Here is a 230,686-nt window from a genome sequence, read left to right as displayed (position 1 = left end):
GTGTGGCGAAATGGATAACCATGTTTGGCTCCCCCTATTTTGAAGGGGTAGATGCCAACGATAAGCAGCTAATGCTAAAAGAAATTACAGAGATACTCAGGCCGACCTTTTACCAGGACAGGCAATGGTATGCTGATTACAAACGATTAAGGTTTATAGCGGTAAAAGAGATTTGAGATGATAGATATGAGATTTGAGACATACCCAATGATGGTATAATGATGAATCTCATACTTATCCTATAAACAACATGAAATAATAAAACGAGCTAAGGAGATCGGGCATCTGATCATATCCAAAGCTTTCCCGAATAACAACACAACGACAAAATAACAAAATGAGCAACAAATGTGGGATAGTTAGGTAAAGGCGAACGCCCCAAATCTGATATGTCACATCTAAAATTTAAAAAAAATGTTACACGATCCGAACCATGTCTATATTTTCGACACTACGCTGCGTGATGGCGAGCAAGTGCCCGGTTGCCAGTTGACAACCCCTGAAAAAGTTGAGATTGCTAAGGAACTGGAATCTCTCGGCGTTGACATTATTGAAGCAGGTTTCCCGGTATCAAGCCCTGGTGATTTTTTAAGCGTGGTTGAAATTTCAAAGGCGGTTAAATATCCAACCATCTGTGCCCTCACACGCGCCAACAAAGGCGATATCGATGTAGCTGTCGAGGCTTTAAAATACGCTAAAACGCCGCGTATCCATACGGGTATCGGCTCCTCGGACATGCATATCAAATACAAATTTAACAGCACCCGCGAAGAGATTTTAGAGCGTGCGGTTGAAGCTGTGAAATACGCCAAAAAATCCGTCGAAGACATCGAATTTTATGCCGAAGATGCAGGCCGGGCCGATGTGGAGTATTTGGCTTTAATGGTCGAGTCGGTCATCGCGGCAGGTGCAACCGTAGTAAACATCCCGGATACTAACGGTTATTGCCTGCCCGACCAGTACGGTTCAAAAATAAAGTACCTCAAAGAAAACGTTAAAAATATCGACAAAGCCATCATCTCCGTGCATTGTCATAACGATCTGGGTTTGGCTACAGCCAACTCCATAGCCGGTTTACAAAACGGCGCCCGCCAGGTAGAATGTACCATTAACGGCATTGGCGAACGAGCCGGCAATACCTCCATGGAAGAAGTAGTGATGATATTAAAAACACACTACGGCATGGGCTTAAACAGCACCATTAACACCAAACATTTTTACGAATTAAGCAACATGGTAAGCACCATGATGCGCATGCCTGTGCAGCCCAACAAAGCTATTGTAGGTGCAAACGCATTTGCCCATAGCTCGGGCATACACCAGGACGGCTTTTTGAAACACCGCGAAAACTACGAGATCATCTCGCCCGACGATGTAGGCTTTCCTAACGCCAGCATCGTATTAACAGCGCGCAGCGGCAGGCATGCCTTAAAATTCCACCTGGCCCGCTTAGGCCATCACCTGGATAAAGGCGAACTCGACCTTACCTACAAAACTTTTTTAACCCTTGCCGATAGCAAGCTTAATATTACCGACGAAGACCTGCTAATGTTGGTAGGTGCCGGAAAATTAGTATAACCAGTTATTTCAGATAACTTTAATTCATAGTAATAGAAACAAAAAATGAGCAAGACATTATTTGATAAGGTGTGGGACACTCACGTAGTACGTAAAATTGAGGGTGGCCCTGATGTGCTTTTTATTGATCGCCATCTTATTCACGAAGTTACAAGCCCTGTAGCCTTTTTAGGCTTAAAAAGCAGGGGTATCAAAGTTTTATACCCGGAGCGTACTTTTGCTACCGCAGATCATAACACGCCAACTATTAACCAGCACCTGCCTGTTGCCGATCCGCTTTCGGCAAACCAGCTTAAGGCGCTCGAGTCAAACTCAAACGAATACGGCATCAGCCACTGGGGCCTGGGCCACCAAAAAAACGGCATCGTTCACGTTGTGGGCCCTGAGTATGGTATTACCCAGCCAGGTGCAACCATTGTTTGCGGCGATTCGCATACCTCAACACACGGTGCTTTTGGTGCTATCGCTTTTGGTATCGGCACATCCGAGGTTGAAATGGTATTATCAACCCAGTGCATTATGCAGCCTAAGCCTAAAAAAATGCGCATTAACGTGAACGGCAAATTAGGCGTAGGCGTTACACCTAAGGATGTGGCCCTGTTTATCATTTCGCAGTTAACTACATCAGGCGCAACAGGTTATTTTGTTGAGTACGCTGGCGATGTTTTTGAAAACATGAGCATGGAAGGCCGCATGACGGTTTGTAACCTGAGTATCGAGATGGGTGCCCGCGGTGGCATGATAGCGCCGGACGAAACCACCATCAATTATGTAAAAGGCCGCGAGTTTAGCCCTAAAGGCGAAGCCTGGGACAGGGCATTAGCTTATTACAAAACTCTAAAAACTGATGCCGACGCTGTTTTTGATAAAGAACTGACTTTTGATGGTTCGGCCATTGAACCGATGATCACCTACGGTACTAACCCGGGTATGGGTATGGGTATCTCGCACGAGATCCCTGATGCTGCTCATGCAGAGGGCGGCGCTGCAACCTACGAAAAATCATTAGGCTATATGGGTTTCCACGAAGGTGAATCGATGATAGGCAAAAAAGTTGATTTTGTTTTTGTGGGCAGCTGTACCAACGGCCGTATTGAAGATTTCAGGGCATTTACCTCGCTGATAAAAGGTAAACACAAGGCCGATGATGTTACCGTTTGGTTAGTACCTGGCTCGCACATTGTTGAAGCCCAAATTAAAGAAGAAGGATTACTCGATATTTTAACCGAAGCCGGCTTTACTTTACGCCAACCCGGTTGCTCTGCTTGTTTAGCCATGAACGACGATAAAATTCCGGCTGGCAAATATTCGGTGAGCACCTCCAACCGTAACTTTGAGGGAAGGCAAGGCCCTGGCTCACGCACCATGCTGGCAAGCCCTTTAGTTGCCGCCGCTGCCGCCGTTACTGGCGTAGTTACCGACCCGAGAACTTTAATTGAAGAATTGGTTTAACAGTCCATGGACCATAGTCCATAGAACGCATTTCATCTTACTATGGACTATGGACCATTAACTATCGACTAACTTAAAAAAAAATAAAATGGCTTACGATAAATTTAATATATTAACCAGCACAGCGGTACCATTGCCCATCGAGAACGTGGATACGGATCAGTTGATACCTGCCCGCTTTTTAAAAGCAACAGAACGTGTTGGTTTTGGTGATAACCTTTTCCGCGATTGGAGATATAATGCGGACAATACCCCTAAAGCAGATTTTGTACTGAACAACCCGCTTTATGGCGGTAAAATATTGGTTGGTGGTAAAAACTTTGGCTCCGGCTCATCGCGCGAGCACGCTGCCTGGGCAGTTTATGATTACGGTTTCCGTTGCGTAGTATCCAGCTTTTTTGCCGATATTTTCAGAAACAACTGCTTAAACGTTGGTGTATTGCCGGTACAGGTAAGCACGGAATTTGCCGACAAGATATTTGCTGCTATCCACGCCAACCCCAAAACCGAATTGGAAGTAAACCTTCCGGAACAAACCATTACCCTTTTAGCCACCGGCGAAAAAGAAACCTTTGATATTAGCCCTTATAAAAAAGATAACATGATTAACGGTTTTGACGATATTGATTATCTGCAAAGCATCAAAGCCGAAATTCAGGAGTTTGCCGCTCACCTTCCTCTCTAACAAAAAAAGGATTTACCATAAGGTGAAAATATTTGCAACATCAGCAAATTGCTTTCGCCTTATGGTTTGCCATTTTAAACCTAAAACCAAGTAAATCCGGCACATGAAAAGAAGGAAAATTGAGATCATGGATACTACGCTGCGCGATGGTGAACAAACATCGGGCGTATCTTTTTCCGTCTCAGAGAAATTAACCATCACCCAGCTCCTGCTGGAAGAACTCCATGCCGATAGGATCGAAATCGCTTCGGCAAGGGTATCAGAAGGCGAGTTTAAGGCAGTAAAAACTATTTTAGCCTGGGCCGAAGCCAATGGCCATGCCGACCGTATCGAGGTGTTATCGTTTGTAGATAATGGCGTATCCATCAACTGGATGGTTGAATCGGGCGTAAGGGTACAAAACCTGCTTACCAAAGGCTCGTTAAATCACTTAACACACCAGCTAAAAAAAACACCCGAACAGCATTTTGCCGAAATAAAACACGTAATTGACCTGGCTGCCAGCAACAACATTGTAACCAATGTTTACCTGGAGGACTGGAGCAACGGCATGCGCAATTCGCCCGGATATGTATTTCAGTTATTGGATTTCCTGACGGGACAAGCCATTAAACGAATTTTACTGCCGGATACGCTGGGCATCCTTACTCCTGCCGAAACCTTTAAGTTTATAACCGAAATTAAAACCAAATATCCGGATACTCATTTTGATTTCCACGCTCATAATGATTACGACCTGGGTACAGCCAACGTTTTAGAAGCCGTAAAGGCCGGCATTGATGGCCTGCACTTAACCGTAAATGGCATGGGTGAGCGGGCCGGGAACGCAGCAATGGCAAGTGTTGTCGCCGTAATTAACGATTTTGCACCTGAGGTAGAAGTACAGATTGCTGAATCGTCTATTTATACGGTAAGCAAATTGGTGGAGACCTTTTCGGGCATCCGCATCCCATCAAACAAACCCATTGTAGGCGATAATGTATTTACCCAAACTGCGGGCATCCATGCCGATGGGGATAATAAAAACAACCTGTATTTTAACGATCTGCTTCCCGAGCGTTTCGGCAGAAAAAGGCAATATGCCCTCGGCAAAACATCGGGCAAAGCCAATATCGAAAAGAATCTTCAGGAACTCGGCTTAAAGCTGAATGATGCCGATCTGAAAAAAGTTACCCAACGCGTTATCGAGTTAGGCGACAAAAAAGAAACGGTAACCAAAGAAGATCTACCCTATATCATTTCGGATGTGCTGGACAGCAGCTTATACGAAGAAAAGGTTGTGGTAGAATCGTACGTGCTGATGAACGCGATGGGTTTACGCCCCTCGGCTACCATTTCGGTAAAGATAGACGGCGAAAAATTTGAGGAGAATGCGCAGGGCGATGGTCAGTTCGACGCTTTTATGAACGCCTTAACTAAGGTGTACAACAAGAAGGGAAGATGCCTGCCTAAACTGATAGACTATGCAGTACGGATAGCGCCCGGTAGTAACTCGGACGCTTTGTGCGAAACCATCATTACATGGGAAACCGACAGGAAGAAATTTACCACACGGGGGCTTGATTCCGACCAAACGGTTTGTGCTATCAAAGCCACCCAAAAAATGCTGAACATTATCTGACAGAACAAACAATACTCAATTATCTTCCGTTGCCTTTTTTGAAGGCTATGGGTTGAGAACAAACATCAAAACATAATTATAACATGAAATTAAATATCGCCCTTTTAGCAGGAGACGGAATTGGGCCTGAAGTAATCGATCAGGCGGTTAAGGTATCAGATGCTGTAGCCAAAAAGTTCAACCACGAAATTGTATGGACATCGGCCTTAACCGGCGCCGCAGCAATTGATGCCGTTGGTGAGCCTTACCCTGACTCCACCCACGAGGTTTGTATGAAAGCCGACGCGGTTTTATTTGGAGCTATCGGTCACCCCCGCTTTGATAACGATCCTAAAGCTACCGTTCGCCCGGAGCAGGGCCTTTTAAAAATGCGTAAAAAGCTGGGCCTGTTTGCCAACGTGCGCCCAACGTTTACTTTCCCTTCGCTGATTGATAACTCGCCTTTAAAACGCGAGCGCATCGAAGGTACCGACCTGATTATTCTGCGGGAGTTAACAGGTGGTATTTATTTTGGCGAAAGAGGCCGCAAAGACAACGGTGACACCGCTTTTGATACTTGTACCTACACCAGGGCCGAAATACAACGCTTAGCAAAGCTGGGCTTTGAAATGGCCATGACGCGGAGCAAAAAACTTTGCTGTGTAGATAAGGCCAACGTGCTTGAAACATCACGCCTGTGGCGCGAAACCGTTCAGGATATGGAGAAGGATTTCCCTGAGGTTACCGTGAGTTATGAATTTGTTGATGCCGTTGCCATGCGCCTGGTGCAGTGGCCAAACAGCTACGATGTATTAATTACCGAAAACCTTTTTGGCGATATCCTTACTGATGAGGCCTCTGTAATTTCGGGTTCAATGGGCCTGATGCCGTCGGCTTCTATCGGTATCCATACTTCATTATTCGAGCCTATCCATGGTTCGTACCCGCAAGCTGCCGGTAAAGATATTGCTAACCCTTTAGCAACGGTATTATCTGCCGCTATGATGTTCGAAGATGCTTTTGGTTTGAAAGAGGAAGCAGAGCTGATCCGTTCCGTTGTGAATAAATCATTGGCAGAAGGCATCGTAACCGAAGACCTTTCCGGAAAAAACAAAGCTTATAAAACAAGCGAAGTTGGCGATTGGCTGGCTAAAAACATATAACTATATTTGCGGTCTGTATAACAGATCAACGTTTTTGTAAGGGTTGCCTGTTAATTGCAGGCAACCCTTATTGGTTTAATACCCCCGAACACAGCTCATGACAGATGCCCAGTTGAACTTTAAAGCCGCATCACAGCGGTTAGCACACGTTGTAAAACATACCCCGCTAACCCGGAATAACAAATTATCTGAAAAATACCAGTGCGATGTATATTTAAAGCGCGAGGACCTGCAAATTGTACGCTCGTATAAACTGCGCGGCGCTTACAACATGATATGCCAGTTAACACAGGAGCAGCTCGATCGCGGTGTGGTTTGCGCCAGTGCGGGTAACCATGCTCAGGGTGTTGCCTTTTCGTGCAGTAACCTGGGTACGCTTGGTGTTATTTTTATGCCCGAAATTACGCCTAACCAAAAGGTTACGCAAACCGAAATGTTTGGTGCCGGCAAAGTGAAGATTATTTTGGTTGGCGATACTTTTGACGATTGCCTTGCCGAAGCCTTAGCCTATACACAAGCCAATAACATGACCTTCATCCCCCCCTTTGACGATTATGCCATTATAGAGGGCCAGGGCACCGTTGGTGTTGAGATATTACAGGATCTGCCGGATACCGACGTTATTATTATGCCGGTAGGTGGTGGCGGCTTATCCGCGGGCGTAGGTAGCTATTTTAAGGCCGAGAAGCCAGATACCCTACTGATAGGTGCCGAACCCGAAGGAGCCCCATCCATGTTAAACGCATTACAGGCCAAAGAACCCATTACCCTTGCCGATATTGACCGCTTTGTTGATGGTGCCGCCGTGAAACGCGTAGGGGCCTTAAACTACCAAATTTGCAGCATGGTTCTGGACGATATGCTGCTGGTACCCGAAGGCAAGGTATGTACTACCATACTGAAACTTTATAACGAGGACGCTATAGTAGCCGAACCTGCGGGGGCGTTATCGGTAGCAGCCCTTGACCTGGTTAAGGATAAAATAAAAGGCAAAAAGGTAGTATGTGTCATCAGTGGTGGCAATAACGATATTGAGCGCATGCAGGAGATCAAAGAGCGCTCACTATTATATGAAGGATTAAAACATTACTTCATCGTCCGCTTTCCGCAACGGCCGGGCGCTTTAAAGTTATTTGTGAACAACGTTTTGGGCCCGCACGATGATATTACCCGCTTTGAGTTTATTAAGAAAACCAACCGCGAAAACGGCCCTGCTTTGGTAGGCATCGAATTAAAATCGGCGGATGATTACCCAGCTTTACTGGCCAGGATGGAAGAGTTCCGTTTTGATGTTAAAGAACTTAACCGCGATCAAACCTTGTTTGAGTATTTGGTGTAATTTAATCACCATAACACTGTCCTCTTGATACTTCATCAGGCTCAGTAGTCGAAGGATGTGCGGCATGGCCCTGTACGATGTGTGTTCGATGAGATAAGACACCTGAGCTCAAGTTAAACTCATATTTAGGGTCTGCTGAAAAACTCGTAGATGCACCCCTAAAATGATTTCGTCATGAAAAAGTTGATTTTTCGACGTTTTTTGTTAAAAATGGCGATGAAATACCCGGTATTTTTGAATTTCCGAACAGCAAATAAATTTAACTAAAATTGAAGTGCACGGGTTTTGAGGGAAAATCGCATAAACCCTTGCACTTCATTCGTCAAATCTTGACACAACTACCTGTATTTCATAATAATTTGAGTTTTTCAGCAGACCCTATTTAACCGGTAGCCTCTGGAAAGTAAAAGAGGATGTGTGCGAGTCACTGTGGTACTTTGCAGGTAAACGCATACAAAGTTACCGGTTGGCGCGCCTACAACATCAATCCGCATCTACATCAATTCCTATTTGTTTAAGCAACAGCGAGGCGTTGAAGGTTTTACACTCGCCATGCTTAATTTTGTAATCAAACAGCATTTCGCCATCCTTCACCTGGATATCAAAATAAAAGTTACGTACATAATCAGGATATTTTTCTTCAAGCAGCGCTATCTGTAAATCATGAGTGGCCACAAGGCCCACTCCCCGCTTGCGTATCAGTTGTTCTATAACCGCTTTTGATCCCTTGTACTTATCAACAGAGTTGGTACCGCGCAGCATCTCGTCAATCAAAAAGTAAACCTTCTCATCACCACCTACGGCACCCAGCAACATTTGCAAGCGGTCCAGCTCGGCCTTAAAGGTAGAGGTGCTCTCGTTCAGCGAATCCTTGATCCGCATATAGCTGATGATGGTCATTACCGAAACCCGCATACTTTTAGCGCATACCGGAGCGCCACACAGCGCCAATATGGTGTTAATGCCCAACGTACGTAAAAAGGTACTTTTGCCGGCCATGTTTGATCCGGTTATAATATCTATTTTGAGCGTGTCGTTCAGCTCATAATCGTTTTCAACCCGCGTCAGGCTATTAATCAGGGGGTGGGCAATACCTGCCGCCGTTAAAGTGTAGCCATCGCCATCCGCAATCTCGGGAAAACACCAGTCAGGATAATTAATGTACAATCCTGCAATACTTAGCAGAGCCTCAAATTCGGCTACTGCTTCAAAAGCATCTTCCAGGCTCTGCTGGTTGTTGCGCTTCCATATTTCAATGGCAATTACCTGCTTAACGCTCCAAAGTAAAAACATGTTGAACAAAGCGCCCAATACCATATTTAAACGGATGTTAAGCTTATTGATGAGTTTAGAAAGCGTTTTGATGTTTGCCGATACAGAGCCGTTCTGTTTACTCTTCAACCGTTCTGCAATAGCATTGCAATGTTCGGATTCAAAATTCTCGTTCTCAATCATGCTGAAAATCAACGCGTAGTTGCCCAGCACCTTCCCCATTTTACCAGCCACCAAATCTGCCTTTTCAATATATTCACCCTTTGATGAAGTGATCCGGTTGTTAATTAAGGCTATCAGCACGATTAAAAAGCCCGTGTTGTGATAAAAAACCGTGGCCACAATGCTTGCTAACAGTAACCAGGGGGCAATTTTTGCGTAGCTAATCAACCACTTCTCGCCAGGGATAGCAGTTGCAATACGCAGATAGGCAAAAAGTTGTTTTAACTGGTTCTTTTCCTGCTTAACAGCAAATAAAATAGAAGCCTGGAAATCCATTTTCCAATCCAGTTTACTACCCAGTTCTTGAACGGATTGCTGCCTTTTTAAAATAAGCTCCTTAACAGACGGAACATTTAACCAGGTGGCAAGTTTTTCATTCCCTAAGGGAGTAGCAGCCCGGTTAACTAACTGAAACAAGGATGACTGCCCAAAAATGTCCAGATCTGAAGTATAATAATGCTTTTCGTTATAGTACTCCTGCCCGTTATCATATATATTAGAACGGGTAAGCATGTTGGCAATTTCGTTTTCGTTAACAGTTTGAAGATTTTGGAAAAATGTTTTCTCAACCTCGTACTTACTTTGCTTTGATACCAGCCAACCAAATAAAACGATAAATAAAAAGGTTGATACCTCCAGCAAAATATATTGATTATCAATGGCGCACAATACTACCACCAGCACAAAAAGCAAAAAAGCGCCAAGCCTTGACAGCGAGTAGGTATTAACCAACTTTTTGTAATAATTAACTTTTTGCTGCGCGGCAATTATTCGTTTCTCGTAATCCTTAATGATATTTGGGTTCATACTGATATTCTCCATCACAAATTAAAGTGAAATTGAGCGCTTATCCTCAAATATTCGTTCTTTTGTTTTAATGAAGATCACTTTGCTCAGCGTTGGTAAAACTGAAGACGCCTACCTGAAAGACGGAATAGATAAATATTTAAAACGCCTTAAACATTACATTAAGTTTGAAACAATAGAGCTGCCCGAACTTAAAAATACCAAGGCGCTAAGCCAGGAACAGCAAAAGGCTAAAGAAGCCGAAATGCTATTGAAGAATATCAACACAACCGACTATGTGATACTACTGGACGAGGGCGGCGCACAGCTCACATCGGTACAATTTGCCGATCTGCTGAATAAAAAAATGATCTCATCGGTAAATAACCTGGTATTTATCATCGGTGGCCCTTACGGTTTCGACGAGAGCGTTTACAAGCGCGCCAACGATAAGCTTTCCCTTTCGCGCATGACATTTTCGCATCAAATGGTGCGGCTGTTTTTTGTTGAACAGGTTTACCGCGCCTATACAATTTTAAAGGGCGAACCCTACCATCATCAGTAAACCAAGTTTGGGCGATAATCCGGCTTACTTTCTACTTACGTAGTCTAACAAATTAGCAGATACAACACCGTAGTCACCAATCCCATCGCCAACTTTTAATACCAGTTTAATACAGAAACCACTATCTTTGAGGTATGTCAGGTCACGATCATCATCACAGCCACGCCGGTCATCATCACCAGGATCATGCACCTAAAATAGATCATATCAATACCGCCTTTGTTTTAGGGATCATCCTTAATTCAGCTTTCGTTTTGATCGAAATTATTACCGGTTTAATCAGCGGATCGTTATCGTTATTAACCGATGCGGGGCACAACCTGAGCGACGTGGCAAGCCTGGCCTTAGCTTTACTGGCATTTAAGCTAACCAAAGCGGGATCAAACAAAAAATATACTTACGGCTATAAACGTTCAACCATCATTGTATCGCTATTAAATGCTTTCATCCTGATAGCCGGTATAGCTGTAATTGTTTATGAGGCTATTCTCCGGTTTATCCACCCGGTTACCGACATACCTGGAGCTACCATAGCCTGGGTAGCCTTTGTAGGCATAGGTGTTAACGCCTTTACTGCCTGGCTATTTACCCGTGATAAAGGGAAAGATAAGGATTTGAACGTGAAAGGCGCTTATCTGCACATGGCCATTGATGCCATTGTATCGTTAGGGGTAGTGATATCTGGCGTGGTAATGTATTTTACGCACCTTTACTGGATAGATAGCGTGGTGAGTATAATTATAGCCGTTGTAATATTGGGCGGCACCTGGAACTTGCTTAAAGACAGCCTGAGGTTAGCCTTAGATGGTGTACCTAAAGATCTGAGCCTCGAAAAAGTAAAAACCGAATTGCTTAAAGTAAAAGGCGTAGTAGATATACACCACATGCACGTTTGGGCCCTGAGCACAACCGAAAATGCCCTAACCGCCCACCTGGTAGTAAAAGAAGCCGACATGCCCTTGTTTGACGATATTAAACACGAGTTAAGGCATAAACTTGAGCACCTGGAAATAAGCCACAGTACTTTTGAGCCGGAGTTTAGCGACCAGAAATGCGAGCAGGTTAACTGCGGGTGATATTTTTAAGCGCAAAACCAACAATTTGAGCCCTACATAGTTGTATTTAAAACCACCAACTATGAAATCCCTGGAAGAATGTATAGAGGCTTGCCTCGCTTGTTTAAAAGCTTGTGAAATATGCGCTACTAAATGCATTGAGATGGGCGACAATGATCTGGCAGATTGCATTAAGAATTGCCGTGATTGTGCTGATATTTGTAACCTCTGCCTTAAATGGCTTAGCCGCCAATCGGCTTTTTCGGAAGATTTATGTGCCCTTTGTGCCCGGATATGTGAAGCCTGCGCCCAGGAATGTGATAAACACGCAGATATGCACGAGCATTGCCGCCGTTGCGCCGAAGCTTGCAGGCGCTGTGTAAAAACCTGTCAGAAATAAAAGAAGAAGGCTGAATTATTCAGCTTTCTTCTTTTTAGGCGCTTTAGCTTTGGGTTTTTCCTCAGTAACCGCAGCTACAGGTTCTGCTTCCTTCACCTCGGTTGCAACCGGCGCAGCTGGTTCTTCAGCCTTCACTTCGGTTACTTCCTCTGCCAATGGTGCGGCCTGAGCAGGTTCTTCGTTAAACAAAGGCATATCCTTTAAAATATGGAACCAGCCTACAATCTTTTTCATGTCCGATGCGTAAACCTTCTCCTCATCGTGATCTGGCGCAACTTCCCTAAAAAACTGGCGAAGTTTATTACCGTCGGTTTTGGTATCAGGCACGTTCGAGGCAGCTTTCATTCTTTTAAAAACATCCTTCAGCAGGATATCCTCGTCAACACTAAAAATAGTGATCTCATCCAGGGCAGCCAGCTTGGCGGTAGATAAGTTGGCAATCAATTTTATTTTCTGCGCATCGAGGCTCTCTAAAATAAAACCGGTTTTATTTTGAGTCAGGGCCTTCCATAATCCAGGCTTGCCTGATACTGCTACAATTCCGTGTAAATTCATGTGTTTTTGTTGGGCGTAGAGCAAAATTAAGGCGCAAAACAGCATATCGTCCTGCGCCTTAAAATGCTTATTTAATCTTCAATAATCTCTATGGTGGTAATTTTATCTCCCTGGCGGATGTCGTCAACAACGTCAACATTTTCAACAACCTTACCAAAGCAGGTATGGTTTCTGTCTAAATGCGCAGTGTTAGCACGGCTATGGCAGATAAAAAATTGCGAACCGCCTGTATTACGACCAGCATGAGCCATTGATAACACACCACGGTCGTGGTATTGGTTTTCGCCAGTTAATTCGCAATCGATAGTATAACCGGGGCCACCGCTACCTGCACGGTAAGCAGTTTCTGGTGATTTGGAGAAAGGGCATCCGCCTTGCACCATAAAATTAGGGATCACACGGTGAAATGCAATACCATCATAAAAGCCTTCTTTAGCTAATTTTTTAAAATTGGCAACAGCTTTAGGAGCATCATTCTCGTAGAATTCTACGGTCATGTTGCCCTTTTCAGTTTTAATTATCGCTTTACTCATTTGTTCTAAAATTCTGAGGTGCAAAGTTAGTAAAAGAAAGCGGAAAGCAGAAGGCCGGGCAAATGGCTGTGAACATAGGCTCGGATTAAAATCCCACTCTTGATAGACGGGGTGGAGAATGCGTTTGTAAGGACGTGTTTTTAGCGCACTAAATACGTTTTCAAAGCCCTTTAATGTTGCTAATGGGCACAATTTAGTTGTGTAGAATACTCCTCGCATAGAACACACCCCTCCGCCCCTCTCAAGAGGGGAATCGCACTGGCTGCCGCTTGTTTTTTTTTGTATACAATTGATAATGAGTACATTTTCTTAACTCCCCTCTCGAGAGCAGGGCTGTTGCATTCTAAGTGAGTAATTGTTTCAATCTGCCGATGTCATTGCAAACGAGTCTTTGTGCTTGTGCTATATTTTGAAAGCCATGAGCTCTGAAAACGTTAATAGCGATGTTTCTAAACACCGATATATTTTCTGGTGCATGAGAAGTTCTAATGCGGGAGGCATCCTCTTTAAACGTGACATCCTTTACCCAATGTAGCTTATTCTCTATCCCCCAATGACTTCTGATTCCATAGCATAACAATTGTGCATTTTCCCTCACACTGCTGATATAGAATGCGCAATCCTCACTGATCTTATTTTTGTCTTTTACCCAACGCTCTACCTTGATTACCTGACTGGCGCCTATCCAGGCTTTACTGATTTCTTCTGGCGCCGGGCATATACATACCGATCTGCGCTCTGTACGTCCTTTATTTTTCTCCAATTCAACGAACTTGCTGCAAACCTTTGCTGTATCCGATGTCAGCGCCGCTATTTTTTCATAAAGGCCCTTTTGATTCTTTTTTACGCCTATCATATAATCATTATTCGTACCTATTATCAGCTCAACTGTTTTTTTTGGCAATGTAAGGCGTCAAGCGTAAACGTTACCCCTTCCAATCCCAGTTCAGCAATAAGCTTGCGTACCACCGGAATTTCACTTTCCTTTGAATTGTCTACAAGACCCTGGGCTAATACTTGACCACGGCTCCCATTATAGATACTCACCAAATTTACAAATCGCTGTTTTTCAAGCGCATAATCACTCATTGTCCCTTTGATCGCTTTGCCATCTATATTCATCCATTCATTTTTATTGATTTCTGTATACTGACTGGCCCATTGATAAAAAACTTCGCTTAAACTTTCAAAATCTAAATTCTGCAGTACACGCCTCACGGTATAAAACGTAGGCAAACGGGATTTTTTCGGAGTGAAATAAGTCAAAAGATCTTTTTGATTACGCTTTATAAAATCACCCAGAGCACGATAGCCGTAATAACCACTCATCGTCCCCATCACAAATAATAACAAAATAAACGTTTGGTCATGCCGCTGACCAGCCTTTCTACGCACGTCTGGCAACTTCTGCAAATAGGTTATGATGCCCTTGTCCATACTCTTTTTTCTGCAAATTTAAATCCTTCTTCTTTTAAATGCAACAGCCCTGCTCTCGAGAGGGGGCGGGTTTGGAAGTGCGGCTGCAGGGGGTGTGTCTCACCGCGCGACGAATTACGCCCCCTATGTTAACTGTTTAAACCCTTCATCCCCTGAGAGAGGAATGGCCTTTCCCCAGCCTAAACGTTTGATAACACCATGCACTAAAATAAAAACTATCACATTTAATTGTTATTCAATTACAAACGAGCTTTCTCTTTCTCCATCCCTCAAATAAATCATCAATTAATCGCTATTTTTGAAAATGATCGTCTTTCAAAAACATCTTTTAGCTTCCTGCTTCTGCCTTTTTGCTTTGAGCTTTTTGCCTTTGTTCACGCGGGCATCATCCCTCCTGCTGCCGATGGACGAGTCACAAAAGGATCACCTGAAATCGTACGGAATAGCATTCTGGACCCTAAAAAACGGCGAAGAGGTTGATTGGCTGCTCAATTACCGTGGCGGCAGTTTCATGATGAAGTACGACCAAAAAATTGAGAACGAATGCAAGATTCGTGGCGTAAGTTACGAGGTGGTGCCCGATGCCAGGGTAGCCGCCATTATTACCGAGGTTACGGACCCTTCGGTTAATATGGACGTAGTTAGGTTGTTAAAGGCTCCTAAAATGGCCGTTTACTCGCCTAAAAGTAAATTACCCTGGGATGATGCCGTAACACTGGTTTTAAAATATGCCGAGATACCTTATGATGTGATTTATGATGAGGAAGTAATTAATGGCGTACTACCTAAATACGATTGGCTGCACCTGCACCACGAGGATTTTACGGGCCAGTACAGCAAATTTTACCAAACCTACCGGCTGTACCCATGGTACACCGAGGATGTGAATGCCCAGGAAGCGATGGCGCATAAACTGGGATTTAAAAAGGTATCGAAAATGAAACTGGCTGTAGCCCAAAAGATCCGTGATTTTTGCGCCGGGGGCGGATTTTTATTTGCCATGTGCAGCGGTACTGATACCTTTGACATAGCCCTGGCGGCGGCCAATACCGATATTTGTGAGAGTATGTTTGATGGCGACGGCGTAGAGCCCGGCGCGCAATCCAAGCTGGACTTCAGCCAAACCTTCGCCTTTCAGAAATTCACTTTGGATATGAACCCGATGTCGCACTCGTTCAGCAATATCGATGTAACCTTGAGCAGGCAGGTTGAACAAACGCGCGACTTTTTTACGCTGTTTGATTTTTCGGCCAAGTGGGATGTGGTACCCAGCATGCTCACCCAGGACCACGATAAGGTAATTAAAGGCTTTATGGGCTTAACCACAGCCTTCCGCGAGAGCCTGATCAAACCGGGGGTTACCATTATGGGCGAAGCCAAAACTTTGAACGAGGCCCGCTACATCCATGGCGAATACGGCAAAGGCCAATGGACATTTTATGGCGGCCACGACCCCGAAGATTACCAGCACAAGGTTGGCGACCCGCCTACCGACCTGAGCCTGCACCCCAACTCGCCTGGATACCGGCTGATATTGAATAACGTATTATTCCCGGCTGCCAAAAAGAAGAAACAGAAAACGTAGGCCCCCCAGCCCCCTGAAGGCATAGCCGTCAATTTAAGTAGCTGTACTCATATATTGTTGATTTTCAGTTATTTAATTTTTAGGCGCGGTTTGCCCGCATGGGCAAACCTATGTATTTTTACTCTCATATTTTTCGTTTTTTAAGGCGGGGAGGTTTAGATGACCCCGCCTTTCTTATTTTTGTTTAACTATCTAAATATAGTATTTAAATATCTAATAATCAAATACTTATTACAATTTCTTCTATTTTTAACCTATGTTTTCTGTGCTCTTTTGAAAGGTGCTTTAAGTTTAATTTCTCCAACAGAGCTAACCACTTTGAGCATATCCCTAAAAGCTGCGCTCGCAATTCTTCTTTCGTAGAAGCGATTAGTCGATGCACCTTTAAAACACTAATTTGACCTATCTTACCGATAGCCATGCATATTTTCCAACTCAAAACTGCCCAGATCAACTTACTGTATAATATACTGGTTATACGATCCGAACTTCCTTTGGGGAACGTGTGTATCTTTAAAAACGACTTCCATGCTTTAAAAACCAATTCTATCTGCCATCGCAGGTGATATAACTTTTGGATCAATTCAGCGCTATATTTTTCGCTCACCAGGTTGGTAACAATAAAGTTAAACCCTGCCCGCTCTTTGAATCCCTTACTGGTGGTACTGCCTTTCTTTTTATTGTACTTTTCAGTATTGGCTATCCGCCTTGCCTTGAGCTCTTCACTTACCGGTTCTATTATTATCCTTACCGGCATCTTATCAGCTCCGATATATACCTGTTGATCAAATACGCCGGTTATGCCTTGTAGTTTCGACAACTCTAACTTTTGGTATTGGTCGTCCTTTAATAGATAAATCGTTGTTTTCGGACATAATTTATTAATAAAGAAAGCTTTGACTTTGTTAATATTGTTCATATAACTCAAGTGAGTGTAACCCAGATCTCTCATATATAATACCCCCGGCTGAATTGATGCCTTGTCCAGATGACTCTCACCCTGGTCATTTGCGTTGGCCGGAGTTACTTTGATATCGCTTTTACCACTTTTGATTTCAAATTCAAATTGTACAGATGCTCCCGCTTTCATCCCACTTCCTTTTGTTCCGGGGAATGTCTCTGCAATAACTTCCGGCAACGCGAAACGGGTAGAATCTTTGATACGGATCTCCAAGCCCTGTGTTTGCTCTTGCGGTAACTCAACTGCTATTAATTGCTCAAAAACGGCTTGTACAAACTTTGTCATATTGCTGTGATGTCTTTGATGCAATGCCTGCTTCGAAATATCAAGCCCATCCCTCCGCATTAACTGCATACTCATGCCGTTAAACGATTGATCTCCATCAAATAACGCCATATCCAATAGTTCCTTGCCTCCCACTTTTCGTTTGCGTTGTATAGCCTCTGTTTTACGGGCCAGGCCATCTAACACCGTTGGTTCAAATAGTTCCGAACTCATTCGCTCGAATAATGACTGCAATTTTGCAGTTCCGATTCTTGCTCTAAAAAAATTTTATCCCTTTTTTTTCTAAAGTTGACGGCTATGCCCCTGAAGGGGGAGTTTTAATTTGCAAATTCAAGGGCAAAATCCACCGCTATCCGAAGTCTACCGCTATTCCGAAGTCCCACCGCTATTCGAAGTCTCTGACTTCGAATGCCTATGCTTGTAGTCTCTGACTACAGGCTAATTGTCAATAACTACAACCATAAACAATCCACATCAATAATCGATTCCTTTTCCTCATAATTAGAGGCACTTGAATACACATAGTCGGCAGCATCATAAACATAACCTGCCCTTACCGGATTATCATGAATATAATCTATCTTCTGTTGTGTAAAATCAGCGCTGAATAATTCAACAAAATGATTGTCTTGTACCCAAATCTGGTAATTTTCATTACGGGTATGCCTGGACGCATAATACTGAAACTGATGTAACATCCATTCCTTCCGGCTTTCGGTTTCGTTTTCAATATAATCAAGAATGGACCGGGCGGTAAACTTTTTAAAATCGCGTACAAAAACACTCAGGCTATGCCCCTCTTTAACAGATGCAATTAAATGAACATGATTAGACATATATAATATACGCATGTAAATTTAATCCCTTTTTCTCCTGGCAAAACTTTAAAGATGTGATCAGCATATCTTTATAAACCCGTCGACTAAAAATATCTATCCAACCGACTACGGTAAAAGTCATATAGTAAATAGCTTGCTGATCTCTTATTAAATAGCCGGGTTTAAAAATATTATCCATTCTTAATAATTTGATTGGCAATTTACGGAACTTTACTGTAGGTGGTGACTACATACATAGTAGTTCGAGTTGGAGAGGCTATTACTTAAATTGTTCGGTCATTCGGTTTAACATGCGAGTATTTTAGCCGGTAGTCAGAGACTACAGGCATAGTGATTCGAAGTCAGAGACTTCGAATAGCGAGTTTGCAAATTCAAGGGCAAAATGCCCTTTGAATGTTTTAAATTTAGGGAACAAATTATAACAAATGAGATTATTTAGCCTGCTCGCAATAACCCTGACCGGCCAAATTGCCTTTGCTCAATTAAAAATGAGCAAAATACCCGTGGCTGCAATACCACTACCTATTCATTATAATGCAAAAATTAAAGATGCCTTTAAATATACCGATGCTGAGGGAGAGCATATAGCGTTCATAACCGAAACCGGTGTGGTACAGTTAAAAGCAGCCACCGATGAAGATGAATTTAAAGGTGGTGATTTATATGCTTATAGCTATAAAATGAATAACGGTCAACCGGTATTATCGTGGCAGGTACATGATTTTGTTAAAGATTGCCAGTTTGATGTGGTAGCAAATTACTTGCCTGATACCTTTACTGTTACCGATTTAAACAACGACGGCAAAGCCGAAGTATGGTTGATGTATCGTACTACCTGCCGAAGCGATGTAAGTCCGGCCAGCATGAAAATCATCATGTATCAAAGTGGCAAAAAATATGCAATGCGTGGTACCGTCAAAACCTTGGTTAGCACTAAGCCTCTACATTATGATGGTGGTAAATATACGTTTGATGAGTCGTTTAAAACAAGCGATGCGGTATTTCGGAAATATGCCGAAGACCTCTGGAAAAAGAATTTGCTGGAAAAATGGAACTGATGAGTAGTGCATTATACGGCAAGTTTACATCTGTTTTGATCAGTTGGTTAAGCTGGGACAAAGATTTAGAACAGCGGCAGTTCAATATGCAAAAAGCATTTTAGCCGGTAGTCTGAGACTACCCGCATAGTGGTTCGAAGTCAGAGACTTCGAACAGCGACACTACATCGAACAGCGAGAACGCATTTCAAAAGTTCCCCTTCAGGGGGTTAGGGGGCCTTAATCGTAAAAATGCCACAGCACGCCAAACTTCAAAATAGCATCGGGCATAGGGTAGCGGTTCACGGTATAATAACCATTGGTAAATAAACCCTGGTTGGCATAATCATACTGTAAAAATAAATTGGTGCGCTTTAAAGTAGCCTTAATAAATACGGTGGAAACTGGATATGATGAATACTTAACTGCCGAGCCATTATAAAACTGACCTAACCCCACCGCGTAGGATGGTACTTCGTATGGCGTATTATAACGCACATTGATCCCGATATTGGTATTCAGCACATTAAAAAACAACTTGCCATAGTACAGGCTGGTATAGGTATAAAGCTCGGGGGTACGCAAGGTAGCCGGGTTATCCGTTTTTTGGTAAACGGCAAAGTTATCAAAATGCCACCTGCCCAGCGTAATATTTTTACCTACGCTTATCTTAATTAAATTGATGGAGGCAGCTGCCTGTACAGGGTGTGCATCAATGCCATTGGGCTGAGCCTCAAAGTACAAATAGTTATCAATTAAAAAGTACTCCGCCTTTACGTTAAACTGCAATTTGTTATTAATGTAGTTGAAGGATAGTCCCGTAGTTTTTACATTTTTAAAACTATTGGTCCACCGGAAGTGGTTACTATCCCAATTGGTATAAACGAGTGGGGGCGAACTGTTTTGGGTATAGGCACCTAATATCACCTTCCCTATTTTATCACCTGCGGATAAATTCAACTTGGCGTCGTACAGGTAATCCCCGAAATCGCGCCCCTGAACTATTTGTTGAAAATCGGCATCAAGGCCCATCTTGTCGCTAAAGCGGTAGCCAACCTTGGCTTTTAACGTAATATCCTGAAAAGACTTAGCCTGCTTCTTATCAATCTGCGGCAGGCCGTTCTGCGCCGAAGTTATTGAATTTAAAGTATCCCGTACATATTGCGAATAGCTGTAGTAGTCGTGCTTGATACCCAAATCGAGCTTGGCTTCGTTTTTAACAAAACTAACCGACTTACCGCGCAAATAAAAGCTGTACGAAAATTCGTTTTGCAAATGCAACACCGCTAACGAATCGCGAGATACACTTTTGTCATAGTAATAATCAGGGAAAACCTTATAGGTATCTACATCATCCTGAAAGAACTTATACTTTTGTACGTTATAAAAAAAGGTATAAGCAATCCGTTGGGTAGGTAATATTTTCGATGTTTCTGTGGCGTTACTCAGCGTATCAACACGGCCCAGGTAATAAAACTGTTTGAGGTAAAAGCCATTATCGCGAATGTTATCGCGGCTATTGTTCAGCCTCACGGGTATGCCGGTTTTAGATAAGGTTGCCGTACCGGTAAACACGGTATCGCTGGTTATGGCCCCATTCTCGGGTGCCTTTAAATTATTAAAAAACAAGTTTCCCAAAACGTTATAGCGCTTATTGGGCGATTCGTACCAACTAAAAAAAGCCGCGTTCAAGTGGTCTGGCTTTTGCCGGGCATATAACCCGTCAGATCCTATTTTATTATAGTTTAAACCCACATTCCAGTTGGGTTTAATATTTTGGGTGTGTACCAGTTTAAACAATTGCTCAACCTGCCCGCCGCTTACCAAATACAAACTGGTAAAGGGGGTACGCGCGCGGTAGTATTGAATATCTTCGGGGTGGAGCAGGTAGGCATCCAGGTAGTGCAAACCCACATCAAAACCAATAGTTCGGCTGGGCTCAAAAAGCAAATTGCGCTCGGCAAGCCCCAGGTTACCCAAACCAATTTTAGGGCTGTGCGGCTGGTAAAGCGGACTATAATTCTCAAAGTTAGCCAAACCGGTATCTAACGGAAAAACCTGTGTGCTATCGTTTAACAAACGCTCGTTGGTAACTTTTATAAATTTGGAGTTAAAAATAACCGTGTCCCTCTTTTTCTCCTCCCGCTTGCGCAGGGTATCCAGCAATTCGTCGTCGGTTAACTTTTTGGTTGTGGGCACCGTATCGCGCATGTGGTTAACCGACTGGCCTGTTGTGGTAGAATTACCGGACTGGTTAATTTGCCCAAAAGCCATCCGTGCCGATGAACAGATCAACAGCAGCAATACATATTTAAGCTTTTTCGTTATCAAAGTGTAGCAATCAATTCTTTCAGTATCAGGGTAAGCTTAGGCTCGGCTTCGGTTGCCACAGCCAGTATTTCTTCAACCGATACCGGTTTTAATGTTTCAGGAAAACCCTCGTCAGTTAATACAGAAATAGCAAATACGGGCAGGCCCATGTGGTTGGCCACAATAACCTCGGGCACGGTACTCATGCCTACCGCGTCGCCGCCTATAATACGCAGAAAACGGTATTCGGCTCTTGTTTCCAGGTTAGGGCCGCTAACTGATACATAAACACCTTTATGGCAGGCAATATTGTTATCGGCAGCAATTTTTAATCCCTTTTCAATCAGGTCCTTTTTGTACGGCTCGCTCATATCCGGGAAACGCGGGCCCAGGTCGCTGTCGTTATTGCCAATTAAAGGGTTATCCAGCTGCAAATTGATATGATCTTCAATCACCATCAGTTCGCCCTTTTTAAAATCGGGGTTGAGCGAGCCGCTGGCATTTGATACAAACAGCGTTTGGATGCCCAGCATTTTCATTACCCTTACCGGGAAGGTGATCTGCTGCATGCTATATCCTTCATAATAGTGCAGCCGGCCTTGCATGGCTACTACATTTTTACCGGCTAAACGGCCAAAGATGAGCTTACCCGAGTGGAACTCCAATGTTGAGATAGGAAAATCAGGAATGTTGGAGTACATCATCTGTTTCTCTATTTCAATTTCCTTAACCAGCCCGCCGAGGCCGGTGCCTAATATAATGCCTATTTCGGGCACAAAATCGCCTATCCGGTTTTTAATATAGGCAGCTGTTTTCTGTATGTTATCTAACATAGTTTTTTATAATTTCATTAAATAGGGTTTGCCCTTCTGCCAAAAAATGCACCTGTATGGGCATCACCCAAATGGGCAACTGTTTAACTATTGGCAGCAAGTCGTGTTCCCGTAAACGCTGTATATCTTTTTCTGTTGTAACAATTAGTTTTTTTACTGCAACGCAGGCCTTAAACTCATCGGCAAGTTTAGCAATATTTTTTAAGGTATATTGATGATGGTCGGGATAATTGTGATGAATTACCTGCCGGGATTGCTTTTTAACATGATTTAACAGCGGCGCAGCATTGGCGATACCTGTAAGTAAAAAAACCGCCGTATCCTGATCAATCACCACACCGGTTTTCAGGCCGTCCATATCCTGCAATCCGCCATAGCTGATGCTGGTGAAAAACAACTCCTGATGGGCTAAGGGCCGTATCCGGGCTTTAATTTTTTCGCGGTGCTGTTTATCTAAATCATCGGGGCATTTGGTTACGATAATGGTATCTGCACGCCTGCGGCCACTGAAGGGTTCGCGCAGGTTACCCACGGGCAACATCAGGTGAGGCTCAAATACACGGCTATAATCGAAAAGTAATATACTGTAACCGGGGGTAACCGCCCGGTGCTGGTAGGCATCATCTAAAATGATCAGGTTATGGCTGGCCCGGAGCTGCTCAATGCCCACCACCCTCTTCTCGCACACGGCCACGGTAACCTCCGGAAATTTTTGCTTAAACTGCGCAGGCTCATCACCCACTTCGGTAGCTGTAGCAGAGGATTTGGCAATTAAAAAGCCAAGGGTTTTACGACCATAGCCACGGCTTAAGGTAGCCAGCGCATATTTATTTTTTAACAAACGCACCAGGTACTCCGTCATGGGGCTTTTGCCCGCGCCGCCAATATCCAGGTTGCCGACAGAGATAACAGGGATATTAAAACGATGGCTTTTAAACACCCCGGCATCATAGCACCAATTACGGATGATGATGATCAATCCGTACAGCCATGAAAAAGGAAGCAAGAGCCAACGCGGGTATCTGGACATAGTATGGCGCAAAGATACAAAAACGGGGTTGACTGGTTAGGACAATATTTAGAGGTATATAGGCGAAGAATGCCGCCCGGCGCAGGCTACCCGGTTTGTGGTAATGAAAAAGATGATGCGATTGCAGGGGGATGTTGGTTAGTCGCGCGCAGAAATACACCCCTTGCAGCCGCACCACCTAACCCCGCTCTTCCCAAAGAGGAAATTTGATAAAATACACTCATTATCAATCATATATAAAAAAAACAAGCGGCAGCCCGTGCGATTCCCCTCTTGAGAGCATAGCCGTCAATTTAAGTAGCTGTACTCATATATTGTTGATTTTCAGTTATTTAATTTTTAGGCGCGGTTTGCCCGCATGGGCAAACCTATGTATTTTTACTCTCATATTTTTCGTTTTTTAAGGCGGGGAGGTTTAGATGACCCCGCCTTTCTTATTTTTGTTTAACTATCTAAATATAGTATTTAAATATCTAATAATCAAATACTTATTACAATTTCTTCTATTTTTAACCTATGTTTTCTGTGCTCTTTTGAAAGGTGCTTTAAGTTTAATTTCTCCAACAGAGCTAACCACTTTGAGCATATCCCTAAAAGCTGCGCTCGCAATTCTTCTTTCGTAGAAGCGATTAGTCGATGCACCTTTAAAACACTAATTTGACCTATCTTACCGATAGCCATGCATATTTTCCAACTCAAAACTGCCCAGATCAACTTACTGTATAATATACTGGTTATACGATCCGAACTTCCTTTGGGGAACGTGTGTATCTTTAAAAACGACTTCCATGCTTTAAAAACCAATTCTATCTGCCATCGCAGGTGATATAACTTTTGGATCAATTCAGCGCTATATTTTTCGCTCACCAGGTTGGTAACAATAAAGTTAAACCCTGCCCGCTCTTTGAATCCCTTACTGGTGGTACTGCCTTTCTTTTTATTGTACTTTTCAGTATTGGCTATCCGCCTTGCCTTGAGCTCTTCACTTACCGGTTCTATTATTATCCTTACCGGCATCTTATCAGCTCCGATATATACCTGTTGATCAAATACGCCGGTTATGCCTTGTAGTTTCGACAACTCTAACTTTTGGTATTGGTCGTCCTTTAATAGATAAATCGTTGTTTTCGGACATAATTTATTAATAAAGAAAGCTTTGACTTTGTTAATATTGTTCATATAACTCAAGTGAGTGTAACCCAGATCTCTCATATATAATACCCCCGGCTGAATTGATGCCTTGTCCAGATGACTCTCACCCTGGTCATTTGCGTTGGCCGGAGTTACTTTGATATCGCTTTTACCACTTTTGATTTCAAATTCAAATTGTACAGATGCTCCCGCTTTCATCCCACTTCCTTTTGTTCCGGGGAATGTCTCTGCAATAACTTCCGGCAACGCGAAACGGGTAGAATCTTTGATACGGATCTCCAAGCCCTGTGTTTGCTCTTGCGGTAACTCAACTGCTATTAATTGCTCAAAAACGGCTTGTACAAACTTTGTCATATTGCTGTGATGTCTTTGATGCAATGCCTGCTTCGAAATATCAAGCCCATCCCTCCGCATTAACTGCATACTCATGCCGTTAAACGATTGATCTCCATCAAATAACGCCATATCCGATAGTTCCTTGCCTCCCACTTTTCGTTTGCGTTGTATAGCCTCTGTTTTACGGGCCAGGCCATCTAACACCGTTGGTTCAAATAGTTCCGAACTCATTCGCTCGAATAATGACTGCAATTTTGCAGTTCCGATTCTTGCTCTAAAAAAATTTTATCCCTTTTTTTTCTAAAGTTGACGGCTATGCTCTTGAGAGGGCCGGAGGGGTGTGTTTCTGTGCGCGTGATTTTACAAAGCGCACAGAGGCGAAAGTTTCAATCGCGCCCCAACCCTATGGCAACGCCATTAAGTAATGCTGCCCATGCAGTGTTACAGAGTTAGTCGCGCGCAGAAACACACCCCTTGCAGCCGCACCACCTAACCCGCCCCCTCTCGAGAGGGGAGTTAAAAAACGCTCATTATCAGCAAAATAACCAACAAAAGCTACGTAACGAACCACAAACTCCACTTTATTTTTTGCCGAGCCTTAATGCCGAAAAATAGGTAATGGAAAGCGTGTGATTATTTTCAACTACCTGGCGCATATCGGGCAGCAGGTTGCGTTGTTGTACGTACTGGTAAAGGTAGCCTATCTCAATTTTGCCGAATTTGCCTTCGTTTAAACCTAAACCGATACCAAAGCGATTTTGATCAAAGGTATTGTACTTTACATTTTTGCCGAAAGCAATAAATGCTTCATCGTAAACGGGTACGTAAAGCTTGGTTACTTTATTGGCATCCCGGGTTAAAGGGATTACAGCACGCAACATGTAACGGAAACGATTTTCAAAGCGGGTATTGGTAAAGGTACCTGCATTCACATCTCCAAAAAACCGCTGTTCGAGCCTCAGTCGGCTTATCACATCAACACTCCCGGTACGCTGCGTTAATTGTAATTGCTGCCAGATGCGATGCTCCGGGAAAGCCACCTTGGCAATAGGAATTTCCCCGTAAGGGTAAGTTTCTACATAAGCGTACCCGGCTGTTGCCATTAAGTTGGGGTTGATATTGTAAAAAATACCAGGCCTTAACAACAATTGCTGCCATCGGCTGAAGCCTTCATTACGCCGTATCTGTACTTCGGCATGTAATCCCCATTTATCCGTAATTAAAAACTGCCCGTTAAGCGCTACCCAGGCATTAAAGTTTGATGTGTTGTAGCGGGTGTTTTGTGCCGAAAGCTGATGTTGTGATGCTATTGATAATATGAAGGTGAATACAAAGATGGACTTTTTTATTTTTTTATTGAACATAACAAGTTTATAAAGCCGGATGCTGAAGCATCCGGCTGGTAACTGATAAAAATAGATGTGGAGACCGGCTAAAAAGTTTTTTAAGCCAGTACTGGTTTTACGATGTTATTTAATTCGATATCCTGAACCTGCAAATCGTGCAGCATACCATCGGCAAGATCATAAACCCAACCGTAAATGTTTAACACCTGGCCGTTTTGCAGGGCCTTCTGTACGATGGAGGTTGATCTTAGCTGGTAAATTTGCTCTTTAACATTGAGCTCAACCAGGCGGCGGTGCTGCATCTCCGGATCCTGGATCAATTCCAACTCATCCTTGTGGGTACGGTACACATCGCGCACATGGCTCAACCATTGGTCAAGGTTGCCGCTGGTACCGCCAGCCAGCGCGGCACGCACGCCGCCGCAACCATAGTGGCCGCAAATAATAATGTGTTTAACCTTTAACGCCTCAACTGCGTATTGTAAAACCGACATCAGGTTAGGATCGCTCGGAATAACCTGGTTGGCAATGTTACGCTGACTGAAAATTTCGCCAGGTTGCGCACCGGTAATCAATTCGAGCGGGGCACGGCTATCAGAGCAACCCACAATTAAATATTGGGGCGACTGGCCTGCATTCAACTTGGTAAAATAATTAATATCCAGGTGCAGCTTCTCGGCAATCCATTTACGGTTGTTTGCAAAAAGGGCCTGGTAAGGCTGTTGTTTACTATGGTCATGATCGTGAGCTATCAATTCGCCCTTAGCCTCTAAAAACGAGTAGTGATCTTTTAAACCGGTAATGGTGCAGGCAATATGCTCACCGGCGGCTCTCGCTTTAAAATCCTGTAAAATTTCAAGGCAATCCTGCTCAATATATTTAGTTTGCGTGGCATCAATCCAAACGCTGGTATGGGGCTTAATTTTACTAAAAAACTCGTTTAAGTGTGCCTTATTTAAAAAGGTAACCTGCTCTGATAATACCAGGCGCTGTACCTTGCCATTCTCGCTGGTGCTCTCGGTTGAGTAGATCAAATCCTTAGTGGCATTAACCAAAATAAAGATGATGCTTACAGCCATGCCCACCAATACACCTTTCAACAAATCGGTTAAAATAATAGCCACCACAGTAACTATAAACGGGGTAAACTGATTCCATCCAGATTTATACATCTCGGTAAACAGTTTCACTTTGGCCAGCTTATAACCTACCATAATCAGGATGGCGGCCAAACAAGCCAGCGGAATCATGTTCAAGATTCCGGGGATCAACAGAACGGTAACCAATAGCAGCACACCATGAAATATGGCTGATACTTTGGTTTTAGCACCAGCGTTTACGTTGGTTGCCCCACGCACAATTACTGCTGTAAGGGGGATACCGCCTAATAAGCCGGAAACCGTATTACCGATGCCCTGTGCCAGCAATTCGCGGTTTAAGGGGGTTGATCTTTTTTGAGGGTCAAGTTTATCAACTGCTTCAATGCTGAGCAAGGTTTCTAAACTGGCCACAAAAGCGATGGTAAGGGCGATGGTCCAAACAGCAGGATTGCTTACCTGGCTAAAATCAGGAAACTTCAGTATGGTAGCAAAATCGCCAACGCTTGATAATACGGGGATCTTGACAAAGCTATTGGTACGTAAATGTAAAGATTCCGGTAACGAGTTCAGGCCGATAGACGCCAGAACGCCCAGGATAACCACGACCAAACCCGCCGGGAAACTTTTCACTTTTTTAAACATCCGGGTATCCCACAACATCAATACCGTCATCGATATGGCAAATATCAGGATGGCACCAAAATTAAGCTTGGAAAGCAGGTTATTAATTTCGCTGAAGGTATTGTTGTTATCAGCCTGCAAAAAAGCCATATCCCCTTCGGCATCGGCATCATAGCCAAAAGCATGAGGGATTTGTTTTAATATCAGGATGATCCCGATAGCTGCAAGCATCCCTTTAATTACGTTGGATGGAAAGTACAAGCCAATTTTACCTGCTTTAACCAAACCCAAAACAATTTGGATACCACCAGCCAGTATCACACTCAGCAAAAAGGCTTCGTACGAGTGCAAGGTTATAATAGCGGCGGCAACAATAGTGGTAAGGCCCGCTGCCGGACCGCTTACTGCCAGTTGAGAGCCGCTGAGGCAACCAACAACAATACCGCCAACAACACCGGTAATAATGCCCGACAAAAGGGGGGCGCCGCTGGCCAAAGCCACACCAAGGCAAAGCGGCAATGCTACCAGGAAGACCACCAGACCAGATGACAGGTCGGATTTTAATGTATTTTTTAATGATGAAACGTTCATTTTAAATTAAATCAGGAAACAAGTTTTGAACTGAGCTTTTACTATGGTTTTAAGGCCATTATAAAAGCTATGATTAAAGTTGATTAGCCGGAAAGGCCACAGAAAAAATCTCCAGGCCGAAAAATAACCTGCTTTAAAGCATTAAGAAGATTTTACAGATTTAATTAAACGAGTGGTGGTCTGAACACTTCATTTACATGGGTTCTCTCTTTTCCTGAAAGATATAGATGAAACAGTGTGCGGTTGGAGCTTTGGTTAAAAATTAACAAAGCGGTATAATCATGCAAAAGCATTTTGCATTCTTCTTTGATTGATTTGGTAACTTCTTTTTCGGTTTCCTTCTCATCATCTTTAGTATCTGTATTGTCCTGATCTTCGATATCAATATTGGCCAGAATATTGACTTCTGTTGAGCCGGTGTATAAGGCCGATAAATGAGAAATAATGTTATGCGTTAGCTGAGGCAACGTTTTCAGGTAAGGAAATACAGGCTCCACCCGTGCCATCAAAAAGACGCTCAGGAGAAAGAAAACCGTATATTTTTTATAACCCATTGATGCGAATGTAGCTAATAAAAGTTGAATTTGAAAGCGCAAATGGTGCTTCTGTGTTTTTTGACATAAGATGTACCATCAAAGCGCTTGTTGATTATTGCATCGTAAACGGCAAATTAACTAAAACATTGCAGAATAGAATATTGAATTGGAGGGAAAATCTCGCTGGTTCGAAGTCTCTGTCTTCGAACCAGCCTAAAATGAAAAATTTATATCCATTATGGAATTCGCACATCTTCCTGCATCTATACTTTAAATAAACTACAGATACCAATGGAACCATTTCAAAAAATCCAATTATCCTTTAAATGTCCAAAATCTATTAACGAGCTGCAGCCCTGTAGTGCCGGTTGGCATTGCGACAGTTGCCAGAAGATGGTTTATGATTTTAGAGGAATGACCGAGACCGAAATACTGGAAGCGTTTAGAAAAAGCGGAGCCCCCCTATGTGGCTTATATGATGCCGTCCGGTTCAAAACAATACCCAAAAAGCCACAATGGTACAAATGGGCCTCGGCGGCAATGATAGTGTTCGGCTTAACATCATGCCAGAACGAGGTGATGGGTAAGGCATTAAAACTTCCACCCGAAAAGGCAGCAAAGGTTGATACCATTCAAAATGAAGCATTTTTTGGGATGGTGGCTGAAATTGCCCCATCCTTTCCGGGAGGCCAGGAAGCTTTAAAAAAGTATCTGCGCCAGCACATCAAAAACACAAGCGATTTTCAAGGGCGGGCTTTCGTGCAATTTATCGTTGAAAAGAACGGATCGCTAACCAACATTCAAATCATAAGAAGCGCGGGGAAGCATCTGGACGAACAAATAATCAGGGCAATTAAAAACATGCCCAAATGGAACCCAGGGCTAAATAACGGTAAGCCCTCCCGGATGCAATATTCTATTCCTGTTAATTTGAGCTTATAAGAATATTGATATTTTTAAGTGCCCGCTGTTCGAGGTAGCACGCTGTTCGAAGTCTCAGACTACCGGCTAAATGCCTGCCGCACGTTGAACCGAATGCCATACAATTTAAGTGAGTTTCTAAAATATCATATCGGACAATTAGCCTGTAGTCGGAGACTACAAGTATAGGCATTCGAAGTCAGAGACTTCGAATAGCATTTTTTTTTGATATTTTCTATTTTGATATTTTCTATTTGAAACCCCACCGCTGTTCGAAGTCTTTGACTTCGAACCAATATGCCAGTAGTCTCTGACTACCGGCTAAAATACTTTTCGCATGTTGAGCCGAATTGACCAAACACTTAAAAGTGAATCTCTCTGTAGTCTCTCCAACTCCCGAACTACTATATACGTAGTCACCAGCTACAGTAAAGTTCCGTAAATTGCCAATCAAATTATAAAGGATGGATAATATTTTTAAACCCGGCTATTTAATAAGAGATCAGCAAGCTATTTACTATATGACTTTTACCATAGTAGGTTGGATAGATATTTTTAGTCGACGGGTTTATAAAGACATGCTGATCGCATCTTTAAAGTTTTGCCAGGAGAAAAAGGGATTAAATTTACATGCTTATGTTATGATGTCTAATCATGTTCATTTAATTGCGTCTGTTAAACCCGGGCACAGCCTGAGTGTTTTTGTACGCGATTTTAAAAAGTTTACAGCGCGGTCCATCCTGGATTATATTGAAAACGAAACCGAAAGCCGGAAAGAATGGATGTTGCATCAGTTTAAGTATTATGCATCCAGGCATACCCGTAATGAAGATTACCAGATTTGGGTACAAGACAATCATTTTGTTGAATTATTCGGCCCTGATTTCACACAACAGAAGATAGATTATATTCATGATAATCCAGTAAGGGCAGGGTATGTTTATGATGCTGCCGACTATGTCTATTCAAGCGCATCTAATTATGAGGAAAAGGAATCGATTATCGATGTGGATTGTTTATGGTTTTAGTCATGGTTATTGACAATTAGCCTGTAGTCGGAGACTACAAGCATAGGCATTCGAAGTCAGAGACTTCGAATAGCACTTTTTTTGATATTTTCTATTTGAAACGTCGGCTACTGCTGTTAGACTCCGTCTACGAACGCCGCTATTCGAAGTCTCTGACTTCGAATAAATATGTCGGTAGTCTCAGACTACCGGCTAAACACATTCTTAAACTGAGCATTACAGCTACCCTGCCGCTAACTTTACCAAAAGCTAACCTAACTCTCACATTTAAATAAGCGACTTACCCAGCATTTACAAATTCCTTATCTTTGCATCCACATTTATAACTGACATGCTTAAAGGATTTTTTAACATACCCAAACCGGTAAACGAACCGGTTTTAAATTACGGACCGCGCAGTGTGGAACGCGCCGCGCTTAAGGCTGCCCTACAAGAGGGCCGTGCCCAGCAAATTGATATACCCATGTATATTGGCGGGCAGGAAGTACGTACCGGCAAAACCGGCACTGTGCGCCCACCACATGATCATCAGCATGTGCTGGCAACCTATCATATAGGCGACGAAAGCCATGTACACGCCGCCATTAACGCAGCACTGGCCGCTAAAGCCAACTGGGAAGCCTTAGCCTGGGAAGAACGCGCTGCCATATTTTTAAAAGCTGCCGATTTATTATCCGGCCCTTACCGCGCTAAAATTAATGCGGCTACCATGCTTGGCCAATCTAAAAACGCTTACCAGGCCGAGATTGACGCCGCTTGTGAGATGGTGGATTTTTTAAGGTTCAATGTATCGTACATGGCCGAAATTTATGCCCAACAGCCCCCTGTATCCCCTAAAGGAATCTGGAACCGTGTGGAACAGCGCCCGCTGGAAGGTTTTGTTTTCGCTATTACGCCTTTCAATTTTACAGCTATTGCCGGCAACCTGCCTGCTTCGGCAGCCATGATGGGCAACGTGGTGGTATGGAAACCTAATGATACCCAGGTTTACGCTGCCAACGTTTTGATGCAGGTTTTTATTGAAGCTGGGGTACCGGCTGGGGTAATCAACCTGATTTATGTTGATGGCCCTATGGCTGGCGATATCATTTTCAGCCATCCTGATTTTGCAGGGGTACATTTCACCGGATCAACCCCAGTGTTCCAAAACATCTGGAAAACTATTGGTACCAACATCCATAAATACAAAACCTACCCACGCATTGTAGGCGAAACCGGTGGTAAAGATTTTGTGCTGGCACACCCGAGCGCCAATGTTGAAGTAGCTACAACTGCTTTGGTACGCGGCGCTTTTGAGTACCAGGGACAAAAATGCTCGGCAGCGTCGAGGGCGTATTTGCCTAAATCGTTATGGCCTGCCATCAAAACCGGCTTGCTTAACGATCTGGGCGAATTAAAAATGGGACCTGTTGAAGATTTTGAAAATTTTGTTAACGCAGTGATCGACGAAAAATCGTTCGATAAGTTAGCCAGATATATTGATCAGGCTCACCAGAATAGTGCTGTTGAGGTTATTGCCGGTGGCAAATACGATAAAAGCAAAGGCTGGTTTATTGAGCCTACCGTGCTTGTAACCACCGACCCGCAATATGTTACCATGCGCGAGGAGCTGTTTGGCCCGGTGCTCACTATTTATGTGTATGAGGATGCCGATTTTGACAAGGTATTAAACCTGATTGATCAAACCTCAATCTACGCCCTCACGGGGTGTATCATAGCGCAAGACCGTTACGCCATAGCCCAGGCATCGCATGCTTTACGCAACGCCGCCGGAAACTTTTATGTAAACGATAAACCTACCGGAGCGGTTGTTGGCCAACAACCGTTTGGCGGCGCCAGGGGATCGGGAACTAATGATAAGGCTGGCTCTATGATCAACCTGTTGCGATGGGTATCGCCAAGAACCATTAAGGAAACTTTTGATTCGCCTAAGAATTACAGGTATCCGTTTCTCGATAAAGAGCTATAACTAAAGCAAGAGCGATGAGGTTAACTCATCGCTCTTTTTTGTTGACAGTGTTTGCCTTTATTTAAATTTAAACACCTCTTTTATATGATCATTACTTTTAACGCTTACTTTCAGGTCGTTAATAAAACCTGTAGTTAGGGTATAAACCCATCCGTGTACACTCAGGTCTTTTCCGTTTTTCCAGGCGTTCTGTACTATTGATGTGGCAGTAAGGTTATTTACATTTTCCATTACATTGAGTTCAACCAGCCGGTCGGTCTTTGTTTTCTGGTCGGTAATGACATCCAGTTCTGCTTCATGCAGGCGGTAAACATCCTTAATGTGTCTTAACCAGTTATCAACCAAACCATTTTCATCATTCCCGAGGGCGGCAATAACTCCACCGCAACCATAATGACCGCAAACTATCACATGTTGCACTTCCAGAATATTGACGGCGTAATCCAATACCGAAAGCATGTTCATATCGGAGTGAACCACCACGTTGGCTATATTACGATGCACAAACACTTCGCCCGGAGCGGTATTGGTAATCTGGTTAGCCGGAACACGGCTATCGGCGCAGCCAATCCAAAGCACCGGCGGCTTTTGGCCATTAGCCAGTTTCTCAAAATATTGCGGATCATTTTGAAGAGTTTCGGCTACAAATTTTCTATTTCCTTCCAATAAACTTTCGTAAATGATCTGGCTTGAATTGTTGTCTGTTTTAGCGCACATAGAATTAGCTGGTTAACTGATTATTTAGTTGGCAAACCTGGACTAAGCTTACGCCCCAGTTTGTGGAATATAACGTCCCAAATATCGTAGAGTAGTATACTGATAAGAATAAACGGAATAAAATAAAACACCCGGAAGTTGTACAATTCAAAAAAGTACCCACCTGCCAAAGCGCCCAAAAAGTAAAAAGCAAGCACGGTAAGCCTAATGTACAGCCTGTTTTTCACAACGGATGTTTTGGCTGTACGCGGATGGATCCACTCGGCTACATCAGCCCCCACATCGGTAAACAAACCTGTTAAATGCGATGATTTGATTAAGCCGCCGGATATAGTGGATACCAAACTATTTTGCAAACCCATCGAAAACAGGATGGCCCCTATAATTACTTCACGCTCGGCATCGCTCCCGCTAAAAAAATGATTACCATAAATAGCAACCAAAAATAACACAATGGTTTCTACCAGTATGGGGAAGGCATGCGCCTTATACCTGCTGATATGCTCATAGGTTCGCACCAAAAAATGCGACACAAATGCGCCCATAAAAAACATAAACAACCAGACAAATACGGTTATAGTTTCCTCAACGTCTTGTGCATTAACCTTGCGAGCCAACAAAGCCACGTGCCCGGTAATGTTGGTGGTAAAAGCTAAAAACGCAATTACTCCAGCAACATTGGTAACACCCGCCACAAACGCGGTTGAGGATGCCAGCATCAGGTTAGCTCTTAGCGTACGTTTATCCTTGTTTTGCCTCAGCATCCCTGTATGTTTTAGCTGGTTTAACTGGTAACCAGTAGTCAAAAATAATGGATTAAATTACATTTTAAAGTTTTTCTCCATTAATATAAAGTCCACATACAAAAAAGAATGCCACCAACAAGTGGTTAGCCGGACTGTAAAGGCCAATTTATCCTGATATACAACGCACAATAAATCTTCAGAAATATTTTCATCGGCATAGCATGTCTGCGTCCAGCTACCAACAGATCATCTGCATCAGCAAACAAAACTTCGAAATAACAGCCCCTCTTAAAGTACTCAAAGATAATTCCTATTTTTAACCACTAACAATTAATAAAACCGGAGAAGTGGATAAAAAACTGGAGACGCTAAAACTAAAAAAAGACCAGGCGCTGTTAGGCGGCGGCCAGGCCCGTATTGATAGTCAGCATAAAAAAGGGAAGCTAACCGCCCGCGAGCGTTTGCATTTTTTATTGGACGAAGGATCATTTGAAGAGATCGGTATGCTGGTATCACACCGGTCGACCGACTTCGGTATGGAAAAAGAGAACTATCCGGGCGATGGTGTAGTTACTGGCTATGGGTTTATCAATGGCCGTTTAGTTTACGTATTCTCACAGGATTTTACCGTTTTTGGCGGTTCGCTGTCAGAAACCCATGCCGAAAAGATCTGCAAAATTATGGATCTGGCCATGAAGAACGGTGCGCCGGTAATTGGGCTGAACGACTCCGGTGGGGCACGCATCCAGGAAGGCGTAGTTTCGCTCGGCGGTTATGCCGATATATTTTACCGTAATACCATGGCATCGGGCGTGGTGCCGCAAATATCGGCCATTATGGGCCCATGTGCGGGCGGCGCCGTATATTCTCCTGCCATTACCGATTTTATTTTGATGGTTGAGCATACCTCTTACATGTTTGTTACCGGGCCCAACGTGGTTAAAACAGTAACACACGAGGTGGTTACCTCCGAGGAATTAGGAGGTGCTAATACCCATGCCACCAAATCGGGCGTTACACATTTTGCCTGCACTAACGAGATTGAGGCCATACAGCATGTAAAAAAGCTATTGAGTTACATGCCCCAAAATTGCGAGGAAACCGCCCCTGCTTTACCTTACGATGCAAGTGACGAACAAAGGCCCGCGCTAAATACCATCCTGCCTCAAAACATATCGCAACCTTATGATATGCGCGATATATTGCAAGAGGTAATTGACGAAGGTACATTCCTGGAGGTACACCGGGATTTTGCAGAAAACATTGTAGTCGGTTTTGCGCGTTTGGCTGGCCGGAGCATAGGGATAGTAGCCAATCAGCCGGCTTTTTTAGCCGGTGTGCTGGATATCAATTCGTCAACCAAAGGCGCACGTTTCATCCGCTTTTGCGATAGCTTTAATATCCCATTACTGGTATTTGAAGATGTTCCCGGATTTTTGCCCGGAACCGACCAGGAGTGGAAAGGCATTATCACCAACGGTGCCAAGTTGCTATACGCCTTTTGCGAAGCTACGGTACCACGCATTACCGTAATTACCCGCAAAGCCTACGGCGGCGCTTACGATGTAATGAACTCCAAACATATTGGAGCTGACATGAACTATGCCTGGCCCAGCGCCGAAATTGCGGTAATGGGAGCCAAAGGTGCCGCCGAAATTATATTTAAACGCGAAATAATTACCGCGCCCGACCCAGAAGCCAAATGGAAAGAGATGGAACAATTGTACTCGGATACCTTTGCCAACCCCTACCGCGCTGCCGAACGGGGTTTTATTGATGAGGTAATTGAGCCTGCCGAAACCCGTAAAAAATTAATTAAAGCTTTTAAAATGCTCGAAAACAAAGTAGTTAACCTACCCAGAAAAAAACATGGGAACATGCCCTTGTAACTTTTGAGCGGGAAGGGAGAAGTAAGAGGCAAGAGGTAAGAGGTAAGGTGGAAATTGTTAGATCTTATAAAAGTGGTTGTACATACGGTTTCCGTTTGTTAACGACGGCAAAACGCCAGCTAAGCAAAAACATGGGCCCGCGCCATGCCGAGGCGTTACAACCATCTTGAGGAAAAGCACTGCAACCCTACTTACCTTCTGATGGGTTAATACTAAATTTACCGTCAACGATATGATCCACATTGAACAAATAACACCCCGATTAACCTGGCGGCTCAGGCATGAGGTTTTATATCCCGATGAACCTATTCATCAAATGCAGATGGATGAGGATGAGGATGGCCACCATTTCGGCGCTTTTGCAGATAACCAACTGGTGAGCGTGGTATCATTATTCTCTAAAGGGTCCGATTTTCAGTTCCGCAAATTTGCCGTTCAGCCAGCCTTTCAAGGTAAAGGCGTTGGTACAAGCCTACTGGCTTATGTTATAGATTTTGCAAAGGCCGAGGGTGCACAACGCGTCTGGTGCAATGCACGCGCACAGGCTATCGGCTTTTACCTCAAATCAGGCTTCAGGCAAACTGGAGAAAATTTCACTAAAAACAATTTGGATTACGAGATAATGGAAAGGTTACTTTAGGTTGAAAACAAAACAAGCCGGCAACCCAAAATGCCGACTTGTTCCCCAACTAAACTAAATGTATGAATTTAAAATCACTCATTACAAAGATGTGTGTTGCAAATAAAGCCAGTGTTAACTCAGAAATAAATTGCTGTATAATTAACCTACTTTATGAGCACCCGAAAGTACAGAAACTTATGGCTTTGCAAGTTGGTTTACTATATTTGCTTCCGCGCGGCAGCGCCATTTTATAATTTCATTGATCATGGCTAAAAAAAAATCTGAAGAAAAAACACACATACCTGTTGTTACTCCTGCATCACTCTCCTTTTTAGAAAAATATATCAACAACCCCTCTCCTACCGGCTTTGAAGCCGAAGGGCAAAAGCTCTGGCTCGAGTACATTAAACCTTATATTGATGAAACTTATGTTGATAACTACGGTACCGCTGTAGGCATCATCAATCCAAAAGCTTCCTATAAAGTTGTTATCGAGGCTCACGCCGATGAGATATCCTGGTTTGTAAATTACATTACCAGCGATGGTTTAATCTACGTGATCCGTAACGGAGGTTCCGACCACCAGATAGCGCCCTCAAAGCGGGTTAATATCCATACCGATAAAGGCATTGTTAAAGCCATATTTGGCTGGCCTGCCATCCATACCCGCAGCGGCGAAAAGGAAGAAGCGCCAACCTTAAAAAATATTTTTTTGGATTGCGGCTGCACTACCAAAGATGAGGTTGAAGCTTTAGGTATCCATGTAGGCTGCGTAATTACCTACGAGGATGAGTTTATGGTTTTAAATAACCGCTATTATGTTGGCCGCGCCTTAGATAACCGCGTAGGCGGTTTTATGATAGCCGAAGTAGCCCGTTTGTTAAAGGAGAACGGCAAAAAGCTGGACTTTGGTTTGTATATTGTAAACGCCGTTCAGGAAGAAATTGGCTTGCGCGGAGCAGAAATGATAGCCGATTATATTAACCCAGATGTAGCCATCATTACCGACGTAACGCATGATACGCAAACGCCGATGATCAACAAGATAACCCAGGGCGATCTGGCTTGCGGCAAAGGGCCCGTAATATCTTACGCACCGGCCATACAAAATAACCTGAACAAACTATTGATTGAAACAGCCCAGAAGGCTTCGATACCGTTCCAGCGGCAGGCTTCTTCCCGCTCAACCGGTACCGATACTGATGCTTTTGCTTACTCAAACGGTGGCGTGCCTTCGGTATTGATCTCGCTTCCTCTCCGGTATATGCACACCACTGTTGAGATGATCCACCAGGAAGATGTGGATAATGTAATCAGCCTGATCTACGAAACTTTGTTAAACATTCAGGCCGGCCAGGATTTCAGGTATATTAAAAATTAAACAATTTATCTACTGGTCAATTGTCCATCATATTATTAATTTATTAAATTATACATCCGTTTAACAAGCAATCCAAAATATAATTACTTTAGCATTTATGAAACCTACACTATTAATATTGGCCGCAGGGATGGCCAGTCGCTATGGAAGCATGAAACAAGTTGACGGCTTTGGCCCCAACGGGGAAACCATTATTGATTATTCTATATATGATGCCATTAAGGCCGGTTTTGGTAAGGTTACGTTCATCATCCGTGAAGAGTTTTTGGATAATTTTAAAGGGATATTTGAACCCAAACTAAGCGGAAAAATTGAAACAGATTACGTGTTTCAAAACTTCGACCTGCAACAGTACGGTATTGATAAAACCGTTGAGCGCGCTAAACCATGGGGAACTGCCCACGCCGTTTTAGCTGCCCGCCATGCCATTAAAGAACCCTTTTGCGTTATTAACGCCGATGATTTTTATGGTTATGATTCATTTGAAAAAATGGCCAAATTTTTAACTACTGAAGTGGCCGACGATAAATACTCCTTAATTGGTTACCAAGTTGACAGAACCTTATCCGACTACGGTTCAGTATCGCGCGGTGTTTGTAAGGTTAATGATGAAGGCAACATGGTTGAAATTAACGAGCGTACCGAGGTTTACTTTACCGAAGGTGGCAAAGTTGCTTACAAAGACGCCGAAGGCGAACATGCACTGCCGAACGATACACGCGTATCCATGAACTTTTGGGGCTTTACCCCGGCTGTTTTTGATCAAAGCCTGGATATGTTTAAACGCTTTGTTGACGCTAACGAAACCAACCCTAAAGCTGAATTTTTTATCCCCTTGGTTGCTGACGAACTGATAAAAACCGGCGTAGCATCATTTAAAGTTGTTCCAACAGCTTCTAAATGGTTCGGTGTAACTTATAAAGAAGATAAGCCTATCGTGCAGGAAAGCATTTCTGCTTTAGTTGAAAACGGAACCTATCCTGCCAATTTGTGGGCATAAGGTTTTAGATATGATACTGATTGATAAATCCCGCCTTGAGCGGGATTTGTTGTTTAATTATCAGGTTATATTCTCCCTGGATTTTTGCTTGTGTGAAAAACCGCGTTCACGTAAACTATTTTGTTTATCTCATCCACATGATAAACCAGAAAATCAGGAAAGATCTGAAGGGTGGCGAATCTGAATTTTTAGCTGTGTAACGAATAGTGTGGGTAAAGTAGTTTTAGTTTGTCCGCTGGAATTCCAAGTCGTAATTTATAATAGCATAAAAACATGCTGCCTTTTTGATGAAAAACAAACAGTAAATTACAGTTATAACGATGCCTTAGTAAATTGGTGATTATCAATTCGTCTATTTTTGCGCTAATAATCAGTATTTTTAATTTACTACATCGGCACGCTCAATCGCCGCGTGAAGGGCTTTGTTCTTTTTGTCTTGATACAAAAAGAACCAAAAAAATCAAGACTGCCCGATCCTTCCACCCACAGGCCAACTCCCGGCCCGGCGTGCAGTCGGGGCCTTTGCGCACTTTGCCTTTGTACCAAAGAAGATCACGAAGGTTCAAAACGCCATCTTTTTTTTTGGGGGGCCTGATCTGCTACTCATGAAGACATAAAATATTGATAATCGAGAGCTACGTTAAAAATACAATCTTAAAACAGTAATAGAATTTCACCAAAAGATCATTAGTAAAATCTTGGCTTAGCCTATCACTTACAAATCGAATTTTTAGTACCCATACAAAACGTTATAGAGCCACTTCTTTTAAGGAACGCGATGCCAATCTTTTTTTGCTGTTTCTCATACCAAACACATGCGTCAGTTATGTCGAGTTCTGCCTGTTTAAGTAGTTTAACGGTATACACGCTCCAAATCCTTTTTTTACTTCATCCCATGAACGCTCTTCTGTTTTACCTTGCATAAATCACGATCTCTACGCAATACTTCTTGCTGCTGGGAGCTCGTCAAACTCATATCATCAATATTAGCCTGATAATAATACTGAAGGCTATTTAAAAAAGCCAGTAATACTTTTTCTTCTTGTTCGCTATGTGGATTCACAACTATCGTCATACTCAAATCCGCAAATTTGAGCCCTCATTTCAAATCGTTAACATGTATTATTTTAGCCTAACCCATAGGTACAAATAATTTCTTTATTGTACTTTTATATTGTTCTTAATCGTACCTAAGAAAATAACACGTCTACTTTCAGTTCATGAAAAAATACCTATACATCCTCCTTTTACTATTAGGCTGCTTATCTTATAAACCAGCATTTACGCAAGTTAAACTTGAAGGCGATATGGAACATATCGATCCGGCACGCCATTTGCCTATTGGCTGGACGATATATCCCCAAAATACGGCTTCGGCTTATGATTTTAAGTTGGATAGCACGGTAAAACAGCAGGGTAAGTATTCGGTATCCATCAACAGCAAAACTACTGGTGGCGGTTTTGGCAGCATGGCATTTGGCATTCCGCAAACTTTTAAGGGAAAAGAGATTGAATTGCGCGGCTACCTCAAAATGGAAAATGTAAGCGGCTGGGCCGGATTTTGGTTAAAGATAGAGGGCACTCAGGCTTTTAACAACATGCAAACGCAAAATTTGCACGGCACCGCCGACTGGACCGAGTATAGCATTAAATTACCTTATAACGATGAAGAAGCAACTAACATTGCTGGCGGCGCGGTGCTTTCGGGCCAGGGGAAGATTTGGTTTGATAACGTGCGTCTTTATATCAACGGTAAACCTATCGATCAGGCTCAGACAAAAAAACTGATCCTAAAGAAAGCCGATCAGGATACCGCCTTCAGCAATGGCTCCGGCATCGCCAGCGCTAAACTCAGTACACAACAAATACTAAACTTAACCCTATTGGGCCAGGTTTGGGGCTTTGTAAAGTACCACCATTACGCGGTTGCCAGGGGTGATATCAATATGGATGCCGAATTATTCAGGGTGATGCCTGCCGTGCTTAATGCCGATAATAATATTGCCCTTAGCAAAGCTATTGAGCAATGGATAGACGGGATCGGCGTGCCTAAGCACTGCAATACATGCGAACCTTATAAGGGCAAAAATGTAAAACTACAACGTGAATATGGACTTATTTTTGACCATACCCTATTAAGCAATTCTCTCATTGCCAAGCTAACAGATATTTTAAATAACCGTAGTGATCAAAAATTTTACATCAGGTTTACACCAATAGGCAACCCTATCTTTGACCATGAAAAAGGCTATAAAGCTATGGCGTTTCCGGATGCCGGTTACCGGCTGCTATGCTTGTTCCGTTACTGGAACATGATCCAATATTTTTATCCCGATCGACATTTAACCGGCGACTGGAACAAAGTGCTGCCCCTGTTTATACCTCAGTTTGTTAATGATAGCAACGCACAGCAATATACCTTAACTACTCTGAAATTAATTTGTGGCATCCATGACACCCATGCCAATATCTGGAGTTATAATAAAGAACTCGAAGCCTACCGCGGCCAATACATAGCACCGTTCCAGGCCAAGTTTATCGAGGGCAAACTGGTGGTAACCGGCTATTACCGGGATACCCTTGCTGCAAAGCAAACATTTAAAATAGGTGACGTAATTACAGCTATAAATGGCACAACAGTTAGTACGCTGATTGAAAATTATCTGCCCTTAACCGCGGCTTCAAATTACGAAACCCAGTTAAGGGATATGCCGCGCAATTATTTATTGCGCAGCAATAACCAGCACTTTGAGTTCGGCATAGCCGAAGGTAATCATGAAAAACTCGCTGATATAAACGGACTACCCTACGGTAATGTTGATTTTGGAGCTATTGCCGATCCTGACCGTGGTAAACCCGCTTATCGGCTAATTAACAACCAAATAGGCTACCTATACCCTGGGCGATATCACAATACAGACCTTCCGGCTATCAAAAAACTTTTTGAGGACACCAAAGGTATTATTATAGATATGCGCTGTTACCCATCGGAATTTATGCCCTTTACTTTTGTGCCCTATATTAAAAGCGGCTCGGCACCGTTTGTAAAATTTACAGCAGCTAATCTGCTTGCGCCGGGTTTGATCGAAACCAGTGATGAACAGCCTGTTCCCACGTTAAACGAGTACAAAGGTAAAGTAATTGTTATAGTTAATGCGATAACACAGAGCCAGGCCGAATATACCACCATGGCTTTCCAAAGTTCGCCCAATGTAAAAGTTATTGGCAGTATTACCGCTGGCGCGGATGGCAATGTATCTGATATTGTTTTACCGGGAGGTATTTCCACCATGATCTCAGGCTTAGGTGTGCTTTATCCGGACGGTACAGAAACACAACGCATAGGTGTTAAAATAGATGAACAAGTGGAGCCTACTATCGCTGGGGTTAAGGCGGGCCGTGATGAGTTACTGGAAAGAGCCCAGGCGATTATTTTAATAGATGATGTAAAACAACCATAATTATTGTTGCGTATTGAGCCCGCAGTTACAGAATACATTAACCGACAAACTAACAATGATGTTCAAAAAAGCGGCAATTGCTTTAAGTTTGTTATTGTTAACCGGGCTAACGGGCTATTACTTTATGCCCGAACCTAAATTACCTGCTCACATCACTATCGATAAAATGATAGCGATTAAATCGCGCAGGCAGTTATTGGTTTACGCACAGGGCAAACTGATTAAAACTTATGCCATATCATTAGGTAGCTGCCCGGCAGGCAAAAAACAGTTTGAGCACGACGGTAAAACTCCCGACGGCGTCTATTTTATCAACGCCAAAAACCCTAACAGCGTTTGCCATAAAAACTTAGGTATTTCTTATCCTAACCAAGCCGACGTGCAACAAGCCAAAAAGTTTAAACTGCCAACCGGCGGAGATATTAAAATACATGGGCTTACCAACGGCCTGGGTTTTATTGGTAAATTTCACCGCTGGTACAACTGGACAGCCGGATGCATCGCCCTAACCAATGCTGAAATTGACGATCTGTACAGCCATACTCCTATCGGCACACCTATTGAAATAAGGCTATAGCAGCCTCCATTTTGCTATCTCACCTTATTCCAAACCATTAAAACGTTTTAGGTGTTGGATATAAGCAGTAGCGCTATTGCACATACCTACAGTACAAACATGCAGACAGAACTTTTAGGTGACATACAACGGATAGAAGTAAGCGGCGATAAGCTGGTTATCAAAACAGCCATGGCAGAGGCGCATATTTATATTTACAGCCCTACAATTATCCGGGTTAATATGACTAAATCGCCTTCCGCGCCAGATCAGTCGTTCGCCGTTATTCAACAACCATCTGCGGAAATCAGCTACAAGGATATGCCCGACTCGATCGAGGTCAGAACGTCAACCCTGAAACTCCGCATTAATAAATCGCCTTTGAGGTTTAGTTTTTATACTGCGGATGATCAACTTTTAAGCGCCGATGATGAACGCTTTGGCACCAACTGGCAGGGTGAGCAGGTAATTACGTATCGCAAATTATTCCCCGACGAAAAATTTATTGGCCTGGGCGAGAAAACCGGCAACCTGGACCGCCGGGGAACCTCTTATGTCAACTGGAACACGGATGCTTCAGAGCACGGCATTAAAACCGATCCCTTATATAAAACCTTTCCTTTTTTTATCGGCCTGCATAGCAGTTTGATGTATGGCTTGTTTATGGATAACACACATAAAAGTTATTTTGACTTTGGCGCCACTACCGACGAGCAGATGAGTTGGTTCGGTGCTGACGGTGGCGACATGAACTATTACTTTTTTGGGGCCCAAAGCGTAACCAAAATTCTGGAAGACTACACCTGGTTAACCGGGCGAATGGAAATGCCACCTCTATGGAGCCTGGGCTATCAGCAATGCCGGTGGAGCTACATGTCGGCCAAGGAGGTATTAAAGGTAGCGCAGACATTCCGCAAAAAGAAGATACCGGCCGATGTGGTGTATTGCGACATCGACTACATGGATAACTACAAGATATTTACCTGGCACCCCGAAAACTTTGCCGAGCCGAAAGCCATGATGGATGAACTAAAAGCGATGGGTTTCCATTTGGTAACCATTGTTGACCCGGGCATTAAAGTAGAAAAAGGCTACAAACAATATGACGAGGGCATCAAAAAAAACTATTTTGCCACCTACCCCAACGGCGAAAAATACATTGCCAATGTTTGGCCGGGCCGGTGCCATTTTCCGGATTTTTTCAGGGGCGATGTGAGGGACTGGTGGGGCAAATCGTTTACGGCATTAACCGATGCCGGCGTAGATGGCTTTTGGAATGATATGAACGAGCCTGCCGCCTGGGGGCAAAACATACCCTCGCTGATGCAATTTGGAAAGCGCCCAATGCCCGAGTTACGCAATGCCTACGGGATGGAAATGGCAAGAGCTACTTATGATGGCACCAAAAAAATATTAAAAAACAGACGCCCTTTTGTACTCACCAGGGCGGCGTACGCGGGTACACAACGTTACTCTGCCGTGTGGACGGGTGATAACTCCGCCTACGACGCGCACATGCTACTGGGGCAAAGGCTGGTTAACAGCTTGGGGCTTACCGGCATGGCATTGATAGGTGTTGATATTGGCGGCTTTACCGGCAACCCTACCCCTGAACTAATGGTGCGCTGGAACTCGCTAGGAGTTTATACGCCGATGTTTCGTAACCACGCCTGTATCGGCACTGTTTACAGGGAACCATGGCAGTGGGGCACTAAAAACGAAGCCATTATTAAAAAAGACATCCAGCAACGCTACCGCTTGTTGCCCTACATCTATTCATCGTTTTACCAGGCCCATCAAACTGGCTTGCCTGTGAGCCGCACATTAGCCATCGACTATACCCACGACGAGAATATCTATCATCCTAAATATCAAAACCAATTTCTGTTTGGCGATGCTATCCTGATTTGCCCGACTGTTAGCACCGATGATACCGCCGATGTGTATCTGCCTAAAGGAAACTGGTACCGTTTAAGTACGGAAGAAAAGTTTATTGGCCTGCAGGTGATTACCGCTGAAGCACCGTTAACAGATCTCCCTGTATTTATTAAGGCCTCGGCAATTATCCCCATGCAATCGGTTATACAAAACACAGCCGAAAAGGGCGATGGTATTTTGGAACTAAACATCTGGAATGGCGATGAACCCAACCAGTTTGTTTATTACGAGGACGACGGCTTATCCTACAATTACGAAAAAGGCGAATTTTATAAACGCGTTATCCGGTTTGATCCTGGAAATAAATTAATTGTATTGGATACAACGGAAGGAAATCATCCGTCCAAATTCACTCATATTAATTTGATTTTGCATGGTTTTGGGAAAGTAAAAACAATAAGCGTGAACAATAGCGCTGTTAAAGCAACGAAAGCCGGTAAGGGCCTGTCATTTAAATTTGAGAATCAGGATGGTGAAGTAAGGATTCAGTTTTAAGTGAGAACGCCGACAGAGTGACAAAAATAGAGATAACGTTTGAAATTTGGTGAACTATTAGGTATAGGTACGCAAGGGTCCTACGGCCCCCGTACATAGGGCACCTTGTGAGGGGCAGGATCGGGATCGGACAGCCTAAGATTTCAAATTCCGCTAAGCAGGTTGCATACATTGTCGGTGAGGACACCGAAACAGGATAAAGAGGACACCCGACACAGGGTAAAAAGTATGCAAAAAGCCCTACTGTACGCCAGGCCAGGAGTTGGTCCTGTGGGCGGAAGGATCGGGAGTCTTGACTCGAATACACGTCACTATAAGTAATGGATCCGACCAACCCGAAAAAAATAGAGGTGACGTTTGAAACTTCGGTAATTATTGGAGCAAAAACAAAAGTGCGCAAAAGCCTGACTGCACGCCGGGCCGGGTTTGGCCTTGCGGGCGGAAGGATCGGGCAGTCTTGACTTTTTTGGTTCTTTTTGTGTCAAGACAAAAAGAACAAAGCCCTTCCCGCGGCGATTGAGCGGGCCGATGCTCTAAATTAAGAATACTGTTTATCGAATCACACACTGATAATCAAAACATTATATCAAAACCATCATTACAAAATGGCAAATCGCGTTAAGCATCGTTACATAATACATTGTCGGTGGGGACACCGACTACGGGTGAAGAGGATACCAACAAAGGCGAAGAATAATGATGTACTCTATTTATACCTGATTTTATAAACCAAAATAATACAAGCAAATACCAATGTAATGGCGTTGGCAGTGGCTACAGGTACATCACGACTCATTATGCCATAAACAAGCCAAAGCAAGGTTCCGAAGGTAAAAAAGCTATACATCAGTAGGGATATCCCCGAGGTATCTTTAGTTTGGATAGTTTTAACCGCTTGTGGCAAAAATGATATGGTGGTACAAAAAGCGGCTCCTAAGCCGACGGCGGTAATATAGTAGCTCATGATGATGCTGATTGTTGTGCGGCTTTTTCTTCTTTCCCCAGTACACTATTTTTATGCCCGTAACTAAAATAAATAACCAAACCGATAACCAGCCATATTAAAAAACGAAGCCAGTTGGTATAGCCTAATTCCGTCATCAGGTATAGGCAGCTTAGCAGGCCCAGTACCGGTATTAAGGATAAGTTTTTAACAAAAGCCAGTACCGTTAATGCCGCGGCCAGAATAACAAATACAAAATAGGGTAATTTTTCCCTGTAAACCTCCCAGCCGCCAGTATAATCAAACAGGCCTAAAAACTGATGATAAAAAAGTATGCAGCCTATCACAAATATCACCGGCGCAATAAATTTGGAGTTAACGTAGGGCAAATGGAACCGGCCCTTTTGCGCTTCTTCTCGCGGCAGCAACAATACGCCGCCACAAACCAATACAAAAGCAAACAAGGTGCCTATGCTTGTTAAGTCGGTAACCTCGGTCAGGTTCATAAACAGAGCGGGTATAGCCACCACGAAACCGGTAACAATGGTAGCGAAAGATGGGGTATGGTATTTGGGATGAATGCGCGAAAATGCCTTGGGTAACAAACCATCACGGCTCATGCTCATCCATATCCGCGGCTGCCCTAATTGAAAAATAAGCAGCACGCTGGCTGTGGCTATCACTGCGCTGATAGATATCACATAACTGATATTTTTGAGCCCCAGCCTTTGGAAAACAAAGGCCAACGGATCACCAACCTGCAGCTCCTTATAACTCACCATACCGGTTAATACCAGGGCAATCAGGATATACAACACCGTGCAGATAATGAGGGAGTAGATCATCCCGCGCGGTAAGTCGCGCTGCGGATTCTCACACTCTTCGGCAGTGGTTGATATCGCATCAAAACCGATGTAGGCAAAGAAAACGCCTGAAACGCCTTTCATCACGCCACCGAAACCATTAGGTAAAAAGGGGTGCCAGTTGGCAGGAGTGATGTAAAAAAAACCTAATACGATAACAAATATTACCACGGCAATTTTTAAAATCACCATGGCATTGGTAGCCTTTTTGGTTTCGCGTATACCGATGTACACCAGGTAAGTAATTACAAATACAATAGCTAAGGCTGGTATGTTGGCAATGAGCTTAAAATTACCAATGCCGGGAGCGGTAGCCCAGGCTACCGCTTCTGATTTTAGCCTATCGGTAACATCTGCTACATGGCCGCTCGCGGTTAATTCGGCTATAGTAGCCTTAGCGCGGTAGGCCGACAGGTAATCCATAGTGAGGTATGAGGGGATGTGAATATGGAAACCCTCCAGCAAATTGATAAAATACTCGCTCCATGAAATAGCTACCGCAATATTGCCAATAGCATATTCCATTAACAGGTCCCAGCCTATTATCCAGGCAATCAGTTCGCCAAAAGAAGCGTAAGCATAAGTATAAGCACTGCCCGATACAGGTATGCGAGAGGCAAATTCGGCATAGCATAGCGCCGAAAAGCCACAGGTGATGGCTGTAAGTACAAATAAAATAGATACCCCCGGCCCACCGTTAAACGCTGCCGTACCAATGGTTGAGAATATACCGGCGCCAACAACGGCGGCAATGCCCATCAGGGTTAAATCTTTAACGTTTAATTCTTTTTTAAGGTGGGATGCCGATCCGGGATGCTCAGCGTCACTAAAACCAGTGGCTACATCAGATAAAATTCGTTCGAGAGACTTTTTACGAAATATATTTTTCGACATTATGTAAATTAGCTAACACCAAACATAACGATTTTTTTGCATTGAATAAATAAGCTTATCTAATTAACTTGCGCCCATGAAAACCAGTATCATCAGCGTTTTAAAACAGGTGCGTTTTTTATTTATTCCTTACCTCGTCATCCTGTCGGTTTGCCTGGTTATCGCGTTGATATACAGCAAATCTCAGATCTATTTCACCGTAAATGGATGGCATTTCACTGCGGGCGATACCTTCTTCGCGCTGTGGACTAATATGGGCGATGGTATTGTATCCATCATCCTTACATTAATTTTGTTGTTTTTCAGCTACCGTAAAAGCTTTTTGATGGGTACCAGTTATGTTATTACCTCGCTGATAGCACAGCTTTTAAAACGTATGGTGGCCACGCCGCGCCCGGTTATTTTTTTTAAGGCGCAGGCCAGTAAAATGTACCTGGTTAAGGGGGTTGAAATGTTGGAAACGCTGAGTTTCCCATCAGGGCATAGTGTTTCGGCGTTTTCTACCGCCGTGGTATTAACTTATATAACCCCCAGAAAAAGCTGGGGGTTATTGTTTTTGGTATTGGCTATTTTAGTAGGCTACTCCCGCATGTACCTCAGCGAACATTTTTTTGAGGATGTAGTGGGAGGATCGGCATTGGGCGTTTTGATCACTGTTTTATGGATCAGCTGGATTGACAACAAACCCTTTATCCACTCTGAAAAATGGAACCGGGGATTGATCAAAAAGCATCCTAAATTTTAAGTCAGCGAAGTATTTCTGCGCCTAAAGAATACGACTATGGCTATAATTGCGGTTAAAGGCAGTAACCCGAACAACAAAATATTCACAATCACCGGGCGCTCTCCCTGGCTGGTAGTTACATACTGGTCGTTCCGGTCCAAATCCGGAGTGGTTTTGATAGATTGAAAAAAGGCGTTCATCTCCCCTACGGCGGCATCTTTTCTAAAATCGTCGTACAGGTATTCAAAAGTATAGGTATTGTTTTTGGTATACAGCAATCTAAAGTGCCTTACCTGTAAGCCGCTGCCGGTATCAACCTGCAAGGCAAAATCGCGCATCTCCAATTTACCTACCGTTACATCATGGTCGTTTACAACAGTGGCATTTGTTAAAGATGACTGCACTTTTTTGATGTACTCCTGGAATACATTATTCAGTCCCTTTTCATTCTTAACAATTTGAGCATTGGCCGGATTTGCTGATTTAATTACCACCATGGTTCCGTATTCGCCATTGGCGGCGTAAGTCAGTTGGTTATTGGCATTGGTTTTATTAAACTGTCTTGGCAAAGAAACCGATACGGAACTATCCATCGATACCGGACTTAAATAATAGTTTTTTTGCGCCTGCGTTTGTTCGGCGAATAAAAATATGCTCAGAATTACAAATAACTTTTTCATAATTATAAAAAATTAATGATGATGAAGCTGTAAGGTTTAGGTTACATGGTTTTCAGCAGCATTATCAATTTATACTATTTTAACAACGGCAGAAAGTTGCTTAAAGTTTTAAGGCGGCGGTATTATTGCGGGATATGTAAATGAACTATATCTATATTATGAAATATCTAATTCAGGCCACATATAATTCAGGTTATTTAAAAATATTGAATCGTGAAGTTGTTAGAAACTAATGTCATTAGAAGTAATGAACACGGCCAGCCGAAAAAAAACAGAGATGACGTTTGAACCTCGCAGACCGTTAGGTGCAGAAAGAAAGTGCGCAAAAGCCTGACTGCACGCCGGGCCGGGAGTTGGCCTGCGGGTGGAAGGATCGGGCAGTCTTGACGTTATTCACCTGTTGCTTGTTTTTTTAAAGGTGTTCATGAGCTCCCCTACGGTCGGTTTTGGTTCTTTTTGTGTCAAGACAGAACTGCGTAGCATTCATTCACACCAAAAACAAACAATAGTGAATAACGTAACAAGCTCTTCCGCGGCGATTGAGCGGGCCGATGTTGTAAATTAAGAATACTGATTATCGGAGAAAACCGCTTTTAGGAGATCCCTCCTCGCTTCGGGATGACATGATGAAAAAAATTTAACATTCACAGTCAATAACTTAACATGACATTATTATAAGTAACAGCTTCGGCAAAAACGATACCCGGTTTAGCTCATCCACCAAAGCCCCCCAGCATACTTACAGTAATAATAGCCAAAACAAACGCGGCTATACCAACATACAGGTAATCCTTTTCGGCGGCGAAACCTATTGCCGAAAGCAGCACACGGCAAATGGGGGTTGCAATAAGCAGGATAATGCCGAACTGAATAATTGCCCTTCCTCGTAAATGTATGGCACCTGCTATAATGGGTTGAACCTGACGGGTAAAATCGGGCTGGGATTTAAAAATCGAATAGTCAATCACCTCATGCCCATGCCTGTACAAATAAATGGCACCGCCTATTAATACAACAGCCATGGAAAGCAGTACGCCCCAGCGTAACAAGGAGCCGATGAGTTGCTCTATATCCTTATCGTTGGTACTGGCAGTCTTTTTCATACAGTTCCGGTTAAGCCTTTATAAATCATCTGCACGGCTAAAAACGTAACGATAACGGCAAAAAAGTACCTCAGCTTTTGCGATTGCGAGTGTACCAGTATTTTTGATCCGGTAAAAGCCCCCAATAAAACGCCTACTACTACCGGCATGGCCAATCCGGGTTCAATGTAACCTCGTTGCAGGTATACTACGGCACTCGCGGCAGCTGTAACGCCAATCATAAAATTACTGGTGGTGGTTGATACCTTAAACGGAATGCCCATGATGCCATCCATGGCTACTACTTTTAGCGCCCCCGAGCCAATACCCAATAAGCCCGACATCATGCCGGCAAAAATCATCATAAAAAATCCTCCGCCCACATTGCGCACGCCGTAGGCCACAACTTCTGTACCGGAGGGATAGGTGCTATTGAGCTTTAGTTTTTTGGCAAGCGGACTTTTATACTCATCAACATGTTCAACCTTTTTACGTAACGACATCAATGCCGAAAAGATAAGAACCAGACCAAACAGTATCGCTATGTATTGTACAGGTAAATACTTAGCTACAATGGCTCCGGCAATGGCTCCACTGGTGGTGGCTATTTCTAAAAACATACCCAGCCGCATATTCGTAATCCCCTCTTTAACATAAGCAGAGGCAGAGCCAGATGAGGTAGCTATAACCGATACCAGCGAGGCACCGATGGCGTAATGAATGTCGACGTGAAGCAGCACCGTTAATAGGGGAATGATCACCACGCCTCCACCCAATCCCGTTAACGACCCAACCAGGCCGGCAGCGTAAGCGCCAATTAAAATGATAGTAGTTAATAGCAGAACAGACATATTTAACGGTATGCTTTGGCCAGCTAAAATAACAATTGTTTTTAAGCATCCCGGTTTAAAGTTTTTAAAGCGAAGGTAAAATAGGCAGCCACAAAATAATGAAACATCTATTATTTATACACATAATTGATATATTTAGGGCGACCTAATATTATTACAATATGACGAAAAAGATTTACTTCTTATTGTGCCTTTGCTTTGGATATAGCGTATTGCACGCCCAAAACAAGCTTCCCGAAAATATTTTTTTAAAGACATTACCAAATGGTTTGGATGTGTTGGTTGTTGAAGATAACAGTGTACCGCTGGCTACCATTGTGATTACCTGCCGGAACGGTGCTTACACCGAATCGCCTGAATTTAATGGCCTGAGCCACCTTTACGAACACATGTTTTTTAAGGCGAACAAAGACTATAGCAGTCAGCAGGAATTTATGAGCCGGGTAAGCGAGCTTGGTATGGATTTTAACGGCACTACCACGGTTGAAAACGTGCGATACTATTTCACCTTGCCTAAAAAGAACTTAAAAGAAGGATTGAAATTTATGAACTCGGCCATTCGCTACCCGAGTTTTAATGCCGAAGAAATGGCCCGCGAGAATATCGTAGTTGACGGCGAGTTTCAGCGGAAGGAATCGAGCCCTTATTATGCGTTGAATGATGTGATGGAGCACCATTTATGGGGCGACCTCTATAGCCGCAAAAACACCATTGGCAACCACACTGTGATCCGCACGGCCACGCCTGCCATGATGGATTCCATCAAGAATAAATACTACTACCCGAATAACTCGCTGTTAACTATCGCTGGTGACGTATCGCACGAAGATGTTTTTAAGCAGGTTGAAAATATCTATGCCAATTGGCGGCCTTCGGCCTTTGATCCGTTTAAAAAATGGCCGGTTCCTGAATTTAAGCCGCTGCAAAAAACAGATTACTTTGTAGTGGAATCAAATATAGCGCGGGTGCCGATGATTGAGATTAACTGGCAGGGCCCGGATACACGTACCGACATCCCAGCAACATATGCGGCTGATGTTTTTTCTTATATCATCGATCAAAATTCGTCACAACTCAGTAAGGCCCTTTTACAGTCCGGGCTGGCGCTTGAAGTAAATATTGGTTACTTAACCTTAAAACATGTAGGCCCTATTACTTTGATAGTAATACCTAACCCCGATAAAGTTAAGGAGTGCATGGCCGAAGTGAAGAAACAGATAGCCCTTTTTGACCATGACGACTATGTAACCGATGAACAGGTTGAAACTGCCAAAAGGAAATTAGAAATTAAACAACAACAGGAACAGGAAGTAGCTTCGAATTTTGTGCAAACCTTGTCCTTTTGGTGGGCATCGGCATCTATCGATTATTTTACCACTTATAACGATAACCTGAAGAAGGTTACCAAAAGCGATTTGAAAGCTTATGTGGATAAGTATATTAAAAACAAACCTTATTGCGCCGGATTGCTATTAAGCCCCGCCATGAAGGCGAGCATTAAACCTGAAGATTTTTTTACCGCCGAATAATAATACAATATGAAAGCTACACTTTTTACCCTGATATTAATCACCGCCTGTTTTACATCCTCTTTCGCCCAGTACGAAACTTCCGCATTTAATGTAAACGGCATTAAAGTAATATTTAAACCTACCGTAAAAAACATGGTTAGCGTGCGGGTGTATTTTAGGGGCGGAGTAAGTAATTACAACGCGCAGCAGGCCGGCATAGAAAAACTTACTTTAGAGGCTGTTACCAAATGTGGTACCACCAAGCACACGGCAGACCAGTTTAAAGACATAGCCGATTATTACGACATCGATCTTTCGAGCACCGCTGAATATGACTATGGAGCCATTGGAATGAGTTGTATCTCGAAATATTTCGATAAGGGATGGGATTTGCTTGCTGACGCAGTAAACAACCCTGTTTTTAACGAGCGCGAATTGAAGTTAGTGAAAAACAAAATGATTGCCGACATCAAGCAAACCGAATCGAGCCCGGATAAACACATTGAACAACTCACTCTAAAAAATGCTTTTGAGGGTACAGCGTATGCCACCGACCCTGACGGAACAGAAGAAACGATACCCGCCTTAAACGCAGAGGACTTGAAGAAATACTATACCACGTTACTGAACAAGAACAAAATGTTTATCGTTATAGCGGGCAAAATTACCAAAGACGAGATTATTGCAAAAGTGAGCGCTGCTTTTGGCAATATACCGGCTTTGCCATACGAGGAAGCCGTATTGAAAGAACCCTTATGGAAGGATAATAAACTGGTATCTGAACAACGCAACTTATCAACTAACTACATTAATGGCGTGCTGAATGCACCGGTGATGACCAGCCCCGATTTTATTCCCTTTCGTTTAGGCACCTCGGTACTCGGCGGTGTATTATTTTCCGAGATCCGCACCAAACGCAATTTATCTTACGCACCGGGAGCTTACTCTACCAACTTACGGATGCCATACGCTGTGATGTATGTAAGCACCACTAACCCTGCTGAAGCTGTGAGTATCATGACCAACCAGTTAAACCGGGTAAAAAAACTCATTGTAAGCAACCGCGCTTTAAACGAGATGAAGAGCAGCTATATCACCAACAACTATAAAAAGCTCCAAAGCTCGTCTGCCATTACATCCAACCTTGGCCTTGCCGAAATAATGGGCGGATGGAATTTCTTTGAGATTGCGCCTAACATGCTTGAACAAGTTACCGCCGAGCAGATTGCGCAAGTAATGCAAAAGTATATTGTAGGTGTGCGTTGGAGTTACCTGGGCGATGAAAACCAAGCTAAAGCTGCTACCGAGGCTTTTAATATGGCGGTTAAGTAAATTTAAATATCAGCAAGCTTAAAAGTATCCTTTAGCCTGATGCCCTTTTCAGTTTGTTGCAATGTGCAGCACTCATTTACCGGATCGTGCTCTAAAAACAGGATAAACTCTTTTTCAACAGCTTCTGCAAAAAAAGCCTTTCGTTCGGTAATGGTTTTCAGCGGAAACATGTCATAGGCCATTACATACGGTAGAGGGATATGGCCGGTAGAGGGTAAAAGATCGGCCATATACAGGATGGTTTTATCCTTGTAATAGATCTGCGGCAACATCATAGAATCGGTATGCCCGTAAGCAAACCTCACAACGATGTTTTTCCTAAACTGAACTCCGTCAACAGACTCAATAAATTTTAATTTGCCGCTCTCCTGGATAGGAAGGATGTTTTCTTTTAGAAAAGAAGCCTTTTCGCGCTCGTTAGGATAAACCGCCCAGTTCCAATGTTCCTGGTTGCTCCAGTAAGTGGCATTTTTAAAAGCTGGCACCAGTTGATCGCCTTCGCGGATGATGGAGCCGCCGCAATGATCAAAATGGAGATGAGTTAAAAAAACATCGGTAATATCATCACGGTGAAACCCATGTTTGGCTAACGACCCATCTAAGGTAGCATCGCCATGCAAATAATAGTGGCTTAAAAATTTGGCGTCCTGCTTATTACCTATACCATTGTCAACCAAAATCAGTCGGCCCTCGTCCTCAATCAACAGGCAACGCATGGCCCAGGTGCATAAATTATTAGCATCTGCTGGATTAGTACGTTGCCAGATGGATTTAGGCACTACGCCAAACATAGCGCCGCCATCTAACTTAAAAAAACCGGTATCTATAGTGTAGAGTTTCATTAAGAAGGAGTTTTAGTCCATGGACCATAGTCGATAGTCCATAGTATTGGGATTATCAACTATGGACTATGAACCATCGACTATGGACATTCTTAAAGGTGTATCACCTCATCATAAGCCGCTGCCGCTGCTTCCATCACAGCCTCGCTCATGGTTGGGTGAGGGTGTACCGATTTGATGATCTCGTGGCCGGTTGCTTCCAACTTGCGGGCGGTTACTACCTCGGCAATCATTTCGGTTACGTTCATGCCAATCATGTGCGCACCTAAAAATTCGCCGTATTTGGCATCAAATATCAGTTTAACAAAACCATCCTTTGCGCCGGCGGCACTTGCTTTGCCCGATGCCGAGAACGGAAATTTACCTACCTTGATTTCGTAACCTGCTTCTTTAGCGGCCTTCTCGGTATAACCTACCGAAGCAACTTCTGGTGAGCAGTAAGTACAACCCGGTATATTGTTGTAATTTAAGGGTTCAGGATTCAGTCCGGCAATTTTTTCAACGCAGATGATGCCTTCGGCAGACGCTACGTGAGCCAGTGCTTGTCCTTTTACAATATCGCCAATGGCGTATACACCTTCAATATTGGTTTTGTAATAGTCGTCCACCAAAACTTTTCCTTTATCGGTAGCAACGCCGACTTCCTCCAGGCCAAGACCTTCTAAGTTGGTTGAAATACCTACTGCAGATAATACAATATCGCACTCCAATATCAGCATATCGCCGTTAGGAGATTTTACATTTACCTTGCAACCTTCACCAGATGTATCAACCGACTCAACAACGGAACTGGTCATGATATTGATGCCTTGCTTTTTAAGCGTACGGGCCAGTTGTTTAGAAACTTCCTCGTCTTCAAGCGGAACAATATTATCTAAAAACTCTACCACGGTAACTTTGCTCCCCATGGCATTATAAAAATAGGCAAACTCAATACCTATAGCACCCGAACCTACCACTATAATAGAAGCTGGTACAGAAGGTAACACCATAGCCTGGCGGTAACCTATCACCTTTTTACCATCCTGTTTAAGGTTAGGTAGTTCGCGGGAGCGGCCACCAGTTGCCAATATAATGTGTTTGGCGGTTAACTCTTTTGATGTGCCATCGTTTAACTGTACATCAACAACGCCGGGCGCCTTTAATTTACCGGTACCCATTAACACATCTATCTTATTTTTTTTCATCAGGAACTGAACGCCTTTGCTCATGCCATCGGCCACGCCCCTGCTTCTTCTTACAACCGATTCAAAATCAACCTCACCCTTCGGAACTCTGATACCATAGTCGGCCGCGTGATTGATGTATTCAAACACCTGGGCGCTTTTTAATAACGCCTTTGTTGGTATACAACCCCAGTTTAAGCAAATGCCACCCAACGACTCTTTTTCGATGATAGCAGTTTTTAAACCCAGTTGGGACGCCCTTATTGCGGCAACGTAACCACCGGGGCCACTGCCGATAACAATCAGATCATAATTCATATTATTTATATCATTTTGCGATTCGATGCCAAATCTAAATAAAAACACGGATATGAAGAATACAGGTGGGTTTACTTATTGTAATTTAATAATCTGGGGCGGATTAGCTTGGAGTTATCCTTTGTATAGTTTAATTGTTTTCTGAGGTACCTTGAAACAGGAAAATGTAAATTTTGCATCTTATTGCTTTTTTTTTAGTTATATCGTAGTTTGAGATAGTATTTATTGAAAATAGTGTGGAGAAATACCAGTCATTGTTAACATTAAGTTAACAATGGCAATGTTTTAAGTGGGTATATTTGCTGCGATTAGTGATTTTATTTTTTAACTAAAAAAAAACAAACATGAGGAAGATTTTACTCATTTTATTAATGTCGGTGCTTACCAATTGCATTGCTTTTGCACAGGTAACCACCAGTAGTATAACTGGTGCCGTTAAAGATGCCAAAGGTGTAACGTTACCGGGCGCTACAATCGTCGCTACCCACGTTCCTTCAGGATCGGTCTATTCAGGTGCTACCAGGTCTAATGGTCAATACACCATACCGAACATGCGTGTTGGCGGACCTTACACTATCAAGGTGTCTTTTATTGGCTTTAATCCAAAAACAATCGAAAACGTATTTTTGGTCTTAGGCGAACCTTCGAAAATCAATATCGTTTTAACCGACGAATCCCGTTCTTTAGCGGAAGTATCGGTTAAAGGTACTAAAGCAAGCGTGATTAGTTCTGAGAGAAATGGTACATCTACCAGCATTTCTCAGCAACAGCTACAATCTTTACCAACTATATCCAGAAGTTTCCAGGATTTTGCAAGATTGACACCACAAGCTATTGCTAATAAAAACGGTAGTGATGGTAGCCCCCTGGGTATAACATTCGCAGGTCAAAACAATCGTTACAACAGACTTACAATCGATGGTGCTGCTGCTAATGATGCTTTTGGTTTAGCTTCATCAGGTACTAATGGCGGCCAGGCGGGTATCAACCCTATTCCTTTTGAGTCTATACAACAAGTGCAGATTTTGTTGGCACCTTATGATGTAACTCAAGGTAGCTTTACCGGCGGTGGTATTAACGCGGTAACCAAAAGCGGTACTAATGAAATACACGGTTCTGCTTATACCCTTCTGCAAAATCAGAATTTCATAGGTAAAAATGTTCTAACAGATATTAAATATCCCACATTTAAAAACACAACCTTTGGTTTGAGTTTAGGTGGCCCTATAATTAAAAACAAACTGTTTTATTACGTTAATGCAGAACGTTTTGATAACAAAACACCGGTAGCATTTGACCCATCGCAGTCAGGCTCTGGATCAAACTTTGATGTGGCTACATTGCAGGCATTACGTAACTTTGTTATAAACAAGTACAGTTACGACCCAGGTAGTTTCACAGACATTAACAAGAAACAATATTCAACGTCTGTATTCGCGCGTATTGACTGGAACCTTGACAACAAAAACAAATTAACGTTCCGTCATAGCTATGTTGATGGCAGTAATTATATCATCAGTCGCAGCCCTACATCAATTACCTTTGCCGATGCAGGATATTATATGAATAATACTACTAACTCTTCAGTAATTGAGTTAAACAGTACTATTTCATCAAATTCATCAAACGTATTACGTCTTACCTATAATAATATACGTGATAGCCGGGCAACCTCACCTTTTCCAAACATTCAAATCGTTCAAAATGGTTTAACTTACAATTTGGGTGCTGACTTTTCTTCAGCAGCAAATTCATTGGGACAAGACAATTACTCGCTGACGGATAACTATACCATTTATAAAAATAATCATACCATTACAATTGGTACTGCTAACGATTTTTACAACACCAAAAACGTTTTTTTACAGGCTTACAACGGTGCATATACTTATAACAACACTGCAACCGGTTTTGATAACATAGCTGCGTTTGAAAACAATACTACCGCTCCAACTAACTACACTTTAAACTATTCTCCAACAAACCCTGGAGATAAATTTGCAGCTGTTATACACACTGCAAACCTTAGCTTATATGGTCAGGATGTGTGGAGTGTAAATGATAAATTAAAACTGACTTACGGCCTGAGAGTTGATTTGCCAGTGTACTTTAATAAACCAACAGAAAACGTTGCGTTTAATAACGACCCGGCCTCTATGGGTTTTAAAAACAACGTTGTTCCAAAATCTACCCCTTTATTTTCACCAAGGATCGGATTTAACCTGGACGTAAATGGCGATGGCGAAACACAAGTTAGAGGTGGGGCTGGTATATTTACAGGTGCCTCTCCGTTAGTTTGGATCTCTAACCAGTATGGAACCAATGGTGTATCAACAATTAAATATACCACCGTTCCTTCAACCCTACGTTTTAACTACAATCCAAATGCCCCATTAAGCGGCGCTTACATTCCTTCAACAACTACAGTTCCAGCTACTGAAGTTGATGTTACAGATCCAAATTTCAAAGTTCCGCAAATTTTCCGCGCTAATGTTGCCGTGGATCATAAATTAGGTTTCTGGGGATTAATCGGAACATTTGAAGCCTTGGTAACTAAAAACATCAATGCCATTAACTATAAAAATTTAAGTATAGGTAATCAAACCGATGTAGTAACTATTGGCAACAGCACCCGTCCGTGGTATAATTTCACCAGGGCTTATCCTTCATCTAACTTTACCGATGTTATCGAGCTTACCAATACCAACCAAGGTTATGCTTATAACTTGACCGCGCAAATTCAAAAACCATTCTCTAACGGATGGGCCGGATCAATTGCTTATACATTTGGTGAGTCTTATTCTCTTAACGACGGTACAAGTTCTGTTGCGTATTCTAACTGGCGCTTTGCATACAATACTAACGGTTTAAATAACCTGTCAGAAGCTCGCTCAAATTACGATCCGGGATCTCGCATCGTGGCCTACGTATCTAAAACCTTTAAATACGCAAACAATAAATTAGCTACTACCATTGGTTTAGTTTATACAGGCCAATCAGGTCAGCCGATCTCTTATACCTATTCTAAAAATGTTAATGGCGATGATATCACCAGCAAAACAGGTAGTGCGGATTTACTGTATGTGCCTTCGGATGATGAGTTAAATGATCCTAATGGTTATAAAAAATACACTTTAGTTGATTTAACTCAAACCGTTAATAAGGTAACTACTGTTGTTAAAACGGCAGCTCAAGAGTGGGTTGACTTTAAAAACTTCATCAACTCTCAACAAGCGTTAAGATTAAATAAAGGAAAAGTTATTGATCGTAACGATGACAGAACTCCTTGGGAAAATCACTTCGACTTAAAAGTGACTCAGGATTTTTATGTATACAAACAACACAAACTGCAAATTTCGGCAGATATATTTAACGTAGGTAATTTATTGAACAAGGATTGGGGATGGAGCTATGGCGCCAGCAACCAAGATATCCAGTTACTTACTGTTGTTGGTCAAACCAAAAACCCAACGTTTACTTTTGACCAAAGCAAGTTAAATTTAATCCGTGGTGTTTATAGGCCATATTTCGTAAATGATTACACTTCACGCTGGAGTGGTCAGCTAAGTTTGAAATATAGCTTCTAAATCATAACATTTTCACTCAAAAAGACCTGGTTAGTTAACCGGGTCTTTTTGTAAATAAAGAATTGCTATTGCAAGTAAAAATCTATTAAGGTGATTCAGCTTTTATAGGCGGCCGATTAAAGATTAAAGAAACAAATTTGACTTTCTAATTTCCCATACGTTAAAGCCATTAAATATCTGGCTTTCTGCCAACCTGTCACCACCTTACACCCTAATCTGACTGGATTTAATTATTCTGGTTATTATATAGCTGCCAAAGCTATATTGGCACAAGCCTTGTTAATATGGCTTTAGTAAAACAATTATTCAATATAGTAAAATCAATCATATGTCTAAAATCATTGGAATCGACTTAGGAACAACAAACTCCTGTGTAGCTGTAATGGAAGGTAACGAGCCTGTAGTTATTGCTAACAGTGAGGGGAAACGTACAACGCCATCAGTTGTTGCATTTGTTGACAACGGCGAACGTAAAGTTGGTGACCCTGCTAAACGTCAGGCCATCACTAACCCAACAAAAACGATCTCTTCGATCAAACGTTTTATGGGTAACCAGTTTAACGAGGTTACAAAAGAAGCTGAACGCGTACCTTATAAAGTAGTTAAAGGCGACAACAACACTCCACGTGTTGAAATTGACGACCGTAAATATACTCCTCAGGAAATTTCAGCTATGATCCTTCAGAAAATGAAGAAAACTGCTGAGGATTTCTTAGGACACGAAGTAACTGAAGCGGTTATTACCGTTCCGGCTTATTTTAACGATGCTCAACGCCAGGCCACTAAAGAAGCCGGTGAAATCGCTGGTTTAAAAGTACGCCGTATTATTAACGAGCCTACTGCCGCCGCCCTTGCTTACGGCCTGGACAAAGCGCACAAGGACATGAAAATTGTTGTGTTTGACTGCGGTGGTGGTACTCATGACGTATCTGTACTTGAATTAGGTGATGGCGTGTTCGAAGTAAAATCAACCGACGGTGATACTCACTTAGGTGGTGACGATTTTGACCAGGTTATTATTGACTGGATGGCAGACGAGTTTAAAAATGACGAAGGTTTTGACCTGCGTCGTGACCCGATGTCGTTACAACGTTTAAAAGAATCAGCTGAAAAAGCTAAGGTTGAACTTTCAAGCTCAACTACTACCGAAATTAACCTGCCATACATTACAGCGGTTGACGGTATGCCTAAGCACTTGGTTAAAACTTTAACCCGCGCTAAATTTGAGCAATTAGCTGATAGCTTAATTAAACGTACTATTGAGCCTTGTAAAACAGCTTTGAAAAATGCTGGTTTAAGCGTATCGGATATCGACGAGATTATCCTGGTAGGTGGTTCAACCCGTATCCCTGCTATACAAGATGCAGTACAAAAATTCTTTGGCAAGGCTCCTTCAAAAGGTGTTAACCCTGACGAAGTAGTAGCTATTGGTGCTGCCATTCAAGGTGGTGTATTATCAGGTGATGTTAAGGATGTGTTGTTGTTAGATGTTACCCCGCTTTCATTAGGTATTGAAACTATGGGTGGCGTGATGACTAAACTGATCGAATCAAACACAACTATTCCATCTAAAAAGTCGGAAACTTTTTCAACCGCATCTGATAGCCAGCCTTCGGTTGAGATTCACATTTTACAAGGCGAACGCCCAATGGCAGCTCAAAACCGCACCATAGGCCGTTTCCACTTAGATGGTATACCACCAGCACCTCGCGGTGTGCCTCAAATTGAAGTAACTTTCGATATTGATGCTAACGGTATATTACACGTATCTGCAAAGGATAAAGCTACCGGTAAAGAGCAAAAGATCCGTATCGAAGCTTCTTCGGGCTTAACTGATGCCGAGATCAAAAAGATGAAGGACGAAGCAGAAGCTAACGCTGATGCTGACAAAAAGGCAAAAGAAGAAGTTGAAAAACTGAACGCTGCCGATGCCCTGATCTTCTCGACAGAAAAACAACTGAAAGAGTACGGTGATAAAATCCCTGCTGATAAAAAAGCGCCTATCGAAAGCGGCTTAGAAAAATTGAAAGCAGCTTACTCTGCTAAAAACATAGCCGACATTGACGCTGTACAAGCTGAATTGCAAAATGCATGGAACGCTGCATCAGAAGATATGTACAAAGCTTCAGCTGATGGCGGACAAGCTCAACCAGGTGCAGAACAAGCTGCAGGCAACCCACAAGGTGCCGCAGGTGATGCTGTTACTGATGTTGATTTTGAAGAGGTGAAATAATTCCTCCCGAACTTAATAAATTGAAAGCCGCTCCGGGTACCCGGAGCGGCTTTTTTTGTACTTATACTAAAAAACTATAGGTCAATGTATAAATAGCATTATAAAATAGATCCTGCCGAAAAAGATATAGAATAATGCTTTGAAAAGCATAAAAAACTATGTCATTACGATTTTTTTTACTGGTGGGCCCTTAAGCGCTAAATGAAAGCGGAATGCCGCTTGCAGAGGCCACCACAACGTGCTTCGACAGGCTCAGCATGACACCCTTTTTTTATGTGCAAAACCTTTTATCCGAGTAAGTCACTGGCCAACCGGAAAAAAGCAGAGATGCCGTTTGAACCTTGCAGCCTGTTAGGTGTAGAAAGAAAGTGCGCAATGGCCAGACTGCACGCCGGGCCGGGAGTTGGCCTGTGGGCAGAAGGATCGGGCAGTCTTGACTTTTTTGGTTCTTTTTGTGTCAAGACAAAAAGAACAAAGCCCTTCCCGCGGCGTTTGAGCGGGCCGATGTTCTAAATTAAAGAATACTGATTATACGCGCAAAATATACGCATTGATAATCAAGGATTTAAGACATCATTATAAGGAGGCACGACGAAGCAATCTCTAAACTATACAGGGCGAACTTAGATGGCCGCTCTGCCTTAGTAGAGATTGCTTCGTTCCTCGCAATGACGATTTTATGCTGATTGTCAACAATTTAAAAACAACAATCTCCAATCATCGTACAACAAAAGCCTCAGCTCCTGCTTCAATTAAAACCGGCTTATCAAATACATTAACACTAAGCGCGCTACCGGATAGGTTGGTGATACGTACGCCATCAGCAACAATTTTCACATTTAACGTATTTTTCCTGAAGCCTACGTTAAACGAAAACGATTTCCACTTAGCCGGTAAAAAAGGCTCAAATTTTAGCGTATCATCCTGAACGTGCATACCGGCAAAACCCTCTACCACGCTCATCCATGTACCCGCCATTGAGGTGATATGCAGGCCATCCTCGGTATCGTTATTATAATCGTCCAGGTCGAGCCTTGATGTGCGGAGGTAAAAGTTATAGGCATCATCAGCTAAGTCCAACCTGGAGGCTAAAATAGCATGTATACAAGGCGAAAGCGAACTCTCGTGAACTGTTAAGGGTTCATAAAAATTATAATTGCGCCTGAGCGTATCTATATCGTATTGATCCCTGAAAAAATAAAACCCCTGCAGTACGTCCGCCTGTTTAATAAAGCACGATCTCAGTATCCTGTCCCAGCTCCATTTCTGATTGAGCGGCCGCTGCGATGGGTCCAGATCTTTAACATGGATAATTTCCTTATCTAAAAAACCATCCTGCTGCAAGTAAATGCCATGCTCCTTATCTTCGGCATAGTACATGTTATCAATAATGTGCTGCCAGGCGCCGGTTTCATCAGCTTCGTTAAAGTTTAAACGGCCTAAAAGTGCCTGGCATTTATCCGCAGCCTGGGCCTTTACGTAGTTAAGCGCCTCTATGGCGTAGCCCATGCACCAGGTAGCCAGCGTACTGGTGTACCAGTTGTTGTTAATGTTATTCTCGTATTCGTTGGGGCCAGTTACTCCCAGCATGACATACTGTTTTTTGGCATTGCTCCAGTTAACACGCTGTTTCCAGAAACGGGCAATACCGATTAAAACTTCCAAACCGTAATCTACCAGATAGTCCTGATCGCCGGTATAACGGATATAGTTAAATATAGCGTAGGCTATGGCGCCATTGCGGTGGATCTCCTCAAAAGTAATCTCCCATTCGTTATGGCATTCCTCCCCGTTCATGGTAACCATAGGGTATAAAGCCGCTCCCTTGTTAAAACCGAGCTTGGTGGCATTCTCTATGGCCTTACCCAACTGATTGTACCGGTAAACCAGCAGGTTTTTAGTTACCTGTTGCGGCGCCGTAGCCAGGTAAAAGGGCACGCAATAAGCTTCGGTATCCCAATAGGTTGAGCCTCCGTACTTTTCGCCCGTAAAACCCTTAGGCCCTATGTTTAAGCGGGCATCTTTGCCGGTATAGGTTTGGCTCAATTGAAAAATATTGAAACGGATGCCCTGCTGTGCCGAAACATCCCCCTCAATTACAATATCACTTTCATCCCATTTTTTTTGCCAGGCATCAGCCTGTTCTTGCAGCATGGTTTCAAAACCTTTGGCAGCTACACGATCTATGACAGCTTTACAAGCGCCTGGCAAATCTTCCGGAGCATAGTTTTGTGATGATACATTAGCAGCGTATTTATAAATCACGGTCTCCTGCCCCTGTACCAGGTTCAACGTAAATACCGATGCCACATATTTATCCTTTAAAATGGGTTGAGCCTCTACAGCTACGAGTTGGCCGTTTTGATGAACTGCAAAGCGGCTGCCTGTGCAAACTACAAAATTGGTTTTCCGGGTTTCCAGCATCAGGTAAGTATCCAGCCCGGCAGCTTGCTGGTCAACATGATCCCAAAACTTCTCATCATAATTGGCATCGTAGTTGGACACATCCCCATCTATAAAAGGCATTATTTTAACCTCACCGCTAAAATTAAGCGGGGTTATACTATAGCGGATAGCCCCAGCTTCTTCATCAACTATACTGCAAAAACGTTTGGCAGCCACACTAACCTGGTTCCCATTGCTCAATTCGGCAACAAAAAAACGCTCCAGATAACCTTGCTGCATATTGAGCACACGTTTAAAAGAAATCACTTTACATTGGCTCAGATCCAGCTGTATGCCATCAATAACAATGTCGATCCCTATCCAGTTAGCGGCGTTTAACACTTTGGCAAAATATTCGGGATAGCCGTTCTTCCACCAGCCCACACGGGTTTTATCAGGATAATATACCCCGGCAACATAATTACCTTGTAAGGTTTCGCCCGAATAAGCTTCTTCAAAATTGGCGCGCTGCCCCATGTGCCCGTTACCCAGGCTAAAAATACTTTCGGATATTTTATTTAAATGAGGATCAAAACCTTCTTCTATAATATTCCACTCGTCGGCCTGAATGTAGTTCTTCATAATTAATGCTTAAACTATAGGCACAAAGCTTAAACTTTAAATTGAAGAATACAATATAAATGTGCGGATTTGGAAATGTGTGGATGAATGTGCAAATGACAAATGTGAAAATGTGCAGATGCCTAAGATGCGGATGATGAATGAGCGAACGTGCAGATGATAGGAATAAACGGGATGGGTAGAGGCTGTCTCAAAATACTGAGATGGCCTTTTTTATGTTTTTTTGGATTTTATATTATCCTTTGACTGTACCGTCTTAATTTGCTGTTCTAAACCGATTATTTTCAAAAGAGGCACAAAAACAGCTTTTTTAAGCTGCTTTTTTCCTGATGTTTTGTGCAATTGCCAATAACCCCCATTCGATTGCCACTTTTTCCTTGCCGCGGAGCATAAAGCGGCGGAACCCGTGGTTCTGTTTGATATTTCCGAAAACTGGTTCAACATCATAACATCGCTGCTTTCGTTTTTCGATGCCCTTTTCACTATTGAGCAGTCCGTACGCTATTGCTTTATGTCGCTTTAGATTTTCGTTAACCTCTATAATTCTATTCCCCTGAGATTTATGGCAGGCCCCATTTAATGGACAGCCAGAACAATTCTTTGCCTGATACCTTTTGCTGGTCTGCTCAAAGCCGGTACTTGTTTTTCGCTTTCCATCACCGATATAGTGCATTCTTTGTCCCATCGGGCAGATGTAGCAATCCTGGGCCGGATCATAGAACAGTTTGTCGGCACTAAATGGCTGCTTGGTATTGTAATGTTCGCTCTGCTGTTTATCGAACATCCCATATTTAACATAGGCTTCAATATTCCGGGCTTCTAACAGGTCATAATTTTCTTCACTTCCGTAACCGGCATCTGCAGTAATAGTTTCCAGGGTTTTACCATAACTGGCCTTGTGTTGCTCTAAATGCGCTTGTAATGTCGTGGTGTCGGTGGGGTTCGGGTGGATGGTGTAATTGACGATGAACTGGTTGGATGTGGAGATCTGAACGTTGTAGCCTGCTTTAAGCTGTCCGTTCTGCATGTGGTCTTCCTTCATCCGCATGAAGGTTGCATCGGTATCGGTCTTGCTGAAGCTGTTTCGATTGCCCAGAATGGCCTCTTTGCGTTCATATTCGGCTATTTTCTTGGGGTATTCCCTGCTTACATATTTCAGCTTTGCCTTCATCTCTTTACTGGTATGGGGCTTCTCGGCCAGTACCGCGTTGAGCGTATCCACCGTATCCTGTACCCTTTTTGGGCTGATATCCGTAAAATCCGGTGGTTCAGGGAGGTTATCTTCGGCTTTGGCTATACTTTGAGCATATTCCCAGATTTCACCCAGCGCTTTTTTCATCTTTTCCTTATTGGTCTGGATCGCCTTTTTCCATACAAAAGTGTATCTGTTGGCATTGGCCTCTATCTTGGTGCCATCGGTATAGACTTCTTCAATGCTTAACAGGCCTTCTTCGGCTAACAGTTTTACTACTTCCTCGAAAACGCTGCGCAGGGCGTCCTTAAGGCGAACACCACGAAAACGGTTAATGGTATTGTGGTCTGGATAGCTCATTCCGCTCAGCCACATCAAGTTGATGTTCTCTTTACAGGCCGTTTCCAGCTTTCTGCTGCTGTAAACGTTGCTGACATAGCCATAAACCAAAACTTTTAGCAACATCTGTGGGTGGTAGCTTGAGGTGCCCTTAATATGATAAGCGTCCAAAAGACCCTGTATATTGATCCTGTTAACAATATCATTTACAATACGAACAGGATGACCTTTTGCTACAAGTTCATCTAAGGTAGGCGGAATGGCCATGACCTGGGATTGGTAGTAGGGCTTGAAAGTTGGTTTTCCGGATGCCATAAATCATAACTATTTATACTTAAATATCTGAAATTCAAATGAATATACAAAATTTTTAATTGAAAACATCCGTTTTTTTTTAACAAGAGGCTGCCTTTTTGAAGTGAACCCCAAAAGTTAGACAAAAACTTTTGGGGTTTATTATTTATGTCAAAGCACACATTTGAAGAGAAACTTGATGTAGTTTCTCAAGTAAGAAAGGGAAAGCCGATTCTACGGATATCCCGCGAACGCCATATCCGTGAAGGCATGATATTGGAATGGGTTCGGAAATATGATCTTTATGGCGAAAGTGGGCTGCTCAAACAACCTAACGTCAAGCCCACGCCTGATTTCAAAGAAGAAGTTGTAAGGCTTGTCATAGAAAAAAAAGTACCTTTAAATCAGGTTGTTCTGGAATATAGATTAAGCAAGACTGCTTTAGAGCGCTGGGTAAGATCAGTACGGGTTGAGGGATATGCAGTACTATACCAGCAAAAGAATCCTGGACGACCACCTAAATGCATGGGAAGATCAAAGAAGCTTGAACCTGAAACAGAAGTAGAGAAGCTCCAGGCGGAAAATAGCCGTTTGCGGGCGGAGAACGCACTATTAAAAAAAGTCACGGCCTTAGTCAAGGAAAAGAAGCCCGCGAACGCATGAGTGGGCAAAAGCCATCGAAGAACTAAGGCCCGAACATGATGTTTCAATTCTATTGGATTGCAAACAGATGGCTCGTTCTGTATTTTATTATCATCGCAAGCGCCTAAATGATGATAAATACAAGCATGAAAAAGAAGAGATCGCAAGTATATACCACTTGCATAAAGGCAGATATGGTTATCGGCGGGTCACCGCCGAAATGAAGAACCGGGGTTATAGCATAAATCACAAGACTGTCCAAAAATTGATGGGAACATTAGGCCTAAAATGCAATATCAGGAAAGTAAGTTATCGCTCATACAAAGGTGAGGTTGGTAAAATTGCCCCTAATGTACTTGAAAGGGATTTTGAGGCAAATCTGCCTAATCAGAAATGGGCTACGGATGTCACTCAGATGAACATTAAAGGGGAGAAGATCTATTTATCTCCTATAATTGACATGTTCAACGGGGAAGTCATTTCTTATAGTATTTCAAAATCTCCAAATATGCAGATGATAGATGAAATGTTATATGAGGCTTTTGATAAAGTGAAAGATATAAGGGGACTTATTTTTCACTCTGACCAAGGGTGGCAATATCAACATTATGGATATAGAAAGGCTTTGGAAAAACATGGAATTATTCAAAGCATGTCCAGAAAGGGAAACTGCTTGGATAATGCCTTGGCCGAAAGCTTCTTTGGGATCTTAAAGACAGAATTACTGTACAAACAGAGCTTTGAAACTGCGGAAGAATTTATAACTTCGTTAAAAGAATACATTCATTACTATAACAATGAAAGAATAAAAAACAGGTTAAATGGAAAGAGCCCGGTGGAATACCGAGCTCTCGTACAAAAAACTTAATTTTGTAAACTGTCCAACTTTTTGGGGTCACACCATTTTGAGACAGCCTCTTGTTGTGCAATATGCTTAATACCAGGTTAGCTCGCCACGCAGATCCTGCTCCAATAGCCTGGTTACCTTAACAGGATCAGTTTCCTGGCCCAACAGGTACATAGTTTTGGTAATGGCCGATTCGTAGGTCATGTCAAACCCATTGGCTACGCCCATATCTTTGAGTTGTTTGCTGGTTTCATAACGGCCTAACTCAACCGTACCAACTTTACATTGCGAAATATCAAGGATAACCTTGCCGCTGTCAATCGCTTTCTTCAACATATCGATAAACCAGGTATCGGTAGTAGTATTGCCCGCTCCAAAGGCTTCCATTACAATGGCCCTCACATCCGAGTTTACAATAGTATCAACCACTTTAGGACTAATACCGGGATATAATTTCAATACCGCTATATCGTTCACCAGGTTTTTATGTACTTTAAACGGAGCGTCTACAGGCTTGCGGATGTAATTTTCGCTAAAGCGGAGGTGGACGCCCGATTCAACCAGCACCGGGTAATTGGGAGAGCGGAATGCCTCGAACTTGGACGAATTATATTTAAAGGCGCGGTTACCGCGGAATAATTTATAATCGAAATAAATACCAACTTCCGGAACAAGGGCACGGCCTTCCTTCATAGACGACGTGATCTCGATGGCCGTCATCAGGTTTTCCTTAGCATCCGTCCTGATAGCGCTTATGGGTAATTGCGAGCCTGTAAATATTACCGGCTTAGCCAGGTTTTCCAGCATAAAGCTCATAGCTGATGCTGTAAAAGCCATGGTATCCGAGCCGTGAAGCACTACAAAGCCATCTACGTTATCGTAATATTTTTCAATAATGGCCGCCAGTTCGCCCCAAATTTCCGGATTCATGTTAGATGAATCGATGATATGATCGAAAGAGCGTACCTCTATCTGGCAGTTTAGGCGTTCAAGTTCAGGCACGTTATCCATGATCTGCTCAAAATTGATGGGCTTGAGCGCTTTCGTCTTGGGATCAGTCATCATACCTATCGTCCCGCCGGTATAGATGATCAATATCTTAGTCATGGATTATTATGTTTCTTTTTAAAATTAAATAAAATCATCATTTAAACACCGAAAATACGGATGGAATTTTTTGTGGTTATTGACGCTACCGTGTCCATATCTACCTGATGTAAATCTGCAATTTTTTGAGCGACGTATATCAGGAATGATGACTCATTAGGTTTACCCCGATACGGAACGGGTGTAAGATAAGGAGAATCTGTTTCTAAAACCAGATGTTCCATATCAATTTGTTGTACAATTTTATCAAGTCCGGCGTTTTTATAAGTAATAACACCCCCTATTCCCAAAAAAAATCCCAGTTCGATAATTTTTTCAGCTTGTTCAAGGGTTCCGCTAAAACAATGGAAGATGCCGCGAAGCTTATCGTCCTTTTGTTCCTCCAAAATAGCATAAACCTCATCAAATGCATCCCGGCAATGGATTACAATAGGTAAATCCTGGCTTTTGGCCCAGTTTATTTGCTTCCTGAAAGCCTTTTGCTGTTCCGATAAAAAGGTTTTATCCCAATAAAGATCGATACCTATTTCTCCCACGGCGTATATGCGCTTGCCCTGCTGCGCATTCATGATCAAATCGAGTTGCTGCTCCCAATCGGCCTTAACTTCGCAGGGATGTAAACCCAGCATGGCAAAACAATGGGCAGGAAAGGCATCGGTCAGTTCAAACACCTTGGATACGGATGCAGCATCCACATTAGGCAGAAACAACCTGCTAACGTTGTTATCCAGGCAACGATGGATCAATTGTGCACGTTTGTTATGGTCTGGCTCGTAATATAGGTGGGTATGTGTATCTGTTAACACCATTGTAGGCGCAAAATTAACAAAAAATGCCTTCTGTTGTTACAGAAGGCACCTTTTATTGTCACTTTTTAACCGCGCTTTTCTTTTTCACGTATTTTTTGGTGGTAGTTTTCTTTTTAACTGCAGGCTTAGCCGGTGCATGATGGCCAGGTTTTACTTTAACCAGCTCCAGGTCAAACACCAGGGTGCTGTAAGGTTTGATATCGTTCCCCGCTCCCCGCTCGCCGTAAGCCAGCGCAGATGGAATAATGAATGTAGCCTTTGAGCCTTCGTTCAGCAACAGCAAACCTTCTTCCCATCCCTTAATCACACTGCCTGTACCCAATACCAAATTTAATGGCTCATACACGCGGCCCTGTTGTTGCAGACCGGCGGCTTGAGCTACACTTGCAATACTCGAGTCAAAAACGTTACCATCCAAGGTATGGCCAACGTAATTTACATATACAGTATCGCCGTTAAGTGGCTTACGCTTGAGCGATGGTTGGCTTACATAATATTTTAATCCCGATAAGGTAGTTTTTACTACCAGTTTTTTATCGGCAATATATTTTTGCATGGCCGGCACTTCGGCGGCTTTCATCAGGTCGGCTGCGGCTTTCATCTTGTCCATAGCGGCTTTACGCTCTGCCATGGCCTCATCTAATGATTGTATACGTTCAATTTTCAACACAAAAACAATACTGCTGCCTTTGGATAAAAATGGCGGCCGCTGCTCCTCATGGCCCTTAAAAATGGAATCGGCAGGCACTTTAACCAAAGCACTATCTTTATCGGCCAGCAAAGGGAACACGTCCATCAAATCGCCGATATTTTGCGAAGGCTGCACCTGTAATTTAACCGGGTTACCGGTTTTGTAAGTGCTAAACAATACAGAATCTTTACTGGTTTTTTGCACCACGTTGAAAGTGATAACATCATTTAGCTTGATTTTGGTACCTGTATTAGGGGTATAAATGTGGTACAATAAACCTTTGCTGGTTTGTTGGAAGGTTAGGTCTTGTGCTTTTGCCGTATCAAATAGCGCAATGGCCATTAGCACGAGCAAAAAAAATCTGTTTTTCATAACGGTATTAAATAAAAAACCTCCCCCAGGTATGGGGGAGGCATAATTTTATATTTTAATTACTTTTTTGCTTGTGGCTGTTGTGCCGTTGGCATTTGCATTTGCGGCATAACCGGTTTAGGCGCGTTTGGATTAGGGTGAACAATATCAATCACCTCAATATCAAATACAAGCGGGGTAAATGGAGCTATAGGGCCGCCACCTTGCTCGCCATAAGCCAAAGCAGAAGGGATAACCAGCGTTGCTTTAGCGCCTTTATTCAACATTAATAAACCTTCATCCCAACCTGGTATTACTTGTTTAACGCCAACAGCAAAACGTGCTGGTTTGTAAGGATTCATCGGGTTGTAAGTAGCCTTGTTTTTCATGGCTTCTTCTTTAATGTTGGTTTCAAATACTTTACCATTGGTAAATTTACCAATGTAAGATATTACTGCCGTATCGCCGGCAGCTAAGTTTGCACCACTACCCGGTTTAGTAATTACGTAGTTAAGGCCTGATGCTGTTTTAGTTACGGTAAGCTTGTTATCGTCGATATATTTCTTGATTTTTCCAGGCTCTTCGGCTTTAGTTTTGTCGCTAATTCCTTTAAAGTAGGCTTTTATCTTATCCTGGAAGGCAGCTTCGGTGCTTGTTCCCTTAGGGATAACTTTTTCAATCTTAACATAGTAAACTATGTATTTGCCTTTAAACGGCGGCTTTTGCTGACCAGGTGTTTTTTTCAGCATCGTATCGATATTGGTTTTAACGATGGCGCTGTCGCCTTCGCCCAACATTTGCAAAGCACTTGGTAAATCGCCTTTGTATTGTGGCTTAGGCATCATCAGTGCAGATGGGCGGCCCATCTCGTAAGTGCTTGACAAAAGGGAATCACCTTCTGTTTTGATAACACCTTGCAGGCTTACAAAATCGCCTTCTTTAATTGTAGTGCTCGATTTATGGTCAACTATATTGTATAGCATACCACCATCGCCCTGCTTAAATCCACCTTTGCAGCTTGCGAAACCAATTGCAATTACTGCCAAAAACTTCCAGTTTTTCTTCATTTTTCTTTTTATTGTATTAATAGCTTTTTATATTCTGGTAAAATTGATTTGAATTGTTTGACTACGTTTTCAAGAGAATCTGTAGAGCTTCCTCCAGCGGCGTTACGATGTCCGCCCCCGCTAAAAAAGCGCTTACAAATTTCGTTCGCAGGGAAATCGCCTCTCGACCTGAGTGACAGCTTGACCTTATCCGTACGTTCAACTATAAACGCAGCTAATTTAATGCCTGTGATTGACAATGCAAAATTAACAACGCCCTCGGTATCGCCCGTAATGATTTGAAAACGTTCAAGTTCGGCATGGGTAACGCTAATCAGCGCGGTATGATATTCGGTTAATACCTCTAATTTTTCGCTCAGGCAAAACCCGAGAAAACGCAGTCGCGATTCGGATGAATTATCATATACCAATTGGTGGATACGAGAATTATCAGCTCCGGCATCTATCAAATGCGCTACTATCCGGTGCACACCCGATGTGGTTAAAGGGAATCTGAACGAGCCTGAATCAGTCATGATACCGGTATACAAACAGGCCGCAACATCCTTATTGATCAGGTGGGGCTCGTCCATTACGTTAACTATAAACTCGTAAACCAACTGGGCAGATGCGCAGGCATTAATATTCCATAACCTCCAGTCATCAAAATCCTCTGGCTCCAGGTGATGATCAATCATGATCTTAAAGCCCGGCGCCTGCCTGATCACCTCTCCCATTTCGTTAATGCGTACCAGGTTATTAAAATCAAGGCAACATATAATTTCGGCGTTATTGATCAGCTGGTTGGCGGCTTCAACATGTTCAGTATAAATGGTAACTTCTTCGTTACCAGGCATCCAATCAAAAAATTGAGGATAATCGGTAGGGGTGATTACCTTTACGTGATGCCCCTTTTGGATTAAATAATTATACAAACCTAATGACGACCCCATGGCATCACCATCGGGTTTATGATGAGTTGTAATTACTATTTGTTTAGGCTTGGCTAATAAATCCTTCAGCGCGGCTGTTTCTAACATTAATTCTTTAAAAAGAGTTGCAAAGCTAAATAAATTAATGAAATACAAAACCATGTATTTATTGTATTGTATTAACTTTATTTTACAGCATTAAAAACATACTTTTGCGGCAATTATATATAAAAAGATGAAAACCAACAGAACTTTCACCATGATTAAACCCGATGCCGTAGCAGCGGGCCATATCGGAGCTATTTTAGATAAGATTACTAAAAGCGGATTTAAAATTATCGCCTTAAAATATACTGCCCTGAGTACAGAAAAAGCCGGTCAGTTTTACGAAGTACACAGCGAACGTCCTTTTTATAACGATCTGGTTAGCTTTATGTCATCGGGCCCTATTGTTGCAGCCATTTTAGAAAAAGATAATGCTGTTGCCGATTTCAGAACATTAATTGGTGCTACGGATCCTTCTAAAGCGGAAGCAGGTACTATCAGACAGCTTTTTGCACAATCAATCCAGGCCAATGCAGTACATGGTTCGGATTCTGACGAGAACGCCGAAATAGAAGGAAGCTTCTTTTTCTCGGCATTTGAAAAATTTTAAAACTATTTTGTTAATGGGTTGATTTTTAACCAAAGTATGTCTATTTTTGACGATATACTGGGTTGAAAATCAACCTTATTGATTAAACAATTATTGGGGCTTGATATTCCTGTTATGAAAAAGCAACAAAAATTTATTTTTTACGCTATATCCATCGTTCTTGTGATGGTGTTTTCCTTATATGGGTTTCACTATCATCCCGAGGTACAATTGGTATTTTTAATTCCGGGAATATTTTTAATCATCTATTCGGCCATTTTAAATGACTTTCCATCCAGGGCGCGATCTTTCCACCGCGGAAGATAGCGAATCTTTATAAAAAGATAATATTCTCAACAATTACACTTCCCGCTTTTTCGTTAATCTTCTCGATGATTTGAGAGTGCATAATTAAAATTTCATTTTTTATGACAGACGACTCAATGCGCAGAAAAAGTTTTTTATCATAGATATAAATCTCTTTGGTGCGGTTAGCTACGGGTTTACCCATTAACTCCGGCCATGACGCTATGATGGAAGTTTCTTCAAACTTGCGTTTAATCTTATAAACATTAAGCATTTGCTCAATAGCTTCTTTCATCGATTTATCGTTCGCTTTACGCATAAACTATCCCCTTATCAACCTTAAATATACGGATCTGAACATCCAGATCATTAAATATCCTGCTTACCCGCTCGCCGCTGGTATCGGTAATAAAAACCTGCCCGAAATCGTTATTTGATACCATCTGCATCAGTTTCCGGGTGCGGTTCTCATCCAGCTTATCAAAAATATCATCAAGCAGTAACAAAGGTTTATAACCTTTTTGCTCGTTTAAAAAAGTGTACTGCGCCAATTTAAGTGCAATTAAAAAGGATTTTTGCTGCCCCTGCGATCCGAATTTTTTCATGGCCATACCATGGATGGTGAAATGCAGATCATCCTTATGCACACCATTGGTGGTGCGCTCCAATGCCCTATCGCGCTCGGTTGATTTTTTTAACAACTGCGCAAAGTCACCTGTTAGCAACTGCGACTCATAATTTAATTCAACCATTTCGGCCTCATCACTTATGAAACGATAATGGCGGTTAAATATACCAATAAAAACCTCCATGAATTTTTTACGCTTCTCAAATATCCTCGTTCCGGATAAAACCAATTGCTCATCATACACTTCCAGCATTTGCGGATCATAACGACCAGTATCGGCAATCAGTTTAAGCAACGCATTGCGGTTGAGCAAAATTTTATTGTAAGCGATTAATTCATCAAGATAACCATTATCTGTTTGCGATATCACATTATCGATAAACTTGCGGCGTTCCTCGCTTCCTTCAATAATAATGCTGATATCGTAAGGAGAGATCATCACCAGCGGAAATAAACCGATATGATCGGCCAGGCGCTGGTATTCTTTCTTATTTCGTTTAAATTGTTTTTTTTGATTGCGTTTCAATCCGCAAGCAATAACTTCGGCTTTATCGTCTTTACTGAATACGCCGTTAACCATAAAAAAATCAGCCCCTTGTTTAATTTGCTGACTATCTATCGGGTTAAAATAACTTTTACATAACGAAAGGTAATGCACGGCATCCAACAAATTAGTTTTGCCTGCACCATTGTTACCAGCAAAAGCGTTTACCCCTGGCTCCAAAATTATTTCGGCCTGGGTATAATTTTTAAAATTAAGTAAAGAGAGTTGCTTTAAATACATGGTAATAATGGTTCAAAGTTAATATTTAAGCCTGTTTATGACGGTAAAAAAGATTGTTATTATTTAAACAAGAATACCTATTGTTAAATTTTTCAAAAAACGTATTTTTGCAAACTTAATTTTAGAATAGAAATGTCAAACACCCAAGTGAATACACGTATTATGGAAGCAGATAAAGATTTTGGCCAAACTGGCAAATTTGTAAAAGATAACCAGAAAAGCCTCACCTTTATAGTAGGTACCATTGTAGCTCTTGTGCTTTTATACTTCGCGTATCAAAAATTTTATCTGGCTCCCCGCGAATCCGAAGCTGCCGATCAAATGCACGTAGCCCAGGATTATTGGGCCAAAAAAGATTGGGATAAAGCTATTAAAGGTGATGGCGGCTATCCTGGCTTCGAAAAAATAATCAGCGAATACAGCAATACTAAGGCCGCTAACCTGGCTTATTTCTACCTGGGTACTGCCTATTTAAATAAAGGAGAGTTTGGCAAGGCCATTGATAACCTGAGCAACTTCAGGGGCGACGACAGCGTAATATCCATTGAAGCTTTGGGCAGCACCGGCGATGCTTATGTTGAACTGAAAGATTTTGATAAGGCTGAAACCTATTTCAAAAAAGCATCCGAAAAAGCAAACAACGACTTTTTAACTCCTTTTTATCTTAAAAAATTAGCATTAGTATACGAAGCCAAAAAAGACTACAAATCAGCCGCTGATGCATTCCAAAAAATAAAAACAGATTTCCCGGCAAGTGCTGAATCACAAAGTGCAGACGAGTATATTGCCCGCGACCAAGCAAAACAATAAATTTAGTTAATGGGTTATTAGGTTACTAAGTTAATGGTTGACTTAATGGTTAATGAGTTACTAAGCTCTCATACTGGTTACTTAGTCATTTCCAATAACTTAATAACCCCAATAACTCAGTAACTTAATAACCTAATAACTTATCAACCAAAACAAGAAACACCGCCATGGCTACCCAGTTAAAAAACCTTTCCGATTTTTCTGATAGTGAGATCCCTTCTGCCGCGCCATTTCGTTTCGGCATTGTGGTATCGGAGTGGAACAGGGAAATAACCAATGCTTTGTATGGCGGCGCTTATCAAAGTTTAATTGACCACGGTGCCATACCCGACCAAATTTTCACTTACTCTGTTCCGGGAAGCTTCGAATTAACCGCTGGAGCCGATATGCTGTTAAAAAATTTAAAACTGGACGCCGTGATTTGCCTGGGCTGCGTGATACAAGGCGAAACCAAACATTTCGATTTTATTTGCCAGGCTGTTGCCAATGGTATCAGTAATGTTTCCATTAAATACAGCAAACCTGTTATATTTGGCGTGTTAACCACAGATAACCAACAACAAGCTGCTGATCGCGCCGGTGGAAAACATGGTAATAAGGGTGATGAAGCTGCCGTTACCGCCATCAAAATGGCCGACCTTGCCGAAACTTTAAACAACTAATCCACGTTTAACTATAAACCTGATATATAGTAAGGCAATGAAAAAAGTAATTTATATTATCGCCATCGTTTTCGCTCTGGGTGCTGTAACATCCTGCGCACACCAATTGTGCCCGGCCTATGGCCCTCAGCATGGCAAGTAACAGCCTTTTGTCAATTTTCAATATCAATTATTTTAAGCACAGTTTTTGCTTCACCTTTGTGGTGGCATAAGTACCACAAGGGAAATAATATTTGTATTATGAATTGGACATTATTAGAATCGGCTGATCAACTGGATACCATCAAACAAAATAGCGGTAACAGCATTATATTCAAACACTCCACACGCTGCTCTATCAGTATGATGGCTAAAAAGAGATTTGAACAGGATTGGGACAGCCTCCCCAAAGATGTTTCTCTTTATTTTTTAGATCTGATTAAACATCGCGAACTCTCAAACAGGATAGCTACCGACTTTAAGGTACACCACGAATCTCCACAATTACTTTTGATCAAAGATGGCGAATGCATCCTTGATCAATCTCATGGCGAAATATCTGTGGACGAAGCCGTTTCTGTGATTAACTAATTGAATGTGCAAATGATTTTTTAATGTGCGGAACGTGAAAATAATGTGCGGATGTTGCAAATGATTCTTTTAATATGCAGATGTGTAAATGATATTTTTAATATCCGGACTGTAAACAGGAAATTATCTTTAGTTGCTACCCATTTCGTACATTCATAAATCCTCGCACATCCTCACATCAACATTTACACATCTGCACATTTAAACTACCATCCAAAATTAACCGTTTTCAATAAGCTTTCGCTCAGGCTGTAGTAAACGGGGCAGGTAAGGGCAGCGTCTTCAAGCAGTTTCTTTTGCTCGTCGGTATAGTTTGATGGGAATGTAAACCGGACAACAATTTCTGATACACGGCGCGGGTTTGCTGCCATTATCTTGGTGATGGCGCATTTGGTGCCGTCCATATCAATATCGTTTTTTGCTGTGCGGATAGCCATGGTGGTGAGCATACAGGTACCGAGCGAGGTGGCCAAAAGGTCTGTTGGCGAAAATGCTTCGCCCTTACCCTGGTTATCGGTTGGAGCATCAGTAAGAATGCTTGTTCCCGACTGAACGTGTGTAGCCTCTGTGCGTAAACCGCCAAGGTATGTAGTTTCAATAGTAGCCATGATTGTTTTTATTTAGATTTTACAAATATTATCATTCAGGCGTAACAATTAAAACCTGTTGATGATTTTTATGACCTTAATTATCTATTTTTGCTCTCATGATTGAGTTACCGGTTGTTCCTGCAAACCAAACGCAACGCAAGCCCGATTGGCTAAGGGTAAAGTTGCCTGTTGGTAAAGAATATGCAAACGTTCGTGGTTTAGTTGATACCCATAAGCTACATACCATATGCGAAAGTGGCAATTGCCCTAACATGGGCGAGTGTTGGGGGGCGGGTACAGCAACATTTATGATATTGGGCAACATTTGCACCCGCTCGTGTTCGTTTTGCGCCGTGGCAACAGGAAGGCCGCTGGCGGTAGATCTGGAGGAGCCTAACAGGGTAGCTAATTCGGTAAAGCTAATGCAGGTTAAACACTGTGTTATTACCTCGGTTGATCGCGACGACCTGAAAGACGGAGGTTCTACCATCTGGGCGGAAACGATCAACGCCATCAGGCGCGAAAGCCCTACAACAACTCTTGAAACACTGCTTCCTGATTTCAGGGGAATCTGGGATAATTTAGACAGGGTGCTTGCTGTTCGCCCAGAAGTAGTTTCTCACAACCTGGAAACTGTAAGACGCTTGACTAAAGAAGTACGCATACAGGCTAAATACGACAGAAGCCTGGAATGTTTAAGCCGCATTGCCGAAACCGGCCTCAGAACCAAATCGGGTATTATGCTCGGCCTTGGCGAGTATGAGGAAGATGTGATACAAGCCATGCAGGATTTACGTGATGCAGGCGTGCATATTTTAACGCTCGGGCAATATTTACAGCCTACCAAAAGCCACCACCCGGTGATTGATTGGATAACGCCCGAAAAATTTACATTTTACAAACAAATTGGACTGGATATGGGTTTCAGGTATGTGGAAAGCGGACCGTTGGTTCGTTCATCCTATCATGCTGAAAAACATTTATTTGATTTCTAAGAAATCCTTTATACATTCATACCGTTGACCAAGAAACGTAAAATATCCCTTTCTGAAGAAGATTTAATTCTGGCTTTACGCAATCGCGAAAAAATCGCGGTTGAGGCGTTGTACGACATGTATTCATCGTCATTATTAGGCGTTATATCACGAATAGTTGTTGATACCGCTATTGCCGAAGACGTTTTACAGGAAACGTTTATTAAAATATGGAACTCATTCCAAAGCTACAGTACTGAAAAAGGGCGTTTATTTACTTGGATGGTAAATGTAGCACGTAATTTGTCTATCGATAAGGTACGATCAAAAGATTTTAAGAACCAGAATAAAAACCAGGAACTTGAAATTAACGTAACTCTTATTGACGAACAAAGAAACACGGCTTACAAGCCAGAACTGCTTGGTGTTAAAGACTTGGTTGAAAAACTGAAACCGGAGCAAAAATCTATTCTTGATTTGATTTACTTTAAAGGCTACACTCATGTTGAGGTAGCCGAGGAGTTGGGAGTGCCCCTGGGCACCGTTAAAACACGTTTAAGAATGGCTATCACGCAGTTACGCACATATTTTAATTGAAAGTGGAAGAGATTAAAGCATATATTGAGTCAGGAATTTTGGAACTTTATGTTCTGGGCGATATAAGCGCAGAAGAAAAGATCCAGGTGGAAGAGATGGCCTCAAAATATCCGGAAATTAAAACTGAAATAGCAGAAATTGAACGATCATTAGAGGCATACGCTTTGCAAAATGCCGTTGAGCCATCTGAAAACTTGCGGGACAGGGTAATGAATAGTTTGTTAACTAACTTTGCTGATGATACCAAATTCCCTACCAAGCCTTTCACCGAACCCGAGGAAACATACATTGCACGGGATAATATCCGCGCTTTACCCACTCCTAAAGTAAATGCATTTTATAAATATGCATTCGCGGCAAGTTTGGCTGCCTTAATTTTAAGTTTGTTTGCATTGTACAATACCAATGCCCGGCTTAAAGAGTCAGAGGGCCAGATAGCGTCTTTACAAAGCGCGAACCAACGCTTTGCCAACCAGGTTAATTTAATGGATAAAGAGATAAGCGTTCTGCACGATCCTGCCGTTAAACTGATTAAACTCCAAGGCACTGCAAAAACGCCTGCATCAAAAATGATGGTTGCCTGGAACCCTGTGCAAAAAAAGGTGATGATAGACCTGCAAAGTATGAAACTTGCAGAAAACGATAAAGATCACCAATACCAGTTATGGGCCATTGTTGATGGCAAACCTGTTGATTTAGGAGTATTTGATGCAAAAGCAGATACCACAGGAATGATGGAGATGAAACCAATTGCCAATGCTGTAATGTTTGCAGTAACACTTGAAAAACGCGGTGGCGTGATCAATCCTACAATGGATCAAATGGTACTGGCAGCTAAAATATAGTTTGCTAAGTCAATTGTACTTATTACAAGCATTGAATCAATAATTGACGTATTCTTGTTAAGCACGACTACCTCCTATTCTGTGTTATCTCCTATATTTTATCGTTGACGGAACCCGCTCATGGAATAATCCATTGGCCCTTCCATGAGCCATCAATGAGCTTAAATTGCGCCCGTCGATGTCCATCTTTTTTTAAACTCAGCCATTCTATAAAATCAACGGTGGTTATTACAACCGCAAAATTTAAATACGCATCTTCCGTATTGCTGCCTGAGTTTAAATGCTCAAGCCCATCTGTAGGATAATCCGTACTGGTTGATGGTGCGGGAACAGCCATATATAGTTTGCGAGCGTCCCCATTCACCTTTTGCCAATGAGATTGTGACACTTCATCCATGTGATGAATTATAGTATTTCCTAAAAGTTTGACTTGTACCCGTTCACTGCCATCATAAAACAACCAGTTTGCAAAGGGTACAGCGGTCAGATCAGTCATTTTTGATGAACGCTTGTCTGTGTAAAATACAAGCTGCTTTTCATCCGGCTTTACAGCGCGCAAAACAACTGTTCTCATACCGATAGATCCTTCACCCTGGGTACCTAACACCCCGGTATGAAAGGCATTATCATTAATCAAACTACCATATAGCAGCTTACCCCAGCATTGCGTAAAAACCTCACTTAAAGTATCTTCCAAGTTAATTAAAATTTAGTTAAATTAAAATGTAACTAATATCATTATTAATGCGTCTTATATTCAGAATTGCAACACATCAATTAATGATTTGGTAACAGTTCTTTAAGATAAACCCGCTTAGCTTTGCTACAGTTAATTATCTATCAAAAATAAAAAGTATTTCGTTCTTTATAAGGTCAGTTAAATAAGATCAAACGGCTGCATATACTACAGCCGTTTTTTTTATGACATTAATTTTGCCAAAGTTACAGGTATATGCTTTGCAAGTTGGCCAGCCAATACCGTATTCAATAAATGAGGCATAGCCAGCTCATCACCGGTTTTGCCATGCAGGTACGCTCCAATAATGCAAGCCTCCCCAGAGGTATATTTCTGTGCCAGTAATGAGGCTATCACCCCTGTTAACACATCCCCCATGCCGCCGCTTGCCATTGCAGGATTGCCTGTAGCATTAAAATACAACTTTCCAGATGGTGTTCCGGTAATGGTATACCTGTTTTTTAATAAAATATAAATCCCTAATTCGTTTGCCTTTTGGCGCATCGTTTCAAGCCGCTGCCACCAGCTTTGATGCTCACCGAACAGGCGGTCAAACTCTTTCATGTGCGGGGTGATGATGCTACCCTTCGGAATGTTTTTCAGAACCTCCGGTTTTTGCGCCAGCATGTTCAGGGCATCTGCGTCAACCACCATAGGTTTGTTAAATTCTTTAAACGCTTTTTCCAATAAGGCTAAACTATCAGCATCCGTACCCAGTCCGGGTCCGGCGGCCACTACATTAAATTTTTCCCATTTAATTTCCGGTTGATTTTTCCCGTCGCGCACTATCGCCATCACTTCGGCCAACGTCGTATTCAATGCCGTTAAACCGCTTTCGGGTATACATGCCGTAGTTAAACCTGCACCAGTATGAGCGCAAGCCGACGAGCAGAGCAACGCTGCCCCCATGGTTAACTGCTGCCCGGCTATAATCAGCGCGTGCCCGTAAGTACCTTTATGATCAAAAGATTTGCGTGGTTTTAACAATTGGCGGATATCTTTTTTACTGATCAACTGGTATGGGCTATCTAATGATTCGATAAAAGACTTGTTCAAGCCGATGTCCGCCACTTTAAAACGATCCATACATGATGCAGACTCGGGGAGTAAAAAATTAATTTTGGGCTGCTGAAAGGTAATAACAAGCCCGGTTTTTAAAACCGTTGCCCCGGCGGGCGGTGCACCATCTGTAAAAAAACCGGTGGGCACATCAACGGCCACTATCGTGCTGTTTAACTGATTAAGGGCATCAACCAGCCTGGCGTAGTCACCCTGTAAAGGTTTATTTAAGCCAGTACCCAACAAAGCATCAATAATAATATCCGACGATTCCTCCTGCAAAGGCGCTCCTGCATTAATTTCAAGCAATTTAATCCGCGTGTGCTTCAATTTCTCCAGGTTTGCTTTAAAATCAGGCGAAGCCTTATCAGAAAACCGGGCAATTTTTACCGAAACCTTTGGATAATGTGCACGTTTCAGCAAACGGGCAATAGCAAGGCCGTCGCCACCGTTATTACCTGTGCCGCAATACACCACTATACTTTTATCCTGATCCGGAAATTCTTTGATAAAAATGTCTACAAATGCCTTTGAAGCGCGCTCCATCAGGTCAACCGATGTAACGGGCTCCTGCTCGATGGTAAAAGCGTCGGCCTCGCGGATTTGTGATGAAATAAGTAAAGGTATCATATCATCTATAATTAAAATAGATTTGTTTTGTTTGATGGAGGGGTAAAACAAACCAATGTGTTTAAAACATTCTATAATGACGCCTTCCTAAACTATTGATTATCAATACACAAAAACTCACCATCTTGTCATCCCGACGCGAGGAGGGATCTTTTTCGCGCGATAAGTATACATCATATCCAACGCACTGATTACCCTGCCGTTCGTAGGCAGACGAGCGAACAGCGAAGATTTTAACCGGTAGTCAGAGGCTACCGGCATATATAGTCCGTAGACAGAGTCTACGGACAGCGATGGCATTATAAAATTTCAAGTCCTGCTAAGCACGATTGGAATCATAGTCGGTGCAGACGCCGACATCGGAGAAAAATTTAACTTACCGTTTCTTTTGCTTAGCTGTCAAATCCATTTCCTTTTTCAGGAACATCCCTGTAAAGCTATCCTTTACTTTGCATAAACCTTCTGGAGTACCTTCAAATAATATTTTACCTCCTCCAGCACCACCTTCGGGGCCCAGGTCAATCACATGGTCAGCCACCTTAATCACATCCAGGTTATGCTCTATCACCAACACCGTATTTCCTTTATCAACCAGCAGGTTAATTACACCGAGCAACACATTAATATCCTCAAAGTGCAAGCCGGTAGTGGGCTCATCCAAAATATAAAAAGTATTACCAGTATCTTTTTTAGATAGCTCGGTAGCCAGCTTTACCCTTTGCGCCTCGCCACCGGACAGTGTTGTTGACGATTGCCCAAGCGTAATATAGCCCAAGCCCACATCCTGCAAGGTTTGTATTTTGCGGTGAATGGAAGGGATATGCTCAAAAAACGGACAAGCATCTTCAATACTCATATCGAGCACATCGCTGATGGATTTGCCGCGATAGCGTACTTCTAAAGTTTCGCGGTTATAACGCCTGCCGTTGCATTCCTCGCAGGGCACTTGCACATCGGGTAAAAAGTTCATTTCAATTACCTTCATGCCGGCGCCCTGGCAGGTTTCGCACCGCCCGCCTTTTACGTTAAACGAGAACCGGCCGGGTTTATACCCCCTGATCTTTGATTCGGGCAATGCCACGTACAGGTTGCGGATATCCGAGAATACGCCTGTATACGTTGCCGGGTTGGAGCGCGGTGTACGTCCTATGGGCGACTGGTCAATCTCAATTACCTTATCAATATGTTCAAGCCCTTCAATTTTTTCGTAAGGCAGCGGATGTTTTTTAGCCCTGAAAAAATGATGATTTAATATAGGATACAAAGTTTCGGTAATTAAACTGGATTTACCGCTGCCCGATACGCCGGTTACGCCAATCAATTTACCTAAAGGAAACTCCACCGTAACCTTTTTTAAGTTATGGCCGGTAGCTTTTTTTAATATTACCGATTTACCGTTGCCCTCCCTCCTTTTCTCGGGAACGGCTATAGCACGTTCGCCATTCAGGTAGGATGTGGTGAGCGTATGTTCTTTCATCAACTGGGCCGGGGTTCCTTGCGCCACCACTTGGCCGCCATGTACACCCGCCGCCGGGCCCATATCAATCACATGGTCGGCTTCCAGTATCATGTCTTTATCATGCTCGACTACTAAAACGGTATTACCCAGGTCACGCAGGTTTTTCAGGGCGTTAATCAGCCTGTCGTTGTCGCGCTGGTGCAAGCCTATACTGGGCTCATCCAGAATGTACATCACGTTCATCAACTGCGAGCCTATCTGCGTAGCCAGCCTGATGCGCTGCGCCTCGCCACCCGATAAGGTTTTGGCGGTACGGTCTAAAGTTAAATAGCTTAAGCCCACATCAAGCAAAAAGCCTATCCGGGCGCGTATTTCCTTTAAAATCTCTTTGGCAATTACATTCTGCCGCTCATTCAGCCTGTCTTCCAGACCGGTAAACCAATCGCGCAGGGTATTGATATCCATGCTGGCCAGCTCAAATATATTTTTGCCGTCAACCTTAAAATGGAGCGATTCCTTTTTTAAACGGGCGCCATCACAAACAGGGCAGCTTTTCAGTACGCGGTAAGCTTCCATATCGCCTAAGGCATCCTCGCCGCGCTTTTCCTGCTGCTCTTCCAGCATCTTGATAATACCATCAAAAGTAATCTGGTAGTTTTGCACGTTCCATTTATTATACTCCACCGGAACGGTTACCAACTCGTGCGATCCGTTCAGTATCATTTCGAGGGTTTCGCGCGGCAGTTTTTCTAAAGGTGTTGATAAGGCAAATTCGTACTTTTTGGCCAAGGCCTTCAATACCTGGAAAATCCAGGTTTCGCGGTATTCACCCAGCGGAGCCAGGCCACCGTTCATGATGCTAAGCTTAGGGTTGGGTATAACCGATGCCTCGTCAATCTCAAAAATATAACCCAGGCCATCGCAACGCTCACAGGCACCGTAAGGTGAGTTGAACGAGAAAGTATTAGGCTGAGGCTCATCATACGATATTCCCGAAACCGGGTCCATCAGGTATTTACTAAAATAGTATAAATTGTTTTCTTTATCCGCTATGCGGATAATGCCTTTTGCCAGCTTTAACGCGCTTTGTATCGATGTTTGTAAACGCTTAATATCCTTATCGGTTACAACAAGCCTGTCAACCACAATATCAATATCATGGATTTTGTAGCGGTCAACCTGCATTTTAGGTTCAACGTTCAGCATTTCGCCATCAACCCAAACCTTTAAAAAGCCCTGCTTGCGGATCTGCTCAAACAGCTCCCGATAGTGCCCTTTACGGCCCTTTACTGCTGGGGCAAGGATATTAATGGGCTGCTCTCCAAATTTCTCAAGAACGGTTTTTAAAATCTGCTCTTCCGACATGCGCTCCATCTTCTCGCCCGATACATACGAATAAGCCTCACCCGAGCGGGCATACAGCAAACGCATAAAATCGTAGATCTCGGTAATGGTACCCACGGTAGAACGCGGATTTTTGCTGGTAGTTTTTTGCTCGATGGCGATAACTGGGCTCAGCCCCGAAACTTTATCCACATCCGGACGCTCCATGCCCCCCATAAACTGACGCGAGTAGGCCGAAAATGTTTCCATATACCGGCGCTGCCCTTCGGCGTAAATGGTATCAAATGCCAGGGACGACTTACCGCTGCCACTCAACCCGGTAATAACCACCAGCTGATTGCGCGGAAATGAAACGTCAATATTTTTTAAATTATGTACCCGGGCTCCATAAACTTCAACTTCACTTTGCTCGCCAAGGTCAACAGGTTTTTCAATCATATAATTTGCAGAAGACAATTTATAAACTTACTTATACTTAACAAGTTTTAAAAATTTGAAAGTATCTAAAAAGCCTGCAAAGATAATCAAAAAAAGGGTGCGATAGGAATATTGGGCAAGGGCGAGGATGATTATTAGTTAGATACAAAATATCACACATCTAAATAAATTTTAGACATTCTAAATAATTTCTATTTTTGTAATATAGAATATACAATGGTGGTAATTAGTTATGCTACGCTGCGCGAGTTTTATACCATTCATGCAGATGCAACAGACGCATTGAACAATTGGTATCGTATCTTGCTCCGATCCGATTGCTCAAATTACCATGAAATGAAAGTACTGTTTAATTCGGTGGATTCGGTAGGTAATGATAGATACGTTTTTAACATCCGGGGAAATAACTATCGAGTAGTAGCACTTATTTTTTTTGATATTCGAACCGTTTATATCCGATTTGTTGGTACACATACCGCCTACAACAAAATTGATTGTGCTACGATATAAAATAGCGGATTTACCGGCAGAGAATATAGCAGATTATCTATTATATTGATTGTGAAGATGGAAAAGATAACTAACGATGCCAGCTACAACGAAGTAATGGCAAAAATTGATAGCCTTATGGCTAAAGGGAGTCAAAATGTTTCCAAAGAAGAATTGGAAAAAATCCACGCACTGGCCCTTTCCGCTCAAGCCTTTGAACAGGAAAAATATATAATTGACGCCCCTACTACTTTGACTGGAATGATTGAAATGCGAATGTTTGAATTGAAACTCAAACAAAAAGATCTTGCCGAAAAGTTAAATGTAAGTAACGCCAAACTTTCGCTCATTATGAATGGTAAACAAAGACCGGATATCGCTTTTTTAAAGGCTGTTCATATCCAATTACAGGTAGATGCTAACTTCATTTTAGAACATGCCTGATATAAGCAAAACATCGGAGCACTACTTCTTCAGTGTTTCTAACTTGCTATCTTTAATTTGATTTTGAATATATTCCTTCAACTCGGCAAAAGTCATGTTTTGTGTTTCAACACTTATTTTATCCCTAATGCCCCGCATCATCTTTACGGCATCAAAAGTCTTTTCTTTTTTAATCGGTTCCATAATTTATCAAATCTTTTGGACTTCTTATTTCAATCATATGATAACCTAATTTTAGGTTTACTGAATTATATCCTTTTATTCTGTCCAGATTCACAATATGTTTAAAATTCCAGCTCGCCAAAACATCCACTTTGTATATGGTCGCTAATGCAATATGTCTACAATCTTCTAAACTTGTTTTACCTACAACCTTTTCTTCTACATATATATTAGCAAGCCTAATCGCTTCTTCGGTTAGCTCTATTCGCTCAAATTTATCCGTAGAGTAATTATATAGTAACTCCCTCACATTTTTTGGCGCTCTTATTAATTCAAGCTCCAATAATTCCGATACTACAAAAATAACTTCGTCGTTTACAAAACGCTGAAAAAGTGCGAATGTGGCTTCCTTAAATTCTTCGTCAAAGTAGCCACCTACAACCGAGGTATCTATATAAATTCTCTGCTTCATCTATTCGCGTTAACTCAAATTTAAGAATTTATAATAAAATATTACTTAAATGTAATATAAAGTAGTATTGAACCAGGTAAAATTAAGTTACTCCAAGCCGCCAAAAACAATCAATACATACCCGCTTTCCACAAAAAAGCCGATCTGCAGGCATGCAGATCGGCGGTAACGTGCTCCTTAATTAGTTTAGCTTAGTTAAAAGCTAATAATTCTCCGTTAAATGAAGTATTAACGCTGTAAGTCGGTTTGTGGTAAGTGTATCCATATAGCTTCGGATCTTTGATGATCTCTTTCATCGCTATCAGGTTGTACACATACCTCCCGGTTTCGGCATTCATTTTAATGCGGAAATAGTTGCATTGGCATTGCTTACGCATAATATGCGCCAAATTTGGCGACCCCATGTTGTAAGCCGCAGCAACCATTGCCCAACTTTTAAATTCGTGGTGCAATTCGCGCAAGTACTTGCAGGCCGCTATGGTCGACTTACGCAGGTTCAGGCGTTCATCTACGCCTTTGTTTACCTTTAAGCCATAAGTACGGGCGGTACCCGCCATAAATTGCCAGGGGCCATAAGCCCCTTTGCTTGATTTACCTTCTCCAAAGCCAGATTCAACCAACGGGATAAATTTAAAGTCGTCCGGTATGCCGTGCGCCTTTAAAATTGGTTCAATAACAGGGAACATTTTTTCCGCTTTTCTGTGCAGTAAATTAGTTTGGACTTTGCAAAAGCGGTGTAATCGTAATGAGCGTTTCATTTTTCCGATAACCCTTTTATCGTTCAAAGGCAAGGTTTCGTTCGCAAAATTCAAACTTACACTTGTGTCCTTTTGGTGAACAATCAAACCAGTGGCAACATGGTTTCCATCATAATAGTTAGGTTCAATAAACTTGATGAAACCTGCCGGGTCGGCTGTGTTTTTGACAGTAATTCTGGGTTTAAACCTGGATATGTCAAGCACTGCTTTGGGTAGTATTTTACAAAAAATAAACAGTCTGGAGATGATCATCATCACTGCCATAACGGAGCACGTTACTAAGTGTTTTTTAATCAATTTCCGTTTTTCCATGTAGAATTTTAATGGTGAATACTGCCGCAAAGATAACCCATATACCACACATCATCAAACACTTACCCAAAATTACCTTGTTTCCAAACCCCGCTATCGGTTCAAAAACATGGTTAAAAGTACTTTAAAAGCTGATTTTGCGGGCTGAGAAAATCCTGCAAAAGCACCTCTTTAAAACCCCATTTTGCCAAGTTTTTCACCATTCGGGCGGCGCCCAACAGTCCTGATTCTGCGTAAAACCGCCCCTATTTAAAAGTTGCTGTTGTAGTGAAAATATCTTATTTTTGCAGACCCGCTGAGACAGCGTTAATCAATCAATATGGCATTTAAAAAATCAGGGAACAGTCGCGACGACAGATCCAACACTTCATCCCGCAGACCTTCGGGCAGCGGATCAGACAATTCAAAAAAACCAACTTCTTCTTCACGTCCACGAACATCATCCACAGGCCCTAAAAAGTTTGAAGGCGGAAGTGATCGTCCAGGAAAAAGTTTTGGCGGCGATTCAACAGGAGAAAGAAAATCTTTTAACAAGAATTTCAACAAGCCATCAGGGGAAGGTTTCTCAGGCGAAAAGAAATTTAAAGGTAACTCAACAGGCGATTTTAAGAAAAGCCCTTACGGTACTAAAGATTTTTCTGACCGCCCTAAAAGCGAAGGCGGATTCAAAAAAACCGGCGATTCGCCGAGATTTGGCCGCAGACCGTACGGAGCCAAAGATTTTTCGGAAGGAACTAAACGCGAGGGTGGCTTTAAGAAAGAAGAAGGATCGGACTTTAAACGTAAACCATACGGAACAAAAGATTTTTCGGAAGGGGCTAAACGCGAGGGCGGATTCAAAAAATCGGGCGATGCACCAAGCTTTAGCCGCAAACCTTACGGAACCAGGGATGGGGCCGATAGCAGGCCACCACGCGAAGGAGGCTTTAAAAAAGAAGGCGACTCGACCTATAAACGTAAAACCAGCAGTGATGACAGGCCTTTCCGCGACAGGAAAGAAGGCGACGATACGGTAAAACGTGTTCCGTATAACAGGGAGCCCAAAGCAGGCGCCAAACCACACCCACGTTCTACAAGGGAAGGTTTTTCTGCTGCTGATCCGCAGCCTGAGAGAACGATGCGCGGTCGTAAAAAATCAACCACCGATGCAGATAAAGGAAAAATCAGACTGAACCGTTACATATCAAACGCGGGTATCTGCTCTCGCCGTAAGGCCGATGAACTGATTGTAGCTGGCGTAGTTTCGGTAAACGGGCAAGTGATATCCGAATTGGGTTTTAAAGTTGACCCGTATAAGGACGAGATCCGTTATAACGGCGAAACACTTAAACGCGAAAAAATGGTTTATGTGCTGCTAAATAAACCAAAGGACTATATCACCACAACCGAAGATCCACAGGAACGCCGCACAGTAATGCACCTGGTTGATAAAGCCAGCAAAGAGCGGATCTATCCTATTGGCCGCCTTGACCGCAATACCACAGGTTTATTATTAATGACCAATGATGGCGACCTGGCCGATAAACTATCACACCCCAAAAGTAACATCAGCAAATTGTACCACGTTGAACTGGATAAAAGTTTATCGCAGGGCGATTTGAATAAAATAGCCTACGGCATTGAGCTGGAAGACGGTTTGATTAAACCGGATTCGGTATCGTACGTACAGGGCGCTTCAAAACGCGAAGTAGGTATACAGATCCACAGCGGTAAAAACCGTGTTGTTCGCCGTATATTCGAAAGCTTAGGCTACGATGTGGTAAAGCTTGACCGCGCCATATACGCCGGCCTTACCAAAAAAGATTTGCCACGTGGGCGCTGGAGATACTTGGAAGAACAGGAAGTTATCCAGTTGAAACACCTGATCAAATAGAATAATTAGATGTGAGATATTAGATTTGAGACTAATACAACATTAACCCATTTGACATACCAAAAGCCTTCTGCCCAAAACAGGAGGCTTTTTTGTTGGACATAGATTTTATCTTAGATTTGAGATGTGAGATATTAGATTAACGCGAACTCATAGTCTCAAATCTAATATCTCAATACTCATATCTTAAAAACATCCATCTGAAATGAAAAAAATCCTATTCATTATTTTGCTTGCCGCCCCGGCGTTTTTAATGGCTCAAACGCAGCCCGGCAAGGTTTATAACCTACTGGTTGGCACTTATACTACCGGTAAAAGCCAGGGTATTTATGTTTATCACTTTGATGCCGTAACAGGGAAGATAAGCTACCAGGATAAAGTTACAGGTGTTAATAATCCATCGTACCTTGCCATATCAAATAACCGCAAATTTGTTTACTCGGTGAACGAGGTTGGCTCCGACCGTGCCGGTAGTATCAGTGCGTTTTCTTTTGATGCCAAATCGGGTAAGCTTACGCTGATCAACAAACAACCATCAAATGGCGCGGGCCCTTGCTACATCTCGATTGATAAAGCCGCGAAAAATGTTTTTGTAGCCAATTATGCAGGTGGCAGCTTATCGGTGTTGCCTGTTAAAGCCGACGGATCATTGGCAGAGCCATCTCAAACGATACAAGATGAAGGTACAGGGCCAGATAAAGCGCGCCAGGAAAAACCGCATGTGCATACCGCTGTATTATCGCCTGACGAGAAATATGTGTTGTACACAGACCTGGGGACTGACAAGGTGAACATCATGCATTATAATCCATCGGTCACCAAACCTTTAACACCTGCCGACCCAGCTTTTGAGATGGTTAATGGCGGATACGGCCCGCGCCACATTGCGTTTAACCCGAAAGGCACCTTAATGTACCTGATTCAGGAAATGGGTGGCGCTATTAACGTTTATAACTACAAACAGGGTACCCTGAAGCAAATACAGTCGCAAACTATTGTTCCGGATGGCTTTAACGGGCAGATAGGCGCTGCCGATATTCATATTTCGCCAGACGGAAAGTACTTATACAGCACCAACCGCGGAAGTGCAAACGAGATAGAAGTGTTTGCCATTAACAGAGATTCGGGAAAATTAAACTTTGTAGAAAGAACATCGTCGTTGGGTAAAACGCCCCGCAATTTTGTGATAGACCCAAGCGGTAACTTTTTGCTGGTAGCCAACCAAAATAGTGATGATGTGTATGTTTTTAAAATCAACAAAAACACCGGTAAGCTTACTTATACAGGCAATAAATTAGAGGTTGGAAATCCATCATGCTTAAAATTCGCGGATATGAACTAATGTCAGGGAATGGCGTTTGCTGTAATAAATGCATTATCAGTCTACGTGCACCGGCAACTTATACAAATCATCCTCCAAGGTAATGTAGGCGGGGATACCGACTACCTGAGCAACGGTTGCGGGGAGCGCCTACTGCCGTATACCCAGCACTGGATACCGACTACTACGGGGTTATAATATCATAAAAAAAGCGTGCCGTACTATACACGACACGCTTTTTTATGTAAAACCAGATTACTTTTTATTAAAGGAATAAACTACATATCCCGTTTTACCATTCAAATCAATCGGGCTTTTCAGCACCATGCTTGAACCGTCGATACTGCCTATCACCAAACGGTAACCGCTGTCAATATTTTTAAGTTTATCTCCCTGGTATACTTTTTTAAATTGGAATTGGGGCTCAACACCACCACCCGGGTTATAGTACGACCAGTAGATACTTTGCGACGTACCGTCGGTTAAAGTATAAACACCATTGCCGCTGTTAGTTAACTGCCAGGTACTGCCAGCAAATGCTGTCGGTGGAGCCTGGTCAAACGCTTTTTGTACCGCCGCGCCAATAATGCCCTCATAAGTTACACCTGTTACTGTCCACGTGCCAACAAATCTGCTTCTGTCAACACCGGCAGTTTTACTAACTACCGAACAGCTGGAAAAAATAATCAATACTGACGCTATTACTGTAGCGATCTGAAAAATCCGTTTCATAAAAATAAATTGTTTTAAAGTCTTATTTTAAATATAAGCACAAACCCTGCCAAAGTTAGCCGGAGAGCCTCGTTAAATCAAATACTGGTCAACAATATTTACATTTTGAGTGCATCTGTAAACAGTAATACCTTGTTTATTCTTTCGGCTAAAGTAGTGTCGCCTGGTATTTCTATAAATTGGCAGGTTAATTTATCTATCCAGTTACGATGTACTTGTAGAGTACGCCCTAAACCTTTCCCCGATTGGCTTTGAGTGGTGCTGTCATCATAACCGCTTGCCCAACTTAAAAAAGCTTCGTATTGATTTCTCCCTTCGGGATCAGTGTAAATGACTTCGCCATATCTTTCAAATTCCCGTTTTTTCAAACGCTCCATACGTACTTCGGCCGGAATCAGCAAAAATACAACCAAATCAAACAGGGTGTTCCAGCTTTCATCCCAGTTAACGATGGAACCACCTAATATCCAGTTGGGCAAAGGCGAAAGATGCTGTATTAAAAGCTGATTTCTGGCCTCCGGATTACGCCGCACGGTAAAGGGGGGATTGGATAATTCCCAGAAATAATCGTCGCTATCAAAATAAGGATAATTCAACTCCCTGGATAAGGCCTGCCCTAAAGTGGTTACACCAGAGCCGGATGCTCCAAAAATATGGATCTTCATTTCAACTCAGCGTAATATTAAACCATGGCGCTGCTCCGCTCAATAACTTCACGATAATAGCTTTCGTATACAGGTAATATCAGGCTTAGATCAAACTCTTTTGCGCGGGCGACGGCGTTATCTTTAAAGGTTTTTAAACGGTCATCATCTTCCAGGATAAAGATAGATTTTAAAGCCATGCCATCAACGTCGCCCGGATCACACATAAACCCGGTTACGCCTTCAACATTCAGTTCGGGTAACCCCCCCGCGTTGGAACTGATCACGGGTACACGGCAGGCCATCGCTTCCAGAGCGGCCAAACCAAAACTTTCTGATTGCGAGGGCATCATAAACAGATCGGATACGGACAGAATTTCTTCTATCGCCTCCTGCTTGCCTAAGAATCTCACATTATCACCCACATTCAGATCGCGGCAGAGTTGCTCGCATTCAGAACGTTCGGGGCCGTCGCCAACCATCAACAATTTGGATGGTATAACGGTGTTTACCTTAGCGAAAATCCTGACCACATCCTGGGTGCGCTTTACCTTTCGGAAATTGGAGGTATGTACCAATATTTTTTCGCCGGCGGGAGCTATCGCTTTTTTAAAGTGATCCTTGGCTTTCATATTGAAGCGCTTCAGATCGATAAAATTGGGGATCACCCTAATCTCGTTCTCTATTTCAAAAAACCGGAGGGTGTCGTCTTTTAAATCCTGCGAAACGGCCGTTACCCCGTCGGATTTGTTGATGGAAAAAGTAACCACGGGTTTGTAGGTCCTGTCCTTTCCTACCAGGGTAATATCTGTACCGTGCAGCGTAGTAACCACCGGGATATGGATACCATAAGTAGCCAATATTTGCTTGGCCATAAAGGCGGCCGAAGCATGCGGGATAGCGTAGTGAACATGTAAAATATCCAAATTTTCAAACCTCACCACATCTACCAGCTTACTGGCCAAGGCCAGCTCATAGGGCGGATAATCAAACAGTGGATATTTGGATATGGATACTTCATGGTAAAACAGATTCTCAGAAAAAAAATCCAGCCGCGCAGGTTGGTTATAGGTAACAAAATGCACCTGGTGCCCATTATCGGCCAGTGCCTTACCTAATTCAGTAGCAACAACGCCGCTACCTCCAAAGGTTGGATAACATACAATTCCAATTTTCATTAAAGCGATTTGTTTAGTCATAAAACCATACCATTTAATATTGGTTTTAATGCACGCAAGTTAAATCCAATATTTACATTTAATGTGAACTGCATGTAAAAAATAAAACCCTGACAATTAGATTAAGGTTTCTTTTTGCCCGTCATCTCCACCTCCCTATCCATCTCCAAAATGTCCACCGGTTGCGAAAAATCGTTTAAAAGATATTTGCAGAAGTAATCGCCTTTTTGCCAGAAAAAATATTCGGTCATGTCGCCATAGGCATGCTTTTGGCCCGGCAGCAATACAAAATCAAAGCGTTTGTTGGCCTTAATTAGCGCGTTAATTAAGCGGATGGTATTGGCCGGATGTACATTATCATCAACGTCGCCGGTTGAAAGCAATAAGCGTCCTTTTAAATTTTTAGCCAGGTCGGGATTTTTATCAATGGAATATTGAAACGTGGTATCGCCCTTGGCGGTTACAATTTCTTTAACGCCGTTATGCTTCTCGCTCCACCAACGATTATATACGCTATTATCGTGATTGCCCGACTCGGATACGGCCACCTTGAAAAAATCAGGATAAACCAACATGGCCGCGCTCGACATAAAGCCCCCGCCGGAGTGGCCGGTAATGCCTACACGCTCAAGATCAATAAAAGGGTAACGGTCTGCAAGTTGCTCTGCAGCGGCCTTTTTATCGGCCAGGCCATAATCGCGCAGGTTGCCGTAGCCAAAGGTATGGTACCATTTTGACCGCTCGGGGTTGCCCCCCCGGTTACCAACGGAGATGACGATGAAACCGAATTGGGCCAGGCGATCAACATAATCCATCCGCGAACTGAATGCTTTACTTACACCCTCTGTTTGGGGGCCTGGATAAACGTATTCTATCAGTGGATATTTTTTTGACGGATCAAAATCAAAAGGCTTATACATTACGCCATACAAATCAGTAATGCCATCGTCGGCCTTAATTTTAAACGGCTCCGGAAATTTATAACCAGCGGCCATTAAGCGCGACAGGTCGGCCGCTTCCAGCTCCATCACCTGGTGGCCATCATTACCGCGCAGCACGGATTTAGGCGCGGTGTTTACCCGCGAAAACACGTCGACAAAATATTTTTCGTTATCGTTCATGTTAACGGCATGGTCAAAATTGCCTGCGTTTAAAAGCTTTAATCCTGTACCATCCAGTTTAATGCTATACAAATGTGTATAGTAAGGATTTTCGTTAGGCTCACGGCCCGATGCGGTAAAATATAAGATCCTGTTTTTTTCGTCGATGTTGATGATATCATCACAGTGGAACTGCCCCGATGTAATTTGATTTTTAACATGGCCGGCATCATCATACAAATAAAAATGTGCCCAGCCATCGCGCTCGCTCCACTCTATCAGCTCCTTACCCCCGTTTATCAAGCCCGGCTTGCTGATCTCTACATAAATATTCATCCGCTCCTGTACCTGCACGGTAACCTTTGCCGTGTTGATATCCACACTGCAAACATCTATCCTTTTCAAATCCCGGCCAGTACGGTAAAAATAGAATTCGCTGTTGGTACCCAGCCAGATGGAAGGGCGGAACTCATCATCCCGGTTTCTTGCTTTTGCTGGTGCAGACCAGGTAGATAGTTCCTGATCCTTAAATAGCGATACGTTCAATTTTTTTCCGGTTTTGGCAGCAAAATCAAACAACCATAACTCTTTTCGTGGCTGCTCTGCTTCACCCGGCATCTCGTATTTGTAAGTTTCGAGCGTTGGCCGCGGATCTGCAATGCTGTTTATTACCCACAAATCCTTCACCTTGCGCTCATCACTGCGTATTAAAGCAAAGTGTTTTGCATCCGGCGACCACAATACCGAAGTAGGCTTGCGCTTTTTCCGGTTCTTGATCTCATCAATATTAGTCCCGTTCTCTATATCGCCCCCGTAAGCGTAAAATTCAACGCCATCCTTGGTTAACTGGTGCTCAACTACAGTACTGTCGTCCTCGTTTTTGAGCGCTTTTTTATAATTTTCCTTATCCATCCAATAAAGGTTATAGTAGCGGCAAAAAACAATGGCCGAACTATCTGGCGCGATGGATGCCCAAACTGGCTTAGGCTTTATTTTGTCGTAATTTTTAAGTTCTGATACCTTTTCGGTCACCAGGTCATATTGGAAGTAAAAGGTCTTTTTCTCTAACGAATCGGCTGCCTTTTTGTCCTTCCGGTCTTTTTTTACCTGGTCAATACTGCTCTTCAGCTCAAACTGAATAGATTTTTCGTCCTTGGTGAACTTTAAATTTTCGATAGGCAGATGCTGCGCGTCAAAGGGATCTTTAACAATTAATGTGATGCCGGCTGCTAACCTGGCGTTATCAAACATCAGCTTTTTTGTTTTGAGTACCGGATCAACAATATACCAGTTTTTGATGTTCGGCGTTTCAAACATATACCAAAACTTATTGCTGAGTTTTAGCCAATGCGCATCAACGGCGGTTGTGAAAACCATCTTCCCAATTTTTTTTGGAGAGAAGCGGGCTGCCAAAGCATAATTAGCCTTTGCAGGTTGTGCAGTAGCCACATTTTGGGCCTTAACAGATAAAAAAAACAATAAAGCGATTGCGACAAAGTATAATTTCTTCATAAAAAATTTACAAGCGGTTAAGATAAATAATACAGGATTAAAAACCAGTTTTTTTATCACTAAGATTTAAAAAGGAAAGCCCCCCTCTAAATCGCGTAGCGCTCATGCACACCCAAAAACAAACCAAAGCCCCCTCTAAATCTCCCCCGGTTGGGGAGACTTTTTTTAAGCCCTCCCTACCGGGGAGGGTTTGGGTGGGGCTTTTTACAATCCCTTAGCCATAGCCTGGTAAACCGCATCCTGAATGCGTCCACGAATTTTTAACTGCGAGAGCTTATCACTCACCTTGGGGTTAACGCGGTTTGATAAAAACACATATACCAGGTTGCTCTTCGGGTCAACCCAGATGCAGGTGCCGGTATAACCGGTATGCCCATACGTTTCGGGCGATGCCAGTTTGGATGGATAGCCCAGGCTGATGTTTGGATCCCAGCGGTCAAAACCTAAACCGCGGCGGCTATTATCCGAGTATCTGGCAGTAAACATTTTTATTATCTCGGGTTTTAAATATTGCGTTCCGCCATAAGTACCGCCGTTTAAAACCATTTGGTATAGAATAGCTACATCATTACTGGTAGCAAATAAGCCTGCATGACCAGCTATTCCACCCATTAAAGCCGCTGTTGGGTCGTGCACGTAGCCATCCAGCAGTGCGTGGCGGTATTGCACGTCGTTTTCGGTAGGTATAATCTGGTCCTTTTTAAAACGGTAAAGCGGCAAAAAGCCGGCTGTTTGCATTCCAAGCGGGCCGTAAAACTGTTGCTGCACGTAGGTATTCAATGGTATTTGCGTAATATTTTCTTCTACCTCTTTCATAAATAGCATGCTCAAATCGCTATAAACATATTTGCCGCGTGTTCGTAAAGGCGAGTTAAGCATATCTGGATACATCACATCCTTAAAGTAATCCTTCCTTAAAAAATAATTGTCTACTATTTTAACCGGAAAGGCGGCAGAAGAGTCGGCGCTATAATCTGATACCTTAACCTTTTCAAACGCCGGTATATCAGGTATTAAACCAGCCTGGTGCAACAATAGCTCACGTACCTTAATATCGTTTTTATTAGTTGTACTTGCTTTAGCGATATAATAACCCAAGGTGGAATCGAGGTTTAATTTCCCTTCGCCGGTTAAGCGCATGGCCGCCATTGTTGTGGCCGATATCTTGGTCATGGAGGCCAGGTCGAAGATATCGGTCAACTTATCCGGCATAGTTTTATCATAAGTATGATAGCCGTAGGCTTTATTAAAAATTACCTTTCCATCCTTTGCTACCAATACCACACAACCTGGCGTTGCACGTTGGTTAATGGCTTCGTGGGCAATATCATCAATAGCCAGCAGATTGTTGGAGTTGATACCAGCATCTTCGGGAACGGTATATTGCAGCCGGGTTTTAACCGTAAAAAAACCGGTACCGGCTAAGTATTTGGATGAGTAACTTTTATCGAGCTTTTGCGTAACGGCCACCCCGCCAAAAACTACCTGAGCCGCATAAGTTGCAGACAACATAGTTTGCCTTTCACTCCAGATGATGGGCGCTGTTACCTCGTTAAGGGCAGTAAGCGCTGTGCCCTTACCAAAAACAACCACGATTACATTCTTCAACTTTTTATTGCTGTTAATAAAGTTGATGTATTGCTGATTAACGGTTTCCATATCGTTTAGCTCAACGATAATGGTATTATACATTTTCAAATCGTCCGAAAGGCTGTTGAGGCCAGTTGCGCCCTCGTAAGTATTGCCATTAAAGACTTGTACTTTAGTGTATTTATTCAACAGGCTGTCAAAAGCGGCACCGTATGCATAGGTAAAATGTACGCTGGCTATTTTTGCAACGTCCAGGTTTAACACCGGTACCACCTGTTGTTCGTTATTTAATAACACGGTTGATTTTTCAACCAGCCGCTGTTCAGCCAAAATGGCCGCATTTGCACCATGCGGATTTTGCGCACAAGCTGAACTTAATAAAGTAAAGGCGACCATTAGGCCCGCCATATAATTAGCTATTTTAATTTCTGTCATAAACCTTTTCTCCGTTAACATAAGTCTTCATCACGCGCACTTTGGGCAAATCGGCAGCATTCACTGTCATGATATCCTGGTCAAGTATTACAAAATCGGCGTATTTGCCCGGTTCAATACTTCCTTTTTCCTGCTCTTCAAAATTGGCCTTAGCTGCCCATAAGGTCATGCCGAGCAGGGCCTCCTTACGGCTTAAGGCGTTATCAGTTTGGAAACCTGTAAGCGGCCAGCCAGCAAGATTTTTGCGGGTTACAGCAGCATAAAAGGTATACATCGGGTTGATGTCTTCAACGGGGAAATCAGTACCCAGCGGGATCCATCCATTTTGATCTAACAATTGTTTATAGGCATAGGCAGACTTAATCCTTTTAGGCCCCAAACGTCTGATGGCCCATTCCATATCTGATGTGGCATGCGAAGGCTGTACAGATGGGATAATGTTATTCTGGCCAAATAGCTGAATATCCTCCGGAGCCAAAACCTGGGCATGCTCTATCCGCCAGCGCTTATCGTTTTTGCCTTTCAATATACCGGCATATATTTTAAGCATCATCCGGTTGGCCGAATCGCCTATAGCATGCGTACACATCTGGAAACCTTTGCCTGCTATTTTCGCGGCTACTTCTTTAAAATGATCCGGTGTATTCAATAAAAATCCCTTCCAGTTCTTTTGGTCGGTATAATTTTGCAGCAAACATGCACCGCGAGATCCTAACGCGCCATCCGCATAAACCTTAAATGCCCGTACGTTCAGGTGCGAGGTTTTAATTATTCCCCTTTTAAACAGGTAATTATAATTTTCGGGTTTATCCGAGAGCATCACATAAAGCCGCATTTTTAACTTGCGCTCATTTTGCAACTGACTGATGTTAGCCAGCAAATGGTAATCCAAGCCGCAATCGTCAACTGTGGTGAGACCAACGGCAAAGCAGTTATTTTGCGCATTTATAAAAGCATTCTGAATCTGCTCCTCGTTGGGGCCGGGCATTTTATGCTCAACGAGGCCAACAGCATTGTCAAGCAAAACACCGGTAAGCTTGCCGTTAACGGTTTCAATTTGACCACCAGCAATAGTTTGGCCGGGCTTAATTGCCGCTATATTTAAAGCGGCCTGGTTAACAATAGCCGCATGGCCGTCAATACGGCTCAGCAAAACAGGCCTGTCCGGAAAAAGCGAATCCAGTTTGGCTTTATTAGGGAATTGCTTTACGGGCCAATGGTTTTGGTCCCATCCGTGGCCTACCAGCCAGCCATCCGGATTGAGTTTTGAAAACGTAAGCACCGAATCGATGATCTGCGTCCAACTGGCGGTTCCGGCCAGGTTAACCTGCTGCAGGCTTAATCCGTAATCATAAAAGTGGGTATGTGCATCAATAAAGCCAGGATAAACCGCTTTTTTCCCTGCATCGAGCACCTGTCGCGCATCGTACCTTTTTTCCAGTTCTTCGGTTGTTCCAACCGCTATAATTTTACCCCCGTTAACAACAAAGGCTGTGGCAATGGCAAAATTGCTGTTGGCAGTGTAAACCCTGGCATTCTTCACCAGGAGGTCGGCATTAGGTTGTTTTTGTTTGCAGGCTGCCACCACGAGCAGCAAAAAAGGCAGTATTTTTTTCATTTATTAATTAATTTCAAAATTATCGAAGCTATCGGTAAGCCATTGGAGTATTTGGTATTATTAGTGATAGAATCGATTATTTATTAACCATGATGTCATTTCAGGGTATAACACACATCAACCGGTAAAGTTGTGACATCATTTTTCTAAATTAGCAACGAAATTGAAATTGAAGGGAATTTTTTTAAATGTCTGATATAATCCAACTTTTACCCGACTCGGTTGCCAACCAAATTGCGGCGGGCGAGGTGGTGCAGCGACCTGCATCAGCGGTAAAAGAACTTGTTGAAAACGCCATAGATGCCGGGGCCGATAAAATACAATTGATACTCAAGGACGCCGGAAAATCATTGATACAGGTTATTGATAATGGTTGCGGCATGAGCCTTACCGATGCCCGTATGTGTTTTGAGCGCCACGCAACATCCAAAATACGGAAGGCCGAAGATTTGTTTGCCATCCGCACTATGGGTTTCCGCGGCGAGGCCATGGCATCCATAGCGGCTATTGCCCAGGTTGAACTCAAAACCCGCCGCTTTGAGGATGAACTGGGTACGCTGATAGAAATTGAAGGCTCGCAAGTGATTAAACAAGAAGCCTGCTCATGTAATGCGGGCACTTCTATTTGTATTAAAAACCTGTTTTATAATATACCGGCACGCCGAAACTTTTTAAAAGGCAACCCGGTAGAGATGCGGCATATTATTGACGAGTTTCAGCGGGTGGCATTGGCTAATCCGCAGATATTTTTCACCATGCACCACGACGGGCAGGAGGTTTATCATTTACCTGCCGCCAGTTTAAAGCAACGCATCATTCACCTGCTGGGCAATCAATATAACCAGCGGCTGGTTCCGGTTGAAGAGGATACCTCCATCATCAACCTGCGCGGTTATGTAGGTAAACCTGAGTTTGCACGGAAAACGCGTGGCGAGCAGTTCTTTTTTGTGAACAACCGCTTTATCAAGGATGCCTACCTTAACCACGCCGTAATGACGGCTTTTGAAGAGCTGCTGCCGGAAGAGAGCTATCCTTTGTATGTGCTTTTTATCGATATCGATCCATCTAAAATTGACATCAACGTTCATCCTACTAAAACGGAGATCAAATATCAGGATGAAAAATCCATTTATGCCATCATCCGCTCGGCGGTAAAAAGATCGTTAGGGCGCTATAACATCACGCCTACTATCGACTTTGACCAGGAGAACAGCATCGAACACCTGATCACTGCTAAGCCTTTTGAAGAGATTGTAGCACCCAGCATTACTTTTAATCCGGATTTCAATCCCTTTGCTCCGGAAAAAACCGCACGGCCCGATCCTGCTTTCAGAAATTATGGCGATTATCAAAAATCGGCCATCCCTCAGAACTGGGATACACTTTACCAGATCAGCCAAAGAGATACTGCGCAACAGCAGCAAATGGATATCGACCGGCAAAAAGTTGAAATTAACGAGGAGCAGATCAGCAAATCGAGCGAGCGGCAGTTGTTTCAAATTCATAACCGGTTCATCCTGTCGCAAATTAAATCGGGCTTTATGTTGGTTAATCAGCAGGCCGCGCACGAAAGGGTACTGTACGAACGTTTTTTACAGCAGTTGGAAAATCACTCTGGCGTTAGCCAGCAAACCCTTTTCCCCCAGAGTATTACCTTTAATGCCGCCGATTTTGAACTTTTAAGAGAACTGTTGCCTGATGTAAGGGCTTTGGGTTTTGATGTACGCGAATTCGGCAAAAATACCGTTGTTGTGGAAGGGATACCCGCCGAGTTGCACAATGCCAACGAGCATGCCCTGCTTGAACATTTGTTAGAAGGTTTTAAAAACAACCAAGCTGTTTTAAAGTTAGATAAGCGTGATAATTTGGCACGATCGTTAGCGCGAAATGCGGCTCTTAAGGCTGGAACGAGACTATCGCTCGAAGAAATGAACATCCTGATAGATCAGTTGTTTGCCTGCCAGATGCCTAATATATCGTTAAGCGGCAAACCAATAATTATTACTTTTACGCTAACAGAGCTTTTAGAGAAGTTTGAAAAATAAGAACGGTTATATATAAAAATATATGAGTTACTACAGGCAGTCGCCATTCGCCAATTTAACACCGGTGGTGAAAAATTTACTGATCATCAATGTTATTTTTTACCTGGCAACTTGGGTGTTGCATCGCGTTAATATCGACCTGGTTGTTCCACTATCAGCATTCTATTTTGATTCATCCTTGTTTAAACCATGGCAGGTAATCACTTATATGTTTATGCACGACCCTACCAGTTTGTGGCACATTCTGTTTAACATGTTTGCGCTTTACGTTTTCGGGCCCACGTTAGAACATACGATGGGGTCGAAACGCTTTTTTAATTTCTATTTTATTACAGGTATTGGCGCACTCCTCACTAATATGCTTGTTCAGGCCATACAAATTCACAGCATGACAGGCGCTTTCACGGTGACAGACTGGAATAGTATTATGGGATCGCCGGTGTATGAAAAATTAAGAGAAATATACGGCACACCAATTTTAGGGGCTTCTGGCGCCATATTTGGTTTGCTGGTTGCTTTTGGGATGTTGTTTCCAAATGTGGAACTTTTAATTATGTTTATCCCTATCCCGGTTAAGGCCAAGTATGTTGTAATTGGCTATGTTTTGGTAGAATTATTCTCAGGATTTGGGCAGTTTACTGGCGACTCCGTAGCCCATTTTGCACATCTGGGCGGCGCGTTGTTTGGCTTCATCATGATCAAAATATGGGGCTTAAACAATCGTGACAATTATTACAATTAATTTTTGTTATATTACCTATCATTAATTTATGAGCACTCTTTGGGAAGAAATAAAATTTAAAGTAATCCACTCCGGAAGCAGGTTGAACCTGCTGATTGGTATTAACGTAGCCGTTTTTTTGATATTGGGCCTGATATACGTTTTTGAGTTATTAACTACTAAGCAGGCTTTTCTTTACGATTTTTTGTCACGCTACTTGTTGTTGCCTTCCTATCTGCCTAAACTGGCAACCAGATTCTGGACACCCTTTACCTACATGTTTATGCACGGCGGTATTCTACATCTGCTGTTTAATATGCTCTGGTTTTTTTGGATAGGACAGATTTTTGAAGAATACCTCGGCGGGAAAAAACTGATCACCCTTTATATTTTAGGTGGCTTGGCAGGAGCTTTAGTTTACGTGGTAGCCTATAATGTTTTCCCGCTTTTTACCGAAGTGAAAGAAACAGCAAACACAGTGGGCGCTACTGCGTCTGTTATGGCCGTTATAGTGGGTACAGCCACCTTACTGCCAGACTATACCATATCCATGATGTTTTTTGGGGCGGTTAAATTAAAGTGGCTCGCTATAGTTTATATTTTATTTGATCTGCTCAGCATTGTTGGCCCCAACGCCGGTGGCGAATTTGCCCATCTGGGTGGAGCCTTGCTCGGTTTTATTTATATTAAACAGCTGCGCAACGGCCACGATTGGGGAGGCAGTATCGAAAAGGTGCTTCAGCCCAAATCAAAATTGAAGATAGCGGTTAAAAACCTTTCTAAAAACACCAACACTAAACCACGCGAAGAAGAGGTTGACCTGATCTTAGATAAGATATCCAAATCCGGGTACGACAGCCTGAGCAGGCAGGAAAAGGAAATATTATTCAGAGCAAGCGATGGTGACAAAAACTAAAAGCAGAATTGTTTTTTTCGACAAAATTTTTCTGTTTTGTAATTATGGCGTGGCGGCTTGTATTTTAATAAGCTACCTTGCTCCTTTTACTGATCCTGCTTTTTTTTGGCCAGTGGCTCTTTTTGGCCTGGCTTATCCACCCCTGTTGTTACTTAACGCCCTATTTGTACTTTATTGGTTATTACGGTTTAAAAAGTACATTCTGATATCCTTATGTAGCATCCTGTTAGGCTACAGCATACTTCAAAAAAATATCGGTTTCCATAGCACAACACAGGATACCCCGAAAGCCAGGCCAGAGCAAATCAGGATGATGGCCTACAATGTACATAGCTTTTCAAACGCGCAAACCAATGCCTCAAGCGCCCAGCAGATAGTGAGTTTGGTTAGAGAGCAACAGCCTGATTTTATTAATATGGAGGAGTTTTACTCGTTCGCCAAAGGTAAGTTTGCCATGTGCGATTCTATTAAAGCGGCACTCCAAACCCCATACTATTTCTACCAACCCTTTAGCGGAACCCTTGCAGCTGGCGGCGGATTGGCTATCTTTTCAAAATTCCCCATCATTCACCAGGGGGTGATCAGGCTAACGCAAGATTACAGCGACACGAAAGCTATTTTTATCGACGTAAAAAAAGACGACAAGATATTCAGGGTATACTGCGTGCATTTACAATCCTTTTTGCTAACAGCGGAAGACCACGTTTATATGGACAGCGTATCGCAAAAAGGAAAAACGAATATCCGCTCATCTAAACGCATCGTTAGCAAATTAAAGGCTGCTTTTATACACCGCAGCGCCCAGGTTACTATGATGAAGGACCATATGGCTCAGTGCCCTTACCCTTATATCGTTGCCGGTGATTTTAATGATACGCCCTCGTCATACGCTGTTAACCAAATGTCGAAGGGTATTAAAAATGCTTTCAGGGAAAAAGGCCGCGGACTGGGCAGAACCTATAATGGCGATATCCCCAACTATCAAATTGACTATATTTTAGTAAGCCCTCAATTTGATGTACTCAATTATACAGTGATCGAAAAAAAGCTATCCGATCATTACCCTATCCGCAGTGATTTATTGCTCAAGTAAAATAGAGCCGATAATTCACTGTTTACCGAAAATATGTAAGTTTGCGCATGGAACAAAAATTATTTGTTTACAATACATTAACACGAAAAAAAGAAGAATTTAAACCGTTAAATGCCCCGCATGTGGGTATGTACGTTTGCGGGCCAACCGTTTATAGTGATGTTCACCTGGGCAATTGCCGTACTTTTATCTCGTTTGACCTGATATTCAGATACCTTACCCATTTGGGTTACCAGGTACGTTATGTGCGTAACATTACCGACGCCGGTCACCTGGAAGGCGATGCCGACGAGGGTGAAGACAAAATTTCAAAAAAAGCCAAAATAGCCAAGCTGGAGCCGATGGAAATTGTACAAAGGTACACCGTAGGTTTCCATGAGATTATGCAGGTTTTTAATGCTTTACCACCCAGCATAGAGCCTACAGCTACCGGCCATATTATTGAACAGATTGAGCTGGTTAAGCTAATACTGGAAAAAGGGTTTGCGTACGAGGTTGACGGGAGTGTATATTTTGATGTGGAGAAATATAATGCCACCCAGGATTATGGCATACTTAACGGCCGTAACCTGGACGACCTGCTTAATAATACCCGCACCCTTGGTGGGCAAGACGACAAACATGGCAAACTTGACTTTGCCCTCTGGATAAAAGCCAAGCCTGAACATTTAATGAAATGGCCTTCACCCTGGGGCCTTGGCTTTCCGGGCTGGCATTTGGAGTGCTCGGCCATGAGCCATAAATACCTCGGTGAACAATTTGATATTCACGGCGGCGGCATCGACCTGATGCCCACGCACCATACTAACGAAATAGCTCAAAATGTGGCAAGCTGCGGCAAAAATCCGGCTTTATACTGGATCCATACAAATATGCTGACCGTTAACGGGCAAAAAATGTCAAAATCATTGGGTAATAGCTTTTTGCCTCATGAATTATTTGCCGGTACACACAGCTTGCTCACCAAAGGCTACAGCCCCATGACGGTGCGCTTTTTTATGATGCAGGCACATTACCGCAGCACACTCGATTTTTCGAATGAGGCCATGGAAGCGTCGGAAAAAGGTTTTAAAAGGCTCATGAATGCCTTTGCTTTGGTAAACGGATTAAAGGCTTCGGCAGAAAGCGACGTTAACGTAGCAGAATTGCAAAGCAAGTGCTACGCCGCTATCAACGATGATTTTAACAGCCCGGTATTAATTGCCGAATTGTTTGAAATTTCGAAGATAGTTAACTCGGTACACGATGGAAAATTGAAAATAGATCAAAATAATTTACAATTGCTGCAAAACATAATGCAGCACTTTGTGGTTGACATACTTGGTTTAAAAGACGAACAGGCCGCCAACGAAGAATTGCCTAAAGTGATCGACTTTATTATTAATTTACGCAGCGAAGCCAAAAAGAACATGGATTACGCTACCTCTGATAAAATACGAATAGGCCTTCAACAGATTGGCTTCCAACTCAAAGACAGCAAAGAGGGCACCACCTGGAGTAAAATATAATCTGGATAAAAAGCTATTTTAATTATTATATCACAAATATCAACCAATTACGTTAACATATCAACTGCATAACTTACTTTATGCAGCAACAGTAATTTGATACCACAATCTTATCTCTATGAAGAAAATATTTGCAACATCTATCCTATTTACATGCCTTTCAGGCTTAGCTTTAGCTCAAAAAGCCGAAGTTAAAACAGTTGTTGAAGCGGAACAATCGTTCGATAAAACAGTAGCCAAAAAAGGTATTAAAGACGGATTTTTATCGGTAGTTGATGATGAAGCTATTGTTTTCAAACCCAATGCCGTTAACGCTAAGGATTTTTATGGCAATATTGATAAACAGCCGGGCATTTTAAGCTGGCAGCCCAAACTTGCGCGTATTTCGGCCAATGGCGACCTGGCGTTTACCGCGGGCCCTTACATTTATCAGAACAATAAAAGCGATACGGATAAAGTATACGGCCACTATGTTTCTATATGGAGGGTTAACAGCGAAAACAAACTAAAATTATTGATTGACCTTGGCGTACAGCATCCTGAACCGGAACAAGAAGAGGTAACCGATTTTAAAGATCCTGAAGCGAGTGTTACCCCACCAAGTAAAGATCCTTTTAAGCCTAAAAGAGTTATCTTAGCTACCGACGAGCAGTTTAACCATTCGCTGTCGCTATCGGCCTTAGCAGCTTACAAGGAGTTTCTGGATCCTGAAGCTCATTATTATTTTCCTGGTTTTGAACCCGCTACAGGCAAAGATAAAATCATGAAATTCATTAACAACGAGGGGATATCCATCGTTGCTAAAACCACAAGCGCAGGCCGCGCCGTAAGTAACGACCTGGCCTATACTTACGGGGTAGCACAAATTAAAAAAGGCAATATCGTAAACGATTATAACTATGTGCGCATCTGGGATATAGATCAGAACCACAGGTGGAATATTTTGCTGGAGATATTCTCGGCGGTAGAAAAGTAGTTTGCCTTAATAAAGTGCGCTTAAATGCCCCTATTTTGAATGGGAGTGCTTTGTTAAAAACGTATTTCAAAAGATAGCAAAAACTCATTAATACAGGCATCCGGCTCATAACCGGGTGCTTTTTTATTGACATCACATAACAGTGATCATAACTGGTCTTCTTTTCGATACCCAGGCTTCTACCACTGATTAGCGTTGCCAAAGCGAATAATCTCATCACCTGTAGTGAGGCGTGATATCCGACGTACTCTACGCGGGCAAGGCTCAAATACTATCACCTGGAATTGGCAGGGTTTAAAATCAAAAGCCATAATTAATATGGGCCACTAAAACAAAAGAGCCGAAAGTTTAAACTCCCGGCTCTTTATTTTGGTATCTTATTCTCCTCCTAACTTCGTATCCTTCTTTTCAGTTCAACACTATCCGGATCAGCCAACAACAAGGGCACCTTTTCAACGGTAACAAAGCTAAGGTCGAGGCCAAAACTGCGTTCCTCGGAAAGACTGGCTTTTTTGAGCAGGAAATAATAGTTCATGATAGATTTTTCGTACAACGAGAGGTTATGTGACCTTGAAAGAATTTTCTCCAGCACGATGAAACGGAAATCGCCAACAATTTTGTGCCTGTTTAACGATTTATACTGGCTCGTAATATCCACTTCTCCATTCTTCACCAAGTCTTCAACCACTTTACGGAACAGTAAATTTACCCCCTGATCAACTCTAAAACCTAATTTAAAATCCACCCTGATCAGTTTATTAGGTATCAGAAAGTTTACATCATACTCGCGTACGTGGGGTTCGTCCATTACATTAACGTGTACAAGCCAGTACACATCGGCGCGTTTAGGCTGCTTTTGTAAAATGGAGTAAATAATTTTCGATTCGATCTCCGAATCAAAATTGGCGCTGGTTAAGTAAACCAGTTGCGATGCATATTTAGGCACCGATTCGTCGTCGCTTAACTCCTTAATGATCGGGAAATAATCACTGATCTCAATAAATTTAACATACCGGTTCCTGATTTTGCGTGCTGTATGCCACGACCACATCACCGAGAATAATATAGCACCCACCGTTAAGGTAAACCACCCGCCATGAACAAACTTAACCATGTTGCTCATCAGGAAGGTACCTTCGATGGAGATATAGATGGCCAGAAACAGCCATATCATATAAGAAGGCACATTTTTAGCTTTCAAAAATTTAGATACCAAAATGGTGGTCATCAACATGGCAATGGTAATGCTCAAACCATAGGCAGCCTCCATATGCTCGGAGTGCTCAAATAAGGCCACCACCACCAGGCAGCCTGCCCACAGCAACCAGTTAACGCTGGGCACATACAATTGTCCGCGCTCGTTAGTAGGGTAAATTATTTTTAGTTTGGGCCAAAGGTTTAGCCTCACCGCTTCGGCTATAAGTGTGAATGATCCAGAAATAAGGGCCTGGCTGGCAATTACCGCGGCCACGGTAGCAATACCAATACCATAAATTAAAAACCATCCGGGCATAATCTGGTAAAATGGATTCAAATGCACGGTGTGCGGGCCATCCATGCGGTAGAGCGTTTCGCCCTCGTGTTGCACCAGCCATGCCCCCTGCCCCAGGTAGTTTAATATCAAACAGGTTTTAACATAAATCCAGCTGACCTGTATATTAGGACGGCCGCAATGGCCCAGGTCGGAGTATAAAGCTTCGGCACCGGTAGTACACAAAAACACGGCGCCCAGGATGATAAACGAATTAGGATTAGTGATGAGTAAATGAACAGCATAATAAGGATTAAGCGCCATGATAACAGACGGCACATTCACAATATGACTAATGCCTAATACCCCCATCATAGAGAACCATAAAAACATGATGGGTCCAAAGCCTTTACCTACAAATGAGGTACCAAACCTTTGGATCAAAAATAATCCCGTTAATATGGCTACTACGATATAGATGGTAGGGAGATGCGGATAAAGGATATCCAAACCCTCAATGGCCGACGATACCGTAATAGGTGGCGTAATAATGCCGTCGGCCAATAATGCGCAGCCCCCGATAACTGCCGGGATAAGCAACCACTTTGCCCTGCGGCGCACTAAGGAAAATAACGAGAAAATGCCCCCCTCACCCTTGTTATCCGCCCTTAGCGTTATCACTACGTATTTTAAAGTTGTTTGTAGTGTAAGGGTCCAAAAAATGAGGGAAATTCCTCCAAATATCAGGTCCGCGGTAATGGCTTGCTTACCAACTATGGCGGTAAATACATATAAAGGCGAGGTACCAATGTCACCGTATATAATGCCTAAACTAATGAGCACACCAGCAGCAGATAGCTTACTAAAATTATTCTGTGACATTCAAATATGTAGAAATATGATATATTATTAAACTTATCGATCTTTTTTACGTATACTACATTAAGTGAGTATTTCTTGTTTGTTAGTGTTTGCCTTTTAGTGTTAAATTATGTTAAAAATACACATATGGCTTAATACAAACTAAATCAAAGCAAGTTTATTTATACTTTTGCGTTCAATTATAAATGTAATTAATGAGGAACATCTACTATTTAGCCTATTCATTTCTTCTGATACTCGCATTGGCGTGCAGCAGAAATTATGCTATGGCTGATGGTAAAAAACCCCAACGATCCGACACGACGAAAATAGTCAAAGTATTTACAAATAAAAACGATAAATCTTACCTGAAAAACGGTATCAAAATAGCGCTGCCACCCTTAAAACCAGATGTTACCATATACGGTAATAAAACATCGCTCACCAAATTTGAAACCGATAAGTTATTATCTAACGTCCAGGTGTTCCCCAATCCAATTACCGATCAAATTAACCTGCGCTACTACGTGGCCAAAAACACCAATGTGTCCATCAAAATAATGGATGTTTTAGGTAACGTCGTGGTCACCCTGTTTTCGCAGCGGGTTGATCCGGGTGAGCAAAAGTTTACGTATAACCTTAATAACAAACTATCAAGCGGCTTCTATTTTGTGCGGATGGTAGTTGGTACCGAGTCGGTCATTAAAAAAATCTCCATACTGTAATAAACTTTTTATATACAGTCCCGTTCTTTTAAGTGAAGAGCAGAGCTTTATTTTTTAGCTTTGGCTGATATAAATTGGAGTTTTAACATGAAGATAATAGCCATAGGCCGTAATTATGCCGAGCATGCCAAAGAATTAAATAACCCTGTACCCGCTGTGCCGGTCATTTTTATGAAGCCGGATACCGCCTTGCTAAAAGACAACAAGCCCTTTTATCATCCCGACTTTTCGCAGGATATTCATCACGAAATTGAAATTGTACTCAAAATAAGTAAAGAGGGTAAAAACATCAGCGAAAAATTTGCTTCCGGTTATTTTGAGGAGATAGGCCTGGGCATCGATTTTACAGCACGCGATATCCAAAGCCGCCACAAGGAAAAGGGCCTGCCCTGGGAGTTAGCCAAATCTTTTGATAGCTCCGCCCCGGTAAGCAATTTTGTACCCAAATCAAAATTTACCAACTTGTATAACCTCAGCTTCAAACTGGATATTAACGGACAAACCAGGCAACAAGGGAGCACCCATGATCTGCTTTTTTCGTTCGAGCAAATCATCGCTTTTGTATCAGGCTATATTACCCTGAAAAAAGGCGACCTGATATTTACCGGCACTCCGCCGGGTGTATCCAAAGTTGCCATAGGCGACCATCTGGAGGGATATTTAGAAACTGAAAAACTACTTGACTTTGATATAAAGTGATCATTAAACATACCATCATTTACCTTTTGCTCATCCTCGGTTTAAATTTAAAAACACAGGCCCAGGATATTGTTCAAACTCATCAATACCCTAAGGATTTTTTTCGCTATCCGCTGGAGCTGCCCCCCACCACGGCCGGCTCATTTGGCGAGCTGCGCTCCAATCACTTCCACTCGGGGCTCGATTTTAAAACCAACCAGCGCACCGGCTACCCTGTTCATGCCGCTTTTGATGGCTATATTTCGAGGCTGCGCATACAGTACGGCGGCTTTGGCAGGGCTGTATATATTACGCACCCCAACGGCTTCACCACGGTATATGGGCACCTGGAACGCTTAGCCCCCGAACTTGCCAAAATTGTGCGCGACTACCAGTACCAACAACAAACTTATGAGGCTGATATCACCCTGCTACCCTTACAAGTGCAGGTAATTAAGGGCCAGGTTGTAGCATGGTCGGGCAACGCGGGCGCTTCGGCTGGGCCACATGTACATTTTGAGATCAGGGATGCCAGTACCCAGGAAACCATCAATCCTCAGTTATTTGGATTAACCATTCCTGATAAAGTACCACCAACCATAACGGCATTGTATGCCTATCACTTAAATGGCAACCCTTTTAGCGAAAAAACGCCAAAGGAATATTATCCTGTGGCAGGATCTGGTGCTAACTATCACCTCACTACTCCGGCGATAATTAATTTAAGCGGCGAAATCGGTTTTGGCATTTCTACTTTCGACCGGAACAGCACGTCATTAAATAAAAATGGTGCTTATTCTATCCAGCTCAAGGTTGATGATAAACTGGTTTATACATTCGCGGTTGAACGTTTCGCTTTTGATCAAACTCATGCTATAAACGCGCATATTGATTTTCCGGCTTATTTAAGCACCGGACGCGAAATCCAGAAGAGCTTTATTTTACCGGGAAATAAAATATCGGTTTACCCGCAGTCGGAAAACCGTGGCATTATTACTTTTAATGATGACGCCATCCACCAGGTGGAATACATTGTGCGCGATGTGGCGGGCAATACCTCAACGCTCAAATTTAGAGTAAAATCAAAACCTATTTCAGAGCAGATCCTTACCGACAGGCCACCAGGCGTATTATTTAAATACGATCAGAAAAATGAGTTTGCCTTTGATAAAGTCAGGGTGATTATCCCACAGGGAAACCTGTACGATGACCTGTACTTTAATTATGCAGCGCTACCGCGAAAGCCGGGCGGACATTCGCCGGTTTATCGCATTCACAACCGTTTCACCCCTATTCATGATAGTTATGAACTTTGGATAAAGCCCGACAGCGATATGACAGCGGCCCTTGCGGATAAGGCGGTTATTGTAAGCACATCGGGCGTTTGCGAAGGAGGCGTTTATGCCAACGGCTATATCAAAGCCAGTTGCCGCGCCTTTGGAGATTACTACGTGCGAATTGATACCCTTGCTCCGGTGATAACTCCGCTGAACATCACCGATGGTAAAAACATGACCATTGCCAAAAGCATTATGCTGAAGATGAGCGATAACCTATCGGGCGTTAAATCATACAACGGAAAAATAGACGGGAAGTGGGTATTGATGGAGTTGGACTATAAAACCAAAATTTTAAGCTATACCTTTGACGAAAGCATAAAGACCGGCAAACATGTTTTTACATTAGCTGTTGCTGATAATAAAAATAATCTTTCACAATTTACTGCTAATTTTTACCGATAACATGGCAACATTAAACGAAGGCGAAAAAGCCCCCGACTTTACAGCAAAAAATCAAAATGGCGAGGAGATTTCCTTATCTGATTACAAAGGCAAAAATGTAATCCTTTACTTTTATCCTAAAGATGACACCCCGGGCTGTACTGCCGAAGCCTGTAGTTTCAGGGATAACTATCAATCTTTGCTCCAACAGGGCTTTGAAGTGATAGGTGTAAGTACAGACGATGAAAAATCGCACAAAAAATTCGAAAGCAAATACAACCTGCCCTTCGCGTTGATAGCCGACGATGAGAAAAAGATAGTGGAAGACTATGGTGTTTGGGTTGAAAAAAACATGTACGGCAAAACCTATATGGGCACTGCGAGAACCACGTTTTTAATTGGCCCTGACGGTATTATCAAAAACATTATTCGCAAGGTTGATACTAAAAACTCATCGCAACAGATATTGGATTTGCTGAGTTAGTTACTGGTTATTGAGTTACTGGGCTACTAAGTTATTTGGCTGAGTTAGTTACTGGTTATTGGATTCATAGTTGTTAGGCAATTACCTTGTAATTGAGTTATTAATCATTAATAAGTGTTAAGGTTATCATCCAGAGCTGTGTGGTAATTAAAACCTATCCGAACAAATAAAAATCGGCATTGGATAGCTAAACTTATAACTCAGGTCGGGGAACCGAATAACCATAATTCAGTAACCAAATAACAAACATATCTACAAAATAAGTACAAAAGTACCTCCAACAATCATGAGTGCGCCGATGGCTGATTTCCAGGTGAGTTGCTCGCCTAAAAACACCACGGATAATAAAATGGCCAGCGCTACGCTCAATTTATCAATAGGTGCCACCTGCGATACCTTACCCAGTTGCAGTGCCCTAAAGTAAAATATCCACGACAGGCCGGTAGCGCATCCCGAAAGGATTAAAAAAAGCCAGTTTTGTTTACTAAGGTTGGCTATGGAGTGTTCGCCACCTTTAAATAGCACAATGCCCCAAGCCAGTATGAGTATAATTACAGTGCGTATGGCTGTAGCCAGGTCGGTATCCATATTCTTGATACCCATTTTGGCAAAAATGGCTGTAAGCGCTGCAAAAAAAGCCGAAAGTAAAGCATATATCCACCACATCAATTTTATAATTTAATTAAAGATACTGTGTTTAATTTTATTGCCTGGCAACAAGGCTATATTAATGAAACAATATGTAAACAATCTGTGTATTTAACTAAAACTGGTAAAACGGCATTAAAGTTTTATGATGTTATTGATACCGTAAAAAGCTATTGCAAAGAGGATAACATTGTTATATTTGTATAAAATACAACGTGTGTTTAAACGTTAAAAAAAAATTAATACCTAATTCATGTCTAATCAGGTTGATGATGCAGAGATACTGGAGAAATTCCAGAATGAAAAAACAAGGAACGAGGCATTTAACCTGTTGCTGAAAAAATATCAGCAAAAAATATACTGGCACATTCGGCGTATGGTTATTAACCACGACGATGCTGATGACCTGGTGCAGGATGTATTTGTAAAAGTATGGAAAAGCCTGCTGGGTTTTCGTAGCGATGCGCAGTTATACACATGGATGTATCGCATTGCCACCAATGAGTGTATTACTTTTTTAAACCGTAAAAAGTTAAAAAACAATGTTCCTCTGGACGACGTTGCATTCGAGCTATCAGAAACGCTGGCCGATTCCAGCTATTTTGATGGGGACAAGGCCCAGATGAAGTTACAAAAGGCATTGTTAACATTGCCCGAGAAGCAAAAACTGGTGTTCAACATGAAATATTACGATGAAATGAAGTACGAAGAAATGTCGGAAGTGCTGGGCACAAGCGTTGGCGCGCTCAAATCATCGTTCCATTTGGCAGTAAAAAAAATTGAGGCATTTTTATTGGCGGAAGATTAAAATCCGATTAAACCTTTTGCTAATTAATTCATCTATACAGGGTAATGAATGACGAAAGAGAAAATAGGGAATGGATTAACGAGTACCAAACGCTAAAGCTGGTTAACCCGGCTAACGCGTTTAAAGTACCGGAGAACTATTTCGAAGAAATGGAGGGCCGGATTATGGACAGCATTCGTTTATCAGAGCTAAAAAAATCCATCCCATCCGAAGGATTGGTGGTACCAGCAAACTATTTTAATGAATTAACAAATCAGATCGAAAGCCGCGTAAAGATAGCCGAAGCGCTTAATCAAACACAAGAATTTAGCGTTCCTGAGAATTATTTTGATGAATTGGCAAGCCATATTCAAAGCCGGGTTAATATCGAAGAAGCTTTAAATAACAGCAACAACTTTACAGTTCCCGAAAATTATTTCGACGACCTGTCGGCCAACATTCAGAGCCGTATTGCCATTGACGACCTTTTGAATAAGGAGCACGGTTTTACAGTGCCCGAAAATTATTTTGATGATTTAACGGAAGGTATTGAAAGCAGGTTGGCTATTGATGAACTTTTGAACGCCGGCCAGGGCTTTACTGTACCTGAAAATTATTTTGATGAATTAACTGGCAATATCCAAAGCCGCCTGGCAATTGAAGAAATTGTAGGCAGCGAAAAGGGATTCACCGTTCCCGAAAACTATTTTGCCGGTCTGGAAAACCGTATTTTACAAAATGTGGTTACTACAGCGCCGCCTAAGCAACAAAAAGGGGTGATCAGGAAAATCTGGTCTACTTCAGTTTTCAAGTACGCTTCAGCTGCATGTTTTTCGTTGCTGATAGGAGGAGCGGTTTTTATGAGCGAGTTTAACAACAAGGAGATCCGTAACCGTTCCGATTTGCATAGGGCTCTTTCAAAAGTTCCGGCAAGCGATATCGAAACCTATTTACAGCTTAACGGAGATGCCCCGACGTTAATGGAAAATGCGGACCCCAATACTTTAAATACCTTGTCGTCCGAGAGTGACCAGGGAGAAATAAATTAATAATAACCGTATTAAGACATGGTTATCAATAATAAAATAATGCGACATCTTATTACCATACTCTTGTTTTTCAATGGCTTACCCAGCCTTTCCCAGGGATTCGGTTTACCCGGGTCGCATAAGCAAGATCAGCAGCAGTCCGAGCGTAAGAACGAAAAACCTGGTGCTAAAAATGATATGCATGCGGCGCCAAACAGGTTAAAAAAAATCAAAGAGATCAAAACGGCTTATATCACCAAAAAACTTGATCTGACAGCCGAACAGTCAGGCAAATTCTGGCCGCTGTACAATAAATACCAGGAAGAAATGTTTGCCATTCAGGCCCAGATACGGATGAATAATTCCCCATCACAATCCAACGGTAAAGACCAGGTTTTGAATGAATTATCCTTAGACGAAAAAAAGAATAATATTAAAAGACATTACGCCACTGAGTTTCTTAAAATTTTGCCGCCCGAAAAGGTTAGCTTGATTTATAAAAGCGAAAAAGAATTTCAGGACGAGGTGATTAAGCAAATGCGCGAAAGAAGAAACGAAGCTGACAATTGATTAATTAGTTTTTATAGTAAGGGCTTTCGGCGATAGTTGGAAGCCTTTGTTATTTTTGTAGCATGATAACCCTCAGGCAGCTTTTTTTAAACCACAACGCGCAAACCACCCACTTCCCCCTTTTACTGGAATTTGAAAGTGCCAAAGGTGTTTACTTATACAACCCCGAAGGCAAAGCCTATATGGATCTGATATCGGGTATAGGGGTAAGCAATATAGGCCACTCCCACCCCGCCGTTGTAGATGCCATTAAACAGCAGGCCGAAAAATATATGCACCTGATGGTTTACGGCGAATACGTACAAGGCCCGCAGGTGCGTTTTGCCGAGAAGCTGGCATCATTGCTTCCTCCACAGTTACAATGCACTTATTTTGTTAACTCCGGTGCCGAAGCCATTGAGGGGGCATTAAAGCTGGCCAAACGCTATACGGGCCGTAGCAATATCATTGCCTTTAAAAATTCCTATCATGGCAGCAGCCATGGCGCTTTAAGTGTAATGGGCAACGAAGAGTATAAACAAGCCTATCGCCCATTACTTCCGGGAGTACAATTTATTGAGTTTAATAACATGACCGATCTGGCGCAGATCAACACCGGCACAGCCTGTGTTTTGGTTGAAACCATACAAGGTGAAGCAGGGATCCGGGTGCCGGATGTGAGTTACATGCAGGCTTTGAGACAACGCTGTACCGAAACCGGAACATTGCTGATACTGGATGAGATACAAGTTGCTATGGGGCGTACGGGTAAGCTTTTTGCCTTTGAGCATTTCGACATCCTTCCGGATATATTAGTAATGGCGAAGGCTCTTGGCGGCGGTATGCCCATAGGCGCCTTTATATCTTCGGCGCAAATTATGAGTTCGTTCCGCGAAAATCCTATCCTGGGGCACATTACCACTTTTGGTGGGCATCCCGTATGCTGTGCTGCCGGTTTAGCCGGTTTACAGGTGCTGTTACAAGAAAACCTGATTGAAAAAGTAGCCCAAAAAGAGCAACTGATACGGCAATTACTGGTTCACCCGGCTATCCGCGAGATCCGAGGCAAAGGCCTGATTATGGCTATCGAACTGCAAAGCTTCGAATTTAATAAACAGGTAATTGACCGGTGTATTGAAAACGGCATTATTACCGACTGGTTTTTACATTGCAGCAACTCCATGCGGATTGCCCCTCCCCTTATCATAACCGAAGATGAGATCAGAATAGCCTGTGCAGTGATTCTGGAGGCGCTCGATTTTTATGGCGGCGGAGCTAAACGAGTGTGACGATCAATCCTTCGCCATCATATCCGGACAGTCGAATAAACTTTTGTATGCAATAAGCCTCAAACCAGACACGTAAAGATCACGCTTTGCACTTGGTCAAGATAACAGATTTTGATCAGGAATGCCTACGCGCTACTTGATCATGCGTAAACTCCTCGATAGACCTGCCATATGCCGAAGACTTCAACCCAACCACAAACAGGATAAGGGTTTATCATAAAAATTGAATACCTTAGGTTAAAAAATACATTCCCAATACAATAAAGCGCCTTTCGCGGTTGTAACCACCAAACAATCCGATATGCGTGGTGTTATTCCTTTACATTTTCCAATAAAAAATATTATAAATTATATGCGTATTGCCTATATCTCAACATACCCTCCGCGCGAATGCGGGATAGCAACATTTAACCAAAATTTAGTCAAAGCTGTTAACGCTAATTTTACAGGCAAGGATGCTGTAACACAAAGTGGATTTGTGGTGGCCATGAATGATTCGGAAAGTTTAAAAGAATATGAATATCCCGAAGATGTAAAATTCATCATCCGCCAGGACCATCAAAAAGATTATATCCGGGCGGCTAATTATTTGAATACAAGCAATGCCGACGTTTGTGTTTTAGAACACGAATTTGGCATTTATGGCGGCGAAAGCGGCATTTATATATTGCCACTCATCAATAGGCTGGAGAAGCCATTAATTACCGTATTACACACCGTATTGCGCGAACCCAGTTTTGTTCAAAAGATTATCATGCGCGAAATCGCCGATCAATCGGCTAAAGTCATCGTAATGAGCAAACGCGCGGTTGAGTTTTTAACCAGCATTTATGAAATAGACCCGGCCAAGATTCAGATTATTGAACATGGCGTGCCCGATTTGGAAGCATCGGAAAACAATGAAATTAAAAAACTACCTGCGTTTAAAAATCACCGGGTGTTATTTACTTTCGGTTTAATCAGCCGCAACAAGGGCTTGGAAACCATGATTAAAGCGCTACCCAAAATAGTAGCTCAAAACCCAGATGTGATGTATGTTATTTTAGGTAATACACATCCTGGAGTTTTAAAAAACAACGGTGAGGAGTATCGCGATCATTTAAAAAGACTGGCTAACCAATTAGGCGTCAGCAAAAACATTACGTTTATTAACAAATTTGTGTCGGAAGAGGAATTGTTTCAATACCTAACCGCTATTGACATTTATATTACGCCTTACCTTAACGAGGCACAAATTACAAGCGGTACACTATCATACGCTGTAGGCGCAGGTGCCGCAGTAGTATCAACACCATACTGGCACGCTACTGAACTACTGGATGATGAGCGCGGAAAGATTTTTGATTTTAAAAACGATGAGCAACTCGCTGACATTGTAAACGATTTGCTGGGAGATAAAGAGGCATTGACTACCCTAAAACGTAATGCCTACAATTATGGTTTACATTTAAGATGGCCTAAAACGGGTGCGGAATATATCAAAGTAGCACAGGAAGCCCTGGCTAAACACGACTTTAGGGAAAAGGTGATGCAAAGCACCATTGTTGACCCTGAAATTATGCCCCGCTTTAGCCTGGACCACGTGTTAAGGCTAACCGATGACACCGGCATTGTACAACACGCTAAATTTGGCATTCCCAATTTAAAGGAAGGTTATTGTTTGGATGATAATGCCCGCGCACTGATTATGGCCCTAATGGCTTACCAGCGTAATAAAAGCCCTGAAGCCTTAAAATTGCTGCCTATTTACCTGAGTTACATCCATTACATGCAAACCGAGGATGGTAACTTCCGTAATTTTTTAAGCTTTAGCAGGCAGTATCTGGACGAGGTTGGCTCTGAAGATTCTTTCGGCCGAACCATATGGTCTTTAGGTTACCTGATTAACTGCGCTACCAATAACTCGTATCGCGAATTTGCGGTTGAGATATTTCATAAAGCGGTGCAGCAGTTTAAAAACCTGCATCACTTAAGGGGCTTAGCCAATACCATTATCGGCATAGCGCTTTATTTAAAAGTATTCCCTACGGATGAGGGTATGCTGAACGAAATGAACCGTCTGACAGATCCGTTGATGCAATCATACCACAAGCATCGCGACGAGCAATGGCACTGGTTTGAAGAAAAAATGACTTACGATAATGCCATTTTACCGCTTGCCCTGATGCATGCCTGCGAAATTACGAATGATCAGGAAGTTAAAAAAGTAGCCTTAGAATCGATGGTATTTTTAGATCAGCTTACCTTATCAAACGGTTACCTTACCCCGGTTGGCAACGAAGGCTGGTACCACAAAGGCGGCGAATTTCCGCTGTATGACCAGCAAGCTATTGAAACCATGGCGATGGTATTAATGAATTTTCAGGCCTATCAGATATGGCATAAACCAGAATATATCGAGAAAATGTTTTCGTGCTATATGTGGTTCCTGGGCGAAAACACCCTGCGCGCCCCTTTATACGACCATGAAACCAAAGGCTGCTGCGATGGTATTTTGCCAACCGGCATCAACCGTAACCAGGGCGCGGAAAGCACATTGGCCTATTTAATAAGCCACCTAACCGTATTAAAAGCTTTTGAGCTGGAATATGAGTATCATAAGTACGGGCAAACTATTGAACTTTGCTAAATTAGCCTAATCAACTTATTGAACGCTATATAGTATCTCCTCATTAACCGAGGAGATACTTTAACATGCCCTATCAGGGTAATATAAACTAAATTATATGAAGATAGCCGTATTAGCGCCTGTTGCCTGGCGTACTCCGCCCCGGCATTACGGGCCGTGGGAACAAATAGCATCCAATATTGCCGAAGGTGTAATCAGCTTGGGCGGCGATGTAACTTTATTTGCCACCGGCGATTCTATCACCGAAGGAAAACTCTCCTCGGTTTGCCAAACGGGCTATGAGGAGGACCGTACACAGGATGCCAAGGTACTTGAATGCCTGCACATCAGCAATTTGATGGAACGGGCCCAGGAATTTGACATCATCCATAACAACTTTGATTTTTTACCGCTCACCTATTCCAGGCTGATTAAAACACCTGTCATTACCACCATCCACGGTTTTTCATCACCACGTATTATACCTGTATACCAAAAGTATAATAGCACCTCGCATTATGTATCCATCAGCAATGCCGACCGTAGTCCTGATCTGGAGTATTTAGCTACAGTATATAACGGACTTGATTTGAATGCCTTTAGTTTTAACGATTCGCCAGACGATTATCTGCTGTATTTTGGCCGTATCCATCACGATAAAGGCGCAGCCGAAGCGGTAGAAATTGCCAAACAAAGTAAGCGACGTCTCATCATCGCTGGCATTATTCAGGATGAAAACTATTTTAAGCAAAAGGTAGAGCCTTATTTAAACAAAGATATTCAGTTTATTGGTCATGCCGGGCCTGATCAGCGGAAGCAATTACTAAGCAAAGCATCAGCCTTGCTACACCCTATCAACTTTAACGAACCCTTTGGTATGAGTGTTGCCGAAGCCATGATTTGCGGCACGCCGGTTATCGCCTTTAACAAAGGATCCATGCCCGAACTCATTCAGGATGGCAAAACGGGATTCCTGGTCAACAATATAGATGAAGCAGTAGAAGCTGTAAAAAAGATTCCGCGGATTAACCGGTATACTTGTACCCAATGGGCTAAAGATAATTTCTCGAAAGAAAAAATGGCTGCCGATTACTGGGCATTGTATCACCGCATACTGGGATAGGCTACTTGTATTGAACAGCACACTGCGGCGATGCTTAGTTTGTTAGCTTTTGAAAGTTTACAAATTCAGTCTTGAGTTAACACTTGCTATAATACGCTCAAATAGCGTCCAAAACTAATTGAACTTAACAAGTAAAACAAAACCGGCGTATTGATTAACAACACGCCGATTTTTTCGATTAGTTTTTTACTAATTATTGATCTCCAAATAAATCAATAACAACAAATCCAAATAACACGTTATTCAAATTGATTTTTTATAACGTAACCTGAATCAAGTAAGATCTTTTCTTTTTGAAAAAGAACAACATCCGCTGCCACCATCTCGGTTACTAATCCTTTAAGATCATATTTCGGCTCCCAGCCCAGTTTTGTTTTAGACTTTGTTGGATCTCCTATCAATAAATCAACCTCGGTAGGGCGGAAATATTTTTCATCAACAGCAACCACTTCTTTACCGACTTCAATTTGAAAATCAGCATTGTTGCAGCTCACAACATACCCACGTTCTTGTGCGCCTTCGCCTTTAAATTCAACAACTATACCAACTTCGGCAAAAGCCATTCGTACAAATTCACGCACCCTGGTAGTAACACCGGTAGCAATAACGTAATCTGTAGGAGCATCCTGCTGCAGTATCAGGTACATCGCTTCAACATAATCTTTTGCATGCCCCCAATCGCGTTGAGCATCAAGATTACCCAGATACAATTTATCTTGCAAACCCATTGCTATTTTCGCAACGGCACGTGTTATCTTCCTGGTTACAAATGTTTCACCGCGTAAGGGACTTTCATGATTAAATAAAATTCCGTTGCAAGCGTAAATGCCGTAAGCTTCACGATAGTTTACGGTGATCCAATAGGCATACATTTTAGCCACTGCATACGGCGAACGGGGATAGAACGGCGTGGTCTCAGATTGAGGTACAGCTTGTACCAATCCATATAATTCAGAAGTGGATGCCTGGTATATTTTTGTTTTCTTTTCAAGGCCCAAAATCCTGATAGCTTCCAATAAACGCAAAGTACCTATACCATCAGCGTTCGCTGTATATTCCGGAGTATCAAAACTCACCTTAACATGCGACATTGCCCCTAAATTGTATATTTCATCCGGCTGAACCTGCTGAATGATACGGATAAGATTAGTACTGTCACTTAAATCGCCATAGTGAAGTGTTAACCTTACTCCAGTTTCATGAGGATCCTGGTATAAATGATCAATACGATCAGTATTAAATAATGAGCTTCTACGTTTGATACCATGTACTTCGTATCCTTTAGAGAGTAATAACTCTGTTAAGTAGGCACCGTCCTGGCCGGTTATACCTGTAATAAGGGCAACTTTTTTCATATTTTAAATAACTTAGCGAATCAAGATGTTAAATATCGACAACGTTGCGATGCAAATAAATGATCTTTTTGACCATTTCAATTCATAACAAAAACCTTGCAATATACCACTATATTGTTTTTTCAATAAATAATTTTATAATTAAATGATTAGTTTAAGGTATTATTGACAAATTCAAGCATAACATTATCTATGTTTAGATATTTCAAAGCATACAAGCGGGCATTCTCTGCCTTTTTTTGAATGTTAACATTATTTGCGGCATTACTGATCGTATCTGCTAATAACTCGTCGTTTTCCGGTTCGATAGCAAAACCGACATCATATTTATTTATCAGATCAAACAAAGAAGTATTTTGGGGTGATGTAACAACACTTACCCCGCCCACCGCCAAAATAGTGGTTAATTTTGAAGGCATTACTAAATCACTGGCGGTGGCCTTTTGCAAAATAAGATGCAGATCTGCCATGTTTAAAAATTCGTTAAACACTCCTTTATCCTGAACCGGTAAAAATTGCACATTACTTAGTTTCTTTGAAGCAGCTAACTGAATTAGCTTTTCTTTGTAAGGCCCCGAACCACCGATAACAAACTTTATACCCGGGATATCCACAAGTAACTCAGCAGCATTAAGGATACTTTCCAGGCCTTGCTTTTCGCCAATTGCACCCGAATATAAACAGACAGTGTCTGTTATTTGAAAACCCCATTTAGTTTTCAATAAATGACGAGATGGCAATGGAAAAAACAGGGATGTATCTACCCAATTTGGAAATAAAAACACTTCTTTATCCGTCTTTGCTTTTATTTTATTGATCATCCCTTCGGATATGCTACTTATGTAGTCTGCCTTATCAAGAATATTTTTTTCAATTTTATAGATCTTTTCAAACAGCTTTTGACTCGAAAGCATATTAAGATCCTGAGCGGCTTCTATCTGAAGATCCTGGATGTGATAAAGCAGCTTACTACCAAAGCGTTTTTTGAACATGAGACCCAGATACGCCAGATGAAAAGGAGGGGCCACAGTGATAATTAAATCGTATTTTTTTCCATTAACAGCCAATCTGAGAACCTCCCAAAGCATAGACGTCCAGTAGGAGAAATCCTGAATTATCCTTTTTTTACCCGTTGGATCAGCAGGAACGTAGGAAGGGCACCTGTACAGAGTTAGCTTAGCATTACTTGCAGGATAATTGATAACTTCTTTCTTATACCAACGATTTTTATAAGGTGCCTGTACCTTCCAAAATGGATAATAAGGAAACGTAGTGATCACATCGCAATCATTACCATTTGCCGCCAACCAATCCATCATTTCGCCATTATATTTACCTATCCCTGTAGGCTCGGGCGAAAAGTTGTGACTAATAAGCAGAATTTTTTTCTTTGACATATATAACTCAAAATGGTCAGCAAATATTTTATAAAAAGATGTCGGAGGACACTCTCAATAATTGATTTAAATATTTAATTGATATTATCAATTTTGGGGCTGCATTTTCTCCTTCAATTTACAATATACCTGGGTAAAATAGGCCATTTTTAAAATAGCGAATGCCAAGCCGCGCGCTCCATCGCGAAAGCCGCCTAAAAGAAAAAAGCTGCCCAAAAAATATAACGGCCCAATAAATATACTACCCATTAATTTATATTTCAACCGCTGCTTCCAGGTAAAATTTTTAACTATTGCAGGATCGTTGTAAAACTTTAAAAACCGTTCGGATTCCCAGGTAGCATATTCATCATGCTTAATAACATAATGAGAAACGCCTCTATAATCCCGATGATCTATTTTACTTGAAATTACACCTATTTCGCCTTCGAGTATGGGATGTTCATGAACTTCCATATCCATTTTACTCCATTGTTGTTCGTCAATCCGCTCATATTCTCCGGCACCTACTTTAAACAAGGCCAGTTTACGCAAGGGATACCCTCCGCGCAGCTGTTTACCTAAAAAATAGATGGTATAGTTTAACCAATAACCAACCTGATCACCGCTATTGTTAAGTGCCGCTGCAAGCTCAACCTTAAATGCTTCGGTTAAATATTCGTCAGCATCTAAAAATAATACCCACTTTGTTTTAGGGCAATGATTTCTTAAAAACCAATTCCTTTTTTTAGGAAATTTTCCGTCCCAAACAAAATCTATAACCTTTGCGCCAAACTCGTTTGCTATGGCTTTAGTTCTGTCTGTACTCCCGGAATCAATTATAACTATTTCTGCTACGAAGCCTTGTCCGATTGCGCTGAGGCAACCCGGAAGATTTACTTCTTCATTTCGTACCGGAATAGCGATTGTTAAATCAAGCATGAATTTGTTTTGCTTTTATATAGTTAAAATTACAATAAAAACCCGATTTAAATGCATTTTTTTTAAAAAAAACAAAGCTATACTATTAAATTAATACTCCATAACCTTATTTCTCAACAAGAGCTATGTTTTGCTTCATGTGTTCAATATTAAACATTGAACAAAGAATTACACTTCTAGGGAAATCTGATAGTAACTTTGTTAGTTTATCGGCTGGTTTTAAATCTTTTGTACCACCACGGAACGGAGAGAACAAGATATTTGCCTCGTTCCCTCTATCTATAACGAGTTGCCCGTAGCCTGGTACACCTGGCGAGTTATTAAATTGAAGTAAATCAAAATTATCAATATAAGTTTCGTGAAGAGGCAATTGGTCCTGCATATATGCTAAACCCCAGGCACGTATCTTACCTTCGCTTTTTAGCCTCGCGGCGGTTTCCTGTAGTTCATCAATATATGTAATAGTTTGATGCGGCTCGTGGATAAAAAAGTAGTCAAGATAATCCGTTCCTAACGCATGCAAGCTTTTTTCAAGACTTTTACGCATGTCATTTCCACGCAAAGGATTAATGCGGTCAAGAAAATAATCACTTACATTTTTCGAAGGGGTATTATTGGGCAAGCTTGCCGGGCCCTTGTTATTTTTTGCCTTTCCGCGAAGTGCGCGCGCTATTGGTTTAACAGATTTAAATACCGATGCCTTCCAATTTGGCTTTATTCCAAATTTACTCGCAATCACCATTTTTTCTCTTTTATTCTTGATTAGCCTGCCAACAAACTCTTCAGCTTCGCCAAAACCATAAGATCGTGCCAGATCTAAATGGTTAATCCCATTGTCAAAAGCGAAATCTAAAGCGCGTTTTGATGATTTAGCATCTACAGAACCCATAATTGGGGCACAGCCAAATCCAAGTACCGACGAAGAAATTCCCTTTACAAGTTCAACTGTTTTCATTTAATTTGCTTAAATAGTTTGCCAAACGGACCGCAAAAACCCCCAAATAAAACGTTGGGTTAGCCTGACTTGAAGTAGGGAACACAGAACTACTGCAAACGAAGACGTTTTTTGTGCCCCAAAGCCTTAAATTACGATCAACTACGCCATCTTTTGGAGAATCAGCAATTCGTGTGGTTCCAGATTGATGGATACCATCCTTAGATATTTTTCTGATAGCATCAGCCAATTCATCTTTTTTAAACCAGTATTCAAGTTCGCCGCAATTACTTTCGCGGAGCCACTTGTCAAGTGTGTCATGAAGTTTGATCACCGAGTTCACATCAGTATCAGTTAGGTCGTAGTGGATAATCAACTTCTCATGATCAGGCCCAAGTTCCATTCTGTTAGCTTCAAAAGGGATTTGCTCTGAATGGAAGTGAAGAGCATACTTATTTTGAGAGCTAAATAAAAATATACCTGGTAATTTACGCGTAAGTAAATATCTTTTATAGAATATTGTTGCCGGTGTTATAATCGAAGAAGGCAATCCCTTAATCACATTCCAAATATGTTTCCCAACATCTTTAACCTCTCCTTTTGTTATAGAATATGCAATAGCGGGAGGGGCCAGTTTTTTCCCCAATATCGGAGTTATCATAGTTAAATACATTAATGACATAGCCCCGCTTTTGTGTTTCGGATCAAAATACAAAGGGTTATCAAGCCAAATAGCAGTATTAAGAAGATCATTATCAACCAGATATTTTGATGCAAATTGAAATCTTCTCCTGATATAAGTACCATCGGCATTGCGTAAAAATCCGTAATCAGTCTTTTTAGGATTTCCTTTAAATTTAACCGATGCAATTTTTCCAGATAGGTGGCTTTGATAATATTTACCTAAAGTCGGCGGAGTTTCATCTAATTTACTGAACAATTGTTTATTGCGGAGTAAAATCCGGGTTACCTCCTGAGTTCCTGCCGCCAAAACGAAACTCTTTGCAGTGAAAGATAAAAGTTCTTTACTTTCAACGTTTCTTACCTCAATCGTAGATACAACACCATTTTCATCTGGAGCAGAAAAGCCTCTTGCTTCGTACCCGCAAAGTAAAGTAACATTTGGGCGCTTTATAATCTCAGATTCATATCGCTCGCCAAACCGGGTTGGCATGCTCCATCTTTCAATAGCGCTATCTGTTACCACCCCTTCCTGAAAATTATCGGCAATTTTTGTTCCCTTAAATGCTGGTATCTCGTCTAAGTTAAAAGCAGGATCTCCACACTCGAAGTATTCAGTGGTCTTCTTAACGTATTGTTTTGTTTCGTTAAATAAATCTAAATCCCACGTGCAGGAAGCATCTACTGATGGCCTTTTAATAAAGTCCACCTCGTCGTACATTACACATCTTCCTCCCCAGGTTAACGATGAACCACCGAGTCCTTTATTTGTACATTCATAAGGATCATGATGATTAACACGATTCTCTATTTCAATGGAGTCATCTAAATCATTTTTAACTGTTTGCTTAGGCCCACCATATTCGATTAATAAAACCGTTTTATCCGGATTCAACTGAGAGTATTCAAGCGCAGTAACAATTCCCGCGGGACCAGTTCCCACGATGCATACATCAAAAATTTTGTCTAAATTAGTTTCCATGTTTAGGTAGTATTATTTCTCAAGTAAAAAATTATTACGCTTCTTCACTGCTACGGCCGGGTTGCCCGCATAAACCGTCCAAGCCTCCATATTTTTACCTATAACAGCAGCTGCGCCAAGTACGCTGCCTTCTTGACAACGAACACCAGGCAAAACAACAGCTTTAGCACATATCCACACGTAGGGTTCAAATACAATTTGTCTCTTTAAATATGTAAAGGCCATTTCATTGTAATTGTGGGTTGCACCGCAGATGTAAGCATCTTGCGAAAGAATAGTGTGATGACCTATTGAAACTCCTCCGGGATTATATACTTCAACACCGGGGCCAATAGTAACAACGTCTCCTGTGTCCAAAAGCCAGGGTGCCCATATTTTACAATCAGGATAAATAAAATTGTTACTGCCTATTTTACCGCCAAATAAACGCAAAATCAGTACCCTCCATTTATGTAAGGGATTGGGGGTCCACCGGCATAAAACAATCCATACTATATTCCAAACAAATCTTTTTATTTTATCCCGGAATGAGAATACCGATCTTACATAGGGATCCGGATCATTGATATTGTGTGAAGAAAACATTATTAAAATTTGATAGTTAAAATTCAAAAAAACATATATAACATTGCGAAGGCGCCAGTGTAACGAAAACAGATTTCTTCATTCGACTAGATACCTGAATTGTTTATTTTACGGCATTCAGAAATTTTAAAGCAGCTGTATCTACTTTAAAATTGTTGTTATAAACCGCTACCGCATCTTTGCTGATACGCTCTCTTTTTGTATTATCTAAGCCCATCCATTCATTCAGCATTTTTTTTGTTCCCTCTAAAGTATCAGCGCCTATAATGCCTCCGTCTTTTATTTCACGCCATATATTTACCTGGTCTGAAATTAATACAGGTTTACCACATGCCAATGCCTCCACTACAGCGATACCAAAATTTTCCTGATGACTTGGAAGTATAAAAGCTTCACAACCATAAAATGCCCCCCACTTGGTATCTCCACTCAGCATCCCCGGGAAATAAACAGAAGATTTCAAATTATCCTTCTCATTTACAATCTTTAAAATTTCCTGCCCATAATCAGTATCCAAACCGGGACCGGCAATTACCAAATCGGGGATGAGATCCCTATTATCCTTGTTTTGATAAAGAGAGTCGTACGCTTTTATTAACAGATCTACTCCTTTTTTTTCATGTATCCGGCTTAAAAAAAGAATAAACGGCTTCTTACTTACATTAGGATGTTTGCTACCGAATTCTGCCTGCATTTTATGATCAAAAGCTGGTGGCTGCTCAACACCCAAGCTTACTATCTTTTCGGATCTTGGATGATATCCTTTAAATGTGGTACGGGCCAGTAGCTTTTCCGATTCGCAAGTAAAAAGCAGTCCACTTGATAAATTTACAATTTTGGATTCAATAAGCTTCCAATATATTAAATTTCTAATCGCTTTAATTTTCCGGGTTGATGCTTTTTGGAAATAGGGGTCTAACATTCCATGAGGCATCACAAAAAATGACGGAGAAGAAATACCGTGTTTACTTCCTTCTAATTGCTTTAACGCCTTATACAAGCCATAACCATGATAAAGCCACAAACCATGAAGTATAACGGCATCAAAACTATTCAGGTTTTTTTCGAGCCATGGAAGCAATAAGGGGCTATATGCCCAGGGGCCTTTTGCGGGTCCGAGCGCATGTACAGTAAATGGAGAATTGCTGTGATCCGCATTAGCTTGGTCCAGACAGACCACCTCGCTTATGACGCCATGACTGGCAAGCCCTTTGATGATAGTTTGAATAGCCTGACTAACACCACCTAATGCCGGATCTATGCTGGCCGTAACATGGAGTACTTTCATAATTTATTTACCTTCTCCTAATAATACTTTTCGCAGAAAAGATACCTTCCGCAACACGAGAGTCAAAATTATAGAACATATAAATATTAGAGTAACCAAAGCCAATTTGTTAAATAAATCGTAATTAATCTCGCCATGGTGTATCTTTCTGATGGCTGTCTCAAAAAACTCCAGGAATACAACATGGCTTAAATAAATACCATATGATGTTGAACATAAAATCAATACCCACTGCGGAACCTTAAATTTCGGCAATCCAATTATCAGGAGCAGCAATCCGATTCCACCGATTGGTAATTTAGCAAACGGTCTCAAAAAAGGATATTGAGCCTTTAAAAAATTAGCACCCAATATTAAAATCAAGAGGAAGAAACCGATAATCATACAACGATAACTTAAAGTTAACTTAAGAAGATTTAAATAATGAATCGCCGTGGCTGCAATTAAATATATTAAAATTGAAGTAACGGGCAACACGCCAAATACGTTATAAGCATGGCCGAAGGCTATGTAAAAGGCTCCAAGTAGAAGAAGGCCTAAACCTAAAATCTTCTTTCCTTTATCACCCTTCCAGATTACATATAAAGAAAAAGCAAACAACTGTAAAACGACTAATTGAGGCAAATAATAAAGTTGAACCGCACTTTCACCGTAAAATAGAATCCTCCAAAACACCAGGCTATGGTGGCTCACACCTCCAATAAAATAATCTTTTGCAAGTAGTAAACTGGTATATATCAATGTCCAGCCCCAAAATGGTAAAATAATTCTCTTCCAAAATTTACCAAAAACCTCATTTACAGCATCGGTGCCATTTAGGCCAGATATAAAATATGTTAATGAAACAAGAAAAAAGAAGGGCACACATAGTGGAGAAAAAAATTCGTTTATACTGCCAGCTGCTGGTGTACTAAAAGGAACGTGAATAGTAATAACGCCGAAAGCAGCGATCAATCTTACTATATCTATTGAAACATTTCTGGGACTTTTCGCAGGTTCAATAGTTGTTGCTACATTTTGAGTACTCATAAATTATTCATCGGTTAAAATTTTTACATAAGCTTGTTCAATTAAATCTAATGCTAAGCCGGCGTTAAACATAGTTGCATTTTTTATTCCACGCGAGATTTGTTCAGCACGTTCATCTTCTTTAAGCATAAGCACGTCTTTTAAAACTTTTGCCGATTTTGCGGACCATTCTGCAATTGCAGCGCTTTCAATAGGCATTACCGAAATTAAAAAAGCGCAACCACCGGCAACTTCCGTCATAGGAGCTTCATCGGTTGTTATCACCATACAACCGGAAGCCATAGCTTCGGCGATGGGCCAACCAAATCCTTCCGCCAATGATGGAAATAAAAAAACAGATGCCCCTATGTAAGCCCGCCTAACCAGGTGATCGCTCATGCCGGGTAAAAAATGAATATTTTCCTTAAAAGGAGAATTATTCCATTTTTCAACAAGGAAAGCGTCAGGCGATTCTCCCATCAGTAATAAAGGGATATTGCCATTATTCAATTGGCGATAAGCATTATATATTTCAATAATACCCGCCCTGTTTTTATACCACTGATTGCCACCAACGTGCAGGATATAACCTTCATTCAATTTCAGCCCTGTATTTTGCTCAATTTCCTTACGGGCACTTTCTTTGTCTCCGGGTACGAATGATTGATTTAAACCGTTATATATTACTTCGGAAAACTTTGGTTTAGAAGGCAAAAATTCATGCAGATCCAACTGGGTTTTTTTTGATACGGAAAGGAAATTTTTTCCGGCGGCATAGCCATGATGTATAAATGATTGATACTTTTTGCCCGACCAACGGGTAGGGTTTTGCGGAATCTCCCCTTTGGCCGAACGCTGAGCCAGAAAATCATGGCAATGAATTACATGCTTTCGGCTCGCAACCAGTGGAACCCATGGCCCAAGAGCCTGATCTGAAAAAACAAAAAGAGTAGAACGATCGTAATTTTTGAGTTTCCTTTTTACTTCAGATGGAAAAACTATGTATTGATCAATATACCCCGCCCATTTTTTCAAGCCCTTTGGAACCGGCAAATTATAGACTTTTGGAGTGGGTTGCCAAATCTCTACAGTATGTCCGCGCTCACGCATACCATCGGCCAGCATTTTAGCAAACCGGGGCATACTTTGAGAATTTAAAAAATCAGGATGGCTAAAAAGTACAATGTTCATAACTAACTTTTCGATTCAAATTTCTTAACAACGCAAAATATTATAAAGCTTTTCTTTTAATATATATTCTATGTTAAAAAACAAATTAAAACAATCACAAGTACAAACAATATCAACCTCCATTCTATTACCAAAATATATAGGTGAGATATTTATACATATTGCTTCTTATTCCTTTTAAGTGACATAAATTGCATGGACACTCCTTAACAGTCAATTTGAAAATGGCTATAAATCTTACCTGTTTGCTGTTGAGATGATAAAAGAAACGCCCCAGCTTCGATTAGCGTATTAGCTTTCTCGGTTAACTACGCAAGGGTGTCAACTTATACCCGCTCTATTGTATTTTTTTATATAATAAAAACGCCACAACATCTACCTCAAGCACCGTAAAGGCCCTAAATGCAATCATTCATTGATTGCAAATGTATCAAGTAAATTTCTTTGATTAATCTGCATACTTTGCATTAAAAATCAGGATGTGATCTCAATCACCCAAACATATTTGCATATTATGGCTTTCTTCAAATTGACAAAAAATTTCGGCATCCAAATAATAAACTAAGCTCTTTTTTGCCATATAAGATGCAAACATATTTGCATCTGTCGGCTAAGGTAGTCTGGAACAAAAAAGCCATTAAATATGCCAAGCTTTAAGATATTTTATTGCGAATAATATATTTTAAAACTTACTCATCTCGCTAACAATTGTCTTCGCTATTGCACTTATAGAATAGCTTTCCTGCAATTCGCTTGCGGCCCAATCAAATTTTTTAGGGTTTACAGCAAGCTGTGTAACACAAGAGGCAAGATCCTTTTCATCACCCTGTTTAAAAACTTTAAAACGTTCCCATTTTCCAAAATCAGCCTGGCATCCTACCACATTACTCACAATTACGCCACAGCCCGCCTGCATTCCTTCGTTAGCAACCAATCCCCATGTTTCTCCACTTTGCCTTGATGGCAGAACCACGACATCCATAGCAAGATAGTGATCGCCTATTTTTGACTGGTTGACAAACCCGGTGAACGTTGTTTTAACTCCATATTTATTGAATGCCACGCTAGCCATATCCTTTAATTCAGATTCCAGTTGCCCACTACCTAAGAGGTATAAATGAATCTTGCTCAACAGATGAGCCGGTAAATACTCTAACATCAAAAACAACAATTGAGGATTTTTCTTCTCTATAAACTTACCAGAAAATCCAATCACCAGTTTATCCGGATCAATACCAGCAGCGGTCCTCATTTCGCTCTGAATTTGCTTTTTTTCATCTTCATCAACACCAAGGTATTGATTTACTGTTGCATATCTTGCAGGCAACAATTTAGAGGCTTTCACACCATGATTTAAATAATGCTCCTTATTGAGTTCGCCGATAAAAAAGAAACGATCAATGCCTTTGTAAAACAAAAAATATACTAGGTATCTATACAAACTAACTAATTTACTTCGCTTAAAAGCATAATCCTGGGTTTCGCAACGCAGCCATATAGGAATTCTTAATATTTGGGCATAAAAAAAAACCACCCAATCAAACCGATAGTTTAGGCCGGTTAACATCAAAGCATCAGGTTTAAACTTCTTTATGGCCCCTCTCACACCTTTACCGCCCAGTGAGTTCCAGCCTGAAAGTGGCTCGCCATTTTCTGTATTTAGAATGGTATATCTATATCCCGAGAGCATAGGAATATCCCAGGCAAAACTCTCTGAGAACTCTTTATCTGCATATCCTTTTACAGAACAGTCGGACGCGTAAACTACATGCAAGCTTTCGGGCTTTAAGCTGTCGATTTCTTTCCAAATCGGGACCCGGTATTGCACAGGGTGAGAATCAAAAACCAATAGTTTCATTAAGTAATTTTATAGTTAATTAATATTAAACACTACTTTTTATTTAAGTATCTCTAAATAAAAAAGATATTATAAAGTATTTTCGAGTTTCACACAATGAAAGTACGAAAAAAAACGTATTCAATCAAGCATGTCATAATAATGTAATTGAGTTAAACGAACTCGAAATTCATTACAGACATCGGCATATAGTAATTAAATAGTATACTGTAAAGGATGGCAAAGTTAATCGGCTTCTTAAAGACACTTTGAATTCTACTAACCATTTACACATTATAAATTTGTGGCATATTATTGGCGTTAGGTATTTGCTTAGTAAATGGAGCCTGAATCTTTCGCTTATCAAAGTTTTTAATAGTTATAATTGCCCCCACACACATCCACCACCAAATAGAAAGCGGCGGTTGGATACTAAGCGTTCCACCTATTCCTGTTACAATCAGGAAACCCATTAAAAAAGACACTGCAAAACCAAATTTCTTTTCTTTCAGTGATTTCCAAATACGGTAGCAGAATATGATCACACCAATTCTGAACCCATACCATAAAATTAAAAGATATATTCCTCCCTCCCATACGGTTGTAGCCATATCAGTTTCTGTCCAAATATGCTGGCCAGATCTGATGGAATAGGCGTAGCTGCTAAACTTGTCGGATCCATTACTCATTACAGCCAAGCCCTTCCCTAAAATGGTCTCTTTAAGATCAACGTCAAATATCCAGTTTGTCCAATTAAAAAAGTTACCTTTTACCCGTCCCGCCAACTCATCATTTGAAGAATATTCTGAACTATTTTCAGATCGTTTATTAAACGCAGCAAAAAATTCGGGTTTTAGAGCCTGTAAAGCGGTGAGCGATATTACCAGAAATACTATTGCAACAACGCCTTTGCCTAAAACTACTTTGGGAGATTTTATACCAAGAAATATAATACCGATAAATAAGCATAGAGCACTACCATATACCGCAGCTCTTGATCCAGTGATAAATGATCCTATAATAAGCGATATTACCATGAAAGGTATACTATATTTCTTCACAAAATTCCAAAACCGGGATTTATATGTTGGAATTAAAAATAATCGCACTCCCAAAAAGCAAGCAACAACATTTAAAAAAAACGCGTATTGAGCATTGAACGAGAATGTCGAACTTACCCTTAAATAGCCTTCTGCAGAGAAAGCCTCCAAATTACTTCCATCAGTACTTAGATTAAGCCAGTTTGACGATGGCAATGCATTTTGCAACATCGCGATGAGCGCCGTCGGAATAAGCATCAGCGTAAAAAAAGATACAAAACGATTAAATGCCTCTTCCTGACCAGATGGAAAGGACAAAGGCACTAAAATAGCTACAACTACATAAAGCAAATATTGTTTCAAAGCAAAAGGTGCTAAAACAGGATCTAAAAACCCGGTATTGACTACCAAAGGAATAAAAGCAACAAATACGATTTTCCAATATTTGTTTATTTTTAAGGCATTACCTTTTAAATCATCATTTGCTATACTAAATAGGGCTATTATGCAAAGTATGTCCTTAAAAAAAAAGATCGGTAATCCCAAAAATGAAGGCGTTAACTTCCGGATCAAGCCTTCAAATATCAGTGATGTAACTAATATATAAAGCAATCTCCTTCTTTTTAAAACCTTCTTATTTTCGGTACCTTTTAATTTTATCATGAATGAATAATTACCCTTTTTGCCTGTTTTCTTCTACAACCTTTTCAAGCGAGCTAACAAGTAAATCTCCTGCTACATCCCATCCTTTTAAGCCTTTAGCCTTTTTAACGGCATTTTGCTTTACATTAAAATACAACTCCTTATCATCGGCAAGTTGCTGAAATTTTTCAGAAATGCTTAACGGATCTCTAATCGGAACTATAAAACCCTCCACCCCATCACTAATGATATCAGTAGCGCCGGTATTTATAGTAGCTACTATGGGAATGCCAAATGATAAGGCTTCGCCCAATACCAAAGCAAGTCCCTCCTCAATCGATGGCAAACAAAATACATTTGCACTTTTATAGGCATTTTCAAGTTCCTCGCCTTTTAACGCTCCCGTGAAAACCACATTTTCAGGAATCTTTAAATCTCTTATTCCGTTCTCTCCGGCAACATCCGGACCAACAATTACCAGTTTCTTTTTAGGATGTTCAAAATTATCAAAAGCCTTAAGCAAATAACGTAAGCCCTTCCGAACCGACACACTACCCACATATAATATGGTAAAATCATCGGAAGTGTCGCTATCGGGTAACTGATCCTGGTTTGGGAAAGAGTTAAAACCATACGGAACTTTAATAATCTTTTCAAAAGGAAAACCATATTCTAAAAAGCTATTCCTTACAAAATCCGAAGGAACCAAGATATAATCTGCCGCATCATATTCTTTTAGCCTTTTCGATTTTTCACGCTGGTGAAATGGTTCCCAATGTAAACCCAATGACGAATATTCATCAGATAATATTTTTTCCTGATAACTTACATGGCTGTTTACGCCTTCAACCACACAAATACTGCCATGCTTTCTGGCATAATTACAAGTTTTCAAACCACATCCGTTATAAAATAAAAACACATCACTGTCGCGTACAAAACGCTTGCATGCTCTATCCTGTTCACCCTTTGCTAAAAAAGCAAGTTCTGATGTGATTTTATCAGGCAGACCGAACTTTAAGGCGGCAAGATATATGGTTTGAAGTTTATCAGCCCGGTACAATTTATCACCAATTTCCGGAAATGCCGCCCTGGGGCTAAATCGTGAAAAGCCACTTACAAAAGCTTTCAGCACACCCGCATCGTACATGCTTTTTGCATATTTATAGTGATGCGACTTATTAGGAGCTGTATATACTATTTTCATAATTTATCTAACCTTTTAACCACGCTTGATTTACCGCCAAAAACTCACAGGGATTATAACGCAAGTCTTCCGTTCTTGTCTTGTTAATGGCTTTCGCCGGATTTCCGGCAACTATTTGAAAGGGTTCAACATTTTTACTCACAACCGCACCCGCGCCTACTACCGCCCCCCTACCAATTTTAACACCTGGCAATATAATAGCACTTGTTGCTATCCACGCATAATCATCAATAATTATCGGGGCTTTTACATGCTTCCAATATGGATCATTCAACCCGTGCGAGGCTGTTAGTATTTTAACTTGATCGTTTATACAAACATAACTACCAATTTGTATCTTATCATGTAAGGCCAACTCAACTGTACCTATAAATGTATGATCTCCCACTATTAAATTCTTCGCATTTCCCCCGGCATATACTTTACCAATTTCAGCCGTCCTTGAAATAATAGCCCCTCTGTATACCAAGCGACGCCTTGTTTTACTTCGTTGATACATTTCGGGCCATAACAGAATTCGCTTAGCCCACGCTTTAAAAAAAGGCAAACTAAATAGTGGAAACTTAGCTCTGTTTTTAAAAAGCACTGATAAACTAGCCATGTGATTTAATTTCAATTAAAAATTTATCTGCTATATCAGACACACTACTTGAATTTATATTTTTACGTCCCTTTTTTGCAGCAAAAGTCAAACTATCTTCAAGACCTGTAATCAATGTAGTTTGATTAGTAAAACCGCCTACATTCCAATCTCTCGCAATACAAACTACAGGCAAACCATATTCTTTCATGGCCGCCACAGACCCGCTTTTTTGAACTAAAATTTCAGGTGTAGTAGTAATACCAATATCGGCAATTGAAAACTCCGAAGACAATGCATCAGCTGATAAATAGCCTAAAACTTTGGTCTCAATATTATATTTCTGTAGAATGGCTTCCCAATTCTTCAATTCCGGTCCATTACTTCCAGCAAAAACAAACATGATACGGTAATTAAACTGTTTGTTCCAATTTACTATATCGGCAACAAATTTCTCAATGGGTGCACCGTAATGAATGCCCCCAAACATTAAAAACCGTAAAGTTGGTTTATCATGATCTACATCAGCAGCGTTTATTTTAACCCGAAGGTTGCCAAATAACGGTAATATTCCGGCCTCTATCCCGTTCTGTTTTAGCTTAAATTGATATAAATTAACATGAGTATGCGCCAACAGCGGCTTTAATTTAACTGCCAGATTAACAATTATTTTTTTCTGCAGCCAACCCAAAAGTTTCATCTTGATGTCGGCATCCGCATTCATCCCAACCCATAATTCATGAAACATAATATGCCATTTTCTGGTGCCCCCTAAATACCGTAAATATTTATGCAGATCAAAAGGCAAGCCTTTGGGGTGATGACCGAAACTTACAAATTGGAGGCTTAATAAATCAGGATTAAAAGCGTCGACACATTTTTTTGCAGCATCAAAACGCTGTTTAGTTGGCCATGATCCCGGTATGCGTAAAATGCGCAGGTTTACGCCATCATCATCACTGGTAATAGCGGTTTCTGCCGATACAAACGGATCCCTCAAGGCTATCGCTTCGCATTGGTGCCCCTTTCTGGTCAACTCGGAGGCCAGGCGCTTCACGTAATCGCCCACGCCATCTCTTCCTGTTTCTAACGAAGCACATAAAAAAATTATTTTCATAATTAGCCTCTTTGACTGATTTTTTTTGCGGGAACTCCACCCCATATCTCCAATGGCGGAATTGATTTGGTAACTACAGCCCCCGCAGCTACAACGGCGCCGTGGCCTATGGTTACACCCTTTAAAATAACAACATTACAGCCAATCCACACGTCTTCCCCTATATGTATAGCCTTCTCAATTCCCTCTTGCTTATTCATTAAAACATGGAGTTCAATACCATGGTCATGATCAATAAAACGGCAACCTGAGGCTATAAGGCTATTACTGCCAATAGTAATATCAGCCCGTATATTAAATTCGCAATTATTGCCTATAAATACGTTATCACCTATATTAATTGACCTACCCTGTCTCCATATCCCGTCAAATTTAAAATAGATGTTATGCTCCAACTTGCAATTATTACCCAAACTTATTTGATGAGGCCAGGTAGTATATATTTTAGGGATAATAGTGCCCTTACCGATATGCATACCCAATGTTTTTAACCTCAATTTCCGAAAAAAACTCTTTAATAGCGGATAGTAACGAACAACAACCACAAATCCTGCTTTTTGTATCAGTTTACTCATCTCGTTCTATTTATAAAATCGTTTCTGTGGATGCAAAAATTCAAGGCTTTCTCAAAAATTCCTCTAAACTTATTCTTTCAAATATTTCCAATTTCCCACCTTCAGTAGCATTATAAATCTTCCTTCCCTTCTCTTCAAAAGCCAGCCCCACATCTCTAAAAATCATATCAAGTTTTATTTTATCAGGATACTGATTAGATTCGCCTTTTTTATGATAGTCCTTATGGAAATGGAATTTGTCTTCTTCTTCATTTTTAACTATGGCCAAAGGTTTGATATCTGGAAAATTATGATCGGCCCCAATAATAGCTATTTCCTGAAATCCCATAAAATAGGCAATCTGGAAAGCTATAAATGGCGTAGACCCTTGATTGGATAATACCCTGGCTGGATTATAATTAAAGCTATTATCGTCAAAGTAGTACAAATAGATAAGGTCTTCAGCCGTTTTATTCAGATCCTTAAGAGAGTGGTAATTAATTATCTTTAAAAACTTTTCGCTATTTTTTAAAAAATCGGCATTTTGCCTGTTCAGAAGTATATCAAATGCAATAATTATCGAAGGAGAAAAACCGAGTTCTTCTGTAATTAGATTGATCTTATTTAACCCCATGGTAAAAACATCACCTAACAATGAAAAATTAGTTTTTAATAAGGATGGGCCGTTAAACATCATAACCGCCTTTTTCCCTTTTTGAGAATCCTTTAGCTTTAAAAATTTTTTCGCGCTCCTTCTCGATTCAGGATTTAGATCCCATAAAATTTTATTGGCAAGTTCTTGAAATATAGCTCTATATATATCTCCAAAAATTTTTTTATAGGGATTTATGTCATCTTTAAATTGCATAGAGTTCGGTATTTATCATTTATAACATTAGTACATAATTAACTTAAAACACTTGCCAAATTATGCTTAAACTGCAAATTGTAATAGCGCAATTTTTATAATGAGCCAAAGCTATATATATACTTATTGGTTAAATTAAGCATACTTTCATTGTTGTAACCAGCAAAATCAATGTTATTATCAACAGTTGCATCATAATCGTTTTTCGAATCGCCTATCAATACAACATCGCTTATATTATAGTTATTTTTACTTAGCAGTTGTTTCACAATCTCAGTTTTAGGCGTTGGAGACCCATTTATGGATTTAAAAAAAAGCGATAGATTTAAACCTTTACAAATTTCATTTAACTCCACACCATCAGAACCCGATGCGATATGCATCTCGTATTTGTCGGCATTTTTCCTTATAAACTCAACACTATCATTGATCAGCAATTTTTCGTCAATAAGTAACGAAAGCATAATCCTGTTAAATGATTTAGCCAACTCAATAACTTCATCTTCAGATATTTCCTGTTTTCTGATCTGCTCAAAAAAATACCGGAATTTAACATATCTGGACAAGCCACCGTTTTCTTCATGAAATGCTAATAACTCTTCAACCTGTTCGCGAGGGTACGAAGCCAGCACTTTTTCAAATCCCAAGCCCCTTATTGGCATAGAATCCATGATGACACCGTCAAAATCCCAGATTATAACTTTATAGTTTTCAAACATTTTCTTCTTCCAATCTCTTTAGAACCTTCATCATATCTTCAGGATTATCAACGGCTATCGAATGTCTTGACAACTCAATCATCCTTACCTCAAATCCTAACTCCAGAAAACGAATAATCTCTATATCTTCTTCCTGCTCTAAAGGGGTTTTGCTGGTAGCGGAGGCAAACATATTTAAAGCCGCAGCAGGAAATCCGTAAATACATACCTGTCGCCATCCTTTTACAAATACGCCACTTTTGTTGCCGGGGATAGTACTTCTCGACATATATAACAGACGCCCGTCTGGTCTGAAAACAACCTTTGGCACTGAAGCGCTTCTATATTGATCTTCAGTATCAATTTCGCAATAGCCGTTTATAATATCACCCTTGTTTTTATTGATTTCATCAATAACTTTTAATATATCATCGGGATCAAAAACAGGCTCATCACCTTGAACATTGATATAATAATCCGCCTTAATAATTTGAGCTACCTCAGCTATCCTATCTGTCCCGGTTAAACATGTATCTGAAGTAAGTAACACATTCATGCCATGTTGATTGCAGTGATCAACAATTAACTGGCTCTCTGTGGCAACGTAAACAAGTTCCTTGGATACAGCTTTTAAACATTGCTCATAAGTTCTTAACAGCATCGACTTTCCTGCAATATCCACTAAAGGTTTCCCTGGGAAACGCGAAGAGGCATATCTGGCTGGTATAACGACAATGAAATCCATTCTATCAAATTAATCAAGTAAACTATAAAGCGATTGTTCTTTTAATATACTATAGTTAGATGAGATCAATGTGTATAACTCAACATCACTTGTATCATGGAAAGCTGCAAACAGCGCCTCATTTTCATTAGTTAACGTCCTTTCTTTCGAAGAAATCGGAACATCCTGATAACCATCATAACCTATCACGTAAATTTTCTCGGCACCCAATGTCAAGGCCGTTTGCAATGCCAGAGCGGTATGTGAGTCTTTAAAATCACTTGTAAAATCAATTGCTGGCAATTCAAATGTTCGCCCATAAACAAGTTCAGGCACATAGGTACCCATTTTACGAGGGTAAGGTGGCAATACACAAATCCCATTGAAATGGCCGAAGTCATCAAATACTTTCTCCATCCGGCGACCTTCGTTTCCAATCAAACAAAAAATCTGCTCGTTTTTTATATCCTTATAACTATACGCGTTTTTTGAACTTGCGTGTATAATTGTCATGTCTTCATTTTGTTTTACAAACTCCAAAACGGCCGATGCATGCTCCGAAGCACTTTTTCCGCCTGCAATAATCAGAATCTGTTTTGATTTGCTTTGAGGCTCAAACAAAGGTAAGCGCTCGTTATCTTTAACCTTTTCTTTTTGGTTTTGTAATGCCCTGATTATACTGTTAAAGGAATAAAACCTGGTTGTTACCCAATCCATTACATCTTTTTGCGGCAATGAATTGGAACCTGATATCATATATGGAAGGTTTGTCCCCCATTCGTATTTACGCAATAAATCGTCAAAAGCGCTTACGGCATCGCCCAAGGCATTAAAATCTATTGATAAACCATACTTGGAATTTAAAACTGCAAGCAGAAGTTCCGTTTTTAAATTCCCGGCCCCGCGGCCCATTCCCCAAACGGTAGAGTCGATAATTTCAACCCCATGCTCAACAGCAGTTAAGGAGTTGATTAACGCAAGTTCAAGGTTATTATGTCCATGAAAGCCAAGTTTAACCGCTGTATTTGATTTAACTAACCCAATTGTCTCGATAACGTCTTTAGGGAATACACCCCCATAAGAATCTACCATATAAAAATAGTCAGCCACTCCGTCAACAAATTTCAAATCGCCCATGAAATTTGAATACTGATTCCATTTAGACATGTACATCACGTTAAACCCAACTTCAAAACCCATTTTCTTGATGCCCTCGGCAAGTGATATTGCGCGGCCAAGGTGTTCGGGATCAATAGCTATACGTACCATATCAATGATACCCTTTATAGGAGTCAGTAATTCATCAAGATGTTCAACTCTTACATCCTTCTCATTTAAAATAACTACTAATTTTTTGTTTGATTTACTTTTAAGATCGAGTAACTCGTATGAAGGGTTATAAAAATATTTCCCTAAATAGCCCTGAAGCGGCTTGCTGCGATATCCTATTTCAAGGTAATCTACAGGTAACTTATTCATCGACTCAATATATTGATCAACAAGTGCCTTGTTGAAATCCCAATTGGTATAGTATCCACCATCCCTTATTGTACAATCCAATATTTTAAACATATCAACCATCTTTTTAATAATTAAATTTATATAGCTACCGTTGAAAATTTTTATCGATCAAAATCATGTCCATTTTATCGGCTAATCACGAATCAGTTCCTTCAGTTTTTTTAAGTTTCACCAAAAAGTAAACTACCCTCATTAAATATACAAAAACCGATGTTGCAATACCATATAGCAATACACCCGAAACTTTCTCAATAGGCAAAACAAATGCTAAGCCAACCTGTATAACAATAATGCTGGGGATATAAAGTAAAGGCGGTACGATTAAGCCTCTTGACGACAACAGCGAACTGGTACATCCACTAATCAAAGTGACAGAGCTACCTGCAGCTATCAGAACAAGTTCCTCATTGAGGGTTGAAAAATTATGGCCAAGGATCCATAATATGTTTTTTGAAAACAACCACACAACAACTACAATCAGGATACCAACTATGTAGAGCGCACCCTGTATCAAAAAAAACTTCTTCAAAAGAAGAGAAATATTTGAAGGCAACCTTGCAAAACGAGGCACCACAAGCGTAGCAAATATCAGTGAAAACAAGGTAAGCACGGATGCGAGCCCGCTTAAAGCTCCAACCTGCGCTAATGATTTAGTTGACCCAAAAATAGAGATAAGCCAAACAGTAATTTGGCTGGATAGGCAGTAATAAATAGAAGTTGGCAACACCCGTTTTACGGTCTTAACAATCTCCTTATGCACCTCCGGATCTGTACCGTGGCTGAGGTCGGCGTGTGTAGATGAAATTTTCCTGAGCCGCAGATTTGCCCACGCCCTTGAAACACCGTTTCCCAGGATTGCGACATAAGTCCACGGGAATATGAATAATGTTAGCCCGATCATCACTGCCCGAACTATACTTGCAAACATTTGATTTTTTTGCAAGGGCAACAAATCCTGTTTAAGTTTTGGTGCTACTTCTAACAAACTATCTGATAAAGCAGTTAAAAAAGCCGGTATTAGTGATAAGCTAATCAGCACCGTCATTATCCAGCTTGCACCATGATAGTGAAGGAAATAAATCAGAATAGGAAGCGAAATAAGCAGGCTGGCTATCGCAAATTTTTTCCGGAGTGCTAAACCTGTCGCAATAACGGCGCCCAATTTCTTTTTATCTGTCCAAACCTTTGCACCTTGAGCCATAACACCCGTTGAAATGCCTCCGTCGGACAAGAGCGTCATTGTACCTAACATGGTATTGGCTAAAACGTACAATGCATATTCTTTAGTTGGCAACAAACGGACAATCATAATACCGCTTGCAAAACTCAATGCCTGTATCAGTCCTTGTGCTAAAGCGGTTATCGAGACCAGCTTGCCATAATGGAATAATTTCGAGTCCTTTATTTTAAGCGATATCTCCATTCAGTTTACTATGTAAATTCATTTTTAAAATTGCTTTAACTTCTATAACATTTGAGAGCTTACAGACAAGCACAAAGTTTATTTTAATCTGCAGAGGAATTGAAATAAAATCCTTCCAATTTGTCTTCGACTCAATGACCTATGAACAGACAGCCGAGTTTCAAATTAATCTGAACATTACTTAACTATACAATTATTCTTTAATATTTCGCACTCCATTTGACACCTTAGAAATTAGAATATCATCTAATGCAGTCGATATAGGATGCTATACGATCATTAAAGGAATGCTATTGATTTACATCTCTGTTAAATATCCTACTAAAAAAACCTTTTTTTGGCTCGGATCCATAAGAACCATAGCCATACCCGTAACCATACCCGTAGCCGTAGCCATATCCGTAACCATATCCATAGCCTCTTGAAGCAGCAATATCATTTACGATTAACGCTATTTGAGGTATCTTTTTTTCACGATATAAAGACTGAGGTATATTTAACTGTTTCTTGAAAGTATAATTCTGCCTAACAATATATAATGTCAAAGCAGCGTATTTGGCTAACAACTGAGCGTCGGTAACCAAGCCAATAGGAGGTGCATCTATTATAATGTAATCAAACTGCTTTTCTACGTCACTGATTAACATTTGCATCCTGTCGTTCAGAATTGTTTCTGTTGGGTTTGGGGGAATAGGCCCAGAACTTATCACAAACAAGTTTTCATTGTAGGGAGTTTGCGTTACTATATCAGAAGATTTGATATCGGAAGAAAAAATATAGTTTGTAAAACCCAAATCGTTTTTTAACCCCAATTTCTTCGAAAGCGTAGGTTTACGTAAATCCATTTCCATCAACAGTACTTTTTTTCCAGATATGGCCAGAACCATACCCAAGTTTACCGCTATAAACGATTTCCCCTCACCCGACATGCTGGATGTAATCAATATAGTTTTATCGCTGGGATTGGAAAGAAAAAACTGCAAATTTGTTCTTATTGCCCTAAACTGCTCAGATATAGCAGACCTTGATTTTGAATCGACAATAATTTCGCCACTTGTAGTACCATTGTTTGATATCTCACCAACAACAGGCACATTTGTTGATCTTTTTATATCTTCTTTTGTAATTATTTTGGTATTTAAAATATCAATCAGGTAGATCACACCTATAGGAATTGATAATCCTATTATAAATCCCATCAATATAATTAGTGAAGGCTTTGGCCCAACGGGGCTGTTAGATGACTTAGGCGTATCAATAATTCTTGAATTGGGTATGTTAGAAGTTTTTCCAATAGCTGTTTCCTCACGCTTTTGCATCAGAAATATATACAACTCCTGTTTTATTTGCTGCTGTCTTGCCATTCCCAAATAAATCCGTTCCTTTTTCGGAACACTATTAAGAATGCCTTGAAACTTTTCGGATTTCCGGCTAAGATTTGCCTTGGTAATATTAAGCAATTGAAGATTACTTAATAAGTTTCGCAGCATATCTTTGCGTAACCCAGATATTTGTTGGTCAATATTAACTATAAACGGGTTGTCTTCTGTTGAGGAAAGTAATAACTTATCCCTTTGAACAATTAAACTATTGTAACGATCAATTAGCAAAGAAAACCCTGGGTCTTGAATTAATGAAGATGGGAAAACCCTTTTATTTTTCTCATCTTTCAAATATTCTTTAAGAGTATTGAGAATATTAATCTGCGTTTCAGCCTTACCTAATTCGTCCAAACTAGTATTTGTATTATCTACCACTAATTTCGATTGCTCGGTCATATCGGCAAGTTTGTTATCTTGCTTAAATGTTTGAATTCCGCCTTCAATATCGCCAAGTTCTTTGCCCACCAATATCAGTCGATCTTCAATAAAGGATATTGTACTATCAGCTATAATATCTTTGTCTCTTCTATTATCAAGTTGATATTCTTTAATTAAAGAATTAAGTATAACTTCTCCTTTTTTGGGTACCGGATAAGTGAAACTCAAATTAATAATTGAAATTTGTTTTCCGGCGAGTGTAACTGTCAAACCTCCCATAAATTGGGATACGCGAGAGTCAAAAGGCGCCACGCTAAACGAAAGAGGGCCACTATTAGGTAGAGGAACGGAAGCATTGCGCTCAATTTTGATCACTCCCAATCCTTTTAAAAAGAATGGCTGATCAAAAGTCACAGTTTTTTTAAAAGTTTCTTTTGAGAGGTCAACTTTATCCCCTCTTATATTTACAAAAAATTTCCCGGGTTTAAGCGTATCTGACTTATTAACAAACTTAACTATAAAGGGCGACGGGTACAATTCTGAACTTTTAAACCGGCCTTCATATTGATAACTAACTTCCGCATCTAATTTTGATACAACAGTTTCCATCAAATGACGCGTTTGAATAATTTGAGCCTCGTTATCTACACTACTTGTAGGGTTCAACAAGGCAGTTAAATCCGATAAGCCTTTATTGCCTCCACCAGAACTATTATCATCCTTTATTAAAATAGAAGCCTTAGTAACAAATACAGGAGTTAAATATTTGGTATAAAAATTAGATGCAACTACACAAAGAATAACAGAAATAATAATGTAAGGCCATTTGGATAAAATTTTGGCGAATAGGTACTTTGAATTAGAATCATCCTGTGTCTCATCCAAAATTTCGTTCGAATATTCGTTGTTATTCATTCTATTAAAATTCAAAAATTATTTAGTCCGGATCAAAATACTTATCAAGGTAATAATAGCAATACCAATCGATATATTTCTAAAAGTATCAGCGTCATTGGCGGTGCTTATTTTTGCCTTACTAGCTTCCACGTATATTAAATCATTCTGGGTAAGATAATAATACGGCGATTTAAATATTTCGGAACTACCCAGGTTTAGCCTTGCATATTCCTTATGCCCATCGTGTTCCCTGATTACCAAAACATTTTCTCTTTTGCCATAAATCGTTAAATCTCCGGCCAAGCTAATTGCGTCTATCACCGATACCTTTTCATTTGGCAATATGTATGATCCGGGACGATTAACCTCTCCTAAAACATTAACTTTATAATTTGCAAACCGAACTTGAACAGACGGAAATTTAAAATCATGCAATGATTTATTTGTTATTAACTCACTGGCTTGCAATGTAGTTAACCCGGCAACTTTTACATTACCGATAATGGGGATTTGAACTTCGCCATTTTTATTTACCAGGTATCCGGTTACGGCTGTTTGACCTGAAGAACCCGAAGCAGTATTGGCATTAGCCTGATTAAGAGTAGCAGTTACAGTAGGATCGGTAGTCTGAACCGTTATGGATAGAATATCGTCAGTTTGAATTAATGGTTCTTTAAATACAGCAGTGTTAATATTCCTTTTTGATGCAGAATCAACCAGGTCGGTAAAATAGACTGATTTTTTTGTTGTATAACACGAAGTAAAACAAAATGACACGAAAAGTGCGACAAGAAAACTCTTCTCTAATTGATATTTATGCATTAATAATTGGATTAATGTTTTAACAAATGTAATAAAAAAACTCAAATATTATCAAATTCGCATTTTTTTTCTGTTTTTTTTATTCTTATTCAATTGCAGGTTATAAATATTCAAAGTCTGATATAATGACCCGCAGGATAAAATTAATTTAGGTTTGAGCCAACTGAGGCTACCGGGTTAGTTTTGTTTCGGCCAGTTTTTATTAAGGTTTGTCTCTTTCCGATAAAATAAGGCAGATAGTTATTAAACAAGTAAATGAATATCATAAGGAAAACCCAAAGTAACAATTGCCGCCCCAGCAACGACAAAACTCCATTTATATTTAATTCGCTAAATATCTTGACGAGCGCCAGTTTAATCACTTGGTGCATGCCCAGTATAACTAAAGTATTTGTACCAAGGTAAACAAAAATTCTTTTGCAAAAACCGGCAAAAATTGAGGTATTATGATCAAGGGCATTAGATAGTAAAAAAACAAACATACAACCAGCCAAAGCGGATAGGTACACATATAGGTAATTCCCCATTTCATTTTTAAATAAATCAAATCGTCCATGATTTAAAAAGCAAAAAATAAAATTTATACCTATAAATATTATTAATAAAAGCGAAGTTCTTAATTTATTTATAGCTTTTAAGAATAGCTTTAGTTTCTGTGAACCAAGGTTACCAAAGCCGTAAAATGCAATGGCAGTAAATACAGCTTGAGCATTGTATGGAAAACGGATGCCCAATATAGTTAAATAAAACCCAATTAAGGACAATGCAACTAAGCATCCAATCAAAAGCAAATCGCTCAAATATCTTCTAAGTAAATAATAAAACAATTCGGTGAGGTATAACACGGGGATAAACCAAAGCGCTAAGCCGGAACCATGGATAAGTACGGACGTGATTCCAAAAGTGGAATTTAATAAATATTCAACCAGTAGCGAAATAGCTACAAAGAAAAAATATGGCCTGATAAGGCCTGAATTTCTCTTTGTAAATAGTACGCCAAAACTCGGATACTTATCAATTGAAAATAATATACCCGAGATAACAAAAAATAATGGCATGTGAAAAGACCATATCCACCAGGATATTTTAGCAGACGGGCCAGAATGCCCTAACACAACCAATAGTATACCAATTCCCTTAGCTATATCAAGCCATTCAACCCTTTTCGGCTTTTGTACATTTGAATATTCCATGTTGCTTTTGAATTGCTTGTGATTATAACATGTGGCTAAATTTTGAAATGTGCGGGTGTGAAAGTCTTAATTTATCGTATCCAATATAAAAACTCCTCATATTTTTCTCCCTAAATAAAATGTTATGTAATGTTTAAATTTAAAGCCTGATGGTGTTAACGGTTTTATCTACTGAAATTTGTAATATAAATTTGCAATATCTATACTTCTATCTTCACTTTTATTTTTAGTCCAAAAATATAATCTGAAAGTCGTGGGTAACTTAACATTACTGTCCGGATCTAATTTAGCAATTTGCACCATCGGTAAAGATGCATATTTTACGCTAATTATATTATTTTTTGACGATATAGTTAGTGGTTGAAATTTACCCACTAAGCTTCGTAAGTTATTTTTATCCATATGTGTTAATATTTTTTCATTAACATATATTTGAGCATCATTTCCCCTATCATCCTCGTGAATAAAAAAACGAACAACAATCTTTTTATTGTTATCTAAAATCTCAACAAAACTACCACCATCCCCAGTATTGTCTACATTGGAGCCTTTATTAAAATAGTTACCTTCAAAACTTATCAGCCCATTAATATTCCAGGCAGAAACGTTACCCTTGGTGGCCAGATCTCTTGATACAATTGCGGCTGAATTATTACCTTGTCTAAATAAAGTATATAAATCTGGAGATGAAAACCTATCGTAAGTTTTTATACTTGTTGAAGCCGTCCAAAACTTAGTAATACGGGATGTGCTATCCTCCTTAACTGGACTCCTATCCCATCCATAACGATTATCTTCGAGCAAAGCTGCATGAGGAACGTTTTCCAAAAGGTCAAACCCTTTTAACCTGTCGGGAAAATTGGCCGGATACAACTGCGCTTTCGGAATAATTTCCATCTTCTGACTGGCACTTGCCCAACTTAGACTAACCGGAGATGACTTATCGACATGACAAGCTTCAACCTTAATAGGATACACGCTACCGGCCACCAGCATAATACTTGCTGTGTCAACGTGAGATTTATTTCCAATTAATAAATTCCCGTTAATCCACACCCGTAAATTTACCCCTATGGCATGAAATACATATCGTTCTGAATATTTTGCTTTGATGAAGCCTTGCCAACTTACCGAAAAATCGCTGGTATTTTGGATACCGTATGCAGAAGGTAATTTAACAGATGCTAAATTGAGGTCGATTTGGTTGTCTATCCTGGTTGTTTTAATTTTAAGATTATCAAGATCCGGACCTTCGTAGTACTCAGCCAATAACCCGTGGGCATTATTTGCAACCGTAGCAGGAATAATCTGCTCTTTTACAGAATTTAGGTTGCTGATCTTCCAGCGATGTACTCCCCCATGATAGGATTCATCATTATGATATAAATACAGATCGTTGTGAACTTTCACCAAAGCTCCAGAAAAGGCATTGCCGGCCATCATAGCCGGAGCTTCTTTACCAGATACCTCAGGCCCTGTTATGCCGAACTGAGCAATCAATAATCCGTCGGTATTTACATAGTTCCATTTATTAGTCTGGTTATTCTTCCATGACTCACCATGATAGCCCCAAATAATATTGTCTCCACTTACCAATACGGTGCTCCCGGGATATTTTACATAATTTCCACTATCATACGAACCGTCCCGTGGAAACTCACCCTCATATCGCCTTCCAATATTCATAGCCGTACGCCATAACCACTTGTTGCTCCCCACTTTGATACCTCCCAAATGCCATTGATTTCCATCACGGGGCGATAGCCCTGCTTCAAATGATATCAATGTTCCAGATGAAGTTACCGACCCCGACCTAAGTGTGGTATAATTACTCCAATAGACAGGATCGTTTGCAGTAACCGGGGGAGAACTGGCCAATGTGACCTCCTCGCCCCATGACGGATTGCCGACGTTATCGAATCCGGTTAACGCACGCTCTGTCCATACTGTCGACATTCCAATTTGAGCTTTTGAAACCCTCCTTAAAGAACCGTCAGGATAAAGTTGCGTGTTATCGTCTTTAATTATTATTGACGTTATCCGTAAGCCATCCTTTGCAAACTCAGCCAGTACCCAAGAACGCTTCGCTCTGTCAAATAAAAGAGTATAAGTTTTATTATTTGATAATGTGGCTAAATTTCTAAATCTGCTGAACTGATCATCTAAGTTTTTAGGAACCTTGGCACCCCAATTTTTCCATAACAGCCAAGAGCCATTGTTTGGCCTTAAAGGTTTCGAATAGTCTATTTTAAACTCTAAGTAGTCGGAAAAAACCCTCACAGGATTAGTAACATCTGCATTGGTATTGTAGGAAATAGGCCGGTACATGATATCGTCAATAAAAATTTTATTGGCCCCGTAATGCAATGTCCTGCCGTTTCCCGGATCTTCAACCCAAAAAGATCCATCAGGCTGAAAAGCTATAAAGGTTGGTTGATCGGAGATCTGGTCGCTAAAATAGAATTTATAATTGGTCACCGATGGATCGTTACTATAGCCGCCATGAGCACCTAATGACCAAATTTCCAATCCTGTTAAATTATCAAATGCTTTTACTTGCTGGCTACCACCGGCATCAGCCACTAATATTTTGCTATTATCAGGAGAAACAGAAACAGCTAAGGGATTTTCCAGATTTGGCAATATGATATTCAAAGGAGTGAGGTGGCCATCACTATTTACCTTAAATTTTTCTACGATTTTTTTTTGATGAAGATCCTTATACACTACCCATAGATTATCTTTTTGATCAACACATAAAGATTGGGGATACGTAAACGGAACTACCTGAACTACAGATCCGGTATTCTTATTAATAACTGTTAACTGGTTACTATTGCTATGAGCAACAAAAAGGAATTTCGATTTAGTTTGTACAGCCAAACCCGTAATTGCAGACTTGGCAATACTACCGGTATCAATTGCACTTTTATATAGCCGGCCGTATTTGGCCTTATACGTCTTTCCGCTGGCAAATGAAATTTCGGAGTCGTCTGCAACACTTGTAGCAAATACAAAACTTTTATCTGTCAATTTTATATCCGTGCCGGCCCAGTAAACTTTCTCACCATCAGTACAAACAAACTGAGTTGAGATGCCCTTTGTTAAAATTACTTGTTTTTGTTGCGGATGAGAAGCCGTTAATTTAAATGTACTGGCATCCTGTTCGGTAAAATTTATTGAAAAATAGCCTGTGTTCCCGGCAAATGCCATGCACGAAATTTTATTCATGGCATGATGCACGCTTGGACCGGTTAATGAATCAGATGTATTGCCAATTACCCCCTCCCAAGTATACGTTACATTATTTGAGAGTATTTTTATATTGTAATTACCGTCGGCGCATAAAACGCCCAAATCGTCCATACCATCCCATGTTCTGGTATAGCTTCCTTTGTTTAGCCTTACGGCATTCCACAAGGTTCTTATTAATGTACCATCGGCTTTATAAACTCCGGCGCTTGTAGTACAATTAGTACTCAGAGAAAATGTAAATGTGATAATGCCAGATTTAACCGAGCCTTGATGATGCAACTGTTGAAAAGCCGCATTTATTATTTTCACCTCGCATTTTCTACTTGCAAATGTCGCACCAAAACAAAAGTAAACGCTGAAATAAAGAATAATGATGCTTAGAAGAGAAAATAACTTGTAAGAATAACTTCTGATCATCTTTTTTTTATTACAGCTTTAAGCTTTGTTACGCCTGTCCCATCGTCCCCCCAAAATTCATCGGGAAACCCGTGGGGTCCTCCTGGATTTTGATGCGGCCGTTTGTAGCTTCAAATTTTTCTATGTTATCGCTTAAAGCGGCAAGCAGCCTTTTAGCATGCTCGGGAGTTAAAATTATTCTTGATTTTACCTTGGCTTTGGGTACGCCGGGCATCAGCCTGATAAAGTCGACCACAAATTCCGAATTGGAATGGGTGATGATGGCCAGGTTTGAATAAATACCTTCGGCTACCTCTTCCGACAATTCGATGTTTAGTTGGTTTTCGTTTTGTATATCCATAGTGGGATAAAAATAAAAAAGTCCTCTCTGAAAAGAGAGGACTTTGTAAAGTTTATTTATTCGGCAGAAATTAAGCTTCTACTTCTTCTTCGGTTTTGGAAGCCATCAGGCGGTCGAATTCTTCTTTCGATCCTACACGGACGTTGTCGTAGATCCTTAAGCCTGTTCCTGACGGGATTAAGTGTCCAACAATTACGTTTTCCTTCAAACCTAACATCTTATCTACCTTACCCGCAATCGCTGCTTCGTTCAGTACTTTGGTAGTTTCCTGGAACGATGCTGCAGACATAAACGATTTGGTACCTAAGGATGCCCTGGTTATACCTTGAAGCATTGGGCTTGATGTGGCTGCAATAGCATCTCTAACTTCAACCAACTTCAAATCCTTACGTTTCAGGATTGAATTCTCATCTCTGAGTTTTCTTACCGAAACGATCTGGCCTGGCTTCATGTTATTGGAATCTCCCGGATCAACAACAACCTTCTTATCGAAGATCTCGTCGTTTTCTACCATGAAATCCCATGAGTTAACGGCTTCCTTCTCCAAGAACTTGGTATCACCGGCATCTTCAATGGTTACCTTCTGCATCATCTGGTGAACAATCACTTCAAAGTGTTTGTCGTTGATCTTCACACCCTGTAAACGGTAAACTTCTTGTATACCATTCACCAGGTATTCCTGAACAGCTGCCGGGCCTTTGATAGCCAGGATATCGGATGGAGATATAGAACCATCAGAAAGTGGCATACCAGCTTTCACAAAGTCGTTATCCTGTACCAGGATGTGTTTAGACAATGGAACAAGGTATTTCTTGATCTGCCCGTCTTTTGATTCGATGGTCATCTCGCGGTTACCACGTTTAACACCACCTAAAGTTACCACACCGTCAATCTCGGTTACTACAGCCGGGTTTGATGGGTTACGTGCTTCAAACAACTCAGTTACACGCGGTAAACCACCGGTGATATCTCGTGTTTTTCCGGTTGAACGCGGTATCTTGGCAATAATTTGTCCGGTTTGGATTTTCTCACCTTCATCAACCGCGATGTGCGCTCCTACCGGGATGTTGTATCCCTTAACAACGGTACCTTTTTCAGCGATTTGGATAACAGGGTTTTTAGTTTTATCCCTGGTATCAATAATTACTTTTTCACGGTGACCGGTTTGCTCGTCACTTTCTTCGCGGAAAGTAATACCTTCTAATATCGCTTCAAATTGTGCTTTACCAGCAAACTCAGAGATGATCACCGCATTGTACGGATCCCATGAACAGATACGGTCGCCTTTATGAATTTTGCTTCCGTCTTTCACATATAAGTATGAACCGTATGGAATGTTGTTACTTACAATAACTTTGTTAGTACCTTCTTCAATAATACGGAACTCACCCGAACGGCCTAAAACCACTTCAACTGCACCTTCTTCTGTTTGATATTCTACCGTACGAACGTTTTCAAATTCGATGACACCTTCAAACTTAGCATTGATCTGAGATTCTGCAGCGATGTTAGACGCGGTACCACCCACGTGGAATGTACGTAAGGTTAACTGCGTACCCGGCTCACCGATTGACTGTGCCGCGATAACACCTACAGCCTCGCCCATTTGCACGCGTTTTCCGCTTGCCAGGTTACGGCCATAACATAAAGCACAAACACCTCGCTTGCTTTCGCAGGTTAATACCGAACGGATCTCGATGCCTTCCAGCGGAGAGTTTTGAATTTTACGGGCAATTTCTTCTTCGATATCTTCGCCTGCAGAAACCAGTAGTTCGTTTGTTAACGGATCATACACATCGTGAAGAGAGGTACGGCCCAAAATACGGTCGTATAACGGCTCAACAATATCCTCGTTATCTTTTAATGCTGTTGTATAAATACCACGTAAGGTACCACAATCGGTATCGCCTACAATCATATCTTGCGCAACATCATGTAAACGACGGGTTAAGTAACCAGCATCCGCAGTTTTTAACGCTGTATCCGCCAAACCTTTACGAGCACCGTGGGTTGAGATGAAGTATTCCAATACCGACAAACCTTCTTTAAAGTTCGATAAGATCGGGTTTTCGATAATCTCACCGCCAGAACCTGATTTTTGTGGCTTAGCCATCAGTCCCCGCATACCGGCCAGCTGCCTGATCTGTTCTTTTGAACCACGGGCACCAGAATCAAGCATCATGTATACTGAATTGAAACCTTGATTATCGGTAGACAGTATTTCCATCACGTTTGCAGTTAAACGGTTGTTAATACGTGTCCAAACGTCGATGATCTGGTTGTAACGCTCGTTGTTGGTAATGAAACCCATGTTATAGTTATTCATTACTTCGTCAACCTCTTTAGATGCTTGCTCAATCAGAGTTACCTTTTCAGCAGGGATATTCAAGTCTTTCAGGTTAAACGACAAACCACCGCGGAATGCCATTTGGAAACCTAATTCTTTAATATCATCCAAAAACTGAGCAGCACGTGCCATACCGGTTACCTTAACAACGGTACCGATAATATCACGTAATGATTTTTTAGTTAAAAGTTCGTTAATATAACCCACTTCGATAGGCACGTGCTGGTTAAATAACACACGGCCAACAGTAGTATCAGTTAACTTATTAACGATGCTGCCATCGCGTTCCTTAACGTTTACTTTAACTTTGATAAAGGCATGCAGGTCAACTTTTTTCTCGTTGTAAGCAATAATTACTTCTTCCGGAGAATAAAAGCTTAAGCCTTGCCCCTTCACTACTCTTTCTTCGTCAGTTTTGCGGCCTTTTGTAATATAATACAAGCCCAAAACCATATCCTGAGATGGTACTGTAATTGGGGTACCGTTAGCAGGGTTTAAAATATTATGCGATGCAAGCATCAATATCTGGGCTTCCAAAATTGCGGCGTTACCAAGTGGTACGTGAACTGCCATCTGGTCACCGTCAAAATCCGCGTTGAAAGCCGTACAGGTTAAAGGGTGCAACTGGATAGCTTTACCTTCAATCAGCTTCGGCTGGAACGACTGGATACCTAAACGGTGCAACGTAGGCGCACGGTTTAATAATACAGGGTGTCCCTTCAATACGTTTTCCAAAATATCCCAAACTAAGGGGTCTTTACGGTCAACAATCTTTTTAGCTGATTTTACCGTTTTAACCACACCTCTTTCAATCATCTTACGAATGATGAATGGTTTAAACAACTCGGCAGCCATATCTTTTGGTAAACCGCATTCGTGTAATTTAAGGCTTGGGCCTACAACAATTACCGAACGGGCCGAGTAATCAACACGTTTACCTAATAAGTTTTGACGGAAACGGCCTTGTTTACCTTTTAATATATCAGATAATGATTTTAAGGCACGGTTACCTTCGGTTTTTACGGCGTTAACTTTACGTGAGTTATCAAATAACGAATCTACAGCTTCCTGTAACATCCGTTTTTCGTTACGTAAAATTACTTCGGGTGCTTTAATCTCGATCAACCGTTTTAAACGGTTGTTACGGATAATTACCCTGCGGTATAAATCGTTCAAATCGGAAGTAGCAAAACGGCCACCTTCCAACGGAACTAACGGACGCAATTCCGGTGGAATTACAGGAACGATCTTCACGATCATCCATTCCGGGTTGTTCTCGATACGTGTTTTAGCATCGCGGAAAGCTTCAACAACTTGTAAACGTTTTAAAGCCTCGTTTTTACGTTGTTGTGAAGTTTCATTAGCAGCCTGGTGACGCAGATCATACGATTGCTGATCCAGGTCAAGGCGTTTTAATAACTCTTCTAAAGCTTCAGCACCCATTTTGGCAACAAACTTCTGAGGGTCTTTGTCGTCAAGGTATTGATTTTCTTTAGGTAGCGTATCCAGGATATCTAAATATTCTTCCTCTGTCAGGAAGTCCATTTTATTGATACCGTCGGTTTCTTTGATACCGGGCTGGATAACTACGTATCTTTCGTAATAAATGATCAGATCCAGTTTTTTAGTAGGCAAGCCTAATAAATAACCGATTTTGTTTGGTAACGAACGGAAATACCAGATGTGCGCAACAGGAACCACCAGGTTAATGTGCCCCATGCGCTCGCGGCGAACTTTCTTTTCGGTTACTTCAACACCGCAACGATCACAAACGATACCCTTGTAACGGATACGTTTGTATTTACCGCAATGGCACTCATAATCTTTAACCGGACCGAAAATACGCTCACAGAATAAACCATCGCGCTCGGGCTTGTAAGTCCGGTAGTTGATGGTCTCTGGTTTTAAAACTTCGCCACTTGAACGCTCCAGTATAGACTCCGGAGAGGCTAAACTGATGGTGATAGTGGTGAAATTACTCTTGATTTTATTATCCTTTTTGTAAGACATAGTCTCCTTTTGTTTAATCGTTGAAAGGTTGTAAAGTTGAAAAGTTGGAATGTTGATGATAACCTTTCAACATTCAAACTTTACAACCTTACAACAAAAACTCTTATTCTAATGTGATATCCAAACCTAAACCTCTTAACTCGTGAACCAATACGTTGAATGATTCAGGAACGGATGGTGTAGGCAGATTTTCGCCTTTAACAATAGCTTCGTAGGTTTTAGCACGGCCCACAACATCATCCGACTTCACAGTCAGGATCTCTTGCAGAATATTAGCTGCTCCGAATGCTTCAAGAGCCCAAACCTCCATCTCACCAAAACGCTGACCACCAAATTGAGCTTTACCACCCAATGGTTGTTGTGTAATTAACGAGTATGGCCCGATAGAACGTGCGTGCATCTTATCATCAACCATGTGGCCTAATTTAAGCATGTAAATTATACCAACAGTAGTTTGCTGATCAAAGCGATCGCCCGTTAAACCATTGTACAGGTAAGTACGGCCTGAAGCGGGGATACCTGCTTTGGCTACCCACTCTTCTACCTCGTCATGGCTTGCACCATCAAAAATAGGAGTAGCAAATTTAACGCCCAGCTCTTTACCTGCCCATCCTAAAACAGTTTCGTAAATCTGTCCTAAGTTCATACGCGAAGGTACACCCAGCGGGTTCAACACGATATCAACCGGGGTTCCGTCTTCCAGGAACGGCATATCCTCGTCACGTACAATACGTGCAACGATACCCTTGTTACCGTGACGACCGGCCATTTTATCACCCACTTTAAGCTTACGCTTTTTAGCAATGTAAACCTTAGCCATTTGTACGATACCCGATGGAAGCTCATCACCTACGCTGATAGCGAATTTATCACGACGGTAAGCACCTAATTCTTCGTTAACTTTAATGTTATAGTTATGAAGCAAAAGTTTGATCAAATCGTTTTTATCATCATCAGTAGTCCATTTTGTTGGGTTGATGTTAGCATACTCCAGCTCCAACAATATTTTTTGAGTGAATTTAACACCTTTGGCTACCAATAATTCCTTGTAAACGTTGTAAACACCTTGCGACGTTTTGCCGTTAACGATCTCGAATAATTTATCAACTAAAGTATTCTTCAGATCCTTAATCGCTTTTTCGTGCTTGGTATCCAGTTTATCAATAGCTGCTTTTTCTTCTGCCTTTGATGTCTTTTTAGCACGCGAGAAAAGTTTGGTATCAATAACCACACCAGCAATTGATGGAGGTGTTTTTAAAGATGCATCCTTAACATCGCCTGCTTTATCACCAAATATTGCACGCAGCAATTTTTCTTCCGGTGATGGATCTGATTCCCCTTTCGGTGTAATTTTACCGATCAGGATATCACCTTCTTTTACTTCGGCACCAACACGGATAATACCGTTCTCATCAAGGTCTTTAGTGGCCTCTTCTGATACGTTAGGGATATCCGGTGTTAACTCTTCTTCGCCACGTTTGGTATCACGCACTTCAAGCTCAAACTCTTCAACGTGAAGAGAAGTGAAGATATCCTGTGATACAACGCGCTCAGAAATCACGATCGCATCCTCAAAGTTGAATCCCTGCCAAGGCATGAATGCTACTTTTAAGTTACGGCCCAGTGCCAACTCGCCATCTTGCGTGGCATATCCTTCGCAAAGTACTTGTCCCTTTTCAACACGTTGTCCTTTTTTAACAATCGGTTTCAGGTTGATGGTGGTACTCTGGTTAGTTTTCTTAAATTTAATTAAGCGGTATGATTTGCTATCACCTTCAAAAGAAACCAAACGGTCCTCTTCGTTACGGTCATATTTAATACGGATCTCGTTAGCATCAACATATTCAACCACACCATCGCCTTCGGCGTTGATCAGCGTACGCGAATCTTTAGCCACACGGCCTTCCAAACCTGTACCAACAATAGGCGCTTCCGGACGTAACAATGGTACGGCCTGGCGTTGCATGTTTGATCCCATCAAGGCACGGTTAGCATCATCATGTTCCAGGAAAGGAATTAACGATGCCGCGATAGAAGTGATCTGGTTTGGAGCGATGTCCATATAATCTAACCTTGCAGGCTCGATAATCGGGAAGTCACCCTCAAAACGGGCTTTTACACGCGGGGTGCTGAAGTTACCGTTGTCATCATAGATAGCGTTAGCCTGGCCGATGGTTTTTCCGTCTTCATCTTCTGCCGATAAATATACAACTGGCTCGTCCATCATCACCTTACCATCAGACACACGTTTGTACGGTGTTTCGATGAAACCAAGGTTATTGATTTTGGCGTGGATACATAATGAAGAAATCAAACCAATGTTCGGGCCTTCGGGAGTTTCAATGGTACACAACCTGCCATAGTGCGTGTAGTGTACGTCACGAACCTCAAAACCTGCACGCTCACGAGACAGACCACCGGGCCCAAGGGCTGACAGACGACGCTTGTGCGTAATCTCTGCCAGTGGATTGGTTTGGTCCATAAACTGTGATAACTGGTTTGTTCCGAAGAACGAGTTGATCACAGATGAAAGCGTACGTGCATTGATCAGGTCGGTTGGTGTAAATACCTCGTTATCGCGAATGTTCATACGCTCACGGATGGTACGGGCCATACGGGCCAAACCTACACCGAATTGTGCGTACAGTTGCTCACCAACGGTACGTACACGACGGTTTGACAAGTGGTCAATATCATCAACTTCGGCTTTGGAGTTGATCAGCTTGATCAGGTATTTAACAATGGCGATGATATCGTCTTTGGTTAACACCTTTACCTCGTTAGGGGTATTCAATTTCAACTTGCGGTTGATGCGGTACCTGCCCACATCGCCAAGATCATATCTTTTATCCGAGAAGAATAAACGATCGATGATACCACGTGCTGTTTCTTCATCAGGTGGTTCAGCGTTACGTAACTGGCGATAGATGTGCTCAACCGCTTCCTTCTCAGAGTTTGATGTATCCTTTTGTAAGGTATTATATATAATAGTATAATCACCGCTGGTTGCAGCATCTTCCTTGTTCAGGATGATGGTTTTAACACCCGCGTCGATGATCATATCAATATGGTCGTCTTCTAAAACGGTTTCGCGCTCCAGGATGATTTCATTACGATCGATAGAAACTACCTCACCGGTATCTTCATCAACAAAATCTTCAACCCATTTTTTGAGCACCCTTGCAGCAAGCTTGCGGCCAATAAATTTCTTTAAGCCTGATTTGCTTACTTTTACTTCGTCGGCCAGTTCAAATAACTCCAAAATGTCTTTATCTGAATCATAACCAATTGCACGAAGCAAGGTAGTAACCGGGAACTTTTTCTTACGGTCGATGTAAGCATACATCACGTTGTTTACATCGGTAGCAAACTCAATCCATGATCCTTTAAAAGGAATAACACGGGCAGAGTATAATTTTGTACCGTTGGTATGGCGGCTTTGTCCAAAAAACACACCCGGCGAACGGTGAAGCTGCGATACAATTACACGTTCAGCGCCGTTGATAACAAATGTTCCTTTAGGTGTCATATAAGGGATAGTTCCCAGATACACATCCTGAACAATGGTTTCAAAATCTTCGTGCTCTTCATCATTACATGACAGGCGAAGTTTGGCCTTTAAAGGTACGCTGTGTGTTAATCCACGCTCAATACACTCCTGGATATCGTAACGTGGCGGATCAATAAAGTAATCAAGAAACTCCAGAACGAAAATGTTTCTTGAATCTGATATCGGAAAGTTTTCAGCAAACACCTTAAACAAACCTTCTTTATGACGGTTGTCTGAAGTAGTTTGTAATTGAAAAAACTCCTGGAAAGACTGTAACTGTACATCCAAAAAGTCGGGATATTCCAGAACTTTTCTGCTGGTTGCAAAGTTTACTCTTTGATTTATTTTGTTTGCCAAGGGATTATAATTTTAGTTTATTAATAAACTTTAGATGTTAGATATTAGTATTGAGACATGAGACAGCGCTTAAAAAATTTACTTTAAAAGCACAAAACACCCCGTAATAACCAAATCTGGATACCTGCCGGCAGACATGCCAGCGCGAATCTCAAAGCAATATAAACGACAATAGACCCCGACCAATTATTGGTCGGAGTCATATGCTATTGGGCCTTATCGGGTTAAATTACTTAACCTCAACAACTGCTCCTGCTTCTTCTAATTGTTTTTTCAAGCTTTCAGCTTCCTCTTTAGTTACACCGGTTTTCACTTCTTTAGGTGCACCGTCAACTAAATCTTTAGCTTCTTTCAAACCTAAACCAGTCAGGTCTTTTACCAACTTAACAACTGCTAACTTAGCGCCACCAGCTTCTTTCAAAATTACATCAAACGCTGTTTGAACTGCTTCTTCTGCTGGAGCATCGCCACCTGCTGAAGGAGCTGCTACTGCTACCGCTGCTGCTGCCGGCTCAATACCGTATTCGTCTTTTAAGATCTGAGCTAATTCGTTAACTTCTTTTACTGTTAAGTTTACCAATTGTTCAGCAAACGCTTTTAAATCTGCCATTACTATAAATTTTTAATGTTAAATACTTTGTTGTTTAAATCGAACTTAAGGTGTTCGTTAACCTCTTTCTTGTAATGTTTTAACAACACCAGCCAATATATTACCACCCGATTGAAGAGCAGAAATAACGTTTTTAGCAGGCGATTGCAATAAGCCAACGATCTCGCCGATAAGTTGTTCCCTTGATTTAAGGTTAACCAACGCATCTAACTGATTATCGCCAACAAATACGGCAGTATCAATGTAAGCCGCTTTTAATACAGGTTTATCACCACGTTTTCTTAGTTCTTTGATCAGTTTTGCCGGAGCAGTACCTGATTTAGAGAACATAATAGAAGATGAACCTTTCAATACATCGTAGATTTGGGTAAAATCACCGTCAACAGCTTCCATAGCTTTTCTGATCAGCGTGTTTTTGGTTACCTGCATCTTAATGTCGCTTTCGAAACATTTACGACGGATATCATTGATTTTTGCAACAGTTAAATCTGAAGTATCGGTAATATAGAAGTTACCGTACTCTTTCATTTGTTCAGCAAGGGCAAGAACAACTTCGTGTTTTTCTTCTTTATTCATGATTAGATCCCCGCTACTGTTTTAGTTTCAACCTGAATTCCGGGAGACATGGTTGAAGAGATATGAATACTCTTAAAATATGTTCCTTTTGCTGCCGACGGTTTTAGTTTTGAAATGATTTGAAGAATCTCCAAAGCATTCTCATAAATTTTATCAGCAGGGAAAGATACTTTTCCTATTGATGTATGGATAATACCGGTTTTATCAACCTTGAAATCGATTTTACCTGCTTTTACCTCAGTTACAGCTTTACCAACTTCTTGGGTTACTGTACCTGATTTAGGGTTAGGCATTAAGTTACGTGGGCCTAAAATACGACCCAAACGACCAACTTTAGCCATAACACTTGGCATAGTGATGATAATATCAACATCAGTCCATCCACCTTCAATCTTAGCAATATATTCATCCAAACCTACGTAATCTGCACCTGCGTCTTTTGCTTCTTGTTCCTTCTCAGGAGTACAAAGCACCAAAACACGTACAGTTTTACCGGTTCCGTGAGGTAAGGTTGCAATACCACGCACCATTTGATTGGCTTTACGCGGATCAACACCTAAACGAACGTCTATATCAACTGATGCATCAAACTTGGTAGTAGTTATGTCTTTTACCAAGGCAGTTGCATCCTGTAAAGAATACGCTTTGTTAACCTCAACTTTGGATAGTGCCGTTTTTTGATTTTTTGTTAATCTTGCCACTGTCTTTAAACTGATTTAGTTATTTAATTAATTCCAGGGCGCTGTACCAGAAACGGTAATTCCCATACTGCGAGCTGTACCTGCAACCATTTTCATGGCCGATTCAACTGTAAACGCGTTTAAATCAGTCATTTTATCCTTGGCTATAGTTTCAACCTGTTCCCAGGAAACATTCGCAACCTTTTTACGGTTGGGTTCAGCCGAACCACTCTTTAAACCTGATACTTCCAATAACTGGATAGCAACTGGAGGAGTTTTGATGATAAAATCAAATGACTTATCTACGTAAACTGTTATAACAACAGGCAATACTTTCCCTGGCTTGTCTTGTGTACGGGCATTAAACTGCTTGCAAAATTCCATAATGTTCACACCTTTCGCACCCAATGCAGGGCCAATTGGTGGGGATGGATTTGCAGCGCCGCCCTTAACCTGTAGTTTTACTAACGCACCGACTTCTTTTGCCATTTTTTTGATTATTTATTACTTAATGTTAGTAAGTGGAAGCTATGTAACATTTAAGAACTTTGTTTAGATTTGAGCGTTGAATCATGAGATTTGAAATCTCATTTTCTTTACTCTTATCTAAGCTATATTTATGTGATTTTGATTTTAATGCCGATAGAGTATCTTCATACTCTTCTCAAACATTTTAAACCTATTCTTTTTCAACCTGCATGTAATTCAATTCAAGCGGCGTACGGCGCCCAAATATCTTTACCATTACTTTGAGTTTCTTTTTCTCTTCGTTAACCTCTTCAATAACGCCGCTAAAACCATTAAACGGACCATCCATTACCTTAACGTTTTCGCCAATGTAATATGGTACATTCATCGTTTCGCCTTGTTCGCTCATCTCGTCAACCTTACCTAAAATACGGTTAACCTCGGCCTGGCGTAAAGGAATGGCATTACCGGCCTTATCACCTAAAAAACCGATTACGCTATTTATATTTTTTATAATATGCTCTAACTCACCATCAAGCGCGGCTTCCATCAGCACATAACCCGGAAAAAAATTACGCTCCTTAGCTATCTTCTTCCCATCACGCATCTGGTAGTATTTTTCCATCGGTATTAATACCTGTGGTACTAAATGCGAGATGCCTAAACGATTAATTTCGGCATCTATATATTGCTTAACCTTCTTTTCTTTCCCACTTATGGCTCTCACCACGTACCATTTCAACTGATCAGTCATCGATAAAATATTACGTTAATGATTTGTAGAAATACTGTAATAAACGACCAAACGACTCATCCATAAGCAAAACAATTAAAGCGATGATAACTGCTGCCACCAAAACTAAAATTGCACTATTTTGTAATTCGCCCCATGTAGGCCAGGTTACCTTGTCGGTAAGTTCCTCATACGACTCTTTAATATACTCAGTTACTTTAGCCATTTTTTTACTCTCTGCACGGGAACAAGGATTCGAACCCTGATCAAAGGTTTTGGAGACCTCTATTCTACCATTGAACTATTCCCGTTTATTATAAGAAAACATAAGTCCGCTTTTTTGATGGGCAGACTTATGTTTCTCAATTAACCTTTTATTGAAATTTTATTTCAAAATTTCTGTTACCTGGCCGGCACCTACAGTTCTGCCACCTTCACGGATAGCGAAACGTAAGCCTTTTTCCATCGCGATAGCGTTGATCAACTTTACAGTGATTGTTACGTTATCACCTGGCATAACCATTTCTACACCTTCGGCTAATGAAATCTCACCAGTTACGTCAGTAGTACGGAAATAGAATTGCGGACGGTATTTGTTAAAGAATGGAGTATGACGTCCACCTTCTGCTTTTGACAATACGTAAACCTCAGCTTTGAAATCTGTGTGAGGAGTTACTGAACCTGGTTTGCAAATAACCATACCACGACGGATGGCTTCTTTTTCAATACCACGTAATAATAAACCTACGTTATCACCTGCTTCACCACGGTCAAGAATTTTGCGGAACATTTCAACACCAGTAACGGTTGATTTTAAGTTCTCAGCACCCATACCCAAGATGTCAACCTGATCACCAGAGTTGATTACACCACGCTCAATACGACCGGTAGCAACAGTACCACGACCAGTGATTGAGAATACGTCTTCAACAGGCATCAAGAAAGGAAGCTCAGTTAAACGAGGAGGAATTGGGATATAGTTATCAACAGCATCCATTAATTCCATGATCTTACCAACCCATTTTGGATCGCCGTTAAGACCACCTAATGCTGAACCTTGAATTACAGGGATATCGTCACCTGGATATTCGTAGAATGATAATAATTCACGGATTTCCATTTCAACTAATTCTAATAATTCCGGATCATCAACCATGTCAACTTTGTTCATGAAAACAACAAGCGCAGGTACACCTACCTGACGAGCCAACAGGATGTGCTCACGGGTTTGTGGCATCGGACCATCAGTAGCAGCAACTACAATGATAGCACCATCCATTTGCGCTGCACCAGTAACCATGTTTTTCACATAATCCGCGTGACCAGGGCAGTCAACGTGAGCATAGTGACGGTTAGCTGTTGAGTATTCAACGTGAGCAGTATTGATGGTGATACCACGTTCTTTTTCCTCAGGAGCTGAGTCGATTGAATCGAAAGAACGGGCTTCTGATAAACCTGCGTCAGCTAATACTTTAGTGATAGCAGCGGTAAGGGTTGTTTTACCGTGGTCAACGTGACCGATTGTACCGATGTTTAAGTGCGGCTTACTGCGGTCAAACTTTTCTTTTGCCATGATTTATAAAATGTTTGTAGGTTAATTTTTATTTTCTAATTGTATAATACTAAAATTATAGAGCCAACAATGGGATTTGAACCCATGACCTCTTCCTTACCAAGGAAGTGCTCTACCACTGAGCTACGTCGGCTTTTTTTGTTAGCTGGTTATCGAGTGATTTGTTATTAAACTATTAAGAAGAAATCTGATCAACAAACCAACAACCTAATAAATAATAACTCAGCAACTAAATAACCCTCTGAGCGGAAGACGAGGTTCGAACTCGCGACCTATAGCTTGGAAGGCTATCGCTCTACCAACTGAGCTACTTCCGCTTTTATTTTAATTGTTGAATGATTGAGTGACTGAATAACTGACTGAAACTTTAAAAAGAAACATTCAATAACTCAAACCATCAATCATTCAAAACTAAATTGTGGGGGGAGAAGGATTCGAACCTTCGTAGCCGAAGCAACGGATTTACAGTCCGTCCCATTTGACCGCTCTGGTATCCCCCCAAGTTCATTTACGATTTTTGAATGACGATTCAGAATTTTTATATCCATACAACCTAAACAATAAATCGTAAATCCAACTGAGCCTCCTATCGGGATCGAACCAATGACCTACTGATTACAAGTCAGTCGCTCTACCAGCTGAGCTAAGGAGGCATATCGTTTTTTTAAAAGAACCACCCTTTTGTTTGTTTAGTCGTGTTGACTACCTCTCCAAAAGGGATTGCAAATCTACACAAATTAAAGGTCGAACAAAATTTTTTTTCAAAAAAAAATCGGCGGGTAATTATCCCGCCGAAAGTGCCTTAAAATCAACACATTTAATTTTATTCTTCTTCTACTAAACTGCTAAGCACAGTTTTGTCAACAGCGTTTTTCTTTTGTTTGTGCTTACCTATTTGTTTTATCAATGATTCTATTGCCAAATCTGTAGCTTCTTCAAACGTTTTGCATTGATACTTGGCAAATAGTTGATTACCAGGAAGCAAAAGCTTAATTTCAGTAATTTTATTGGCCTCGTCTTCTACATTTTCCAGTTTTAAATAAACTTCACCACTAATGATCTGATCAAAAAAAACATCAAGTTTATCAGCTTTTTTTTGGATAAATTCTAACAGTCTCTTGTCGGCTGTGAAGTGGATTGATTGGACTCTGATTTTCATGTTTTCTCCTGTTTTTACGCCTTTGGATGGGCTTGTTTATAAATGGACTTCAATCGCTCAACTGAGTTGTGCGTGTAAATTTGGGTCGCGCTTAAGTTAGCATGGCCCAAAAGCTCTTTAATAGCGTTTAAATCGGCACCGTGATTTAATAAACTGGTGGCAAAGCTGTGCCTTAACACGTGCGGACTTTTTTTATCCTGGGTTGATATGAGTGATAAATATTTCTGCACAATTAGATAAACCATTTTAGAATATGCGTTTGCTCCTTTACTTGTAACGATTAATGTTAAAGAATTGTTATTAAAATTTTCACTTTTCTTTATATTGATGTAATGTACCAACAGGAGTTTTAACTCGGAATGAATGGGGATAACGCGTTCTTTATTTCGCTTACCCAGCACCTTGATTGTGCCCTCGTAAATATCAATATCGGTTTCCTTCAAGCCAACAAGCTCCGCCAAACGGATACCGGTGCCGAAAAGCAACTCGATAACCAGCTTATCGCGCAAGCCGGTAAAACTATCATCAAATATTTGGGAACTGCTTAATAAAGATACTATTTTATCCTCCTCCACCACTACAGGAAGGCGCTTAGGGATTTTGGGAGCTTGTATTTTTGATGCCGGGTTAGCGGTAATGATACCTTCGCGCAGCGCAAATTTAAAAAAGGTACGCAGGCAGGATATTTTCCGGTTGATTGATTTGGCGGCCTGGTCATCGTTCATCAGCTGAACGATCCATTCCCGGATATCCTGGTACGTAATATCGGCGATATGGGATAGCGCCAACTTTACCTTTAACTCCGCTTCGGCAGGGGAAAGGTTATGATCTGCGGAGTTTGCGGTATAGGTAAAAAACTGATACAGATCTGTTTGATAAGCAGTAATGGTATGAGATGAAAACCGCTTTTCGTATCGAAGATATTGTATAAACCGCTCTAAAACCATAAAAACTATTTGCGCATCCAATATATGAATGTACAAATAGTTTTAATATGAAGTTAAGAAAAATTTAAATCTTGTTTTTCAACAAAAATTAAACGCTCTCGATGTTCATGTTTTGTTTGTAGATGGCGTGTTTTATTTCAGTTCTGCGGGTAACAGATTTTTTTTCGTACGCCTGACGGCTACGTAACTCTCTTAATACACCGGTTTTTTCGAATTTCTTTTTAAAACGTTTCAGTGCTTTATCTAATGATTCGCCGTCTTTAATGTTGATAATGATCATAAGTTCTACAATACCTCCTTTCAGGGACGGCAAAGGTAGCTATAATGTTTTGAAAATCAAAAACCTTTGTATAAATATTATAGCACAAGTAAATATTTATGATTGGGTATGCCTATTAATCTTTACTGCTCTATCCAACTTACTTTAACACTTCCCGGGCTATTACAATTTTTTGTATTTCGGATGTGCCCTCTCCAATGGTACAAAGCTTAGCATCACGATAAAATTTCTCGACCGGAAAATCCTTGGTATAGCCATACCCGCCAAAAATCTGTACGGCATCGTTGGCTGCTTTTACGGCTACTTCGGAAGCAAAGTATTTAGCCATAGCCGATTGTTTGGTCACGCTCTTATTGCGATTCTTTAAATCGGCAGCCTGCATAATCAGGAGTTGGGCCGCTTCAATCTCAGTGGCCATATCTGCTAACTTAAACGATATTCCCTGGAAGTTGCAGATGGGCTGCCCAAACTGATGACGCTCCTTAGCGTATTTTACAGCTGCTTCAAACGCCCCTTTAGCTATGCCTAATGACAGAGCTGCTATGGATATGCGCCCGCCATCCAGTACTTTCATAGCTTGTTTAAAGCCATCACCCTGGCTGCCTAACAGGTTCTCCCGGGGTACGCGGCAGTTATCAAAAATGAGTTCAGTTGTTTCAGATGCACGCATCCCCAGCTTGTTCTCCTTTTTTCCGTGTGTAAAACCATCAGTACCCTTCTCAACAACTAAAGCTGATATGCCATGCGAATCGCCTTTTTCGCCTGTTCTAACCATTACCACGGCTACATTGCCCGATTTGCCATGCGTTATCCAGTTTTTTGATCCGTTTACTACATAATGGTCGCCATCCAATATCGCCGTAGTATTCATACCCAACGCATCCGAACCTGTATTGGCCTCCGTTAAGCCCCATGCTCCTATCCATTCGCCTGTGGCCAGTTTAGGCAGCCACCTATGTTTTTGCTCCTCGTTGCCAAAAGCCAAAATATGCCCGGTGCATAACGAGTTATGTGCAGCCACCGAGAGGCCTATAGAGCCACACACCTTGGCAATTTCAACAATAACGGTAACATACTCAAAATAGCCAAAGCCCGAGCCTCCATACATCTCTGGCACCAACACCCCCATCAAGCCCAACTCACCTAACTTTTTAAACAAGTCTACCGGAAAGGTTTGCGTCTCGTCCCAATCCATCACATACGGCCGGATATTTTTTTCCGCAAAATCGCCAGCCATCCGGGCTACCATACGTTGGTTTTCACTTACGTAAAAATCATACCCAACAGTGGTATCCATTAAAGAAGTATCCATATTTTATATTGGTTTTAAACGAAGTTATAAAATATTATATAGCTTCATCAATACAAAAGCACAACAAATAATAGAATAAAATGGTTTTCAGTACAGATACTTAGTTTAGTTTAAATCAGGATATTTTAACAGGTTAGTATGCTTATTAAAAAAATTAACCATTATTTAATAATTGGCTAAAACAACGACACGCTCAGAGATAGGCCTGATTTTTTGCTCACCATTTAAAAACCCAAGGCCAACAACAAACGAAAATCCAGCCACTATGCCGCCCATCTCCTGGATCAATTCACTGGTAGCACTTACCGTACCGCCGGTGGCCAGCAAATCATCATGGATTAATATATGGCTACCCGGTTCAAACGCGTCGGTATGCAGCTCGATGGTGGCAGTTCCGTATTCAAGTTCATATACTTTACGCCTCACTGTAAAAGGCAGCTTACCGGCTTTGCGTACGGGTATAAATGGCACGCCAAGGCGCATGGCCAGCATTAAACCAAACAGAAAGCCACGGCTTTCAACACCGGCCACAGCATCAATACGCACGCCCTGTAACTGATCGGCAAAGGCCTCAACAATGTTATGACATAACGCGTGGTCTTTCAATATCGGGGTAATATCTTTAAAAACAATCCCGGGCTTCGGAAAGTCATGAATATCGCGAATAGCTGTTTTAATTTGTTGCTCTATCATTTGAAAGTTAAATAGGGCGCAATTTTACGCAAAATTCCTTCATCCAAAAGGGCAATATCCTTTAAATCATTAATAGAAGAGTAGTTGCCATGTTGTTTACGGTACTCAACTATGGCGTTCATTTGTTTAAAGTTGAGGTATGGAAACCGTCGCAAATCGTCAACAGCTACTTTGTTAATAGGTAGCTTAACTATCTTTTTAGGGTTAAGCACAAACTGTTTAGCCAATTGAGCATACTTTGCCGTATCAACGCCGTAAACTTCCATCAGTTGCTCTTTCTGGTAAAATCCGCCAAGTTGATTGCGGTAATTTATAATACGCTGGGCAAATGCGGGGCCTATACCCCTTAACGTGGTGAGTTGGGCAGAGTCTGCAGTGTTTAATTCTAAAATCACCCCTTCTTTTTTCACACTGCCTTCGCCCTCCGGCAAATCAATAAAGGGGGCCAACCGGGCATAGTCGGCGGCAGTAATAGTGTACATCTTCTGCACATCGGCCTTGGTATAAAACTTACCGCCTTTGGCTTCGTATTTTTTTATCCCGGCAACCTGGCGCGCACTTAAGCCCAATTGAAGCCACTGCGCCACAGGCAAATGATTAGGATTAAACCGATACATTACCGGGTGCGCCTCCTTAACATCATCCTCACCTTTAAATACGTTTTGAGGATCAATAGCAGGCTTAATTTTCTTCAAGCGGGCTATTGCCTGGTTAAACTCGTCCTGATCGACCAATTTATTGGGATAGAAATACTGAAAAACATAGGGCGCGGCCAATACCAAAGCGATAATAAGCATCAGCACAACCATTCCGTTCCACTCTTTTTTAGTTATTGCAAAGTAATTTTTAAATGCGCGTATCATTCCACTCAATGGGTTGGTAAATTATGAATATTTTTGCATTCCTATAAAACGCAATGAAGATAATAACCCGAGAAGAATTTGCCAGAGCCACTAAGTTAGATAAGCTGAGAATGCCGGGTTTAGCCGCGCTGCTAATGGAGATCATGAAGATTAACCAGGTTAACCAACTGTTTGCACAGGCTCAACCCAAGCAAGGGCCCGAATTTGTTGATGCCATATTGGAAGGCTGCGGTATTGATATTGAGTTTGATGAGCGCGAATTGAGAAATATACCTTCTACCGGCGGATTCATCGCAATAGCCAATCATCCTTACGGAGGTATTGAGGGTATGGTACTCCTCAAAATACTATGCATGGTTAGGCCGGATGCCAAATTGATGGCTAACTTTTTGCTCAAGAAGATACCCAACCTAAGCGATTATTTTATAGCCGTAAACCCATTTGAAAATATTGAGCATTCATCCAGCATAAGCGGCCTTAAAAACACGCTTGAGTTGTTGAACAGCGGCACGCCAATAGGTATTTTCCCCGCTGGCGAGGTATCAACCTATAAAGTAGGGGAGCATCAGGTTACCGACCGCCTTTGGCACCCTGTGGTAGGCAAAATCATAGCTCGGGCCAACGTACCTGTTGTGCCTATCTATTTCCACGGCAATAATGGTTTGCTTTTTAACCTGCTGAGCCTCATCCACCCTACCCTACGCACCGCCAAGCTGCCATCCGAGCTGTTTAATAAGCACGGGCACACTATTAAACTGCGCATTGGCAAGCCTATTGATGTTAACGACATTAAACGCTACGGCACCAATACCACTAATCTTTTAAGTTTTTTGCGTGCCAAAACTTATGCGCTCGGTGCAGGGCTGGAAGAGCACAAAAAGATATTTAAACCGCGTAACTTATTTAAAATAAAAAAAAGCCCCGAGGCCATTGCCGATGCCATAAGCACTACCATTCTGGAAAATGAGGTTGCTACCCTTCGGGAAAGTTACCTGGTTTGGACGGAAAAAAATTACGAGGTTTTTATCTCGCCAACATCCGCCATCCCCAACATCATCCTTGAGATTGGCCGCCTGCGCGAAATCACCTTCAGGCAGGTGGGCGAAGGCAGCAACAAAAGTATCGACCTTGATGAGTATGATATTTATTATCATCACCTGTTTATATGGGATACCGATGCTAAACTAATTGTTGGCGCCTACCGCATAGGCATGGGCGATGAAATTTTTTACAGCCTGGGTAAAAAAGGCTTTTATACTGCCGAGCTTTTTAAAATTAGAAGTCAGTTTACGTCCGTTTTAAAAAAGAGCCTGGAGTTGGGCCGGTCGTTTATCCGCCAGGAATATCAGCAAAAACCCCTGCCACTGTTTTTACTATGGAAAGGAATTTTAAAATACCTGATTGATAACCCTCGATACCGCTATTTGATAGGCCCGGTTAGCATCAGCAATAGTTTTTCGCGGTTCTCCAAATCACTGATCGTAGATTATATTAACCGTAATCACTTTGATCATGATATGGCCCAGTATGTTAAACCCCGCAAAAAATTCAAGGTCGATTTTTCGAGTATTGATACCGATCTGCTGATGCAGGGTGAAGATACTTTCAAATCATTAGACAGCCTGATATCAGAAATAGAAAGCCGCCATATGAAAGTGCCTGTGCTGTTAAGGCAGTATATAGCCTTGAACGGCAAAATCATCTGCTTTAACATCGATCCTAAATTTGCCGATTGCTTAGACGGATTTTTAGTGCTCGACCTGGAAAAGGTGCCACAGGAGATGCTGGAGAAGTTGGGGAAGAATCTTTGAGTCCATAGTCCATAGTCCATAGTCCATAGTCCATAGTCCATAGTCCATAGTCCATAGTCCATAGTCCATAGTCCATAGTCCATAGTCCATAGTCCATAGTCCATAGTCCATAGTCCATAGTCCATAGTCCATAGTCCATAGTCCATAGTCCATAGTCCATAAAAAAAGCCGGTTGAACTTTGTTCAACCGGCTTTTTTTATGGACTATTATATTAAAGGTATCAGCTCAAGGTTTCCTGACTGAAAACTCAAGACTTTTCCTCTCTTACAATTAGAAGCTGTAACGTACTCCGAATTGCATTGAATAACGGGATAAGAAAGGATCAACCTGATAAGGAACTCCTGGATCTTTAAACGTATAAGTTGGATACGTTGTAGAAGCGTTTGTGAATGAAGGTGTAACAGATTTAGCCAAACCAACACTGGCGGTTGAGTTGAAAGTGTTTGACGAGAAATAATAATGTCCCCAATCTTTATTCAACAAGTTTGTCAGGTTGATAATGTCAAACGTAAAAGTTAACATTTGTTTGTGTTTTTCGCTTCCAAAGTTGAATTCCTGTGTAAAACGGAAGTCAGCTTGAGTATTCCATGGCGTACGTGCAGCGTTACGTTCTGTAAATTGACCACGACGTGTTTTCAAGTAATCATTTCCGTCGATAAACTGATCAAATTCAGCAGCTTGTTGCACCGCAGTTTTTCCGCCGGTAATATCCTTGAAAAAATTAACGGTTTCGCCAACTTTAGGAATATAAGCTACGTTAACCTGTTGACCTGTACCATCAATAGCTGTGTTATAAAAACCAAAGGTGTAAGGTGTACCTGATTGCGCACTAAAGAAAACGGTGAAGTTAGATGACATTTTCTTGTCTGCACCATAAACCAACCTGTAGTTTAAAGTTGAAACAATGTGATGGCGTATATCAAAGTTAGAATAAGCTGCCTGTGGGTTGTTAGGATTGGCAGCCTGGTTTAACTGCCAGTTAGACTCCATTGAATTACGGATACCATTTGTAACGTCCTTAGCTTGTCCGTAAGTATAAGCCGCGGTAGCATCGAAACCAAAAGGGAATGATTTTGCTATCTGTCCGGTTAAGCTATAACGGTAACCTTGGTTAGTATTTGATAAAAGGTAGGCGTTAGTAAAGTTACCCGAAACCTTTGAGTTAACAAAAATAGGTTGTATGTGTTGAGTATCGTATGGATAATAAGTTACATTATCAACAGTATTTACCTGCTGGAACTTTAAATCGCGGATAACATCAGTATAAATACCTTCTACAGTAAACTTCCACTGATCTTCAGTTTTGTAATCCAATGCTAAACTGCTTCTCCATACTTGTGGCATTTTAAAGTTGTTATCAATCATATCAACTTGTGTTGGGCCTGTTGCACTGGTGTTAGGAGCCGGTACTTGTTGATTAACGAAGTTTAAACCGCCGTTTGCTGGTGCTTGAGTTGGATTAGTACCGGCAGTAAATTCGGCACCTTTACCACCTTTTGATACCGGTTGGTTATCATAAGCACCGTAGGTTACGCCATTGTTATAAAATGCGTATCCAAACCAGGCAAATGGAACACGACCTGTAAATGTACCGGTACCACCGCGCAATATAACGCTTTGATCGCCATTGATATCGTAATTAAAAGATACACGTGGGTTTACCTGTACATTACCTAAATATTTATTGGTGATATCTTTAGGTTTTGTGTAAGTAAATGTATTGCCATAATAGGTATCAACTGCGGCACTGGTAGTTTTATCGCTTAAAGGCTGTTTATTAGCTACATCAGCGTAGTCAAAACGTAAGCCAGCAGTAACCTTGAGGTTATCGGTAACCTGTATGTCATCCTGAGCATATAAACTTAAAAGGTTAACATTGAATTTTGCAGAGGGATTAGCTAAAATGTAATCACGTGTGTTATTGGTGTAGTTATAGTTATTACGCACACGTGTTGGCGAACCATCTAAAAAGGCTTGAACGTTTGCATAAGAATCACGACCATTCCAGGCATTAACAAAGTTATATGTGATATCATAAAACTCGTTATGTGTACCAAAGGTAAAGGTGTGCTTGCCCTTAGTTAAGGTAAAGTTATCCGTAAACTCAGTGGTGTTTTGGTGCATATCAAAAATGGCGGCCTCACGGTCTGTACCCATAAAGATTATTGAACCGGACTGATTACCACCAATTTCTATCTGTGGCAATGCAGGATTTGAGTTTGGATCGCGATAATCATGAACTCTTGAATAACCTACTAACAAGCTGTTGCTGGCGTTATTAGATATACGTGATTTCAACTCTAAAACTGTTGAAGTTGAATTGTTATGTGATGTATAATCAATACCACTGAAACGGAAGTTAGCACCATCGCGCTCCAGGTTGGTAGCTGTTGATGATATGGTGTTATTTCTTACCGTTAATTGGTTTTTATCGTTGATATTCCAGTCTAAACGGTTAAAATATTTGTTTGAATTGGAATAAATGGTAGTGTTACCATAAGTGCCAGGATCAATACCTGTTAGCGCTTTGAACTTATCAGATAACTGCTGAGCTTGGGTAGCGGTTATGATAAATTGAGAAGTACCTTCACCCGCAGCACCAATTACAGGATCCTGACGACGGGCAATTTCCTCATTTGTAAAGAAGAATAATTTATCTTTTACGATAGGCAAACCTAAACGGAATCCTGTTTGATAATCATGGAAATCGTTCGGCTCTTTTGATCCATCGCCACCAACGTTAGCTGGTATATTGTTTTTACCTACCGAAAAAGCGCCACGGCCAAAACCGTATATTGAACCGGTAACGGTGTTTGTACCACTGCGGGTAACCGCGTTAATACTACCACCTAATACGTTACCAATTTTAATGTCGTAAGGTGCAACATATACTTGAATATCTTGTATCGCATCAACCGATATCGGGCTGGTACGTGTACTGCTACCTACTTGTCCGGATTGGTTGGTTTGACCACCCAATGAAGGGCTAAAGCCAATTGCGTCATTATTAATGGCACCATCCACTGTTACGTTGTTATAACGAAAGTTTGTACCCTGGAAAGAGTTATTAGCACTTTGCGGCGTAGTACGGGTTAAATCCTGTAAACTACGGTTTGCAGAGGGCAACCTCCTGATCAGGTTTTGATTAATGCTTGTGCTTGTTCCGGTTTTAGTTGGTGTCCCGGTAATGTTTACGGCTTTTAACTCGGTTGCCGCGTCGCTTAATTTAAAGTTGAAAGTTACGCTACCCAGGTTAAGGTTAACGTTTACTCTTTCTTGTTTTTTAAAACCAATAAAAGAGGCGCTAATGGTGTAAGGACCACCAGCGTTTACGTTGGGAATAGAATAACGACCGTCAACATTACTTTGTGTACCGTATTTGGTTCCGGTACTGGTATTTACGGCAGTTATGGTAACTCCAGGTAATGGCTGATCTTTCTGATCAACAATTTTACCGCTTATTACAGCACTGGTAATCTGTGCATTCGCTACTCCGGCTATGCCGAGTATGATGCTGGTTAACAGGAAAAGGTAAAGTTTTTTCATTTGTGTTCGATTTGAGCACAAAGGTTGCCCATCAACATTAAGTCAATGTTAATAAAAGATTATTTTTAATAGAAAATAAGCCTGTATTTTTAATATAATTTCAATGAGTAATTAACATTAATTTAACACATATAAAAACACCAATAGGCGAGTATGAAGACTTAAACCTGCAAAGAGACACGAATTTAAATGATAAACACCTCAAACAGATTAGTTTGAAGCTGGATCCATTAATACTTAATTTTTAGTTTGAGCAGAATAAAATGAACAAGCCATATCGGGCCGATTAATAAAAATTTAAGATCATCTAAAAAGGATGGTTTTTTACCTTCTATTTTATGGCCAATAAACTGGCCCCCCCAGGATAGTACAAATATCGCAAGGCATGATTGCCATACCTGTGGGCCGCCTGTTTTTTGCCAAAACTCCAATTGTATAATGCCATAACTAAAGGCAAAAATAATGAGCAGCATAAAATACGACAGTACAGGCGATAGTTTATAATAATAGTAAACTGAGAAAGCAATGAGAAAGGATGCCCAGTTAACAAAGCCGTTATAACTACCCAGAAATTTGATGTAAGGAAAGGGTATGGACCAAACCACGCCCAGCAAGCTGAACACGATGAGCGGCACACATATCCAATGGATCAATTTATTTGTTGGATTTTGATGGCTTTCGGCGTATTGATCAAAATAGGTATCAACAAGACGCTTCTCAACCTTTCCGCCTACAGGCGGAAAGGCTTTAGAAGCTTTTGTATTTTTACTATTTGTCGACATAGTTTTCAAAGTCTCCCCTACGGGGGAAGATTATGCACTTTAATCTGTTTTTAGCGTGCATGAGCGCTACGCGGTTTAAAGGCGGCTTTTATTTTGCAAACGCGACCGATCTGGTTTCCCTGATTACGGTTACCTTGATCTGCCCCGGATAGGTCATCTCGGTTTGAATGCGGTTTGAAATATCGGCAGCCAATATTTCTGACTGTGCATCGCTGATTTTTTCACTTTCAACAACTACGCGCAACTCGCGGCCGGCCTGGATAGCAAATGTTTTTTCTACACCTGGGTATGACAGAGCCAGTTCTTCAAGTTCTTTTAAACGCTTGATGTAACTCTCAACAACCTCGCGGCGTGCACCTGGGCGTGCACCCGATATGGCATCGCAAGCCTGGATGATAGGCGATATCATCGAAGTCATCTCCACCTCATCATGGTGGGCACCAATGGCGTTACATACTTCCGGGTGCTCTTTATATTTTTCGGCAAGTTGCATACCCAATATAGCGTGGGGTAACTCCGGATTATCATCAGGCACCTTACCTATATCATGTAACAAACCTGCGCGTTTAGCAAGCTTTACATTTAACCCTAACTCAGCCGCCATGGTAGCACAAAAATTAGCTACTTCGCGCGAGTGTTGCAACAGGTTTTGCCCGTATGACGAACGGTAACGCATCCGGCCAACCATCCTGATTAATTCGGGATGCAAACCATGGATACCGAGGTCAATTACGGTACGTTCACCTATTTCAACAATTTCTTCTTCTATCTGCTTCTTGGTTTTGGCTACCACCTCTTCAATACGTGCCGGGTGAATACGCCCGTCGGTAACCAAACGGTGCATAGCCAAACGGGCAATTTCGCGCCTCACTGGGTCAAATCCCGATAAGATAATGGCCTCAGGGGTATCGTCTACAATGATTTCAATACCGGTAGCTGCTTCAAGCGCACGGATGTTACGGCCTTCACGCCCAATAATGCGCCCTTTTACTTCGTCGTTATCAATATTAAAGATTGAAACCGTGTTTTCAATAGCACTTTCGGTAGCGGTACGTTGTATCGTTTGGATCACAATTTTCTTGGCCTCCTTGGTAGCAGTAAGTTTAGCCTCGTCAACAATATCCTTAATCTGCATCATGGCCTTGGTACGGGCTTCTTCGCGCAGGTTATCCACCAACTGATTTTTAGCTTCTTCGGCAGATAGGCCTGCAATGTTTTCCAATTGCTGTAAATGCTGATTTTTTAGCAGTTCCACATCTTCCTGTTTCTTTAAAGCGATTTCGGTTTGCTTTTCCAGGTTTTTGCGCGCATTTTCAATTTCCTGATCTTTACGATTAGCGTTTTCAAGCTTTTGGTTCAGTGATTGTTCCTTTTGCTTTAAGCTGTTTTCGCGCTGATTGATGGCATTGTTCTTCGCGTTTACTTCCTGCTCATGCTCACCTTTCATCTGCAAAAATTTCTCTTTTGCCTCTAAAAGCCTGTTCTTTTTTAAAATCTCGGCATTATTTTCAGCATCCTTTAAAATTTTCTTTACTTTATTTTGCGCAGCTACTTCCTGATCGCGGAAGAGCTTTCTTAATAAAAAACGACCGATTGGCACACCCGCTCCGATGCCCACCAACAGCCCGATAATTGCATATAATATATTCATATAATTGGTATAAAATAAAAAAACCGCAACTAAACTCTAAGCCTCATGTATTATTAAACTTCGATAAAGTGTTGAAAGCCGGATCATCGTTAGATACTTCGAAATAACGTATACCCTCTCGCTTCCATTCATATTGAAGTGTTAAGTTTATAAATAGTGAAACTTAAAATTTAACTGCGGTTAAATCTTAATTGCTCTTAGTATGATAAAGAACGTTATTACTTTGAGAAAAACTCCGACAACAAATTATCTAAATGGTAAACCCTTTCCGCTACTTCCGTGTCTTCAACCCCTACCCTTTTCTCGGCTTTTAAAGCCGATGTAGCGTAGTGTAGCACACACATCGAAAGCAGGTCCTGCTTATCCTTAACTGCATAATTTTCCTGGTATTCCTTCACCCGGTCATTAATTAGTTTAGCCGCTCTGCGTATTATTTCTTCCTCTTCCATGTTTACCTTTAAGGGGTAAACTCTGTCAGCAATATTTATTTTTATGGAGATTTCTCCCATTGAGCATTTCACTTTTTTGTATTACTTTTTAAGCAATACAATACACTTATCTATTTCCCGCACAAATTCGTTAATTTTTTGCTTGATGTCAAGCGTTTTTTCATTTGTTTCTGAAAACGACTTGGCTAACTTCAATACACGAAGCTTTTCTTCAAACTCTTTATTCTTTTCTTTACTTGCTGACAGTGCTACTTTTAAGGACTGGTTTTCCAGCTTCATCAAATCATTTTCTTCCTGTAAAGCACCACAAAGTTCAATTAACCTCTCTGTTTTTTCTATAACTTTATCCAGATGTTCAGCTAATACAGCCATTACTTATTCTAATTGTTTTGTTAAAGAGTGATTGGTTATCTGGCTGACTTACTATCACGTTATTTGTTTTTTAAATATCCCGACAACGACTATGAATAAACTTCATACAAATATCCGATAAATTTAACAACATATTAACTTAATAACCTACTAACATCTAACAAATGCTATTTCCTGATCTCTGCCCCGGCCTCTTTACCGAAGTTATAAATTAATTTTTGCATTATGGCGTCAATAGCTTTGTCGGTTAATGTTTTCTCCTCGTCTTGCAATACAAAGCTCAGCGCATAAGATTTTTTTCCTGATGGCAGCTTATCTCCCTGGTAAACATCAAACACGTTTACATCCTTAAGCAATTTACGCTCGGTTTTCTGGGCTATGCCTTTTAACTGCTGGAAAGATACGCCTTTATCAATCAGCATAGATAAATCGCGCCGCACGGCCGGAAATTTAGATACCTCCCGGTAAACTATCGTATTCTTTTTAGCCAGGCCCAACAATACATCAAAATTAAAATCGGCATAAAATACTTCCTTATCTACGTCGGCTTTTTTTAAGGCAGGCTTACTTACGGCGCCAAAACTCACCAATGTTTTATTGCCACGGTTGTATTTTAAACCATAAGCAAAATTAGTGTCGGCAGTATCCTCTACAGTAAAATCGGTAACGTTAAGACGGGCCATCAATCCGTCAACTACGGCCTTTAAATTGTAAAATGTTGCCGCTGTTGTTTTGGCGTTCCAATTTTCTGTTTGCATTGCCCCGCTTAAAAATAAAGCAAAGCGTTGGTTCTCCACGTACTTTTCTTCCTTCAGGTTGTAGGTTTTACCAAACTCGTAAAACTTCAAATCCATATTTCTGCGGTTCTGGTTATAAGCCAGCGCTTCCAGGCCCGAAAACAATAACGTTTGGCGCATGATATCCAGATCGCTGCTCAGCGGGTTCAATATCTTTACCGCCTCATCAATATTTTCGGCATAGACCGATTTAGTGAGCGAGTTGGACATGATCTCGTTAAACCCATTAGCTGTCAGGATATCCGAGATGGTATTTTGTACGGTATCCTTATCGGGCCTGCCCGAAGTATTTAACGAAGCCCTGATCTGGGTAGGGATCTCGATATTGTTATAGCCATAAATCCGTAATATCTCCTCTATCACGTCCACATCCCGGGTAACGTCAACCCGGTATGGAGGTACCTTGAGTGATAATCCTTCGGCTGTTTCGCCTGTTATCACGATATCCAAAGCGGTAATAATCGCTTTAATTTCGCCGTGCGGTATAGATTTACCAATCAGCCTGTCAACGTTTTTGTAGGATAGCTCCACATCAAAAGGCGCTACCGGCGCAGGATAAAAATCAAAAATTTCGGATGAAATAACTCCTCCTGCAATCTCCTTAATTAACAATGCGGCGTACTTTAAAGCGAATACTGTAATATCCGGATCGGTACCACGCTCAAAGCGGAACGAGGCATCTGTTTTTAAACCAAACCTTTTGGATGTTTTACGAACTGATACAGCATTAAAATAAGCACTCTCCAAGAATATATTTTTGGTAGATTGGCTTACGCCCGATTCGGCACCACCAAAAACGCCGGCAATGCACATCGGCCCGATAGCATCGCATATCATCAGGTCATCGCCCGAAAGTTTACGATCGACATCATCCAGAGTTTTGAAGGTTACACTCTCAAGGCCGGTTTTTACAACTATCTTTCCGCCCCTGATTGCATCTGCATCAAAAGCATGCATGGGCTGGCCCAAACCGTGCAGTACATAATTGGTAGCATCAACAATATTATTGATAGAACGCAGGCCAATAACAGCCAGCTTTTCTTTAAGCCACTTAGGTGAATCTTTCACTTCAACGCCCGAAATGGTTAAGCCAGAGTATCTGGGCGCTGCGGCGGCATTTTCAACTACTACGTCTATCTCAAGTTCATGATTATCCACCCTAAACGCACTTACATCAGGCTTCAGGATGTCAGTTTTTAAAAAGGCTGCAATATCCCTTGCCGCACCCAGGTGCGATGCCGCGTCGGCGCGGTTAGGGGTTAACCCAATTTCATATAAATAATCGTCGTTCAGTTTGAAATAATCCTTCGCTAAGGCGCCAACTTCGGCATCAGAGTCTAACTCCATAATGCCGTCGTGCGATTCGCCTAAGCCTACTTCATCCTCGGCACATATCATCCCTTCGGATACTTCGCCACGTATTTTAGATTTGTTGATCTTAAAAGGTTCGCCCTTTAGTGGATAAACCGTTGTACCTACCGTAGCAACCACAACCTTTTGCCCTGCGGCTACATTAGCTGCGCCGCAAACTACCTGTAGATCTTCGCCTGTACCAACATCTACCTTGGTTACGCGTAAACGATCAGCATTGGGGTGCTGTACACATTCCTTTACATAGCCTATTACCAGCCCTTCCAAACCACCGGGAATAGACTGCACTTTTTCAAGGCTCTCCACCTCCAAACCTATTCCGGTTAAAATGCAGGATAACTCTTCAGGACTTTTATCTGTTTGGATGAATTGCTTTAACCAGTTATACGAGATCTTCATGCTTGCAAAAAATGAACCGCAAAGATAGGTCTATTTATGGAAGATTTGAAGATGACAATTCATTTTATGGAAGATGTAATCACGTGAAATAGAAACAAGATTAATTGCTTTGCATTAAATGTAACAGATGATGCCAGCCGGGGAAAAACAGGGATGACATTTGGAATTTCGTGATCTACATTAGTGCACAGGAAAAGTGCGCAATGGCCTGACTGCAGTCGGGCTTTTGCGCACTTTCTTTCTGCACCTAACAATCTACAAGGTTCAAACGTCATCCCAGTTTTTTTCGGCTGGCCGGACCGGATACTCAGGATGACGGCTTGCGCGCACTAAAAAAGGCATGTCATACTGAGTAAGGCTCCGGCTATAAATTAAGAACCAGTGACTATCAAAGCAAAAAAAATACTGACAATCAACCACTTAAACGAACGTCATGATAAGCAACAGATCAGACCAGCCCCAAAAATAGCGATGACATTTTCCAGGAACCCTTCATATCAAAGGACACATCTCCCTCCATATCAACCTTTCACAACACACCTTCATCAGCAAAGCTGTAATAAGCTTGATCAGTTATAATGATATGATCAAAAATCGTAATATCCAGCAGTTTCCCTCCGGCGATTATTTTTTTGGTGAGACTGAGATCTTCGGCACTTGGTTTTAAATTGCCTGAGGGATGGTTATGGGCCAGGATAACCGAAGCCGCATGGTGCTCAAGGGATATCTGGAAAATAATTTTCGGATCGGCAATAGTTGTAGCTAAACCACCTTTGCTGATCAGGTGGGTACCTATTATTTTATTCCCTTTATTCATCAGCATAATCCAAAACTCTTCGTGATTTAAATCGGCCAGTAAAGGATAAAATAACTGGTAGGCATCACGGCTGCTGCCAATTTTCTCTATCGCCTTAACTTCGGTATCATCGCGGCGGCGGCCAAGCTCCAGCGCAGCTACAATTGATATCGCTTTGGCTTCGCCGATGCCTTTAAACTTACATAACTCGGCAACTGATGCTTTACCTAAAGCATTTAAATCATTTTTATAATGATGCAGAATACGCTTACTTAACTCAACAGCTGATTCATCCCTGCTTCCAGACCCAATTAATATAGCAATCAACTCCGCGTCGGTTAAATTTCGCCTGCCCTGCCCAATCAATTTTTCGCGCGGGCGATCCTCTTCGGCCCATGCTTTGATACTGATCTTGCCTTCGTAATACTCCACTGTGTTTATGGTTTAGCTTTATGCTTTAAAGCTATTTAAAATATGGAGCAAAACAAAAATAGCGATGAGTATTTAAACCCATCGCTATTTTTAAGCTATTTAAAGCTGTATGTAAATTAAGCTAAGCCGTTAACAAACTTGGTTAACTTAGACTTGTTATTTGAAGCTTTGTTTTTATGAATAACGTTCTTTTTAGCTAAACGATCAAGCATAGAAATTACTTTAGATAAAAGAGGAGCTGCTTCTGCCTTGGCTGTAGTGCTTCTTAATCTTTTGATGGCATTTCTGGTGGTTTTTGCCTGATACCTGTTGCGTAAACGCTTCGCAGCGTTAGACCTGATTCTTTTTATGGATGATTTATGATTTGCCATTTCTTATAGCTATTATTCGTTCTGTTTTAAGGACTGCAAATATAGAAACTTATTTTAAAACAACAAAATCAATTTCAAAATATTTCCATTATCAGGATAACTACCTGTAAACTGTATCTCACTTATGTTGAGCATCATTACAATGGAAGCTATTCTCTATTTGCTTATACACTCGATGCTGTAAAGCGACTATAAATAGGGAATAAATTATTCAACTTTTGCTTCGCATACTTAGTTATTGGCAATAACAGCTGCATCTAACACCAGGCTACCGCTAACTAACAAACTTTTGGCAAAAATAGTATATATTTTACCGCTTTGCAGCGTGATAGATGGGGTAGTAACCAGGGCTGTAGACGAACCTGCTATGTTTAACTTAAATACATAAGCACCGGCAGGTTTTTCAACATAAGCAGTAACTGCTTTATAAGATTGTGCCGAAAAAAATACCGACCCGCTACTTGTTAAATCGATGGACGGAGAAATGGAAGCCGCATTTACAAACCTGATTTTAACATTTCCGGATGATGGCGCTGTTTGATCATCTTTAGTAACAATGGCCGATAAATTACTTGCGCTGGACTGACCGGTTAAAAAAACTGAATAGTTTGTACCGGCATCAAAATCTGAAGTTGTACTGGCCAGAGTAGATCCGCTTGTTGATTTAACTTCTACCGTTTGCCCATTACCTATGTTGACGTCCGAATACCCGGAGGCTGTACCATAGGCAACCTTGCTTGTGTTAGTTTGGCTACTGTTAACATATAAATTTGATGCACCGGCATCAGGACTGGCATTAACCAATTGAACTTTTGCTTTTACAACATTGTCGTTATCCTTGGTACACGAAGAAATAAATATAGCTAAAACGCATGAAGCTAAAAGGGTTGTTTTGTGAATTAATGTTTTCATATTGTTATCAATTTTAATCCCCAACCCCAACAACCACACCAAAATTTCATCTTGGTTTATTATTTGCACTTTAAAGCAATGCAAACGATTGACTCATTGCCGCTTAAATTCCATTTTTAAAAAACACAAATCGCGGCAATTTTTCAAGCCAATTTTGAAACTAAGTGTGTTGAGTGGATAATATACTATCCATTTTTGTAAACAACTGATCTGTTTGAGCGCCTTATCGTGTTAAAGGCAGTGCATGTTAAAGATGAAGCTCCACGTTAACTAAACAATTTGCATATTTACATCAATGAAGCGATTTATACTTTCACTTTCGGGCGGCATCGTTTTAATTGTGTGTTCATCCTGGGGATTTTTTGCTCATAAACGCATCAACCGCGTTGCTGTTTTTACTTTACCTAAAGCTATGGCTGGCTTTTACAAGGCCAATATTGATTTTATCACCGAGCATGCCGTAGATCCCGACAAAAAGCGTTACGTTGATTCCACCGAGGGGCCACGCCATTTTTTCGATGCCGACCATTATGGTAAAAAGCCTTTTGATAGAATGCCGCAACGCTGGGCCGAGGCAGAAAGACAATACTCTGCCGATAGCATTGATAAATATGGTACCGTACCCTGGACTATTCAACATTATTATTACAAGCTGGTGCGAGCGTTTAAAACCAGGGATACAATTGCCATATTAAGAACATCAGCCAACCTGGGGCATTACATTGCCGATGCCCACGTGCCCTTGCACATGACGGAGAATTACAATGGGCAGCTAAGCAACCAAACCGGTATACACGCACTTTGGGAAACACGTATACCCGAATTATTTGGTGACAGTTACCATTACAACGTTGGCCGTGCCCACTACGTACAAAGCCCGCTTAAAGAAGCATGGAGAATTAGCCGCCGAACCTTTAGGTGTGTAGATTCGGTTTTGATTTTTGAACGAAAACTAAGCGCAGCGTTCCCTGCAGATAAAAAATACCAGATGGTTAAACGCAACGGAAAAAGCTATAAAGATTATTCGGTTGAATATTCAGCTGCATACCAAAAAGCATTGCACGGGATGATTGAACGGCAAATGAGGGCCGCAATTTTAGAGATTGGCTGCTTTTGGTTTTCAGCCTGGGTTGATGCAGGCCAACCCGATTTGAATACACTGATTGACAAGACCAACAGCCCGGCAAGCACAATGCAGGCCGACAACGAACAACTACTTTATAAGCAAGGTAAAGTTATACCCCGCCCGATAAAATAAAGTTTAATAACCGTAGATTAAGCGGCTTTGCCAGCTGATTTGTTTTTTATTGCCGCGTAAATTGGCGGAACTACGGAGAGTAATATGATAGCCAAAACCACAATAGTGAAATTTTTCTTCACCACCGGGATATTACCAAAAAAGTACCCGATCATTAAAAAACTGATAACCCATGCTAAACCGCCGATAATGTTATATAAGCTATAACGTAAAAAAGGCATGCGGCCAACGCCGGCTACAAATGGTGCTATGGTACGTATGATAGGTAAAAACCTGCTGAAGATAACTGCCTTACCGCCATGTTGATCAAAAAAGGCCTTGGTTTTTAAATAGTACTCGAGCTTTAATATCTTATTGTCGGCCTTAAATACCTTTACCCCTAAAAATTTACCCAACTCATAATTAACGGTATTGCCAGCAAAAGCTGCAACAACTAAAAGCAAAGCCATAATATAAATATCAAGGCCCGATTTACCGCCTGCTATCAGTGCGCCGGCAGCAAACAATAACGAGTCGCCTGGTAAAAAAGGTGTTACCACAAAACCGGTTTCGGCAAATATTATCGCAAACAGAATCAGGTAGGTCCAACCCTGGTAGGTACTTGTAATAGCAGCCAGGTGCTTGTCAATATGCAGTATAAAATCGATAAGGCTTTTGATAAATTCCAAAACAGTTAAGATTAGTTAAGTGGCAAAAATATAAATATCCCGTATCAATCCGATACTTTTATTTATTAGTTATCACATTCAGGCTCAAGGCAGCGGTATCTGTGCGCCCCACCAAACCTTTGGTAAACAAAGTGTAAAGCTTCCCATCTTGAACGGTAATACGCGACAGGTCGGTTAATACGCTGGCTGGGGCGCCTGTAGCAGTAATTTTAAAATCGTAAATACCGGCGGGCACTTCCACATATCCGGATACTTTTTTATAGGTCATTTTGGTAAAAGCCGTAGTTCCGTTGGCCAACATATCCAGCGCGGGTGTAAGGGGAGATGCATTGATGAACCTGATTTTTCCGCGCCCCTGGGTGGGTACTGATGAAGTATCAACGGTAAATATAGTACTTAAGCTATTAGTGGAATTTAAACCTACTAAAAACAAGGAATAACTTTTATTCACCACAATGGTATCAATCTCGCTGGTTAGGCCGGTATTAGGATAGGCCCGCAGCTGTATGGTTAATGCCCCTGAACCTATACTGTAGTATGCCGGGGTACTGGAATATCGGAAATACGTTTTTGAAGCGGTAACGGTACTGGTTGAGCCCAATTGAATATTATTGATAAAGGCGGCAATTGGCCCCACATCCGGGCTGGTATTAATGATGGCTATCTTGGTGGTTGTTCCGGTAGGATTAACTACATTACCGGCGTTACCACATGATGAAATTACAGGTATAATGAGCACCAATGCCAGCAACAGATATAAGTTATTCAGCTTATTATTCATTTGATATTTAAAATACAACTATGTTGCGCTAAAATTTATTAATTAACTCTTAAATTATAAGTAAGGCCCGAGCCTTTATACGAACCATACAAATACATTGTATAAATAGTACTGGCCTGCAAAGTTATTTGGGTGCTTAATAAACTGGTGCTTGTACCCGATACATTTACTTTTAAGGTTACTTTACCGGTATCAACCCTGTTAAACGCCGATACTGATTTATAAGCCTGTTTTGTTATTGATACCTTATTTATGCTTACATCATAAGCAGGCGAGTCCGAAGAGGCATTGATAAACCTGAACTTGGGTTTATAACTCAAGGTATCTACCACGGCGGTATCCCTGCTATAAATAAGATCGGATGCTGATTTTCCAGCAACAAAAATAGTAGTGTTACCTGCAGGTATATTGATATTAACTCCTGGTGTAAAAACATCATTGCGTGTATCGTCGTATTTAAACGATATGAGTTGCTGCCCCTGTGCGATGCTCATATATCCCGACGAATACTCATAATCTATTCTGTTGCTGTTTTGCCGCGTACCATTCACATACATATTGATAGCACTTGAGTTTGGTATCAAATTATAAAAAGCCACCTTTCCGGGTGTTGCCGGGATTTCGACTAAATCGCTGTTATTTTTATTGCACGACAAAATTGAGCCCACCGCAAACGATGCTGCCAATAAGTACGACCAGGGTTTTATATTCATTATTCACGTCAAAAATAAATCTATAATACCTAATTAACGAATTTGTTTGCATAACGCATACGGGCGACAAAATATAAACTTTAAAAAGCATGGGGATGATTGTTCGCAACCAAAAATGAATTAAAGTGTTGATATTAAAGAAGATGTTAACAAATAAATCACACTAAGATTACATGATATTGAATACTTAAGCCTTAACTTTAGTAAACCTAGTTTGGGTTTGCTTAAAAACCACCATCATAGTATGACTTGGAGAAAATTTAGCGGCGAGATTATCCAATTGCCCATTATCGAAGAAGTTGAAAAAGCTATTGAAAGAGAAGCCAACCTTGGCAACAAGTTAAAAGTTTGTATCGGCACGGATTCTCAGGTAAAAGGGGCGATAACAGACTTTGCCACCGTTATTGTGTTTTTACGTGAGCAACGAGGCGGCTTTATGTTTATCCACCAGGAACGCACATCGCAAAAAATGACCATTAAGGAGCGGATGCTGAACGAAGTGCAAAAGTCAATCGACATTGCTTACAAATTATGCGACCTGCTCGACTTGTATGATGTTGACCTGGAGGTTCATGCCGACATCAATACCAACCCGATGTTTAAATCAAACCAGGCCTTACACGAAGCTATGGGTTATATCTTAAGCATGGGCTTTGTATTTAAAGCCAAGCCTGAAGCTTTTGCCAGCTCGTACTGCGCAAACAAAATGGTGCAGTAATACCCCGAGGCGATTATTTATTTAATCGTTTAATTTCACTTTTCAGTGAGGTAAGGGATATTTATCCTTCAACCGCCTTATTTTAAGATAGATTATCGCTTAAATTTTATCTAAAAAAATCAAAACAATTTTCAATCCGATGTGTTACCGCAAGGTGAAAACATATCATTTTAAATTTGAGCATAACCTTCCTATTCCCTTAGCCGAAGCATGGAACTTTTTTTCGTCGCCACTCAATCTCTCAAAGATTACCCCGGCGAAAATGAATTTTGAAATTACATCTGATTTCACTGCCGACACCAAGATGTATCCTGGTATGCTGATATCCTATAAGGTGTCACCAGTATTGGGTATCAAAATGAATTGGGTAACCGAAATTACCCACGTAAAAGATTTGGAATACTTTATTGATGAACAACGCACAGGCCCTTATGCCATGTGGCACCACGAACATCATTTTAAAGAGATAAAAGGCGGCGTACATATGACGGATATTTTAACCTATGCCATCCCCTACGGCATTATAGGCCAGATAGCAAACGCCGTACTCGTTGAAAAAGAAGTAAAAAACATATTTGCTTATCGCGAAAAAGAAATAAACAAATTATTCGGTGTATACCGCGCTGGCGGTTATTGAGTTATTCGGTTAGTCAATTATTGGTTAATAGCTTATAGGTGATAAGAGTTTCCTGCAGTGATTTTTAATGCAATTGTCTGGTTAAACAGGTTATTGATTTAAAAATTGCGATTAATTATTCGCTGCGGATTCAGGTCAACGATTAGAAGAATTATAGGCCGCATTTGCGTAACTTCAATACCCCAAACTCAATAACCAGCCCCCTCATGGTAATCTCAAAATATCCTGAAACCATAAGTACTGATACGTATAATAAAGCGCATCAACCTCGTGTGTTTTTTCGGGACTTGACCATACCTCGTTATTCTTATTTTTCATTTGGTTAAAGAGCACAAAACTACATTGCGGCGGGCAAAACTGATCAAGCAAACCAATTCCCATCAGTACCGGGCAATTTACCTTGTCCGCAAAATTTAAAGGATCGTAATAATCCCAAACTGCAAATAATTTATCTTCTGTAAACGCCGGGTGAGTGCGTAAGTAATTAGTGATCATCCCTACCGGTGTTCTGGATTTTGGATTAAGCTGGGTAATTTCAACGGCCTTTCTAAAATCAGCATACAAGGGTACTTCCATGGTCACCAGCTTCACCCGTTTATCCATAGCGGCCAAAGCAATGGCCAAGCCGCCACCCTGACTGGCACCATCCACCATAACCCGGCTGGTATCAAGCCCCAAATCGTTGTGTGAGAATAAAAAATCCAACCCACGCACACAATCCATGTATACTGCGCGGTATACATAATCATCCCGACTTTCAATGTTATACAAATTATATTCGCCGTGTGTATTGATGGCATCCCGCGCATTGCCATTACCGCGAACGTTCAAATTAAATACCGCAAAATCATCGTCATCCAAACTCGGCTCCATGGCCACAACATAACCGGGCAATCTGTATTTTACAGGTAGTTTCTTAGGCCTGTCTTTAGGGATACTTAACCAGCCTTTTATTACCGCGTTACCCCACGAATGCATTTCCACCAAATAAACTGATTTATTGTTGATGGATAGCGACTTCTCCAGGGTAACCTTATACCGTGGCGCAAAGGTTTTTAACGAATCAAGTGTATTGCCCCAAAATTCGTCAAAATCAGCGGGCCTGTGCAACTCTGTAGTCAACTTACCGGGATTCAAACCAAATACACGCTTTACAGTGTCATCATAATAAGTTAAATGCATTGCAAAGCCAATTTTATAAAAGCCGGGCAGCTTACAGTTAATTTTAAAATGGTAGCCTTTTTTTTCGCCGTTGGCAAGATTAACGTTTACCGAATCAGCATAAACAAATTCATCTTCATCGGTGGTTACAAAGCAAACCAGGTTACCCTGTTGTCTAACTTTATAATCGTTATAAAGTTTAACCCGGTAATTAATACCTTCCTGGTTTTTAAAAATAGCGCTTTTTACACCGGGCTTAACGGTAATGTATACATTACCCTGTACCTCGTTACCATCTTTTGAAGGCTCTGCCTCCAACTTGCCCTTGTTAAAGTTTTCGGGCAATATAAACTGGGCATAGGTATTAACTCCGTATACCAACAGAAAACCAAACAATAAAAGTATTTTAAAACTTAGTTTCACGACATTGATGTTATCAGGTTAGTATTTGTACACGTATCCTATTGATAGTGTTGAACCATCGCCGGTGTTGCGCCCGGTTATAAATTTACTAAAGCTTAAAAACAAACTTTTGTTTCTTTGAATGCTGTATGAATAACTGGCAGTTAACTGGTTAAACGAAAAATCTTTGGTAGTGGCAACATCCAGCGGGTTTACAACATTCAGCGAATTTTTAACAGCGCTAAAAGAGTACAACGAAGTTCCGGCGATAGAAAGCTGATTTTTTTTAGTGAGCGAATAACTCAGGCTCAGCGAATTTTTGAGCTGAAAAGGTGCCAAAGCTCCCATATATTGCCTTGAGCCTGTTGACACTTCAAAATAAAACTTTTGAGATAAGAATTTAAAATCGCCAGCTCCCAATAATCGCACTTCGGTACCTAATTGCTGATAGCCTAAACTTTTATCGCTTGTGTTTTTATATAAGGGAATGATTAAATTTCCTTGAACAGAAAAATAAAAATTATAGTCAATATTGAATGCATAATACCTCACCCCTACTTCAGCATCACCTAAGCCGCTTACGCTGGTGGTTGCTGAACCAGGTTGATAAACCCGGTTAATAAGGTATGGTACTGTAGCCATCAGGGATATCTTTCTGGAAAAACCGTACTCGCTGTTAACTGATAAAATGGCCGAACCAAATTTAAGCCCATCATCGTACTTATGATACAGGCCATTCTTATCCCAGTAAGTACTGTTAAAGAAATAAGCTGCGGCAGGTATTAAAAATAACCTTTTTTTGCCTACAGGTTTTCCACCGGCAAAAGCACTTGTGTAAGGAATAACTGATGCTATAAAAAAAACAAGTAATGTTACTCTTTGTAATACATTATTGCCTGTTCTGCTTCTCATGCTACAATACATTTATAAATATAGCTGTTTAAAATAATCCAAAATTATCATTCACCATTTTAAATGAAAAATTGCCAAAATCGTCTCCTACCTGGTGACCCAAATTGGGGAAGATAAAGATCTTTTTTTTGCCTTTAATATTGTTGTAGGCAGGCAGCTCGGTATTGGGCGGCGCCAGCACATCCAGCAAACCAATCCCTACAACCGATTTACATTTTATGGCATCAACAAAGTTTTTCAGGTCAAAATAATCAAGGTTATTTAATATCTTATTGAAATCCTCATCGTTTTGCCTGGCGTAATTTTGGATGGATCCCATCGGGAATTCGTTACGGCCAACCATTTCGCGCCAATCGCTAAAAGCGGGGTTACCCGCAGAGCAAATGGTAACCCTGCTATCCAAACTCGCCAATACCAGCGACAGGTAGCCGCCCATGCTGCCGCCGTTTACAAAAATCGACGTGGCATCACATTCCGGCCTGCTGTAAACAAAGTCCATCATCCTCACGCAATCCATTATCGCTCCCCTAAGGATATATTTGTCCCTATTCGTAATATCCTTGGTTAAAAACTCTTCGCGCCCTACCTTTAACACATCGTTGCTGTTACCAAGGCCACGTACATTAAGCGCCAGAGCGGCAAAATCAAACATATCATGTATAGGCTTCAAATTGGCACCATAACCGGGCAAAGCAATATATACCGGTAATTTTTGATTACGCCTCCGGTCTTTAGGTAAAGTCATCCAACCACGCACGGTTAAATTGCCGATGGATTGCATTTCGATCAGAAAAACATGGTCGCCGTCTTTAGACAGCTCGGGCTTTTCAATCATCCGGAAACGGGGCTCAATACCGGAAAGTTCTTTTTTTGCGGTGGCCCAAAACTCGTCGAAATCTGCCGGTTTGGGATGCTTTGAATTGATATTATAAATATCCACACCAAAAACCCTGCGTACGGTATCGTCGTAATCATTTACATTGATCATGAAGTTAACTTTATAAAAACCAGGCAACTGCGCAGGGAGGTTTATATGCACCTGCTTACTCGCTTTACCCGCCAGATCCACATCGAAAGAGCTGGTTGATAAACTTTTACCATCCATAGATGATACTTCGCACGACACCTTACCTTGCTGCCGGGTATTGAAATGATTTTTGAGATCGAGATTGTAAAATATGTTACCACTGCTTTTAAATATGGCCTCTTTATTACCCGGCAGCTCGGTAAGGCTTACCGTTTCGTTTTCATCCGGTGAGCGTTGTTCAGCCTGCCTGGCAGGTGCGGCCGCATCAACACGAAAAATCCGCCTTAAAGTATCGGTATAATCGCCTGTGCGGAGAATAAAATTAGCCTTGTATTTCCCCGCCGATTGCGAAGGCAGATTAATACGGATTTGACTTAAGGCTTTAGGCGCCAGCTTGACGGCCACAGATGTTAAAGAGATAAATTGATTATCGACAGTCATAATCTCGCAAGACAACATTCCCTTTTGTAGCTTGTCGAAATTATTTTTCAGATCGATGTTGTAATAAATAGCGCTCTTACTACTAAACTCGGCATTCTTAGCTCCCGGATGGCCAACCATACCAATTGGCCGGAGGCTGTTATCCCGTGTCGAATTATCATCATCTGTCGCAGTGTCCGCTAAGGCCTCGGTCGGTTCATTTTGGCCAAGGGCGGTGACCCTGTTAAACATGTGGAAACCGTTATACAACCATGCAGCTTTAAAGCTACCCAGGCTTTGATCAATCTCGTGCCCGAGGTTGGAGTAAATAAACAATTTTTTGGTAGACGAGATGCTATTATAGGCTACCAACTCGGTATTGGGTGGTGCAAAATTATCCAATAAGCCTATAGCCATCAGCACATTTGCTTTTACCGTGGGCATAAAATTTTTCAGGTCGAAATAATCCAGGGTTGTTAATACCTGCTCTGCATTAAGGCGTTTTAGCTTTGCAAAATTCAGGATCGCCGACATGGGGAAGGTGCCGTAGCCTACCGTCCACCTAAAATCAGAGAAGGTGGGGTTATCAGCAGCCACCATAGCCACCCGGTTATCAAGCCCGGCCAGTACCAGCGAGAGGTATCCGCCCATGCTTCCGCCGGTTACAAAAATTGATTTCGCATCCAGGTCTGCATTCCCCGATATAAAATCCAGCATGCGCTCGCAATCCATAATAGCGCCCCGAAGGATATATTTATTCTTATCATGGATATTATAGGTAATAAAATCTTCTTTTGACGGATTTACAACATCCCTGCTGTTTCCCAAGCCACGCACGTTAAGGGCAATGCACGCAAAATTTGGAACGCCCGGTATGGGGTCCAAATTTGCTCCGTAGCCAGGTAATACCATGTATACAGGCAATTTTTCGTTGAGTTTCTTATTTTTGGGTATCGTCATCCAGCCACGCACAGTGATGTTGCCTAACGATTTCATCTCCACCAGGTAAACTTTATAATCGCGTTGCGCACGGTCGGGCTGCTCAGTAACCTTAAACGCTGGTGGTACCTGCGCCAACTGGGCCTTTGCCGAGCGCCAAAACTGGCTAAAATCTGCAGGCTTTAGGTGGTTTGATTTAATGGTATAGATATCTACACCAAAAACGCGCCTTACGGTATCATCATAATCGGGCAGATTAAGCATAAAATCCACTTTATAAAACCCGGTTTTCTGAGCCGGAATTTCAACATATACCGTTTTAGTGGCATTAGCATCCAAGTTAACAGAAATTATTTTTTGGTTGATGAGCTTGCCGCGTGGGGTACTGATGAGGTAAGATAAAGTTCCTTTCTGGCTGGTTTTGTAACTACTTTGCAGATTAATATGATAGCCTATCACCGAATCGGCCTTAAATATAGCATCTTTTTTCAGGGGATGCTCCGTCATCACGACTTCAGGTGCCGCATTACTTCTCTGGCGTGGAGCCTGAGCCATCAGCCTGTTGCCTATAGCTATCTGTAAGATTAAAACGAGGAGCCATATAATAGGTAAAGTAAATCTCAATTTCATTTTCAACATTAATCAACTTTTATAGCAGTAGCATTCTCCGGATGGTGGCTCTTGTTTTTCACCAAAAAATCCGACTTACGGATATAGTGGTTTACAGGCTCCTCAATATTTTTGAATAAAATTATGGCTATCCCGTTTAATACCACAAACAAATACAGCAGGTTAAGCTGCTCATTTTGGAAAGGCGAAACCCAATCTACCCCCCATTGATCGTACAGCTTAAAAACAGCATCGTTAAGCCAGTTAACAGAAAAATTAAGCATGTTATAAACGTACCCCAAATGAATAAGGTAAAATATATAAGAGCTTTTACCCAACAGTTCGACAAATTTATTCGACAATATTCGTTTTAAAACCGTGCCATCCTCGGTTATCAATCCATAAAAGAAAATGGCAATGCTGATGGCGAGCAAATAATTATTGGTTATAATGCCAAGCGGATGCTGTTGCCCAAAAGCAAGGCCCGGTAAAACAGGCAGTACAGACATGATCCATACGCAAACAAATATCAACACGAACCCCAAATAAGTGAACTTGAATTTATGGTTATTTGCTAATCCATTTTTCCGGATGTACAAGGCCAGCATTATCCCGGTAAAAAACTCGAAACAACGGCCCAAAAAAGTAAATAGCATTAAAAAAGTAAAGTTACCGAAGAAACCATACCAGTTCAGGTTTCGGAACATAAGCACCAGCAAAAAGCCGAAGCCGGTTATCATAAAGGGTTGCAGATACGGTTTACCATACTTTTTAGCGAAATAAAACATAAACGGAGCCGAAAAGTAGAAACACTCCTCTACCGTGAGCGACCATCCCTGGGCTATGCCGGTAAATTTAAGCTGATCAAAAAAACCGCGTATGAACGTAATATTCATCAGGAACATAAGTACAGGGTGCCCGGTACCCGCAACGATGGATTGATCATGACTAAAAAAATAATACACAAACGCACCCAGGGTGAGTATAGCATACATGGGGTAAATGCGCGCTACTCTATTTTTAAGGTATTTTTTAAACCAATCCTTGTTTAAAGAAAAGTTGTCGTAATACCTGAAGGCGATTAAAAAACCGGATAACACAAAAAATATAGTTACACCAATGTGGAACTCCCGGAAAAAACGTTGCACAGAATGGGGAAAATATTCATCAAAAACATACCCGAAATGAGATACGAATACCAGGTAGGCGGCCAACGCACGAACTCCTGTTAAAGCCGGAATATAGTTTTGCAGAGATTTTTGAGACAAAGCTTATCTAATTTATGTTCTGTTGTAACCACTAAGCTCATAATAAATGCAAAGCAGATGCCAACGAAGCACGTATCAATATGCCGATCCCTGCACAATTCCCCTAGTACGGATAGCCTCGTCGATAAAATGCTGGATCTCGGATTTTTTTAGTTCCCAGTTGGGGGCTATTAACAGTTCGCGGTCCGACAATCCGAACAGCCTTTGTATCACAATGTCAGGGCGAACCAAAGGTAATAACTCGCATAAAAAGTCGGCATACTCGGGCAAACTGAATAGCTTAAATGGCTCACGTTTATATTTAACGCCCATAATGGAGCCTTCAACAATATGCAGGTGATGAAATTTAACAAATTTAATTTGCGGAAAACGGTTGATCTCGTCGGCGTAAGCCAGCATCATTTGTTTGGTTTCCCAGGGGAAGCCAAAAATGGTGTGTACACATACATCCAGCTTAGAGTTTTCCAGCAGGGCAAGGGTTTTAATCAGTTCGTCGTGGGTACAACCACGGTTAATTTGCCCGAGGGTATCGTTGTATATCGACTCCATCCCCATTTCCAGGTCAACATCAAAACGATCGGTATAACTTTCAAGCAGGGCTATCTTTTCGGCATCTATACAATCCGGGCGGGTACCTACCGATAAACCTACAATGTTTTCGGGCTCAATGCTCAGCGCTTCATCGTACAGCATTTTCAGATAATGTGTGGGCGCGTAAGTATTGGTATTGGGCTGAAAGTAAATAATAAATTTATCTGCCTTATTGCCATTGCGGGCACGCTCCATCCCTTTAATTACCTGCTCGCGTATGGAAGGGTTATCGCGCGATACCGATGGCGTAAACGAATCCACGTTGCAATAGGTACAACCACCAAAGCCTTTAGAGCCATCGCGGTTAGGGCAGGTAAATCCACCATCAACAATTACCTTAAAAACACGTTGCCCGTTATATTTTTTGCGCAGCCAGGCGCCATAGTTATTATAGTTCTTAAACCCGGGAATGGCCGCTGTTAATTCGTTTTGCATTGCTGCAAAGATACAAATCATTTTTAATGCGAATGGGGCTGACCTGAACAGCAGAATTGCCACGGAAGCAAATTAATAATTTAACTATAGTGCCTTTTATAAAAGGGATTTTTACACGCGTTGGGATAAATTAATACCCACCCAGGTTAGCTTAACCAATTTTAGCAACAACGAGTATTTTAGCTATTTTTGTTTTATAACCAATTATACTGATGGAAAACTCCACTCCATACCTGCCGCAAAATAAAATTCGTTTTGTAACAGCTACTTCTTTGTTTGATGGACACGATGCTACCATTAACATTATGCGTCGCATTTTGCAATCTTCGGGCGTCGAGGTAATCCATCTTGGGCATAACCGCTCGGTTGATGAAGTGGTGAACTGCGCCATTCAGGAAGACGTTCAGGGTATAGCTTTAACATCATACCAGGGCGGCCATCTTGAATACTTTAAATACATGCACGATTTGCTGAAGGAAAAAGGTGCCGGGCATATCAAAATTTTTGGAGGCGGCGGCGGAGTTATTTTACCATACGAAATTAAAGAACTACAAGATTATGGCATAGCCCGTATTTACTCGCCGGATGATGGGCGACAGATGGGCTTGCAAGGCATGATAAACGATATGATGCGGCAGTGCGACGTGCCGATCAAATCGTACCTAAACGGTGAGATTAAACAACTTCATCTTAAAAATAATAAGGCCATAGCCACAGCCATCAGCGTTGTTGAAAATTACCCTCAAAATGCTGATGGATTTTTAAATGAACTTAAAAAGGCCGGCTCGCGGCAAATCCCCGTTTTAGGAATCACCGGAACAGGTGGCGCGGGTAAATCGTCGCTGGTTGATGAACTGGTACGCCGCTACTTAATGGAGACGGATAAAACTTTGGCCATCATCTCGGTTGATCCCTCCAAACGAAAAACCGGCGGCGCTTTATTGGGCGACCGCATCCGCATGAATTCCATTAACAGCCCGCGCGTTTATATGCGTTCGCTGGCTACGCGGCAAGCTAACCTGGCCTTATCTAAATACGTGCAGGAGTCGATTGATATTTGCAAAGCCGCCGGATACGACCTCATTATTGTAGAAACCTCGGGTATTGGACAATCGGATACCATGATCACAGATTACTGCGACCTGTCCTTATATGTGATGACTCCGGAATTTGGCGCAGCCACCCAGCTGGAAAAAATTGACATGCTTGATTTTGCCGATATGGTGGTACTCAACAAATTTGATAAGCGTGGTGCTTTGGATGCGCTACGCGATGTGCGCAAGCAATATAAGCGTAACCACCGGCTGTTTGATGCCAGGGATGAAGATCTGCCTGTTTTTGGCACCATGGCCTCGCAATTTAACGATCCGGGTATGAACAGCCTGTTTGCGGCGCTGATCCGTACTATTAAAAATAAGACTGGCGTGGACTTTCACACCAAAATGGAATTGATTGGGAAAGATGCCGAAAAGGTATACATTATTCCACCTGAACGCATCCGTTACCTTGCGGAAATTGCCGAAAGCAGCCAGGCCTACAACGAATGGGTTAACAACCAATGCAGGATAGCGCAGCAAATGTTCCAGGTAAGGGGTGTAATAGACCTCACCCAAACCCTCTCCAAAGGAGAGGGCTTAAACGGAAACGTCATAACTGCCGATTTACTAAACTCCCTCTCCTTTGGAGAGGGCTGGGGGGAGGCTCTTTACACACAACTGGAAGAGAGCCTGGATGGCGAGTGCCGCCGGTTATTGCGCGAATGGCCCAAAACAGTTGAGACTTATAAAGCCGACGAGTTTATTTTTAAAGTGCGTGACAAGGAGATCAGGCAATCGCTTTACTACACCTCCCTTTCGCAATCGCGCATCCCCAAAATATCCCTGCCTCGTTATGAGGCCTGGGGTGATATTTTACGCTGGTTATTAACCGAAAATGTTCCGGGGGAATTTCCGTACGCGGCCGGCGTTTTTCCGCTGAAACGGGAAGGAGAAGACCCTACCCGGATGTTTGCCGGCGAAGGTGGCCCCGAGCGTACCAATAAACGCTTCCATTATGTATCGTTAGGGCAGTCGGCGCACCGGCTCTCTACCGCGTTTGATTCGGTTACCCTTTACGGGGAAGACCCGCATGTGCGCCCTGATATTTATGGAAAAATAGGAAACTCTGGTGTAAGCATTGCAACGCTGGATGATACCAAAAAACTTTATTCGGGTTTTGACCTGTGCCATGCAGCAACATCCGTTTCCATGACCATCAACGGACCCGCACCAATGTTGTTGGGCTTTTTTATGAACGCAGCCATTGATCAGCAATGCGAAAAATATATCCGCGAGCACCATCTGGAACACCATGTTGAGGCCAAATTTAAAGAGCTTTATGACGATAAAGGATTAGAAAGGCCTAAATACCGCCTCACCCCGGCCCTCTCCAAAGGAGAGGGAGTGGAAAAGTACGGTGAGAAAGGCCTCTCCATTGGAGAGGATTTAGAGGGGGCTGGCGGCCTTGGCACCATGCTTCTTGGCCTTACCGGCGACCAGGTTTTACCGACCGATGTTTATGCTCAAATAAAAGCCTATACCATAGCAACCGTCCGCGGAACGGTTCAGGCCGATATATTAAAGGAAGATCAGGCCCAAAACACCTGCATTTTCTCTACCGAGTTTGCCCTGCGGATGATGGGCGATATGCAGCAATATTTTATCAGCGAAAAGGTGCGCAACTTTTATTCGGTTTCCATCTCCGGTTACCACATTGCCGAGGCTGGCGCCAACCCGATTACCCAACTGGCCTTTACCTTATCAAACGGTTTCACTTACGTTGAATATTACCTTAGCCGCGGCATGCATATCGATGATTTTGCCCCCAATCTGTCGTTCTTTTTCTCCAACGGTATCGATCCTGAGTACGCGGTTATCGGCAGGGTTGCCCGCCGCATTTGGGCTAAAGCCATTAAAAATAAATACAAGGGGAACGACCGGTCGCAAAAATTAAAATATCATATCCAAACCAGCGGGCGATCGTTACACGCTCAGGAGATCGACTTTAATGATATCCGTACCACGCTGCAAGCTTTATACGCCATTTACGATAATTGTAACTCGCTGCATACCAATGCTTACGACGAAGCAATTACCACTCCAACTGAGGAATCGGTGCGCCGGGCTATGGCTATCCAATTGATCATCAACCGTGAGCTGGGTCTCGCCAAAAATGAAAACCCCATACAGGGAGCCTTCATCATAGAGGAACTAACCGACCTGGTAGAGGATGCCGTACTGGCCGAATTTAAACGCATTAATGACCGTGGCGGCGTATTAGGCGCTATGGAAACCATGTATCAGCGTGGCAAAATACAAGAAGAATCCCTTTATTACGAAACCCTTAAACATACAGGCGAATATCCTATTGTTGGTGTAAATACCTTTCTCAATAAAAACGGCTCGCCAACCATTATTCCCTCTGAAGTGATCAGGGCCACCGAAGATGAAAAACAATACCAGATAACCGCGCTGCAGGCCTTTCAGCAACGTAATGAAGCTCTTGCACCACAATTATTAAAAAATCTGCAAAAAGCAGCTGTTGCAGGCGAAAATATTTTTGAGCAATTAATGGAGGTATGTAAGTATTGCTCGTTAGGACAAATTTCGCACGCGCTGTATGAGGTGGGCGGGCAGTACCGGAGGAATATGTAGCGGCGGATAATTAAGACCTTTATTTGAGACCATACATTGGCATCATTACCTAAAAATCAATAAAGGATATTGAGTTGGCAGGCGTGATACTTTTTACAGGCCTGCTGTTTTAATTAATTTTTTGATATCCTCTTTCGTAATTGAGGATTCCTCTGATTTATCAAAAATAGTTATTAAAAAAATCTCTGTAATTCCATCAACTTCATTCACAAGGTATGTAACAACTCTGAATCCGCCGCTTTTACCTTTGCCCTTTGACTCGTCAGCAATCCTGATCTTATAAATATTGGCACCGTAGTTTACTCCCAATGTAGGATTACTGAGTAAATCTTTTTGAAGTTGGTCTAAATTTTCAGGTAAGGAACTGTACTTTTTAATAAGACGCTTTGCTTTTTTATAAAAAAAAGGAGTAAGATGAACTCTATTTGTCATTTAACAAATCATCCATCGTTAGTGGCTTTAATTTGCCTTCTCGTATGGCTTTCACTTCATTAAGGCCTGTTTGAATGTCAGCTAAAAGCTTGGCCTTCTTTATTACTAATTTGCCTGACACACTTTCACTATCAACCACAATTTCGCCACCAAGTTCTTTTACAAACTTTGACAATTTGGTTTTGGCATTATCTGGAATGGTAATAGTTAAAGTTGTCATATACAAATTTAACCAATTTTCATTTTAATTAAAACACCTTTTACTAAAACCGCCAGGAACAACCGAACAATCTTATTCCCTGCTGCCAATTTTTATTGTACACATTCATAAAGCATTCAACCAATAACCAATGTAATTACGAGATCTTATTATTCTGTGTGATAATTATTGTTGTCAAAAACCTCAATTCATCAATATTAATTATAATGATGTCCATCCTCTCTCCATCAACTTCTAAATTTCACCGACAAAATCACACCTCTTACCGAAAATTGAAAGTACATTACCAACTTTGCTTTGGTTACCTTTAATTGTTACCTTACTTTTGGTTTATAAATATAAGAGACACACCACAAATGCAAAACGATATAGAACCAACAAAAAGCCGCAATAATGGCAAAGTAATAGCAGGATTTATCTTGCTCACTTTGGGCGGCATCTTATTGCTGCAACAGCTTGGCAACTTCCTTTTCCCATCCTGGGTATTTAGCTGGCCCATGTGGCTAATTGCCTTAGGCCTGTACTCGGGTGCTAAACACAATTTCAGCAAGCCTACCGCTTATATCATGATCGTTATAGGCGTGATATTTTTAGCGGACGACATTTTCCCGGGCGTTAACCTTTCAAACTTGTTTTGGCCGGTTATTATTATTTCGATAGGTTTTATGATGATTCTTGGCCGCAATCATAAATGGGATGCCAGCCGTTTCCGCAGAGACAGACGCTGGAACCATAACCGCAACACGGATAAACATTGGGATTGGGACAAGCAAGTTAATCCGGATAACCCTAACGAACCCATAAAAGATTATAGCAACATGAATTACTCCGACATGAAGGCCGAATACGGTCCTGGTAAAGCCGGTAACCTGAGCGAAGACTTACTGGACGCTACATCCATTTTTGGCAGTTGCAATAAAACCATACTCTCCAAAAATTTTAAGGGCGGCGAGATCATTAACATTTTTGGCGGCGCCGAAATTGATTTTACGCAAGCGGATATTAACGGGCGGGTAGTAATTGATGTAACCCAGATATTTGGGGGTATTAAACTACTGGTGCCTCCTCACTGGCACGTTACGTCTGATATGGTGGCGCTATTTGCCGGGTTTGATGATAAGCGGAAGCATAAAATAGATATATCTACCGATAAGGTGCTCGTTATTACCGGTACCTCCATTTTTGCAGGTATCGAGATCCGCAGTTATTAACAATAATAAAAAAGCCAAGGTTTATGAGTTGGTATGTAGCTAAAATAATTTTCCAGATCGTTAGTGGCGAGGGTAACCACCAGCCGCAGTTTGATGAGCAACTGCGCCTGGTGAAAGCCGACGATGAAAAACAGGCTCTTGAAAAAGCTTGTGATTTAGGCCGTAAAAATCAGGACCGGTTTGTTAACAGCCAGCAGCAAACCGTTCAATGGCACTTTATTGATGTTGCCGAGCTCAATAAATTAAGCGAATTGGCAGATGGCACCGAACTTTATTACAACATACACGAGGAGCCGGATGCCGATCTGTATATCAAATGGGCCCATCACAAATCCGCACTGTTAAACAAAACCGATTATTCATTCAGTTAAACAAAAACCTTGGCAACAACACAAGCTATTTATTCAAAAATAAGTTTAACACTGGTGGCCTGCCTGTTAACATGGGCTGCCATGCAGGCTTATATTATACATAGCTTTGGTTTTAACTGGTATATGGCCATTGTTGACAGTGTTATTAATACCATACTTTTAACAGCCGCTTGCTGGCTGATCAACAACAACCTGCGCTACTATCAGCCCGGTACCAAGGGTTATATCAACCTGGTAGTTTGGTGCGGTGTGTTGTCCGGACTTTGTATTACCGCCGCCCGTTGGCTGCTACCGGCATTGATTGCTGATAAGATTTATAAAGATTTTCTGCTGCAATCATTAATTATCCGTTTTTTTATTGGTTTCCTGGCCGTGGGCTGTATGGCTATGGTGAGCGTTATTTTTTACAGCCAGCTTGACCAAAAGAAAAGCGATAAACGCAAAGCGGATGCCGAAAGACTGGCCCGCGAGGCGGAGCTATATAACCTGCGCCAGCAACTCCAACCGCACTTTTTGTTTAACAGTTTAAACTCCATCAACGCATTGATTGGCATCCGCCCGGAGGAAGCCCGGAAAATGATCCACCAGCTATCCGATTTTTTACGTGGTACGCTCAAAAAAGACGATCAGGAGCCGGTAACCTTAGCCGAAGAACTGGCGCACCTGCAATTGTACCTGGATATTGAAAAGGTACGCTTTGGACATCGCCTGATTACCGAAATCAGTTGCGACAGCAAAAGCGGAACTACCCTGCTACCTGCCATGCTTTTACAGCCAATTGTAGAAAATTCTATTAAATTTGGATTGTATGATACCACCGAGGAGGTAACCATCAGTATCCGTGCAGAGGTTAGCGATAATTATTTAGTATTAATGGTGCAAAACCCTTATGATGCGCAAACCACCCGGCCAAGGCAGGGAACGGGTTTTGGTTTAAGTGGTGTGCAACGACGCCTATACCTGCTGTTTGCACGTAACGATTTGGTTGAGACACACGCCGAAGATAATTTATACACAACGATTATAAAAATACCCCAGTTAACATGAAACGAGCTTTAATTATAGATGATGAACCCCTGGCCCGTTTAATTGTGAGGGAGTATTTGATGGATTTTCCGCAGATTGAGGTTTTGCAGGAGTGTGGCGATGGATTTGAAGGTGTAAAAGCCATTAACCAATATCAGCCCGACCTGATTTTCCTTGATGTGCAAATGCCCAAGATCAACGGCTTTGAAATGCTTGAGTTGGTTGAAAATCCGCCTTCGGTTATTTTCACAACCGCTTTTGACGAGTATGCCATTAAGGCTTTTGAAACGCACGCGGTTGATTATTTGCTGAAGCCTTTTAGCAAAGAACGTTTTACCAAGGCTGTTGATAAATGGCTTCATCAATCGTCGCCGTCGAAGCCGCAGAAAACCGCCGAAGAAATCACTAACTCGACTGTATCCGCGTCGCCTGCCCAACATGAACGCATTGTAGTTAAAACCGGAACTAAAGTGAAGATCATCCCTGTTCAGGATGTGCAATACCTGGAAGCCGACGACGATTATGTAAGCATCCATACCCAGGAAGGCTCGTTCCTGAAAAATAAAACCATGAGCTTTTTTGAGCAGACCTTAGATCCGCGCCAGTTTGTACGCGTACACCGCTCCTACATTTTAGCAGTACAACAAATTACCCGCATTGATCCTTACGAAAAAGACGCACATATCGCCATACTCAAATCGGGGGCCAAAATACCGGTAAGCAAAGCAGGCTATGTTAAGTTGAAAAGTGTTTTAGGCATATAATAATATAGTTCGTCTGGCTTGCACATTCAGGGCAAGGACATTAAAAAGGTAAGAGGAGGCCCCTACGAAGCCAAAGCAGGTTAAATGCCTTTTCTATAAACAGGCTACTCCGCTGGAGTAAAAACAACCTGTAAATACTTAGCAGGATTATCTAAAAAACTGTAAATTTTTTCAGGACGATACACTGTTAAAGAGCTCCGGTAGGAGCTTCCTGTTTATAGGGGACAAAAAAATAAGTTTTGGCTCCGTAGGCGCCCCCTTGTCAGCAGGGTTCCTTTTTTCGCTACTAAAATCAAATGAACTTTTTAATGCGGCCGCCTTGAGCTTGCATTTTGTTTGTAATAGATTGCTGGCGTATCATTATATTGCAACATCATTTTCAAAAACTTATGCTTAAAGCCCTGTTAGTATTGATCAGTTTTTTCTTACTGATTAATCATCCCGTAACCGACCTGCCCGACAGTAAACTGGCTGCGGACGTAAGAGCCGCTGTTTGGCCCCGTCTGGAAAAAGAACTAAACAATGGCGGTTTCAAAGCGGGCAGCCCCATCTACATCCGCATATTTAAAGAAGAACATATTCTTGAGATCTGGGTAAAAAAAGACAGCACCTACAGCTTATTTAAAACTTACCCGGTTTGTTATTTTTCCGGAGGTTTTGGCACTAAAACCCGGATAAACGATGGCAAAAGCCCGGAAGGGTTTTACTACATTACACCCTGGCAGCTTAACCCGGTAAGCCACTACCACCTGGCCATCAATATTGGGTACCCCAATCAGTTAGAAAAATCAAAGGGCTATACCGGCACAGATATCATGATTCACGGGCACTGCGCATCCATAGGATGCTACGCCATGACCGACCCTTTGATCGAAGAGATTTACACCGTAGTTTACAAAAGCCTTGCCGCCGGCCAAACTGCTATACCTTTACATATCTTCCCTTTTAAACTCAACGCCACCAATATGAAGCTCTGCGCGGCATCCGACTATTTTAGCTTTTGGAACAACATGAAGGCTGGGTATGATCTGTTTGAAAGCAGGCGCATCCCGCCAGTGGTATCAGTGGTTAATAAGCAATACGCTTTTAAATGAGGAAGCGCTTTTTTATTGTAAGGTTGGAAGGAGTGCATGTTATGGGTGCTTTTGGCAGTTTGAAAATGAATCACATTTGACTTTGTTAAACTGTATTATTTATTATTCCGGTTTAACATTTGATATAGCCTCGCTAATCTTAGGTGTTACAGTATCCACAAGGAATTTGACAGTTCCAAGTCTATCTGTCAACAATCGAAAGTCACCTTCGCTACCGTTAAGGATAACGCTTTGGGCCCCGTTAGTATCAACAGTTCGTGAGCCCCTAATCTTCAACTCTAATTTAGCTATTAACAATTCAACTATTAGAGTGAACTCATTAACACCTATTGTAACTTCCATATTCTTCATTAGGTTGATTGTTTATTTAGCTGATAGCTATAATATTCTATCATCATAAAATAGTCTCGAAGAATTTTAACACTTCTTTTAATTCTTACTCTAAATTGATTCATTCGTTTGATTATCAATTTGTTGAGCAATAGAATCAGCCAATGGTAGAAAGTTTGCTCTTGTGACAGCAGGGGGTTGATTTTGATTCATTGCTTCTACTAATCTTAAGAGAGTTGCAAGAAATTCATCTTTTCTTTCTCTTTCAAAAATTATTTCCCAATTTGCTAATCTATTAAGAGTTACCACAAACCCATCTAAAGGGTTTGTTCCGTTTAAGAAAATATTTAACCTCGATAAAAGACCTGCGTCGATAGTTAATTGTATCATAATTAATGTTATTTTAATAATTTATCATACAAATATATATGAAAAAAAAACGAAATTCAAACGAAAAATCGGTAAAATAATAACTTTAGCTTTTTTCGACTCTTATAGATTAATTAATCTATAAGAGTCGAAAAAGTGCATTTCCTGCTCAGAATCGCCACTTTTTGAAATATCACAGAAATGTCATTTAATTAAAAACCGTCGGCTACTGAAATAATAAATACATTCTATACTAATATTCTAATCTTTTACTGACAAATCTTCCCCCCTCCATAATCAAGCTCTCAACTTTTCAACCACCCCAACCTTCTTTAAATTCAATATAGAAAAATCGCTGTTCGCTTTGATAATGGTGTTGCTCAACGCCCCAAGCCCGGTAACTTCCATTTCAACAATATCGCCAGGTTGCAGCCATTGCGTTTGATAGTCAGGATCATTTAATAATCCGGCGCCGTTAAGCTCTAAAAAGCATCCGGTGCCAACCGTTCCAGAGCCTATTACATCTCCGGGTAAAACATCGCAGCCGTAGGCGCAACGCTCTATAATTTCGGCAAAGGTCCACTCCATGTCGGCCATGGAGCCGCTTGATACTTCTTTGCCGTTCACCCAGCATTTCATTTTCAGGTCGTAACTATTGCCAGTATGGCCCGGCTTGGGGGCTACTTTGTACGGCTCCAATTCATCAGGGGTTACTAACCAGGGGCCAATCACGGTCGAAAAATCCTTGCCTTTGGCTGGGCCCAGGTTCAGCAGCATTTCTTCCATCTGCAGGGTGCGGGCGCTCATATCGTTCATAATCATAAAGCCTGCTATGTAGCTATCGGCTTCGCTGGCTTTAATGTTACGCCCTTTTTTGTTAAGCACTACGGCCACTTCCAATTCAAAATCAAGCTTCTCAAAATGGTCGGGCATGCATTCAATATCACCAGGGCCCTGTATGGCGTTATGGTTGGTAAAATAAAATATAGGATATTGGTCAAACTCGGCAATCATGCCAACCTTGCGGTTACGGCGGGCGGTTTCTACATGCTGCCTGAAAGCGTAAGCATCCCGGCACGATGCGGGGTATGGCACCGGGGCAATAACTTCAAAAAACACTTCTTCCCGGGCTTCTATTTTGCCCGATTGAATGCCGTGATGTACATGCTTGGCGTGTTCCATCAGTTCTTCTCCCTCACATAAAAAATCTTTCATATTATCGGGGATCAACTTATCGCACGAATGGAGATTATAGATATGCCCGTTTACAAACACACCCAAATGTTCACGATCTTCTGTTTTATACGATACTAACTTCATGTGATGATTATTTAATTTTTTTAATAAGGGATATAATTAAATCAGCCGGTTGTTATAGCGGTTACTAATGATAGTTGGTTGATCAAAGCTAAACATTTTGAAAATATTGCAACGCCCCTGCCCACCAAAATTATGTTTGCATCATAAACTAATTAAACCTAACTTTGCTTACACCAATATGAACTTCAACAAGTATCAATATCTGAAACAAGGACTTATCTCCACCAACGTGGCGGCCTCGTTTCGTTATGCGATGCTCACCAAAATTATCTTCGCCCAATATTCTCTGTAATTTCTTGTTGAACTATTTCAAAATTGAAATGCGGTAAGTCTGCCTTGCCATTTTATTTTGAACTTCAGCAACTCTTCTTCTTCTGAAAGCTTAAACAACTTTCAAACCCGATAGCGTTTCAACTTTACAACGTTCAAACTTTACAACTTAATTAAGCACCATGCCTATTTACCATACATTAGGTACCATTCCTCCAAAAAGGCACACCATTTTTCGTAAGCCCGATGGCGAATTGTATGCAGAGGAACTGGTTTCTACAGAAGGGTTTTCGAGCCTGTACTCGCTGGTTTATCATTGCTATCCCCCAACTATTGTAAAAGCCTTAGGCGAGCCGTATTCGGTTGAACCTAAAATAGCACGCGAGAAGCACTTAAAGCATACCAGCCTGATAGGTTTCAATGTAAAACCCGAGGATGACTATCTGCAAAGCCGTAAACCGGTTCTGGTCAATCAAGACCTGCATATCTCACTGGCTGCCCCGCGCAAATCCATGACGGACTATTTTTATAAGAATAGCCAGGCCGACGAGGTGATTTTTATCCATGTAGGTTCGGGTAAGTTAAAAACAGGGTTCGGGGAGATTAAATTTACTTATGGCGATTACCTGGTAGTGCCAAGAGGAACCATTTATCAACTGGAATTTGACACGGAAGATAACCGCTTGTTTATTACAGAAAGTTTTAGTCCTATCCGGTCGCCCAAGCGTTACCGTAACCATTACGGGCAATTGATGGAACATTCCCCCTATTGCGAGCGCGACATCAGGCGACCATCGAACCTGGAAACGCACGATGAAAAGGGCGACTTTAAAATACTGATCAAAAAACAGGGCCTCATCTACCCTTATATTTACGGCACGCATCCTTTCGATTTTATTGGCTGGGATGGTTTCCATTATCCCTGGGCATTTTCCATTCACGATTTTGAGCCCATTACGGGCCGTCTGCATCAGCCGCCACCTGTTCATCAAACCTTTGAAGGGAATAACTTTGTCATCTGCTCCTTTGTTCCGCGTAAATACGATTACCATCCCCTATCCATACCGGCCCCTTACAACCATAGCAATGTAGACAGCGACGAGGTTTTGTATTATGTAGACGGCGACTTTATGAGCCGCAAAAGCGTGGTAAAGGGCCAGATAACGCTCCACCCCGGAGGCATCCCGCACGGCCCGCATCCCGGAACGGTAGAAAAATCAATCGGTAAAGAAGCAACCCAGGAACTTGCTGTGATGATAGACCCCTTCCACCCGTTGATGATAACCGAAGAAGCGTTAAAAATAGAAGACGAGAATTACTATAAAAGCTGGCAATAAAGCTTAACTAAAAGTTAGTGTTAGTCAAGAGTACTTAGTCCGGAGTCGTGAGTCAAAATCCGGCATTCCTGGTTGATTATTGATGACTTTAACAACGATAACCGACACTTTATCCTTGACAAATCCCGAGTTAGCAGAACAATTAAAACAAACGAAACACACAATCACATACATGGAAACAACTTTTGTAAATGCATTACCCGCGGTAGAAAACTTAGGGCAGCTAAATAATGATTTCTTACCGCTTAACGGTACCGACTATGTAGAATTTTATGTAGGCAATGCTAAGCAAGCGGCCCACTTTTATAAAACAGCTTTCGGTTTTCAAAGCCTGGCCTATGCAGGCCCGGAAACGGGCGTGCGCGACAGGGCATCGTACGTATTACAGCAAGGCAAAATCAGGCTGGTATTAACCACCCCGATGCACTCGGACCACCCCATTGCCGAGCACATTAAAAAACATGGCGATGGCGTTAAGGTACTTGCATTATGGGTTGATGATGCTTACGACGCCTTTAAACAAACTGTTAGCCGTGGTGCCAAACCCTTCCAGGAGCCTCAAACCATTACTGATGAACATGGCGAAGTACGCACAAGCGGCATTTACCTTTATGGCGAAACCGTTCACTTATTTGTAGAGCGCAAAAATTATAACGGCCCGTTTTTACCAGGCTATCAAAAAATGAAATCAACCTATAACCCTGAGCCAACCGGATTATTATATGTTGACCATTGTGTAGGCAACGTAGGCTGGAATAAAATGAACCAATGGGTTAACTTTTACGAAGACGTATTGGGTTTTAAAAACATCCTCACTTTTGATGATAAAGCTATCTCAACCGAATACTCTGCATTAATGAGCAAGGTGATGAGTAATGGCAACGGCTACGTTAAATTCCCGATTAACGAACCAGCAGAAGGTAAAAAGAAATCGCAGATTGAAGAATACCTGGAGTTTTACGAGGGCGAAGGCGTACAACACCTTGCCCTGGCCACGCATGATATTGTAGATACTGTAACCAAATTGCAAAGCCGTGGCATTGAATTTTTAACTGTACCAACTACCTATTATGATACCCTGACTGAACGTGTAGGGCACATTGACGAAAATCTGGAGCCACTAAAACAATTAGGAATACTGGTTGACCGCGACGATGAAGGTTATTTGCTGCAAATATTTACTAAACCTGTAGAAGACAGGCCTACGGTTTTTTTCGAGATCATTCAGCGCAAGGGTGCCAAATCATTCGGTGCCGGCAATTTTAAAGCCCTGTTTGAAGCTATTGAACGCGAACAGGAACTGAGGGGAAATTTATAATAAAATGAATGGGATCTTGTGCGCAATCGTACAAGATCTCATTTTATATTAACTGCAACCACTTAATTATTGCGGCCTATATTATGGGCAATTTTATTAACAGCCGAAAATTAAATTCGATAACGTAATGCTATTACATTACCAATTGCATTAATAAGGTTGTATTCAGGATTATTGATATCGCCATTTAGCTCCCACTTTCCAGCCGATTTGTGCAGCTGATAAGTTTCGCCTTTTACTGACACATCAATTTTTTGATGTGTTTCTGATGGTTTTTCATTCAGGATATAAAACATAATATCCGAATTCTGATAAGTTAATCGTAGAGGTTGGCTCATGATATTAGTTTAAATTTTATTGAACAATTAATAAATCGGGGGCTCATTTAAAAAGCAACATAAACCTAAACTGCTATCTGGTTAGGGTTAACGGCTGAAGATATGCTCGATTTGATAGCTTTGATATCCCGCTTCAGGATTGCCTGCAATTCTTTGTCAAACTTGATTGCGAAAAGCGCTTCTATGATATTGATTTTACGGGTTTTCATAATGTCAAAATTTTAGTGTTATTAAAGTATAATCCAATAGCATACCAAAACCCAAAACTTAACCAATATCATCAGTTTTATAACTATCAGTTTAAAATCAGGCATCAAATTCCTCAGAATAAAAAATCACTGTATATTTTTAAGATCAAGTGTTGTATTAAACTCCATACCAGTATATTAAGCTGGCAAATACCACTTTCGCAACGCATAATTACTTAAACCTTGTATTTTGCAATGATTTTTTGTATTTGGGTTAATATTTATATTTTTACGAAGTCTATATAATAATTAGAAGTCGCTTGAGGCTATTTAAGGCCTCGTACTGATTGTAACCACCTGATGCTTAAAAACTAAGATCAACACTACTTTGTGTTTTTTTGTAATCTGTAACTAATATTTTATATCGTTTATTATTACATCTGTTAAAGAGCGATTACGAAACTGCATATGCCAGATAAAACATATTTAAATATTGGCGAAAACCCCGAGGGGTGTGATGCAATAGGCGACCATTATTTATTGAACACCCAACTGCATAACCTTATTGAGAGTACCAATATCGGCTTATGGGAGCGCGGCATTGAAACCGAAGAAGCCTGGTGGTCACCCAAGTTTTGCGAGTTACTGGGCTATAATTATGGCGAGATCGAACAAAATTATAGCTTTTTTTTAAACCACATTGTACACCCAAGCGACAGAGAAACTGTTTATAATTCCTTTCAAAATCATCTTCATCATAAAACCCGCTATAAAGTTGAATTCCGGATGCTAACCAAAGCAGACGGCTATCGTTGGTTTGAGAGCACCGGCAAAGCCTGGCTTAACCAGGAAGGCAAACCGTTAAGAATGCTTGGCGCAGTAATAGATATAGATTCTAAAAAGCGCAACGAACTCAACTTAAAGAAAAACGAATTTTTACTTAACGAAACTAATAAAATTGCCCGCATAGGTGGTTGGGAACTGGATGTGATCACCAATGAGCTCATTTGGTCAAAAGAGGTTTACGACATACATGAATTAGATGAGCACGAACAACCGGACATTGAAACTACCCATAATTTTTATGAGCCCGGCTATCGCGAAACTGTTGCCAGGGCTGTAAAAAATTGTATTGAACACTGCCAGGCGTATGACCTTGAACTTAAATTTAGAACTGCTAAAGATAATGTAGTTTGGATACGCACCAAGGGTGTGCCCGTTATTGATGAACACGGAAACTGCGTTGCCATAAGAGGCATATTCCAAAACATTAACGACGATAAGCTAAAAGAGCTTAACCTGCAAAAATCGCTTGACCTGTTAAGCGATCAGAATAAACGCTTGCAGAATTTTGCCCATATCGTATCACACAACTTACGGTCGCACTCGGGCAACCTTGAGTTTATGGTCAATTTGTTTGAAGAAGAGATCTCGGAAGATGAGCAAAAAGAAATATTTACGCATATACGCTCTATTAGTAACAGCTTAGCTACCACTATTGAGCATTTAAACGAAATAGTAAAAATTCAGACAGAGATTAACAACGACCGTAAAGAAGTTGATTTTGATACAACTTTTAATAACGTATTAAACGCCATTAATAACAACATCACAGAAACCAATGCTTTAATTTACAGCGATTTTAGTTTATGCCCCACAGTTAACTATGTACCGGCATACCTTGAAAGCATTTTTTTAAACCTGGCTACTAACTCGCTCAAATACCGCAATCCGGAGCGCAGGCCGGAAATTACTTGCAAAACATATTTGGAAGATGGGCATACTTATTTAACCTTTGCGGATAATGGCCTGGGGATAGATTTGGAAAAATATGGCGACAAGGTATTTGGGATGTATAAAACATTTCATCAAAATGCTAATGCCAAAGGCATTGGCTTATTTATCACCCGAAATCAAATTGAATCCTTAGGCGGAAGTATAAAAATTGAAAGCACCGTAAATATTGGCACACTATTTACAATTAAGTTAATATAAATTCCCCAAATCGTAAATGACAATCCTAAAACCCATTAACACCGTGTGCGTAGTAGACGATGACAAGATCTACGTGTACGGATTAAAGAAATTAATGTCTTTAAAGCAACTATCATCAAATTTAATAGAATTTCCGAACGGAAAAGAGGCGATTGACTTTTTGATAAACCCGGATAACAACTGCAAGTTACCTGATGTCATCTTCCTGGATATCAACATGCCTGTAATGGACGGCTGGGATTTCATGGAAAATTATGCCCGCATTAAACCAACTTTGGGGAAAAAGATCACCGTTTACATGGTTAGCTCCTCTATCAACCAAGAAGATATTAACAGGGCAAAAAATATATCGCACATTACAGACTATGTAGTTAAGCCTGTTACTTACGATAAATTACTTGAGCTATTTAAGGAAGCCGCCTAAGTAAATAAAAAAGGTCCGGATCTTTAAAGATTGCCGGACCTTTTTTATTCATGATCAGCTTACGCGATATAACTTTCCAGAATTTTAAAACCCGATTCTGTTTTAATTTCAACCTGATTCACGGTATTGGGCAGCAAAATACATTCGCCCATTTTTACTTCATAAGTTTCATTTTGGTATACCAGGCTATAAGCACCGGCCACACAAATGTATATTACAAATGAATCAAGATCAGAGTAATCTTTGGTTGTCCCTTCGGTAAATTCCATTACGTTGGTTGTAAAGTAAGGGCAGCTTACCAAGGCAACGTCTTCATTAATCTGAGGGGTATATTGAGTTTTGTAGTCGGGATATTGCTTGTAGTCAATAGCGGCCAAAGCCTCTTCTGTGTGCAGTTCGCGCTTGTTACCTTTGTCGTCAACGCGGTCAAAATCATAAATCCGGTAAGTAATATCCGATGTTTGCTGCACCTCTGCTAATAACAAGCCTTTGCCTATCGTATGCACACGGCCAGCCGGTAAAAAGAAAACGTCACCTGCGTTAGCCTCTTCCTTATTCAGGATATCGGTTAAATGACCGCTGTTTAATTTATCCAAATATATTTTTTCATCAACCTGCTGGTTAAAGCCGGTTATCAGGGTTGAACCCGGATCGGCTTCGATAATATACCACATCTCTGTTTTGCCGAACGAGTTATGGCGCTCTTTAGCCAGCGTATCATCGGGGTGTACCTGGATAGAAAGCCAGTCGTTGGCATCGATAAACTTCACCAGCAACGGAAAGATATTGCCAAACCTGTCGTACACTTTTTTACCCACCAGCTCATCCTTGTACTCTTCTAAAATATCAGCTAATGATTGGCCTGCTAAGCTGCCGCTCTCTACTACCGATACGTCGGACTTAACACCCGATATTTCCCAGGTTTCGCCACAATTGGGCAGCGGCGAAAAATCTTTACCTAAATAGGTTTTGATTTTGTTACCACCCCATATTTTGTCTTTATAAATGGTTTTGAACTTTAATGGATACAATGCCGACATAGTTTTTCTGTTTTAGGCGAATTTATATTTTAATACCCGATATTGAAAATGATATTTAAACTTCAGGCTCCTGCTGGCTCAGGCAATGGAAACTGCCTAAACCCCAGATGATATCGGTAGAATCAATCCCGATAACTTTCCGGTCGGTAAAACATTGCTGCAAAATAGCTAAGGCCTTGTCATCGTTTTTATCACGGTACGTTGGCACCACCACTGCCGCGTTGCCGATGTAAAAGTTGGCATAAGATGCAGGCAGGCGTTGCCCATCATAAACTACCGGCGAAGGCATGGGCAACTCAACAATATTTAACTGTTTGCCGTTAAGCAGCCGCATGGTTTTTAAAGCCTGCAGGTTTTCTTGCAGCAGGTGGTAATTATCGTCGCCTTTATTCTCTTCTACCACGGTAATCACGGTGTCCTGGTTTACAAAGCGGGTAATATCATCAATATGCCCATCGGTATCGTCGCCAACTATACCATCGCCCAGCCATAATATTTGCTCGGCGCCGTAATAGGTATGCAAGTACTCTTCTATCTGTCCCTGTTTTAAATGCGGATTGCGGTTCGGGTTCAATAAACAGGCAGTGGTAGTTAATAGGGTACCAGCGCCGTTAAAATCAACCGAACCCCCTTCCATCACAATACCGGGGTTAAACACAGGCAAACCAAAATGATTGGCGATTTTTGTGGGGATTACATCGTCCAGATCATAAGGCGGATACTTGCCGCCCCAGGCGTTGTAGCCCCAGTCCACCACAACCTTTTTCTTAGTATCTCTATTGACCAAAAACGCCGGACCATGATCACGGCACCAGGCATCATTAGTTGGAAAATGAAAAAATTCGATCTTCGACAGATCGGCACCAACTTTACTCAATTGCTCTTTGGCGAATCCTTCCATTTGCAAATGAGCCACATTAATACGGACTAACTGCCCTGCAGAAACTACCTTAATAAATTCGCAATAAGGTTTATAAATAGAGCCTATTTTACCCGGCCACGATTCTTCTTTGTGCGGCCAACTCAGCCACATAGCGGTTTGCTTTTCCCATTCCGCAGGGAAGTGGAAGCCTTGAGGGAAGTCCATAGTCGATGGTCGATGGTCCATAGTGTTTTTTAAGGGTGTGATCATTTAAAGTGGATGATTAGTCCATGGACCATGGTCGATGGTCCATAGTATTTCTTAAAAGTTTTCAAAATAGGTGAAGTCAATGGACGTAATATATTTAAAGCGTATTTCTTAAAGATGTAATCATTTTTGACAAGGATTGATATTCATTGTAAAGTTTTTGAAAATCTTCCTCATTAATATAATTTCTGCGCCGTGCAATAAAAAGGCAAGCAACAACCTCAATTGCCGAACGCAACGCATAGTTTAAAAAGTTAATGAAAACCGGGTTAGTTTGGCCGGTAGAGCCTTCAGCAATATTTAATACCACGGAATCTGCTGCTCTTTTAATTTGAGAAGTTAAAATAAACAATTCATCTTTTGGAAAACTATGCTTGGTTAAAAGATGAATGCTATCCGTAAGCTCCAATGCTATTTGCCAAACCTGTAAGCTCTCAAATTTAAAAGCCATTTTATTTTGTTATAAACCTTATTATCGGCTAAACCGCAACCCTACTATAGACTATCGACAATGAACTCAACTGCCGCCCTACTATGGACTATCGACCATGGACTATGGACTCTCCCCTAATCCCCGTCGATTAAGCGCTTGGTAATCGGTTGGTACGAATCAATCCTCCGGTCGCGTAAAAACGGCCAGTGGGTACGGTAGTAATCCGTTTTATCCAGATCTAATTCGTGGATGATATTTTCTTCATTGTCATGAGATGCCTGGTACAATAGGGTTCCGAAAGGATTAGATACAAACGATCCTCCCCAAAACTTCACTCCGGCTTCCTCGCCCACCCTGTTAATGCCAATTACGTGTACACCGTTGGCAACGGCATGTCCGCGTTGTATAGTTTGCCAGGCGTTATATTGTTCTACGTTGGTAGCCTCGTCTTGCGTGGTTGCCCAGCCTATAGCAGTTGGGTAAAATAAAATTTCGGCCCCCATTAACGCGGTGATTCGCGCTGCTTCCGGATACCATTGGTCCCAGCAAATCAATACCCCTATGGTGGCAAATTTGGTTTTGAAAACTTTATAGCCTAAATCACCTGGCGTAAAATAAAATTTCTCGTAAAAACCCGGATCGTCCGGTATATGCATCTTGCGGTATTTGCCCAGGTAAGTACCATCTGCATCTAACACGGCAGTAGTATTATGGTAAACACCCTGAGCACGTTTTTCAAACAGCGAAGCGATGATCACTACGCCTAACTCTGCCGCAACGCTGGATAGCGCATCGGTGGACGGACCGGGAATGGCCTCCGCTAACGCGAAGTTATCATGGTCTTCCACATCACAGAAATACAGGGAAGTAAATAACTCCTGTAAACAAATGATCTGAGCGCCGCCTTCGGCTGTTTCCCTGATCTTTGCTATCGCTTTGTTAAGGTTATCTGGCTTGCTTGCTGTGCAACTCATTTGCACCAGGCCAACTTTTACTTTCGACATACCGCTTTTTTTCTATTTTGCGCAAAAGTAAAACTTTAATATTAAATAGGATGTCATAATTAATGTGCGAATGAGTAAATGTGGAGGTGTGGAATGTGCAGATGTGCAAATATTTGAATTAGAAAATCAATATCTTAAATAAGCAGATGTGCAAGTCCCTTTCCTTCTCTGCAAATCATTCGCACATTTACTCATTCGCACACCCGCACATCTACATACCCGCACATTAAAAAAAATCAATCTGCAACTTAGGCTTTTTATTAGCTTTGCACTAAACTGGCAAGATTGCCGTTTAAACTTTCACATTACACAATGGCAGAAAAAGATTATTACGATATATTAGGAATAAACAGCGATGCAACATCTGAAGATGTTAACGAAGCCTATCGTAAAATCAATAAACCAAATCCGGATGCGGAAGAAGCATATCAAATACTAAGCGATACCGACAAGCGGCGAATGTACGACGAAACTTATATCGGCCCTTTTGATCCTTCTGATTCTTATTTAGTAGAAGACCTGGAAACCATCACTGCCGAAAAAAAGCCTAAGACCTTTAAAGACAGGTTGTGGAGCGCCACTAAACTTCTTTTAAAAATAGCGGTTACCGGCCTGTTGCTTTATTATGTTTTCAGCAAAATACATTTCGACCAGGTTAAGTCGCTTGTCAGTGAGGCCAATCCGTTATGGGCGCTGGCGGCTATCCTAACCTTTTTTGTTTCAACCATGGTATCGGCGTCCAGGTTAATGAGTTTCTTTAAATCTATTGATCTGCATATCCGCTGGCAGTTTAACTTACGCCTGTATATGTTAGGTATGTTTTACAACTTGTTTTTACCCGGTGGTATTGGTGGCGATGGTTATAAAATTTACCTGTTAAACAAAAACTATAAAATGCCTGCCAAAAAAGTTTTCTGGGCAATTTTATTTGACCGCCTGAGCGGATTTTGGGCAATCGGACTCATTACCGCCGTACTGGTAATTTTTCTACCTCAATTAAAGGTATTACATATTACACCATTGTTGGCCTGGACTGTATTTTTGGGAGCAACCGCGGTGTACCTTTTTGTAGCCTACAAATTTTTTAAAGATTATACCAAGCACTTTGTAGAGGCACACATCAAAGCCGTGGGCGTACAATCATTACAGGTATTAACCATTTTATTGGTAATGATAGCTTTGCATCACACCGAAAAATACGCGCCTTATTTGTCGGCATTCCTGATGTCGTCTATGGCTGCGGTGATACCGTTTAGTGTTGGTGGGCTGGGATTTCGCGAATTTATTTTCAAATATGTTGTAGCCGAGATGTTCCACATGAATGGCGATCTGGCTGTAGTATTGAGTCTATCATTCTATGTCATCTCCGGCATTATTTCGTTACTCGGCGTTTATTATGTTTTCCGTACCGACAGGTTGGAAAAAGATCTGCCTGTTGCAGAAAAGAAAAAATAATTATTACCCGTTAAAAAGATATTTCAGCAAGGCTATAGCAGCTATCAATAGTAAAAAAAACAACACAAGCCGGATAGGAGAAGTTCCAGAAGATACCTGCACAAGCCCCTTTGATTGCGATTGCTGCTTTATGATTTCATCTATCGCCGTATCCCGCTTACCGGATATTGGCTTATCACCAAATAATGCGCCGCCTTGTTCCAATTTGTCTATATAATCTTTGCTCTGGGCAAGCCCTAAGCCTGTTGCTTCTTTGTAAAGCTTTACAGCATTAAGCTTTTTCCCTTGCGATAGTAATAAATTAAGTTGCGCATCCAAGCCTTCAGGCAATGCCTTTACAACCGGTACGCCTTGTCCGGCAGCGAAGCTATCCACAAAATCTTTCGCGTCCTTTAATCCGCAGCCCGTCGTATCAACCACCAATTTAACAGCTCGTAATCGCCTGTTTTGCATAATCAGCGTTTGCACTTCTGCTTCAATAGCTTTACTCAGCACCATATCTGTTTAGCTTTTATATTGGTTATTGCATGGATGATCAATCTTTAAACAGGGCTTGATGTGGAATGTTTTCTTTTACCGTTCTCATAATTTATTTAAATCTCAACCATAGCCTTTACAAAAAAAACAAACCTTATATCACAAAAAAACAACAAAGTCAAATTAAATATCACATTGGCAACATTGAACAATATTAAATTTTATAATTTTACAAAATCTAATCTTGCGACAGCATGAGCCATTTTAATGATTTTAACAACCCACAGGTTGCAGCACTACCTAAACACCTTAAACAATTTATTGTAGACCAGCACTACGAGCATTATACCCCAATAGACCATGCGGTATGGCGTTACGTTATGCGGCAAAATTACAGTTACCTTAAAGATGTAGCCTATTACCCTTATATCCCCGGACTGGAAAAAGCCGGATTGACCATCGAAAAAATACCGAACCTGCAGGACATGAATAATGCCCTGGCAAAAATTGGTTGGGGAGCTGTCACCGTTGATGGCTTCATACCTCCGGCTGCCTTTATGGAATACCAATCGTACCGGGTACTGGTTATAGCGGCGGATATACGCGGCATTAAACATATTGAATACACGCCCGCTCCTGATATTATTCATGAATCGGCAGGCCACGCGCCCATTATTGCCGACAAAGCCTATCATCAATATCTCAGCTATTTTGGATCGATCGGCGCTAAGGCGATGTTCTCGGCGCAGGATTTTGATTTATACGAAGCCATACGGGCGCTATCCATACTTAAAGAAATGCCAGATGCCGATCCCTTCGACATTCAAAAAGCAGAAGATCAGGTTGCCTGGTGCCAGGATCATATGGGCCAACCATCTGAAATGGCTTTGCTAAGCAGGTTACACTGGTGGACGGTTGAATATGGTTTGATAGGCACACTGGAAAAACCCCAAATATACGGAGCCGGACTCTTGTCATCCATCGGCGAAAGCTCCACCTGTATGGCTACGGATGTAAAAAAGCTTTGGTACACACCCGACACGGTAAATTATCCATACGACATTACCAAGCCCCAGCCGCAGTTATTTGTTACCCCAAACTTTCAAAACCTCATTGATGTTTTAGAACAATTTGCCAATACCATGGCTTTTAGGGTTGGCGGCCAATTTGGCTTACAAAAAGCCATTGAAAGTAAAAATACCTGCACCACTGTTTACAGTTCTGGTTTACAAGTTTCGGGTACGTTTAGCGTTTCTGTTACAAATAAACAGAACAATCCAATTTTTATTAAAACCACTGGGCCAACCAGTTTGTGTTACCAAAATAAACAGTTAGATGGACATGGTAAAAGTTACCACCAAGATGGCTTTAGCTCACCAGTTGGCCGGTTGAAGGAAATGAGAACCGCTTTAGAAGATTTAAGCCCCAACGACCTAAACGATATAGGCATAGCTATAGCGGAGGATGCTACCCTTAATTTTGAAAGTGGAGTTACCGTAAAGGGTACTGTTAAAAGCGTGTTGCGCGAAAACAATAAAACGCTGCTGATATCTTTCGGAAATTGTACGGTAACTGATGCTGACGGCGAAATTTTATTCCAACCCTCATGGGGAGTTTATGATATGGCCGTTGGCGAAAAAATAATCTCAGTATTTTGCGGCGCAGCGGATAAAGATGCTTTTGAAACCATTGTTTACCAGGCTAAAACCAGCACCTTTCACCAAGAATATAGCGGCAATACATTGGAGCTACATCATTTATACCAGCAAGTTAGAGATTGCCGTCAAAATCAATCCGGCTACCATAATTTGAAAGATATATGGCTTCAGTTGCAGAAAAATCACCCGGAAGATTGGCTTTGCCCCTTAGAAATATTGGAGATACTGGACCATGAAGGGCTAATGCCCGATACGGCTCAACAGATCCAAACCTGGTTAGAGCAACGGACATCCCGCGAACCGGAATTGAAAAAATTAATTACAGACGGTTTTTATTTAATCAAACACCCGGTAGAGCAAAAACTCGTTGTTCAGTAAAAATTTCTAATTTAGTGCAATTGTAATGTGATATACATTACAACAAACTCGATGTGTTTTTAAATTTGAGTAATGCTTTGTTGGCGTTGCGGACAGATTTAAAAGCGAAAAATTTTAATTATCCATTAACAAATATCCTTCCGACAGGAAGTTAGTGCTATATGAATATTATAATAACCGGTGCCAGTAGCGGTGTAGGCTTTGAGGCCGTTTTAGAGTTAACTTTATCGGGTAAACACCAGGTGATCGCGCTGGCCCGGTCTGAGGATAAATTAGGCAGATTGCTTGAAATTGCCAAAGGGCTAAACCCCGATTGTATTTTATATCCTGTAGCTTTTGATATTGTACACGACGATTATGCCGACCTGCAACAATTTATTGCTACCCGGTTTAATAACCAGATAGATGTATTGATTAACAACGCCGGCGTATTGATCAATAAACCTTTTATGCAGTTACTGGAAAGCGATTTTGTAGAAATGCTGCAAAGCAATTATATGGGGCATGTGCGGATCATCCAGGCAATGGTGCCTATCATGCCAGCCGGATCGCACATCTTAAATATAGGCAGCATGGGCGGGTTTCAGGGAAGCGCCAAATTCACTGGTTTAAGTGCTTATTCGGCCAGTAAGGGCGCCCTGCATACTTTAACAGAGTGCCTTGCGCTTGAACTTGCGGAGCAACAAATCAAGGTGAACTGCCTTGCACTCGGTTCCGCCCAAACTGAAATGTTAGAGCAAGCCTTTCCCGGTTATGAATCGCCGGTGATGGCCTTCCAGATGGGTAAATATATTGCCGACTTTGCCATTTCCGGGCATCAGTTTTTTAACGGAAAAATATTACCGGTTGCCCTGGATACACCATAATAAGCCAAAAGATAACCTAAGCGCTGCGTAAAACAAAAAGATCGGCAGCGCCACATTGCAGGTGCTGCCGACCTTTTTGTTTTGTTTACGGGCAATCCGCAGGCCGGTCATTAAAATTTACTCGTATCAGCGATTGTTTTACTTTCGGTTTTTGTGGCCTCCAACTCTTTCTCCTCCTGTTTCATCTTTTTGTTATAAATCTGGCACACAACCCTGTATTCAGAACCTGTATAAGCTTCTTCCATGCCTATGGCTATAGTCTTGGTATATAAATCCCAATACCTTACAAACTGATAATAGCCGGGCTTAAAATTAAAAAATTGAATTTTACCGTCGTCTCTTGTGGGCGGACCGTATTTTGCAGTTATCACCGAAGTGATATTGTCCATATCATCATTCAATTCGGTCTCAATATAGTTGGCGGTTTTCAGGTCCGACTCCAAGTCAACCATGTATAACTCGTTGGTTTTTGTGGTAAAAGACGGATCTGCGCTATAGGATGAATTACCTACCACTACCGGCTTATCGCCTACTAATTTTTTAAACTCCTGGGGACTGATGCCGAAGGTAACTTTACCAAAGACAACGTTCAGGGTCGACTTGTATTTGTTATACCTGGCTACGCTATCTAACTGCTCCTGGTTCAGTTGCGGTGCATCTGCTGATTTACCCGAACGGGTTGAACTTTGTGAACAGCCCGCTAATACAAGGGCTACTGCTAAAATGTTTACTAATTTTTTCATGATTATTGGTTTGATTAAATTTGAATTACGAAATGATTCTTTCCGGTCAATGCCGGATGGATGATATGTTTAATTAAAATACTGATATTCTGACTAATAACAGTTCATTGCCATCGGCAGAATTATCTGCCGCCTAACTTTAAAAACTCGTTTACTACGATCTCGGTGATGTACCGTTTATTGCCGTCCTTATCGATGTAGCTTCGGCTGGCCAGCTTACCGTCGATAGCAACCTCGTCTCCCTTTTTCAAAATATCTTCGGCAAACTTGGCTTGTGCCCCCCAGATAATTACATTATGCCATTGGGTTTCGGTAACCTTCTCGCCCTTATCATTTTTGTATGATTCGCTGGTAGCTAATGATAGCTTTGCCAATCTTCGGTTGTTATCAAAAACCTTTACTTCCGGATCCATGCCTAAATTACCTACAAGGCGTACGCTGTTTTTTAATGTGCTCATTGTCATACTGTTTTAATGTTTAATATTCGTTTTAAATAACAGTACAAAGATGAGGGCACCTGCAAACCATAGTCGGTTGATAAGCATTTATAGTCGACAATACTTATTTGCAAGCGTTTGCAAACGAATAAAAAATGATTAATTTTATCGCAAATAGACATTATGCCATCAGAAAGATATTGTTTGGATTGCAACGAGATACTGCACGGGCGTGCAGATAAAAAGTTTTGCAACGATCAATGCCGCAACAACTACAATAACCAGCTCAATAGCGATAGCTATAACCTGGTGCGGAATATCAATAACATTTTGAAACGCAACCGCCGTATACTGGAAGAATTAAACCCCACCGGCAAAACTAAAACCACGCGCAAAAAGCTATCCTCAAAAGGATTTAACTTTAGTAAGCACACCAGTATATACCAAACTAAAACCGGCGCAAACTATATTTTTTGCTACGAATACGGCTACCTGCTTTTAGATGGAGAGGATGTATTGCTGGTTAAACGGGAAGACAAAGATGATTGATCAATCCAAGTGATAACAGATCCGGCACCTCGGCTCGTAGGTTTCCTTTTCGCCCAATAATATTTTGGCATCGCTTGATACCAAGCGGTACGAATATAGTGCCGGGTTACCGCAACGCACACAAACCGCGTGTACTTTGGTAACCGATTCGGCAATGGCCATAATAGCGGGCATAGGGCCAAATGGTTTGCCTAAAAAATCCATATCCAAACCTGCTACAATAACGCGGATGCCTTTATTGGCCAATTTATTACAAACCGAGGGTAACTCATCATCAAAAAACTGAGCCTCGTCAATCCCAACTACCTGGGTATTACTTCCCAGTAATAATATGGACGACGAATTTTCAACCGGGGTTGACTGGATTGAGTTCAGATCGTGTGATACTACGGCATTTTCGTCATAGCGCGTATCTGTTTTGGGCTTAAATATTTCAACGTTTAAACGCGCTATCTGCGCCCGCCTTAAGCGCCGTATCAGCTCTTCGGTTTTACCCGAAAACATCGATCCACAAATTAACTCTACACTTCCCCCAAACTCGCTGCGGCGCTTAAAAACATCTTCGCTAAATAGCATCATTAACCTTTATAAACCTCAAATATCAGAATTAAATGGTATTTTTGGATAAGTATTTTACCAACATTACACCAGGATATTTTATGAACAAGTATGAGATTCTAAAAAAAGTAGGCATCATCATTAAAGAATTGCAAGACCAGTACGAATATGCCGAGCAAAATAAAGAAGACATTAACGACCTGGAGTTGGAATTATTTGTTGCCAATGCTAATTTTTTAACCGACCATATTGAAATACTCCGAAAGCTTAACACGCAACAAACAAAAGCTTTACCCGAATCAAAAGCGACAACAACGCCTAAAGCCACCTTTGTAGAAAAACCATTACAAGAGGCACGGTACTTTGAGCCTGTTGTACAGCCGGCGCCATCCATTAAACCGGCAGAACCTGCTCCCAGTCTACTTGAATTTGATGTAGTTGAAGAACGTAAAACGAATGAACCGGTAACTCCCGTAGTTAAAGAACTGGAATTTGAGCCTGTGATTAGGCATGAACTGATACCAGAAGAAACTGTTAGTGACGAAGAAGAAACCAATGCTAATGAGGAAGCATTGGATAACGAAGAGCTAACAGAAGAACTATCGTATACCCATGATGAGGCTGAACAACCAGACCCGGTTATTGAACCTGCGGCCGAGGCTCATCCACAGAACGAAATACTGATCAGTCAACCGGAGCCTGTAAGCCAGCCAATGGCGTTCAATCCGCCGGAGCCAGAAAAGCCTTTAACCATTAACCAGCTGATATCAGCACAGTTGGCTGGCTCACGCCTGGCATCGCAAATGGAATTACAGCCTATTAAAGATTTAAAATCGGCTATTAACTTAAATGATAAGTTGTTGTTTGTACGCGACTTGTTTAATGGATACAGCATGGCCTACAGTGAGGCCATTGAAATATTGAACCGCTTTAACAAATTTGAGGAGGCCGATCAGTTTTTAAAGCTCAATTACTACGTAAAGAATAATTGGGAGGCCAAACAATCCAGTACCGATAAGTTTTACGATTTACTTAAACGCCGTTTTGTAAGCTAAAAAGCTCATACAATCATCAGGAGTAAACAACCCCCATCCGGTTTGAATCCAACTTGATAAGCGTAAACAAAAGGAAGGTAAAGCTCCATAGAGAGGATCCGCCATAGCTAACAAAAGGCAGCGGAATACCTATAACCGGCACCGCACCTATAGTAAGGCCAATATTAATAAAAAAGTGAAAGAAGATAACACAGGCTACTCCGTAACCGTATATTCTTGAAAATGGTGATCGTTGTCGCTCGGCCAGGAATATAATTCGCAATATCAGGAACAAGTATAAGCCAACCACCACAACCGATCCGGCAAAGCCCCACTCCTCGCCAACGGTGCAGAAAATAAAATCGGTACTTTGCTCAGGCACAAAAGAGAAGCGGGTTTGCGTGCCTTTTAAATACCCCTTACCCCAAAGCTTGCCCGACCCAATGGCGATTTTACTTTGATGTACATTATAACCTGCGCCCCGTAAATTTGACGCACGCCCCAACCACTCATCAATCCGCACACGTTGATGCTCCTTGATGATATGTTCGTAGATAAAAGGTACAGCTAAAACGAAAGCTACAGACAATGCCAACCCTGCGGCCGTAGTTAAAACAACTGCTTTGTAACGCCTGAAGATACCGATAACTATACCACCTATAATTAAAATAGCGCCAATAATGTATATGGCTTTAAACAGCAAGCTAAAAATAAACAAAGCGATAAACAGACCCGCGAGCGCCAAAAATTTACCCGACAGGCCTTCGCGATAAAGCACAAATATCAATGAGCAAAATACCAGCGTTGAACCATCATCAGGCTGCATCTTAATGAGCACCATGGGCACAAAAATAATACCGGCAGCTATAACAAATGATCTTAACTCGGTAATCCTGATATTTACACCGCTTAAATAACGCGCGAGTAATAAACAAGTAGCATATTTAGCAAATTCAGAAGGCTGTAGCCTAAACGTACCGATAGAAATCCAGGCCTGGTTACCACCTACATTGCGCCCGATAACCAATACCAGCAGTAACAAGCAAATAGTAACACCGTAAAATACTGGGGCAAGGGTACTAAAAAAACGGCTATCTAATAAAAGGATCACACCGCCTAAAACGATAGCGGTAAGAATCCATACAAACTGCTTACCATAATTGGTATGCATATCTATGATACTTGGATGGCTTTCGTCAAAAACAGCAGCGTGTATGTTGAACCACCCGATGATGCACAACGACAGGTAGATCAAAACGATTACCCAATCCACATTAAAAAAGAAACTCCGTTGGTTATTCATGTTCCTTCCTTCTTAATTGTGCTGCCATTAATGGTTGTTGATTTTGTTTTGCTTTACGGGATACGCTTTTTAAACGTTTGATACTGTCCGACTGCCCTTTTTCCAACGAATCTTCTTTAACGGTCTTGGGTTTGATAATGGCTGGTTGAGCAACCTTTAATGCGGGTAGCAGATTTTGCTTCATGATCCATTCCGGCGTTTTACCCGTCCCACGATTTGTTAAAGTATTCTTTAAGTATTTTTCAACAATATAGCTGGCAATCGGGGCGGCCCACCAGGCACCCTGCCCTGAATTTTCAACAACAACCGCAATCGCTATCTTGGGGTTATCGCGGGGGGCGAATGCCACAAAGATCGAGTGATTTTTACCATGCGGATTTTGAGCCGTACCTGTTTTACCGCACATTACAATGCCTGGGATCCGGGAAGCACGCGCGGTGCCATTTTCAACAACCTGCTGCATCCCGTCAATAACAGGCTCAAAATATTGCTGATCGATACCAACGTCGTTTTTAATAGTATATTCGGCTTTGGTAATCTTTTTATCGCCAATGGCCTTAATTAAATGCGGTTTGTAGTAATATCCACGATTGGCGATAATACACTCGATGTTGGCCAGTTGTAAAGGCGTAGCCTCCAACTCACCCTGTCCGATAGCCAACGATATTATGGAACTCGATCTCCAGCGTTTCGCACCAAATCTTTTGTCGAACTGAACATCAGTAGGCACGTTTCCCCGTCCCTCGTGGGGCATATCAACTCCTAATCTCACGCCGAAACCAAAACGGTTTACTTTGCCCTTCCAGTCCACAAACGTTTGCGACATGTTTTTAGATCCATTAGCGTTCATCAACTTATCAAACACATTACAAAAATAGGTATTACATGACTCGGCAATCGCCCTCGATAAATCGGTGACACCATGGGGCTCATCGCAATGCACCGGATGATTCCCCGCCCAATAAGTAGCAACGCAATTAAATGTGGTTTGAGGAGTGATCAATCCCGATTGTAATGCGATCAACGCATCCAACGGCTTAAATGAAGAACCGGGGGGATAATAGGCTTGTATGGGCCTTATAAAAAAAGGATTATAAGAATTTTTAAATAATTCGGCCATATTGTTCCCTCGCTGCCTGCCCACCATGAGGTTAGGGTCATAGGTCGGGCTGCTTACAAAGCATAATATTTCTCCAGTGGAGGGTTCAATGGCAACAATACTGCCCACCTTGTTCTGCATTAATTTCTCGCCCAACTTTTGGATGTCGATGTCCAGAGATGAGGTTAGCCTTTCGCCGGCTACCATAGCAGTATCTTCCAAGCCGTTCAAATAACGTTCTTTCACTACGCCTTTTGAATCTACCAATGAGTTTCGTACACCACGTTGCCCGCGTAAGGAATCTTCATAAGCTTTTTCCACTCCTGTACGTCCGATATAATCGCCGCGTTTATAATAGCCATGTGACTTTTGGATATCACGATCGTTCACCTCATCTATATAACCCAAAAACTGCGCCGCCACCGAATCTGGATAACTCCTTACGCTACGCTGTACGCCCGAAAATCCAGGAAATTCAAACAAATGTTCCTGGAACGATGCATAAGCCTGTACAGGGATCTGTTTTTCAAAAGCCGAACTCAGATTCCGTGAATAGGTCATGGCCTTTTTCCAGCGCTTATCAAACCCAGCCCTATCGATACCCAATAACTGGCAAAATTTAACGGTATCAAATGGCTTAACCTCGCGCGGGGTTACCATAATGTCGTACACAGGCTCGTTCTGCACAAGCAGTTTACCATTACGGTCAACAATTGGCCCACGGCTGGGGAAAATAACAAATCGGCGCAAAACGTTGTTATGTGCCGATTGCGTGTACTGATCGTCAATAATCTGGATGTAAAACAGCCTTCCGAGCAAGGCTAAAGCCATTACAATAAAAAGACCTTGTATAATATAGCGGCGCTCAAAAAAACTGTTCATTAACGTTCCTTTTTCCGGAAAAATAATAGCCCGGATATTAGTATCAAAAATACTGTAAAAACTGAACTTAATACAAAACGACCGAGCGTATATTGTATTTCGCGCAGGCTAAAAACTTCCAGGTTAAACAGAAAAAAATGATGGATAAGCG

Annotated in this window: 197 protein-coding genes, 5 tRNA genes and 1 pseudogene (2 of these 203 only partly in view); 76 read left to right on the top strand and 127 right to left on the bottom strand. The window is 41.5% G+C overall.

The window, feature by feature from the left end:
- From MUCPA_RS22120 to ilvA, 7 genes are all read left to right on the top strand, one after another.
- A protein-coding gene (locus MUCPA_RS22120; protein WP_008509434.1) for a class I SAM-dependent methyltransferase crosses the window boundary here: on the top strand, positions 1-176 show its 3' end. Its footprint begins 583 nt before the window's first position; only the last 176 of its 759 coding nucleotides appear in the window; its start codon lies off the left edge, out of view; it ends in the stop codon at positions 174-176.
- Positions 177-414: 238 nt separating this feature from the next.
- Positions 415-1,578 (top strand): 2-isopropylmalate synthase, encoded by a 1,164-nt coding sequence (locus tag MUCPA_RS22115; protein ID WP_008509433.1) that lies wholly within the window; start codon positions 415-417, stop codon positions 1,576-1,578.
- Between the two features lie 45 nt (positions 1,579-1,623).
- Positions 1,624-3,030, top strand: coding sequence for a 3-isopropylmalate dehydratase large subunit (gene leuC, locus MUCPA_RS22110; protein ID WP_008509432.1), 1,407 nt, complete (start codon positions 1,624-1,626; stop codon positions 3,028-3,030).
- 88 nt (positions 3,031-3,118) lie between these two features.
- Positions 3,119-3,715 (top strand): 3-isopropylmalate dehydratase small subunit, encoded by a 597-nt coding sequence (leuD, locus tag MUCPA_RS22105; RefSeq protein ID WP_008509431.1) that lies wholly within the window; start codon positions 3,119-3,121, stop codon positions 3,713-3,715.
- Between the two features lie 103 nt (positions 3,716-3,818).
- Positions 3,819-5,336: an alpha-isopropylmalate synthase regulatory domain-containing protein gene (locus tag MUCPA_RS22100; protein ID WP_008509430.1), complete on the top strand. Its 1,518-nt coding sequence runs from the start codon at positions 3,819-3,821 to the stop codon at positions 5,334-5,336.
- Positions 5,337-5,419: 83 nt separating this feature from the next.
- Positions 5,420-6,478 (top strand): 3-isopropylmalate dehydrogenase, encoded by a 1,059-nt coding sequence (leuB, locus tag MUCPA_RS22095; RefSeq protein ID WP_008509429.1) that lies wholly within the window; start codon positions 5,420-5,422, stop codon positions 6,476-6,478.
- A 97-nt stretch (positions 6,479-6,575) separates the two neighbouring features.
- Entirely contained in the window at positions 6,576-7,817 is a 1,242-nt protein-coding gene (ilvA, locus tag MUCPA_RS22090) for a threonine ammonia-lyase IlvA (protein ID WP_008509428.1), read from the top strand.
- 483 nt (positions 7,818-8,300) lie between these two features.
- Here the strand turns inward: ilvA and MUCPA_RS22085 are convergent, their stop codons facing one another.
- Positions 8,301-10,133 carry a MutS-related protein gene (locus tag MUCPA_RS22085; protein WP_008509427.1) on the bottom strand — a complete coding sequence of 611 codons (1,833 nt, stop codon included), beginning with the start codon at positions 10,131-10,133 and terminating at the stop codon, positions 8,301-8,303.
- Between the two features lie 55 nt (positions 10,134-10,188).
- Here MUCPA_RS22085 and rlmH point away from each other — a divergent pair, with 55 nt between their 5' ends.
- From rlmH to MUCPA_RS22070, 3 genes are all read left to right on the top strand, one after another.
- On the top strand, positions 10,189-10,662 hold the full coding sequence (gene rlmH / locus MUCPA_RS22080) for a 23S rRNA (pseudouridine(1915)-N(3))-methyltransferase RlmH (protein ID WP_008509426.1): 474 nt from the start codon (positions 10,189-10,191) through the stop codon (positions 10,660-10,662).
- Positions 10,663-10,796: 134 nt separating this feature from the next.
- Positions 10,797-11,738: a cation diffusion facilitator family transporter gene (locus MUCPA_RS22075; RefSeq protein ID WP_008509425.1), complete on the top strand. Its 942-nt coding sequence runs from the start codon at positions 10,797-10,799 to the stop codon at positions 11,736-11,738.
- A 61-nt stretch (positions 11,739-11,799) separates the two neighbouring features.
- A complete protein-coding gene (locus MUCPA_RS22070) occupies positions 11,800-12,117 on the top strand; it encodes a four-helix bundle copper-binding protein (RefSeq protein ID WP_083839369.1) in 318 nt (105 codons plus the stop codon).
- A 15-nt stretch (positions 12,118-12,132) separates the two neighbouring features.
- On the opposite strand, the gene MUCPA_RS22065 is transcribed toward MUCPA_RS22070, so the two are convergent.
- The 3 genes and pseudogenes from MUCPA_RS22065 to MUCPA_RS38320 form a co-directional block, all read right to left on the bottom strand.
- A complete protein-coding gene (locus MUCPA_RS22065) occupies positions 12,133-12,672 on the bottom strand; it encodes a DUF5606 family protein (protein ID WP_040626266.1) in 540 nt (179 codons plus the stop codon).
- Positions 12,673-12,743: 71 nt separating this feature from the next.
- Positions 12,744-13,205 (bottom strand): peptidylprolyl isomerase, encoded by a 462-nt coding sequence (locus tag MUCPA_RS22060; RefSeq protein ID WP_008509423.1) that lies wholly within the window; start codon positions 13,203-13,205, stop codon positions 12,744-12,746.
- A 343-nt stretch (positions 13,206-13,548) separates the two neighbouring features.
- Positions 13,549-14,642, bottom strand: a pseudogene (locus tag MUCPA_RS38320) (ISAs1 family transposase).
- A 403-nt stretch (positions 14,643-15,045) separates the two neighbouring features.
- On the opposite strand from MUCPA_RS38320, the gene MUCPA_RS22045 reads away from it, so the two are divergent.
- Positions 15,046-16,227: a hypothetical protein gene (locus tag MUCPA_RS22045; protein ID WP_040626264.1), complete on the top strand. Its 1,182-nt coding sequence runs from the start codon at positions 15,046-15,048 to the stop codon at positions 16,225-16,227.
- A 220-nt stretch (positions 16,228-16,447) separates the two neighbouring features.
- Here MUCPA_RS22045 and MUCPA_RS22040 read toward each other — a convergent pair whose 3' ends face one another.
- Positions 16,448-17,686 carry an IS4 family transposase gene (locus tag MUCPA_RS22040; RefSeq protein WP_008503844.1) on the bottom strand — a complete coding sequence of 413 codons (1,239 nt, stop codon included), beginning with the start codon at positions 17,684-17,686 and terminating at the stop codon, positions 16,448-16,450.
- A gap of 239 nt (positions 17,687-17,925) precedes the next feature.
- The gene (locus MUCPA_RS22035; protein WP_233276779.1) at positions 17,926-18,309 is read right to left on the bottom strand and encodes a transposase; all 384 of its coding nucleotides are present in this window, start codon (positions 18,307-18,309) and stop codon (positions 17,926-17,928) included.
- A gap of 428 nt (positions 18,310-18,737) precedes the next feature.
- Between MUCPA_RS22035 and MUCPA_RS22030 the strand changes: the two genes are divergently transcribed.
- Positions 18,738-19,370: a M949_RS01915 family surface polysaccharide biosynthesis protein gene (locus tag MUCPA_RS22030; protein WP_008509420.1), complete on the top strand. Its 633-nt coding sequence runs from the start codon at positions 18,738-18,740 to the stop codon at positions 19,368-19,370.
- A gap of 219 nt (positions 19,371-19,589) precedes the next feature.
- On the opposite strand, the gene MUCPA_RS22025 is transcribed toward MUCPA_RS22030, so the two are convergent.
- The 7 genes from MUCPA_RS22025 to MUCPA_RS21995 all read right to left on the bottom strand — a co-directional run bounded on the left by MUCPA_RS22025 (position 19,590) and on the right by MUCPA_RS21995 (position 29,222).
- Positions 19,590-21,680 carry a putative porin gene (locus MUCPA_RS22025; RefSeq protein ID WP_157543964.1) on the bottom strand — a complete coding sequence of 697 codons (2,091 nt, stop codon included), beginning with the start codon at positions 21,678-21,680 and terminating at the stop codon, positions 19,590-19,592.
- Positions 21,677-22,492, bottom strand: coding sequence for a purine-nucleoside phosphorylase (locus MUCPA_RS22020; RefSeq protein WP_008509413.1), 816 nt, complete (start codon positions 22,490-22,492; stop codon positions 21,677-21,679). The genes MUCPA_RS22025 and MUCPA_RS22020 overlap by 4 nt, the downstream gene beginning before the upstream one ends.
- Positions 22,482-23,522, bottom strand: a complete 1,041-nt coding sequence (gene lpxK, locus MUCPA_RS22015; RefSeq protein WP_008509412.1) for a tetraacyldisaccharide 4'-kinase — start codon at positions 23,520-23,522, stop codon at positions 22,482-22,484. Before lpxK ends, MUCPA_RS22020 begins: the two co-directional genes overlap by 11 nt.
- A 480-nt stretch (positions 23,523-24,002) precedes the next feature.
- Entirely contained in the window at positions 24,003-25,241 is a 1,239-nt protein-coding gene (locus MUCPA_RS22010; protein ID WP_008509410.1) for an IS4 family transposase, read from the bottom strand.
- A 350-nt stretch (positions 25,242-25,591) separates the two neighbouring features.
- Positions 25,592-26,374: a DUF2490 domain-containing protein gene (locus MUCPA_RS22005; protein WP_008509408.1), complete on the bottom strand. Its 783-nt coding sequence runs from the start codon at positions 26,372-26,374 to the stop codon at positions 25,592-25,594.
- A gap of 80 nt (positions 26,375-26,454) precedes the next feature.
- Entirely contained in the window at positions 26,455-28,668 is a 2,214-nt protein-coding gene (locus tag MUCPA_RS22000; RefSeq protein ID WP_008509406.1) for a SulP family inorganic anion transporter, read from the bottom strand.
- A gap of 164 nt (positions 28,669-28,832) precedes the next feature.
- Positions 28,833-29,222, bottom strand: coding sequence for a hypothetical protein (locus MUCPA_RS21995; protein ID WP_008509404.1), 390 nt, complete (start codon positions 29,220-29,222; stop codon positions 28,833-28,835).
- A 273-nt stretch (positions 29,223-29,495) separates the two neighbouring features.
- Here MUCPA_RS21995 and MUCPA_RS36325 point away from each other — a divergent pair, with 273 nt between their 5' ends.
- The 3 genes from MUCPA_RS36325 to pruA all read left to right on the top strand — a co-directional run bounded on the left by MUCPA_RS36325 (position 29,496) and on the right by pruA (position 33,122).
- Complete coding sequence (locus MUCPA_RS36325; protein WP_008509403.1) at positions 29,496-30,146, top strand: energy transducer TonB; 651 nt, start codon at positions 29,496-29,498, stop codon at positions 30,144-30,146.
- 443 nt (positions 30,147-30,589) lie between these two features.
- Positions 30,590-31,153: an REP-associated tyrosine transposase gene (locus MUCPA_RS21985; protein WP_008509402.1), complete on the top strand. Its 564-nt coding sequence runs from the start codon at positions 30,590-30,592 to the stop codon at positions 31,151-31,153.
- 331 nt (positions 31,154-31,484) lie between these two features.
- Positions 31,485-33,122 (top strand): L-glutamate gamma-semialdehyde dehydrogenase, encoded by a 1,638-nt coding sequence (gene pruA, locus MUCPA_RS21980; RefSeq protein ID WP_008509401.1) that lies wholly within the window; start codon positions 31,485-31,487, stop codon positions 33,120-33,122.
- 57 nt (positions 33,123-33,179) lie between these two features.
- On the opposite strand, the gene can is transcribed toward pruA, so the two are convergent.
- Positions 33,180-33,839 carry a carbonate dehydratase gene (gene can / locus MUCPA_RS21975; protein WP_008509400.1) on the bottom strand — a complete coding sequence of 220 codons (660 nt, stop codon included), beginning with the start codon at positions 33,837-33,839 and terminating at the stop codon, positions 33,180-33,182.
- A gap of 20 nt (positions 33,840-33,859) precedes the next feature.
- A complete protein-coding gene (locus MUCPA_RS21970; protein WP_008509399.1) occupies positions 33,860-34,603 on the bottom strand; it encodes a YoaK family protein in 744 nt (247 codons plus the stop codon).
- Positions 34,604-34,932: 329 nt separating this feature from the next.
- Between MUCPA_RS21970 and MUCPA_RS21965 the strand changes: the two genes are divergently transcribed.
- The 4 genes from MUCPA_RS21965 to MUCPA_RS21945 all read left to right on the top strand — a co-directional run bounded on the left by MUCPA_RS21965 (position 34,933) and on the right by MUCPA_RS21945 (position 39,477).
- Positions 34,933-36,474, top strand: coding sequence for an acyl-CoA carboxylase subunit beta (locus MUCPA_RS21965; protein ID WP_008509398.1), 1,542 nt, complete (start codon positions 34,933-34,935; stop codon positions 36,472-36,474).
- Between the two features lie 232 nt (positions 36,475-36,706).
- Positions 36,707-37,114 (top strand): GNAT family N-acetyltransferase, encoded by a 408-nt coding sequence (locus MUCPA_RS21955; RefSeq protein ID WP_008509397.1) that lies wholly within the window; start codon positions 36,707-36,709, stop codon positions 37,112-37,114.
- Positions 37,115-37,361: 247 nt separating this feature from the next.
- Complete coding sequence (locus MUCPA_RS21950) at positions 37,362-38,477, top strand: M42 family metallopeptidase (RefSeq protein WP_008509396.1); 1,116 nt, start codon at positions 37,362-37,364, stop codon at positions 38,475-38,477.
- Positions 38,478-38,574: 97 nt separating this feature from the next.
- Positions 38,575-39,477: a nucleotidyltransferase family protein gene (locus MUCPA_RS21945; RefSeq protein ID WP_008509395.1), complete on the top strand. Its 903-nt coding sequence runs from the start codon at positions 38,575-38,577 to the stop codon at positions 39,475-39,477.
- Between the two features lie 883 nt (positions 39,478-40,360).
- Here MUCPA_RS21945 and MUCPA_RS21940 read toward each other — a convergent pair.
- Entirely contained in the window at positions 40,361-40,552 is a 192-nt protein-coding gene (locus tag MUCPA_RS21940) for a hypothetical protein (protein ID WP_008509394.1), read from the bottom strand.
- 145 nt (positions 40,553-40,697) lie between these two features.
- Here MUCPA_RS21940 and MUCPA_RS21935 point away from each other — a divergent pair, with 145 nt between their 5' ends.
- From MUCPA_RS21935 to MUCPA_RS21925, 3 genes are all read left to right on the top strand, one after another.
- A complete protein-coding gene (locus MUCPA_RS21935; protein WP_040626256.1) occupies positions 40,698-42,938 on the top strand; it encodes a S41 family peptidase in 2,241 nt (746 codons plus the stop codon).
- Positions 42,939-42,993: 55 nt separating this feature from the next.
- Positions 42,994-43,515, top strand: coding sequence for a L,D-transpeptidase family protein (locus MUCPA_RS21930; RefSeq protein WP_008509392.1), 522 nt, complete (start codon positions 42,994-42,996; stop codon positions 43,513-43,515).
- A 99-nt stretch (positions 43,516-43,614) separates the two neighbouring features.
- Entirely contained in the window at positions 43,615-45,927 is a 2,313-nt protein-coding gene (locus MUCPA_RS21925; RefSeq protein ID WP_169316193.1) for a glycoside hydrolase family 31 protein, read from the top strand.
- Positions 45,928-46,633: 706 nt separating this feature from the next.
- Here the strand turns inward: MUCPA_RS21925 and MUCPA_RS21920 are convergent.
- Together MUCPA_RS21920 and MUCPA_RS21915 are read right to left on the bottom strand one after the other, a co-directional pair.
- Entirely contained in the window at positions 46,634-46,891 is a 258-nt protein-coding gene (locus MUCPA_RS21920; protein ID WP_008509390.1) for a SemiSWEET transporter, read from the bottom strand.
- Positions 46,888-48,627 (bottom strand): amino acid permease, encoded by a 1,740-nt coding sequence (locus MUCPA_RS21915; RefSeq protein ID WP_008509389.1) that lies wholly within the window; start codon positions 48,625-48,627, stop codon positions 46,888-46,890. The genes MUCPA_RS21920 and MUCPA_RS21915 overlap by 4 nt, the downstream gene beginning before the upstream one ends.
- 76 nt (positions 48,628-48,703) lie before the next feature.
- Here MUCPA_RS21915 and MUCPA_RS21910 point away from each other — a divergent pair, with 76 nt between their 5' ends.
- Positions 48,704-49,372 carry a phosphatase PAP2 family protein gene (locus tag MUCPA_RS21910; RefSeq protein ID WP_008509388.1) on the top strand — a complete coding sequence of 223 codons (669 nt, stop codon included), beginning with the start codon at positions 48,704-48,706 and terminating at the stop codon, positions 49,370-49,372.
- Here the strand turns inward: MUCPA_RS21910 and MUCPA_RS21905 are convergent.
- From MUCPA_RS21905 to MUCPA_RS21895, 3 genes are all read right to left on the bottom strand, one after another.
- Positions 49,369-50,031, bottom strand: coding sequence for a hypothetical protein (locus MUCPA_RS21905; protein WP_008509387.1), 663 nt, complete (start codon positions 50,029-50,031; stop codon positions 49,369-49,371). The two genes, MUCPA_RS21910 and MUCPA_RS21905, sit on opposite strands and share 4 nt — an antisense overlap.
- Before the next feature lie 713 nt (positions 50,032-50,744).
- Positions 50,745-51,134 (bottom strand): DUF1634 domain-containing protein, encoded by a 390-nt coding sequence (locus MUCPA_RS21900; protein WP_008509386.1) that lies wholly within the window; start codon positions 51,132-51,134, stop codon positions 50,745-50,747.
- Positions 51,131-51,964 carry a sulfite exporter TauE/SafE family protein gene (locus MUCPA_RS21895; RefSeq protein ID WP_008509385.1) on the bottom strand — a complete coding sequence of 278 codons (834 nt, stop codon included), beginning with the start codon at positions 51,962-51,964 and terminating at the stop codon, positions 51,131-51,133. The genes MUCPA_RS21900 and MUCPA_RS21895 overlap by 4 nt, the downstream gene beginning before the upstream one ends.
- Before the next feature lie 161 nt (positions 51,965-52,125).
- Between MUCPA_RS21895 and MUCPA_RS21890 the strand changes: the two genes are divergently transcribed.
- Both MUCPA_RS21890 and MUCPA_RS21885 read left to right on the top strand, forming a co-directional pair.
- Positions 52,126-53,493 carry a M16 family metallopeptidase gene (locus tag MUCPA_RS21890; protein ID WP_008509384.1) on the top strand — a complete coding sequence of 456 codons (1,368 nt, stop codon included), beginning with the start codon at positions 52,126-52,128 and terminating at the stop codon, positions 53,491-53,493.
- A 9-nt stretch (positions 53,494-53,502) separates the two neighbouring features.
- A complete protein-coding gene (locus MUCPA_RS21885) occupies positions 53,503-54,807 on the top strand; it encodes a M16 family metallopeptidase (protein WP_008509382.1) in 1,305 nt (434 codons plus the stop codon).
- Between the two features lie 2 nt (positions 54,808-54,809).
- Here the strand turns inward: MUCPA_RS21885 and MUCPA_RS21880 are convergent, their stop codons facing one another.
- Positions 54,810-55,649: an MBL fold metallo-hydrolase gene (locus MUCPA_RS21880; RefSeq protein WP_008509380.1), complete on the bottom strand. Its 840-nt coding sequence runs from the start codon at positions 55,647-55,649 to the stop codon at positions 54,810-54,812.
- Between the two features lie 92 nt (positions 55,650-55,741).
- Positions 55,742-57,133, bottom strand: coding sequence for a dihydrolipoyl dehydrogenase (gene lpdA, locus MUCPA_RS21875; protein WP_008509379.1), 1,392 nt, complete (start codon positions 57,131-57,133; stop codon positions 55,742-55,744).
- A gap of 344 nt (positions 57,134-57,477) precedes the next feature.
- On the opposite strand from lpdA, the gene MUCPA_RS21870 reads away from it, so the two are divergent.
- Both MUCPA_RS21870 and dnaK read left to right on the top strand, forming a co-directional pair.
- Positions 57,478-60,720, top strand: coding sequence for a TonB-dependent receptor (locus MUCPA_RS21870; RefSeq protein WP_008509378.1), 3,243 nt, complete (start codon positions 57,478-57,480; stop codon positions 60,718-60,720).
- A gap of 328 nt (positions 60,721-61,048) precedes the next feature.
- Positions 61,049-62,953 (top strand): molecular chaperone DnaK, encoded by a 1,905-nt coding sequence (dnaK, locus tag MUCPA_RS21865; RefSeq protein WP_008509377.1) that lies wholly within the window; start codon positions 61,049-61,051, stop codon positions 62,951-62,953.
- 717 nt (positions 62,954-63,670) lie between these two features.
- Here the strand turns inward: dnaK and MUCPA_RS21855 are convergent.
- Together MUCPA_RS21855 and MUCPA_RS21850 are read right to left on the bottom strand one after the other, a co-directional pair.
- Positions 63,671-65,980 carry a glycoside hydrolase family 65 protein gene (locus MUCPA_RS21855; RefSeq protein ID WP_008509376.1) on the bottom strand — a complete coding sequence of 770 codons (2,310 nt, stop codon included), beginning with the start codon at positions 65,978-65,980 and terminating at the stop codon, positions 63,671-63,673.
- 310 nt (positions 65,981-66,290) lie between these two features.
- Complete coding sequence (locus tag MUCPA_RS21850; protein ID WP_008509375.1) at positions 66,291-67,826, bottom strand: IS1182 family transposase; 1,536 nt, start codon at positions 67,824-67,826, stop codon at positions 66,291-66,293.
- 147 nt (positions 67,827-67,973) lie between these two features.
- On the opposite strand from MUCPA_RS21850, the gene MUCPA_RS21845 reads away from it, so the two are divergent.
- Positions 67,974-68,468, top strand: coding sequence for a helix-turn-helix domain-containing protein (locus MUCPA_RS21845; RefSeq protein WP_008509374.1), 495 nt, complete (start codon positions 67,974-67,976; stop codon positions 68,466-68,468).
- Positions 68,469-68,481: 13 nt separating this feature from the next.
- Entirely contained in the window at positions 68,482-69,315 is an 834-nt protein-coding gene (locus MUCPA_RS21840; protein ID WP_157544135.1) for an IS3 family transposase, read from the top strand.
- 66 nt (positions 69,316-69,381) lie between these two features.
- Here the strand turns inward: MUCPA_RS21840 and MUCPA_RS21835 are convergent, their stop codons facing one another.
- From MUCPA_RS21835 to MUCPA_RS21815, 5 genes are read right to left on the bottom strand one after another with little or no spacing between them, the layout of a single operon-like run.
- Positions 69,382-70,401 carry an asparaginase gene (locus tag MUCPA_RS21835; RefSeq protein ID WP_008509373.1) on the bottom strand — a complete coding sequence of 340 codons (1,020 nt, stop codon included), beginning with the start codon at positions 70,399-70,401 and terminating at the stop codon, positions 69,382-69,384.
- Positions 70,402-70,442: 41 nt separating this feature from the next.
- Positions 70,443-71,210: a TatD family hydrolase gene (locus MUCPA_RS21830; RefSeq protein ID WP_008509372.1), complete on the bottom strand. Its 768-nt coding sequence runs from the start codon at positions 71,208-71,210 to the stop codon at positions 70,443-70,445.
- A 58-nt stretch (positions 71,211-71,268) separates the two neighbouring features.
- On the bottom strand, positions 71,269-72,273 hold the full coding sequence (locus MUCPA_RS21825) for an FKBP-type peptidyl-prolyl cis-trans isomerase (protein WP_008509371.1): 1,005 nt from the start codon (positions 72,271-72,273) through the stop codon (positions 71,269-71,271).
- Between the two features lie 59 nt (positions 72,274-72,332).
- Positions 72,333-73,319, bottom strand: a complete 987-nt coding sequence (locus MUCPA_RS21820; RefSeq protein ID WP_008509370.1) for an FKBP-type peptidyl-prolyl cis-trans isomerase — start codon at positions 73,317-73,319, stop codon at positions 72,333-72,335.
- Between the two features lie 8 nt (positions 73,320-73,327).
- Positions 73,328-74,338: a DHH family phosphoesterase gene (locus tag MUCPA_RS21815; RefSeq protein ID WP_040626253.1), complete on the bottom strand. Its 1,011-nt coding sequence runs from the start codon at positions 74,336-74,338 to the stop codon at positions 73,328-73,330.
- 127 nt (positions 74,339-74,465) lie between these two features.
- On the opposite strand from MUCPA_RS21815, the gene MUCPA_RS21810 reads away from it, so the two are divergent.
- A complete protein-coding gene (locus tag MUCPA_RS21810; RefSeq protein WP_008509368.1) occupies positions 74,466-74,885 on the top strand; it encodes a nucleoside-diphosphate kinase in 420 nt (139 codons plus the stop codon).
- Positions 74,886-74,999: 114 nt separating this feature from the next.
- A complete protein-coding gene (locus MUCPA_RS21805) occupies positions 75,000-75,191 on the top strand; it encodes a hypothetical protein (protein ID WP_157543961.1) in 192 nt (63 codons plus the stop codon).
- A gap of 7 nt (positions 75,192-75,198) precedes the next feature.
- Here MUCPA_RS21805 and MUCPA_RS21800 read toward each other — a convergent pair whose 3' ends face one another.
- Both MUCPA_RS21800 and recF read right to left on the bottom strand, forming a co-directional pair.
- Complete coding sequence (locus MUCPA_RS21800; RefSeq protein ID WP_008509367.1) at positions 75,199-75,489, bottom strand: DUF721 domain-containing protein; 291 nt, start codon at positions 75,487-75,489, stop codon at positions 75,199-75,201.
- On the bottom strand, positions 75,482-76,582 hold the full coding sequence (gene recF, locus MUCPA_RS21795; protein ID WP_008509366.1) for a DNA replication/repair protein RecF: 1,101 nt from the start codon (positions 76,580-76,582) through the stop codon (positions 75,482-75,484). The genes MUCPA_RS21800 and recF overlap by 8 nt, the downstream gene beginning before the upstream one ends.
- 132 nt (positions 76,583-76,714) lie before the next feature.
- Between recF and MUCPA_RS21790 the strand changes: the two genes are divergently transcribed.
- The 3 genes from MUCPA_RS21790 (at position 76,715) to ytxJ (ending at position 78,624) form a co-directional block, all read left to right on the top strand.
- A complete protein-coding gene (locus tag MUCPA_RS21790) occupies positions 76,715-77,392 on the top strand; it encodes a tetratricopeptide repeat protein (protein ID WP_008509365.1) in 678 nt (225 codons plus the stop codon).
- Between the two features lie 167 nt (positions 77,393-77,559).
- The gene (gene ribH / locus MUCPA_RS21785; RefSeq protein ID WP_008509364.1) at positions 77,560-78,054 is read left to right on the top strand and encodes a 6,7-dimethyl-8-ribityllumazine synthase; all 495 of its coding nucleotides are present in this window, start codon (positions 77,560-77,562) and stop codon (positions 78,052-78,054) included.
- A 240-nt stretch (positions 78,055-78,294) separates the two neighbouring features.
- Positions 78,295-78,624 (top strand): bacillithiol system redox-active protein YtxJ, encoded by a 330-nt coding sequence (gene ytxJ, locus MUCPA_RS21780; RefSeq protein WP_008509363.1) that lies wholly within the window; start codon positions 78,295-78,297, stop codon positions 78,622-78,624.
- Positions 78,625-78,830: 206 nt separating this feature from the next.
- Here the strand turns inward: ytxJ and MUCPA_RS21775 are convergent, their stop codons facing one another.
- On the bottom strand, positions 78,831-79,232 hold the full coding sequence (locus MUCPA_RS21775; RefSeq protein ID WP_008509362.1) for an OsmC family protein: 402 nt from the start codon (positions 79,230-79,232) through the stop codon (positions 78,831-78,833).
- Between the two features lie 98 nt (positions 79,233-79,330).
- Here MUCPA_RS21775 and lipA point away from each other — a divergent pair, with 98 nt between their 5' ends.
- Genes lipA through MUCPA_RS21760 form a run of 3 tightly spaced genes read left to right on the top strand, consistent with a single transcriptional unit; the run spans position 79,331 to position 81,630 of the window.
- A complete protein-coding gene (lipA, locus tag MUCPA_RS21770; protein WP_008509361.1) occupies positions 79,331-80,209 on the top strand; it encodes a lipoyl synthase in 879 nt (292 codons plus the stop codon).
- A gap of 24 nt (positions 80,210-80,233) precedes the next feature.
- Positions 80,234-80,785 (top strand): RNA polymerase sigma factor, encoded by a 552-nt coding sequence (locus MUCPA_RS21765; RefSeq protein WP_008509360.1) that lies wholly within the window; start codon positions 80,234-80,236, stop codon positions 80,783-80,785.
- Positions 80,786-80,787: 2 nt separating this feature from the next.
- Positions 80,788-81,630, top strand: a complete 843-nt coding sequence (locus MUCPA_RS21760) for an anti-sigma factor (RefSeq protein WP_008509359.1) — start codon at positions 80,788-80,790, stop codon at positions 81,628-81,630.
- Positions 81,631-81,748: 118 nt separating this feature from the next.
- Here MUCPA_RS21760 and MUCPA_RS21755 read toward each other — a convergent pair whose 3' ends face one another.
- From MUCPA_RS21755 to uvrA, 3 genes are all read right to left on the bottom strand, one after another.
- Positions 81,749-82,327 carry a pyridoxamine 5'-phosphate oxidase family protein gene (locus tag MUCPA_RS21755; protein ID WP_008509358.1) on the bottom strand — a complete coding sequence of 193 codons (579 nt, stop codon included), beginning with the start codon at positions 82,325-82,327 and terminating at the stop codon, positions 81,749-81,751.
- 222 nt (positions 82,328-82,549) lie between these two features.
- Complete coding sequence (locus MUCPA_RS21750) at positions 82,550-84,055, bottom strand: bifunctional ADP-dependent NAD(P)H-hydrate dehydratase/NAD(P)H-hydrate epimerase (protein WP_008509357.1); 1,506 nt, start codon at positions 84,053-84,055, stop codon at positions 82,550-82,552.
- A 376-nt stretch (positions 84,056-84,431) separates the two neighbouring features.
- A complete protein-coding gene (gene uvrA / locus MUCPA_RS21745) occupies positions 84,432-87,296 on the bottom strand; it encodes an excinuclease ABC subunit UvrA (protein WP_008509356.1) in 2,865 nt (954 codons plus the stop codon).
- 216 nt (positions 87,297-87,512) lie between these two features.
- Between uvrA and MUCPA_RS21740 the strand changes: the two genes are divergently transcribed.
- Positions 87,513-87,806 carry a type II toxin-antitoxin system HigB family toxin gene (locus MUCPA_RS21740; protein ID WP_008509354.1) on the top strand — a complete coding sequence of 98 codons (294 nt, stop codon included), beginning with the start codon at positions 87,513-87,515 and terminating at the stop codon, positions 87,804-87,806.
- Between the two features lie 57 nt (positions 87,807-87,863).
- Positions 87,864-88,229 carry a helix-turn-helix domain-containing protein gene (locus MUCPA_RS21735; protein WP_008509353.1) on the top strand — a complete coding sequence of 122 codons (366 nt, stop codon included), beginning with the start codon at positions 87,864-87,866 and terminating at the stop codon, positions 88,227-88,229.
- 21 nt (positions 88,230-88,250) lie between these two features.
- Here the strand turns inward: MUCPA_RS21735 and MUCPA_RS37845 are convergent, their stop codons facing one another.
- From MUCPA_RS37845 to MUCPA_RS21725, 3 genes are all read right to left on the bottom strand, one after another.
- Positions 88,251-88,412 carry a hypothetical protein gene (locus tag MUCPA_RS37845; protein WP_008509352.1) on the bottom strand — a complete coding sequence of 54 codons (162 nt, stop codon included), beginning with the start codon at positions 88,410-88,412 and terminating at the stop codon, positions 88,251-88,253.
- A complete protein-coding gene (locus MUCPA_RS21730) occupies positions 88,399-88,863 on the bottom strand; it encodes a PIN domain-containing protein (RefSeq protein ID WP_008509351.1) in 465 nt (154 codons plus the stop codon). The genes MUCPA_RS37845 and MUCPA_RS21730 overlap by 14 nt, the downstream gene beginning before the upstream one ends.
- 191 nt (positions 88,864-89,054) lie before the next feature.
- On the bottom strand, positions 89,055-89,933 hold the full coding sequence (locus MUCPA_RS21725) for a lytic transglycosylase domain-containing protein (RefSeq protein WP_233276777.1): 879 nt from the start codon (positions 89,931-89,933) through the stop codon (positions 89,055-89,057).
- A 319-nt stretch (positions 89,934-90,252) separates the two neighbouring features.
- Between MUCPA_RS21725 and MUCPA_RS21720 the strand changes: the two genes are divergently transcribed.
- The gene (locus tag MUCPA_RS21720; protein WP_008509349.1) at positions 90,253-91,806 is read left to right on the top strand and encodes a pseudouridine synthase; all 1,554 of its coding nucleotides are present in this window, start codon (positions 90,253-90,255) and stop codon (positions 91,804-91,806) included.
- Between the two features lie 205 nt (positions 91,807-92,011).
- A complete protein-coding gene (locus tag MUCPA_RS21715) occupies positions 92,012-93,148 on the top strand; it encodes a lactonase family protein (protein ID WP_008509348.1) in 1,137 nt (378 codons plus the stop codon).
- A 234-nt stretch (positions 93,149-93,382) separates the two neighbouring features.
- Here the strand turns inward: MUCPA_RS21715 and MUCPA_RS21710 are convergent, their stop codons facing one another.
- From MUCPA_RS21710 to MUCPA_RS21685, 6 genes are all read right to left on the bottom strand, one after another.
- Positions 93,383-93,859 carry a hypothetical protein gene (locus tag MUCPA_RS21710; RefSeq protein ID WP_008509346.1) on the bottom strand — a complete coding sequence of 159 codons (477 nt, stop codon included), beginning with the start codon at positions 93,857-93,859 and terminating at the stop codon, positions 93,383-93,385.
- Positions 93,860-93,957: 98 nt separating this feature from the next.
- The gene (locus tag MUCPA_RS21705) at positions 93,958-94,524 is read right to left on the bottom strand and encodes an AAA family ATPase (protein WP_008509344.1); all 567 of its coding nucleotides are present in this window, start codon (positions 94,522-94,524) and stop codon (positions 93,958-93,960) included.
- Positions 94,525-94,541: 17 nt separating this feature from the next.
- The gene (gene bshA / locus MUCPA_RS21700; RefSeq protein ID WP_040627802.1) at positions 94,542-95,681 is read right to left on the bottom strand and encodes an N-acetyl-alpha-D-glucosaminyl L-malate synthase BshA; all 1,140 of its coding nucleotides are present in this window, start codon (positions 95,679-95,681) and stop codon (positions 94,542-94,544) included.
- A 122-nt stretch (positions 95,682-95,803) separates the two neighbouring features.
- Positions 95,804-98,293 (bottom strand): S9 family peptidase, encoded by a 2,490-nt coding sequence (locus MUCPA_RS21695; protein ID WP_008509341.1) that lies wholly within the window; start codon positions 98,291-98,293, stop codon positions 95,804-95,806.
- A 204-nt stretch (positions 98,294-98,497) separates the two neighbouring features.
- Entirely contained in the window at positions 98,498-100,318 is a 1,821-nt protein-coding gene (locus MUCPA_RS21690) for a serine hydrolase domain-containing protein (protein WP_008509340.1), read from the bottom strand.
- Positions 100,305-101,936, bottom strand: coding sequence for an amidohydrolase (locus MUCPA_RS21685; protein WP_008509339.1), 1,632 nt, complete (start codon positions 101,934-101,936; stop codon positions 100,305-100,307). Before MUCPA_RS21685 ends, MUCPA_RS21690 begins: the two co-directional genes overlap by 14 nt.
- A gap of 188 nt (positions 101,937-102,124) precedes the next feature.
- Here MUCPA_RS21685 and mutL point away from each other — a divergent pair, with 188 nt between their 5' ends.
- The 6 genes from mutL to MUCPA_RS21655 all read left to right on the top strand — a co-directional run bounded on the left by mutL (position 102,125) and on the right by MUCPA_RS21655 (position 109,195).
- Positions 102,125-103,981 carry a DNA mismatch repair endonuclease MutL gene (gene mutL / locus MUCPA_RS21680; RefSeq protein WP_008509338.1) on the top strand — a complete coding sequence of 619 codons (1,857 nt, stop codon included), beginning with the start codon at positions 102,125-102,127 and terminating at the stop codon, positions 103,979-103,981.
- Positions 103,982-104,003: 22 nt separating this feature from the next.
- Positions 104,004-104,723, top strand: coding sequence for a rhomboid family intramembrane serine protease (locus MUCPA_RS21675; RefSeq protein WP_008509334.1), 720 nt, complete (start codon positions 104,004-104,006; stop codon positions 104,721-104,723).
- Positions 104,724-104,751: 28 nt separating this feature from the next.
- Positions 104,752-105,618, top strand: coding sequence for a rhomboid family protein (locus MUCPA_RS21670; protein WP_008509332.1), 867 nt, complete (start codon positions 104,752-104,754; stop codon positions 105,616-105,618).
- Positions 105,602-106,711 (top strand): endonuclease/exonuclease/phosphatase family protein, encoded by a 1,110-nt coding sequence (locus tag MUCPA_RS21665; RefSeq protein WP_008509331.1) that lies wholly within the window; start codon positions 105,602-105,604, stop codon positions 106,709-106,711. Before MUCPA_RS21670 ends, MUCPA_RS21665 begins: the two co-directional genes overlap by 17 nt.
- A gap of 47 nt (positions 106,712-106,758) precedes the next feature.
- The gene (gene cysS, locus MUCPA_RS21660) at positions 106,759-108,219 is read left to right on the top strand and encodes a cysteine--tRNA ligase (RefSeq protein WP_008509329.1); all 1,461 of its coding nucleotides are present in this window, start codon (positions 106,759-106,761) and stop codon (positions 108,217-108,219) included.
- A gap of 118 nt (positions 108,220-108,337) precedes the next feature.
- The gene (locus MUCPA_RS21655; protein WP_008509328.1) at positions 108,338-109,195 is read left to right on the top strand and encodes a DUF4440 domain-containing protein; all 858 of its coding nucleotides are present in this window, start codon (positions 108,338-108,340) and stop codon (positions 109,193-109,195) included.
- 388 nt (positions 109,196-109,583) lie between these two features.
- Here MUCPA_RS21655 and MUCPA_RS21650 read toward each other — a convergent pair whose 3' ends face one another.
- A complete protein-coding gene (locus tag MUCPA_RS21650; RefSeq protein ID WP_008509327.1) occupies positions 109,584-111,548 on the bottom strand; it encodes a KUP/HAK/KT family potassium transporter in 1,965 nt (654 codons plus the stop codon).
- A 194-nt stretch (positions 111,549-111,742) separates the two neighbouring features.
- Here MUCPA_RS21650 and MUCPA_RS36320 point away from each other — a divergent pair, with 194 nt between their 5' ends.
- The 4 genes from MUCPA_RS36320 to bcp all read left to right on the top strand — a co-directional run bounded on the left by MUCPA_RS36320 (position 111,743) and on the right by bcp (position 115,135).
- Positions 111,743-112,252, top strand: coding sequence for a T9SS type A sorting domain-containing protein (locus MUCPA_RS36320; protein ID WP_008509326.1), 510 nt, complete (start codon positions 111,743-111,745; stop codon positions 112,250-112,252).
- An 87-nt stretch (positions 112,253-112,339) separates the two neighbouring features.
- The gene (locus tag MUCPA_RS21640; protein ID WP_008509325.1) at positions 112,340-112,951 is read left to right on the top strand and encodes a fumarylacetoacetate hydrolase family protein; all 612 of its coding nucleotides are present in this window, start codon (positions 112,340-112,342) and stop codon (positions 112,949-112,951) included.
- On the top strand, positions 112,948-114,672 hold the full coding sequence (locus tag MUCPA_RS21635; RefSeq protein ID WP_008509324.1) for a M23 family metallopeptidase: 1,725 nt from the start codon (positions 112,948-112,950) through the stop codon (positions 114,670-114,672). The genes MUCPA_RS21640 and MUCPA_RS21635 overlap by 4 nt, the downstream gene beginning before the upstream one ends.
- 1 nt (position 114,673) lies before the next feature.
- Complete coding sequence (bcp, locus tag MUCPA_RS21630) at positions 114,674-115,135, top strand: thioredoxin-dependent thiol peroxidase (protein WP_008509323.1); 462 nt, start codon at positions 114,674-114,676, stop codon at positions 115,133-115,135.
- A gap of 252 nt (positions 115,136-115,387) precedes the next feature.
- Here the strand turns inward: bcp and MUCPA_RS21625 are convergent, their stop codons facing one another.
- The gene (locus MUCPA_RS21625) at positions 115,388-115,801 is read right to left on the bottom strand and encodes an EamA family transporter (RefSeq protein ID WP_008509322.1); all 414 of its coding nucleotides are present in this window, start codon (positions 115,799-115,801) and stop codon (positions 115,388-115,390) included.
- A gap of 235 nt (positions 115,802-116,036) precedes the next feature.
- Between MUCPA_RS21625 and MUCPA_RS21620 the strand changes: the two genes are divergently transcribed.
- The 6 genes from MUCPA_RS21620 (at position 116,037) to MUCPA_RS21595 (ending at position 123,167) form a co-directional block, all read left to right on the top strand.
- Positions 116,037-116,591, top strand: a complete 555-nt coding sequence (locus tag MUCPA_RS21620) for an RNA polymerase sigma factor (RefSeq protein WP_008509321.1) — start codon at positions 116,037-116,039, stop codon at positions 116,589-116,591.
- 44 nt (positions 116,592-116,635) lie between these two features.
- The gene (locus MUCPA_RS21615; protein WP_008509320.1) at positions 116,636-117,619 is read left to right on the top strand and encodes a hypothetical protein; all 984 of its coding nucleotides are present in this window, start codon (positions 116,636-116,638) and stop codon (positions 117,617-117,619) included.
- A gap of 39 nt (positions 117,620-117,658) precedes the next feature.
- Positions 117,659-118,168 (top strand): hypothetical protein, encoded by a 510-nt coding sequence (locus MUCPA_RS21610; protein WP_157543960.1) that lies wholly within the window; start codon positions 117,659-117,661, stop codon positions 118,166-118,168.
- Positions 118,169-118,230: 62 nt separating this feature from the next.
- A complete protein-coding gene (locus tag MUCPA_RS21605; protein ID WP_008509317.1) occupies positions 118,231-119,436 on the top strand; it encodes an aspartate aminotransferase family protein in 1,206 nt (401 codons plus the stop codon).
- Positions 119,437-119,788: 352 nt separating this feature from the next.
- On the top strand, positions 119,789-122,065 hold the full coding sequence (locus MUCPA_RS21600) for a glycosyltransferase family 4 protein (protein ID WP_008509315.1): 2,277 nt from the start codon (positions 119,789-119,791) through the stop codon (positions 122,063-122,065).
- 97 nt (positions 122,066-122,162) lie between these two features.
- Positions 122,163-123,167 carry a glycosyltransferase family 4 protein gene (locus tag MUCPA_RS21595; protein ID WP_008509313.1) on the top strand — a complete coding sequence of 335 codons (1,005 nt, stop codon included), beginning with the start codon at positions 122,163-122,165 and terminating at the stop codon, positions 123,165-123,167.
- Between the two features lie 239 nt (positions 123,168-123,406).
- Here the strand turns inward: MUCPA_RS21595 and gmd are convergent, their stop codons facing one another.
- The 45 genes from gmd to MUCPA_RS21370 form a co-directional block, all read right to left on the bottom strand.
- Positions 123,407-124,522 carry a GDP-mannose 4,6-dehydratase gene (gene gmd / locus MUCPA_RS21590; RefSeq protein WP_008509311.1) on the bottom strand — a complete coding sequence of 372 codons (1,116 nt, stop codon included), beginning with the start codon at positions 124,520-124,522 and terminating at the stop codon, positions 123,407-123,409.
- Between the two features lie 149 nt (positions 124,523-124,671).
- On the bottom strand, positions 124,672-125,919 hold the full coding sequence (locus MUCPA_RS21585) for a WcaI family glycosyltransferase (protein ID WP_008509309.1): 1,248 nt from the start codon (positions 125,917-125,919) through the stop codon (positions 124,672-124,674).
- 87 nt (positions 125,920-126,006) lie between these two features.
- Positions 126,007-126,840 (bottom strand): glycosyltransferase family 2 protein, encoded by an 834-nt coding sequence (locus tag MUCPA_RS21580; RefSeq protein WP_008509307.1) that lies wholly within the window; start codon positions 126,838-126,840, stop codon positions 126,007-126,009.
- Between the two features lie 106 nt (positions 126,841-126,946).
- The gene (locus MUCPA_RS21575; protein WP_008509305.1) at positions 126,947-127,795 is read right to left on the bottom strand and encodes an aldo/keto reductase; all 849 of its coding nucleotides are present in this window, start codon (positions 127,793-127,795) and stop codon (positions 126,947-126,949) included.
- Positions 127,782-129,437: a GMC oxidoreductase gene (locus tag MUCPA_RS21570; RefSeq protein WP_008509303.1), complete on the bottom strand. Its 1,656-nt coding sequence runs from the start codon at positions 129,435-129,437 to the stop codon at positions 127,782-127,784. Before MUCPA_RS21570 ends, MUCPA_RS21575 begins: the two co-directional genes overlap by 14 nt.
- Before the next feature lie 12 nt (positions 129,438-129,449).
- Positions 129,450-130,049: an LbetaH domain-containing protein gene (locus tag MUCPA_RS21565; RefSeq protein WP_217220309.1), complete on the bottom strand. Its 600-nt coding sequence runs from the start codon at positions 130,047-130,049 to the stop codon at positions 129,450-129,452.
- A gap of 76 nt (positions 130,050-130,125) precedes the next feature.
- Positions 130,126-131,310, bottom strand: a complete 1,185-nt coding sequence (locus MUCPA_RS21560) for a glycosyltransferase (protein WP_008509299.1) — start codon at positions 131,308-131,310, stop codon at positions 130,126-130,128.
- A gap of 3 nt (positions 131,311-131,313) precedes the next feature.
- Positions 131,314-132,339, bottom strand: a complete 1,026-nt coding sequence (locus MUCPA_RS21555) for an acyltransferase family protein (RefSeq protein WP_008509296.1) — start codon at positions 132,337-132,339, stop codon at positions 131,314-131,316.
- A gap of 3 nt (positions 132,340-132,342) precedes the next feature.
- Positions 132,343-133,509, bottom strand: coding sequence for a glycosyltransferase (locus tag MUCPA_RS21550; RefSeq protein WP_008509295.1), 1,167 nt, complete (start codon positions 133,507-133,509; stop codon positions 132,343-132,345).
- Positions 133,510-134,191: 682 nt separating this feature from the next.
- Positions 134,192-135,367: a glycosyltransferase family 4 protein gene (locus MUCPA_RS36315; RefSeq protein ID WP_008509290.1), complete on the bottom strand. Its 1,176-nt coding sequence runs from the start codon at positions 135,365-135,367 to the stop codon at positions 134,192-134,194.
- A gap of 266 nt (positions 135,368-135,633) precedes the next feature.
- Positions 135,634-137,049, bottom strand: a complete 1,416-nt coding sequence (locus MUCPA_RS21540; protein WP_008509288.1) for a hypothetical protein — start codon at positions 137,047-137,049, stop codon at positions 135,634-135,636.
- A 10-nt stretch (positions 137,050-137,059) separates the two neighbouring features.
- The gene (locus MUCPA_RS21535; RefSeq protein ID WP_008509287.1) at positions 137,060-138,235 is read right to left on the bottom strand and encodes a glycosyltransferase family 4 protein; all 1,176 of its coding nucleotides are present in this window, start codon (positions 138,233-138,235) and stop codon (positions 137,060-137,062) included.
- 7 nt (positions 138,236-138,242) lie between these two features.
- The gene (locus MUCPA_RS39300; protein ID WP_008509285.1) at positions 138,243-138,836 is read right to left on the bottom strand and encodes an acyltransferase; all 594 of its coding nucleotides are present in this window, start codon (positions 138,834-138,836) and stop codon (positions 138,243-138,245) included.
- The gene (locus MUCPA_RS21525) at positions 138,829-139,932 is read right to left on the bottom strand and encodes a glycosyltransferase family protein (protein ID WP_008509283.1); all 1,104 of its coding nucleotides are present in this window, start codon (positions 139,930-139,932) and stop codon (positions 138,829-138,831) included. Before MUCPA_RS21525 ends, MUCPA_RS39300 begins: the two co-directional genes overlap by 8 nt.
- 2 nt (positions 139,933-139,934) lie before the next feature.
- Positions 139,935-140,507 carry an acyltransferase gene (locus tag MUCPA_RS21520; protein ID WP_008509281.1) on the bottom strand — a complete coding sequence of 191 codons (573 nt, stop codon included), beginning with the start codon at positions 140,505-140,507 and terminating at the stop codon, positions 139,935-139,937.
- A 40-nt stretch (positions 140,508-140,547) separates the two neighbouring features.
- Positions 140,548-141,354, bottom strand: coding sequence for a motility associated factor glycosyltransferase family protein (locus tag MUCPA_RS21515; protein WP_008509279.1), 807 nt, complete (start codon positions 141,352-141,354; stop codon positions 140,548-140,550).
- A gap of 95 nt (positions 141,355-141,449) precedes the next feature.
- Positions 141,450-142,073, bottom strand: coding sequence for an HAD family hydrolase (locus tag MUCPA_RS21510; RefSeq protein WP_008509278.1), 624 nt, complete (start codon positions 142,071-142,073; stop codon positions 141,450-141,452).
- Positions 142,066-142,797 carry a 3-deoxy-manno-octulosonate cytidylyltransferase gene (locus MUCPA_RS21505; protein ID WP_008509276.1) on the bottom strand — a complete coding sequence of 244 codons (732 nt, stop codon included), beginning with the start codon at positions 142,795-142,797 and terminating at the stop codon, positions 142,066-142,068. The genes MUCPA_RS21510 and MUCPA_RS21505 overlap by 8 nt, the downstream gene beginning before the upstream one ends.
- A gap of 9 nt (positions 142,798-142,806) precedes the next feature.
- Positions 142,807-144,348, bottom strand: a complete 1,542-nt coding sequence (locus MUCPA_RS21500) for an aldolase catalytic domain-containing protein (RefSeq protein WP_157543959.1) — start codon at positions 144,346-144,348, stop codon at positions 142,807-142,809.
- An 85-nt stretch (positions 144,349-144,433) separates the two neighbouring features.
- Positions 144,434-145,720, bottom strand: coding sequence for an MATE family efflux transporter (locus MUCPA_RS21495; protein WP_008509271.1), 1,287 nt, complete (start codon positions 145,718-145,720; stop codon positions 144,434-144,436).
- 290 nt (positions 145,721-146,010) lie between these two features.
- The gene (locus tag MUCPA_RS21490) at positions 146,011-148,395 is read right to left on the bottom strand and encodes a GumC family protein (RefSeq protein ID WP_008509269.1); all 2,385 of its coding nucleotides are present in this window, start codon (positions 148,393-148,395) and stop codon (positions 146,011-146,013) included.
- 18 nt (positions 148,396-148,413) lie between these two features.
- Positions 148,414-149,244 carry a polysaccharide biosynthesis/export family protein gene (locus tag MUCPA_RS21485; protein WP_233276775.1) on the bottom strand — a complete coding sequence of 277 codons (831 nt, stop codon included), beginning with the start codon at positions 149,242-149,244 and terminating at the stop codon, positions 148,414-148,416.
- Between the two features lie 98 nt (positions 149,245-149,342).
- The gene (locus MUCPA_RS21480) at positions 149,343-150,392 is read right to left on the bottom strand and encodes an acyltransferase family protein (protein ID WP_008509266.1); all 1,050 of its coding nucleotides are present in this window, start codon (positions 150,390-150,392) and stop codon (positions 149,343-149,345) included.
- Positions 150,393-150,560: 168 nt separating this feature from the next.
- A complete protein-coding gene (locus MUCPA_RS21475) occupies positions 150,561-154,064 on the bottom strand; it encodes a PA14 domain-containing protein (RefSeq protein ID WP_008509264.1) in 3,504 nt (1,167 codons plus the stop codon).
- A gap of 28 nt (positions 154,065-154,092) precedes the next feature.
- Entirely contained in the window at positions 154,093-154,404 is a 312-nt protein-coding gene (locus tag MUCPA_RS21470; RefSeq protein WP_008509263.1) for a DUF3467 domain-containing protein, read from the bottom strand.
- A 70-nt stretch (positions 154,405-154,474) separates the two neighbouring features.
- Entirely contained in the window at positions 154,475-158,761 is a 4,287-nt protein-coding gene (gene rpoC / locus MUCPA_RS21465) for a DNA-directed RNA polymerase subunit beta' (protein WP_008509260.1), read from the bottom strand.
- Between the two features lie 103 nt (positions 158,762-158,864).
- Complete coding sequence (gene rpoB, locus MUCPA_RS21460; protein WP_008509258.1) at positions 158,865-162,668, bottom strand: DNA-directed RNA polymerase subunit beta; 3,804 nt, start codon at positions 162,666-162,668, stop codon at positions 158,865-158,867.
- Positions 162,669-162,897: 229 nt separating this feature from the next.
- A complete protein-coding gene (gene rplL, locus MUCPA_RS21455) occupies positions 162,898-163,278 on the bottom strand; it encodes a 50S ribosomal protein L7/L12 (protein WP_008509256.1) in 381 nt (126 codons plus the stop codon).
- 57 nt (positions 163,279-163,335) lie between these two features.
- Entirely contained in the window at positions 163,336-163,854 is a 519-nt protein-coding gene (rplJ, locus tag MUCPA_RS21450) for a 50S ribosomal protein L10 (protein ID WP_008509254.1), read from the bottom strand.
- A gap of 2 nt (positions 163,855-163,856) precedes the next feature.
- The gene (rplA, locus tag MUCPA_RS21445; RefSeq protein ID WP_008509251.1) at positions 163,857-164,555 is read right to left on the bottom strand and encodes a 50S ribosomal protein L1; all 699 of its coding nucleotides are present in this window, start codon (positions 164,553-164,555) and stop codon (positions 163,857-163,859) included.
- 27 nt (positions 164,556-164,582) lie between these two features.
- On the bottom strand, positions 164,583-165,023 hold the full coding sequence (rplK, locus tag MUCPA_RS21440) for a 50S ribosomal protein L11 (protein ID WP_008509249.1): 441 nt from the start codon (positions 165,021-165,023) through the stop codon (positions 164,583-164,585).
- Positions 165,024-165,213: 190 nt separating this feature from the next.
- Positions 165,214-165,756, bottom strand: coding sequence for a transcription termination/antitermination protein NusG (nusG, locus tag MUCPA_RS21435; protein WP_008509247.1), 543 nt, complete (start codon positions 165,754-165,756; stop codon positions 165,214-165,216).
- A 10-nt stretch (positions 165,757-165,766) separates the two neighbouring features.
- Positions 165,767-165,961 carry a preprotein translocase subunit SecE gene (gene secE, locus MUCPA_RS21430; protein WP_008509245.1) on the bottom strand — a complete coding sequence of 65 codons (195 nt, stop codon included), beginning with the start codon at positions 165,959-165,961 and terminating at the stop codon, positions 165,767-165,769.
- Positions 165,962-165,975: 14 nt separating this feature from the next.
- Positions 165,976-166,046, bottom strand: a tRNA-Trp gene (locus MUCPA_RS21425).
- Positions 166,047-166,120: 74 nt separating this feature from the next.
- On the bottom strand, positions 166,121-167,308 hold the full coding sequence (tuf, locus tag MUCPA_RS21420) for an elongation factor Tu (RefSeq protein ID WP_008509243.1): 1,188 nt from the start codon (positions 167,306-167,308) through the stop codon (positions 166,121-166,123).
- Positions 167,309-167,369: 61 nt separating this feature from the next.
- Positions 167,370-167,441, bottom strand: a tRNA-Thr gene (locus MUCPA_RS21415).
- Positions 167,442-167,552: 111 nt separating this feature from the next.
- Positions 167,553-167,625, bottom strand: a tRNA-Gly gene (locus MUCPA_RS21410).
- A 102-nt stretch (positions 167,626-167,727) separates the two neighbouring features.
- Positions 167,728-167,808: transfer RNA gene (locus tag MUCPA_RS21405), tRNA-Tyr, on the bottom strand.
- 80 nt (positions 167,809-167,888) lie between these two features.
- A tRNA-Thr gene (locus MUCPA_RS21400) sits at positions 167,889-167,961 on the bottom strand.
- 170 nt (positions 167,962-168,131) lie between these two features.
- The gene (locus MUCPA_RS21395; RefSeq protein ID WP_008509241.1) at positions 168,132-168,467 is read right to left on the bottom strand and encodes an HPF/RaiA family ribosome-associated protein; all 336 of its coding nucleotides are present in this window, start codon (positions 168,465-168,467) and stop codon (positions 168,132-168,134) included.
- A gap of 14 nt (positions 168,468-168,481) precedes the next feature.
- A complete protein-coding gene (locus MUCPA_RS21390) occupies positions 168,482-169,414 on the bottom strand; it encodes a tyrosine-type recombinase/integrase (RefSeq protein ID WP_040626247.1) in 933 nt (310 codons plus the stop codon).
- An 88-nt stretch (positions 169,415-169,502) separates the two neighbouring features.
- On the bottom strand, positions 169,503-169,694 hold the full coding sequence (gene rpsU / locus MUCPA_RS21385) for a 30S ribosomal protein S21 (protein ID WP_008509237.1): 192 nt from the start codon (positions 169,692-169,694) through the stop codon (positions 169,503-169,505).
- A 139-nt stretch (positions 169,695-169,833) separates the two neighbouring features.
- The gene (locus tag MUCPA_RS21380; RefSeq protein WP_008509236.1) at positions 169,834-171,006 is read right to left on the bottom strand and encodes an acyl-CoA dehydrogenase; all 1,173 of its coding nucleotides are present in this window, start codon (positions 171,004-171,006) and stop codon (positions 169,834-169,836) included.
- Between the two features lie 165 nt (positions 171,007-171,171).
- Positions 171,172-171,699 carry an adenine phosphoribosyltransferase gene (locus MUCPA_RS21375; protein ID WP_008509235.1) on the bottom strand — a complete coding sequence of 176 codons (528 nt, stop codon included), beginning with the start codon at positions 171,697-171,699 and terminating at the stop codon, positions 171,172-171,174.
- Positions 171,696-172,562, bottom strand: coding sequence for a helix-hairpin-helix domain-containing protein (locus MUCPA_RS21370; RefSeq protein WP_008509234.1), 867 nt, complete (start codon positions 172,560-172,562; stop codon positions 171,696-171,698). Before MUCPA_RS21370 ends, MUCPA_RS21375 begins: the two co-directional genes overlap by 4 nt.
- A gap of 53 nt (positions 172,563-172,615) precedes the next feature.
- On the opposite strand from MUCPA_RS21370, the gene MUCPA_RS21365 reads away from it, so the two are divergent.
- Positions 172,616-174,373 carry a lysophospholipid acyltransferase family protein gene (locus MUCPA_RS21365; RefSeq protein WP_008509233.1) on the top strand — a complete coding sequence of 586 codons (1,758 nt, stop codon included), beginning with the start codon at positions 172,616-172,618 and terminating at the stop codon, positions 174,371-174,373.
- A 271-nt stretch (positions 174,374-174,644) separates the two neighbouring features.
- Here the strand turns inward: MUCPA_RS21365 and MUCPA_RS21360 are convergent, their stop codons facing one another.
- The 9 genes from MUCPA_RS21360 to MUCPA_RS21320 form a co-directional block, all read right to left on the bottom strand.
- A complete protein-coding gene (locus MUCPA_RS21360) occupies positions 174,645-177,920 on the bottom strand; it encodes a TonB-dependent receptor (RefSeq protein ID WP_008509231.1) in 3,276 nt (1,091 codons plus the stop codon).
- A gap of 230 nt (positions 177,921-178,150) precedes the next feature.
- Positions 178,151-178,702, bottom strand: coding sequence for an Mpo1 family 2-hydroxy fatty acid dioxygenase (locus tag MUCPA_RS21355; RefSeq protein WP_008509229.1), 552 nt, complete (start codon positions 178,700-178,702; stop codon positions 178,151-178,153).
- An 88-nt stretch (positions 178,703-178,790) separates the two neighbouring features.
- Positions 178,791-180,353, bottom strand: a complete 1,563-nt coding sequence (gene rny, locus MUCPA_RS21350) for a ribonuclease Y (protein WP_008509227.1) — start codon at positions 180,351-180,353, stop codon at positions 178,791-178,793.
- Positions 180,354-180,571: 218 nt separating this feature from the next.
- Positions 180,572-180,862, bottom strand: a complete 291-nt coding sequence (locus tag MUCPA_RS21345) for a cell division protein ZapA (protein WP_008509225.1) — start codon at positions 180,860-180,862, stop codon at positions 180,572-180,574.
- A 21-nt stretch (positions 180,863-180,883) separates the two neighbouring features.
- Positions 180,884-181,174 carry a hypothetical protein gene (locus MUCPA_RS21340; RefSeq protein ID WP_008509224.1) on the bottom strand — a complete coding sequence of 97 codons (291 nt, stop codon included), beginning with the start codon at positions 181,172-181,174 and terminating at the stop codon, positions 180,884-180,886.
- Between the two features lie 167 nt (positions 181,175-181,341).
- A complete protein-coding gene (gene pheT / locus MUCPA_RS21335) occupies positions 181,342-183,741 on the bottom strand; it encodes a phenylalanine--tRNA ligase subunit beta (protein ID WP_008509223.1) in 2,400 nt (799 codons plus the stop codon).
- Positions 183,742-184,270: 529 nt separating this feature from the next.
- Positions 184,271-184,969: a RadC family protein gene (radC, locus tag MUCPA_RS21330; protein WP_008509221.1), complete on the bottom strand. Its 699-nt coding sequence runs from the start codon at positions 184,967-184,969 to the stop codon at positions 184,271-184,273.
- Between the two features lie 116 nt (positions 184,970-185,085).
- Positions 185,086-185,340 carry a 30S ribosomal protein S20 gene (gene rpsT / locus MUCPA_RS21325; protein ID WP_008509220.1) on the bottom strand — a complete coding sequence of 85 codons (255 nt, stop codon included), beginning with the start codon at positions 185,338-185,340 and terminating at the stop codon, positions 185,086-185,088.
- A gap of 231 nt (positions 185,341-185,571) precedes the next feature.
- Positions 185,572-186,252: a DUF4397 domain-containing protein gene (locus tag MUCPA_RS21320; RefSeq protein ID WP_157543958.1), complete on the bottom strand. Its 681-nt coding sequence runs from the start codon at positions 186,250-186,252 to the stop codon at positions 185,572-185,574.
- Between the two features lie 295 nt (positions 186,253-186,547).
- Between MUCPA_RS21320 and MUCPA_RS21315 the strand changes: the two genes are divergently transcribed.
- The gene (locus MUCPA_RS21315) at positions 186,548-187,510 is read left to right on the top strand and encodes a zinc dependent phospholipase C family protein (RefSeq protein ID WP_008509218.1); all 963 of its coding nucleotides are present in this window, start codon (positions 186,548-186,550) and stop codon (positions 187,508-187,510) included.
- Between the two features lie 17 nt (positions 187,511-187,527).
- Here the strand turns inward: MUCPA_RS21315 and MUCPA_RS21310 are convergent, their stop codons facing one another.
- From MUCPA_RS21310 to MUCPA_RS21300, 3 genes are read right to left on the bottom strand one after another with little or no spacing between them, the layout of a single operon-like run.
- Positions 187,528-188,178, bottom strand: a complete 651-nt coding sequence (locus tag MUCPA_RS21310) for a DedA family protein (protein ID WP_008509217.1) — start codon at positions 188,176-188,178, stop codon at positions 187,528-187,530.
- Between the two features lie 58 nt (positions 188,179-188,236).
- Complete coding sequence (locus MUCPA_RS21305; RefSeq protein ID WP_008509216.1) at positions 188,237-188,959, bottom strand: DUF4397 domain-containing protein; 723 nt, start codon at positions 188,957-188,959, stop codon at positions 188,237-188,239.
- 38 nt (positions 188,960-188,997) lie between these two features.
- Complete coding sequence (locus tag MUCPA_RS21300) at positions 188,998-189,672, bottom strand: DUF4397 domain-containing protein (RefSeq protein ID WP_008509215.1); 675 nt, start codon at positions 189,670-189,672, stop codon at positions 188,998-189,000.
- Positions 189,673-189,916: 244 nt separating this feature from the next.
- Between MUCPA_RS21300 and MUCPA_RS21295 the strand changes: the two genes are divergently transcribed.
- Together MUCPA_RS21295 and MUCPA_RS21290 are read left to right on the top strand one after the other, a co-directional pair.
- The gene (locus MUCPA_RS21295; protein WP_040626244.1) at positions 189,917-190,390 is read left to right on the top strand and encodes a ribonuclease H-like YkuK family protein; all 474 of its coding nucleotides are present in this window, start codon (positions 189,917-189,919) and stop codon (positions 190,388-190,390) included.
- Between the two features lie 262 nt (positions 190,391-190,652).
- Positions 190,653-191,027 (top strand): SRPBCC family protein, encoded by a 375-nt coding sequence (locus MUCPA_RS21290; protein ID WP_233276774.1) that lies wholly within the window; start codon positions 190,653-190,655, stop codon positions 191,025-191,027.
- A gap of 204 nt (positions 191,028-191,231) precedes the next feature.
- Here the strand turns inward: MUCPA_RS21290 and MUCPA_RS21285 are convergent, their stop codons facing one another.
- The 5 genes from MUCPA_RS21285 to MUCPA_RS21265 form a co-directional block, all read right to left on the bottom strand.
- Complete coding sequence (locus MUCPA_RS21285) at positions 191,232-192,611, bottom strand: acetylxylan esterase (protein WP_008509212.1); 1,380 nt, start codon at positions 192,609-192,611, stop codon at positions 191,232-191,234.
- A gap of 18 nt (positions 192,612-192,629) precedes the next feature.
- Positions 192,630-193,502 carry a hypothetical protein gene (locus tag MUCPA_RS21280; protein WP_008509211.1) on the bottom strand — a complete coding sequence of 291 codons (873 nt, stop codon included), beginning with the start codon at positions 193,500-193,502 and terminating at the stop codon, positions 192,630-192,632.
- A 28-nt stretch (positions 193,503-193,530) separates the two neighbouring features.
- A complete protein-coding gene (locus MUCPA_RS21275) occupies positions 193,531-196,518 on the bottom strand; it encodes an acetylxylan esterase (RefSeq protein WP_008509210.1) in 2,988 nt (995 codons plus the stop codon).
- An 8-nt stretch (positions 196,519-196,526) separates the two neighbouring features.
- Complete coding sequence (locus tag MUCPA_RS21270; protein ID WP_008509209.1) at positions 196,527-197,765, bottom strand: acyltransferase family protein; 1,239 nt, start codon at positions 197,763-197,765, stop codon at positions 196,527-196,529.
- Positions 197,766-197,840: 75 nt separating this feature from the next.
- The gene (locus MUCPA_RS21265; protein ID WP_008509208.1) at positions 197,841-198,791 is read right to left on the bottom strand and encodes a TIGR01212 family radical SAM protein; all 951 of its coding nucleotides are present in this window, start codon (positions 198,789-198,791) and stop codon (positions 197,841-197,843) included.
- A gap of 212 nt (positions 198,792-199,003) precedes the next feature.
- Here MUCPA_RS21265 and MUCPA_RS21260 point away from each other — a divergent pair, with 212 nt between their 5' ends.
- Positions 199,004-202,483: a methylmalonyl-CoA mutase family protein gene (locus MUCPA_RS21260; RefSeq protein WP_008509207.1), complete on the top strand. Its 3,480-nt coding sequence runs from the start codon at positions 199,004-199,006 to the stop codon at positions 202,481-202,483.
- 93 nt (positions 202,484-202,576) lie between these two features.
- Here MUCPA_RS21260 and MUCPA_RS21255 read toward each other — a convergent pair whose 3' ends face one another.
- Positions 202,577-202,915, bottom strand: a complete 339-nt coding sequence (locus tag MUCPA_RS21255) for a type II toxin-antitoxin system RelE/ParE family toxin (protein ID WP_008509205.1) — start codon at positions 202,913-202,915, stop codon at positions 202,577-202,579.
- Positions 202,905-203,135, bottom strand: a complete 231-nt coding sequence (locus tag MUCPA_RS21250) for a hypothetical protein (protein ID WP_008509203.1) — start codon at positions 203,133-203,135, stop codon at positions 202,905-202,907. Before MUCPA_RS21250 ends, MUCPA_RS21255 begins: the two co-directional genes overlap by 11 nt.
- A 356-nt stretch (positions 203,136-203,491) precedes the next feature.
- On the opposite strand from MUCPA_RS21250, the gene MUCPA_RS36310 reads away from it, so the two are divergent.
- The 5 genes from MUCPA_RS36310 (at position 203,492) to MUCPA_RS21225 (ending at position 207,601) form a co-directional block, all read left to right on the top strand.
- Positions 203,492-204,346: a LiaF transmembrane domain-containing protein gene (locus tag MUCPA_RS36310; RefSeq protein WP_008509201.1), complete on the top strand. Its 855-nt coding sequence runs from the start codon at positions 203,492-203,494 to the stop codon at positions 204,344-204,346.
- A 23-nt stretch (positions 204,347-204,369) separates the two neighbouring features.
- Positions 204,370-204,717: a DUF4288 domain-containing protein gene (locus MUCPA_RS21240; protein ID WP_008509199.1), complete on the top strand. Its 348-nt coding sequence runs from the start codon at positions 204,370-204,372 to the stop codon at positions 204,715-204,717.
- Positions 204,718-204,726: 9 nt separating this feature from the next.
- On the top strand, positions 204,727-205,764 hold the full coding sequence (locus MUCPA_RS21235) for a sensor histidine kinase (RefSeq protein WP_233276773.1): 1,038 nt from the start codon (positions 204,727-204,729) through the stop codon (positions 205,762-205,764).
- Positions 205,761-206,507 (top strand): LytR/AlgR family response regulator transcription factor, encoded by a 747-nt coding sequence (locus MUCPA_RS21230; protein WP_008509195.1) that lies wholly within the window; start codon positions 205,761-205,763, stop codon positions 206,505-206,507. Before MUCPA_RS21235 ends, MUCPA_RS21230 begins: the two co-directional genes overlap by 4 nt.
- Before the next feature lie 389 nt (positions 206,508-206,896).
- Positions 206,897-207,601, top strand: coding sequence for a L,D-transpeptidase family protein (locus tag MUCPA_RS21225; protein WP_008509194.1), 705 nt, complete (start codon positions 206,897-206,899; stop codon positions 207,599-207,601).
- Positions 207,602-207,703: 102 nt separating this feature from the next.
- Here the strand turns inward: MUCPA_RS21225 and MUCPA_RS38315 are convergent, their stop codons facing one another.
- From MUCPA_RS38315 to MUCPA_RS21210, 3 genes are all read right to left on the bottom strand, one after another.
- Positions 207,704-207,952 (bottom strand): hypothetical protein, encoded by a 249-nt coding sequence (locus MUCPA_RS38315; protein WP_008509193.1) that lies wholly within the window; start codon positions 207,950-207,952, stop codon positions 207,704-207,706.
- 90 nt (positions 207,953-208,042) lie between these two features.
- Complete coding sequence (locus MUCPA_RS21215) at positions 208,043-208,321, bottom strand: hypothetical protein (RefSeq protein WP_008509191.1); 279 nt, start codon at positions 208,319-208,321, stop codon at positions 208,043-208,045.
- Positions 208,322-208,597: 276 nt separating this feature from the next.
- Positions 208,598-209,620: a fumarylacetoacetate hydrolase family protein gene (locus tag MUCPA_RS21210; protein WP_008509190.1), complete on the bottom strand. Its 1,023-nt coding sequence runs from the start codon at positions 209,618-209,620 to the stop codon at positions 208,598-208,600.
- A gap of 452 nt (positions 209,621-210,072) precedes the next feature.
- On the opposite strand from MUCPA_RS21210, the gene MUCPA_RS21205 reads away from it, so the two are divergent.
- Both MUCPA_RS21205 and hppD read left to right on the top strand, forming a co-directional pair.
- Positions 210,073-211,227 carry a homogentisate 1,2-dioxygenase gene (locus MUCPA_RS21205; RefSeq protein ID WP_008509189.1) on the top strand — a complete coding sequence of 385 codons (1,155 nt, stop codon included), beginning with the start codon at positions 210,073-210,075 and terminating at the stop codon, positions 211,225-211,227.
- Between the two features lie 172 nt (positions 211,228-211,399).
- Positions 211,400-212,545, top strand: a complete 1,146-nt coding sequence (gene hppD / locus MUCPA_RS21200; RefSeq protein ID WP_040626239.1) for a 4-hydroxyphenylpyruvate dioxygenase — start codon at positions 211,400-211,402, stop codon at positions 212,543-212,545.
- Positions 212,546-212,655: 110 nt separating this feature from the next.
- On the opposite strand, the gene MUCPA_RS21195 is transcribed toward hppD, so the two are convergent.
- Positions 212,656-212,883, bottom strand: a complete 228-nt coding sequence (locus MUCPA_RS21195; RefSeq protein WP_008509187.1) for a hypothetical protein — start codon at positions 212,881-212,883, stop codon at positions 212,656-212,658.
- Positions 212,884-212,948: 65 nt separating this feature from the next.
- Positions 212,949-213,092 (bottom strand): hypothetical protein, encoded by a 144-nt coding sequence (locus MUCPA_RS37840; protein ID WP_008509186.1) that lies wholly within the window; start codon positions 213,090-213,092, stop codon positions 212,949-212,951.
- Between the two features lie 447 nt (positions 213,093-213,539).
- On the opposite strand from MUCPA_RS37840, the gene MUCPA_RS21190 reads away from it, so the two are divergent.
- Positions 213,540-215,066: a PAS domain-containing sensor histidine kinase gene (locus MUCPA_RS21190; RefSeq protein WP_008509185.1), complete on the top strand. Its 1,527-nt coding sequence runs from the start codon at positions 213,540-213,542 to the stop codon at positions 215,064-215,066.
- 16 nt (positions 215,067-215,082) lie between these two features.
- A complete protein-coding gene (locus tag MUCPA_RS21185; RefSeq protein ID WP_008509183.1) occupies positions 215,083-215,490 on the top strand; it encodes a response regulator in 408 nt (135 codons plus the stop codon).
- 59 nt (positions 215,491-215,549) lie between these two features.
- Here MUCPA_RS21185 and MUCPA_RS21180 read toward each other — a convergent pair whose 3' ends face one another.
- The 4 genes from MUCPA_RS21180 to MUCPA_RS21165 all read right to left on the bottom strand — a co-directional run bounded on the left by MUCPA_RS21180 (position 215,550) and on the right by MUCPA_RS21165 (position 219,096).
- A complete protein-coding gene (locus MUCPA_RS21180) occupies positions 215,550-216,530 on the bottom strand; it encodes a type I phosphomannose isomerase catalytic subunit (protein ID WP_008509181.1) in 981 nt (326 codons plus the stop codon).
- A gap of 55 nt (positions 216,531-216,585) precedes the next feature.
- Positions 216,586-217,638 (bottom strand): agmatine deiminase family protein, encoded by a 1,053-nt coding sequence (locus MUCPA_RS21175; protein WP_008509180.1) that lies wholly within the window; start codon positions 217,636-217,638, stop codon positions 216,586-216,588.
- A gap of 118 nt (positions 217,639-217,756) precedes the next feature.
- Positions 217,757-218,110, bottom strand: a complete 354-nt coding sequence (locus tag MUCPA_RS21170) for a four helix bundle protein (RefSeq protein ID WP_008509178.1) — start codon at positions 218,108-218,110, stop codon at positions 217,757-217,759.
- A gap of 116 nt (positions 218,111-218,226) precedes the next feature.
- Positions 218,227-219,096, bottom strand: coding sequence for a carbon-nitrogen hydrolase (locus MUCPA_RS21165; RefSeq protein WP_008509175.1), 870 nt, complete (start codon positions 219,094-219,096; stop codon positions 218,227-218,229).
- Positions 219,097-219,408: 312 nt separating this feature from the next.
- Between MUCPA_RS21165 and MUCPA_RS21160 the strand changes: the two genes are divergently transcribed.
- Entirely contained in the window at positions 219,409-220,551 is a 1,143-nt protein-coding gene (locus MUCPA_RS21160; protein ID WP_008509173.1) for a lysylphosphatidylglycerol synthase transmembrane domain-containing protein, read from the top strand.
- Positions 220,552-220,554: 3 nt separating this feature from the next.
- On the opposite strand, the gene MUCPA_RS21155 is transcribed toward MUCPA_RS21160, so the two are convergent.
- Positions 220,555-221,049 (bottom strand): hypothetical protein, encoded by a 495-nt coding sequence (locus MUCPA_RS21155; protein WP_008509172.1) that lies wholly within the window; start codon positions 221,047-221,049, stop codon positions 220,555-220,557.
- 233 nt (positions 221,050-221,282) lie between these two features.
- Between MUCPA_RS21155 and MUCPA_RS21150 the strand changes: the two genes are divergently transcribed.
- Positions 221,283-223,064, top strand: a complete 1,782-nt coding sequence (locus MUCPA_RS21150; protein ID WP_008509170.1) for an aromatic amino acid hydroxylase — start codon at positions 221,283-221,285, stop codon at positions 223,062-223,064.
- A gap of 161 nt (positions 223,065-223,225) precedes the next feature.
- A complete protein-coding gene (locus MUCPA_RS21145; protein ID WP_008509169.1) occupies positions 223,226-223,930 on the top strand; it encodes an SDR family NAD(P)-dependent oxidoreductase in 705 nt (234 codons plus the stop codon).
- A gap of 110 nt (positions 223,931-224,040) precedes the next feature.
- Here the strand turns inward: MUCPA_RS21145 and MUCPA_RS21140 are convergent, their stop codons facing one another.
- Positions 224,041-224,673 (bottom strand): hypothetical protein, encoded by a 633-nt coding sequence (locus MUCPA_RS21140; RefSeq protein WP_008509168.1) that lies wholly within the window; start codon positions 224,671-224,673, stop codon positions 224,041-224,043.
- A 122-nt stretch (positions 224,674-224,795) separates the two neighbouring features.
- Positions 224,796-225,131, bottom strand: coding sequence for a single-stranded DNA-binding protein (locus MUCPA_RS21135; protein WP_008509167.1), 336 nt, complete (start codon positions 225,129-225,131; stop codon positions 224,796-224,798).
- A 162-nt stretch (positions 225,132-225,293) separates the two neighbouring features.
- Between MUCPA_RS21135 and MUCPA_RS21130 the strand changes: the two genes are divergently transcribed.
- On the top strand, positions 225,294-225,659 hold the full coding sequence (locus tag MUCPA_RS21130; protein WP_008509166.1) for a hypothetical protein: 366 nt from the start codon (positions 225,294-225,296) through the stop codon (positions 225,657-225,659).
- On the opposite strand, the gene MUCPA_RS21125 is transcribed toward MUCPA_RS21130, so the two are convergent.
- A complete protein-coding gene (locus MUCPA_RS21125; protein ID WP_157544173.1) occupies positions 225,660-226,235 on the bottom strand; it encodes a thymidine kinase in 576 nt (191 codons plus the stop codon).
- Between the two features lie 83 nt (positions 226,236-226,318).
- Here MUCPA_RS21125 and MUCPA_RS21120 point away from each other — a divergent pair, with 83 nt between their 5' ends.
- Positions 226,319-227,272 (top strand): hypothetical protein, encoded by a 954-nt coding sequence (locus MUCPA_RS21120; protein ID WP_169316191.1) that lies wholly within the window; start codon positions 226,319-226,321, stop codon positions 227,270-227,272.
- Between the two features lie 16 nt (positions 227,273-227,288).
- Here MUCPA_RS21120 and rodA read toward each other — a convergent pair whose 3' ends face one another.
- The 3 genes in view from rodA to mreD are tightly spaced (each overlapping or abutting the next) and all read right to left on the bottom strand, a layout consistent with a single transcriptional unit that may run on beyond the window.
- On the bottom strand, positions 227,289-228,554 hold the full coding sequence (gene rodA / locus MUCPA_RS21115) for a rod shape-determining protein RodA (protein WP_008509163.1): 1,266 nt from the start codon (positions 228,552-228,554) through the stop codon (positions 227,289-227,291).
- Positions 228,547-230,535 (bottom strand): penicillin-binding protein 2, encoded by a 1,989-nt coding sequence (gene mrdA / locus MUCPA_RS21110; protein ID WP_008509162.1) that lies wholly within the window; start codon positions 230,533-230,535, stop codon positions 228,547-228,549. Before mrdA ends, rodA begins: the two co-directional genes overlap by 8 nt.
- Positions 230,535-230,686, bottom strand: the 3' end of a protein-coding gene (gene mreD / locus MUCPA_RS21105) for a rod shape-determining protein MreD (protein ID WP_008509161.1). Its footprint extends 364 nt past the window's final position; the window shows 152 of its 516 coding nt (coding positions 365-516); its start codon lies beyond the right edge, outside the window; its stop codon occupies positions 230,535-230,537. The genes mrdA and mreD overlap by 1 nt, the downstream gene beginning before the upstream one ends.

The organism is Mucilaginibacter paludis DSM 18603 (genome assembly GCF_000166195.2).
Lineage (GTDB): Bacteria > Bacteroidota > Bacteroidia > Sphingobacteriales > Sphingobacteriaceae > Mucilaginibacter > Mucilaginibacter paludis.
The sequence above is the reverse complement of the archived record's forward strand: the minus strand, read 5'-3'. Positions and strand labels throughout refer to the sequence as shown.

Excerpts from the sequence above, each read along its gene's own strand:
- MUCPA_RS22115 (WP_008509433.1), top strand. The coding sequence starts at position 415 with ATGTTACACGATCCGAACCATGTCTATATTTTCGACACTACGCTGCGT.
- leuC (WP_008509432.1), top strand. The coding sequence starts at position 1,624 with ATGAGCAAGACATTATTTGATAAGGTGTGGGACACTCACGTAGTACGT.
- leuD (WP_008509431.1), top strand. The coding sequence starts at position 3,119 with ATGGCTTACGATAAATTTAATATATTAACCAGCACAGCGGTACCATTG.
- MUCPA_RS22100 (WP_008509430.1), top strand. The coding sequence starts at position 3,819 with ATGAAAAGAAGGAAAATTGAGATCATGGATACTACGCTGCGCGATGGT.
- leuB (WP_008509429.1), top strand. The coding sequence starts at position 5,420 with ATGAAATTAAATATCGCCCTTTTAGCAGGAGACGGAATTGGGCCTGAA.
- ilvA (WP_008509428.1), top strand. The coding sequence starts at position 6,576 with ATGACAGATGCCCAGTTGAACTTTAAAGCCGCATCACAGCGGTTAGCA.
- MUCPA_RS22085 (WP_008509427.1), bottom strand. The coding sequence starts at position 10,133 with ATGGAGAATATCAGTATGAACCCAAATATCATTAAGGATTACGAGAAA.
- rlmH (WP_008509426.1), top strand. The coding sequence starts at position 10,189 with ATGAAGATCACTTTGCTCAGCGTTGGTAAAACTGAAGACGCCTACCTG.
- MUCPA_RS22075 (WP_008509425.1), top strand. The coding sequence starts at position 10,797 with ATGTCAGGTCACGATCATCATCACAGCCACGCCGGTCATCATCACCAG.
- MUCPA_RS22070 (WP_083839369.1), top strand. The coding sequence starts at position 11,800 with ATGAAATCCCTGGAAGAATGTATAGAGGCTTGCCTCGCTTGTTTAAAA.
- MUCPA_RS22065 (WP_040626266.1), bottom strand. The coding sequence starts at position 12,672 with ATGAATTTACACGGAATTGTAGCAGTATCAGGCAAGCCTGGATTATGG.
- MUCPA_RS22060 (WP_008509423.1), bottom strand. The coding sequence starts at position 13,205 with ATGAGTAAAGCGATAATTAAAACTGAAAAGGGCAACATGACCGTAGAA.
- MUCPA_RS22045 (WP_040626264.1), top strand. The coding sequence starts at position 15,046 with ATGGACGAGTCACAAAAGGATCACCTGAAATCGTACGGAATAGCATTC.
- MUCPA_RS22040 (WP_008503844.1), bottom strand. The coding sequence starts at position 17,686 with ATGAGTTCGGAACTATTTGAACCAACGGTGTTAGATGGCCTGGCCCGT.
- MUCPA_RS22035 (WP_233276779.1), bottom strand. The coding sequence starts at position 18,309 with ATGTCTAATCATGTTCATTTAATTGCATCTGTTAAAGAGGGGCATAGC.
- MUCPA_RS22030 (WP_008509420.1), top strand. The coding sequence starts at position 18,738 with ATGAGATTATTTAGCCTGCTCGCAATAACCCTGACCGGCCAAATTGCC.
- MUCPA_RS22020 (WP_008509413.1), bottom strand. The coding sequence starts at position 22,492 with ATGTTAGATAACATACAGAAAACAGCTGCCTATATTAAAAACCGGATA.
- lpxK (WP_008509412.1), bottom strand. The coding sequence starts at position 23,522 with ATGTCCAGATACCCGCGTTGGCTCTTGCTTCCTTTTTCATGGCTGTAC.
- MUCPA_RS22010 (WP_008509410.1), bottom strand. The coding sequence starts at position 25,241 with ATGAGTTCGGAACTATTTGAACCAACGGTGTTAGATGGCCTGGCCCGT.
- MUCPA_RS22005 (WP_008509408.1), bottom strand. The coding sequence starts at position 26,374 with ATGTTCAATAAAAAAATAAAAAAGTCCATCTTTGTATTCACCTTCATA.
- MUCPA_RS22000 (WP_008509406.1), bottom strand. The coding sequence starts at position 28,668 with ATGAACGTTTCATCATTAAAAAATACATTAAAATCCGACCTGTCATCT.
- MUCPA_RS21995 (WP_008509404.1), bottom strand. The coding sequence starts at position 29,222 with ATGGGTTATAAAAAATATACGGTTTTCTTTCTCCTGAGCGTCTTTTTG.
- MUCPA_RS36325 (WP_008509403.1), top strand. The coding sequence starts at position 29,496 with ATGGAACCATTTCAAAAAATCCAATTATCCTTTAAATGTCCAAAATCT.
- MUCPA_RS21985 (WP_008509402.1), top strand. The coding sequence starts at position 30,590 with ATGGATAATATTTTTAAACCCGGCTATTTAATAAGAGATCAGCAAGCT.
- pruA (WP_008509401.1), top strand. The coding sequence starts at position 31,485 with ATGCTTAAAGGATTTTTTAACATACCCAAACCGGTAAACGAACCGGTT.
- can (WP_008509400.1), bottom strand. The coding sequence starts at position 33,839 with ATGTGCGCTAAAACAGACAACAATTCAAGCCAGATCATTTACGAAAGT.
- MUCPA_RS21970 (WP_008509399.1), bottom strand. The coding sequence starts at position 34,603 with ATGCTGAGGCAAAACAAGGATAAACGTACGCTAAGAGCTAACCTGATG.
- MUCPA_RS21955 (WP_008509397.1), top strand. The coding sequence starts at position 36,707 with ATGATCCACATTGAACAAATAACACCCCGATTAACCTGGCGGCTCAGG.
- MUCPA_RS21950 (WP_008509396.1), top strand. The coding sequence starts at position 37,362 with ATGGCTAAAAAAAAATCTGAAGAAAAAACACACATACCTGTTGTTACT.
- MUCPA_RS21945 (WP_008509395.1), top strand. The coding sequence starts at position 38,575 with ATGAAACCTACACTATTAATATTGGCCGCAGGGATGGCCAGTCGCTAT.
- MUCPA_RS21940 (WP_008509394.1), bottom strand. The coding sequence starts at position 40,552 with ATGACGATAGTTGTGAATCCACATAGCGAACAAGAAGAAAAAGTATTA.
- MUCPA_RS21935 (WP_040626256.1), top strand. The coding sequence starts at position 40,698 with ATGAAAAAATACCTATACATCCTCCTTTTACTATTAGGCTGCTTATCT.
- MUCPA_RS21930 (WP_008509392.1), top strand. The coding sequence starts at position 42,994 with ATGATGTTCAAAAAAGCGGCAATTGCTTTAAGTTTGTTATTGTTAACC.
- MUCPA_RS21925 (WP_169316193.1), top strand. The coding sequence starts at position 43,615 with ATGCAGACAGAACTTTTAGGTGACATACAACGGATAGAAGTAAGCGGC.
- MUCPA_RS21920 (WP_008509390.1), bottom strand. The coding sequence starts at position 46,891 with ATGAGCTACTATATTACCGCCGTCGGCTTAGGAGCCGCTTTTTGTACC.
- MUCPA_RS21915 (WP_008509389.1), bottom strand. The coding sequence starts at position 48,627 with ATGTCGAAAAATATATTTCGTAAAAAGTCTCTCGAACGAATTTTATCT.
- MUCPA_RS21910 (WP_008509388.1), top strand. The coding sequence starts at position 48,704 with ATGAAAACCAGTATCATCAGCGTTTTAAAACAGGTGCGTTTTTTATTT.
- MUCPA_RS21905 (WP_008509387.1), bottom strand. The coding sequence starts at position 50,031 with ATGAAAAAGTTATTTGTAATTCTGAGCATATTTTTATTCGCCGAACAA.
- MUCPA_RS21900 (WP_008509386.1), bottom strand. The coding sequence starts at position 51,134 with ATGAAAAAGACTGCCAGTACCAACGATAAGGATATAGAGCAACTCATC.
- MUCPA_RS21895 (WP_008509385.1), bottom strand. The coding sequence starts at position 51,964 with ATGTCTGTTCTGCTATTAACTACTATCATTTTAATTGGCGCTTACGCT.
- MUCPA_RS21890 (WP_008509384.1), top strand. The coding sequence starts at position 52,126 with ATGACGAAAAAGATTTACTTCTTATTGTGCCTTTGCTTTGGATATAGC.
- MUCPA_RS21885 (WP_008509382.1), top strand. The coding sequence starts at position 53,503 with ATGAAAGCTACACTTTTTACCCTGATATTAATCACCGCCTGTTTTACA.
- MUCPA_RS21880 (WP_008509380.1), bottom strand. The coding sequence starts at position 55,649 with ATGAAACTCTACACTATAGATACCGGTTTTTTTAAGTTAGATGGCGGC.
- lpdA (WP_008509379.1), bottom strand. The coding sequence starts at position 57,133 with ATGAATTATGATCTGATTGTTATCGGCAGTGGCCCCGGTGGTTACGTT.
- MUCPA_RS21870 (WP_008509378.1), top strand. The coding sequence starts at position 57,478 with ATGAGGAAGATTTTACTCATTTTATTAATGTCGGTGCTTACCAATTGC.
- dnaK (WP_008509377.1), top strand. The coding sequence starts at position 61,049 with ATGTCTAAAATCATTGGAATCGACTTAGGAACAACAAACTCCTGTGTA.
- MUCPA_RS21855 (WP_008509376.1), bottom strand. The coding sequence starts at position 65,980 with ATGAAGAACTACATTCAGGCCGACGAGTGGAATATTATAGAAGAAGGT.
- MUCPA_RS21850 (WP_008509375.1), bottom strand. The coding sequence starts at position 67,826 with ATGGCATCCGGAAAACCAACTTTCAAGCCCTACTACCAATCCCAGGTC.
- MUCPA_RS21845 (WP_008509374.1), top strand. The coding sequence starts at position 67,974 with ATGTCAAAGCACACATTTGAAGAGAAACTTGATGTAGTTTCTCAAGTA.
- MUCPA_RS21835 (WP_008509373.1), bottom strand. The coding sequence starts at position 70,401 with ATGACTAAGATATTGATCATCTATACCGGCGGGACGATAGGTATGATG.
- MUCPA_RS21830 (WP_008509372.1), bottom strand. The coding sequence starts at position 71,210 with ATGGTGTTAACAGATACACATACCCACCTATATTACGAGCCAGACCAT.
- MUCPA_RS21825 (WP_008509371.1), bottom strand. The coding sequence starts at position 72,273 with ATGAAAAACAGATTTTTTTTGCTCGTGCTAATGGCCATTGCGCTATTT.
- MUCPA_RS21820 (WP_008509370.1), bottom strand. The coding sequence starts at position 73,319 with ATGAAGAAAAACTGGAAGTTTTTGGCAGTAATTGCAATTGGTTTCGCA.
- MUCPA_RS21815 (WP_040626253.1), bottom strand. The coding sequence starts at position 74,338 with ATGTTAGAAACAGCCGCGCTGAAGGATTTATTAGCCAAGCCTAAACAA.
- MUCPA_RS21810 (WP_008509368.1), top strand. The coding sequence starts at position 74,466 with ATGAAAACCAACAGAACTTTCACCATGATTAAACCCGATGCCGTAGCA.
- MUCPA_RS21805 (WP_157543961.1), top strand. The coding sequence starts at position 75,000 with ATGAAAAAGCAACAAAAATTTATTTTTTACGCTATATCCATCGTTCTT.
- MUCPA_RS21800 (WP_008509367.1), bottom strand. The coding sequence starts at position 75,489 with ATGCGTAAAGCGAACGATAAATCGATGAAAGAAGCTATTGAGCAAATG.
- recF (WP_008509366.1), bottom strand. The coding sequence starts at position 76,582 with ATGTATTTAAAGCAACTCTCTTTACTTAATTTTAAAAATTATACCCAG.
- MUCPA_RS21790 (WP_008509365.1), top strand. The coding sequence starts at position 76,715 with ATGTCAAACACCCAAGTGAATACACGTATTATGGAAGCAGATAAAGAT.
- ribH (WP_008509364.1), top strand. The coding sequence starts at position 77,560 with ATGGCTACCCAGTTAAAAAACCTTTCCGATTTTTCTGATAGTGAGATC.
- ytxJ (WP_008509363.1), top strand. The coding sequence starts at position 78,295 with ATGAATTGGACATTATTAGAATCGGCTGATCAACTGGATACCATCAAA.
- MUCPA_RS21775 (WP_008509362.1), bottom strand. The coding sequence starts at position 79,232 with ATGGCTACTATTGAAACTACATACCTTGGCGGTTTACGCACAGAGGCT.
- lipA (WP_008509361.1), top strand. The coding sequence starts at position 79,331 with ATGATTGAGTTACCGGTTGTTCCTGCAAACCAAACGCAACGCAAGCCC.
- MUCPA_RS21750 (WP_008509357.1), bottom strand. The coding sequence starts at position 84,055 with ATGATACCTTTACTTATTTCATCACAAATCCGCGAGGCCGACGCTTTT.
- uvrA (WP_008509356.1), bottom strand. The coding sequence starts at position 87,296 with ATGATTGAAAAACCTGTTGACCTTGGCGAGCAAAGTGAAGTTGAAGTT.
- MUCPA_RS21740 (WP_008509354.1), top strand. The coding sequence starts at position 87,513 with ATGGTGGTAATTAGTTATGCTACGCTGCGCGAGTTTTATACCATTCAT.
- MUCPA_RS21735 (WP_008509353.1), top strand. The coding sequence starts at position 87,864 with ATGGAAAAGATAACTAACGATGCCAGCTACAACGAAGTAATGGCAAAA.
- MUCPA_RS37845 (WP_008509352.1), bottom strand. The coding sequence starts at position 88,412 with ATGGAACCGATTAAAAAAGAAAAGACTTTTGATGCCGTAAAGATGATG.
- MUCPA_RS21730 (WP_008509351.1), bottom strand. The coding sequence starts at position 88,863 with ATGAAGCAGAGAATTTATATAGATACCTCGGTTGTAGGTGGCTACTTT.
- MUCPA_RS21725 (WP_233276777.1), bottom strand. The coding sequence starts at position 89,933 with ATGGAAAAACGGAAATTGATTAAAAAACACTTAGTAACGTGCTCCGTT.
- MUCPA_RS21720 (WP_008509349.1), top strand. The coding sequence starts at position 90,253 with ATGGCATTTAAAAAATCAGGGAACAGTCGCGACGACAGATCCAACACT.
- MUCPA_RS21715 (WP_008509348.1), top strand. The coding sequence starts at position 92,012 with ATGAAAAAAATCCTATTCATTATTTTGCTTGCCGCCCCGGCGTTTTTA.
- MUCPA_RS21710 (WP_008509346.1), bottom strand. The coding sequence starts at position 93,859 with ATGAAACGGATTTTTCAGATCGCTACAGTAATAGCGTCAGTATTGATT.
- MUCPA_RS21705 (WP_008509344.1), bottom strand. The coding sequence starts at position 94,524 with ATGAAGATCCATATTTTTGGAGCATCCGGCTCTGGTGTAACCACTTTA.
- bshA (WP_040627802.1), bottom strand. The coding sequence starts at position 95,681 with ATGAAAATTGGAATTGTATGTTATCCAACCTTTGGAGGTAGCGGCGTT.
- MUCPA_RS21695 (WP_008509341.1), bottom strand. The coding sequence starts at position 98,293 with ATGAAGAAATTATACTTTGTCGCAATCGCTTTATTGTTTTTTTTATCT.
- MUCPA_RS21690 (WP_008509340.1), bottom strand. The coding sequence starts at position 100,318 with ATGACAGAAATTAAAATAGCTAATTATATGGCGGGCCTAATGGTCGCC.
- MUCPA_RS21685 (WP_008509339.1), bottom strand. The coding sequence starts at position 101,936 with ATGAAAAAAATACTGCCTTTTTTGCTGCTCGTGGTGGCAGCCTGCAAA.
- mutL (WP_008509338.1), top strand. The coding sequence starts at position 102,125 with ATGTCTGATATAATCCAACTTTTACCCGACTCGGTTGCCAACCAAATT.
- MUCPA_RS21675 (WP_008509334.1), top strand. The coding sequence starts at position 104,004 with ATGAGTTACTACAGGCAGTCGCCATTCGCCAATTTAACACCGGTGGTG.
- MUCPA_RS21670 (WP_008509332.1), top strand. The coding sequence starts at position 104,752 with ATGAGCACTCTTTGGGAAGAAATAAAATTTAAAGTAATCCACTCCGGA.
- MUCPA_RS21665 (WP_008509331.1), top strand. The coding sequence starts at position 105,602 with ATGGTGACAAAAACTAAAAGCAGAATTGTTTTTTTCGACAAAATTTTT.
- cysS (WP_008509329.1), top strand. The coding sequence starts at position 106,759 with ATGGAACAAAAATTATTTGTTTACAATACATTAACACGAAAAAAAGAA.
- MUCPA_RS21655 (WP_008509328.1), top strand. The coding sequence starts at position 108,338 with ATGAAGAAAATATTTGCAACATCTATCCTATTTACATGCCTTTCAGGC.
- MUCPA_RS21650 (WP_008509327.1), bottom strand. The coding sequence starts at position 111,548 with ATGTCACAGAATAATTTTAGTAAGCTATCTGCTGCTGGTGTGCTCATT.
- MUCPA_RS36320 (WP_008509326.1), top strand. The coding sequence starts at position 111,743 with ATGAGGAACATCTACTATTTAGCCTATTCATTTCTTCTGATACTCGCA.
- MUCPA_RS21640 (WP_008509325.1), top strand. The coding sequence starts at position 112,340 with ATGAAGATAATAGCCATAGGCCGTAATTATGCCGAGCATGCCAAAGAA.
- bcp (WP_008509323.1), top strand. The coding sequence starts at position 114,674 with ATGGCAACATTAAACGAAGGCGAAAAAGCCCCCGACTTTACAGCAAAA.
- MUCPA_RS21625 (WP_008509322.1), bottom strand. The coding sequence starts at position 115,801 with ATGTGGTGGATATATGCTTTACTTTCGGCTTTTTTTGCAGCGCTTACA.
- MUCPA_RS21620 (WP_008509321.1), top strand. The coding sequence starts at position 116,037 with ATGTCTAATCAGGTTGATGATGCAGAGATACTGGAGAAATTCCAGAAT.
- MUCPA_RS21615 (WP_008509320.1), top strand. The coding sequence starts at position 116,636 with ATGAATGACGAAAGAGAAAATAGGGAATGGATTAACGAGTACCAAACG.
- MUCPA_RS21610 (WP_157543960.1), top strand. The coding sequence starts at position 117,659 with ATGCGACATCTTATTACCATACTCTTGTTTTTCAATGGCTTACCCAGC.
- MUCPA_RS21605 (WP_008509317.1), top strand. The coding sequence starts at position 118,231 with ATGATAACCCTCAGGCAGCTTTTTTTAAACCACAACGCGCAAACCACC.
- MUCPA_RS21600 (WP_008509315.1), top strand. The coding sequence starts at position 119,789 with ATGCGTATTGCCTATATCTCAACATACCCTCCGCGCGAATGCGGGATA.
- MUCPA_RS21595 (WP_008509313.1), top strand. The coding sequence starts at position 122,163 with ATGAAGATAGCCGTATTAGCGCCTGTTGCCTGGCGTACTCCGCCCCGG.
- gmd (WP_008509311.1), bottom strand. The coding sequence starts at position 124,522 with ATGAAAAAAGTTGCCCTTATTACAGGTATAACCGGCCAGGACGGTGCC.
- MUCPA_RS21585 (WP_008509309.1), bottom strand. The coding sequence starts at position 125,919 with ATGTCAAAGAAAAAAATTCTGCTTATTAGTCACAACTTTTCGCCCGAG.
- MUCPA_RS21580 (WP_008509307.1), bottom strand. The coding sequence starts at position 126,840 with ATGCTTGATTTAACAATCGCTATTCCGGTACGAAATGAAGAAGTAAAT.
- MUCPA_RS21575 (WP_008509305.1), bottom strand. The coding sequence starts at position 127,795 with ATGAAAACAGTTGAACTTGTAAAGGGAATTTCTTCGTCGGTACTTGGA.
- MUCPA_RS21570 (WP_008509303.1), bottom strand. The coding sequence starts at position 129,437 with ATGGAAACTAATTTAGACAAAATTTTTGATGTATGCATCGTGGGAACT.
- MUCPA_RS21560 (WP_008509299.1), bottom strand. The coding sequence starts at position 131,310 with ATGAAAGTACTCCATGTTACGGCCAGCATAGATCCGGCATTAGGTGGT.
- MUCPA_RS21555 (WP_008509296.1), bottom strand. The coding sequence starts at position 132,339 with ATGAGTACTCAAAATGTAGCAACAACTATTGAACCTGCGAAAAGTCCC.
- MUCPA_RS21550 (WP_008509295.1), bottom strand. The coding sequence starts at position 133,509 with ATGAACATTGTACTTTTTAGCCATCCTGATTTTTTAAATTCTCAAAGT.
- MUCPA_RS36315 (WP_008509290.1), bottom strand. The coding sequence starts at position 135,367 with ATGAAACTATTGGTTTTTGATTCTCACCCTGTGCAATACCGGGTCCCG.
- MUCPA_RS21540 (WP_008509288.1), bottom strand. The coding sequence starts at position 137,049 with ATGATAAAATTAAAAGGTACCGAAAATAAGAAGGTTTTAAAAAGAAGG.
- MUCPA_RS21535 (WP_008509287.1), bottom strand. The coding sequence starts at position 138,235 with ATGAAAATAGTATATACAGCTCCTAATAAGTCGCATCACTATAAATAT.
- MUCPA_RS39300 (WP_008509285.1), bottom strand. The coding sequence starts at position 138,836 with ATGGCTAGTTTATCAGTGCTTTTTAAAAACAGAGCTAAGTTTCCACTA.
- MUCPA_RS21525 (WP_008509283.1), bottom strand. The coding sequence starts at position 139,932 with ATGAAAATAATTTTTTTATGTGCTTCGTTAGAAACAGGAAGAGATGGC.
- MUCPA_RS21520 (WP_008509281.1), bottom strand. The coding sequence starts at position 140,507 with ATGAGTAAACTGATACAAAAAGCAGGATTTGTGGTTGTTGTTCGTTAC.
- MUCPA_RS21515 (WP_008509279.1), bottom strand. The coding sequence starts at position 141,354 with ATGCAATTTAAAGATGACATAAATCCCTATAAAAAAATTTTTGGAGAT.
- MUCPA_RS21510 (WP_008509278.1), bottom strand. The coding sequence starts at position 142,073 with ATGTTTGAAAACTATAAAGTTATAATCTGGGATTTTGACGGTGTCATC.
- MUCPA_RS21505 (WP_008509276.1), bottom strand. The coding sequence starts at position 142,797 with ATGGATTTCATTGTCGTTATACCAGCCAGATATGCCTCTTCGCGTTTC.
- MUCPA_RS21500 (WP_157543959.1), bottom strand. The coding sequence starts at position 144,348 with ATGTTTAAAATATTGGATTGTACAATAAGGGATGGTGGATACTATACC.
- MUCPA_RS21495 (WP_008509271.1), bottom strand. The coding sequence starts at position 145,720 with ATGGAGATATCGCTTAAAATAAAGGACTCGAAATTATTCCATTATGGC.
- MUCPA_RS21490 (WP_008509269.1), bottom strand. The coding sequence starts at position 148,395 with ATGAATAACAACGAATATTCGAACGAAATTTTGGATGAGACACAGGAT.
- MUCPA_RS21480 (WP_008509266.1), bottom strand. The coding sequence starts at position 150,392 with ATGGAATATTCAAATGTACAAAAGCCGAAAAGGGTTGAATGGCTTGAT.
- MUCPA_RS21475 (WP_008509264.1), bottom strand. The coding sequence starts at position 154,064 with ATGATCAGAAGTTATTCTTACAAGTTATTTTCTCTTCTAAGCATCATT.
- MUCPA_RS21470 (WP_008509263.1), bottom strand. The coding sequence starts at position 154,404 with ATGGATATACAAAACGAAAACCAACTAAACATCGAATTGTCGGAAGAG.
- rpoC (WP_008509260.1), bottom strand. The coding sequence starts at position 158,761 with ATGTCTTACAAAAAGGATAATAAAATCAAGAGTAATTTCACCACTATC.
- rplL (WP_008509256.1), bottom strand. The coding sequence starts at position 163,278 with ATGGCAGATTTAAAAGCGTTTGCTGAACAATTGGTAAACTTAACAGTA.
- rplJ (WP_008509254.1), bottom strand. The coding sequence starts at position 163,854 with ATGAATAAAGAAGAAAAACACGAAGTTGTTCTTGCCCTTGCTGAACAA.
- rplK (WP_008509249.1), bottom strand. The coding sequence starts at position 165,023 with ATGGCAAAAGAAGTCGGTGCGTTAGTAAAACTACAGGTTAAGGGCGGC.
- nusG (WP_008509247.1), bottom strand. The coding sequence starts at position 165,756 with ATGACTGATCAGTTGAAATGGTACGTGGTGAGAGCCATAAGTGGGAAA.
- secE (WP_008509245.1), bottom strand. The coding sequence starts at position 165,961 with ATGGCTAAAGTAACTGAGTATATTAAAGAGTCGTATGAGGAACTTACC.
- tuf (WP_008509243.1), bottom strand. The coding sequence starts at position 167,308 with ATGGCAAAAGAAAAGTTTGACCGCAGTAAGCCGCACTTAAACATCGGT.
- MUCPA_RS21395 (WP_008509241.1), bottom strand. The coding sequence starts at position 168,467 with ATGAAAATCAGAGTCCAATCAATCCACTTCACAGCCGACAAGAGACTG.
- MUCPA_RS21390 (WP_040626247.1), bottom strand. The coding sequence starts at position 169,414 with ATGGTTTTAGAGCGGTTTATACAATATCTTCGATACGAAAAGCGGTTT.
- rpsU (WP_008509237.1), bottom strand. The coding sequence starts at position 169,694 with ATGATCATTATCAACATTAAAGACGGCGAATCATTAGATAAAGCACTG.
- MUCPA_RS21380 (WP_008509236.1), bottom strand. The coding sequence starts at position 171,006 with ATGGATACTTCTTTAATGGATACCACTGTTGGGTATGATTTTTACGTA.
- MUCPA_RS21375 (WP_008509235.1), bottom strand. The coding sequence starts at position 171,699 with ATGATAGAGCAACAAATTAAAACAGCTATTCGCGATATTCATGACTTT.
- MUCPA_RS21370 (WP_008509234.1), bottom strand. The coding sequence starts at position 172,562 with ATGATACGCGCATTTAAAAATTACTTTGCAATAACTAAAAAAGAGTGG.
- MUCPA_RS21365 (WP_008509233.1), top strand. The coding sequence starts at position 172,616 with ATGAAGATAATAACCCGAGAAGAATTTGCCAGAGCCACTAAGTTAGAT.
- MUCPA_RS21360 (WP_008509231.1), bottom strand. The coding sequence starts at position 177,920 with ATGAAAAAACTTTACCTTTTCCTGTTAACCAGCATCATACTCGGCATA.
- MUCPA_RS21355 (WP_008509229.1), bottom strand. The coding sequence starts at position 178,702 with ATGTCGACAAATAGTAAAAATACAAAAGCTTCTAAAGCCTTTCCGCCT.
- rny (WP_008509227.1), bottom strand. The coding sequence starts at position 180,353 with ATGAATATATTATATGCAATTATCGGGCTGTTGGTGGGCATCGGAGCG.
- MUCPA_RS21345 (WP_008509225.1), bottom strand. The coding sequence starts at position 180,862 with ATGGGAGAAATCTCCATAAAAATAAATATTGCTGACAGAGTTTACCCC.
- MUCPA_RS21340 (WP_008509224.1), bottom strand. The coding sequence starts at position 181,174 with ATGGCTGTATTAGCTGAACATCTGGATAAAGTTATAGAAAAAACAGAG.
- pheT (WP_008509223.1), bottom strand. The coding sequence starts at position 183,741 with ATGAAGATCTCGTATAACTGGTTAAAGCAATTCATCCAAACAGATAAA.
- rpsT (WP_008509220.1), bottom strand. The coding sequence starts at position 185,340 with ATGGCAAATCATAAATCATCCATAAAAAGAATCAGGTCTAACGCTGCG.
- MUCPA_RS21320 (WP_157543958.1), bottom strand. The coding sequence starts at position 186,252 with ATGAAAACATTAATTCACAAAACAACCCTTTTAGCTTCATGCGTTTTA.
- MUCPA_RS21315 (WP_008509218.1), top strand. The coding sequence starts at position 186,548 with ATGAAGCGATTTATACTTTCACTTTCGGGCGGCATCGTTTTAATTGTG.
- MUCPA_RS21305 (WP_008509216.1), bottom strand. The coding sequence starts at position 188,959 with ATGAATAATAAGCTGAATAACTTATATCTGTTGCTGGCATTGGTGCTC.
- MUCPA_RS21300 (WP_008509215.1), bottom strand. The coding sequence starts at position 189,672 with ATGAATATAAAACCCTGGTCGTACTTATTGGCAGCATCGTTTGCGGTG.
- MUCPA_RS21295 (WP_040626244.1), top strand. The coding sequence starts at position 189,917 with ATGACTTGGAGAAAATTTAGCGGCGAGATTATCCAATTGCCCATTATC.
- MUCPA_RS21290 (WP_233276774.1), top strand. The coding sequence starts at position 190,653 with ATGAATTTTGAAATTACATCTGATTTCACTGCCGACACCAAGATGTAT.
- MUCPA_RS21280 (WP_008509211.1), bottom strand. The coding sequence starts at position 193,502 with ATGAGAAGCAGAACAGGCAATAATGTATTACAAAGAGTAACATTACTT.
- MUCPA_RS21275 (WP_008509210.1), bottom strand. The coding sequence starts at position 196,518 with ATGAAATTGAGATTTACTTTACCTATTATATGGCTCCTCGTTTTAATC.
- MUCPA_RS21265 (WP_008509208.1), bottom strand. The coding sequence starts at position 198,791 with ATGCAAAACGAATTAACAGCGGCCATTCCCGGGTTTAAGAACTATAAT.
- MUCPA_RS21260 (WP_008509207.1), top strand. The coding sequence starts at position 199,004 with ATGGAAAACTCCACTCCATACCTGCCGCAAAATAAAATTCGTTTTGTA.
- MUCPA_RS21255 (WP_008509205.1), bottom strand. The coding sequence starts at position 202,915 with ATGACAAATAGAGTTCATCTTACTCCTTTTTTTTATAAAAAAGCAAAG.
- MUCPA_RS21250 (WP_008509203.1), bottom strand. The coding sequence starts at position 203,135 with ATGACAACTTTAACTATTACCATTCCAGATAATGCCAAAACCAAATTG.
- MUCPA_RS36310 (WP_008509201.1), top strand. The coding sequence starts at position 203,492 with ATGCAAAACGATATAGAACCAACAAAAAGCCGCAATAATGGCAAAGTA.
- MUCPA_RS21240 (WP_008509199.1), top strand. The coding sequence starts at position 204,370 with ATGAGTTGGTATGTAGCTAAAATAATTTTCCAGATCGTTAGTGGCGAG.
- MUCPA_RS21230 (WP_008509195.1), top strand. The coding sequence starts at position 205,761 with ATGAAACGAGCTTTAATTATAGATGATGAACCCCTGGCCCGTTTAATT.
- MUCPA_RS21225 (WP_008509194.1), top strand. The coding sequence starts at position 206,897 with ATGCTTAAAGCCCTGTTAGTATTGATCAGTTTTTTCTTACTGATTAAT.
- MUCPA_RS38315 (WP_008509193.1), bottom strand. The coding sequence starts at position 207,952 with ATGAAGAATATGGAAGTTACAATAGGTGTTAATGAGTTCACTCTAATA.
- MUCPA_RS21215 (WP_008509191.1), bottom strand. The coding sequence starts at position 208,321 with ATGATACAATTAACTATCGACGCAGGTCTTTTATCGAGGTTAAATATT.
- MUCPA_RS21210 (WP_008509190.1), bottom strand. The coding sequence starts at position 209,620 with ATGAAGTTAGTATCGTATAAAACAGAAGATCGTGAACATTTGGGTGTG.
- MUCPA_RS21205 (WP_008509189.1), top strand. The coding sequence starts at position 210,073 with ATGCCTATTTACCATACATTAGGTACCATTCCTCCAAAAAGGCACACC.
- hppD (WP_040626239.1), top strand. The coding sequence starts at position 211,400 with ATGGAAACAACTTTTGTAAATGCATTACCCGCGGTAGAAAACTTAGGG.
- MUCPA_RS21195 (WP_008509187.1), bottom strand. The coding sequence starts at position 212,883 with ATGAGCCAACCTCTACGATTAACTTATCAGAATTCGGATATTATGTTT.
- MUCPA_RS37840 (WP_008509186.1), bottom strand. The coding sequence starts at position 213,092 with ATGAAAACCCGTAAAATCAATATCATAGAAGCGCTTTTCGCAATCAAG.
- MUCPA_RS21190 (WP_008509185.1), top strand. The coding sequence starts at position 213,540 with ATGCCAGATAAAACATATTTAAATATTGGCGAAAACCCCGAGGGGTGT.
- MUCPA_RS21185 (WP_008509183.1), top strand. The coding sequence starts at position 215,083 with ATGACAATCCTAAAACCCATTAACACCGTGTGCGTAGTAGACGATGAC.
- MUCPA_RS21180 (WP_008509181.1), bottom strand. The coding sequence starts at position 216,530 with ATGTCGGCATTGTATCCATTAAAGTTCAAAACCATTTATAAAGACAAA.
- MUCPA_RS21175 (WP_008509180.1), bottom strand. The coding sequence starts at position 217,638 with ATGGACCATCGACCATCGACTATGGACTTCCCTCAAGGCTTCCACTTC.
- MUCPA_RS21170 (WP_008509178.1), bottom strand. The coding sequence starts at position 218,110 with ATGGCTTTTAAATTTGAGAGCTTACAGGTTTGGCAAATAGCATTGGAG.
- MUCPA_RS21165 (WP_008509175.1), bottom strand. The coding sequence starts at position 219,096 with ATGTCGAAAGTAAAAGTTGGCCTGGTGCAAATGAGTTGCACAGCAAGC.
- MUCPA_RS21160 (WP_008509173.1), top strand. The coding sequence starts at position 219,409 with ATGGCAGAAAAAGATTATTACGATATATTAGGAATAAACAGCGATGCA.
- MUCPA_RS21155 (WP_008509172.1), bottom strand. The coding sequence starts at position 221,049 with ATGGTGCTGAGTAAAGCTATTGAAGCAGAAGTGCAAACGCTGATTATG.
- MUCPA_RS21150 (WP_008509170.1), top strand. The coding sequence starts at position 221,283 with ATGAGCCATTTTAATGATTTTAACAACCCACAGGTTGCAGCACTACCT.
- MUCPA_RS21145 (WP_008509169.1), top strand. The coding sequence starts at position 223,226 with ATGAATATTATAATAACCGGTGCCAGTAGCGGTGTAGGCTTTGAGGCC.
- MUCPA_RS21140 (WP_008509168.1), bottom strand. The coding sequence starts at position 224,673 with ATGAAAAAATTAGTAAACATTTTAGCAGTAGCCCTTGTATTAGCGGGC.
- MUCPA_RS21135 (WP_008509167.1), bottom strand. The coding sequence starts at position 225,131 with ATGAGCACATTAAAAAACAGCGTACGCCTTGTAGGTAATTTAGGCATG.
- MUCPA_RS21130 (WP_008509166.1), top strand. The coding sequence starts at position 225,294 with ATGCCATCAGAAAGATATTGTTTGGATTGCAACGAGATACTGCACGGG.
- MUCPA_RS21125 (WP_157544173.1), bottom strand. The coding sequence starts at position 226,235 with ATGCTATTTAGCGAAGATGTTTTTAAGCGCCGCAGCGAGTTTGGGGGA.
- MUCPA_RS21120 (WP_169316191.1), top strand. The coding sequence starts at position 226,319 with ATGAACAAGTATGAGATTCTAAAAAAAGTAGGCATCATCATTAAAGAA.
- rodA (WP_008509163.1), bottom strand. The coding sequence starts at position 228,554 with ATGAATAACCAACGGAGTTTCTTTTTTAATGTGGATTGGGTAATCGTT.
- mrdA (WP_008509162.1), bottom strand. The coding sequence starts at position 230,535 with ATGAACAGTTTTTTTGAGCGCCGCTATATTATACAAGGTCTTTTTATT.